General features: G+C 52.0%; 205 protein-coding genes, 2 tRNA genes, 5 pseudogenes and 3 riboswitches (1 of these 215 cut by a window edge). Of the genes and pseudogenes, 79 read left to right on the forward strand and 133 right to left on the reverse strand.

The genetic code is table 11. The features are described from left to right. From CpATCC19410_RS08735 to CpATCC19410_RS08755, 5 genes and pseudogenes are all read right to left on the reverse strand, one after another. A protein-coding gene (locus CpATCC19410_RS08735; RefSeq protein ID WP_014401136.1) for a GmrSD restriction endonuclease domain-containing protein crosses the window boundary here: on the reverse strand, window positions 1-1,211 show its 5' portion. It extends 604 nt beyond the left edge of the window; only the first 1,211 of its 1,815 coding nucleotides appear in the window; its start codon is at window positions 1,209-1,211; the stop codon falls past the left edge of the window. Between the two features lie 122 nt (window positions 1,212-1,333). After that, window positions 1,334-2,299 (reverse strand): cation diffusion facilitator family transporter, encoded by a 966-nt coding sequence (locus CpATCC19410_RS08740; protein WP_014300634.1) that lies wholly within the window; start codon window positions 2,297-2,299, stop codon window positions 1,334-1,336. A gap of 180 nt (window positions 2,300-2,479) precedes the next feature. Beyond that, window positions 2,480-3,493 carry a ketol-acid reductoisomerase gene (ilvC, locus tag CpATCC19410_RS08745; protein WP_013241750.1) on the reverse strand — a complete coding sequence of 338 codons (1,014 nt, stop codon included), beginning with the start codon at window positions 3,491-3,493 and terminating at the stop codon, window positions 2,480-2,482. A gap of 140 nt (window positions 3,494-3,633) precedes the next feature. Beyond that, window positions 3,634-4,152 (reverse strand): acetolactate synthase small subunit, encoded by a 519-nt coding sequence (ilvN, locus tag CpATCC19410_RS08750; protein ID WP_013241749.1) that lies wholly within the window; start codon window positions 4,150-4,152, stop codon window positions 3,634-3,636. A gap of 9 nt (window positions 4,153-4,161) precedes the next feature. Beyond that, a pseudogene (locus tag CpATCC19410_RS08755) lies at window positions 4,162-6,028 on the reverse strand (acetolactate synthase large subunit). A 491-nt stretch (window positions 6,029-6,519) separates the two neighbouring features. On the opposite strand from CpATCC19410_RS08755, the gene CpATCC19410_RS08760 reads away from it, so the two are divergent. From CpATCC19410_RS08760 to ilvD, 3 genes are all read left to right on the forward strand, one after another. Continuing rightward, window positions 6,520-8,214 carry a mechanosensitive ion channel family protein gene (locus CpATCC19410_RS08760; protein WP_014401135.1) on the forward strand — a complete coding sequence of 565 codons (1,695 nt, stop codon included), beginning with the start codon at window positions 6,520-6,522 and terminating at the stop codon, window positions 8,212-8,214. Window positions 8,215-8,262: 48 nt separating this feature from the next. Further along, a complete protein-coding gene (locus CpATCC19410_RS08765; protein ID WP_013241744.1) occupies window positions 8,263-8,802 on the forward strand; it encodes a PH domain-containing protein in 540 nt (179 codons plus the stop codon). Window positions 8,803-9,022: 220 nt separating this feature from the next. Then, window positions 9,023-10,864, forward strand: coding sequence for a dihydroxy-acid dehydratase (gene ilvD, locus CpATCC19410_RS08770; protein ID WP_014401133.1), 1,842 nt, complete (start codon window positions 9,023-9,025; stop codon window positions 10,862-10,864). Window positions 10,865-10,925: 61 nt separating this feature from the next. Here the strand turns inward: ilvD and CpATCC19410_RS08775 are convergent, their stop codons facing one another. The 3 genes from CpATCC19410_RS08775 to CpATCC19410_RS08785 form a co-directional block, all read right to left on the reverse strand. Further along, entirely contained in the window at window positions 10,926-12,350 is a 1,425-nt protein-coding gene (locus CpATCC19410_RS08775) for a DoxX family membrane protein (protein ID WP_014401132.1), read from the reverse strand. A gap of 99 nt (window positions 12,351-12,449) precedes the next feature. Continuing rightward, complete coding sequence (locus CpATCC19410_RS08780; RefSeq protein WP_013241740.1) at window positions 12,450-13,271, reverse strand: HNH endonuclease family protein; 822 nt, start codon at window positions 13,269-13,271, stop codon at window positions 12,450-12,452. A 430-nt stretch (window positions 13,272-13,701) separates the two neighbouring features. Beyond that, entirely contained in the window at window positions 13,702-14,592 is an 891-nt protein-coding gene (locus CpATCC19410_RS08785; RefSeq protein WP_013241739.1) for a LysR family transcriptional regulator ArgP, read from the reverse strand. A gap of 70 nt (window positions 14,593-14,662) precedes the next feature. On the opposite strand from CpATCC19410_RS08785, the gene CpATCC19410_RS08790 reads away from it, so the two are divergent. Next, window positions 14,663-15,394 (forward strand): LysE/ArgO family amino acid transporter, encoded by a 732-nt coding sequence (locus CpATCC19410_RS08790; RefSeq protein WP_013241738.1) that lies wholly within the window; start codon window positions 14,663-14,665, stop codon window positions 15,392-15,394. Window positions 15,395-15,444: 50 nt separating this feature from the next. Here the strand turns inward: CpATCC19410_RS08790 and CpATCC19410_RS08795 are convergent, their stop codons facing one another. The 6 genes from CpATCC19410_RS08795 to CpATCC19410_RS08820 all read right to left on the reverse strand — a co-directional run bounded on the left by CpATCC19410_RS08795 (window position 15,445) and on the right by CpATCC19410_RS08820 (window position 22,621). Continuing rightward, entirely contained in the window at window positions 15,445-16,557 is a 1,113-nt protein-coding gene (locus CpATCC19410_RS08795; RefSeq protein ID WP_014401131.1) for an aldo/keto reductase, read from the reverse strand. A gap of 177 nt (window positions 16,558-16,734) precedes the next feature. Then, the gene (gene gatB, locus CpATCC19410_RS08800; protein ID WP_013241736.1) at window positions 16,735-18,240 is read right to left on the reverse strand and encodes an Asp-tRNA(Asn)/Glu-tRNA(Gln) amidotransferase subunit GatB; all 1,506 of its coding nucleotides are present in this window, start codon (window positions 18,238-18,240) and stop codon (window positions 16,735-16,737) included. A 170-nt stretch (window positions 18,241-18,410) separates the two neighbouring features. After that, window positions 18,411-19,439, reverse strand: coding sequence for an ATP-dependent 6-phosphofructokinase (locus CpATCC19410_RS08805; protein WP_014401130.1), 1,029 nt, complete (start codon window positions 19,437-19,439; stop codon window positions 18,411-18,413). 284 nt (window positions 19,440-19,723) lie between these two features. Beyond that, window positions 19,724-20,791, reverse strand: a complete 1,068-nt coding sequence (locus CpATCC19410_RS08810) for an ABC transporter substrate-binding protein (protein ID WP_013241734.1) — start codon at window positions 20,789-20,791, stop codon at window positions 19,724-19,726. A gap of 26 nt (window positions 20,792-20,817) precedes the next feature. Then, complete coding sequence (locus tag CpATCC19410_RS08815) at window positions 20,818-21,585, reverse strand: ABC transporter ATP-binding protein (RefSeq protein ID WP_013241733.1); 768 nt, start codon at window positions 21,583-21,585, stop codon at window positions 20,818-20,820. Between the two features lies 1 nt (window position 21,586). Next, window positions 21,587-22,621 (reverse strand): FecCD family ABC transporter permease, encoded by a 1,035-nt coding sequence (locus tag CpATCC19410_RS08820; protein WP_013241732.1) that lies wholly within the window; start codon window positions 22,619-22,621, stop codon window positions 21,587-21,589. Window positions 22,622-22,669: 48 nt separating this feature from the next. Then, a riboswitch (cobalamin riboswitch) is annotated at window positions 22,670-22,864 on the reverse strand. Between the two features lie 104 nt (window positions 22,865-22,968). Between CpATCC19410_RS08820 and CpATCC19410_RS08825 the strand changes: the two genes are divergently transcribed. Further along, the gene (locus CpATCC19410_RS08825; RefSeq protein ID WP_013241731.1) at window positions 22,969-23,331 is read left to right on the forward strand and encodes a hypothetical protein; all 363 of its coding nucleotides are present in this window, start codon (window positions 22,969-22,971) and stop codon (window positions 23,329-23,331) included. Between the two features lie 12 nt (window positions 23,332-23,343). Here CpATCC19410_RS08825 and CpATCC19410_RS08830 read toward each other — a convergent pair whose 3' ends face one another. Continuing rightward, window positions 23,344-24,792, reverse strand: coding sequence for a DHA2 family efflux MFS transporter permease subunit (locus CpATCC19410_RS08830; RefSeq protein ID WP_013241730.1), 1,449 nt, complete (start codon window positions 24,790-24,792; stop codon window positions 23,344-23,346). Between the two features lie 232 nt (window positions 24,793-25,024). On the opposite strand from CpATCC19410_RS08830, the gene CpATCC19410_RS08835 reads away from it, so the two are divergent. After that, window positions 25,025-25,519: a GNAT family N-acetyltransferase gene (locus CpATCC19410_RS08835; protein ID WP_013241729.1), complete on the forward strand. Its 495-nt coding sequence runs from the start codon at window positions 25,025-25,027 to the stop codon at window positions 25,517-25,519. Window positions 25,520-25,630: 111 nt separating this feature from the next. Here the strand turns inward: CpATCC19410_RS08835 and gatA are convergent, their stop codons facing one another. Next, window positions 25,631-27,115 carry an Asp-tRNA(Asn)/Glu-tRNA(Gln) amidotransferase subunit GatA gene (gene gatA, locus CpATCC19410_RS08840; RefSeq protein WP_013241728.1) on the reverse strand — a complete coding sequence of 495 codons (1,485 nt, stop codon included), beginning with the start codon at window positions 27,113-27,115 and terminating at the stop codon, window positions 25,631-25,633. A 5-nt stretch (window positions 27,116-27,120) separates the two neighbouring features. Continuing rightward, a complete protein-coding gene (gatC, locus tag CpATCC19410_RS08845) occupies window positions 27,121-27,414 on the reverse strand; it encodes an Asp-tRNA(Asn)/Glu-tRNA(Gln) amidotransferase subunit GatC (RefSeq protein ID WP_013241727.1) in 294 nt (97 codons plus the stop codon). Between the two features lie 396 nt (window positions 27,415-27,810). On the opposite strand from gatC, the gene CpATCC19410_RS08850 reads away from it, so the two are divergent. Beyond that, complete coding sequence (locus CpATCC19410_RS08850; RefSeq protein ID WP_013241726.1) at window positions 27,811-28,473, forward strand: ACT domain-containing protein; 663 nt, start codon at window positions 27,811-27,813, stop codon at window positions 28,471-28,473. A gap of 39 nt (window positions 28,474-28,512) precedes the next feature. Here the strand turns inward: CpATCC19410_RS08850 and ligA are convergent, their stop codons facing one another. Next, entirely contained in the window at window positions 28,513-30,597 is a 2,085-nt protein-coding gene (gene ligA / locus CpATCC19410_RS08855) for an NAD-dependent DNA ligase LigA (protein ID WP_013241725.1), read from the reverse strand. Between the two features lie 71 nt (window positions 30,598-30,668). On the opposite strand from ligA, the gene CpATCC19410_RS08860 reads away from it, so the two are divergent. Then, window positions 30,669-31,367, forward strand: a complete 699-nt coding sequence (locus CpATCC19410_RS08860) for a 3'-5' exonuclease (RefSeq protein ID WP_013241724.1) — start codon at window positions 30,669-30,671, stop codon at window positions 31,365-31,367. Window positions 31,368-31,386: 19 nt separating this feature from the next. Here the strand turns inward: CpATCC19410_RS08860 and CpATCC19410_RS08865 are convergent, their stop codons facing one another. Beyond that, a complete protein-coding gene (locus tag CpATCC19410_RS08865) occupies window positions 31,387-32,358 on the reverse strand; it encodes a uroporphyrinogen decarboxylase/cobalamine-independent methonine synthase family protein (protein ID WP_013241723.1) in 972 nt (323 codons plus the stop codon). Window positions 32,359-32,380: 22 nt separating this feature from the next. Beyond that, window positions 32,381-33,499, reverse strand: coding sequence for a tRNA 2-thiouridine(34) synthase MnmA (mnmA, locus tag CpATCC19410_RS08870; RefSeq protein ID WP_013241722.1), 1,119 nt, complete (start codon window positions 33,497-33,499; stop codon window positions 32,381-32,383). A 118-nt stretch (window positions 33,500-33,617) separates the two neighbouring features. Here mnmA and CpATCC19410_RS08875 point away from each other — a divergent pair, with 118 nt between their 5' ends. Then, on the forward strand, window positions 33,618-34,487 hold the full coding sequence (locus tag CpATCC19410_RS08875) for a spermidine synthase (RefSeq protein ID WP_014300628.1): 870 nt from the start codon (window positions 33,618-33,620) through the stop codon (window positions 34,485-34,487). Here the strand turns inward: CpATCC19410_RS08875 and CpATCC19410_RS08880 are convergent. The 6 genes and pseudogenes from CpATCC19410_RS08880 to CpATCC19410_RS08905 form a co-directional block, all read right to left on the reverse strand. Then, window positions 34,484-35,611, reverse strand: a complete 1,128-nt coding sequence (locus CpATCC19410_RS08880) for a cysteine desulfurase family protein (RefSeq protein ID WP_013241720.1) — start codon at window positions 35,609-35,611, stop codon at window positions 34,484-34,486. The two genes, CpATCC19410_RS08875 and CpATCC19410_RS08880, sit on opposite strands and share 4 nt — an antisense overlap. A gap of 118 nt (window positions 35,612-35,729) precedes the next feature. After that, window positions 35,730-36,686: an electron transfer flavoprotein subunit alpha/FixB family protein gene (locus CpATCC19410_RS08885; protein ID WP_013241719.1), complete on the reverse strand. Its 957-nt coding sequence runs from the start codon at window positions 36,684-36,686 to the stop codon at window positions 35,730-35,732. A gap of 19 nt (window positions 36,687-36,705) precedes the next feature. After that, window positions 36,706-37,500: an electron transfer flavoprotein subunit beta/FixA family protein gene (locus tag CpATCC19410_RS08890; protein ID WP_013241718.1), complete on the reverse strand. Its 795-nt coding sequence runs from the start codon at window positions 37,498-37,500 to the stop codon at window positions 36,706-36,708. 116 nt (window positions 37,501-37,616) lie between these two features. Further along, window positions 37,617-38,827, reverse strand: a pseudogene (locus CpATCC19410_RS08895) (THUMP-like domain-containing protein). A 17-nt stretch (window positions 38,828-38,844) separates the two neighbouring features. Then, window positions 38,845-39,651 (reverse strand): NUDIX hydrolase, encoded by an 807-nt coding sequence (locus tag CpATCC19410_RS08900; protein ID WP_013241716.1) that lies wholly within the window; start codon window positions 39,649-39,651, stop codon window positions 38,845-38,847. Window positions 39,652-39,752: 101 nt separating this feature from the next. Continuing rightward, window positions 39,753-40,601: an ABC transporter ATP-binding protein gene (locus CpATCC19410_RS08905; protein WP_014522391.1), complete on the reverse strand. Its 849-nt coding sequence runs from the start codon at window positions 40,599-40,601 to the stop codon at window positions 39,753-39,755. Window positions 40,602-40,693: 92 nt separating this feature from the next. Here CpATCC19410_RS08905 and CpATCC19410_RS08910 point away from each other — a divergent pair, with 92 nt between their 5' ends. Both CpATCC19410_RS08910 and glgB read left to right on the forward strand, forming a co-directional pair. Further along, window positions 40,694-42,709, forward strand: a complete 2,016-nt coding sequence (locus CpATCC19410_RS08910) for an alpha-1,4-glucan--maltose-1-phosphate maltosyltransferase (protein ID WP_013241714.1) — start codon at window positions 40,694-40,696, stop codon at window positions 42,707-42,709. 30 nt (window positions 42,710-42,739) lie between these two features. Then, window positions 42,740-44,938: a 1,4-alpha-glucan branching protein GlgB gene (gene glgB / locus CpATCC19410_RS08915; protein ID WP_013241713.1), complete on the forward strand. Its 2,199-nt coding sequence runs from the start codon at window positions 42,740-42,742 to the stop codon at window positions 44,936-44,938. An 83-nt stretch (window positions 44,939-45,021) separates the two neighbouring features. Here the strand turns inward: glgB and CpATCC19410_RS08920 are convergent, their stop codons facing one another. After that, the gene (locus tag CpATCC19410_RS08920; RefSeq protein WP_013241712.1) at window positions 45,022-45,915 is read right to left on the reverse strand and encodes a tetratricopeptide repeat protein; all 894 of its coding nucleotides are present in this window, start codon (window positions 45,913-45,915) and stop codon (window positions 45,022-45,024) included. Window positions 45,916-46,016: 101 nt separating this feature from the next. Continuing rightward, window positions 46,017-46,334, reverse strand: a complete 318-nt coding sequence (locus CpATCC19410_RS08925) for a thiamine-binding protein (protein ID WP_032802305.1) — start codon at window positions 46,332-46,334, stop codon at window positions 46,017-46,019. A gap of 178 nt (window positions 46,335-46,512) precedes the next feature. Here CpATCC19410_RS08925 and mce point away from each other — a divergent pair, with 178 nt between their 5' ends. Continuing rightward, a complete protein-coding gene (mce, locus tag CpATCC19410_RS08930) occupies window positions 46,513-46,971 on the forward strand; it encodes a methylmalonyl-CoA epimerase (RefSeq protein WP_013241710.1) in 459 nt (152 codons plus the stop codon). A gap of 54 nt (window positions 46,972-47,025) precedes the next feature. Here mce and CpATCC19410_RS08935 read toward each other — a convergent pair whose 3' ends face one another. From CpATCC19410_RS08935 to rho, 17 genes are all read right to left on the reverse strand, one after another. Beyond that, complete coding sequence (locus tag CpATCC19410_RS08935) at window positions 47,026-47,310, reverse strand: Rv1322 family protein (protein ID WP_013241709.1); 285 nt, start codon at window positions 47,308-47,310, stop codon at window positions 47,026-47,028. Further along, a complete protein-coding gene (nucS, locus tag CpATCC19410_RS08940) occupies window positions 47,310-47,993 on the reverse strand; it encodes an endonuclease NucS (protein ID WP_013241708.1) in 684 nt (227 codons plus the stop codon). The genes CpATCC19410_RS08935 and nucS overlap by 1 nt, the downstream gene beginning before the upstream one ends. An 18-nt stretch (window positions 47,994-48,011) precedes the next feature. Further along, on the reverse strand, window positions 48,012-48,506 hold the full coding sequence (locus CpATCC19410_RS08945; RefSeq protein WP_014401121.1) for a DUF2550 domain-containing protein: 495 nt from the start codon (window positions 48,504-48,506) through the stop codon (window positions 48,012-48,014). 200 nt (window positions 48,507-48,706) lie between these two features. Beyond that, window positions 48,707-49,078 (reverse strand): F0F1 ATP synthase subunit epsilon, encoded by a 372-nt coding sequence (locus tag CpATCC19410_RS08950; protein WP_013241706.1) that lies wholly within the window; start codon window positions 49,076-49,078, stop codon window positions 48,707-48,709. Between the two features lie 13 nt (window positions 49,079-49,091). Further along, entirely contained in the window at window positions 49,092-50,537 is a 1,446-nt protein-coding gene (gene atpD, locus CpATCC19410_RS08955; RefSeq protein WP_014300624.1) for a F0F1 ATP synthase subunit beta, read from the reverse strand. A 3-nt stretch (window positions 50,538-50,540) separates the two neighbouring features. After that, on the reverse strand, window positions 50,541-51,521 hold the full coding sequence (locus tag CpATCC19410_RS08960) for a F0F1 ATP synthase subunit gamma (RefSeq protein ID WP_013241704.1): 981 nt from the start codon (window positions 51,519-51,521) through the stop codon (window positions 50,541-50,543). Between the two features lie 55 nt (window positions 51,522-51,576). Continuing rightward, complete coding sequence (atpA, locus tag CpATCC19410_RS08965; protein WP_013241703.1) at window positions 51,577-53,205, reverse strand: F0F1 ATP synthase subunit alpha; 1,629 nt, start codon at window positions 53,203-53,205, stop codon at window positions 51,577-51,579. Between the two features lie 61 nt (window positions 53,206-53,266). Further along, window positions 53,267-54,088, reverse strand: a complete 822-nt coding sequence (locus CpATCC19410_RS08970; protein WP_013241702.1) for a F0F1 ATP synthase subunit delta — start codon at window positions 54,086-54,088, stop codon at window positions 53,267-53,269. A gap of 5 nt (window positions 54,089-54,093) precedes the next feature. Then, a complete protein-coding gene (locus CpATCC19410_RS08975; RefSeq protein ID WP_013241701.1) occupies window positions 54,094-54,660 on the reverse strand; it encodes a F0F1 ATP synthase subunit B in 567 nt (188 codons plus the stop codon). Window positions 54,661-54,693: 33 nt separating this feature from the next. Beyond that, the gene (locus CpATCC19410_RS08980) at window positions 54,694-54,933 is read right to left on the reverse strand and encodes an ATP synthase F0 subunit C (RefSeq protein WP_013241700.1); all 240 of its coding nucleotides are present in this window, start codon (window positions 54,931-54,933) and stop codon (window positions 54,694-54,696) included. 89 nt (window positions 54,934-55,022) lie between these two features. Continuing rightward, window positions 55,023-55,808, reverse strand: a complete 786-nt coding sequence (gene atpB, locus CpATCC19410_RS08985; RefSeq protein ID WP_013241699.1) for a F0F1 ATP synthase subunit A — start codon at window positions 55,806-55,808, stop codon at window positions 55,023-55,025. Window positions 55,809-56,432: 624 nt separating this feature from the next. Beyond that, entirely contained in the window at window positions 56,433-56,867 is a 435-nt protein-coding gene (locus CpATCC19410_RS08990) for a Cg1360 family ATP-synthase-associated protein (protein WP_013241698.1), read from the reverse strand. A 133-nt stretch (window positions 56,868-57,000) separates the two neighbouring features. Then, the gene (locus CpATCC19410_RS08995; RefSeq protein ID WP_013241697.1) at window positions 57,001-58,155 is read right to left on the reverse strand and encodes an MraY family glycosyltransferase; all 1,155 of its coding nucleotides are present in this window, start codon (window positions 58,153-58,155) and stop codon (window positions 57,001-57,003) included. Continuing rightward, window positions 58,156-58,806, reverse strand: a complete 651-nt coding sequence (locus tag CpATCC19410_RS09000) for an L-threonylcarbamoyladenylate synthase (RefSeq protein ID WP_013241696.1) — start codon at window positions 58,804-58,806, stop codon at window positions 58,156-58,158. 73 nt (window positions 58,807-58,879) lie between these two features. Further along, window positions 58,880-59,698, reverse strand: coding sequence for a peptide chain release factor N(5)-glutamine methyltransferase (gene prmC, locus CpATCC19410_RS09005; protein ID WP_013241695.1), 819 nt, complete (start codon window positions 59,696-59,698; stop codon window positions 58,880-58,882). A gap of 9 nt (window positions 59,699-59,707) precedes the next feature. Next, complete coding sequence (gene prfA, locus CpATCC19410_RS09010) at window positions 59,708-60,778, reverse strand: peptide chain release factor 1 (protein ID WP_013241694.1); 1,071 nt, start codon at window positions 60,776-60,778, stop codon at window positions 59,708-59,710. After that, window positions 60,778-62,922: a transcription termination factor Rho gene (gene rho, locus CpATCC19410_RS09015; protein ID WP_013241693.1), complete on the reverse strand. Its 2,145-nt coding sequence runs from the start codon at window positions 62,920-62,922 to the stop codon at window positions 60,778-60,780. The genes prfA and rho overlap by 1 nt, the downstream gene beginning before the upstream one ends. A gap of 366 nt (window positions 62,923-63,288) precedes the next feature. Here rho and CpATCC19410_RS09020 point away from each other — a divergent pair, with 366 nt between their 5' ends. Beyond that, window positions 63,289-65,022 carry a long-chain fatty-acid--CoA ligase gene (locus CpATCC19410_RS09020; protein WP_013241692.1) on the forward strand — a complete coding sequence of 578 codons (1,734 nt, stop codon included), beginning with the start codon at window positions 63,289-63,291 and terminating at the stop codon, window positions 65,020-65,022. A 165-nt stretch (window positions 65,023-65,187) separates the two neighbouring features. Then, window positions 65,188-65,853 carry a helix-turn-helix domain-containing protein gene (locus CpATCC19410_RS09025; RefSeq protein ID WP_013241691.1) on the forward strand — a complete coding sequence of 222 codons (666 nt, stop codon included), beginning with the start codon at window positions 65,188-65,190 and terminating at the stop codon, window positions 65,851-65,853. Here CpATCC19410_RS09025 and thrB read toward each other — a convergent pair. The 5 genes from thrB to CpATCC19410_RS09050 all read right to left on the reverse strand — a co-directional run bounded on the left by thrB (window position 65,850) and on the right by CpATCC19410_RS09050 (window position 73,015). Further along, window positions 65,850-66,773, reverse strand: coding sequence for a homoserine kinase (gene thrB / locus CpATCC19410_RS09030; protein ID WP_013241690.1), 924 nt, complete (start codon window positions 66,771-66,773; stop codon window positions 65,850-65,852). The genes CpATCC19410_RS09025 and thrB overlap by 4 nt on opposite strands. Window positions 66,774-66,782: 9 nt before the next feature. Beyond that, window positions 66,783-68,132 (reverse strand): homoserine dehydrogenase, encoded by a 1,350-nt coding sequence (locus CpATCC19410_RS09035; RefSeq protein WP_013241689.1) that lies wholly within the window; start codon window positions 68,130-68,132, stop codon window positions 66,783-66,785. A gap of 232 nt (window positions 68,133-68,364) precedes the next feature. After that, the gene (lysA, locus tag CpATCC19410_RS09040; protein ID WP_014522388.1) at window positions 68,365-69,696 is read right to left on the reverse strand and encodes a diaminopimelate decarboxylase; all 1,332 of its coding nucleotides are present in this window, start codon (window positions 69,694-69,696) and stop codon (window positions 68,365-68,367) included. A gap of 2 nt (window positions 69,697-69,698) precedes the next feature. Then, on the reverse strand, window positions 69,699-71,351 hold the full coding sequence (argS, locus tag CpATCC19410_RS09045; protein WP_013241687.1) for an arginine--tRNA ligase: 1,653 nt from the start codon (window positions 71,349-71,351) through the stop codon (window positions 69,699-69,701). Between the two features lie 11 nt (window positions 71,352-71,362). Beyond that, window positions 71,363-73,015 (reverse strand): L-lactate permease, encoded by a 1,653-nt coding sequence (locus CpATCC19410_RS09050; protein WP_014522704.1) that lies wholly within the window; start codon window positions 73,013-73,015, stop codon window positions 71,363-71,365. Between the two features lie 410 nt (window positions 73,016-73,425). Between CpATCC19410_RS09050 and CpATCC19410_RS09055 the strand changes: the two genes are divergently transcribed. The 5 genes from CpATCC19410_RS09055 to CpATCC19410_RS09075 all read left to right on the forward strand — a co-directional run bounded on the left by CpATCC19410_RS09055 (window position 73,426) and on the right by CpATCC19410_RS09075 (window position 77,078). Further along, window positions 73,426-74,211 (forward strand): (Fe-S)-binding protein, encoded by a 786-nt coding sequence (locus tag CpATCC19410_RS09055; protein WP_013241685.1) that lies wholly within the window; start codon window positions 73,426-73,428, stop codon window positions 74,209-74,211. Then, window positions 74,208-75,752 (forward strand): LutB/LldF family L-lactate oxidation iron-sulfur protein, encoded by a 1,545-nt coding sequence (locus tag CpATCC19410_RS09060; RefSeq protein WP_013241684.1) that lies wholly within the window; start codon window positions 74,208-74,210, stop codon window positions 75,750-75,752. Before CpATCC19410_RS09055 ends, CpATCC19410_RS09060 begins: the two co-directional genes overlap by 4 nt. 2 nt (window positions 75,753-75,754) lie before the next feature. Continuing rightward, on the forward strand, window positions 75,755-76,384 hold the full coding sequence (locus tag CpATCC19410_RS09065; RefSeq protein WP_013241683.1) for a LutC/YkgG family protein: 630 nt from the start codon (window positions 75,755-75,757) through the stop codon (window positions 76,382-76,384). A 102-nt stretch (window positions 76,385-76,486) separates the two neighbouring features. After that, window positions 76,487-76,559: transfer RNA gene (locus CpATCC19410_RS09070), tRNA-Arg, on the forward strand. A gap of 174 nt (window positions 76,560-76,733) precedes the next feature. Further along, entirely contained in the window at window positions 76,734-77,078 is a 345-nt protein-coding gene (locus tag CpATCC19410_RS09075) for a hypothetical protein (protein ID WP_013241682.1), read from the forward strand. Between the two features lie 11 nt (window positions 77,079-77,089). Here the strand turns inward: CpATCC19410_RS09075 and CpATCC19410_RS11060 are convergent, their stop codons facing one another. Next, window positions 77,090-77,533 carry a DeoR/GlpR family DNA-binding transcription regulator gene (locus CpATCC19410_RS11060; RefSeq protein WP_227000465.1) on the reverse strand — a complete coding sequence of 148 codons (444 nt, stop codon included), beginning with the start codon at window positions 77,531-77,533 and terminating at the stop codon, window positions 77,090-77,092. 84 nt (window positions 77,534-77,617) lie between these two features. After that, window positions 77,618-77,860: a DeoR family transcriptional regulator gene (locus CpATCC19410_RS11065; RefSeq protein ID WP_228026790.1), complete on the reverse strand. Its 243-nt coding sequence runs from the start codon at window positions 77,858-77,860 to the stop codon at window positions 77,618-77,620. Between the two features lie 127 nt (window positions 77,861-77,987). On the opposite strand from CpATCC19410_RS11065, the gene CpATCC19410_RS09085 reads away from it, so the two are divergent. Continuing rightward, complete coding sequence (locus CpATCC19410_RS09085) at window positions 77,988-78,347, forward strand: hypothetical protein (RefSeq protein WP_013241680.1); 360 nt, start codon at window positions 77,988-77,990, stop codon at window positions 78,345-78,347. A 52-nt stretch (window positions 78,348-78,399) separates the two neighbouring features. Here the strand turns inward: CpATCC19410_RS09085 and CpATCC19410_RS09090 are convergent, their stop codons facing one another. Together CpATCC19410_RS09090 and CpATCC19410_RS09095 are read right to left on the reverse strand one after the other, a co-directional pair. Continuing rightward, window positions 78,400-78,597 (reverse strand): PspC domain-containing protein, encoded by a 198-nt coding sequence (locus tag CpATCC19410_RS09090; RefSeq protein WP_014366860.1) that lies wholly within the window; start codon window positions 78,595-78,597, stop codon window positions 78,400-78,402. A gap of 105 nt (window positions 78,598-78,702) precedes the next feature. Next, on the reverse strand, window positions 78,703-79,179 hold the full coding sequence (locus CpATCC19410_RS09095; protein WP_013241678.1) for a MarR family winged helix-turn-helix transcriptional regulator: 477 nt from the start codon (window positions 79,177-79,179) through the stop codon (window positions 78,703-78,705). Between the two features lie 188 nt (window positions 79,180-79,367). Here CpATCC19410_RS09095 and CpATCC19410_RS09100 point away from each other — a divergent pair, with 188 nt between their 5' ends. Continuing rightward, window positions 79,368-79,895, forward strand: coding sequence for a YceI family protein (locus CpATCC19410_RS09100; protein WP_013241677.1), 528 nt, complete (start codon window positions 79,368-79,370; stop codon window positions 79,893-79,895). A 53-nt stretch (window positions 79,896-79,948) separates the two neighbouring features. Here CpATCC19410_RS09100 and CpATCC19410_RS09105 read toward each other — a convergent pair whose 3' ends face one another. The 4 genes from CpATCC19410_RS09105 to CpATCC19410_RS09120 are packed head-to-tail and all read right to left on the reverse strand — an operon-like array spanning window position 79,949 to window position 87,577. Beyond that, complete coding sequence (locus CpATCC19410_RS09105) at window positions 79,949-82,522, reverse strand: AAA family ATPase (RefSeq protein WP_013241676.1); 2,574 nt, start codon at window positions 82,520-82,522, stop codon at window positions 79,949-79,951. A gap of 6 nt (window positions 82,523-82,528) precedes the next feature. Further along, window positions 82,529-83,647 carry a metallophosphoesterase family protein gene (locus CpATCC19410_RS09110; protein WP_014401115.1) on the reverse strand — a complete coding sequence of 373 codons (1,119 nt, stop codon included), beginning with the start codon at window positions 83,645-83,647 and terminating at the stop codon, window positions 82,529-82,531. A gap of 48 nt (window positions 83,648-83,695) precedes the next feature. After that, a complete protein-coding gene (locus CpATCC19410_RS09115; RefSeq protein WP_013241674.1) occupies window positions 83,696-84,481 on the reverse strand; it encodes a hypothetical protein in 786 nt (261 codons plus the stop codon). Then, entirely contained in the window at window positions 84,482-87,577 is a 3,096-nt protein-coding gene (locus CpATCC19410_RS09120; protein WP_013241673.1) for a DEAD/DEAH box helicase, read from the reverse strand. Window positions 87,578-87,655: 78 nt separating this feature from the next. On the opposite strand from CpATCC19410_RS09120, the pseudogene putP reads away from it, so the two are divergent. The 3 genes and pseudogenes from putP to CpATCC19410_RS09135 all read left to right on the forward strand — a co-directional run bounded on the left by putP (window position 87,656) and on the right by CpATCC19410_RS09135 (window position 90,348). Beyond that, window positions 87,656-89,214, forward strand: a pseudogene (gene putP, locus CpATCC19410_RS09125) (sodium/proline symporter PutP). Window positions 89,215-89,254: 40 nt separating this feature from the next. Next, window positions 89,255-89,839 (forward strand): HNH endonuclease family protein, encoded by a 585-nt coding sequence (locus CpATCC19410_RS09130; protein ID WP_013241671.1) that lies wholly within the window; start codon window positions 89,255-89,257, stop codon window positions 89,837-89,839. A gap of 38 nt (window positions 89,840-89,877) precedes the next feature. Next, window positions 89,878-90,348 carry a hypothetical protein gene (locus CpATCC19410_RS09135; protein ID WP_014300616.1) on the forward strand — a complete coding sequence of 157 codons (471 nt, stop codon included), beginning with the start codon at window positions 89,878-89,880 and terminating at the stop codon, window positions 90,346-90,348. Window positions 90,349-90,406: 58 nt separating this feature from the next. Here the strand turns inward: CpATCC19410_RS09135 and CpATCC19410_RS09140 are convergent, their stop codons facing one another. The 8 genes from CpATCC19410_RS09140 to CpATCC19410_RS09175 form a co-directional block, all read right to left on the reverse strand. Continuing rightward, window positions 90,407-90,853, reverse strand: a complete 447-nt coding sequence (locus CpATCC19410_RS09140) for a VOC family protein (protein ID WP_014401112.1) — start codon at window positions 90,851-90,853, stop codon at window positions 90,407-90,409. 14 nt (window positions 90,854-90,867) lie between these two features. Then, window positions 90,868-91,287, reverse strand: a complete 420-nt coding sequence (locus CpATCC19410_RS09145; RefSeq protein ID WP_014522387.1) for a hypothetical protein — start codon at window positions 91,285-91,287, stop codon at window positions 90,868-90,870. Between the two features lie 87 nt (window positions 91,288-91,374). After that, window positions 91,375-93,357: a DEAD/DEAH box helicase gene (locus CpATCC19410_RS09150; RefSeq protein WP_013241667.1), complete on the reverse strand. Its 1,983-nt coding sequence runs from the start codon at window positions 93,355-93,357 to the stop codon at window positions 91,375-91,377. A gap of 200 nt (window positions 93,358-93,557) precedes the next feature. Next, the gene (gene galK / locus CpATCC19410_RS09155; protein ID WP_013241666.1) at window positions 93,558-94,781 is read right to left on the reverse strand and encodes a galactokinase; all 1,224 of its coding nucleotides are present in this window, start codon (window positions 94,779-94,781) and stop codon (window positions 93,558-93,560) included. Next, window positions 94,782-95,897, reverse strand: coding sequence for a galactose-1-phosphate uridylyltransferase (gene galT, locus CpATCC19410_RS09160; RefSeq protein ID WP_013241665.1), 1,116 nt, complete (start codon window positions 95,895-95,897; stop codon window positions 94,782-94,784). It abuts the gene before it with no gap. After that, window positions 95,897-96,205 (reverse strand): LPXTG cell wall anchor domain-containing protein, encoded by a 309-nt coding sequence (locus CpATCC19410_RS09165; protein WP_013241664.1) that lies wholly within the window; start codon window positions 96,203-96,205, stop codon window positions 95,897-95,899. The genes galT and CpATCC19410_RS09165 overlap by 1 nt, the downstream gene beginning before the upstream one ends. Window positions 96,206-96,237: 32 nt before the next feature. Further along, window positions 96,238-97,896, reverse strand: coding sequence for a sodium:solute symporter family protein (locus CpATCC19410_RS09170; RefSeq protein ID WP_014522384.1), 1,659 nt, complete (start codon window positions 97,894-97,896; stop codon window positions 96,238-96,240). A 39-nt stretch (window positions 97,897-97,935) separates the two neighbouring features. After that, window positions 97,936-98,823, reverse strand: coding sequence for an aldose 1-epimerase family protein (locus CpATCC19410_RS09175; RefSeq protein ID WP_013241662.1), 888 nt, complete (start codon window positions 98,821-98,823; stop codon window positions 97,936-97,938). A gap of 288 nt (window positions 98,824-99,111) precedes the next feature. Here CpATCC19410_RS09175 and CpATCC19410_RS09180 point away from each other — a divergent pair, with 288 nt between their 5' ends. Next, window positions 99,112-99,645 carry a hypothetical protein gene (locus CpATCC19410_RS09180; RefSeq protein WP_014522383.1) on the forward strand — a complete coding sequence of 178 codons (534 nt, stop codon included), beginning with the start codon at window positions 99,112-99,114 and terminating at the stop codon, window positions 99,643-99,645. Between the two features lie 50 nt (window positions 99,646-99,695). Here CpATCC19410_RS09180 and CpATCC19410_RS09185 read toward each other — a convergent pair whose 3' ends face one another. Genes CpATCC19410_RS09185 through CpATCC19410_RS09195 form a run of 3 tightly spaced genes read right to left on the reverse strand, consistent with a single transcriptional unit; the run spans window position 99,696 to window position 102,928 of the window. Beyond that, a complete protein-coding gene (locus tag CpATCC19410_RS09185) occupies window positions 99,696-100,484 on the reverse strand; it encodes a hypothetical protein (RefSeq protein WP_013241660.1) in 789 nt (262 codons plus the stop codon). 33 nt (window positions 100,485-100,517) lie between these two features. Beyond that, window positions 100,518-101,309 carry a (2Fe-2S)-binding protein gene (locus CpATCC19410_RS09190; protein WP_014522382.1) on the reverse strand — a complete coding sequence of 264 codons (792 nt, stop codon included), beginning with the start codon at window positions 101,307-101,309 and terminating at the stop codon, window positions 100,518-100,520. Beyond that, window positions 101,309-102,928, reverse strand: a complete 1,620-nt coding sequence (locus tag CpATCC19410_RS09195; protein WP_013241658.1) for a carboxylesterase/lipase family protein — start codon at window positions 102,926-102,928, stop codon at window positions 101,309-101,311. The genes CpATCC19410_RS09190 and CpATCC19410_RS09195 overlap by 1 nt, the downstream gene beginning before the upstream one ends. Here CpATCC19410_RS09195 and CpATCC19410_RS09200 point away from each other — a divergent pair. The 4 genes from CpATCC19410_RS09200 (at window position 102,927) to CpATCC19410_RS09215 (ending at window position 112,314) form a co-directional block, all read left to right on the forward strand. Next, entirely contained in the window at window positions 102,927-103,742 is an 816-nt protein-coding gene (locus CpATCC19410_RS09200) for a shikimate 5-dehydrogenase (protein WP_013241657.1), read from the forward strand. The genes CpATCC19410_RS09195 and CpATCC19410_RS09200 overlap by 2 nt on opposite strands. 179 nt (window positions 103,743-103,921) lie before the next feature. Further along, the gene (locus tag CpATCC19410_RS09205; RefSeq protein WP_013241656.1) at window positions 103,922-104,749 is read left to right on the forward strand and encodes a hypothetical protein; all 828 of its coding nucleotides are present in this window, start codon (window positions 103,922-103,924) and stop codon (window positions 104,747-104,749) included. 21 nt (window positions 104,750-104,770) lie between these two features. Then, complete coding sequence (locus CpATCC19410_RS09210) at window positions 104,771-108,466, forward strand: ABC transporter ATP-binding protein (RefSeq protein ID WP_013241655.1); 3,696 nt, start codon at window positions 104,771-104,773, stop codon at window positions 108,464-108,466. A 161-nt stretch (window positions 108,467-108,627) separates the two neighbouring features. Continuing rightward, window positions 108,628-112,314 (forward strand): multifunctional oxoglutarate decarboxylase/oxoglutarate dehydrogenase thiamine pyrophosphate-binding subunit/dihydrolipoyllysine-residue succinyltransferase subunit, encoded by a 3,687-nt coding sequence (locus CpATCC19410_RS09215; protein WP_014522381.1) that lies wholly within the window; start codon window positions 108,628-108,630, stop codon window positions 112,312-112,314. Window positions 112,315-112,382: 68 nt separating this feature from the next. Here the strand turns inward: CpATCC19410_RS09215 and CpATCC19410_RS09220 are convergent, their stop codons facing one another. Next, window positions 112,383-113,045, reverse strand: a complete 663-nt coding sequence (locus CpATCC19410_RS09220) for a hypothetical protein (RefSeq protein WP_013241653.1) — start codon at window positions 113,043-113,045, stop codon at window positions 112,383-112,385. Between the two features lie 163 nt (window positions 113,046-113,208). Between CpATCC19410_RS09220 and CpATCC19410_RS09225 the strand changes: the two genes are divergently transcribed. From CpATCC19410_RS09225 to CpATCC19410_RS09235, 3 genes are read left to right on the forward strand one after another with little or no spacing between them, the layout of a single operon-like run. Next, the gene (locus tag CpATCC19410_RS09225; RefSeq protein WP_013241652.1) at window positions 113,209-114,501 is read left to right on the forward strand and encodes a magnesium transporter MgtE N-terminal domain-containing protein; all 1,293 of its coding nucleotides are present in this window, start codon (window positions 113,209-113,211) and stop codon (window positions 114,499-114,501) included. A 3-nt stretch (window positions 114,502-114,504) separates the two neighbouring features. Beyond that, the gene (locus CpATCC19410_RS09230) at window positions 114,505-115,104 is read left to right on the forward strand and encodes a DUF1003 domain-containing protein (protein WP_013241651.1); all 600 of its coding nucleotides are present in this window, start codon (window positions 114,505-114,507) and stop codon (window positions 115,102-115,104) included. 5 nt (window positions 115,105-115,109) lie between these two features. Next, complete coding sequence (locus tag CpATCC19410_RS09235; protein ID WP_014522380.1) at window positions 115,110-116,252, forward strand: Mrp/NBP35 family ATP-binding protein; 1,143 nt, start codon at window positions 115,110-115,112, stop codon at window positions 116,250-116,252. On the opposite strand, the gene tatB is transcribed toward CpATCC19410_RS09235, so the two are convergent. The 3 genes from tatB to sigE are packed head-to-tail and all read right to left on the reverse strand — an operon-like array spanning window position 116,249 to window position 117,810. Then, the gene (tatB, locus tag CpATCC19410_RS09240; RefSeq protein ID WP_013241649.1) at window positions 116,249-116,692 is read right to left on the reverse strand and encodes a Sec-independent protein translocase subunit TatB; all 444 of its coding nucleotides are present in this window, start codon (window positions 116,690-116,692) and stop codon (window positions 116,249-116,251) included. The genes CpATCC19410_RS09235 and tatB overlap by 4 nt on opposite strands. 9 nt (window positions 116,693-116,701) lie before the next feature. Continuing rightward, the gene (locus CpATCC19410_RS09245) at window positions 116,702-117,133 is read right to left on the reverse strand and encodes an anti-sigma factor family protein (protein ID WP_013241648.1); all 432 of its coding nucleotides are present in this window, start codon (window positions 117,131-117,133) and stop codon (window positions 116,702-116,704) included. Window positions 117,134-117,168: 35 nt separating this feature from the next. Then, on the reverse strand, window positions 117,169-117,810 hold the full coding sequence (sigE, locus tag CpATCC19410_RS09250) for an RNA polymerase sigma factor SigE (RefSeq protein WP_013241647.1): 642 nt from the start codon (window positions 117,808-117,810) through the stop codon (window positions 117,169-117,171). Window positions 117,811-117,995: 185 nt separating this feature from the next. On the opposite strand from sigE, the gene CpATCC19410_RS09255 reads away from it, so the two are divergent. Then, entirely contained in the window at window positions 117,996-118,628 is a 633-nt protein-coding gene (locus tag CpATCC19410_RS09255; protein WP_013241646.1) for an O-methyltransferase, read from the forward strand. 49 nt (window positions 118,629-118,677) lie between these two features. Here the strand turns inward: CpATCC19410_RS09255 and glgC are convergent, their stop codons facing one another. Further along, the gene (gene glgC / locus CpATCC19410_RS09260; protein ID WP_014522519.1) at window positions 118,678-119,895 is read right to left on the reverse strand and encodes a glucose-1-phosphate adenylyltransferase; all 1,218 of its coding nucleotides are present in this window, start codon (window positions 119,893-119,895) and stop codon (window positions 118,678-118,680) included. Between the two features lie 102 nt (window positions 119,896-119,997). Here glgC and glgA point away from each other — a divergent pair, with 102 nt between their 5' ends. Genes glgA through CpATCC19410_RS09275 form a run of 3 tightly spaced genes read left to right on the forward strand, consistent with a single transcriptional unit; the run spans window position 119,998 to window position 123,422 of the window. Continuing rightward, entirely contained in the window at window positions 119,998-121,170 is a 1,173-nt protein-coding gene (glgA, locus tag CpATCC19410_RS09265) for a glycogen synthase (RefSeq protein WP_014401102.1), read from the forward strand. A 48-nt stretch (window positions 121,171-121,218) separates the two neighbouring features. Then, on the forward strand, window positions 121,219-121,959 hold the full coding sequence (gene budA / locus CpATCC19410_RS09270; RefSeq protein WP_013241643.1) for an acetolactate decarboxylase: 741 nt from the start codon (window positions 121,219-121,221) through the stop codon (window positions 121,957-121,959). A gap of 11 nt (window positions 121,960-121,970) precedes the next feature. Next, complete coding sequence (locus CpATCC19410_RS09275; RefSeq protein WP_086591960.1) at window positions 121,971-123,422, forward strand: glycoside hydrolase family 32 protein; 1,452 nt, start codon at window positions 121,971-121,973, stop codon at window positions 123,420-123,422. Window positions 123,423-123,497: 75 nt separating this feature from the next. Here the strand turns inward: CpATCC19410_RS09275 and CpATCC19410_RS09280 are convergent, their stop codons facing one another. The 7 genes from CpATCC19410_RS09280 to dapE all read right to left on the reverse strand — a co-directional run bounded on the left by CpATCC19410_RS09280 (window position 123,498) and on the right by dapE (window position 128,410). Beyond that, window positions 123,498-124,364, reverse strand: a complete 867-nt coding sequence (locus tag CpATCC19410_RS09280; RefSeq protein WP_013241641.1) for a methyltransferase domain-containing protein — start codon at window positions 124,362-124,364, stop codon at window positions 123,498-123,500. 29 nt (window positions 124,365-124,393) lie between these two features. Further along, entirely contained in the window at window positions 124,394-124,561 is a 168-nt protein-coding gene (locus CpATCC19410_RS09285; protein WP_013241640.1) for a DUF3117 domain-containing protein, read from the reverse strand. Between the two features lie 78 nt (window positions 124,562-124,639). After that, window positions 124,640-124,927: a DivIVA domain-containing protein gene (locus CpATCC19410_RS09290; RefSeq protein ID WP_013241639.1), complete on the reverse strand. Its 288-nt coding sequence runs from the start codon at window positions 124,925-124,927 to the stop codon at window positions 124,640-124,642. Window positions 124,928-124,955: 28 nt separating this feature from the next. After that, window positions 124,956-125,690 carry a glucosyl-3-phosphoglycerate synthase gene (locus tag CpATCC19410_RS09295; RefSeq protein ID WP_013241638.1) on the reverse strand — a complete coding sequence of 245 codons (735 nt, stop codon included), beginning with the start codon at window positions 125,688-125,690 and terminating at the stop codon, window positions 124,956-124,958. Then, window positions 125,687-126,544 carry a dihydropteroate synthase gene (gene folP, locus CpATCC19410_RS09300; protein ID WP_013241637.1) on the reverse strand — a complete coding sequence of 286 codons (858 nt, stop codon included), beginning with the start codon at window positions 126,542-126,544 and terminating at the stop codon, window positions 125,687-125,689. Before folP ends, CpATCC19410_RS09295 begins: the two co-directional genes overlap by 4 nt. Continuing rightward, window positions 126,537-127,328 (reverse strand): LOG family protein, encoded by a 792-nt coding sequence (locus CpATCC19410_RS09305; RefSeq protein WP_014401100.1) that lies wholly within the window; start codon window positions 127,326-127,328, stop codon window positions 126,537-126,539. The genes folP and CpATCC19410_RS09305 overlap by 8 nt, the downstream gene beginning before the upstream one ends. A gap of 8 nt (window positions 127,329-127,336) precedes the next feature. After that, complete coding sequence (dapE, locus tag CpATCC19410_RS09310; RefSeq protein ID WP_013241635.1) at window positions 127,337-128,410, reverse strand: succinyl-diaminopimelate desuccinylase; 1,074 nt, start codon at window positions 128,408-128,410, stop codon at window positions 127,337-127,339. An 82-nt stretch (window positions 128,411-128,492) separates the two neighbouring features. On the opposite strand from dapE, the gene CpATCC19410_RS09315 reads away from it, so the two are divergent. The 5 genes from CpATCC19410_RS09315 to CpATCC19410_RS09335 all read left to right on the forward strand — a co-directional run bounded on the left by CpATCC19410_RS09315 (window position 128,493) and on the right by CpATCC19410_RS09335 (window position 134,592). After that, window positions 128,493-129,407 (forward strand): DapH/DapD/GlmU-related protein, encoded by a 915-nt coding sequence (locus CpATCC19410_RS09315; RefSeq protein ID WP_013241634.1) that lies wholly within the window; start codon window positions 128,493-128,495, stop codon window positions 129,405-129,407. An 84-nt stretch (window positions 129,408-129,491) separates the two neighbouring features. Beyond that, window positions 129,492-130,856: an amino acid permease gene (locus tag CpATCC19410_RS09320; RefSeq protein WP_014401097.1), complete on the forward strand. Its 1,365-nt coding sequence runs from the start codon at window positions 129,492-129,494 to the stop codon at window positions 130,854-130,856. A 10-nt stretch (window positions 130,857-130,866) separates the two neighbouring features. Next, on the forward strand, window positions 130,867-131,841 hold the full coding sequence (gene dapD, locus CpATCC19410_RS09325) for a 2,3,4,5-tetrahydropyridine-2,6-dicarboxylate N-succinyltransferase (RefSeq protein WP_013241632.1): 975 nt from the start codon (window positions 130,867-130,869) through the stop codon (window positions 131,839-131,841). Between the two features lie 91 nt (window positions 131,842-131,932). Next, window positions 131,933-133,342 carry an amino acid permease gene (locus CpATCC19410_RS09330; RefSeq protein WP_013241631.1) on the forward strand — a complete coding sequence of 470 codons (1,410 nt, stop codon included), beginning with the start codon at window positions 131,933-131,935 and terminating at the stop codon, window positions 133,340-133,342. 77 nt (window positions 133,343-133,419) lie between these two features. Then, window positions 133,420-134,592: an HNH endonuclease signature motif containing protein gene (locus CpATCC19410_RS09335; protein ID WP_013241630.1), complete on the forward strand. Its 1,173-nt coding sequence runs from the start codon at window positions 133,420-133,422 to the stop codon at window positions 134,590-134,592. Between the two features lie 2 nt (window positions 134,593-134,594). On the opposite strand, the gene CpATCC19410_RS09340 is transcribed toward CpATCC19410_RS09335, so the two are convergent. From CpATCC19410_RS09340 to typA, 7 genes are all read right to left on the reverse strand, one after another. Then, window positions 134,595-135,152 carry a GtrA family protein gene (locus tag CpATCC19410_RS09340; RefSeq protein ID WP_013241629.1) on the reverse strand — a complete coding sequence of 186 codons (558 nt, stop codon included), beginning with the start codon at window positions 135,150-135,152 and terminating at the stop codon, window positions 134,595-134,597. A 178-nt stretch (window positions 135,153-135,330) separates the two neighbouring features. Beyond that, window positions 135,331-136,425, reverse strand: a complete 1,095-nt coding sequence (dapC, locus tag CpATCC19410_RS09345) for a succinyldiaminopimelate transaminase (protein WP_014401095.1) — start codon at window positions 136,423-136,425, stop codon at window positions 135,331-135,333. 20 nt (window positions 136,426-136,445) lie between these two features. Further along, window positions 136,446-136,763 (reverse strand): ferredoxin, encoded by a 318-nt coding sequence (fdxA, locus tag CpATCC19410_RS09350; protein WP_013241627.1) that lies wholly within the window; start codon window positions 136,761-136,763, stop codon window positions 136,446-136,448. A 48-nt stretch (window positions 136,764-136,811) separates the two neighbouring features. Next, the gene (locus tag CpATCC19410_RS09355) at window positions 136,812-137,213 is read right to left on the reverse strand and encodes a hypothetical protein (protein WP_013241626.1); all 402 of its coding nucleotides are present in this window, start codon (window positions 137,211-137,213) and stop codon (window positions 136,812-136,814) included. A 5-nt stretch (window positions 137,214-137,218) separates the two neighbouring features. Continuing rightward, complete coding sequence (gene mshB, locus CpATCC19410_RS09360) at window positions 137,219-138,103, reverse strand: N-acetyl-1-D-myo-inositol-2-amino-2-deoxy-alpha-D-glucopyranoside deacetylase (RefSeq protein ID WP_013241625.1); 885 nt, start codon at window positions 138,101-138,103, stop codon at window positions 137,219-137,221. Beyond that, on the reverse strand, window positions 138,103-139,659 hold the full coding sequence (locus CpATCC19410_RS09365) for an ABC transporter family substrate-binding protein (protein WP_014300605.1): 1,557 nt from the start codon (window positions 139,657-139,659) through the stop codon (window positions 138,103-138,105). Before CpATCC19410_RS09365 ends, mshB begins: the two co-directional genes overlap by 1 nt. 10 nt (window positions 139,660-139,669) lie before the next feature. Continuing rightward, on the reverse strand, window positions 139,670-141,580 hold the full coding sequence (gene typA, locus CpATCC19410_RS09370; RefSeq protein WP_013241623.1) for a translational GTPase TypA: 1,911 nt from the start codon (window positions 141,578-141,580) through the stop codon (window positions 139,670-139,672). 373 nt (window positions 141,581-141,953) lie between these two features. Here typA and CpATCC19410_RS09375 point away from each other — a divergent pair, with 373 nt between their 5' ends. The 4 genes from CpATCC19410_RS09375 to CpATCC19410_RS09390 are packed head-to-tail and all read left to right on the forward strand — an operon-like array spanning window position 141,954 to window position 144,279. Further along, a complete protein-coding gene (locus CpATCC19410_RS09375) occupies window positions 141,954-142,664 on the forward strand; it encodes an Rv1157c family protein (protein ID WP_014401094.1) in 711 nt (236 codons plus the stop codon). Next, window positions 142,664-143,197, forward strand: a complete 534-nt coding sequence (locus CpATCC19410_RS09380; RefSeq protein WP_013241621.1) for a ribonuclease FAU-1 family protein — start codon at window positions 142,664-142,666, stop codon at window positions 143,195-143,197. The genes CpATCC19410_RS09375 and CpATCC19410_RS09380 overlap by 1 nt, the downstream gene beginning before the upstream one ends. Continuing rightward, on the forward strand, window positions 143,194-143,538 hold the full coding sequence (arsC, locus tag CpATCC19410_RS09385; RefSeq protein ID WP_014300604.1) for an arsenate reductase (glutaredoxin): 345 nt from the start codon (window positions 143,194-143,196) through the stop codon (window positions 143,536-143,538). Before CpATCC19410_RS09380 ends, arsC begins: the two co-directional genes overlap by 4 nt. Next, window positions 143,539-144,279, forward strand: a complete 741-nt coding sequence (locus tag CpATCC19410_RS09390; protein ID WP_013241619.1) for a S1 family peptidase — start codon at window positions 143,539-143,541, stop codon at window positions 144,277-144,279. It abuts the gene before it with no gap. A 103-nt stretch (window positions 144,280-144,382) separates the two neighbouring features. Here the strand turns inward: CpATCC19410_RS09390 and CpATCC19410_RS09395 are convergent, their stop codons facing one another. From CpATCC19410_RS09395 to CpATCC19410_RS09440, 10 genes are all read right to left on the reverse strand, one after another. Further along, on the reverse strand, window positions 144,383-146,059 hold the full coding sequence (locus tag CpATCC19410_RS09395; protein WP_013241618.1) for a dipeptide ABC transporter ATP-binding protein: 1,677 nt from the start codon (window positions 146,057-146,059) through the stop codon (window positions 144,383-144,385). 5 nt (window positions 146,060-146,064) lie between these two features. Next, window positions 146,065-147,024, reverse strand: coding sequence for an ABC transporter permease (locus CpATCC19410_RS09400; protein ID WP_013241617.1), 960 nt, complete (start codon window positions 147,022-147,024; stop codon window positions 146,065-146,067). Next, window positions 147,017-147,943, reverse strand: a complete 927-nt coding sequence (locus CpATCC19410_RS09405; RefSeq protein WP_013241616.1) for an ABC transporter permease — start codon at window positions 147,941-147,943, stop codon at window positions 147,017-147,019. Before CpATCC19410_RS09405 ends, CpATCC19410_RS09400 begins: the two co-directional genes overlap by 8 nt. 91 nt (window positions 147,944-148,034) lie before the next feature. Then, complete coding sequence (locus CpATCC19410_RS09410) at window positions 148,035-149,615, reverse strand: peptide ABC transporter substrate-binding protein (protein WP_014401093.1); 1,581 nt, start codon at window positions 149,613-149,615, stop codon at window positions 148,035-148,037. A gap of 252 nt (window positions 149,616-149,867) precedes the next feature. Then, window positions 149,868-150,254 carry an NUDIX hydrolase gene (locus tag CpATCC19410_RS09415; protein ID WP_013241614.1) on the reverse strand — a complete coding sequence of 129 codons (387 nt, stop codon included), beginning with the start codon at window positions 150,252-150,254 and terminating at the stop codon, window positions 149,868-149,870. Further along, window positions 150,251-150,718 carry a nucleoside/nucleotide kinase family protein gene (locus CpATCC19410_RS09420; RefSeq protein ID WP_013241613.1) on the reverse strand — a complete coding sequence of 156 codons (468 nt, stop codon included), beginning with the start codon at window positions 150,716-150,718 and terminating at the stop codon, window positions 150,251-150,253. Before CpATCC19410_RS09420 ends, CpATCC19410_RS09415 begins: the two co-directional genes overlap by 4 nt. Further along, the gene (locus tag CpATCC19410_RS09425) at window positions 150,715-151,470 is read right to left on the reverse strand and encodes an energy-coupling factor transporter transmembrane component T family protein (protein ID WP_013241612.1); all 756 of its coding nucleotides are present in this window, start codon (window positions 151,468-151,470) and stop codon (window positions 150,715-150,717) included. The genes CpATCC19410_RS09420 and CpATCC19410_RS09425 overlap by 4 nt, the downstream gene beginning before the upstream one ends. Beyond that, window positions 151,467-152,867, reverse strand: coding sequence for an ABC transporter ATP-binding protein (locus CpATCC19410_RS09430; RefSeq protein WP_013241611.1), 1,401 nt, complete (start codon window positions 152,865-152,867; stop codon window positions 151,467-151,469). Before CpATCC19410_RS09430 ends, CpATCC19410_RS09425 begins: the two co-directional genes overlap by 4 nt. 241 nt (window positions 152,868-153,108) lie before the next feature. Continuing rightward, window positions 153,109-153,723, reverse strand: a complete 615-nt coding sequence (locus CpATCC19410_RS09435) for an ECF transporter S component (RefSeq protein WP_013241610.1) — start codon at window positions 153,721-153,723, stop codon at window positions 153,109-153,111. Further along, window positions 153,712-153,848, reverse strand: a riboswitch (TPP riboswitch). (Overlaps the previous gene by 12 nt.) A gap of 27 nt (window positions 153,849-153,875) precedes the next feature. Further along, window positions 153,876-154,760, reverse strand: a complete 885-nt coding sequence (locus CpATCC19410_RS09440; RefSeq protein ID WP_014401092.1) for a 2-dehydropantoate 2-reductase — start codon at window positions 154,758-154,760, stop codon at window positions 153,876-153,878. Window positions 154,761-154,889: 129 nt separating this feature from the next. On the opposite strand from CpATCC19410_RS09440, the gene CpATCC19410_RS09445 reads away from it, so the two are divergent. From CpATCC19410_RS09445 to CpATCC19410_RS09460, 4 genes and pseudogenes are all read left to right on the forward strand, one after another. Next, window positions 154,890-155,816 carry a DUF808 domain-containing protein gene (locus CpATCC19410_RS09445; protein WP_013241608.1) on the forward strand — a complete coding sequence of 309 codons (927 nt, stop codon included), beginning with the start codon at window positions 154,890-154,892 and terminating at the stop codon, window positions 155,814-155,816. A 187-nt stretch (window positions 155,817-156,003) separates the two neighbouring features. Then, window positions 156,004-158,330 (forward strand): annotated as a pseudogene (locus tag CpATCC19410_RS09450) (ATP-binding cassette domain-containing protein). A gap of 75 nt (window positions 158,331-158,405) precedes the next feature. Next, window positions 158,406-160,082 (forward strand): ABC transporter ATP-binding protein/permease, encoded by a 1,677-nt coding sequence (locus CpATCC19410_RS09455; protein WP_014401091.1) that lies wholly within the window; start codon window positions 158,406-158,408, stop codon window positions 160,080-160,082. After that, window positions 160,079-161,719, forward strand: a complete 1,641-nt coding sequence (locus CpATCC19410_RS09460; RefSeq protein WP_013241604.1) for an amino acid ABC transporter ATP-binding/permease protein — start codon at window positions 160,079-160,081, stop codon at window positions 161,717-161,719. The genes CpATCC19410_RS09455 and CpATCC19410_RS09460 overlap by 4 nt, the downstream gene beginning before the upstream one ends. Window positions 161,720-161,784: 65 nt before the next feature. On the opposite strand, the gene CpATCC19410_RS09465 is transcribed toward CpATCC19410_RS09460, so the two are convergent. Further along, entirely contained in the window at window positions 161,785-162,171 is a 387-nt protein-coding gene (locus tag CpATCC19410_RS09465; RefSeq protein ID WP_014401090.1) for a zinc ribbon domain-containing protein YjdM, read from the reverse strand. A gap of 176 nt (window positions 162,172-162,347) precedes the next feature. Between CpATCC19410_RS09465 and CpATCC19410_RS09470 the strand changes: the two genes are divergently transcribed. Both CpATCC19410_RS09470 and merB read left to right on the forward strand, forming a co-directional pair. Continuing rightward, on the forward strand, window positions 162,348-162,887 hold the full coding sequence (locus tag CpATCC19410_RS09470; protein WP_013241602.1) for a DUF488 domain-containing protein: 540 nt from the start codon (window positions 162,348-162,350) through the stop codon (window positions 162,885-162,887). Between the two features lie 31 nt (window positions 162,888-162,918). Further along, window positions 162,919-163,443 carry an organomercurial lyase gene (gene merB / locus CpATCC19410_RS09475; protein WP_014300599.1) on the forward strand — a complete coding sequence of 175 codons (525 nt, stop codon included), beginning with the start codon at window positions 162,919-162,921 and terminating at the stop codon, window positions 163,441-163,443. A gap of 104 nt (window positions 163,444-163,547) precedes the next feature. Here the strand turns inward: merB and ychF are convergent, their stop codons facing one another. Then, window positions 163,548-164,633 carry a redox-regulated ATPase YchF gene (gene ychF, locus CpATCC19410_RS09480; protein ID WP_013241601.1) on the reverse strand — a complete coding sequence of 362 codons (1,086 nt, stop codon included), beginning with the start codon at window positions 164,631-164,633 and terminating at the stop codon, window positions 163,548-163,550. Window positions 164,634-164,766: 133 nt separating this feature from the next. Here ychF and CpATCC19410_RS09485 point away from each other — a divergent pair, with 133 nt between their 5' ends. Both CpATCC19410_RS09485 and CpATCC19410_RS09490 read left to right on the forward strand, forming a co-directional pair. Next, window positions 164,767-166,341, forward strand: coding sequence for an AI-2E family transporter (locus CpATCC19410_RS09485; protein ID WP_013241600.1), 1,575 nt, complete (start codon window positions 164,767-164,769; stop codon window positions 166,339-166,341). A gap of 75 nt (window positions 166,342-166,416) precedes the next feature. Next, the gene (locus tag CpATCC19410_RS09490; protein WP_014300597.1) at window positions 166,417-167,304 is read left to right on the forward strand and encodes a DUF6542 domain-containing protein; all 888 of its coding nucleotides are present in this window, start codon (window positions 166,417-166,419) and stop codon (window positions 167,302-167,304) included. Between the two features lie 64 nt (window positions 167,305-167,368). Here the strand turns inward: CpATCC19410_RS09490 and CpATCC19410_RS09495 are convergent, their stop codons facing one another. Next, complete coding sequence (locus CpATCC19410_RS09495; RefSeq protein WP_013241598.1) at window positions 167,369-168,394, reverse strand: 4-hydroxy-3-methylbut-2-enyl diphosphate reductase; 1,026 nt, start codon at window positions 168,392-168,394, stop codon at window positions 167,369-167,371. Between the two features lie 99 nt (window positions 168,395-168,493). On the opposite strand from CpATCC19410_RS09495, the gene xseA reads away from it, so the two are divergent. After that, window positions 168,494-169,735, forward strand: a complete 1,242-nt coding sequence (gene xseA, locus CpATCC19410_RS09500; protein WP_013241597.1) for an exodeoxyribonuclease VII large subunit — start codon at window positions 168,494-168,496, stop codon at window positions 169,733-169,735. Window positions 169,736-169,786: 51 nt separating this feature from the next. Further along, entirely contained in the window at window positions 169,787-170,083 is a 297-nt protein-coding gene (locus tag CpATCC19410_RS09505; RefSeq protein WP_013241596.1) for an exodeoxyribonuclease VII small subunit, read from the forward strand. A gap of 52 nt (window positions 170,084-170,135) precedes the next feature. Here CpATCC19410_RS09505 and CpATCC19410_RS09510 read toward each other — a convergent pair whose 3' ends face one another. Continuing rightward, the gene (locus CpATCC19410_RS09510; RefSeq protein ID WP_013241595.1) at window positions 170,136-170,705 is read right to left on the reverse strand and encodes a DUF4245 domain-containing protein; all 570 of its coding nucleotides are present in this window, start codon (window positions 170,703-170,705) and stop codon (window positions 170,136-170,138) included. A 297-nt stretch (window positions 170,706-171,002) separates the two neighbouring features. Here CpATCC19410_RS09510 and glpX point away from each other — a divergent pair, with 297 nt between their 5' ends. The 4 genes from glpX to CpATCC19410_RS09530 all read left to right on the forward strand — a co-directional run bounded on the left by glpX (window position 171,003) and on the right by CpATCC19410_RS09530 (window position 176,033). Further along, window positions 171,003-172,013 carry a class II fructose-bisphosphatase gene (glpX, locus tag CpATCC19410_RS09515; protein WP_013241594.1) on the forward strand — a complete coding sequence of 337 codons (1,011 nt, stop codon included), beginning with the start codon at window positions 171,003-171,005 and terminating at the stop codon, window positions 172,011-172,013. A 263-nt stretch (window positions 172,014-172,276) separates the two neighbouring features. Beyond that, the gene (locus CpATCC19410_RS09520; protein ID WP_013241593.1) at window positions 172,277-173,680 is read left to right on the forward strand and encodes a class II fumarate hydratase; all 1,404 of its coding nucleotides are present in this window, start codon (window positions 172,277-172,279) and stop codon (window positions 173,678-173,680) included. A 131-nt stretch (window positions 173,681-173,811) separates the two neighbouring features. Next, on the forward strand, window positions 173,812-174,462 hold the full coding sequence (locus CpATCC19410_RS09525) for a TetR/AcrR family transcriptional regulator (protein WP_013241592.1): 651 nt from the start codon (window positions 173,812-173,814) through the stop codon (window positions 174,460-174,462). Then, on the forward strand, window positions 174,459-176,033 hold the full coding sequence (locus tag CpATCC19410_RS09530; protein WP_013241591.1) for an MDR family MFS transporter: 1,575 nt from the start codon (window positions 174,459-174,461) through the stop codon (window positions 176,031-176,033). The genes CpATCC19410_RS09525 and CpATCC19410_RS09530 overlap by 4 nt, the downstream gene beginning before the upstream one ends. 67 nt (window positions 176,034-176,100) lie before the next feature. Here CpATCC19410_RS09530 and CpATCC19410_RS09535 read toward each other — a convergent pair whose 3' ends face one another. The 3 genes from CpATCC19410_RS09535 to CpATCC19410_RS09545 form a co-directional block, all read right to left on the reverse strand. After that, a complete protein-coding gene (locus CpATCC19410_RS09535; RefSeq protein WP_013241590.1) occupies window positions 176,101-176,661 on the reverse strand; it encodes a GNAT family N-acetyltransferase in 561 nt (186 codons plus the stop codon). A 77-nt stretch (window positions 176,662-176,738) separates the two neighbouring features. Next, window positions 176,739-177,380 (reverse strand): LGFP repeat-containing protein, encoded by a 642-nt coding sequence (locus tag CpATCC19410_RS09540; protein WP_013241589.1) that lies wholly within the window; start codon window positions 177,378-177,380, stop codon window positions 176,739-176,741. 136 nt (window positions 177,381-177,516) lie between these two features. Then, the gene (locus CpATCC19410_RS09545; protein WP_014300595.1) at window positions 177,517-178,212 is read right to left on the reverse strand and encodes a LysR family transcriptional regulator substrate-binding protein; all 696 of its coding nucleotides are present in this window, start codon (window positions 178,210-178,212) and stop codon (window positions 177,517-177,519) included. Between CpATCC19410_RS09545 and CpATCC19410_RS09550 the strand changes: the two genes are divergently transcribed. The 3 genes from CpATCC19410_RS09550 (at window position 178,211) to CpATCC19410_RS09560 (ending at window position 181,249) form a co-directional block, all read left to right on the forward strand. After that, a complete protein-coding gene (locus CpATCC19410_RS09550; RefSeq protein ID WP_014300594.1) occupies window positions 178,211-178,612 on the forward strand; it encodes a DUF5997 family protein in 402 nt (133 codons plus the stop codon). The two genes, CpATCC19410_RS09545 and CpATCC19410_RS09550, sit on opposite strands and share 2 nt — an antisense overlap. A 238-nt stretch (window positions 178,613-178,850) precedes the next feature. Further along, window positions 178,851-179,480: a TetR family transcriptional regulator gene (locus CpATCC19410_RS09555; protein WP_013241586.1), complete on the forward strand. Its 630-nt coding sequence runs from the start codon at window positions 178,851-178,853 to the stop codon at window positions 179,478-179,480. Window positions 179,481-179,548: 68 nt separating this feature from the next. After that, the gene (locus CpATCC19410_RS09560; protein ID WP_014401087.1) at window positions 179,549-181,249 is read left to right on the forward strand and encodes an MDR family MFS transporter; all 1,701 of its coding nucleotides are present in this window, start codon (window positions 179,549-179,551) and stop codon (window positions 181,247-181,249) included. A 79-nt stretch (window positions 181,250-181,328) separates the two neighbouring features. On the opposite strand, the gene glyA is transcribed toward CpATCC19410_RS09560, so the two are convergent. After that, window positions 181,329-182,618, reverse strand: a complete 1,290-nt coding sequence (glyA, locus tag CpATCC19410_RS09565; RefSeq protein WP_013241584.1) for a serine hydroxymethyltransferase — start codon at window positions 182,616-182,618, stop codon at window positions 181,329-181,331. Window positions 182,619-182,866: 248 nt separating this feature from the next. Between glyA and coaA the strand changes: the two genes are divergently transcribed. After that, window positions 182,867-183,793: a type I pantothenate kinase gene (gene coaA / locus CpATCC19410_RS09570; RefSeq protein ID WP_014401086.1), complete on the forward strand. Its 927-nt coding sequence runs from the start codon at window positions 182,867-182,869 to the stop codon at window positions 183,791-183,793. Here coaA and CpATCC19410_RS09575 read toward each other — a convergent pair. The 4 genes from CpATCC19410_RS09575 to mca all read right to left on the reverse strand — a co-directional run bounded on the left by CpATCC19410_RS09575 (window position 183,790) and on the right by mca (window position 186,650). Then, window positions 183,790-184,290, reverse strand: a complete 501-nt coding sequence (locus CpATCC19410_RS09575; RefSeq protein ID WP_013241582.1) for a flavodoxin domain-containing protein — start codon at window positions 184,288-184,290, stop codon at window positions 183,790-183,792. The two genes, coaA and CpATCC19410_RS09575, sit on opposite strands and share 4 nt — an antisense overlap. Continuing rightward, window positions 184,287-185,084, reverse strand: a complete 798-nt coding sequence (locus tag CpATCC19410_RS09580; RefSeq protein ID WP_013241581.1) for an isoprenyl transferase — start codon at window positions 185,082-185,084, stop codon at window positions 184,287-184,289. The genes CpATCC19410_RS09575 and CpATCC19410_RS09580 overlap by 4 nt, the downstream gene beginning before the upstream one ends. A 69-nt stretch (window positions 185,085-185,153) precedes the next feature. Continuing rightward, a complete protein-coding gene (locus CpATCC19410_RS09585; RefSeq protein WP_013241580.1) occupies window positions 185,154-185,441 on the reverse strand; it encodes a hypothetical protein in 288 nt (95 codons plus the stop codon). A gap of 318 nt (window positions 185,442-185,759) precedes the next feature. Continuing rightward, window positions 185,760-186,650 (reverse strand): mycothiol conjugate amidase Mca, encoded by an 891-nt coding sequence (gene mca, locus CpATCC19410_RS09590; protein WP_013241579.1) that lies wholly within the window; start codon window positions 186,648-186,650, stop codon window positions 185,760-185,762. Between the two features lie 207 nt (window positions 186,651-186,857). Between mca and CpATCC19410_RS09595 the strand changes: the two genes are divergently transcribed. From CpATCC19410_RS09595 to CpATCC19410_RS09605, 3 genes are all read left to right on the forward strand, one after another. Then, the gene (locus CpATCC19410_RS09595; RefSeq protein ID WP_013241578.1) at window positions 186,858-187,310 is read left to right on the forward strand and encodes a DUF4307 domain-containing protein; all 453 of its coding nucleotides are present in this window, start codon (window positions 186,858-186,860) and stop codon (window positions 187,308-187,310) included. A 265-nt stretch (window positions 187,311-187,575) separates the two neighbouring features. Further along, complete coding sequence (gene greA, locus CpATCC19410_RS09600; RefSeq protein ID WP_013241577.1) at window positions 187,576-188,097, forward strand: transcription elongation factor GreA; 522 nt, start codon at window positions 187,576-187,578, stop codon at window positions 188,095-188,097. Beyond that, window positions 188,097-188,621, forward strand: a complete 525-nt coding sequence (locus tag CpATCC19410_RS09605; protein WP_014300590.1) for a hypothetical protein — start codon at window positions 188,097-188,099, stop codon at window positions 188,619-188,621. Before greA ends, CpATCC19410_RS09605 begins: the two co-directional genes overlap by 1 nt. A gap of 57 nt (window positions 188,622-188,678) precedes the next feature. On the opposite strand, the gene CpATCC19410_RS09610 is transcribed toward CpATCC19410_RS09605, so the two are convergent. The 9 genes from CpATCC19410_RS09610 to CpATCC19410_RS09655 form a co-directional block, all read right to left on the reverse strand. Further along, entirely contained in the window at window positions 188,679-189,500 is an 822-nt protein-coding gene (locus CpATCC19410_RS09610) for a Bax inhibitor-1/YccA family protein (RefSeq protein ID WP_013241575.1), read from the reverse strand. A 135-nt stretch (window positions 189,501-189,635) separates the two neighbouring features. Beyond that, the gene (locus tag CpATCC19410_RS09615) at window positions 189,636-190,664 is read right to left on the reverse strand and encodes an AraC family transcriptional regulator (RefSeq protein WP_014523182.1); all 1,029 of its coding nucleotides are present in this window, start codon (window positions 190,662-190,664) and stop codon (window positions 189,636-189,638) included. 716 nt (window positions 190,665-191,380) lie between these two features. Further along, window positions 191,381-191,454 (reverse strand) — tRNA-Leu (locus CpATCC19410_RS09625). A 53-nt stretch (window positions 191,455-191,507) separates the two neighbouring features. After that, entirely contained in the window at window positions 191,508-192,479 is a 972-nt protein-coding gene (locus CpATCC19410_RS09630) for a Ppx/GppA phosphatase family protein (RefSeq protein WP_013241573.1), read from the reverse strand. Then, entirely contained in the window at window positions 192,476-193,042 is a 567-nt protein-coding gene (locus CpATCC19410_RS09635; RefSeq protein ID WP_013241572.1) for a DUF501 domain-containing protein, read from the reverse strand. The genes CpATCC19410_RS09630 and CpATCC19410_RS09635 overlap by 4 nt, the downstream gene beginning before the upstream one ends. A 63-nt stretch (window positions 193,043-193,105) precedes the next feature. After that, complete coding sequence (locus tag CpATCC19410_RS09640; RefSeq protein WP_013241571.1) at window positions 193,106-193,648, reverse strand: septum formation initiator family protein; 543 nt, start codon at window positions 193,646-193,648, stop codon at window positions 193,106-193,108. A 197-nt stretch (window positions 193,649-193,845) separates the two neighbouring features. Continuing rightward, window positions 193,846-195,123, reverse strand: coding sequence for a phosphopyruvate hydratase (gene eno / locus CpATCC19410_RS09645; protein ID WP_013241570.1), 1,278 nt, complete (start codon window positions 195,121-195,123; stop codon window positions 193,846-193,848). A gap of 200 nt (window positions 195,124-195,323) precedes the next feature. Continuing rightward, complete coding sequence (locus tag CpATCC19410_RS09650; RefSeq protein WP_014401085.1) at window positions 195,324-196,109, reverse strand: lytic transglycosylase domain-containing protein; 786 nt, start codon at window positions 196,107-196,109, stop codon at window positions 195,324-195,326. A 102-nt stretch (window positions 196,110-196,211) separates the two neighbouring features. Continuing rightward, a complete protein-coding gene (locus tag CpATCC19410_RS09655; protein WP_013241568.1) occupies window positions 196,212-196,829 on the reverse strand; it encodes a MazG nucleotide pyrophosphohydrolase domain-containing protein in 618 nt (205 codons plus the stop codon). Between the two features lie 253 nt (window positions 196,830-197,082). Between CpATCC19410_RS09655 and CpATCC19410_RS09660 the strand changes: the two genes are divergently transcribed. Continuing rightward, window positions 197,083-198,573 carry an amino acid permease gene (locus tag CpATCC19410_RS09660; RefSeq protein ID WP_013241567.1) on the forward strand — a complete coding sequence of 497 codons (1,491 nt, stop codon included), beginning with the start codon at window positions 197,083-197,085 and terminating at the stop codon, window positions 198,571-198,573. 174 nt (window positions 198,574-198,747) lie between these two features. On the opposite strand, the gene mfd is transcribed toward CpATCC19410_RS09660, so the two are convergent. From mfd to CpATCC19410_RS09685, 4 genes are all read right to left on the reverse strand, one after another. Beyond that, window positions 198,748-202,500: a transcription-repair coupling factor gene (mfd, locus tag CpATCC19410_RS09665; protein ID WP_171010423.1), complete on the reverse strand. Its 3,753-nt coding sequence runs from the start codon at window positions 202,498-202,500 to the stop codon at window positions 198,748-198,750. 125 nt (window positions 202,501-202,625) lie between these two features. Continuing rightward, window positions 202,626-203,273: a TetR/AcrR family transcriptional regulator gene (locus tag CpATCC19410_RS09670; RefSeq protein ID WP_014300585.1), complete on the reverse strand. Its 648-nt coding sequence runs from the start codon at window positions 203,271-203,273 to the stop codon at window positions 202,626-202,628. A gap of 329 nt (window positions 203,274-203,602) precedes the next feature. Further along, window positions 203,603-204,742, reverse strand: coding sequence for a TDT family transporter (locus CpATCC19410_RS09680; RefSeq protein WP_014401082.1), 1,140 nt, complete (start codon window positions 204,740-204,742; stop codon window positions 203,603-203,605). 92 nt (window positions 204,743-204,834) lie between these two features. Further along, window positions 204,835-206,406, reverse strand: coding sequence for a multicopper oxidase family protein (locus CpATCC19410_RS09685; RefSeq protein ID WP_014522807.1), 1,572 nt, complete (start codon window positions 206,404-206,406; stop codon window positions 204,835-204,837). Window positions 206,407-206,686: 280 nt separating this feature from the next. Between CpATCC19410_RS09685 and glmU the strand changes: the two genes are divergently transcribed. From glmU to pth (CpATCC19410_RS09710), 5 genes are all read left to right on the forward strand, one after another. Beyond that, a complete protein-coding gene (glmU, locus tag CpATCC19410_RS09690) occupies window positions 206,687-208,150 on the forward strand; it encodes a bifunctional UDP-N-acetylglucosamine diphosphorylase/glucosamine-1-phosphate N-acetyltransferase GlmU (RefSeq protein ID WP_013241561.1) in 1,464 nt (487 codons plus the stop codon). Between the two features lie 11 nt (window positions 208,151-208,161). Continuing rightward, window positions 208,162-209,142 (forward strand): ribose-phosphate diphosphokinase, encoded by a 981-nt coding sequence (locus tag CpATCC19410_RS09695; protein ID WP_013241560.1) that lies wholly within the window; start codon window positions 208,162-208,164, stop codon window positions 209,140-209,142. Between the two features lie 95 nt (window positions 209,143-209,237). Continuing rightward, window positions 209,238-211,112 carry a type I pullulanase gene (gene pulA, locus CpATCC19410_RS09700; RefSeq protein ID WP_014522164.1) on the forward strand — a complete coding sequence of 625 codons (1,875 nt, stop codon included), beginning with the start codon at window positions 209,238-209,240 and terminating at the stop codon, window positions 211,110-211,112. Between the two features lie 264 nt (window positions 211,113-211,376). Further along, on the forward strand, window positions 211,377-211,994 hold the full coding sequence (locus CpATCC19410_RS09705) for a 50S ribosomal protein L25/general stress protein Ctc (protein ID WP_013241558.1): 618 nt from the start codon (window positions 211,377-211,379) through the stop codon (window positions 211,992-211,994). A gap of 72 nt (window positions 211,995-212,066) precedes the next feature. Then, a complete protein-coding gene (pth, locus tag CpATCC19410_RS09710; protein WP_013241557.1) occupies window positions 212,067-212,627 on the forward strand; it encodes an aminoacyl-tRNA hydrolase in 561 nt (186 codons plus the stop codon). On the opposite strand, the gene CpATCC19410_RS11095 is transcribed toward pth (CpATCC19410_RS09710), so the two are convergent. After that, window positions 212,605-212,784 (reverse strand): hypothetical protein, encoded by a 180-nt coding sequence (locus CpATCC19410_RS11095; protein WP_013911127.1) that lies wholly within the window; start codon window positions 212,782-212,784, stop codon window positions 212,605-212,607. The two genes, pth (CpATCC19410_RS09710) and CpATCC19410_RS11095, sit on opposite strands and share 23 nt — an antisense overlap. A 31-nt stretch (window positions 212,785-212,815) precedes the next feature. Next, window positions 212,816-213,865: a nitronate monooxygenase gene (locus CpATCC19410_RS09720; RefSeq protein ID WP_014300581.1), complete on the reverse strand. Its 1,050-nt coding sequence runs from the start codon at window positions 213,863-213,865 to the stop codon at window positions 212,816-212,818. Between the two features lie 29 nt (window positions 213,866-213,894). On the opposite strand from CpATCC19410_RS09720, the gene pth (CpATCC19410_RS09725) reads away from it, so the two are divergent. The 3 genes from pth (CpATCC19410_RS09725) to CpATCC19410_RS09735 all read left to right on the forward strand — a co-directional run bounded on the left by pth (CpATCC19410_RS09725) (window position 213,895) and on the right by CpATCC19410_RS09735 (window position 217,166). Beyond that, the gene (pth, locus tag CpATCC19410_RS09725) at window positions 213,895-214,548 is read left to right on the forward strand and encodes an aminoacyl-tRNA hydrolase (RefSeq protein WP_013241554.1); all 654 of its coding nucleotides are present in this window, start codon (window positions 213,895-213,897) and stop codon (window positions 214,546-214,548) included. A gap of 13 nt (window positions 214,549-214,561) precedes the next feature. Continuing rightward, complete coding sequence (locus CpATCC19410_RS09730; RefSeq protein WP_013241553.1) at window positions 214,562-215,416, forward strand: SDR family NAD(P)-dependent oxidoreductase; 855 nt, start codon at window positions 214,562-214,564, stop codon at window positions 215,414-215,416. Between the two features lie 115 nt (window positions 215,417-215,531). Beyond that, window positions 215,532-217,166: a peptide chain release factor 3 gene (locus tag CpATCC19410_RS09735; RefSeq protein WP_014300580.1), complete on the forward strand. Its 1,635-nt coding sequence runs from the start codon at window positions 215,532-215,534 to the stop codon at window positions 217,164-217,166. 65 nt (window positions 217,167-217,231) lie between these two features. On the opposite strand, the gene pip is transcribed toward CpATCC19410_RS09735, so the two are convergent. After that, on the reverse strand, window positions 217,232-218,251 hold the full coding sequence (gene pip / locus CpATCC19410_RS09740; protein WP_013241551.1) for a prolyl aminopeptidase: 1,020 nt from the start codon (window positions 218,249-218,251) through the stop codon (window positions 217,232-217,234). Between the two features lie 79 nt (window positions 218,252-218,330). Continuing rightward, window positions 218,331-218,984: a hypothetical protein gene (locus tag CpATCC19410_RS09745; protein WP_013241550.1), complete on the reverse strand. Its 654-nt coding sequence runs from the start codon at window positions 218,982-218,984 to the stop codon at window positions 218,331-218,333. Window positions 218,985-219,377: 393 nt separating this feature from the next. On the opposite strand from CpATCC19410_RS09745, the gene CpATCC19410_RS09750 reads away from it, so the two are divergent. After that, window positions 219,378-220,808 (forward strand): glyceraldehyde-3-phosphate dehydrogenase, encoded by a 1,431-nt coding sequence (locus CpATCC19410_RS09750; RefSeq protein ID WP_013241549.1) that lies wholly within the window; start codon window positions 219,378-219,380, stop codon window positions 220,806-220,808. A gap of 550 nt (window positions 220,809-221,358) precedes the next feature. After that, a riboswitch (cobalamin riboswitch) is annotated at window positions 221,359-221,542 on the reverse strand. A 338-nt stretch (window positions 221,543-221,880) separates the two neighbouring features. Beyond that, window positions 221,881-223,131: a DUF6882 domain-containing protein gene (locus CpATCC19410_RS09760; RefSeq protein WP_014401079.1), complete on the forward strand. Its 1,251-nt coding sequence runs from the start codon at window positions 221,881-221,883 to the stop codon at window positions 223,129-223,131. Here the strand turns inward: CpATCC19410_RS09760 and CpATCC19410_RS09765 are convergent, their stop codons facing one another. Further along, window positions 223,132-224,199 (reverse strand): enoyl-CoA hydratase/isomerase family protein, encoded by a 1,068-nt coding sequence (locus CpATCC19410_RS09765; RefSeq protein ID WP_014522162.1) that lies wholly within the window; start codon window positions 224,197-224,199, stop codon window positions 223,132-223,134. 145 nt (window positions 224,200-224,344) lie between these two features. Here CpATCC19410_RS09765 and CpATCC19410_RS09770 point away from each other — a divergent pair. Together CpATCC19410_RS09770 and CpATCC19410_RS09775 are read left to right on the forward strand one after the other, a co-directional pair. Then, window positions 224,345-225,162 (forward strand): annotated as a pseudogene (locus CpATCC19410_RS09770) (HAD family hydrolase). Window positions 225,163-225,190: 28 nt separating this feature from the next. Continuing rightward, complete coding sequence (locus tag CpATCC19410_RS09775; protein ID WP_013241542.1) at window positions 225,191-225,901, forward strand: nicotinamide mononucleotide transporter family protein; 711 nt, start codon at window positions 225,191-225,193, stop codon at window positions 225,899-225,901. A gap of 74 nt (window positions 225,902-225,975) precedes the next feature. Here CpATCC19410_RS09775 and ppk2 read toward each other — a convergent pair whose 3' ends face one another. The 5 genes from ppk2 to CpATCC19410_RS09800 form a co-directional block, all read right to left on the reverse strand. Then, the gene (gene ppk2 / locus CpATCC19410_RS09780) at window positions 225,976-226,839 is read right to left on the reverse strand and encodes a polyphosphate kinase 2 (protein WP_013241541.1); all 864 of its coding nucleotides are present in this window, start codon (window positions 226,837-226,839) and stop codon (window positions 225,976-225,978) included. Between the two features lie 257 nt (window positions 226,840-227,096). Further along, the gene (locus CpATCC19410_RS09785; protein WP_013241540.1) at window positions 227,097-227,375 is read right to left on the reverse strand and encodes a hypothetical protein; all 279 of its coding nucleotides are present in this window, start codon (window positions 227,373-227,375) and stop codon (window positions 227,097-227,099) included. Window positions 227,376-227,522: 147 nt separating this feature from the next. Further along, a complete protein-coding gene (locus CpATCC19410_RS09790) occupies window positions 227,523-227,846 on the reverse strand; it encodes a putative quinol monooxygenase (protein WP_013241539.1) in 324 nt (107 codons plus the stop codon). A 48-nt stretch (window positions 227,847-227,894) separates the two neighbouring features. Then, window positions 227,895-229,709, reverse strand: coding sequence for an ABC-F family ATP-binding cassette domain-containing protein (locus CpATCC19410_RS09795; protein ID WP_013241538.1), 1,815 nt, complete (start codon window positions 229,707-229,709; stop codon window positions 227,895-227,897). Between the two features lie 13 nt (window positions 229,710-229,722). Beyond that, on the reverse strand, window positions 229,723-230,682 hold the full coding sequence (locus tag CpATCC19410_RS09800; RefSeq protein ID WP_013241537.1) for a 4-(cytidine 5'-diphospho)-2-C-methyl-D-erythritol kinase: 960 nt from the start codon (window positions 230,680-230,682) through the stop codon (window positions 229,723-229,725). Between the last annotated feature and the right edge of the window lie 4 nt (window positions 230,683-230,686).

A 230,686-nucleotide genomic window follows, 5' to 3' on the forward strand; every position in this document is an offset into this window, starting at 1 on the left:
ACATCCGTTCCCATACGAACAGTAAGTGCTGGAGAACCGTAGAGTTCTCCAAAAACTCCACACCAGAACCATCGGTTTAAACGATTCCATGCTTCTTGCTTGGAGAGTAGTCCAGGTTCCTCCGCAAGCAGGGCGATAATCACAGCAAGAGGAATCAACTGCGGAGTGTATGGCACCTGCGAGGTGGACAAAATGCACCGCTCACTCATGTAATGAGCTGATTCATGGAACGCCGCGCGCAACCGCTTAGCCGCCAGTGCATAATCCGTCACGCTCAACTTCAAGATCGACTCCCTATGACCACTCGCCCTGCCTTTTCGAGCAGTGACATAGAGTGCCACAGCAATGAGAAACTCTGTTTTCCCTATGCCATCTAAAGCCGGATATTTCCTGAGCACTTTGTCGGTCTTTTCCCAGTCACCCAAGAGGTCAAAATCTGGATCCTGCGCAGCAAACAATGAGGTAAGAAGCTCAAAAACGTCCATCTGCATACCAGAGGAATTCGCCTGAGCAAAGATAGAGCCAATTCCCCCCTGAGCCGTTGCGCGGTCAAGGCGAACCATTGGGATTGCGTAGCCGGCGAGTGGTTTTACCACCTTATTATTAAAACGCCGGATATTATCACGCGCTCGATCATCTGCATCAGCAGCCATGTCAAAGAGCATGTCCGTAGCTTCATCCGACAACAAAGCTGACACTGGAATACAACCGTTGGCCAACGCAGCCTCACGCGAAATGATGCCGCCTTCTGGAATTTCTGCGAAATGCGAGCGAACCACACCCGATTCATCCACGGAAATTACAGCCTCATCTGGCATAACTTCTGAGGAAACAGCTTTTTCTACATCCACATAAAAGCGACGATGAACATTCTTATTACGGAAATCAACTGATTCCACTAGCCCCTCGCCGCGCAAGCATTGATACAGGGAGGTGAGGCGCTGTTGCCCGTCGAGAAGCAAAAGTCCCGGTGATACGTGGTGTTCCGGTGCTCCTTGAAGCGGTCGGGGTTTAAAGCGCATCGGTTCATTTCGCGTATCTAACGCCATCAGCGCCCCCACCGGGTAACCCCGCAACACGGTGACTAGTAATGAACGAATCCGATCCACATCCCAGCAGTAAGAACGTTGAAAATCCGGTAGTTGCAGGTCACCGCGATCAATGCGATTAAACAAGTCGGCGAGATCATAGCTTGGCGTAGAAAAACCCATGGGGGCGATTCTAGCCATCACAACCCCCGGGTGCAGACTCCAAAACATATGATGCTTAACGCTTCCTTCACATCGTCACTTTAAGCTCCATTCACGTCTTCCCGATGCGTTGCCTACGTTAATTAGAAACAACGGCAATAATCCTCGTGTGCATCATGCCCTCGTTCTTCAATCTGAATCGTGGCATGAACAATTCCAATGCCTTTAAGATAATCCTGCGCTGCATCAAGAGGCCCACAGCCCGCACCCACCTGATCGTCCACAACAAGGTGGCATGTGACCATTGCTTCATGTCCGTCTATCGTCCAAAGGTGGAGGTCGTGCACTTGAATAACCCCGCGGATACATAACAACCCTGCTGTAATGGAATCGAGATCATATCCGACAGGAGCTCGTTCCAAAAGCACCCCAAGAGCATTCCATGCCAATGTCAGAGATCGGGGCAAGATTAGTGCCGCTATAGCAAGTGAAGCCACAGTATCTACCCATAGCCACGAGGTGAGATAAATAATAACTGCCGATACAATCACGGCAATAGACCCCACCATGTCCAGCACAATGTGTAGGTACGCCCCCTTGACATTGATGTTTTCATCCTTATGTCCATGCAAAAGGACCGTCCCCACGATATTGGCTAGCAAGCCCACCAACCCAATCGACAGAGTTAGGGGCGCGTCGATCTCACTTTTCTGCCCCAGTCGCTGAATAGCCTCCACCACGATCCACACGGAGATTATAGAAATTGCTAAAGCATTAAAAAATGCTGATACGACTTCAATCCTTTTATTCCCAAAGGTCGCTTTCATGGAAGCAGGACGACGAGCCACGAGCATAGCAGCGAGAGCCAAGAGCACGCCTGTGAAGTCAGAGAGCATATGCATTGCATCAGAAAGTAAGGCTAAAGATCCAGACCATAGACCCCCTATCAGCTCGACCAGGAAGAACACACTAGTGACGGCAACAACACCTAGAAGCGCCCTCATACTAGAAGGACCGTGCTCATGAGAGTGCCCTGGCCCGTGATTATGCAACTGCTGTGCTTTACTTTGCGTTCCAACCGTGCGTGCCAAACTCTGTTCCATCTCCATGCACGTGACACTACACCCAATTTCCATTAAATGAAATTGTTGAAAATGAAGAGTGGGGCATTTTACAGACACAGCTTTTAAAAAATTCTGTGTTTTCCGTGGAGAACGCAGAGACCACAAATAAAGGAAGTGCCGTGTTCATCACGTTGCATGGGAACACGGCACGTCTCTGGGACGACGTTACGCAGTCGCGTTGAGCGGGTTTTTCACCCAGCTCATGAGATCGCGTAGTTTAGCGCCAGTTTCCTCGATCGGGTGCGCTGCGGCTTCCTCGCGGTATGCCTTCAGCTTTGGCTGACCAGCTTCTACGTCTGCGACCATGTCGCGAACGAACTTCCCAGATTGGATATCTGCGAGAACCGCCTTCATATTCTCCTTGACCTCGGACGTAATAATCCGTGGACCGGCCATGTATCCACCCAGCTCTGCGGTCTCTGAGACAGAATAATTCATGTTCTCAATACCACCTTCCCAGATGAGGTCAACAATCAGCTTCATCTCATGCAGCACCTCAAAATAGGCCATCTCTGGAGCATATCCGGCCTCAGTAAGAACCTCGAAGCCCTTCATCATGAGGTGTTCGAGTCCACCGCACAAAACAGCTTGCTCACCAAACAAGTCGGTTTCGGTTTCTTCGCGGAAAGTAGTCTCAATAACTCCAGCACGTGCCCCACCGATGGCCGCCGCATACGATAGCGTAAGCTCGCGGCCTTCTCCGTGTGGATCTTGAGCCACGGCGATCAAACACGGAACACCTTTGCCGTCGACAAACTGACGACGAACCAAATGTCCTGGCCCTTTCGGAGCAATCATACCCACTGTGATATCACTACTTGGCTCAATCAGATTGAAGTGAATGTTCAAACCATGCCCAAAGAACAACGCATTACCTGGTTGAAGATTAGGCTCAATATCGGCTTTAAAAATTTCCGCTTGAGACGTGTCCGGGGCCAGAATCATGATTACGTCTGCCCATTGCGCAGCATCAGCATTGGTCTTTACCTCAAAGCCAGCTTCCTCCGCTTTTTCCGCAGATTTAGAGCCCTCACGTAAGCCGATAACGACCTCAACGCCAGAATCACGTAGACATTGCGCATGAGCGTGTCCTTGCGATCCATAGCCAATAACGGCTACTTTACGCCCCTGGATCAAAGAAAGATCTGCGTCTGCATCGTAAAGAAGTTCAATTGCCATGATGATGTATACCTTTCCGTTACAACCATGCTACCAATCCGCATAGCACATATTATGATGCGGAAATGAGGAAATATTTTGTCGATGTGAGGGGAGTTTGAAAGAACGTACGTTCCCTCAAACTCCCCTAGTTCCAAGGGCTATCGGTTGCTCAAGGACATTGTCTTAGGCCCACGGTGCAGGGCAATCTGCCCAGAGGAAATTAATTCCAGCACCCCAAAAGGCTCAAGTACGTCTAAAAAGGCGTTAAGCTTTCCTTTATCACCTGTCGCCTCGATAACCACCGAATCAGGTGCAACATCCACAATCCGAGCACGGAAGATATTTGCCGCCTCAACTACTTGCGGACGGTTCGATGCATCTGCGGACACCTTGACCAACATCAAAGCACGAGCAATAGTGGTTTCTTTTTCCAGTCGAACCACTTTAAGCACCGGAATTAACTTATTGAGCTGTTTCGTGATCTGCTCAATATCAACCTCATCTGCGTCTAAGACAATGGTAAAGCGGTTAACACCCGGTTCTTCGGTCTTTCCCGATACGAATGACACAATACTGAAGCTCCGCCGAGTAAACATCCCCACAACGCGAGACGTAATACCGTCAATATCTTGCACCAAAACGCTCAAGATATGACGAGAAATATTCTTATTAGCCATCACCATCTCCTAGATATGTTCCCGCGGAGCAAGATTTCTCTTCGCCTGTTTCTCCAGCGACAATAAAGTTGCCTCTTCGCCTAAATCATCCTCATCAAGAACGGCCTCAGCAGATTCTTCCTCGTCGAAAAGGGGCCGAAGTCCATTAACGTACTGAATCTCCGAATTTGAGTGACCAGCAGTAACCATGGGCCACACTTGCGCGTCTTCTCCCACGATAAAATCAATCACTACCGGACGATCATTAATTTCCCGTGCCTTGCGGATCGTCGGCACGATCTCCTCCACGCGAGTAACCCGGAAAGCCGCGCAGCCAAGGGCCTCTGAAAGCCCAACAAATCAGGCACATAGTCGTCTTTTTCGCGCAGCTTACTGCTGGAGTAATTGCTATCATAAAACAGCCTCTGCCACTGGCGTGCCATCCCTAAGTTCCCGTTATTAATCAAAGCTACTTTGATCGGCATGCCTTCCATAGCAGCCGTAGTGAGCTCTTGATTAGTCATTTGGAAGCAACCGTCACCGTCGATAGCCCATACCTCAGTATCAGGCGCCCCCGCTTTAGCACCCAGCGCAGCGGGTATGGCATAACCCATCGTTCCCAGTCCACCGGAGTTAAGCCAGGTGCGGGGTTTTTCAAAGTCCAGGAACTGGGCAGACCACATTTGATGCTGGCCTACACCCGCCACATATATAGCATCTGTTCCGGCTTCCTTAGACAGCTCCCTGATCACTCGCTGCGGCTCGATCAAATCGTTCTCAAGCTTATCCCAGCGACGAGGGAAATGTTCCTTCAAGGCTGTTAGATATTTCAGCCAGCGAGCGGTGTGAGGCAGATCAGCACTAGAGGCTTTATAAACGTTAAGGAGAGATTCCAGGACTTCTCTAGCGTCCCCGACTATCGGGACATCAACAGGTCGAATCTTTCCTATTTCAGCAGGATCGATGTCTGCATGAATTACCTGCGCCTCAGGCGCAAAAGAGCTCAGAACTCCAGTAACGCGATCATCAAACCTCGCGCCAATAGTGATCAAAAGGTCACTCTTCTGCATTGCCGCCACTGCCGGCACCGTACCGTGCATTCCTGGCATGCCCATGCAGAGATCGTGCGCGCTTGGGAAGGATCCAAGTGCCATCAAAGTGGTGACTACTGGAATCTGCGTGTATTCGGCGAAGGCACGCAAAGCATCTGCCGCGTTAGCTTTAATAACTCCGCCACCAATGTAGAGGACGGGTCGTCGCGCAGAAGAAATAAGCTTTACGGCTTGTTCAATCGGCCTATTATTTGGCGCCGTAACGGGTTTATACCCTGGAAGATCGATTTTGGGAGGCCAGATAAAGTCTACTTCCGCTTGCTGGAGGTCCTTAGGGATATCAACGAGCACCGGTCCCGGACGTCCTGTTTGCGCAAGATAGAAGGCCTCCGCCAATGCCTGCGGGATCTTATCCGCATCCGTAATCATCACATTATGTTTGGTCACCGGCATGGTGATGCCACGAACATCCGCTTCTTGGAAGGCATCAGTACCAAGAAGTGCTCGCCCAACTTGTCCAGTAATAGCTACTAGCGGTACCGAATCCAAGTGGGCATCAGTAATTGGAGTGACCAGATTGGTCGCCCCTGGACCAGAAGTAGCGATGCAAACCCCTACTCTGCCCGTTGCCTGAGCATATCCTGTTGCAGCATGCCCAGCACCCTGCTCATGTCGAACTAGAACATGTCTTAGCTTCCGAGCGGAATACAACGCATCATAAAGAGGAAGAACCGCTCCACCTGGTAAACCAAAACAATATCTGTACCTAACGCTTCAAGCGACCGCACGATCGCTTCTGCGCCTGTCATTCGCTCTGGCCCCTGTGCCTCGGATCGCTTAGCCATCGCAGACGGAGAAGGCAGCGCAGAAGATGCGAGGTTTGTGATCTTTGTGGAAGCTACCACGACTTCTATCTCCTTGATTGTTCGCGGATATTTTTCCTGAACCTAGCCAAAGGCTTGGTTACCTGGCCTAGATCGAATACCAATAAACAGTGCCGCTAAAACCACTAGGTTTTGGGTTTGAGACGATCTGTCTGTTCAATAGTCGAACATTGAGCAGATAATGGTGGTCTGCTACGAAAAAAGCCCCCGATCAGCACTTATGATGCTGGCGAGGGCGCTTACGTTACGACTTGATGGCCGCTACGGCAGGCGCCGCTCGGGTAGCACTACAAGTCGAATAATGTTCACAAAATGGCATCGTACACGCACGCGACGGAATGCGTCCCCTGTTCATTAATCCCTCCCCCCCATATGGTGTGGGTCACTTCCCTTTCAGCACACAGGAACAAGCACACCCACCTCTCCACTTAACACCGCTATCCTCGGTAACCATGCGGACTCATTTCCTCTTGCACCAAACATGGGACTGGTTCATTAACACAGGTCTTGATCTCTTAATCTTGGCCCTCCTTGCGTTCCTTGTGCCTCGCCTTGGGCGTCTAGCCATGCGAATCGTGGAAAAGAAGGTCATAGACGAGCACGAGGACGAGTCAAAGGCGCACCTCGCTTTCGCCGGTGTGATGATCTACATCGCACAAATGATCGCCTACTTTGTAATCTTTGTCTTTGTTCTACAACAAATCGGCTTCACGCTCGCCGGCGCAGCAATCCCCGCCACTGCAGCCTCTGCAGCTATCGGTTTAGGCGCACAGTCGATCATCGCTGATTTTCTCGCGGGTTTCTTCATCTTGAGCGAGAAGCACTACGGCGTGGGTGACTGGGTTCGTTTTGAAGGCGGAGCCACCAAAATCGAGGGCACGGTAATCCAAATTACAATGCGAGCGACAAGAATCAGGACGCTTGCAGAGGAAACTGTCATCATCCCCAACTCCAAAGCCGGAGTCTCCATCAATAACTCAAATTATTGGTCGAGCGCAGTAGTTACTATGCCCATTCCATTACTCGGATCGGCTTCTATTGAAGAAGCCATAGAGCGTTCAACACAGGCCACCCAGCGTGCGTTGCACCGTAGTGATATTGCCCCTGAAATCCTCGGCGAGCTCAGCGTGCATCCTTCGGTCGCTGTACATCAACCCAGCACAGTAGGCCAGCCTTGGACAGTGGATATGCGATTCGTATGCCAAGTCAATCCCGGTTCCCAATGGCTTGTCGAACGCGCAATCCGCACCTCTATCATTGATGAATTTTGGCAAGAATACGGTACCGCCCCCACCCTCATCGGTTCCCGAGCAGACACGCTTGAGACATCATCACCTTCAGCCATTGCGGATTCACTCTTCCGACCGGCAATCATCACTCGTCCAGATGACTCGCAACCGGTTGCATCGAATGAGACCACAGCTACTTTTCCGCATTCCACGCATAACAGAGAAAACGTCGAAGCTACTCAGGCTTTTCCAGCAGCTTTTCCTATCAGATCTCCAGAGGAAGCCCCCACCACAGAGCTTCCCGACGCCCAATCTCCCGACCGCGGCAATCATGCAAAAGAAGATCCTGCAATTGTGGAGACTGGACTCATGGACTCCGCCATTTCCAATAATGAAAACCAAGAGCCAACCAATCAAGCCTCTCAGAGTAGAGATACGCAGTCGCCCAGCCCCTCATCCGGTTCTGCTAAAACAACATGGCGTCGAATCCTTACAGTTGGAGGACGCACCCGAGTTTCCACAACCATGCTTGTTGTAGGTTTTGTACTCATAGTTTTATTCAAGGGCTTCACGCTAGAGCCTGACGACGCCTATCAAAATTCCCGGAGCGTAGCCCCACCTTCCCCTCAGCCCACCGCCCCCGTTGCACCACCAGCGCCCTCTGTTGTTCCTACGCCAAAGACCACGAAACCCTCGATCCCCCAGACCACAAAACAAGAGCCATCTTCAGAAACTCCGACACCGGCTCAACAAGATAACGCAACTCCCAGTGAGAACGCTTCAGAAGAACCAGCAAGTCCAACGAGCCCACAGACTCTGCCAACAGGTACAATCGACCCCACGCCTACAGCAATCCCTCGGACAGACGGCGGCGCAAACGACGCGAATGCAAATAATTCGCATGTAGTAACGCCTTAAGAGCTGCAATACCCATCCGCCATCCCTTTTCCACTAGGATGTCTTCCCATGAGCGAAAAACCTTCAGCCGGCTCTTCCGTAAATCCCCCCACGTCTCCTAGTGTGCGCAAAGTCGTTTTTTCCCAAGAACGCACGCATATCTTGGCCGCTGGAATTATGGCTGCAATCCTTCTCCTCATCATTGGCGCAGCACCGCTCTATTTGTTCTGGCTATTAGTTTTCCCCCTACTCTTTATTATCTGGGCGCTCAAAACTAAGACCATCGTTGATGATTTAGGGATTACGGCTAAGTATTTTCTCCAAGCTCCCGCACATGCAGCCTGGGAAGATATTCAGGGGATTGAGTTCAAAGGATCCCGAACCATGCTTAGGACTACGCATAAGTCCTTTCCCTTACCTGCGGTTACGTTCAATTCACTCCCCCGGCTAGAGGAAGCATCTGCAGGACGAATTCCCGATGTCTTATCCCAAGGCAAGAAGGCCGCAGACGATAAGGTTGTCATAGTGCATCGTGATGGCTACCAAGAAATGCTCACAAGAGAAGAATTTGAGCGGCGCGAAGCCGCAAAAAAGCGCAATGAGCCCTAATTACAGATTTTTATGAGATGAGCTATCCTACGTTGTAGGAATATTTTGTTGCTGCCTCACCCACCCATAATGAGCGCACACAAGTCGCCTATTTCCCTGGGCTCCCCTCCTAAAAAACAAGAGAACAGTAATCGAAACAAGTACTTGCTGTTCTACGCTGCCGCGATCGCACCTGACGCAGCACTGAATCTATACAATCAGCCCACACGTTAGGAACACCATGTTTCCACTTCGCTCACGCGTCACTACCGTTGGTCGAAACGCCTCAGGTGCTCGTGCCCTTTGGCGAGCTACTGGAACTAAAGAGCACGAGTTTGGAAAGCCTATTGTAGCGATTGTTAATTCTTATACGCAGTTTGTTCCTGGCCACGTACATCTTAAAAATGTTGGCGATATTGTTGCCGACGCGGTTCGAGCTGCAGGTGGGGTTCCTAAGGAATTTAATACCATTGCGGTAGATGATGGTATAGCCATGGGCCACGGAGGCATGCTCTATTCACTTCCCAGCAGGGAAATCATTGCCGATTCAGTGGAATACATGGTCAATGCACATACCGCCGATGCCATGGTCTGCATTTCCAACTGCGATAAAATCACTCCCGGAATGCTCAATGCCGCAATGCGGTTAAACATCCCTGCCATTTTTGTTTCTGGCGGACCTATGGAAGCCGGCAAAGCTGTAGTTGTTGATGGAATAGCGCATGCCCCAACCGACTTAGTTACTGCAATCACGGCTTCAGCAAATGAAACCGTAAACGACGATTCTTTACAAACAATCGAAGAATCTGCTTGTCCTACGTGTGGTTCCTGTTCCGGAATGTTTACCGCTAACTCAATGAACTGTTTAACGGAAGCACTCGGGCTTTCTCTGCCAGGTAACGGCACTACGCTGGCTACGCACACGGCGCGTAAAAGACTATTTGAACAAGCAGGCACCATGATCGTAGACATGTGCCAGCGATACTACGGCCAAGAAGACGAGTCCGTACTCCCCCGTAGCGTGGCCACGAAAGAAGCTTTTCTCAATGCCATGGCCCTTGATATGGCAATGGGTGGGTCAACTAATACGGTTTTACACACGCTGGCCGCGGCGCAAGAAGGCGAAGTCGATTTCTCTCTCTCCGATATTGATGAGCTCTCACACAGGATTCCTTGTTTGTCTAAAGTAGCCCCGAATGGCAATTATCATATCGAGGATGTTCACAGAGCCGGCGGAATCCCTGCAATTCTTGGCGAGCTCCACAGAAACGGCCTATTAGAAAAGACTGTTCATTCTGTTCTCTATTCATCATTAGATGAGTGGCTTAACGACTGGGATATTCGTGGTATCAATCCGCTTCAAGAAGCCATCGAACTATTCCATGCAGCCCCTGGAGGTGTGCGGACCACCAAGGCATTCTCCCAGTCAAACCGCTGGGATTCGCTTGACCTAGACACCACCAATGGATGTATCCATGATGTTCCGCATGCATATTCCGCTGACGGAGGACTGGCGATTTTACGTGGCAACCTTGCCCCCGACGGGGCGGTAGTAAAATCCGCTGGAGTCGACAAATCCGTATGGTCTTTCTCAGGACCTGCCCGTGTGGTTGAAAGCCAAGAAGAGGCCGTATCGATCATCCTAAATAAAGAGGTTCAACCTGGCGACGTGGTGGTCATCCGCTATGAAGGCCCTTCCGGAGGACCCGGCATGCAAGAGATGCTTCATCCAACTTCTTTCCTTAAAGGCGCAGGTTTGGGTAAAGCATGTGCGCTCATTACCGATGGTCGCTTCTCAGGAGGCACGTCAGGGCTATCAATCGGTCATATTTCTCCTGAAGCTGCTCATGGCGGACTCATCGGACTGATCGAAGATGGAGATCAAATTACGATTGATATTCACAAGCGATTGTTACGCTTAGATGTCGCAGAGAATGTCATCGAGCGGCGTCGTAAAGCTATGAACTCACGAGAAAAGCCGTGGGAGCCTCGGAATCGTCAACGCTCCGTTTCCAAGGCCTTGCGCGCGTACGCAGAAATGGCGACGTCCGCAGACAAGGGCGCTGTGCGCCATATAGATTAACGATCACATAGATAACGGCCCTGACTTCAGAAAACTGAGGTCAGGGCCTTATTTTATTGGCTTAGACCAATGGGTTTACAGCGGCTCCGAACCACCACAACGCCACTGCTCCAGCAATTCCTAGCACGACAAAGACCCACGAGCTTGCAAGTGGCCGCTTAGCCCAGCTCCGGCTTACGTCAAAGGAGATAAGCCCAGGGCCGGTAAACTGCAGCACCAGCGAGATCGTGGTGAGGAAAAATGCAAACCATATGGAGTCATTGAGATCAGTTAAATTCAACGCATCGGCGCTCGCGATATGGTGCAGGGTAAGGAAGGACGTGACAACTGTAGCTACAGCAGCAGCAACTGGAGTGAGCAAACCAAAAACGAGGAAGACACCTGCTGCCAATTCCATAGCCGGTACGGCGACAGCCAAGGTGCTGGCATAGGCGTAGGAAGAGAATTGGTCTTGCAAACCATTTATTCCTCCGGAATTCCCCATTGCAAAGAAAACTTGAACCGCATCCAAAATCAGCCAGGCACCAAAGACTATGCGCAGCACAAACAAACCAAAATCGATTGTTCCCCGTTTAGCGGCAGCGGCAACAGCATGTGCCGATGCGGGATCAGGCTGCGGTGCCACTGGAGAAACAGGAGGAACTTGCTCCAGTTGTGGTTCTGCAAAGGCCGTAGTAGTCGGCGCGGCTACCGGTGTTGGAGGTACCACAGTTGATGAGGCAACAGGCTGCCCGGCGGGGGCGAAATCTTCATCCCTATAGGCCGCGCGGTCACTAGACGCAGGCTCCCGGTACATGGACGTGGGAGCGTCTGAGGCAAGCGGTTGACTATGACGCTGAGCATCCCGCTCCAGAGTTGTGGTCTGTTCTTCTCCCGGAGTTCTAGGAACAGAAGATCCCATAGCAGAGGAATCAGAAGCCACTGGAGCAGCGCTGAACACAGTGGTCTTATCTTCTATAGGAGCAGGTTGCTCCTTCTCATTCTCTGTTTTAAAAGAATCCGTGGGAGGGTGCTGTACCTTTGCCTGAGATATTACCTCTGGCGCTACCACAGTCTTAGCATCTGCAACAGTGGTTTCTTCCGAGGTTAAAGGCTCCTGCGCAACTGTAGCGGATCCATCATCTGCTGCTTTTTCCGCAGCATGAGGAGCATCCACACGAGGAGAAGCTGAAACCGAGTCCGGCTTAGATTCCTTGTGAGAGGACGAATCGATATGCTCTTGTTTTTCACCGGGGTTCTCTACGTGAGACGGTTGCACGCTGGCAGAGACCGGGGCTGTATTGCTTCGTTCTGAGGGCTGAATCGACTGGGGTGCTGCACGCCCTGCACGTTCATAAAGGCTCTTGGCCGGATCTACAGGTTTCTTTGAGGGGTCCTGAAGAGTTTTTGAAGGCGTTTCACCTTGCGACGACGTAGAGGGGGCTTGATATGTTGGGATCTCGTCATCAAGATCGCTGGCTCGATCGGGCTTGGCGTTGTCGTTCATGCGCCCCAGGATATGCGAAAATGTTGAAGAAGAGGGGAAGTTACCGGCGCGCCCGGACGCTAAATTTTAGAAGCATCCAGGCGCGTAACTGTGGGTAGTCTAGGAACAGGATTTCAATGCTCCCGCTAGAGCATCCTTTTCTCGGGTTGTTACGGTAAGAGAATATAGGGACTTTACTCGGATCTGGCGTTGAGCGTATTCACATGTGAATGCTTCATTTGAAAGCATCCATTGGTCTGCAGTTTTTGCTTTCTTCATGCGGTTTGCCTCTAGCGATGTGGCTATCAAGTTGATCGGATCATTGGCAAAGTTGCGTCGCTTTTGTGCATCCCATGTATATGCCCCGGCATACCAAGCGTTGGCCAGCGGAACGATATGATCGATGTCTACGCCGTTTGCTTTCTTCCCGCCGCGGACAAAGTCAACGGTATTTCCGGTGTATGGATCTACGAGCTTTCCTTTTTCAATGATGCAGTCTTTGGTTTTATTTCGAACAACTATGTCGGTGAGGTCTCGGCGCAGGATGTCATTCCGAGTGTCACATCCGTTGTGTCCGCCCTCTACTTCCACGTCATCGCTCCATGCTTGACCAAATTGGTCCCGGCTGTACATTGGCTTGCCACCGAGAGCATCGTCGATCTGGAGAGAATCCAGCGTAGCTGCATCATCGCCTGTGGCAACAGAGTCAGGGAGAACACCTTCTTGAGGAGTTTCTTGAGCCGGAAGCGGTTCCGCATCGATAAGCGGGAAGGGGACGTCCTGCGAGTCTGTGGCTTCAGCATGGGATACCCACTGATTGAAGGCACCCGTTAGATTTCCGGAGAAAAGCCCCAGGCTGGTTACGATCGCGAGGGAGAGGATTGTTGCACGAATAAACGCTCGTTTTATCGAACTAGCTAGGTTATTGGATTTCATATTCATAATGTTTTAAACGTAACAGCCTATGCCAACGATTGCATGTAAAGAATCTCACACCTTTAGGTAAAGCTAATCAAAAATTTAACATTACCGAATTTATGCCCAATTGCACCTCAATAGCATTTTTATAAGCCTATTTCCGATATAAACAACCTAAAGAATGTCTTATATACAAAATAAGGGCTTTGAGAATTATAAACCAATACAATCAAAAGCAACCATAAGGAATCCCAATCTGACGATCCCTGACAGTCAGTCTATCGACGACCACTTTACCCCTTAACAACTCCCCACATGACGTCACGTTACGCTTGCGAATACGCAAAATCTTTGGATTCACGTGGCGTAAGATAGGTGTTTTGTGCGCAAAGTCAAGAAAAATACGCCATCGCGACAATAAAATTGGAAACAACTTGGGCACGGGCACGGATTACTACGCTGTACCACTCACGGGGCGCAACACTTTCGAGGCTGCCACAATGACCGACTCCGTAAGTCGGTCAAGGGAAGGCGACTCTAGCCGCCATCTCTGCCAGTAAAGAGGCACCTCGAAAACTGTGGAATCCAGCATGACCACTTCACCACTTTCCAATAAAGGCGCAGCTTGTGATTCCGGCAGCAACGCCCACCCCAGCCCTACCCTAGCGGCTTCAAAGAAAGCTTCCGCTGAAGGTATTTCAGAAACCCGACGGCGGCGCGGAACCTGACCGAGCCTGCGCTCAAGATCCTTGTCCTGCAACGCATCACGTGGGCCAAAACGCAACACCGGCATAGTGCTCCAATCCACAGTTCCATCCCGGCTTGTGTAACGATCCAAAAGCCAAGGGTTTGCCACGGATACATAATGAAATGCCCCCAGTGCAATAGATTCACAGCCTGACGCAGCCTTGGCTTCACCAGTGACCGCGCCGAGCACGTCTCCGCGCTTGAGAAGGGCGAGCGAATAAGCCTCATCCTCCACACGGACGTGCAAGGTAGCCGAGTCCCAACGTGCGACGTCGGCAAGCACCGGCTTAAACCACTCAGAGAGCGAATCTGCATTGATTGCCACAGTCAGAGGGACGCGATCAATACGCTCGTGTAGTTGCGCATTTGCCTCCGCCTGCAGCAGTTCCATCCTTCGTGCCGTCTGAAGCAGAATCTCGCCAGCATCGGTGGGAGTAGGAGGCGATGTCCTACGGACGACTACCCTGCCGATCTCCTTTTCTAAAGCTTTAATTCTCTGACTCACCGCGGACGGCGATACCCCCAAGATAGAGGCTGCGTCTTCAAAACTTTCCTCATCTATAATCGCGGATAATGTTTGCAGGTGAAGTGGGTTCATGAAGCTATTCTAAACCAAGTGTAAAAACATTTATTTTACTTAATATCGCTGCAAGGTGCATTCTTGAGTCATGAGTATTGCAATCGCTGGATTCCTGATGGGCTTGTCCCTTATTGTTGCCATCGGCCCGCAAAATGCTCTCATTATTAGACAGGGCGTCAAACGTGAGGGCGTCCTAGCCGTGCTCCTGGTCTGCATCATTTCCGACATCATCTTGATCTTTGGCGGAACAGCAGGAGTTGGTGCATTAGTGGAACGTGCTCCTATCGCACTTGTAGTGATGAAATGGCTCGGCGCTGCTTATCTCCTATACTTCGGTATTAGCTGTTGGCGCGACGCCCTTAAACGCCGTGGCGACGCGCTCACTGTAGAAGAAACAGAGCCAGAGTACGCCGAAAGCATCGAAATACGTTCCCAACAGCACAGCAACTCTAGCCTGATCACTGCTCCCAAAACACGCCTAGGAAAGCCTTCACAGCGTTCCTCTGTTGAAAAAAACTCATGCCCCCACCGCCCATGGGTTAAACCTGTCTTGGCTGCGCTTGCCTTTACCTGGCTTAACCCCGCCGCATACATCGACGTCTTAGTGATGCTTGGCGGCATTGCCAACCAGCATGGAGAGACTGGACGCTGGGTCTTTGCTTCCGGTGCTCTCGCAGCAAGCTTTGTGTGGTTCCCATTCATTGGCTTCACATCACTCCGCTTTGCTCATGTGCTTGCGCGGCCAACAGTTTGGCGTTATATCAACATCGCCATTGGTGTCATTATGTTCATCATGTGCGCCCGTTTGCTGATGCATTAACTATAAGGGGAGAAAAACTCAACTTCTCCCCTTTAGTTTTCTCCTATCTACTAGGCCTCAGCTCCCGTCCCATGAGTCTTCGATTTTGTTGCTCCAGCCCAGATATTGATTCCCCCGTCATTAGCAATCGTGTCAATCTCATTGAGTTCTTCAGTGGTAAAGCTCAGGTTATTGAGCGCATCGATGTTCTGGTCTAGCTGTTCAACGGAAGAGGCCCCAATCAGCGCGCTCGTAACGGTCTCTACCCCATAGTCTCCTTGCTCTCTTAAGACCCATGCGATCGCCATCTGTGCAAGAGTCTGGCCGCGCCTCTTTGCTACCTCGTTGAGTTTGGAAACCATCTCTAGATTGCTAGCGGAAAGCATGTCCGTCCCCAAGGACTTTCCAGCAGCAGCACGTGAGTTTTCCGGAATTCCATCCAGGTAACGGTCAGTAAGTAATCCTTGGGCTAGCGGAGAAAAAGCGATAACTCCAAGGCCAGAGTCAGCAGCCGATTCCAACAAAGAGTCGCCATCTTCACCAGGTTCCTCCACCCAGCGATTCATGATGGAATAGCTCGGCTGATGGATGAGCAACGGGCAGCCTTCTTCCGACATCATCGCCGCTGCCTCGTTTGTTAGTCCTGCGCTATAAGAAGAAATCCCCACGTATCGAGCCTTGCCGGAAGCCACGATATCGCGCAATGCATATACGGTTTCTTCCAGCGGAGTATCTGGATCCGGGCGGTGGTGATAGAAAATATCCACATGCTCTAGGCCTAGCCTAGATAAAGAAGCATCCAAGGAATCCATCAGATATTTTCGGGAACCCCCAAAGCTATAAGGGCCTGCGCCCATGTTCCAACCGGCTTTGCTTGAAATCACTATCTCATCGCGGTGCGCCTTGAGATCCTCCGAAAAAATCCGACCAAAATTTTTCTCCGCAGATCCTGCAGGAGGCCCATAATTGTTGGCCAAATCAAAATGCGTAATTCCTCGATCAAACGCACGGTGGATAATTTCGCGCTGTGTTGCCAGAGGTTTATCGTCTCCAAAATTATGCCAAAAACCTAGGCTGATAGCAGGAAGCCTAAGACCTGATTGCCCAACAATGCGGTATTCCATATCTTCATACCGGTCTGCGGCAGGAACATATACAGGTTCTGTTTCTCTTGAATATGTCATGCCTACCAGTGTGCGCTCACGTACCACTAATTGTCGAGAAAAAAGCCACTGCTCTGAAAATTAAGCACATGACCAAGCATAACGAGGCGTGTCACGATAAGTTAGCAATATGCGTTAACTACATCGTGACACGCCTCAAAACACACTGGCAGCAGAATCGCTACACTTTTAGATTACTTATGCGAGCTTCTCTGCTATGAGCTTGTTCACTTGAGCCGGGTCGGCCTTACCCCGGGTGGCCTTCATAACGGCTCCGACAATTGCACCTGTGACCTTAGTGTTTCCTGCTCGATATTTTTCTACGATATCGGGGTTAGCGGCCAGTGCCTCTTCCACGGCCTTTTCAATCGCACCATCATCACGTACAACTTCCAGGCCCCGGGAGGCGACTACCTCATCAACGTCGCCTTCGCCAGCGAGAACGCCGTCGACAGTCTGACGCGCCAATTTATTGGTTAGCTTCCCTTCTTTAACCAAAGCGGCTACGCGAGCAACTTGAGCAGCGCTGATCAGCAAAGCATCAAGGTCTACCCCCTGCTCATTTGCTTTTTGCGACAAATAAGCAACCCACCAGGAACGCGCTTCTGATGGAGTGGCACCTGCTTCTACAGTCTCTACGATCAGATCCAACGCACCTGCGTTTACAAGGTCGCGCATTTCCTCATCTTTAAGGTTCCACTCCTGTTGAATGCGCGCACGACGCACCCAGGGGAGCTCAGGCAGCGTCGAACGGATTTCTTCTACCCATTCGCGCGGCGCAATAACCGGCGGGAGGTCTGGATCGTTGAAGTAGCGATAATCTTCAGCAGTTTCTTTAGGACGTCCCTTGGAAGTTGTTCCATCGGTTTCTTGGTAGTGACGAGTCTCCTGATCAATCGTCCCGCCGTCTTCTAATACCTGAGCTTGGCGCTGCATCTCAAAACGCACTGCCTGCTCTACAGACTTCAAGGAATTAATGTTCTTGGTCTCAGTGCGCGTACCAAATTCAACGGTCCCAACGGGGCGCAGCGACACGTTAGCATCGCATCGCATCGACCCCTGATCCATACGGGCATCAGAAACGCCCAAAGCTTTAACCAGATCCCGAAGCGCCCCCACATAAGCACGCGCCACCTCTGGAGCTCGTTCCCCTGCGCCTTCGATAGGCTTGGTAACGATCTCGATGAGCGGGATACCTGCACGGTTACAGTCGACGAGCGAAGCCGTGGCTCCGTGAATACGCCCATCGGCTCCACCCAGGTGGGTAAGCTTTCCCGTGTCTTCTTCCATGTGCGCACGTTCAATCTCCACACGCCACGGAGTTCCATCGTCCAGAACAACATCCAGGTAGCCGTCATAAGCAATGGGCTCATCGTATTGCGAAATCTGGTAGTTCTTTGGCTGATCTGGATAGAAGTAGTTCTTACGAGCAAATCGTGAAGACTCTGCAATTTGGCAGTTCAGCGCAAGACCGATCTTGATAGCCCATTCGACGCCCTTAGCATTAACCACAGGCAGCGCCCCTGGTAGCCCCAAAGAAACCGGGTCAACGTTCACGTTAGGCTCGGCACCAAAATGCGCCGATGGAGCGGAAAACATTTTAGTCTCGGTGGCCAACTCCACGTGAACTTCAAGGCCCATGACAGGGTCGAATTTCTCCAGGACCTCATCAAAGTCCATCAGGTCATACATTGCAGCGGTCATGATTCGAAATTCTAGTTCATCGTCTCCATTAATGGTTCATTGAGGATGCTAGAACCGTGCTCTCCAAGCTTATGCTCGCCATCTGTATGACACTCACTGCCCCACGGCAACAAGAATAATGGCCTTCCTACTCCTAAAAGCAGAAAGGCCATTACGATTCTTTATAGGTTTTATCCAAAGAGAGCTCTGGCTGTCCGATATCTAGCCGCAGGAACTACCTTCAAAGTTCCTACTGCTTCTTCCAAAGGAATTAGGTCAATATGCTCACCATGAAGTGCCACCATCTTGCCAAAGTCTTGTGTATGGCAAGCACGGGCAGCGTGAACACCATACCGGGTTGCCAAAACACGATCATAAGCAGTCGGAGTACCGCCGCGTTGGATGTGTCCGAGCACAGTAGTACGTACGTCGTGACCTAGGCGCCTCTTTATTTCTTCGCCGATCACTTGGCCGATGCCGTTAAAGGTTTGATGCCCAAATTGGTCTACGCACCCCTGGGCAAAACTCATCGTTCCTTCCTTAGGCAAAGCCCCCTCAGCAACGACGATAATTCCGTACTTCTCCCCCATTTGGAAACGGCGTTCCATCGCTTTGCAGATCTCATTGATATCAAAAGGATGCTCTGGAATCACAGTGTAGTGTGCTCCGCCTGCCATCCCCGCATGCAATGCGATCCACCCGACATGACGCCCCATCACTTCCACGATCATCACGCGATTGTGGGATTCTGCGGTGGTATGTAAACGATCAATTGCGTCAGTTGCTACCGACACCGCGGTGTCAAAGCCAAAGGTGTAATCGGTACCGTTGACATCATTATCGATAGTTTTGGGCACGCCCACCACAGGGATCCCATTATCAGAAAGCCATTGGGCTCCCTTTAGCGTGCCCTCGCCACCAATCGGAATCAAAGCATCAATTTCGGCGTCTGCTAAATTCTCTTTGATTTGCTCAAGTCCTGCCTTGAACTTATCGGGGTGAAGGCGGCCAGTTCCCAAGATCGTTCCGCCGCGCAAAAGAATACGATCAATATTTTCATCATCGTAAAGTTGAATGCGCTTGTCTTCCATAAGACCAACCCAACCGTCCTCATATCCCACAACGGTAGAACCGTATTCGGAACAGGTGCGGACGATACCGCGGATGACAGCGTTGAGTCCGGGGCAATCGCCGCCAGAGGTTAAAGTCGCAATTCGCATAGCTCTTAGTTTAGTCCTTCTGGCCGCTTTTGTGTTTGTTTATGCCCGCACGGAAATTCTTAGCTCCCCTTTTGTTGCGCATATCCTTTAACTTGTGGGATTTATCACGGGTCAAGCTGGACAGCATCGCCAGGATAAAACTTGCTGCAGCGTTGAAGTCTTGTGCTGAGGAAAGGAAAAGGCGCTCAGAGTAGACGTGCTATGAAATTCCTCTGAAAGATTATTCTCCCTAATGGAAGATCTATATGGATTCCATTAGGGAAAGTAACCAGGTGAAAGTACTTCTAGGAGAAAAATTCCTGGCCAGCTACGGAGTTAGGAAGAGTCAACTTTGGAGATATCTCAGATTGTGGAGCAAGGTTGAATTTTTCTAGCCCCTTACGCACATGTTCTGCGGCATCGATGTTGAGAGAACCCGAAGTCCACATTGTGTACGGCAAGTTGATAAACCGATTTTCTTTCACCGCTGGAAGATTCCTGGTTGCAGGGTTTGCTCGGAGTTCTTCTACTTTCTCGTTGAACTCTTGCCCCGGATAGTCCACAAAGACAAAAGCGTCCGGGGTAGCAGATGCAATCTTTTCCCAGCCCACGCTGGTCCAGGTGTCTTCAATATCACCTGCTGCATTCTGAGCTCCTGCGGCTTCAAGGATTGCTTGCGGAGCACCAAATTTTCCAGAAGTGTAAACAGCGTCTCCTTTTCCGGAGTCAAAAACAAAAACGTTGGGTTTTTTATCCGCGGCCTTGAGCTTCTTCAAAGACTCAAGTCGATCATCGAGATCTTTCACTGCAGATTCCGCTGAGTCCTTATTGTTGGTAATCGCACCGATATTGGAGAGGTCCATCTTCACGGCTTCCCATGGATCATAGACTCCGCGCTTATTCGACCCGCCTTGCTTACATGATTCGCTCAAAATGTAGGAAGAGATTCCCTGTGCTTTCAGTGTTTCAGGGGTGAGGTTCTTTTCCTCAGAAAAACCATAATTCCAGCCTGCGATAAAGACGTCCGGATGTTTTGCCACCACGGTCTCAAGCGACGGATAATCCTTGGACGTGTCATTGAGCGAATCAACTTGATCGCCAAATTTTGCTCGCAGAATTTCTTTGTCCCGCTGCAACGAGCTGACATATTTGATCTTGTCACCTGCCCCTGCAGCAAGCGCAATGGAGATGATGTTTCCATCATTGACAAATAGCTCGTTAGCTTTGTCAAAGGTCACCTCTTCACCGCAGTTGGTAACGCTCACACCGCCAGTTTTTGCAGCAGTTGCCCCTTGAGAGGAATCAGAGGTAGCGCCCCCGCATGCGCTAAGCACAAGGGACATCCCAAGAATCGGGATAATAATCTTCTTCATAATCATGCTCCTTAAAAATAGAATTTTTAAAGTGAATCAATAATGACGTGAGAGCGGATGGCATCAGGATGCCTTGTTATAAACGCTTCCACTTCAAACACTGTGCGTAGAGTCTCCGGGATCAGCACGCTTTCTGGAGGCCCTGAAGCAACAACGCCTCCGCGATCAAGAACCACCACCTGATCAAAATGACTCATCGCAAGATCGAGATCGTGAACTGTTGCAATGATCGTGCGCCCAGAGTCTCTTAGCACTTTGAGCAAATGCAGCTGGTGATGTACGTCTAGATGGTTGGTCGGCTCATCAAGAAAAATGAGATCTGTACCTTGAGCAAATCCGCGGGCAAAAAGCACTCGACGCCGCTGTCCACCAGAGAGGGACGCACATTCCATCGCTGCACGATCCTGCAAACCAACAAGGTTTAAGGCATCGTTGATCAAACGCGTCTCTTTCTTAGAATCGAACTGCCATACTTTAGTGTGCGGGAGTCTCCCCAAACTGACGGCTTCTTTCACAGTCAAGTCTCCAGGGGGCGTTTCCTCCTGGCCTACAAAAGTAAGCGTTTTTGCCCGTTGCTTTGACCGCATTGAATGCACATCAACATCGTCGATGAAAACCTTGCCGGCGTGGGGTTTACGGATTCCGGCTAGGACCCGCAAAAGAGTTGACTTTCCTACTCCATTGACTCCGACTATCGCCGTCATGGTTCCGTGTTCCGCTACAAAATTAACATCTCGAAGTAATGTTGTCCGGTCATATCCACATGCAATACCTGAGGCTTGAAAAAGTGCCATCTTAGTCTTGTCCCCCGAAGTGATAGTTCTTTCGCCCCATAAGAATCAGGAAGAGCGGTGCTCCGATAACCCCCGTTACCACGCCTAGCGGAATCTCTTGAGGAGGAGCTGCAATTCGGGCAAGCACGTCCACCCAGACCATAAAAAGCGCACCAAACACTGCAGCAATGGGCAAAAGACGACGGTGAAGCGACCCTACGAGTATCCGCGCGAGGTGTGGGATTACTAGGCCTACAAAACCAATGCCTCCCGCCACCGCAACCATGGCTCCGACGAGGAGGGCTTGAACAAAAAACAGGCTTTGCCGTAGCAGTCCTACCCGAACGCCCAGAGCCGCGGCTGTATCTGGCCCTGCCGCAAGCGCGTCCATCTGACGGCTACTCAACATGAGAATAATAAAAGCCACGAACACCACAATTGCGGGTATCAGGAGCTTATTCCATTGCGCACCGGCAACTGATCCCAGCATCCAAAACATCACGCCTTGTGCAGCGCGAGCATCAGGCCCCTTGAACACTAAAAAACTAGCAAGCGCGGAGAAAGCAGAAGAAAGAACCACGCCTGAGAGGATCAGACGCAACGGCGTTAACCCTCCTTGAGCGATAGTCACCGCATACACAGTGAGCGTAGCTACAAGCGCACCTATCAGAGCTCCAACTGATAACGAATAGAGGCCAAAACCACTCAATACGCCAAACACAAGCACCGCTGTTGCGCCCACGCTAGCGCCCGAGGAAATACCCAATAGGTACGGGTCCGCCAATGGGTTTCGGACAAGCGTTTGCATGGTTACGCCAGCGAGAGCCAAACCTGCTCCTACGATAAGCGCGAGCAAGCCACGAGGCGCGCGTAGCTCCCAGACCACAGCGTCTACAGATTGATCAAAGTAGGTTCCACCTGAAAGATGCTGGCGGACCACTTCCCAGACTTCCGAACGAGAATAATCAACCGAGCCAAATGACAAAGACACCACAAAACTCAGTGCGGCTAATCCTGTAATAATCAGGAAAAACGCGGGAGTGGCAATTTTACGCACTAAAAACCCACTTGAATCAGTCTGCATGCCTAAATCGCGAGGCTGCAGAACGAGTCTGCTGACTAAGCCGGTCTTCGGACTCGGATACTCAAGCCCATCAATTACCGCCCTTCCCAGGAATCTAAGCCCAGTGGTATTTCAAGGTAATTGTAGTTGTATCCTCACCGCTGCGCGCCAGTTCTGGTTTTCCACCAGATTCCCGATGTGACAGTATTGTCACTCACTCAGTCACTGATAATCGCCTTCAGTATAGATAGCAAACAACTAAGAAACCGAATCTCTCTCGCAGAGAGCACACCAAACCAGGGGCTTATCGACGTTTCCCTCCCCATCAAGTACTCACGCACATGAATATTTCAGCCTGTAGCATGAGCACCATGACACAATTTATGGGTTTTGATATTAAGCCTCCTACGGAGGTCAGTACGTCCGCAGTAGTTGCCAGTGGCCTAATAGGAGGTTGGCTTACTGCACGTGAAACCGGCATACGGCCGCTGGGTGGAGCAATCCTTGCAGCTGCAGGTGTGTGGGCTGGACGCTCTTGGTGGGCAAAAGGCGGGGTTCCGCTCACGTCTGCGCTCGCGGCAACCTACATAGGGGCATTCGGCCTCAGCCATCCTCTTGCTAAGAAGATCGGCGCATGGCCTGCCGTTCTTACGGTCACCGCTGCGACTGCAACTGCAGCCTACGCGTTATCGGATACCCGCTAAACAAATAGCTATTTAGTCGCTTTCTTTAGCTAACAGGGCAGACGTAATACCGATGATAAGGAATCCTGCCCCTAACAAAACCGCTTCGCCATAAGCCACGCTTGGGCTTGTAACCATGACTCGCCACTGTAATACTGCCCCGATAGCTGCTGATCCCATGACCGATCCGATCTGGCGTGTTGTGTTGTATACGCCAGACCCGACTCCCATATGGCTCAATGGAAGGTCTCGCATCGTCGAAGTAGAGTTGGGTGCCCACACGAATGCATTACCCAATCCGTAAATAACAAAGGCGAGAAGAACCCAATAAACAGAAATCTCCAGAATCATCACGAGTGCGATGCCCCCAAGACCAGCAGCCATCGTCGCAAAGCCAAAAGCTGCGATTTGATGAGGCGAACGTTTATCTGAAAGCTTTCCGATGAACGGGGAAAATATCGCAGAAATGAGCGCCTGAGGGACTAAAAATAAGCCTGCTTGAAAGGCCGATAACTCGTGCACCTGTTGCAAGAACAACATGATGGGCAAGGGAGTGCCCGCGATAGCAAAGCCCATAGCTACGATGCTTATGTTTCCTAGGGAAAAATTGCGGATCGAGAAGAGTGACAAAGGCATCAGAGCATCTTTGCCTGCCTTTTCTGCACGTTCTTGCTGATAAACAAACAGTACGGAAACCACGAGTCCTACTACGATAAGAACCCAAATCCACCAGCTCCAACCAGCGTTTTCCCCCTCTTGGAGAGCAAACACAAGAGAAAAAACGGCGATAACAGAAAGCACCTTGCTCATGCCATCGATACTGCGATTGGTCCGGCGCACCCGAGGCACTAGGCGTAGAACAGACCATACTGACACGATCCCGAGTGGAATATTAATAAAAAAGATCCATTGCCAGCCAAAAGAGGCCGTAATAAATCCGCCTAGGATAGGGCCGGTAAGCGTAGCTAACCCGGCAACGCTCCCCCATGCGCCTAATGCTGCACCGCGCCTTTCACGAGCAAACATCCGGTTAATAAGGCTCATGGTTTGTGGGGTAAGGAGAGAAGCCCCAAAACCTTGTACTGCGCGAGCAATGATTAATGTGATCATATTGGGAGCAAAACCACACGCCAGAGAGCTCAGCGTAAACACGGTCATGCCAACGACATATACGTTTCGAGGACCGAAGCGGTCCCCAAGACGTCCCGTAATAAGAAGTGGGACAGCGAAGGTGAGAAGATACGCCGAAGTGACCCAAATGACCTCTTTATAGGAAGCCCCCAACTCCTTTTGCAGCACGGGAGTGGCCACCGCCACGATGGTTTGATCAAGCAGAATCATAAAAAAGCCAACGCATAATGCAATCAGCGCCGGCCATGCTTCTTTTTCTGGAAGCGGCATAGCTGGGTATTGACCCGATCCTTGTGAGCTGCACGTCCTCACACCAGGATCAACGTTTTTGCCACGGGACTCAATGTTCATAGGACATTCCCTCTTTCTATGAACCTGGGGGATTCTTCTAATTCCGGATTGAGCATCCGGTGATAATAGAAGAAGGCCCCACTGTGCTCCGTTAGCCGCCTTTCGTTCGCCGTCTTTCTCCTACGAACGCAGCTTTTATAACAGATTTTGAAGGCTCTTTGAGCGTCTTCTATGTTGATGCTCATTGCTCACCCCACAATACACTGCACCACTACATATAGACTGTGCTGTCATGGCCAACCAAAATATTATCCTCGTCCCTACCCAAGAAGTTGATCGCACTTATATTGCCCGACTTAACTTTCTCACCGACGTTTACGGCAACGAAGACTCCGAGCTAAGCCACAACTTTATTAACGACACACATTTTTATGTCGATCAGTGGGTTTCCAAAGACGGCGGTTTTATTGCCTGGGACACCAACAAGATTCCTGCCGGAGGCGCTTGGTTGCTGTGGGGTACCTCGGTTAATCACGGCTACGGTTACGTTAACGAGGAAATCCCTGAAGTTGCTATTGCCGTAGAAGCAAGATTCCGCGGCACGGGTGTAGCTTCTCTCCTGCTTAAGGCCGCTATTGCATTAGCACAAAGCCTAGGAGCACCGGGGATTTCGCTCTCCGTGGATAAGGCAAACACCAAAGCTCAACAGGTTTATTCTCATCTCGGGTTTTCCAAGGTTTCCTTTGATGAGGCATCAGGTTTTTATATTATGCAGATTTTATTTTAAAGCTCTCTAAAACCCATAACATGCCCACACGCATTGATGGCAAAACCCCTTTTTCTTCGCTTTTCCGCCTTAGCAAGGAACAAAGAAAAAGGGGGTTTAATGTCAGCTCAGTTACTGACGTCCTGCTTCAAATGCGGCTCCCACCTTATACAGGCGGTCATCACAAAACGCTGGTGCCATGATTTGCAAGCCCACAGGCAACCCCGTGTCTTTTGCCAATCCTGCAGGCACAGACATTCCGCACAGACCGGCAAGATTCAACGGCAGAGTACACAAATCAAAGTTGTACATGGCTAGAGGGTCAGATGTTTTCTCACCAAGCTTAAAAGCAGTGGTCGGCGTGGTTGGGGAAACCAAAACATCGCACTTTTCATAAGCCGCAGCAAAATCTTGAGCGATAAGAGTACGTACGCGCTGCGCTTGCAGATAATACGCATCGTAGTACCCCACAGAAAGCGCATAGGTTCCCAGAATAATGCGGCGCTTTACTTCGGGACCAAATCCCGCGGCGCGAGACAGCGACATAACTTCATCTGCCGAATGGGAGCCGTCGTCTCCTTCGCGCAAGCCATAACGCATGCCGTCGAAACGCGCCAGATTAGAAGAAACCTCGCACGGAAGGATCAAGTAATACGCGGCTAAAGCATCATCAAAGTGCGGGCAATCGACTTCCACGATCTCCGCTCCCTGAGAAGTGAGTTGTTCCACGGATACATGGAATTGCTCCAAAACTCCTGGTTGATAACCATCGCGATCAAACTGTTTGACCACGCCAATTTTAACGCCGCTAAGATCTCCGTTTGCGCCTTCCCGAGCAGCTTCCACTACCGGCGCAACTGGACGGTCTACGCTGGTAGCGTCGTATTTATCATGCCCAGCAATGACTTCATGGAGCAGCGCTGTATCCAAAACGGTCCTTGCCGTTGGGCCGCCTTGGTCTAGAGAGGACGCACAAGCCACCAAACCGTACCGAGAGACCGTGCCATAGGTTGGTTTCACTCCTACGGTATTGGTCAAAGCCGCCGGCTGACGGATTGATCCACCGGTGTCGGTACCTATGCCGAGCGGCGCTTCGCCTGATGCAAGTGCTGCGGATGTACCACCACCGGAGCCACCTGGTGTGCGGTCGATATCCCATGGGTTGCGAGTCGGGCCATATGCAGAGTTTTCAGTGGAAGACCCCATCGCAAACTCATCCATATTAGTCTTGCCCAAAATCGGGATGCCTGCGGCACGGAGCTTCTTGGTAACTGTTGCGTCATAAGGCGCAACGTATCCCTCCAGCATCTTTGAAGCACACGTGGTAGGCGCATCCGTGGTAACAAAGACGTCTTTGAGGGCAATGGGCACGCCTGCGAGTGCAGATGCCGGTGCCTCGCCGCGATCCAAGGCGGCATCTACCTCGTCGGCGGCAGCAAGGGCTTCTTCTACACCCACATGCAAGAATGCGTTAAGTGTGGGGTCAACCTCAGCGATACGGTCAAGGTGTGCTTGCGTCACCTCACGTGAGGTGAGTTCACGTGAATGGATTTTCTGAGCGAGCTCGGCAGCAGAGAGCGATGTAAGTCCGGACTCAGGCACTAAATAATTGGTCATTCGGACTACTCCCCTAAAATCTGTGGAACGACAAAACGCTGCTGGTCAACAGCAGGAGCCTGATCAAGAGCCTGTTCTGGAGTCATAATTTGTTCAATTATGTCCTCACGCATGGTGGTCTTAATCGAGTGTGGATGGCTCATCGGCTCTACCCCCTCTGCAGCAACTTTTTGAACAGCACTCACGTTACCGATGATGCCGTCAATTTGCGCTGCAAAGCAGTCGAGTTCTTCGTCAGTCAACGCCAAGCGCGACAACTTGGCCAGGTGTGCGACTTCATCGCGCGAAATCTCAGGCACTTTTCGTCGATCCTTCTCACATTGGGTTCTAATTAAAATGTGTAACCTGCATACCATGCTCTGCTAGCACGAGATCATTGTCATTCTTGAACATACTACTGCACAGCCTCTCCACTTCAGCATCTGCACCACGCTAGCCCCTAAGAACTCGCCTGTACTTCCCCGAGATACCTGCAGTGTTTCATTCATGGGTTTTTCTGAGCTCATGTTTAACGAGCTTTTCCCTAATAGAATCGATAAACATTGTGGATAATGTCCCCTGCAATGCCACCACATAACATAGACAACGTATTATTATCGACGCCTAGTATTTGATAGGTATTTTTCGAATCCCTGTCCGATGTCTCGGACTTCCCTTGTTAACGGAGCTGCGCCCTAGAAAGGCGATGATTGTTCATGTCCTACCTTATTCGTGTTCATATTCCCGATGCACCAGGTAGCCTCGGACGTTTAGCAGAGGCCATTGGACTTGTCGACGGCAATATTTCCTCCGTAGATGTCGTCGAATCTTTTCCCGACGGCACTGTCATGGATGACATGGTGGTTAAGCTTCCTGCAGGTACGATGGCGGATGCCTTGATCACTGCCGCGCATGAAGTAGAGGGCGTAGAAGTGGATTCTATTCGTCCTTTTTCCGGCCGCGTTGATCGTCGTGGGCAAATCGCGATGTTGGCATCCGTTGCAGGAGCTAATACGCATTCTGATTCCCTGGCAAATCTCGTGAACAGCATGCCGCAAGCGCTTACTTCAACATGGGCGGTGCTTCTCGACGTCCACGGCGGAGTCACGCGCGTCACTGCTTCCATTGCTGCCCCCGAAGACGATGGCTCCAGCCCTGACATCGTCCCCATCGAACACGCGCGCACGCTCTTACCTGAATCCGAACCATGGATTCCGCAATCATGGGGACTATTGGATTCATCACTTGCAGCAGCCCCACTGATCGGAACGAACCTTGTACTTGTTATCGGGCGTGTAGGCGGTCCTGATTACCTCAGCAGCGAGGTTGAACACCTGGGGAACTTGGGAACAATCCTCGGCAGAATCTTAAATAAATAAAGCGGGTGTAGAGAGCCCTTTGCTCTCTACACCCAGCGCTTATACCGATCCGTTTTCTAGTAGTCGGATAAAACCGGACTCGTCAAGAATGGTGAGTCCTAGTTCTCTTGCTTTAGTTTCCTTAGAACCGGCGTTTTCTCCAACCACAACATAATCGGTTTTTTTAGACACCGATGTTGAGGCTTTACCGCCACGGCTGATGATGGCTTCCTTAGCAGAATCGCGACTAAAGCCTTCCAAAGAACCAGTGACCACAACAGTCATACCCGCCAGTGTTTGCTCCGGCAATTGGGAGGTCTCTTCGGCCATCGTCACACCAGCACGTGCCCACTGCTCTACGATGTGGGCGTGCCAATCAACTTCAAACCAATCTTTAAAACTTTGTGCGATGATCGCTCCAACGCCTTCAGTATCCGCAATCTCTTCCGCGCTGGCTTCTCGCAATGCGTCCATAGAGTGATAACGGGACGCTAATGCCCGGGCGGCGGTGGGACCAACGTGTCTAATAGATAGCGCGACAAGCACCCGCCAAAGATCAGCTTTTTTCGATTGCTCCAAGTTGGCTAACAACTTGGAGCCAGTCGCATTCAGCGTCTTCTTCTTTGTTGTGTACACGCGAGTCTTTAGTAGGTCTTCTTCTGTAAGCTCAAACAACCCGGCTTCGTCGATAAGCACCCCTGTACGGATGAGATCCTCCGCTGCTTTTTCTCCTAAAGCTTCAATATCAAAAGCGCCGCGTCCTGCTAGATAGGTTAAACGCGTGCTCAACTGCGCCGGGCACGATTGAGAATTAGGGCAACGCCAATCCGCATCGTCCTCTTTTTGCGGCGCAAGCCGGGTACCACAGCTAGGACACAAAGTAGGGAAAATAAACTCGCGCTCAGTCCCGTCTCGTTTTTCCACTACCGGCCCAAGAACTTCTGGGATCACCTCACCTGCTTTGCGGATCACCACGGTGTCCCCGATGAGCACTCCTTTACGTTTTACTTCCGTTTGGTTGTGCAGCGTAGCCATAGACACAGTAGATCCGGCGACAAAGACTGGACGCATAACGGCAAAGGGAGTAACACGCCCGGTCCTGCCCACTCCTACCTGAATGTCTAAGAGTTCCGTTGTAACTTCTTCTGGCGGGTATTTGTAGGCGATAGCCCAGCGCGGAGCTCTGGCTGTAGCCCCCAACGCTCGCTGCTCTGAGATGCTGTCTACCTTAACTACAACTCCATCCATCTCATGCGCTGCGTCGTGGCGATGCTCGGCCCAATATAGAACCTTTTCCTGCACTTCTGCGGCTGACTGGACAAGCTCGGTATAAGGAGAAACAGGCAGGCCCCAAGCTGCCAATGCCTCATACGCATGGTACTGCGACGCGGGAGTAAAACCCTGAGTAGCACCAAGTCCATGACAGATCATCCGAAGCCTGCGTTTTTTAACAGCTTCAACGTCTTTTTGTCTTAATGAGCCGGCAGCCGCATTGCGCGGATTAGCAAAGGGTTTTCCTCCCTCCAATTGGCGTTGTTCATTAACCGCAGCAAAGTCTTCTACAGCGATAAAAACTTCACCTCGAACCTCCAGCAGTTCAGGGATAGGAAACTCTGCGTTTTCCTTAAGTCGATGCGGCACATCAGCAATCACTTTTGCGTTTTCGGTGACGTCTTCACCGATCCTGCCATCGCCCCTAGTAGCCGCACGCCATAATTTTCCATCGCGGTAAATAAGGTCTAGTGAAAGTCCATCGATCTTCAACTCGGTTAGATAAGCCTGCGCCGGTGTTCTTTGCAACCACTCAGAAAGCTCTGCGGCGTCAAACACATTATCTAAGCTCATGAGGCGTTCCAGGTGCTCTACATTATTAAAACTAGAGCTCAAAGCCACAGGGGCTCCGACTTCTAGCGTGGGGCTGTCTGGAACTGCGAGTTCGGGGTGTTCCTCTTCAAGCTTTTGGAGCGTCCGGAACAACGCATCAAAATCTTGGTCACTGATCTCAGGTGTGTCGTTATAATACGCATCACGATGATATCGCACTTGTTCAGCGAGTTCGTCCCATTGTCTGCGGAGTTCGATATTGGAATCAGTCACGATATCTAGTTTATCGTTGGTATTTAACTTCAGCGGAAGTTGCACCATACGCCGGGCTTAGGCACTGATTAGCCACCGGGTTGCATAGCGTGTTGAGGGGATTGTCTAGGGTGTGAGTCATGAACTCTCTCGACCCCAATGTGGCTGTCTTTGATCCGCTGAAAGTCTTGAGCTTTGATCTTGAGACCACCTCCGCCAACCCTCATGAGGCTCGCATTGTATCCTCTGCGCTCGTCAGGATCGATAGCAATGGCGCTCACCCACGAGAGCTTCTGGCAGATCCCGGAATAGAAATTCCCGAAGAAGCTGCAAAAGTGCATGGTATAACCACAGAATATGCACGTGAACATGGGCGCCCACATGAAGAAGTGCTAAAGGAAACCATAGCGGCCATCCAACAAGCGTGGGCTGATGGGTTTACGCTCATCGTTTATAACGCCGCTTATGATCTCACAGTATTGAGAAAACTCACCGGGGATTTTGTTGTTACCGGTCCCGTGTTTGACCCTTACGTTATTGATAAGGCCCTCGACAAATTTCGGCGAGGCAAGCGTACACTCACAGACCTTTGCCAGCACTACAACGTTCGTTTAGATAATGCACACGAGGCCACCTCGGATGCACTCGCGGCAGCACGTATAGCGTGGATGCAAGCAAAGCGAAATTTTAAAGAGGAGCTTTCCCAAAAATCCCTCAATGAGCTAATGCAATTCCAAGCCGTCGAATACTACGAATTTCAGACGAAGCTAAAGAACTACTTTGAGGGCAAGGGTAAGGACGCCTCATCTGTCAATACTTCCTGGCCAATGCAAGGCTGAGTGGTGCTCCCCCTCCCGACTAAAGATCTCCCGCATCACGATGCAGAATTTCCTCAACCTCCCGTAATGTGGCCAGTTCATGGGCCACATCTACAAGAGTTGTATCAATCCTGGGAGAAGATTGGGTTATATCAGCATCCGACAAGATAGCTCGTTCTATGCCTAGCTCGTCATAGAATTTGGCGGCGGTGATAGCAAGGTGACGAGCATCAGTGCCATGGAGGCCCAAACCAGCGCGCATCCCCGATGCGAGAGCCTCCCCGAAGGCGTCGAGAAGCCTTGTTCCTTTAATCTCAGTAGGAGAAACAAAGATTTGATCTACTGCGGCAAAAATAGCTATGTCCATATTGGGTTCTCTGCCGACCTCATTAAGCGACACCAACTCTAGTTTTTCTCCGCGTATCGCTTCTACAACACCAGCTAATCGCTCTCCTAGGACTTTGGGATGGATAGCCGGGACCGTATCAAAATCGCTCGTGCCTTGGACCGCTCCGCGACGTAACGCAGAAAGCGCTGGCTCATCAATTTGTATCCGAACGAGAGCACCGAAACGCCTATGTAAGTCGGATACGTGTTCCCCAATCCCATGTATCAAGGCTTCCGTGATGTCTCTCATCGCCCCGAAATCAGTAACGGCTCGATGGCCATTAGGCAGTTCCATATGAGTCGCCAAACTCCAAGGGCCTAATACCTGTGCTTTGAGCACGGGAACACATCCCCACTGGTCTTGTAAGTGATCCAGGTCTTCTTCCATGCGATCCCAAATCCGGTGAGTAAGTATTTGCGGCCGCGCAGTCAGACGCCAGGCTCTTGGCCCCTTTTCCACTGGAAGATCAGGCATCAACGTACATGTCCTGCCCACTGCATCAGACCCCAACCCGCGAGTGGGAAGCTGCGGAAGAGCTCTCATGTCCCCCGTTTCACCTGCAATAACATCTGCTGCATCGATAATGCTCGTACCAGGCATAGGGCCTAAAGCGAATGTTGCCATAAAAATCTCTCCGCAGCTAAGCCTAATTTAGGCACTCACTAGGTGACTTTTGCGTACTGTAAATTGTCCCAGATCCAAGCACAATATCTCCGCCTGCATCTGGCAAATAGATCACCGCAGCCTGTCCACGGGCTACGCCAGATAGCGGCTTATGCAGAGTGATCGTCATTGTATCGTTGTGGGAATCAACGCTCACATGACAGGGCACCACGGACCCATGAGCGCGAACTTGTACTTCTGCAGAAAAATCTCCACTGAGAGCCGGATGCAGGTATTTTAAACGATCAGCATAAATCTGGCTCACAGAAAGATCATCGCGCGATCCCACTGTGACCGTCCCCGTGGCAGCATCAATATCAGTGACATAACGGGGTTTTCCGTCTGCCGCAGGTTGCTTAATATCAAGGCCTTTGCGTTGACCAATGGTGTAGTTCCAGGCACCATCGTGTTCCTTTAGGGCTCGTCCCTCCGTATCCACGATCATTCCTGGTCTTAGACCAATATGGCGCCCCAAAAACGCCTGGGTATTGCCATCGGGGATAAAACAAATATCATAAGAATCCGGTTTTTTTGCCACAGAAAATCCCTGAGCTGCGGCCTCTTCCCGGATCTTAGGTTTAACGGTATCCCCCACGGGGAACATGCAATGCGCGATTTCTTTTTCGCTTAATACACCAAGCACATAGGATTGATCTTTTTCTGGGTCAATAGCACGGCGCAGATAGCCGTCACCGCCGTCTTCAGGCTGGGTAAGTTGGGCATAGTGGCCAGTTACTACGGCGTCGAATCCCAGAGCGATTCCGCGCTCAAGTAACGCGGCAAACTTGATTTTTTCGTTGCATCTAAGACATGGGTTTGGGGTTTCCCCCGCTTCATAGGAGGAAATGAAATCATCAATCACGTCTTCTTTAAAGCGATCCGAAAAATCCCACACGTAAAAAGGGATCCCAAGCTTGTCGCATACCCTGCGGGCATCCGCGGAATCCTCTAATGAGCAACAACCGCGAGAAGATTCCCGTACCGTTTGCGGATCCTGCGAGAGCGCAAGATGTACGCCTACTACCTCGTGCCCAGCTGCGACAGCTCGCGCTGCTGCCACCGCCGAATCTACTCCGCCGCTCATCGCTGCAAGAACTCGCATGTGACTCCCTGTACTCCTTATGTTGTCATCAGCGCCGAACATACCCGCTACTTGTTCAACGGAGCTATCTTAGTCTTATTCCCAGACACCTAGCATAGGCACTGTAACCTTATCGGTCATGGGTAGGAAAAAAGGAGGTCGGGTCTCCCCGAATCTCAGTGCTAATAATGGGCCTGTAGCGGGGATTTACACCACGTCTACTGGAACTGTGGAACTTCGACCGGACTCTTTTATGCCTCATGCGTGGGAGGTATATGTCAATGGGGTCCCATCTAGTCACATCTGTGAAGATCCAAGCAGACTTGAGTATGAGTACATGCGATGGATTGCTGCAGCCGTAGAGTGGTTTGTGACTACCCATGCGTCACCGACAGCGCTAAGAGTTACACATTTAGGCGGCGGAGCCTGCACTATGGCTCGATATGTAGCTCATCTTTATCCTAAATCGCGAAACACCGTGGTTGAATTGGACGGGGAACTAGCCCGACTGGCTCGCGTGTGGTTTGACCTGCCCCGCGCCCCACTACTAAAGATCCGAGTAGGTGAGGCTAGAGAGGTGTCCAATTCTTTTACTGACGCAAGCCGCGATGTGATTATCAGAGATGTTTTCGCTGGTGATTCCACTCCTATTCCGCTAACCACCGTCGAGTTTTTCCGTCAGTGCCACCGTAGCCTGGCGCCGGGAGGACTTTATGTAGCTAATTGTGGCGACCACTCCGATCTCCGCGGCGCCCGAGCTGAACTCAAAGGCATGGCGGAAGTCTTTACGCATGTGGCTTGCATTTCAGATCCCGCCATGCTCAAAGGTCGCAGGTACGGCAACCTCATACTCATAGGCACGGATTCTCCACTCCCAGACCTTATGGCAACGCAAAAGATAACGCGCTCTTTATTAGGAGGTGGAGTTCCCGCCCAGTACAAGGATGACGCCTGGACTCGGAGCTTCATGGCCTCAGGAATACCTCGCTTTGACCCTCCAATTGCCTAGGCCATACCTGCTAAACGTGCGCGCCTAACCACCTCAGGAAGGTGTTTCACAAGCTTCTCGACGTCCGCCTCTCCCGTTGTGCGTCCAAGAGTAAAGCGAATAGTGCTACGTGCAATTTTTTCTTCCACCCCTGCTGCCAGAAGAACATGGCTGGCTCTATTCACGCCATTTGAACAAGCTGATCCGGTTGAGGCTTCCAATCCAAACGAATCAAGGAGCATAATCAGGCTATCGCCTTCTGCACCGGGGAAAGACAAGTGAAGATGACCAGGTAATGCATCATGCGGGGTGTGCACTACAACATTATCGATTGCCTCCACAATGCGATTGTGAAGTTGATTGCGTAGTGCCGCTATCCTGAGGCGTTCTTGTTGCATCTCGGCTATGGCTTCAGACAAAGCCGCAGCCGTGGCAGCAGCCCCCGCCACGTCTACAGTCCCAGATCTAATGCCGCGCTCTTGCCCGCCACCATGAAAAATAGGACGAGGAGCAGGCGAACGACGCGCCAACAACAAACCAACACCCCGAGGCCCACCAAATTTATGAGCACTCGCAGCGAGCGTAGTCGCCCCAAGATCATGAAAATTCACAGGAAGATGCCCTACGACCTGTACGGCATCAACATGAAGAGGAGTACCAGCAGCGGCAGCACAAGAAGCTATTTTTTGAATCGGCTGTATCGCCCCAGTCTCGTTATTCGCCCACATCACCGCAGCCACAGCAGCAGGTTTATTCAATGCTGAGAGATCCGAAATAATCCCATCTTTTGCAATAGGAAGTCTTTCTACTTCAGCCCCGCACGTTTCAAGGTATTTCAACGTTTCAAGAACCGCCGGGTGCTCGATTCCAGTACTGACAATCCGGTGCAAGGGACTGGCCTGCCAGAGGCCTGCGACACCGATATTGTCCGATTCCGTGCCTGATCCAGTGAACAAGACCTCGATGGGCTCACATCCGAGCAACTCAGCGATTTCCTCACGCGCGGTATCAAGAACACTACGTGCTGCACGCCCTGAGCCGTATTGGCTTGCTGGATTAACCAAATGCGCATTTTCCAGCCAAGCTTCTCGCGCAACCTGTCGGATCGGTGTGGTTGCGGCATGATCAAAATAACTCGACTGCATGGGGGCCGATTCTACTCGGCGCTCCCCTTTGAACAGAAAGCCGGTTCCTTTTAGTCAAAATATGCCGAGCTCTCGTCACAAAAAGCTCGGCATATCTTAGGGGCAAAACCCTGTGTTCTTAGGCTTTTCGCTGAGCAATCTCCTGAATAAGCAGCGGGGTGATCTCATGGATATCTCCCACCACACCAAGGTCTGCGATAGAGAAAAATGGAGCGTCCTCATCATTATTGATGACGATAATCTTCTTTGAAGTCTGCATTCCAGACGTGTGCTGAATAGCACCAGAGATACCAAGTCCCACATAAACATCGGGAGAAACGGTAACTCCGGTTTGCCCAATCTGGTACTGCGCCGAATAGTACCCTAGGTCTACGGCGTCGCGGGTAGCACCCACTGCCCCGCCGAGGGCGTCGGCAAGCGGCTCGACGATAGAACCAAAGTTCTCCGCAGATTCCACGCCTCTGCCTCCTGCTACCACGACCTTTGCACTAGTAAGATCCGGACGGTCGCCTTTAACAGCTGGAGTAAAGGAGGTTACTTTCACGTCTTTCGCAGCTGCTGTAGGTATCTCCATGACGGATACGGTTCCCGCTGCAGGAGACGGCACGGCCTCCACGCTTCCGGGACGCAACGTATAAATAGGGCTGGCTCCCCCCACTGCGGCAGAAACATCAAAAGTATCGCCGAACACAGAAAGATGCGCCGTCCTATCGGGGTTAATTCCCACCACATCGCACAACACGCCAGAAGCAAGGCGCGCGGCAAGCCGTCCCGCGATTTCATTGCCATGTACCCCTGCGTCCAGAAGGATAGGGCCAGGCGTGGCTGCAGCCAGCATAGATAGGGCGTCTGCCTGCGGGATTGCAATACGCGAATCCACATCGGCTGCCTGCGCCGCGATGATTGAGGCGGCCCCCAGCTCAGCCAGTTTAGGTACAAGCGGCTCGTGAACTCCCGGGGTGCCAACCACCACGGCTGTGACGTCGCCAAGCACCCGCGCAGCGGTCACCAGCTCTCCTGTTGCGGGAAGAACCTGTCCATCGGCATGTTCGACAAGTACATAAACAGTTGACATGTCTGTTCTTCTCCTTTACTTAGATGAGCTTCTCAGCAGCCAGGAAATCTGCAATAGCAGCGGCCGCTGTACGAGGGTCGGTATTGATCACTTTGCCGCCTTGACGAGCTGAGCGCTCCGTGGCTGCTGTAACCGCAGTGGCTGCGTGAGCAAGTCCCACATGCTCCGGAGCCACTCCTATGGATGCCAGGCTAAACTGCTGAATTTCTGCCTTTTTAGCAGCCATGATGCCTTTAAAATTAGGGAATCTAGGTTTGTCCGCTTTTTCTGTTACAGACACAATCGCAGGGAGCGATGATTCCAGAGCGCTATCACCGTCATGGGTTTCTCGAATACCGCTAATGGTATTCCCCGACAAAGTAACCTCACGCATACTGGTGAGAGCGGGCTGCTGACGATATTCGCTTAGTATTCCGGGAATCGCACCCATGGCGCCATCAGAGGAAGCGGAACCCGCAACGATAAGCGCAACATCCGGGATTTGATTAATTGCGTTATTCAGCGCCCATGCCGTTCCCAAAACATCAGAGCCAGCGAGTGCTTCATCCGAAAGCAAAATCGCTTGATCTGCACCCATGGCGAGTGCTTTACGCAAGGCCTCCTCGGAGCCTGCCGGGCCAGCTGAAAGGGCAACTACCGTGTATCCAGCGTCTGGATTAGATTCTTTAAGCCGCAGTGCCTGTTCCACCGCGTACTCATTAATCTCATCGATCACAGAATCAACGTTGACGCGATCAAGGGTGAAATCACTCTCAAGCTTCTTTGTTGACCACGTATCGGGAACATTTTTGACCAGAGCCACGATTGCAGGCATCGGTTTCATCCCTTCTTTTCTTATCTCAGGGCAGGGATCTCAAGCGACCCCTACCTAAAAATCGAAATAGCCTTTTATTTTATCTTGCGTCTTGATAACGCACACGTTGGGCAAGTCTAGTGCACAAAAGTACGGGGTAGCTCATCCGCATACTCACGGGCCTCGCAGATAAGAGCAACGCCTTGAGAACCGATGCGGGTACAAAACACTGCCATGGGCCGCTTACCTTTAAGTCCGAGTTTCTTCCGTAACACATCCGGGTCTATGTCTACCCCGCGTACAAGAATCTCCAGGCTCCCACAGTCGTGTTTTTTTAACACACTTTTGAGCTTTTTTAGCGGTGCAAGCTCAACAAATTTAAAGCCGCTACGCCCTGCTGGAATCGCATCACCCGTAAGGTATGCGATCCGCTCATCCAGCATCCACAGCCCCTCGCGCCGGGCATAATGGCGTACTAATCCTGACCGTATAATTGCACCGTCTGGGTCGATGAGGTATTTTCCTGGGCTATCCGCACCAACGTCGGAAGGCATAAGGTCAGTAATCCGATCTACACGATGATTGTCGGATGTGCATTCTGTTGTAGAAGCCGTTATAAGAAGCGCTTCACGGGTTTCACCGTTGCTAAGCCCAGCAGTATACAAGCAGGCCTCTTTTACTCCTCCATTTACGCTTGCCACGCTTACCAGGCCTTCCCACTCCGAGAAATCGAGGCCCGGCGCGCATTTGATGGCTAGTTCATGTCCTCGCCAGGTTTCTACAAGGCTAGGAAGCGGCGGAATCAATTGCAACGGAGAAGTAATTCTTCGCCCGCCGTCCCGACGCGCAGGATCCGCCACGATAATGCTTTCATTTTTCGACGCAGGAATGAGGGCATCAGCTCGCGAATAGAGCCCGCGTGGCTCGTTGTAGCGAGCCATCAACAAACGAGCTTGATCCACGTCGCTACCGTGGTAGCTCATCCTTGCGCGGGTAATCGCAGCCCCCTCAGTACCGATCGAACATGTGACATCGTGAACTAGTCCCTGAGGAAAATGTGCGGCAAGTCTTTCGGCTCTTCGCTGGGCTACTACGAGCGGAGTTGCTTGTTGTGCCGATTCATGGCACATGAGCCACTGGCTAGGAAGTTTCCCTTTAGTAGCAGACCGGGAGCTGACAAGTTCCATCACTGCGCGTCCGTAATCTCCAAATTCTGAGCGGAAGAAAGCGCTGTCTTTAATCGCGCTTGCTTTGGTCAGAGGATGATCTGCGATCAAACGGCTCTCTGCATCGGAGATTTTTCCTTGTTAGCTGCAAGGAAACGCACCTCATCGGGATGAAAACTCACTTGTGCGACTATCTTTCTTAAAAACGTCTAGGAGGAACATGCGTGAAAAACTCTTCGTAGAGAGGATCGTATTCAGGAATCCCTTTATACGGCTTCATGTCTGCTTTTCTTAAATGGGCAAGTAGGTCAGTCACGCAATCAAATTGGTTGAGGGTCCACAGCTGCGCCCAGGTAGGAAAAACCAGGCGTAACAATCCGACTCTCCAGCCTTCCAAAATAAGCTCCGGGGAAAACCATCCAGTTGATGCCGCCTCACTGGTATTTCCATCAGGTTCTTGTCCGGGCGGTTGCACTGCAACGAATGAAAACATATCAAAGCGACGCTCGTCCTCATCAGGGCTCACCCATCGGGTCGAGGGACGCAACAATTCCGACCGCAACACCAACCCGTTGCGCTCCAGCACCTGGGAGAGCGAAAGCCGGTGGCTCTCTAAGGCCAGGCGCTGCGAGTGATAGGGCGTAGCATCCAAAATGGGACGGCCATCTGCATGAGAAGCAAGAAGAGTACCAGTCTCCTCAAAAAGTTCACGCACGGCAGCGAACAATAATGCTCTAGCTCTATTGCGGTTAGTTCCTAACGCACGAGCCCAATGCATTAGGCTTGGGCCTCCAAAAGTGTCGTAGGTGGCACCTTCATGGCTCAGCTCAAAATCGCGAATATCAACTCCGCCTCCGGGAAAGACGGTGGTGTTAGGGAACGTAGGCATCGAAGATACCCGCTCTTGTACATAAACTTCCATCCCTGACGGCGAATCGCGAACCATCAATACGGTGACAGCGAGCTTGGCGCCGCCGAGACCCAATATCTCCTCAGGCTCGTACATGATTACCCCCAGGATGCGCTTTGTGCTCGTTCCCGTAGCCCGTGAACAAACAACGCATTACTGCTGCTTACTGTCAATTATCGATTGGTCTGGCAACAAGTCTACTTGCGATGCTTCGTCGCACGTCTTTGCCGCCTGGCGAAATACCTACCGTCTATTTTATCCACAGCGATTGGTTGGTGGAACGCCGCCGTCAAGTTCTCACTGGTAATCACGTCATCTATGAGACCTTGCGCCACCACTGAGCCTTCGTCGAGAAGCAAAGCATGAGTAAAACCAGGGGGGACTTCTTCCACATGATGAGTGATCATGACAATCGCCGGTGCATCGGCATCCATGGCAAGCTCGCCAAGATAAGCTACCAGGTCTTCCCTGCCGCCAAGATCCATGCCTGCTGTTGGCTCGTCGAGAAGCAAAAGCTCTGGGTTAGTCATCAGTGCTCGAGCCACGAGAACGCGTTTACGTTCGCCCTCGCTCAGCGTTCCCCATGTTTGATCGGCAAGATGATAGGCACCAACTCGTTCTAAAATTTCCGTGGCTCGGTCCAAATCCCACTCTTCATATTCTTCCCGCCAGCGTCCCAAGACCGCATAACCCGCAGAAATAACAAGGTCTGATACTTTCTCATCTGCAGGAATCCGGTTGCCCAAAGCGGACGAGGAAACGCCGATCATTGCGCGCAGATCACGCATATCAGTCCGACCAAGTTGTTCTCCCATGATCCAAAGTTTTCCTTTGGAGGGGAATTCTTCTGCGGCTGCCATCCGAATCAACGTAGTCTTTCCAGCTCCATTGGGCCCCAGGATCACCCATCGCTCATCGAGCTCAACCTGCCAATCAACAGGACCAACCAATGTTTTACCGCCGTGTTTAAATTCCACCTCGAAAAAGTCAAGAAGTAGATCAGGGTTACGGGGCTCGATCTCAGCGTTTGTCATGTCTTCCATCATGACGGATTTCTCACTGTCGATGTGGAAGTGACACAGGTGAACTACGCTTTAAAGATAGTAACCACCGACATGAGGAAGCGAGCACTGCTGAAGTGACCGGAAGACTTGCTATCGAAGATGTACGCCCACGCATAGCGGGAGGCTCTCAGCCTTCCAAAGCAGTAATCGGAGAGATGATCCCCGTGAGCGCCCTAGTATGGCGCGAAGGCCACGACGCGGTGTCTGCAACGCTTAACGTTATCTCTCCTACCGGCGAGGTAACTCGCACGACCATGGAACCCGCCCCCTTTGATCAAGACAAGATGTTTTCCAGTTTTGTCCCAGATGCTCTTGGCACGTGGAAGTTCCGGGTCGATGCGTGGTCCGATCCCATGAGCACCTGGCGCCATGCTGTAATAGCAAAAATTGAAGTAGGGCAAGATGAAGACGATCTTTTTAATGACTTAGAGCATGGGGCTCAGCTCTTTGAAAAAGCCGCCGAAAATGCTTCAAAACCTACCGCCCAAAAGCTCTTTGCAGTAGCAGATTCCTTGCGCTCCAACCAGCCGCTGCGAGCGCGCGTGGCACCAGCCCTGAGCAAAGAGATTCATGAGATTCTCCATGAGCACCCAGTGCGTGAGCTACTGACGCGCGGACAAAACCACACGGTACTGGTAGAACGCAAAAAGGCCCAGTTCAGCTCGTGGTATGAGCTCTTCCCTCGCTCTACCGGGGGTTGGGATACCGATGGTAACCCCGTACACGGCACGTTTTCCACTACAGCTAAGGCACTCAAACGAGTAGCGGCTATGGGGTTTGACACTGTTTATTTCCCGCCTATCCATCCTATTGGAGAGATCCACAGGAAGGGAAAAAACAATAGTTTGATCGCCGAGGCTAATGATGTGGGGTCTCCATGGGCAATCGGTTCCGCTGCCGGTGGACATGACGCAGTACACCCACAGTTGGGAACGCTCAAGGATTTTCAGGCGCTGGTGTCCACTGCCGAGGAACTTGGACTTAGCGTTGCGCTTGACCTCGCTCTGCAAGCAGCCCCAGATCATCCTTGGGCTCGTACCCACCAGGACTTTTTTACGGTGCTTGCCGACGGCACAATCGCATACGCAGAAAATCCCCCCAAAAAATATCAAGACATCTACCCACTGAATTTTGATAACAATAAATCGGCTATTTACGCTGAGCTCAAGCGCATCGTTCTATTTTGGATTGCGCAAGGCGTAACAGTATTCCGCGTGGATAATCCGCATACAAAACCTGCAAATTTCTGGGAATGGCTCATCAGTACCATCCATGAAACGCATCCTGAGGTAATTTTCTTAGCAGAGGCTTTTACTCGCCCGGCGCGACTTTACGGACTGGGCAAGGTCGGATTCAGCCAGTCTTATACCTATTTCACTTGGCGCACAACCAAGTCTGAGCTGGAAGAATTTGGCACCGAGATCGCTGCAATGGCGGATGTTTCCCGCCCTAATCTCTTTGTTAATACTCCAGACATATTGCATGAGAGCCTGCAGCATGGCGGACGCGCTATGTTTGCAATCCGAGCAGCTCTTGCTGCCACTTTGTCTCCGTTATGGGGGGTCTACTCCGGATTTGAACTCTATGAAAATGAAGCGGTTAGCGCTAATAGCGAGGAGTACTTGGACTCTGAGAAATATGAGCTACGTCCGCGCGACTTCACTGCAGCTCTCGAACAAGGAGATTCTCTAGAGCCGTATCTAGGCACACTCAACGCGATTCGACGCGCACACCCTGCCTTGCAACAGCTTCGGGTTATTGATTTTCACAGCACTGATAATGAAAACATCATCGCTTATAGCAAAGTCGATCCAGTATCCGGCGATGCCATCCTCGTGGTGATCAATCTGGATCCCACGCATGCGCATTCGGCTACTGTAGACCTCACCATGAACGCTATCGGCTGCGAGGATGTTGACCATTTCACCGTCACTGATTTAGTTACGGGTGCGCAATTCCCTTGGAACAAGCGCACATATGTCCGCCTAGATCCCTGTGCAGATGTCGCCCATATCCTGGAGCTTCCCGTTGTCGAGGAAAGCAAACGTAAAGCTCTCTCCTGGCGTACTCCTACCGACTATTCCAATTAATTCTCATCGTTGAAAGGATCCCCCATCCCTATGTTTTCTGCTTCTGATCCCATCCGCATCGACGATGATGTTCTTGGCCGGCTGAGATACTGTCAATTCCATGACCCCCACGGGGTCTATGGTTGCCACCGTATCGATGACTCCCGTGCTGTCATCCGTACTCGCCAACTTGGCGCGGAAGCTGTCACAGTCACGCTCACAGATGGAACAACATATGCGCTTTCCCCCATCGGGGATGATATATTCGCAGCCACCGTAGACGCGTCTCTGGCCAGCGACTATAGGCTCAACGTCTCGTGGCCCGGAGACACAATGGTGACCACTGCTGATCCTTATCATTTCCTTCCTACGCTGGGAGAACTAGATATTCATCTCATCCGAGAGGGAAGGCATGAACGCCTCTGGGAGGTTCTAGGGGCACATGTTCGCACTTTTACCACGGATCTAGGTGAGGTAACAGGCACATCCTTTGCCGTATGGGCGCCCAATGCCACAGGAGTTGCTGTTGTTGGCGATTTTTGTGGATGGAACCCCAACCAATACCCCATGCGCTCGCTAGGAGACTCAGGTGTCTGGGAACTTTTTATTCCGGGTATTCGAGCTGGAGACGTGTACAAATATGCAATTCATACCCGCGAGGGGCATCGGATAGACAAAGCCGACCCGCTAGCGCGCCATGCAGAAGTAGCGCCTGCTACGGGGTCCATCGTCGCAGATTCCAGTTATGAATGGAATGACGCGGACTGGATGGCTCAACGCGCAACTCGCGACCATGCAACGCAACCGATGAGCATCTACGAGTGCCATTTGGGCTCCTGGAGAGAAAACCGGACGTATAAAGACCTCGCCTCAGAACTGGTCGACTACGTTTCTGCTCTCGGATACACCCACGTAGAGTTCCTTCCCGTGGCAGAGCACCCCTTTGGTGGATCTTGGGGGTACCAGGTCTCTGGCTACTACGCCCCCACATCGCGCTGGGGAACCCCAGATGAACTCCGCATGCTTATCGACGCTTTCCACCGCGCTGGCATCGGAGTCATTATGGACTGGGTACCCGCGCATTTCCCCAAAGATTCTTTTGCTCTGGGACGCTTCGACGGTGAGGCGCTCTACGAACACCCTGACTGGCGTCGAGGAGAGCAAAAAGATTGGGGCACCTATGTCTTTAATTTCGGGCGCAATGAAGTCCGCAATTTCCTGGTAGCTAACGCACTTTATTGGATAGATGAATTCCATGTCGATGGTCTACGTGTGGACGCCGTTGCATCAATGCTCTATCTCGACTACTCCCGAGAGGCCGGCGAATGGCTACCAAATGTCTATGGAGGCCGTGAAAATCTCGAGGCAGTCCAATTCCTGCAGGAGATGAACGCCACTGTGCATAAGACCTTCCCTGGTGTTCTTACCATCGCGGAAGAATCGACTTCTTGGCCTGGAGTTACCACTCCTACTGACCACGATGGCCTTGGATTTAGCATGAAGTGGAACATGGGCTGGATGAATGACACCCTTGAGTATTTCTCTTTGGATCCCATTCATCGCGCTTATCACCACAATGAGATTACGTTCTCTATGGTCTATGCCTATTCAGAACGTTTTGTTCTTCCGTTTAGTCATGACGAAGTAGTCCACGGCAAGGGATCGCTATGGACTCGGATGCCTGGTGACGCATGGAACAAAGCCAGCGGATTACGCGCCCTCTACGCCTATATGTACGCTCACCCAGGCAAAAAGCTGTTGTTCCAAGGACAAGAGTTTGGTCAGGTCATGGAATGGTCTGAGGGGCGCTCTCTTGATTGGGATAACCTTGTAGGGTGGGAAGGCGAGTATCACGAGGGGCTGATAAAGCTCATCCGCGATCTCAACTTTGTGTACCAAGACAACCCTGCGCTCTATACCCAGGATAATGGCCCTGAAGGCTTTAGCTGGGCTAAGTCCAATGATGCAGGCAACAATATCTTATCTTTCATCCGCTATGGTTCTGCCGGAGAAAAAATTCTTGCAGTATTTAACTTCAGCGGGAGCTCTCAGCCACATTACAAGCTGGGAGTACCGGAAGGCGGACGTTGGGAATGCATACTCAACACCGATGCGGGCGTATATGAAGGCGCTAATAACCTTCTGGAACAGACTGTTACCGCCTGGGACACCGAGTGGGACGGGTACGAGCATTCCCTCACAGTTCATATTCCTGCGATGAGTGGTCAATTTTATCGCTGGATAGACTAACTATCGCGAAGTCGCCGCATGTGCTTTTATTCCTAGAGCATATGCGGCGACTCAGCGGGTCTCTGGCGCCCCAAATTTAGGATTTAGAATAACGCGCTGGCCATCTTCCCACGCGCCGCGATCACTCGCGCATCTGTGGGGTCAAAAAGTGCGAACAGCTCCAACAATCGAGTGCGGACTTCATCATTTTCTTTGACTATAGCGATGAGACGGGCAAACGCAGCCTCAGGAGTACCCGCAGCAATTTCTGCATCCGCGGCAGCAAAAGCTAACTCAACGTCGTGTGGAGCCGCATCTGCAGCCGCAACCGGATCTACATCGCTACGGGCTGTTTGCAGCCGTGCAAGCAATCGTGCGTTATCACGAGCCTGCAAAGCCATCTGATTCTTGGGTTCTTGAGCAAGAATCGACTCATACACGGCAATCGCGGATTCAAAGTCGCCGCTGTTTAATGCATCAGTGGCCGCATCAAACCTAGGGTCGGGAGCAGCTTCCTCAGACTCTTGAGTCAGTCCCCCTAGCTGTCCTGCTACGGCTTTAACCACAGCATCAGTCCACTGCTTGAGGGCGTCGAGAGGTTGTCCTCCTTCGAAATTAGCTAGTGGACGGCCAGCGGCAAGCGCAACGACCGTCGGTAAGCCTTGAATACCAAACATCTGCGCAATTTCCGGAGTCGAATCGGCGTCAACGTAAGCAAAGATGAAACTCTTATGTGATGCTTCTGCAAGTTGCGAGAAATCGTTTTTAAGCTGTTCAGATTCCGGGCTGCGCGCGGTTCCTAGGAGAACAATAACGGGTACTTGCTGGGAACGTAGCAGTACTTCTGCTTCAACGTTATCCCGAGTAACTACCACTACAGGAGAAATTCCGCCCGGCGACTGAGCTGCTTGTTGCCGTGCTTCTGCACGCGACTTCACCTCACCCAAATCTATTGCACCAGCCACAAAACGATGCGGTGTGGAGTTCGGATTAGCCACTTAAATATCCTCCTGTAGTTTTCTTTCTGAGCAACTTTTCTAGAATGCCACGAAGCCGACTGCGATGCATGCGGTTGCCCCAGTGCTATCGCTTCAGCTTTTTAGGTGTTTTCTAGGCCTTCTGCAAGATGCTGCTCTACAGATTCCACCTTGGAACGAATTTGCTCGGTGTATCCAGGCCTGATATCGGCTTTAATTACCAAACCAACCCGAGGAGAGACCTCCAAGACCGCATCCGTAGCCTTTTTCACCACCGCCATGACTTCATCCCACTCCCCCTCGATCAGAGTAAACATAGCGTTTGTTTCATTCGGAAGGCCGGAATCACGGACTACTTTAACGGCGCGAGAAACCGCAAGAGACATCTCAGCTTCAGAATTAGGTACTTCGGTCGGTGCAACGGAAAACGCAAGAATCATGATTTTAAGACTACTAGGATCGCTGCTCCATGCGACTAAAACTTTAAACATAGGGTTTTCTTTACATCTTGAGCGTCTTTATCGTCCTCATCTCCTGCTGATATCCCCAAAGGTCCATGGAGGAAGTCACATTTTAAACCTAAACATGGCAGCACTCACGTCACTATGATGGGAAAGTATGAGTACTGATATCAACTCCATCGACATTCCTCATGAGCTCGTTATATGCCTCGACCACGTCGGAATCGCGGTCCCGGACCTAGATATTGCCGTAGAGTTTTACCGCTCTGCATTCGGTTGGGTAAACCATCACCAGGAAACCAATGAAGAGCAAGGCGTTGTTGAAGCCATGGTGGGGCCTAAGGACCTCAAAGAAACCGATGGCATGATTCAGCTGCTGGCTCCTTTGAATGAGGACTCCACCATCGCTAAGTTCATCGACAAAAAGGGCCCTGGCCTCCAGCAAATGTGTCTGCGCACGAGCGATATTGATGCACTGTGCTCGCATCTTCATGAGCAAGGCGTACGGCTCCTCTACCCTGAGCCAAAGACTGGCACAGCCGGCGCACGCATCAACTTTGTTCACCCCAAAGATGCCGGTGGCGTTCTCCTTGAGCTGACTCAACCACAGAAGTAAACACAAACATCTTCACATACTTTAAGAGCTAGGCTGCTGCCTAGCTCTTTTTGCTTATCGACGTTCCCAGCACGATCTATGCCAATGACGCCGATCATCGGCACCACGCCCGGTGTCTTTGGGCCACGCGACAATGTGAGCTATTCCCGGAGGGATGTTCTGGTTACAACCCGGACAAATATAAAATTTGGTGGCTGCATGCGAACCCATATGCCGCATCATATAAATCTCACCGTGCGTCCACGATGGGCCTTCAACCGCCTGGGTTCCATAGAAACTAGCGCCGTCTCTGGGTAACGCGCGAACCTCGGAAATAGCACGCCGATTCCGCCTGCCCATCAGAACAGCCTGAGTTCTGGAGATTCAATCCCACGCAAATTGTCATAGTCCAGGACAACGCAGCGGATTCCACGGTCTTCTGCCAATGTACGTGCCTGCGGCTTGATTTGCTGTGCGGCAAAAACTCCTGTGACTGGGGCTAATAATTCATCGCGATTAAGTAGCTCCAAATAGCGTGTAAGCTGCTCTACTCCGTCGATTCCCCCACGACGTTTGATCTCCACAGCAACGTTCAACCCATCAGAGTCTCGGCACAAAATATCCACCGGTCCGATCGGCGTGGGATACTCCCGACGTACAAGAGAATATCCTTCTCCCAAGGTCTCAATGTGCTCTGCTAAAAGTTCTTGTAGATGTGCCTCTACACCATCCTTTTGCAGGCCAGGGTCTTCACCCAGCTCATAATACAAATCCGAGTGAACAGCCTCGACGGTAATGCGAAGCTGCTCCCCCTTCTTGTTTTCTACAATCCACAACGCAACATTTGCGCCATCTTCTTCCACAATTGTTTCCGTTAGCGTACACGGGGGAGTCATCCAATTGAGCGGTTTATATGCCCGATCATCCGCGTGAATAGATACAGACCCATCGGCCTTTACCATTAAAAGACGATCGGCTAGCGGCAAATGTGCTTCTAATCGACCAATATAATCAACCGAACAACGGGCTATGACTAAACGCATGTTCCATAGACTAGCCTGTCACCGATCGCGACGCTTACTCCGGCCGATCTTATTCTGTAAAGTAGTATGATCCATACGCTCTAACCTGCGACTAGGGGCAGACTCTAGCCATGAGACGAGTCCCATAGAATATGCATTATCAAGCGCGATTTCATAACGCACCCCCCGAACCTTCAAAGAGTGTACAGTGGCGCCGTCAGCTAAAAGGCGAATCTCGCTGGGGTCAAGTTCGCGTGCTCCCATGTAATCCACGTCTTGCCGATTAATAATCAGATCCGCTTTAGGAAACAGAGACCGCAACTTAAAATACTCAAGAGTTTCGCCCCTGTAACGCATCGACCCATGCCTCCAGCGGCGTCCTGTGTCAGCTGGAAGTCTTCTAATCACAACCGCCGAGCCTTCACTACGAACAACTAAAAAACGCCATGCGGCAAGCAGCATGACGAGAACGATGACCACCAAGATAATCCATAGGACGATCGACATCATACGCTCCACATCTGCCACTACCACACAGCGCTACGTCTGAGTTTTGTTTAACATCCTACAACGGTTCACACCCTGTACAAACTGAATATCTTGTTAAAGCAAAAAACTCCAACCTAATACCAGCTCAAGAGATTTATCAAAAAGTTGCCATACAAAGCATTATGGCCTCCCCGGCAAGCGGAGAGGCCATAAAACTTTAAGTGAGGAGGGCTACTGCCCTAATCCTAGGACTGTTCCTTACGACGAAGCGCCTTCAGCTCGGCCTGAGCACGAGCTTTTTCGATAGCGTCGTCATCCTGCAGATGGGACTCAGACTCGGAGGCGTTAACCTCATCAGCCCATACTGCATATTCCGCGAGGATGGTGACCTTTTCCTTAGAAATGGAGAGGAAACCACCCTGCACGGCTGCAACGAGCTTGTCGCCGCTTACAGGACGAATGGTCACAACGCCGTTGTCGACCAGCTGGCCGAGCATGGGCTCATGACCTGGCAGCACGCCGATCTCACCCTCAGTGGTCTGCGCGGTGACGATGCTGGCCTGACCAGACCACAACATGCGCTCCACGGAAACCAATTCCACGGTGATGTCAGCCATGTGCTTGCCTCCCCTACTTCTCGGTCATCTTCTTGTAAGCAGCCTCGACGTCATCCAAGCCACCCAGACCGTTGAAGGCCTGCTCTGGGTAGTGGTCAAAGTCGCCGTTGCAGATACGCTCGAATGCCTCGATGGTGTGAGCCAGAGGAACATAAGAACCTGGGATACCAGTGAACTTCTCTGCCACGAAGAAGTTCTGACCCAAGAAACGCTCAAGACGACGCGCACGCTGGACAGTAATCTTGTCCTCTTCAGACAGCTCGTCCATACCAAGGATGGCAATGATGTCCTGGAGTTCCTTGTTCTTCTGCAGGATGTGGATAACGCGCTGAGCTACCTCATAGTGGCGCTCACCGACAACACCCGGCTCGAGGATACGAGACGTAGATGTCAGCGGGTTCACTGCGGGGTAGATGCCCTTAGAAGCAATAGCGCGGTCGAGCTCCGTCGTCGCATCGAGGTGAGCGAAGGTGGTAGCCGGAGCAGGATCGGTGTAGTCGTCGGCAGGCACGTAAACAGCCTGAAGAGACGTGATCGACTTACCCTTAGTAGAGGTAATGCGCTCCTGCAGAACACCCATCTCGTCTGCCAACGTTGGCTGATAACCCACGGCAGAAGGCATACGGCCTAGGAGGGTAGAAACCTCAGAACCTGCCTGGGTAAAGCGGAAGATGTTGTCAATAAACAGAAGCACGTCCTGGTGCTGTACATCGCGGAAGTACTCCGCCATGGTCAGACCGGACAGAGCCACGCGCATACGGACTCCTGGGGGCTCATCCATCTGGCCGAACACAAGGGCGGTGTCCTGTAGAACACCCATCTCTTCCATTTCTAGGAAGAGGTCGGTGCCCTCACGAGTACGCTCGCCCACGCCTGCGAACACCGAGGTACCAGAGAACTCGCGAGCAATACGGGTGATCATCTCCTGGATAAGAACGGTCTTACCCACACCTGCGCCACCGAATAGACCAATCTTGCCACCCTTAACGTACGGGGTTAGCAGGTCAATGACCTTAATACCGGTCTCCAGAATCTCGGTCTTGCCCTCAAGCTGGTCAAAAGGTGGTGGGTCGCGGTGGATACCCCACTGCTCACCATCACGGCCAAGACCTGGCTCATCAAGGCAATCACCCAGAGCATTGAAGACGTGTCCCTTGACTACGTCACCAACGGGAACTGAGATCGGCTTACCGCTATCAGTAACTACAGCACCACGAACGAGACCATCGGTCGGGGCCATGGAAACGGCACGTACCAAGTTATCGCCGAGGTGCTGAGCAACCTCAAGGGTAATGGTTTTAGCGACTGCTTCGAGGGTGACCTCGACAGTCAGCGCGTTAAACAGTGCCGGCAACTCGCCACGCGGGAATTCCACGTCGACGACCGGACCGATGACGCGCACGACGCGGCCGGCGATAGCCGCCTGCTGCGTGTTCTGCTCTTCAAGAGCTGTGGTCATAATCTAGTCACTTTCTCCGCTATCGCCGAGCGCGCTAGCGCCGCCGACGATCTCTGTGATTTCCTGGGTGATTTGTGCCTGACGCGCCTGGTTAGCAACACGCGATAGATCCTTTACAAGGGCCGTTGCGTTGTCTGTCGCAGACTTCATTGCGTTACGACGTGACGCCGACTCAGCAGCTGCCGCTTCGAGGAACATAGCAAACAAGCTACGAGAAACGTACTGCGGAAGCATCGCCTCAAGCAGAGTATCTGCGTCTGGCTCAAACTCAACGTCTGGAGTAGGTTCTCCTGCATTCTGCAAAATGCCTTCATCGCTGATCTTAATTTCCTCGGTCTCAATGACCGGTTCAATCGGAAGCAGCTGCTGAACACGCGCGGTCTGAACCAGCATGGATTCAAACTCGGTATACACAACGTGAACTTGGTCGAAACCTTGGATGGGGTCGCCCTCACCTGTGTTTAGACCCTCGCGGTATTTTGCAGTACCTTTCGATCCGGCGATAAAACCATCGATGAGATGACGACGCACACTATGGGTCTCTTCCCAAGATGGATCCTGAGAGAAACCGGTCCATGCGCCTGCGACGTCCTCGCCACGGAACTTATAGTAGCCGACAGCTTTGTTACCAGTAACGTAGCGAACTACCTCGTAGCCGTTGTCTTCAAGCAGCTTAATAAGCTCAGCTGCCTTCTTGAACACGTTGTAGTTATAGCCACCAGCCATGCCACGATCACTCGAGATCACGAGCACGGCGGCGCGCTTGCCGTCTTCACGCTCGTGCAGCATCGGGTGATCCAAAGAGCTAGCTGCGGCCAGACGTTCCATCACCTTATGGATCTCGGTGGCGTAAGGCTGTGAAGCCTCGACCCGTGCTTGAGCTTTAGTGATACGCGAAGTCGCAATCAGCTCCTGGGCCTTGGTGATCTTCTTAGTAGAGTTGACGGACCGGATTCGGTCGCGTAGCTCACGAAGATTAGCCATGGGTCTTTCGCCTCCCTTCTTTTCCTTGTGTGGTCATGGTTCAGGCTTTTACGCCTTACTTCTTGACCGACAGCGTGTTCTTCTTAACCTGGTCTGCAGGCAAAGCCTCGACCTCAGGTTCGTTGATCACGACTGTGCCGGCGGTGGTCTGGAACGTACGCTTGAACGTCTCTGTTGCGGAAACCAAGGTTGTCTGAGACTCCTCAGATAGCTGAGTTCCGCCCGCAATCTGTTCAAAGACCTGTGGAGCGGTGCTGTGGAGGTACTCAATCAACTCGGACTCGAAGCGACGGACATCCTCGACGGGAACGTTATCAAAGTGTCCATTGCCTGCAAGCCAGATAGAGACGATCTGGTGTTCAACCGGCTGCGGAGCGTTCTCGGCCTGCTTAAGCAGTTCAACGAGACGTGCACCGCGATCCAGTTGGGCCTTAGAGGCAGCATCAAGATCAGATGCGAAGGTAGCAAACGCCTCGAGGTCGCGGTATGCGGCGAGGTCGAGACGAAGAGAGCCAGAAACCTTTTTCATACCCTTGGTCTGAGCCGCGCCACCGACACGAGAGACGGAAACGCCGACGTTAATAGCGGGGCGAACACCCTGGTTAAACAGGTCGGACTCAAGGAATACCTGACCATCGGTAATCGAAATCACGTTGGTAGGAATAAAGGCGGAGACGTCGTTAGCCTTGGTTTCAATGATCGGAAGTGCCGTCATCGAGCCTGCGCCCATCTCGTCGGAAAGCTTTGCAGCACGCTCCAAGAGACGAGAGTGGAGGTAGAAGACGTCGCCTGGGTAAGCTTCGCGTCCCGGCGGGCGGCGAAGCAGCAACGAAATTGCGCGGTATGCCTCAGCCTGCTTGGTCAAATCATCATAGATCACCAAGACGTGGTTGCCCTGGTACATCCAGTGCTGGCCTAGAGCTGCACCTGCGAATGGGGCGAGCCATTTGAAGCCCGCAGAATCAGAAGCTGGAGCAGCCACAATAGTGGTGTATTCCAGAGCGCCCTGCTCTTCAAGAGTCTTACGGACGGCTGCAATGGTGGAGCCTTTCTGACCAATAGCAACGTAAATACAACGAACCTGCTTGGTCTTGTCGCCGGACTCCCAGTTTGCCTTCTGGTTCAGGATTGTATCGATGCATACGGCAGTCTTGCCGGTTTTACGGTCGCCAATAACTAGCTGACGCTGGCCACGACCGATCGGAGTCATTGCATCAATAGCCTTGATACCAGTCTGCATCGGCTCCTCAACTGGCTGACGCTGCAGCACAGAGGGGGCCTGAAGCTCAAGAACGCGCTGTTCTTCTGCTTCGATGGCGCCGAGTCCATCAATCGGCTGGCCAAGGGGGTTGATAACGCGACCAAGGAAGTTGTCGCCGACAGGGATCGAGAGAACCTCGCCCGTCCGCTTTACTTCGTCGCCTTCTTTAAGAGATTCATAGTTACCCAAAACCACAACACCGATGTGATCAGTATCAAGGTTCTGTGCGACGCCGATGACGCCGCCGGGGAACTCAAGGAGCTCATTTGCCATGACTGAAGGCAGACCAGATACCTGGGCAATACCATCAGCTGCGGAAATGACCACGCCGACCTCCTCACGGGAGGCCTCCGCGGAGTAGCTCGAGGTGTAGTTCGCAATCGCGCTACGGATCTCATCGGAGGAGATCGTAAGCTCCGCCATGTTCTTCCTGCTCTCGGTTGTTTCTTCCAGCATTATTAATTAATTGTTTCGTCGTGTCTGGCTATACGAGGCTCGCACGGAGACGCTCGAGCTTGCCCGAGGTAGATCCATCGATGACTTCGTTGCCGACTCGGATGATCAGTCCACCGAGGAGGCTGGGATCAACCTCAGAGTGGATGCTCATCGCACGACCATAAATGCGCTCTAGTTTCTGTACCAGTGCCTGGTTTTGCTCATCGTTCAACGGACCAGCAGAGACAACATGCGCAACGGAACGGCCTTGTAATGCAGCCGCTTCCTTGGACAAAGCGTTGATGTCATCGATGGCGTTGGATTCACGGCGACCAATAACCTGAAGTGCAAGGGCCTCAGTCACAGCCGTGACCTTGCCATATAGCACCTTCGCCAGCAGTTCACGCTTCCTCGTACGGTCCGCGCTGCGGTCATCAAGAAGCAGCGTCAACTCGGATTCCTTTTCCAGGATCCGAGACAAGCGGAAGAGCTCGTCTTCAACCTGTTTTAGCTGTCCTTGTCCTTCAGCTGACCTCAGGAGTGCCCGGCGACCCAAGGTAATCAAGCCTGCGCGGAATTCGCGAGGATTAGACCACAACTCGCGTGCTGCAGAAATCAGCACTTCGAGGGTAGCAGGCGAAACCTTTCCGGCGAACACAGCAGAAACCAAACCGATACGCTGGTCGGCCGTCGTGGATGCATCTGCGACGGCGATGCGCAATCCACGCTCGCTGTCCAAAGCATCTACGACGTCGAAAAGCTCAGCGCCCGTCTGCGCTGCAGTAGCGATTGCGTTTTCTTTGGCCTCCCACAAAGCTACATCTAGGTGAGAGATCACGCGTGCTAGTGCGTCGCGGCTCGCTGCGTGCATAGTGCTCACTTCCCTGCCGGAGACACGGTGTCGAGTTCAGCCAAGAACTTGTCGATCGTGCCAGAACGCTTCACGTCATCGGAGAGCTGGTCTCCTAGAAGGCGCTCGGCAAGGCTAATCGAGTTCTGGCCCATCTCGCGGCGAAGCTCTTCGACGACCTGCTCACGCTGAGCGGCCAACTGCTTCTCACCGGACTCGATGATACGGTTGCTCTCTTCGGTGGCTTTTGCCTTCATATCAGCTTCGATCTGCTTGCCCTTTGCGCGGGCATCCTCACGGATCTCTGCTGCTTCGGCTCGTGCCTCTGCGAGCTGAGCATTGTACTTTTCAAGAGCTGCCTTAGCTTCAGCCTGTGCAGCCTCTGCACGCTGAATGCCCCCCTTGATCCGGTCCTCACGCTCAGTCAGGACTTCTCGATATTTAGGAAGAACGAACTTCTTAAATAGGATCGAGACGATTACGAGCACGACGAGCGACCAGACGATGTCGTAGCTGGCAGGCAAAAGAACGCTGGGGGATTCCTCCAGCGGCAATTCTTGAGCCTCAGCGAGGTAATTAATGACGTCCGTCATAATCTCGGCTTTCGTTTCGGGTGGTTGGAGGAATTAAAGGATGAAGCCTGCAACCAGACCGATGAGGGCAAGAGCCTCGACGAAAGCGATACCGAGGAACATGGTGGTACGGAGCTGGCCGGCCATCTCAGGCTGGCGAGCCATGCCCTCGAGTGCCTTACCAACGAGGATACCGATGCCGAGGCCCGGGCCGATGGTAGCAAGGCCGTAACCAACGGTTGCGATGGAGCCGGAAACTGCGGTGTCAGATGCAGCGAGGATGGCTTCGTTCATGAGAGGTTCGTTCCCTTTCTAAGTGCCCCATGTAAATCACGGGGCTGAGTGTCAATATTTCGAGAATTATGATCCGCGGTTCTGCGGGGTCAGTGTTCGTCGGCGTGCAGCGACAGTTCAAGATATACGGCGGACAACAGGGCAAAAATATAAGCCTGAAGGAAAATCACCAAAAGCTCGAACAGCGTGAACGCAATCCCCGCGACGAGTGTCACGGCAGACAGCGCGGTCCAACCATTCAGCTGCCAGAAGAAGAAGTTCGTAGCAGAGAACAACAGAACCAAAATGATGTGTCCTGCGAGCATGTTGGCCATAAGACGCAGGGTCAGCGTGGCCGGACGCAGAACGAAGGTCGAGAAAAACTCGAGGGGCACGACAAGTAGATGCAAGATCGGAGGAAGGTTAGGGATGACCACCGATGACTTGATGTACTTGAAGAAGCCGTAGCGCTTCGCACCTGCATAAATAAACGCAATGTAACCAAACAGTGCCAGAACGAGCGGCATACCAATGCGCGCGTTAGGCGAAATGTTTAGGAACGGGATGACCGAAGGAAGGTTGCAGAACAAGACGATGAAGAAGATGGTGGCGATAACCGGCAGGAACCGGTTGCCTTCCTTCTTCCCCAAAATATCTTCTGCAATGTGGATTCGGACAAAGTCCAAAAGATACTCAGCGCAGTTCTGGAGACCCGAAGGAACCAGCTTCGGGTTACGCATAGCGACTACAAAGAATATTACGAGGACAAGCGCCATAAGCAGGCGGACGAACATCAGACGGTCGATTGTGAACCAGCCGTTCGCAACGTCGGCGAACCAGATGGGATCCGGGAAAAATTCGTGATCCAAGGAGGGCGCGTGAAATTCGCCCTTCATGGCCAATGTTGTAACGCTCAGCGTTCTCTCCCGCGTTCGGGCCGCATATTACCCGCTCAAGCGAGTGTGCGGTGCGATGGACGTCTGAAAACTCTCTGCGACCACCACGGACTCCGTCGCACATCAGCATGGCGATCGCAGGGGATCTCGCTTAAAAGCTTACAACCGCAAACTTAAGCAACCCGCGGATTACCCTATCAGGCAGTTCATTGATTTTCCCATATAGCCCAGTCCTATAAACACCCCCTTGATGTCAGAAACTTTAATTAAGGCAATAAGCGGGGAAAATGCAGAATTGTGACGTCAATCACTGTATGTTCTTAGGGGTACTACCCCTGCCCCCCCTACCCACACATGCGCATGCCATTCCACCCCACCAGATTCAGGGAAAGAGGATAACTTTATAGTCGCTTCCTTGCCTTTTATCTCCCCCACCAAACCCGCCGAAAAAAGCTGCGCCAGAGCCTCCCGCCTAGGCAAGCTGACAAAAGTCTGCGCGCAAAACAAAATACTGTTTGATTACAGTACAAAACGGGGCTATTCCACGATAGAAATTTTCTAGCGCGAAATAGCCCCAACAAACAACCACACAAGATTCTTTGGCTACCCAAAGGGCTACAGCCCTTAGCTCACATAAGTCACCTTTGAAGTAATCACACCCCAGACTTCACACGCAAGCACCACAACCAATGCAAGAACGAGTGTGACAAGAAATGCGTATTTATCATAAAAATCCACACCTCGGATGCTCACCAGAACAATAATAAGAACAACGATCTTCAGTAGCCATCCCCCCAGCACTATGGCTCCGGTAGTCGCAGCTGAGGTATTTGACGTTACCAACACGCTCAGGGCGGTAAGTAATACAAAGCCACCGCCAATAGCCGCACCGAGCAGGACTCCCCATATACCAGGAAGATCCCGGGCCCAGCCCCAGGCCACTAATGAGACCAAAGTTATTAGCGTTAACGCACCGCAACCATATTTCAGAGCCCTTAGCAATGGACGCCGATGATCGTCATAAGGTGAAGCGCTTTGGCCGGGATTCAAATTAGTCACGAGTTGAGATCCTATCTAGATCACTAGTTATTTAGGAAAACTACGGCTGATCATGGGGCTACCTTGCCAATGCAAAATCCGTTTGCCTCAGCCGAAGCCATATAACAAAACCTAGCTTCCTAGCCATGAGGCATCATTTCCGCACAGCTTTTCCCAGTTCGTTAGCACGTCGCACTGGGCCACGCGTGGCCAGGAAAGCTATAAACATAGCGATCACAATTCCGATGACCGCGACAACAGGCGGCACAATCGAAAATGAAACCGCTCCAAAGGCTACAACGGAAACCCATAAGTAGAGAACCAGCACTACACGGCGATGAGTATGCCCAAGAGATAACAGTCTATGATGCAGATGCATCTTATCTGCGGAAAAAGGAGATTGCCCTTTACGTACTCGCCGGACAACGGCCATAACCAGATCTAACATAGGAACAAAAACAGCGGCAATCACTACAATGATCGGAGACATAAGAGCGATAACATCCACGGTTCCATAGAGACTCATATCGATTTTTCCGCTCGCTGAGGTGGATGCCGCCGCAAGCAAAAGTCCAATCAGCATAGAACCCGAATCCCCCATAAAAATTCTTGCCGGCTCAAAGTTATGAGGAAGGAAGCCTGCACACATTCCCACAAGAGCTGCCGCGATAATTGCCGGAGGATAGGCCGATACCATGCCCCCTTGGTCATGGAGCACCGTCATGGAGAAAACCAGGATCGAAAGCCCTGCTATCATGCCGAGCCCTGCAGCCAGACCGTCGAGTCCATCTACAAAGTTTATGGCGTTAATCAGCGTCACCGTAAACAAGACCGTCACTATGGTTGACGCAACTTGATCAAGAATAACGGTGGTGCCACCACCAAAAGGGACATAAAGCAATGACCAGGTCAGACCAAGAATACTCATCACAACTGATCCAAGGATCTGCCCAAATAATTTGGTTATGGCATCGAGCTCGTAAAGATCATCAATAATCCCCACGGTAACAATGACTACCCCAGCCCAAATCACGGCACTCATCTCTGGCGTAATCGGCTGAAACCCTCTGGTCAAGGCTGGAAGCTGGTCCGCAAGGAATACTGCGCCAAGAAACCCCGTAAACATTGCCACGCCACCCAGCCGAGGCTTCGGTTGAGTGTGGACGTCACGCTCACGAATTTCTCCCATGCGGCCCGATCGGACCATGGAATAACGAACAATGCCCGTAGTGAGGTACGTCAGCGCAGCAGCCACCAAAATGACAAGCGCCAACTCCCTCATTGGCACACCAGCAACTCCAGCGCCCATTTAGCGTAATATCTCCACATCAAGATCCAGCACCTCTGCAATGCGTTCAGCGCTAATTGCGCCCTCTCGCAAAATTCGAGGCGAAGGTCCAGAAAGATCAATAATCGTTGAGGCCGTGCCCACTGGCGTTGCGCCTCCATCAAGGTACGCACTCACGGCATCTCCCAGCTGTTCTTGGGCGGCTAATGCCGTAGTGGCAGGCTTTTGCCCAGAAACATTAGCCGAAGATACCGCCATCGGACCGGTTTCCCGCAGGAGCTCAATTGCAACAGGATGCAACGGCATACGCAGCATGACTGTGCCACGAGTGTCGCCTAAGTTCCACTGCAAACTCGGCGCTTGAGCAACTACGATACTCAAGGCACCTGGCCAGAATGCCTCTATAAGCGTTCTCATCTGTTCTGAGTAGGAATGAACAAGCCCGCGGGCTGTATCCCAGCTTCCTACTAGCACGGGCACAGGCATATCAGGACCGCGCTGCTTGGTGGTCAGAAGTTTTGCCACCGCATTGTTATCAAACGCATCGCAGCCGATGCCGTAGAGAGTATCCGTAGGCATCACCACAAGGCGACCATCTTTGACCGCGTCACTTGCTACCTTGAGCGCAGCGTTACGAATACTTGCATCACTGCAGTCATAAATTCTGCTCACGATATATTTTCTTTCGTCTTATGGTGTAGAGATGGATAATCTCTCCCGATGTCCGGGCACAACTACGTTCTTTTTAAGGAAGCTTACTCGCCGTAACAAATCGATTTCGACCCGTAAGATCCTTCACAACGGTAATCTCTTCAAATCCGCCATGAGCGCGAAATTCTTGGAGTACGGCTAGGGACGTTGCATCATCATGTTCTATCCCTACTCTCCCATGGGGCGCCAAAAGTTCATGGATCACAGGAATCAAAAGTTTGATCATGTCCATCCCGTCTTTACCCGAGAACACGGCCATTGCCGGATCGTAATAAACCTCAGGAGTAAGATCAGGCGTTTCTGGCACATACGGAGGATTGCTTACAAGCACGTCTACAGTTCCCATCAATGGCCTCAGCACATTCGGATCTGTTGCATCTCCAATGATTAGGTTCACGCTAGGAGGAAGATTTTCCTGGGCATAGTGGGCAGCAGAAGGAGAAAGCTCCACTGCAGTAACCTTTGTCGTAGGGACGAGCGTTGCGACGTAAGCCGCTAAAGCCCCCGACCCGGTACACAGGTCCACGACTGTTTCTCCGCCACTAAGCTGTTGTACAGCCCAATCAGCAAGCACTTCTGTTTCTGGACGCGGGATAAAAACTCCAGGGCCGACTTTCAGTATAAGTGGACCGAACCACGCTTTTCCTATGATGTGCTGTAACGGTTCACGTTGCGCGCGACGTGCAACAAGCGCCTCAAACTGATCCGGGGTAGGTTCGCGCATACGCAACCCAAGCTCCATGAGCGTACACCCCAGAAGATGCGCAGCTATGATCTGAGCATCGTTACGCGGGGAGGCCACCCCAGCTGCTTCCAGGGTGGCCTCGGCGTCTCTCAGAGAAGTAATTAACACGAAACTACTTTACTCAGCTTCCAGACGTTCCGCGCGTTCTGCGGCCCGTAGTGCAGTGAACAGGTCATCCAGTTCACCGTTGAGCACTGAGTCAAGGTTATTCGCCTTAAAACCGATACGGTGATCGGAGATCCGGTTCTCTGGCCAGTTATATGTACGGATGCGCTCGGAACGATCCATTGTGCGAATCTGCGCAGCACGCCCTTCGGCGGCTTCCGCCTCAGCTTGTTCTTCAGCCATAGATTGCAGACGCGCGGCGAGAACCTGCATGGCTCGAGCTTTGTTCTGAATCTGTGACCGTTCCTTCTGACAGGTAACAACCAAACCAGTAGGAAGGTGCGTAATACGCACAGCAGAGTCAGTCGTGTTCACACCCTGACCTCCCTTACCGGAGGAACGGTAGACGTCGATACGCAAATCTTTGTCGTCGATCTCAATCTCCGCTACCTCGTCAGGCTCTGGATACACCAGCACACCTGCGGCAGAGGTTTGGATGCGGCCTTGAGACTCTGTAACCGGAACACGTTGCACACGATGGACTCCGCCCTCAAATTTGAACACGCTCCAGGCTCCATCACGAGAAGGCGTCTTTGATCGGATAGACAGAGTCATATCCTTGACACCTCCCAAATCAGACTCGGAGGAGTCCAAAACCTCGATAGCAAAGCCGTGCTTATCCGCATAGCGCTGATACATGCGCACCAGCTCGCCGGCGAACAAAGCAGCTTCCTCGCCACCTGCGCCTGCTTTCACCTCCATGACGATGTCATCGCCATCATGTGGGTCACGAGGCGCGAGAAGATCCGCAAGTTGTTCTTCAAGAACCACAACTTCAGTTTCCAAGCGAGCTGCCTCTTCTTGGAATTCATGGTCCTCGTGTGCCATCTCTTTAGCTACTTCATAATCATCTCTGGCCTGCACCAACTTGTTATTCACATTGATGATCGGCTGTAGCTCGGAGTAACGCTTAGACAATTTCCGAAACAACATCTGGTCGCCCATGGTTTCCGGGTCGGCCATCTGAGCTTCAATACCCTGGTACTCCGAGACGATGTCATCGACTGCTGATACCTGGGCCATTACTCCTCCTCGGCGTCTGCAGCCATCGGCGCACTTGAAGCGATCTGCATCAAGAACTCACCATTAGATTTGGTCTTCTTAAGCTGCTTAATAAGTAAGTCGATGGCCTGTTGGTTGTCCAAGGCTGCGAGAATCCTGCGCAACTTATGCATGATGCGAGCTTCTTCAGGAACCAAAAGCAGCTCGTCCTTACGAGTTCCTGACGGGTTAACGTCTACTGCGGGGAATACTCGACGCTCGGAGATCTTACGGTCCAGTTTGAGCTCTGCGTTGCCGGTGCCCTTAAACTCCTCAAAGATCACGGTGTCGCCTGCAGAACCAGTTTCTACCATTGCAGTAGCAATGATGGTCAGCGAACCACCATTTTCGATGTTACGAGCCGCACCCAGGAAGCGCTTTGGAGGATAGAGGGCGTTCGAATCCACGCCACCGGACAGGATACGACCTGAAGCAGGCGAAGAGTTGTTATAAGCGCGGCCAAGGCGAGTGATGGAATCTAGAAGCACCACAACGTCTTGTCCTTGTTCTACGAGTCGTTTAGCACGCTCGATTGCCAACTCGGCTACAGCAGTGTGCTCGCTTGGCGGACGGTCGAAGGTAGAGGCAATAACCTCACCCTTGACGGAGCGCTGCATGTCGGTGACTTCTTCAGGGCGCTCGTCGACAAGCACCACCATCAAATAGCACTCGGGATTATTCGTGGCGATGGCATTAGCGATGTTTTGCAAAATCGTAGTCTTACCAGCTTTTGGCGGAGACACGATAAGCGCACGCTGGCCTTTGCCGATAGGCATAATCAAGTCGATCACACGAGTGGTAAGGATCTTCGGCTCTGTTTCCAAACGCAGTCGCTGGTTCGGGTACAGCGGAGTGAGCTTAGAAAAGTCCGGACGAGCCTTAGCTTCTTCTACGGACATGCCGTTGACAGATTCAACGCGAACCAACGGATTGTACTTTTGGCGGTTGCGTCCACGATTATGCCCATGATGCCCGCCATGGTTGTTATCGCCGTTCATCCGAACCTGTCCGGTGATGGCATCGCCAGCACGTAAACCCAAACGACGAATCATCTGGTTGTTAACGTAGACATCTGCAGAGCCTGCATGATAGCCCGAGGTCCGCACGAAAGCGACATTGCTATCCACAATGTCGAGGATGCCGGCGATGTTCTGCAAAACCTCGTCTTCACGGGGCTCAATGTTGGAGTTATCCCGATGATCGTCGCGGTCACGACCCCGACGATTACGGCGGTTACGACGGTTACGATCCCCACGCTCGCCACGCTCATGGTGACGGCCATTGCGCTGACGAGGATGCTCATTTTCAGAGCCCTCACGAGTTTCCCGAGTTTGCGGCTGATCTGCAGCCTGCTGTTCAGAGGCTTCTCGACGCCCCGTTGCCTTCACGTTATCAACGGATGCTTCTTTGCGCTGTTCCTCATCGTTAGAAGATCGATCGCCCTCAGCGTGATTGTCCTCGCGCTGAGACGTCTGACGGTCTTCACGGTGTTCCCGACGAGCACGATTACGCCGAGCACGTCGAGCAGCCGAACGCGACTCATAGCGATTTTCATCCTCTGCATCGCCATTCTCGGAAACTCGTGCTACACCATCATTCGATTCGCTGGGCGTATCCGTTTTATCCTGCGGAGAATTCTCTGCAGGGTCGCGCTTCTCCGAAGAAACTTCTACGCGACGAGTCACACGGCGTCGCCGTGGCTTTTCTTCCTCTGCTGGCGAGGATTCCTGTGAAATAGGCTCACTGGAAGCTGTTTCATGAGTTGAATCCATGGTTCCTGTGGTCTTCAGAACGCGACGGCGACGCGACTTGGACTCCTTAGCTGGAACCTGGTCAGCTTTTTCTTGTTGTTCCTTAGATACTTCTGGAACCGAGTTTTCTACAGGTGCAGAGTCTTTCTCTGCTTTGGGGGCAGCCTGTGCTCGAGCATTACGCTTTGCTGCAGGCGCGGCACTATGCCCGCTCTGTGCAGCTTTTCCCCCCTGCGCGCCGCTAATCGCGGCGATAAGATCACCTTTGCGCAATGCAGAGGTGCCTTTTAGACCCATTTCAGCGGCGATCTTACGCAGCTCGGGCAGACGCAATGCAGCAAGATTACGCTGTGCGCCGTTATCTGTTGTTGTCACAGATGTCCTTTCATCGCCTTTACCAGAGGTAAAAGATGTCACCGGGAAAAGTATTCAACCAAGTGACCACCACTGGAAAGCATGCTGTGGAATTAACTGGATTCAGGTACTGATGGCGTAGGTGCCCGAGAATCCCTACCAAATGCATTAAGAACGCACACATGCGAGGGTGCATTATTTCGCCGGCGCGACCTTGACAGCAATTCGGTGGTGAACTTCTAAAGCGGGAACTGAACACTGCGTCTCGGGGCTATTATTCAGCGAAACGCGGTCAGTACAAAAATTATGTGAAGCTCGTAACGCAGTCTAACGCATAAATGCGTGTGAGGTGAACTCGAGGCAATTTTCGCAACTATGGTGTAAGTCATGCTCAGTACGATGCAGCCTATTCCGCTCAATCTTGCACAGATCCTCACCTATGGATCGCAGATCCATGCCGAGACCAAAGTGTCTACGTTTGAGGGCGACTCTATGCAAGAAACCACCTTTGCAGAGATCGCGGCACGCGCCGCAGCTCTGGCACATGCTCTCCGCGATGAGCTAGGCATCACCGCAGATCAACGCGTTGCTTCCATGATGTATAACTGCTCGGAGCACTTAGAAACGCTCTTCGCTGTGGGCTGCATGGGGGCTGTGTTTAATCCACTCAATAAGCAATTGATGAACGACCAGATCCGACACATTATCAATCACGCGGAAGATCAAGTAATCGTTGCCGATCAGCGGTTAGCCAAGCAACTAGGCACCATTTTAAATGAAGGCTGCCCGTCGGTCCGTTCCGTAATTTTTATCGGTCGCGATGATATTGCCGCTGCAGCGCGTTTTGTTCCGAGTAATATCACCTGCTATTCCTACGAGGCCCTCTTAGACAGCAGAAGCACAATCTATGACTGGCCTGTCATTGAAGAAAATAATGCAGTTGCCATCTGCTATTCCACTGGCACTACTGGAGCCCCCAAAGGAGTTGTTTACTCTCACCGCGCTCTCTACCTGCAGTGTATGAATTTGCGAACTACAGATTCTTTAGCCGTTACGCACGGTCAATCGTTCCTCTGCTGCGTTCCCCTCTATCACATTTTAAGCTGGTGCGTCCCCGTCGCAGCCTTCATGTCAGGAACACCACTAGTCTTCCCCGGCGCGGATGTATCTGGGCCTTCCCTGGCAAAGATTATTGCCACAGCGCTTCCTAGGGTCGCGCACGGGGTACCAACCCTATGGATTCAGCTCATGGTGCACTACATGCGCCACTCCCCAGAGCGCATGAGTTTGCAAGAGATCTATGTTGGAGGTTCCGCAGTCCCTCCTATCCTGATCAAATTGTGGGAAGAGCGTTATGGCGTTGACGTAGTACATGTCTGGGGCATGACAGAAACTCTCGCTATAGGAACAGTCGCTCGCCCTCCCTCAGGAGTATCTGGCGAAACCCGGAGAAGCTACCGAATCAGCCAGGGGCGTTTCCCTGTCTCCTTGGAGTATCGCGTTGTTAACGATGGCGAGGTTATGAGCGCTACCGACCGCAATCAGGGAGAGATCCAGGTACGCGGAAACTGGGTAACAACCCGCTACTATCACTCACACTCGGAAGAAGGTACGGGACCTGCTTCAACTTTCCGAGAACGCCATGTTGAAGATGCTCCCGAACAATTTACTTCCGATGGTTGGTTGCGTACCGGCGACGTTGGCTCTGTAACCCGAGACGGATTTCTCACCATCCACGACAGGGCTAGGGATGTCATACGATCAGGCGGCGAGTGGATCTATTCCGCGATGCTTGAAAATGAGATCATGGCGGCCACAGAAGTTGTCGAGGCCGCAGTAATCGGATATCCAGACCCCAAATGGGGCGAACGCCCCCTCGCTGTTACCGTGGTCTCTCCAGACATACCGTGTAATCACACCACAGCAGAACAGCTCCGCTCACGGCTTCGCGATACCTTCCCCAACTGGATGATCCCGGAATACTGGGCTTTTGTTGATTCCATCGATAAGACTTCCGTGGGTAAGTTTGACAAAATCGACCTGAGAAAACATGTTGCCGATGGCGACTATGAAATCATCTCTCTACCCGGTCCCGGACATTCTGGCGAGATTTCCTCATAATAGCCCACACCATACCTAAAGTGACATAAATCATAGACCAGTATGGAAGTGATACAACATGTCTTTTATGCTAGAAATAGACGTTACAAACCAGGCATCAACGGCATCCGCAATCAGGATGCACTATCTGCATTTGCGCCAAGGTTTGTTAGATGAGGACAATCCATGAACCAGCGAGCGCCCCGCCCTACCACCGACCTCTTCCCGGAGGCCCTAAGCCTGAGCCAAAAACAGCGCGAAGTGTTAGACACCGTCGCAAGCTTTGAAGATGGTGCCAAGATTCAAGAGCTTGCCGCAACCCTTGGTATGCACATCAATACTGCCCGTGGCCACTTAGATGAGCTTCTAGAACGCAAGGCGATACAAACTGTCACTGCTCCTAGTAAGGGTAGAGGGCGCCCCTCGCTGGTATATCGGTCCAGAATTCCAGACAACAGAGCCGTAGCCTCGGAATACGTAACGCTCATTAGAATTCTCGTGCAGCGTCTCGCAGCGGACAACACACCTTTGGAGTTAGCACGAGAAATAGGTCTTGAATGGGGTCAGGTCATGCACAAAACCTGTACCCCCAGAAAAACCCCTGCTATCTTGGCTCGGCGTCTCCGTCTCATGGGTTTTGATCCCATCGAGCATGAAGATGAACTACGTCTTTACTCATGCCCTTTTATCACTGGCGATGAAAGGCCCAGCAGATTTCTCTGCGCTATTCATGCTGGAATGCTCCAGGCATTAGTCCTCAATACAGATCTCGATGTAAGCCTCAAACCAGACGAAGGTCCTACATACTGCGCCATAAAGATCAATAGCAACACCGAGCGCCACGAGCACTAGGAAACGGTGACAGAAACCGGCTGAGCGACCTTCAGCGAAAGGACTCTTAAGCCGGCTTCGCGGGCGTCGTTAAGCACAGACTCATCGACCGGTTTTGTGGAGAGCACCATCACAGTGGGCCCAGCCCCTGAAAGATAAGCAGCGTAGCCTCTATTGCGCAACCGATTAACCCACTCCGCAGTCACAGGCAGCACGTCAGCGCGATACGGCTGATGCAACCGATCGCGCGTCCCCTCCCACAGGAGTTCCGGATGATGCTGCAAAGCAACAGTCATCACCGCACACCTGGACACGTTGAATCGCGCATCCACATGAGTCACGTCCGTAGGAAGGACCCTGCGGACGGCTTCTGTCGACGCATGGAAGTTTGGCACCAGTGCAGTAGCCATAATCGACTCAGCAACCGGGATGGTAACCGCTCTGTATTGCGGCTCCGTCCGGCCGTCTACTGGTATTTCCGTCCAAGAGACCACAGCCTGCCCCAGCACAGATGCCGCTGCATTATCCGGATGCCCTTCAAAAGCAGAAGATAGCTGCACTAATTGCTCATTGCTCAAAGGAAAACCCGCTAAACCATTGGCTGCGCATACCCCTGCTACGGCAGCCGCCGCGGAAGAGCCCAACCCACGAGACTGCGGGATAGAATTGTGACACACCACTTTCAGCCCAGGAGCTTGCACGTCCGCTGCTTTAAGTCCAGCGCGCAGTGCTTTCACAACAAGATGAGAGCCATCTAATGGCAGATTCCCCTGGCCTTCTCCGAAAACCTCTACACTAAGGCCCGCAGCAACTACTTCTACCTCAACGGTGTCATACAACGACACAGCAAGCCCTAATGTGTCAAAGCCAGGCCCTAAGTTAGCGGAGGAAGCCGGGACGGTAACTGAAACCTTTTTGCCTACTTCGAGCTCAATACTCATGAGTTACGACTACTCTCCTACCAAACGAATCACGCTGCTGATCTGCTTAACTGCATCGGAATCCTTGATATTTTCAACGGTTTTTTCCAAGTCCGCCTCAAGAGCTGTATGCGTGACAACGATAAGACGTGCGTGTCCGTCTTTTTCTTCCTGACGGATCGTACTGAGGGAGATACCGTTCTTAGCAAAAATCTGTGCAAGATCAGCAAGAACACCAACGCGGTCTTCTACCTCCATATCGATATGGAAGCGGGTAAGGACCTCCCCAAAGCTTGCGATCGGTAGGTTCGCATACGTTGACTCGCCTGGAGCGCGTCCTCCGAATACTTTGTTGCGCGCAGCCCCTACAATATCGCCGAGTACTGCCGACGCAGTGGGGTTTCCTCCTGCACCATTTCCGTAGAGCATCAGGCGTCCTGCAGCCTCCGCTTCAACGAATACTGCATTGAAGGACTTGCTCACACTTGCCAACGGGTGGCTTCGGGGAACCAGGGTCGGGTGAACACGTGCAGAGACTTTTTCTTCGCCGTTTTCTCTTTGTAACCGCTCACAGATGGCCAAAAGCTTGATGGTGTAACCGGCCTGTTTTGCTGCTTCTATGTCTTTTGCCGTGATCTTAGAAATACCCTCGCAATGTACATCATCCGAAGTAACCCGGGTATGGAAGGCCAGAGAAGCTAGAATGGCCGCTTTACTTGCTGCATCGTGGCCTTCAACATCAGCGGTTGGGTCAGCTTCCGCATAGCCCAACCGCGTGGCTTCAGCGAGCATATCGTCATAGGAGGCTCCGGTGGAATCCATCGCATCCAGGATAAAGTTAGTGGTACCGTTGACGATCCCCGCTACGGATTGCACTTGGTCTCCCGCTAAGGAACGTCGCAAGGGTCCTACTACCGGAATAGCCGCGGCTACGGCAGCTTCAAAATATAAATCTACGCCTGCTTCATCTGCGGCTTGTGCAAGCTCAGCAGAATGTGCGGCTACCAAAGCTTTGTTAGCAGTAACTACTGATTTCCCCGAACGCAGCGCTTTGAGGATTAGCTCACGCGGATAATCAATTCCGCCGATGACTTCTACGACAATATCGACGTCTTCTCGTTCAATAAGGGAGCGAGCGTCATCCGTAAGAACTCCCAGCGTATCTGCCAGGGAACCTTTGTGTTTTTCTTTGCTTGACGCAGCTACTCCCTTGATCTCAAGCGGCCCGCCAGAACGGCTCTTGAAATCGCTAGCGTTCTCAGTAAGAAGGCGCAGCACTTGGCTGCCGACTGTTCCATAGCCCAAAATCGCAATGCCTACCGGGGCTCCCTCCCCTTTTCCGGGATTGAACGTGGCGCTGATGTGCTGTTCAGTCGACATAAGACTCCTTCAGAGCAAAAGTAGAACACTGGTTTTCGAAGCATTGTAGCAGCGTCTTTACCTGTGGGTTCCCGTTCAGGGGACCCACACTACTTTTCATCCCTACATTAAGATCTCACGATTAGGGAGCAGCCAGTATCAATACTTTATAAGGAGGAAACGGCTCAAGGAGGTAAACAACCGGAAAGTGCTTGTGCATGCCCCCCTGCACGTATGCATTACTCCAGCGGTTTTAGCCTTCGTCCAAAGCAAGTAGGTCCTCGATAGTCTCCCGCCGAACCATTACACGAGACTGCCCTGCCTTAACACTTACTACTGCCGGTCGCCCCATCATGTTGTATCTGCTGCTCATTGCAAAACAATAAGCTCCAGTAGCCGCCAAAGCTATGAGGTCTCCCTCGATAATTCCGCTTGGAAGTTCCCGATCATGAATCAGAATATCGCCAGCTTCACAATGTGACCCTACGATCCGACTAGGCACGAGATCTCCTGCAACGTTACGGTTGATCACCCGCACGTCATACTCTGCTTCATACAGCGCAGGACGAATATTATCGCTCATGCCACCGTCCACAGCGATATATCTCCGTAGCTGTTTATCGGTTACATGTACGTCTTTTACAGTCCCTACGGAATACACTGTCACAGTAGATGGCCCCGCGATGGCACGCCCGGGTTCAACCAGCACTTCGGGAGCATCAATATCCAAGGTACGAGCTACGTCATCCACCGCAGCCAATAAATCTTGGGCCACTGAAGTTACGTCAAGGGGGGTCTCATCTTCAGTGTAGGCAATACCGTAGCCACCACCTAGATCTAGCTGTTCCAAGTCTATGCCCAGCTCTGAATGAATCTTCGAATACAACGTCAGTACTCGTTGGGCCGCCAAACTGAAACCTTGGGCGTCAAAAACTTGCGATCCCACATGGCAATGCAAACCAATCAGATATAGAGACGCAGATTCAATAACACGTTTTGCTGCCGCATATGCCGAGCCAGAGGCCAGAGAGAATCCGAACTTCTGGTCCTCATGACTCGTAGCAATAAACTCATGCGTATGCGCCTCGATGCCAGGTTTTACACGAACCATGACAGGCTGGGTAACCCCTGCCTCAGCCGCGATCTTTTCTAAACGCTCTAGCTCTGTCATGGAATCGATCACAATGTGTCCGACTCGATGTGACACCAGAACCCGAAGAAATTCCTCACTCTTATTGTTGCCATGAGCTGTTATACGTCCAGGAGGAAAATTAGCGCTTAGCGCAACTTGAAACTCTCCTAGAGAAGCAATGTCGAGGTTAAGTCCCTCTTCCTCCACCCACCGGGCAATTCGGCGAGTCAAAAATGCTTTTGACGCATAGTGAACTTTTTCGGCTCCACCAAAAGCAGCAGCCATGTCTTTACAACGATCACGGAAGTCGTCCTCATCCACCACAAAAACCGGAGTTCCGTATCGCTCAGCCATTTCGGATAGGGAAACTCCCGCAACCGTGACTTCTCCGTTAGCTTCTCGACGAGCACCTCTAGGCCATACATGTGGTGGAAGTGCGTTAAAGCTCTCCACAGTTACATGCGCTCCGGTGCTGTAACACCAACCAGGCCCAAGGCATTAGCAAGAACCTGACGGGTGGCATTAGCCAGGGCAAGACGCGCGGTGTGAACAGACTGCGGACTTTCACCTGCTTTAGGCAGGATTTGGCACGAATCATAAAAACGATGGAATGTTCCAGCCAATTCTTCCGCATAACGTGCGACACGATGTGGCTCGCGCAGCTCAGCGGCAGCCTTTACTACTGCAGGGAACTCTCCCAGCGTACGTATCAGATCACCTTCACGGTCATGGGTCAACAAAGCAAAATTGGGGTCAATAGCGGTTATCCCCAAATCACCAGCTTTCCTCGCGATCGAGCACAGACGTGCATGACCATACTGGACGTAATAAACAGGGTTATCGCTGCTTTGCGATTGCCACAATGCCAGATCAATATCAAGGCTAGAGTCCACCGATGATCGGATCATGGAATACCGAGCACCATCAATGCCAATGGCCTCAACTAAATCATCCAAAGTGATCACGGTGCCCGCGCGTTTGGACATGCGAACTGCTTGCCCATCGCGGACCAGATTCACCATCTGTCCGATGAGAACCTCCACGCTGTTGGGCTCATACCCCAGTGCTGCAGCAGCAGCACGCAAACGAGAGATATATCCGTGATGATCTGCACCAAGCATGTAGATACACAGGTTGTGTCCACGCTCGAATTTGTCAGCTACGTATGCAATGTCACCGGCAATATAGGCTGCATCGCCATCTGACTTAATTACAACGCGGTCTTTGTCATCACCATAATCAGAAGACTTGAGCCACCAAGCTCCGTCTTGGAAATATAGATTTCCATTTTCTTTCAGGCGTTCAATCGCCTTATCAACAGCGCCTGATTCAAACAATGAGTTTTCATGGAAAAAGACGTCAAAGTCAGTACCAAATTCATGGAGCGACTCTTTGATGTGACTAAACATCATCTCTACGCCAACAGAACGGAACGTCTCCAACATCTCCGTAGGCTCCTGAGTAAGAACATCAGGATGCGATGCAACCACAGCTTCTGCTATGTCGTTGATGTAGTCTCCGCCATAACCATCTTCTGGCGTGGGGTCACCCTTTGCCGCAGCAACGAGCGAATTGGTGAATCTGTCGATCTGGCGTCCGTGATCATTGAAGTAATACTCTCTTGTGACTTCAGCGCCTGAAGCCTCCAAGACGCGGCCTAAAGAGTCTCCTACAGCTGCCCACCGGGTGCCACCTAGATGAATCGGCCCTGTTGGGTTTGCAGAAACAAACTCTAGATTCACACGGCTACCTGCATAGAGGTCTGAATGACCAAATGCCTCACCTGCAGCGAGAATCTTAGCAACGATCTCCCCCTGGGCCGCAGCAGCAAGGCGAATATTGATAAAGCCCGGGCCGGCGATACCGGCCTCCGCGACGGCTTCATCAAGAGCTAAGGCGTCGACAAGCAACTGCCCAAGCTCACGCGGATTCATTCCCACCTTTTTAGCCACTTGAAGGGCAACGTTTGTCGCATAATCCCCATGTTCGGGGTTACGCGGGCGCTCCACGACTACTGTCTCAGGCAAAACCGAGGCATCGAGACCACGTGACTCAAGGATAGTAGTAGCAGTGCGCTTAATCAGGTGTGAAAGATCCGCTGGTGTCATGGGTTAGCAGTTTAGCCCACAACCATCCATCCGAGAACTGGGGTTGACTGTAAGTAAATGATGATGCACAAGTAAACCAGCAATCCAAGGGAGTACTTCCACGCCTGACCCATAATTGTGCGCTCGCCATTTTCCATTTGGACAGCGCCAGCGGCGATAGTCAGAGTCTGTGGGCTCATCATCTTGCCCAAGGTCGCACCAGCAGTATTGGCACCCACCAAGAGCGTTGGACTTACACCCACCTGAGAGGCTGTAGTGGCCTGCATCTGAGCGAACAGGGCATTTGCGGAAGTCGCAGAGCCAGTAACCCACGTTCCAACCCAACCCAGCAGCGGAGAAAGAAGTGGGAATACCGATCCAGTTGCAGCCAAGAAAGCACCAATAGAGGCAGTCTGGCTGGACATATTCATGGTGTATGCCAGACCCATTACCGCCGCGATAGTGAGGGCAGAGTACCGCATCTTATACGCCCCCTTGCCCAACTGAGCTAGGCCTGTGCCAAAGTTCATTGGGTACTTTCCGCCACGAGAGAACGCGGTGTACACCGCAACTGTGATCAGACCGCAGAAGAACATGATCGTGCCAGGGGTAGACAACCAGTTGAAGTTAAAGATGGTGTTATTAACCGGCTCACCGGCCGCATTAACAATATGTCCGTGCAAACCTGGCCACTGAATCTTCATATCGGTGGACCGCAAAGCTGCAGGAACGTTAACGCCGATCTTCCAAAGGCTGGTGAAAGAGAAGACAAAGACGATGAGAAGATACGGTAACAAAGCCAAGATGGTTCGTTCCGGGGTCAGATGTAGCTCATCAGCATTGATAGAGGATGCCTGATCTTCGGGGGTAGTTGGCTTCCACACCCGGAGGAACAGCACACCGCATGTAAGAGAAAGGAGGCAAGCAACAACGTCAGTAAGCACATAGGAGAAGTAATTGGATCCGAGGAACTGTCCACCGCCAAAAGCCACGCCCAGCAAAAGTGCCATTGGCCACGTCTGACGCACACCTCGTGTGCCATCCATAATCAACGCCAGAATAAACGGCACGACTAGTGCGATCAAAGAAACCTGGCGACCAGCCATCGCGGCTACTTGCTCACCTGGGATCTGAGTAAGCAGACCACCTGTGGTTACCGGAATAGCCATAGCGCCGAAAGCGACAGGGGCGCAGTTTGCCACAAAGGTAACCAAAACAGCCTTGATCGGCTTAAGGCCGATGGCCAGAAGCATTGCGGCAACGATAGCAATCGGAGCGCCAAAGCCAGCGAGAGCCTCTAGGAGGCCACCAAAGGCAAAGCCGATTAACATTGCCTGGACGCGCATGTCCCCTCGACCGACCTTGGCAAAGATCGTACGAAGATCATCGAAACGCCCTGAGATAACCGTGAGGTCATAGACCCATACGGCCATCCAAATGATGTATACGATCGGAAAAATACCAAATGCTACGCCTTGAGAAAAAGCGAGCACCGCAAGGTTGGCTGGCATATGAAAAAAGATGATGCCGACTAGAAGAGCTACCACCACGCTCGCGAGCGCGGACCAGTGAGCCTTCCATTTGAGCACCATCAGGAACACAAAGAAGCCAATGAGCGGCAATATGGCGCACAGCGCCGAGAGGCCAAGGCTTCCGCCTACAGCATCCGTTACAGGTGAAAACACTAGTTGCTTCTCCCATCTCGAGGGACTTGGGTCACTACTATTTTGCGACGAAATAGCTACCAACTCATAATTTTAGTTCTTTTTGCAGTAGGTCACACCTTTGGTTGATTTTCAACCACTGCTTCTATGTATTTATCGCCACACTTTTCTTGCTGTATTTTTCGCCACATTTTGTAGCAAAACGCCCCTCAGTGCACATACGCACACCACACCCCAGCACCACCTGCCACCTTCCACATTTTAATAACACTAACGTTTCGTTAATAAGCGCAGGTAACCGGGGGTTGTCAGATGTTATTTCATCGGCACACCCGCTAGTATTTGTTATGTCCAGTGGCGCGTAACGCTTCCAACTATTTGGAACGCCACAACAAACTGCCACGTTTCCCTCGAAGCAAGGAGCAATTACCGTGAGAGTAGCGCTCTTTTCCACTTGTATCGGCGACGCCATGTTCCCCGATGCGTCAAAAGCAACTGCACTCGTATTGTCCCGACTTGGCTATGAGGTCGTCTTTCCTAAGGACCAGACCTGCTGCGGCCAGATGCATGTCAACACCGGCTACCAAAAGGAAGCTATCCCGCTAATTCGTAATTATGTGGATGCATTCACCGATCCTTCCATCGATTACGTTGTTGCACCTTCGGGATCTTGCATCGGGGCGGTCCGTGAGCAGCACGAGCACATCGCAGATAGGTATGGCGATAAAACTTTGGCAGCTGGCGCACATGAAGCCGCTAAAAAATCTCTCGATCTTCCCGAGTTCCTTATCGACGTTGCCGGGGTGGAAGATGTTGGAGCATTCTTCCCCCACAAGGTCACTTACCACCCCTCCTGCCACGGTCTGCGCTTTATCAAACTAGGCGATCGCCCTTACCGCCTACTCTCCAAGGTTGCGGGCATGGAACTCGTAGAGCTTCCCAACAAAGAAGAATGCTGCGGTTTCGGCGGCACCTTCTCCCTGAAGAATGCCGAAACCTCCGCCGCGATGGTCTCTGATAAGACTCGTAATATCGAGCTCACCGGCGCCGAGTACGTCACTGGTGGAGATTCTTCTTGCTTGATGAACATCGCCGGAAATCTATCTCGTAAACACGTGGGTATTCGTGCCATTCACATCGCCGAGATCCTAGCTTCTACCAAGGAACATCCTTGGACCCCCGATTCCGCCGCCTACTCCCGAGAGGTAATACTGTGAGCGTCTCACTTGGAACCCCCACGATGCCACCTCGCGCATCGGAAATCAGCCAGCTTCGTGGCGACGAGAACTTTGTTCATGCCGCGCACCATGAGCTTTATAACGCAACCCAGCGTCGCAATTTAACTAAGGCAACCACCACGATTCGTGGTAAGCGTCTCAACGTCACCGAGGAGATGCCCGATTGGGAGGCTGTTCGCGAAGCCGGTTCTGGAATCAAACGTGACGTGGGACAGCGTCTCGACGAGCTTCTTGTCCAGTTTGAAGAGGCCGTCACAGCACGCGGTGGACACGTTCACTGGGCTCGCGACGCTGAAGAAGCCGGAAACATTGTAACCAAGCTCGTCCAGGAAACCGGCGAGAAGAACGTGGTCAAGATCAAGTCCATGGCAACCATGGAAATTGGCCTCAACTCTCGTCTCCGTGAAGCCGGAATCTCCGCACGTGAGACTGACCTTGCAGAGCTCATCGTTCAGCTCGGCAAAGACAAGCCGTCTCACATCTTGGTTCCAGCCATCCACCGCAACCGTGCTGAGATCCGAGATATCTTCATCCGCGAGATGCCCAACACTGACGACTCCCTTTCCTCTGAGCCCGCTGAGCTTGCAGAGGCGTCGCGCTCCTTCCTACGTGAGCAATTCATGAAGGCAAAGGTTGCCATTTCTGGAGCTAACTTCGGCATCGCAGAGACCGGAACCGTCACCATCATGGAGTCCGAAGGCAACGGCCGCATGTGCCTGACCCTTCCAGAGACCTTGATCTCAGTTATGGGCATCGAGAAGATCCTTCCCACCTTCCAGGATCTTGAAGTCTTCTTGCAGCTTCTCCCCCGTTCCTCTACGGGCGAGCGCCAAGCGCCTTATGTTTCCACATGGTCTGGCGTAACCGAAGGCGATGGCCCGAAGAACTTCCACATTGTTCTTGTCGATAACGGACGAACTGCAGTTCTCGCTGACGAACTCGGCCGCGAAGCCCTCAAGTGCATTCGCTGTTCCGCATGCCTCAACGTTTGCCCCGTCTACGAGCGTGCCGGCGGCCATGCTTATGGATCCACTTATCCTGGTCCCATTGGAGCAATCCTTTCGCCTCAGATGACTGGCATAAAAGATAAGCACGACCCCAACGCTTATCTTCCCTACGCGTCCTCCCTATGCGGTCGATGCAACGAGGTCTGCCCCGTCAAGATTCCTTTCACCGATATCCTTCTGGAACTTCGCCACAAGAAGATCGAGACGGATGCTCCAAAGATCGAGAAAGCTCTTATGGGCAGCATGCAGCTCGCATGGGGACATGCAAAGCTTTGGAACATGATCACCCACCTGGTCTTTATGGGCCGCATCCTTGGTGGTTCCAAAGGAAAAATCACCCATCTGCCAAGTTTCTTGGCCGGCTGGACCGATGTACGCGACACCGCTGTTCCTCCAAAGAAGTCCTTCCGTCAGTGGTTTGATTCCGAGGAAGCACAGCAGCTGCTTGCCGACGCCCGCACCGAAGGCATCCACCCCAACGATCCTGCGGCTAACCAGAAGAAGGAGAACTAATAATGGATGCCAAAACTGAGATCCTCGAGCGCATCCGTAACGCCAACAAGCTTGCTGGCGTTCCTGAGGGCGCCTATCCAGTAGTTCGTGAGTACATCACCAAGACCGATCTCCCCCGGGAAGAGCTCAAAGAGCTGCTTATTGACCGTCTCCTGGATTACAAAGCACAGGTCGTTCAGACCACCGATGCCGAGCTAGCCAATAGCATCGCAGAGGTTCTGAATTCCCGTGGGGCAAAAGAGATCCGTTACGCTGAAGGACTGGATACCGCACTATTCGCAGGTTTCCAAGGCAAGGCGGTAGCCGACTCCCACGCGAGTGACCCCCGACTACTCAACGATGTGGACGCCGTGGTCACCGATTCGCACGTGACCTCCGCCCAAACCGGCACTATTTGCCTGGTTTCCAACGAGGTTTGCGGTCGCCGCGCTCTCACTCTCGTGCCCGACTGCCACGTCTGTATCGTCCGCATGGACAACGTAGTCTATGGAGTTCCAGAGATGGTTGCGCAGCTTGATCACACGCGACCCAACACGATGATCTCTGGTCCTTCCGCTACCTCAGACATCGAGTTGAACCGTGTTGAAGGCGTGCATGGCCCTCGTACTCTCATTTGTATGGTTGTGGATTAATCCCCATCCCTGCACGTCACGCCCCCTTTGACTCTACGCATAAGGGGCGTCTTCGTATTTTTAAGCGTTATGGGTTAAAATTACATCCGTTGTATTCAGCGCGTCTCCGTAGCTCAGTGGATAGAGCATTGGTTTCCGGTACCAAAGGTCGCAGGTTCGAATCCTGTCGGGGACACTCTAAACCCCCTTCTATCAGAATTTCTGTTAGAAGGGGGTTTGCGTTTTATCTTTTGCCGTAGGCGACACCCTCACCTGCCTCTCCGCACATACCCATCAAAAGCAAAAAATTATAAGTGTGATTTTAAACAATTTTAGTTAAGGAAAGGCTTACTTTAAATTACTTTTGTAAATGAAACAACTATTCCCCTATCGAAAGGACACCTCCTTGAAAATCCATAAACTAGCCACCACCATGGCAGCAGTGGCAGCTACAGCAGCGAGCCTCATAACAGGGGCTGGCATAGCCAGCGCCATCTCCTACGAACAACCCAATGTCGAGTCATGCAAGCACAAATTCCCCAACGCGACCAGCCTCTGCGAGTACATAGATGGCATCCGCGCCCAGGCCGAAGAAGCACTACGCCAAGGAAACCACGAAGTCGCTGAAGCGCTGCAGGCGGAGATCAAGAATGCCCTTCTGCTCCTACACAACGATGGCAAAACGCCAATCCCCACACCGCACCAGGCAGTGTAATTCCCCGAAAATCACTCATCGCACACGGGAACCATAACCACGTTTGTTCCCAAGTTGGTGAGACGCTCAACAATTTCCATATCAATATCGTTTGTCGTAATCACCGTATCCACTTGATCAAAAGTGGCAACCCGATGCGACGAGACTCGGGAAAACTTTTCCGGGGTAGCAAGGACGATAACGCGTCGCGACGCTTGAAAGACCGCACGTTTAAGCGTCGCCTCGTTAAGATTTGGAGACATAACCCCTACCGAGGGGTCACAAGCACACACACCTATAAAAGCAAGATCGAAACGCATGGAAAGCACCGTTTCTACGGCTGCCGCACCCCAGATTGCCAGATCTTCATTATTCACATCGCCGCCGGGTATCAAAACAGAGGTTTCTGCGCCACGCGCTAGCGCAGCCCCGGCATAAAGGGACAATGCTAACGCGTGAATATCTTTCCCGGCCAAAAGCTTTGCAGCCTCCAGGGGGGGTAGTTCCAGAATCCACGAGCACGCTAAACCCTGAATCCACCATCCCTGCCGCTTCCTTTGCTATCGCCCTTTTTGCAGTTGGTTGTTCATGTTTACGCACTTCCAACGGATAGCGGGCACCCCGTCGACGCACGGTCCGCGCCCCGCCACGAACCCTATCCACCGCCCCAAAGCATCCAACTCAGACAAATCACGCCTGATAGTCACAGCGGAAGCCCCCGTGATCTCATACAATTGCGCGATCGTTTTACTGCCCGAATCCACCGCGCGAATAATGACCCTATGACGTTCGTGCTGCTCCATGCGCCTACCCTACCCCTCAGCTTCGATCATAAACAATCATCGACAGTGATCGTTATGATTTCTATCCTTTTACATAAGAACAACATAGAGCACATAACAGAGATTCCCCTCAAGGAGACGAGTCACAATGATCAGCACCACAGGAATTTATGCCAGCACAGAGCTTACCCAGGAGATTCTTCGCAATCTACCGCCAAAATTAGCCGCGGTAACGGTGCCTTGGGAGTCAAATCCCACGGCACAAGCCGCAAAGCTAGAACCTGTCGACTGCGCGATTATTGACGTTAGCAAGGGGGTTGATCGCGAAGCCATTGCAGCATTACAAACAAAACCAGTCCTTATCCTCGGCGACACCGACAGCTTTCACGCTGATAATTTGCGAGGCCACGGAGTTAAAGTCATGGAGTCCTCACCCCTTGCGCTTGACGACGTCCTAGCTCAATTTTCCGCTCATGTTGATATAGAACTAGGGCAACTAGCCGCTTAACACCCAAAACGGTCGTGATCATATTGATCACGACCGTTTTGATGACAAAACCTTAGTACTTGGGCATGATAAACCAGGCAATAATATAAAGAAGTACCTGAGGCCCCGGCAGGAGAATACTGGCCACAAAGAGAATTCGAAGAAGAGTGATGTTAATCCCGTAAGTTTCCCCAATACCGCTAAGGACCCCACCCACCCATTTCTGGGTGTTGCTCCGAGAGAGACGCCGTCCATAAAAATGCGTATCCATATTTTTAAAGTCCTTTTCTATCACTTATCCGGTTACCCCTACCCCTTCATAATGCGGCAAACACCGGGCCCTTAGCATCAGGGATGCCCCTGAAAAATCCCGGATTTATCCACCCACATATTTATCCGGGTCAAAATCGACAGCCACGACCTTTTCAAGGTAATCACGTAGGGTTGCCACATGTCCTGGTCCCATAGGATCAAAAACCAATTTCCTAACCACCTCCACATGACCAGGCGCAGCAGATCGTAAGCGTTCTTCACCCTCTCGAGTCAGCTGAACATAAACGCCCCGACCATCGTCCGGGCATCGCTTCTTAACCACTAGACCACGTTTTTCCATTCTTATGATCTGATGAGACGTACGACTCCGATCCCAGTTAAGAGAGACGCAGAGATCACGAAGCCGAATAATATGATCAGGACTTTCGGATAAATTCACCAAAACTGCGAACTCCGAAGAGGTGAGCCCCGACCCTAGTTGTAGTGTCTCATCAATCCCTCTGCTCACTTTCCGATTCACGGCAAGCATCAGACGCCATAGGGACTGTTCTTCATCATTGAGCCATCTCGGGTTTGTCATGAATGTAAAGACTAGCCCTATTTTTAACCAAATAAAAATAGAAAAAGTGCGAACAGCACTAGCATTTAATACGAACTACCTGCAATAATAAAATAAAAAATTTCTTTAGACCTTTAGTTGATATGTCACCAAAAAGGTGTATTGTTGACACGACAACAAAATAAAATCTTTTTAGATAGGAGAGCTCGATGAGCAACTTTGATGGAACTTATGTACTAGACCCCGCACACACAACTATCGGTTTTGTTGCGCGTCATGCCATGGTCACAAAAGTCCGTGGCCACTTTACTGAGTTCAGCTCTTCAGTCACCGTTGAGGGATCAACGGCTACTGTTAATGCGACTATTCAGACCGAGTCGATTACCACAGGCAATAACGACCACGATGATCATGTAAAGGGCACCGATTTCTTTAACACTGTAGAGTTTCCCGAGATGACCTTCACTTCTACCAGTGTTTCCATATCTGGAGACAAAGCCACGGTCACAGGCGACCTAACCATTAAAGGCGTAACAAAACAAGTAGATCTCGATGTATCGATCGATGGAATTGCAGAAGATCCTTTTGGTAACACACGGTTAGGCTTTGAGGCTCGCACCAAGATCAACCGAACTGATTTCGGTATAGACTTTAACGCTCCTCTTAAAACCGGTGGCGTTTTACTCTCTGAAGAAATAAAGATCGAGATCGAAGGTTCTGCGATCAAGCAAGCATAGACTTATATAAGGTAAGGCGGCAGCTGTACATACAGCTGCCGCCTTTTGTTTTTCTATCCCAACAGTTCCGCCATTTCATACTGGTGCTTACCTACAACATACGAGTACCGATCCGGCACGCATGTTAAAACGAAGACCTGCATTCTTTTCCCTAGTTCGCTAAATAGCATGGCCATAAGCTGTTGTCGTGTTGTATCAGTGGAGCCCAAAGCATCATCGACAAATACTGGTACTGACTCGTCGCTTACCAAGCCAGCTACGGCAAATCGAGTGAGAATTGCCAATTGTTCTTGTGCTCCCCCTGAGAGATCTTTGACAGCAACAGTCTTATTGCCAGATGTACGAGCGACCACCGATAAGTTCTCATCGAGGCTAAAGCTCACTTCGGTGCCAAATACTGGCGCGGCTAGTCTCACCAGCTGTTCGACAAAAGGTTGCGCATACTGCCGCCGCGCTTCATCTCGGTTACGAACCAACGTTTCAAACAGTAATTTTGATGCTTCGGCTCGGCGCTTCACCGAATTTAACCGACGCTCAGCCACTTCAACAGCAGCGGTAGCCACATCTACTTTTTCCGATACTCCTGTAGATAAAGAAATCATCTCTTCTAAAGCTCTAAGATCAGCATCACTGATAAGGATAGTTCTCTCTAAGTCAGCCACTTTCGCTTGTGCTCCCTCAAAGAGACCTTTGATCAAGGACGAGTCCGCATCTGCAGATAGTGTTTCAAGTTTTATAACAGCATCGTCATAGTTCTTTCGTACGCCAACAAGGTCCTTTTCAAGCTCCTCGAATGGGACCTGCTTTTCTTCCTTTTGCAGCTCTTCTCGATTCGCAGAAACTCTTTTCTCGGCCTCTTCTACGAGAGCACGTTTAACTGCTGCGTTTTTCCGTGCATTGCCTTCGAGCCACGGCGTTAACAAAATTTCTATGTGCGCGATATTTTGCCCAAGTTCTTCAATTCGGGTTTGAGTTGATTCAATAAGCTCTTCAAACTGCTCTACCGTCTTATCAGGCTTGTTCGATTCTTCTAGGACATCCTCAAACTTGTTGGCATCTCTCTTAAGGGCTTCTGTCTCCGCTATTTTTCGTTGCTTCTCTTGCAAAAGCTGTTCGGTTTTACTTTCTTCAATCCTGCCTTGTCTGTGCCAATTTCGGAGCTCTTCCAGATCTGTTGCACCACCAAGCATCACTTTTAAGGCGGCTTCTGACTCCTCAACTGCGGCATTTCCCATGCGCACTGTGGATCCTGGAGAAAAAGTTGCTTCTACGGAGCCAACTTTGAGCACAGTTTCTGCGGCAATAGCAAAGCTTTGAGGCGCATCATCGGTATCAATCGCTATACCATCCAGAGTTACAGAGGCAGGTTCATCGGACCGAATAGCAACAGACGCAGCACTTGCCTCCCGCAGTTCCCTGGCTACTCGATATTCAGCATAAGCACGTTCGGCATCCTCTAATTGGGCATCTGTTACGCGAGGAAAGTTTGTAATTGCGTCGAGTTCTTTATCCAATTCTGCTAATTCTGCAGTAATTTCATTCAGCTCTTCTTGACACTGAAAAGCTTTTGCTAAAGCACTCCCCTTTCTAAGAGAAGACAATAATTCCCTTGCCTCTTTAAGCTGCTGCTGTACATCTTGTTTTTCTTTATTCAGTTCAGAGATATGCTCTTCTTCTGATGCAGACCTTGTTTCTTCCTCTGCTAAGGCTTGCTTCAAAGCGTCCAACTCAGCTTCTTCAGATATCTGACGCTCTGTTTTTTCTTTGCGTTGAATACACAAACGCTCAATATTTTCGACTTGTTCGTGCAAACGGTCAGCCTCTGATTGCGCTAGCGCAATCTGTTGTATGTGTTCCTGAGCCGCTTTCCATTTTTCTTGCGCTTTTACGCACTCTGCTTTGGCATGGGGAAGCTCTTCCTCTGCTGCAGCTTTCCGCTGAGTGACAGCACTAATACGGCTAACCTTGCCTTCAAGCTCAATGCTTCTGTTGGTCACCTCATCGAGGTCACCTTGAGCTTTCTCCAGATCATTGAGAGCTCTATCTAACTCACCATTTTTCTTTATCTTCTGCCCTGAATAATAACGTTTATATTCCTTCTCAACGGCGGAAATTAGCTCGTTATCTTCAGCTTTATTGATTGATTCTCCGCTTCCTAGCGCAGCACTTAGTGAGGGAATTCCGGCGGCGGCAAAAGTAACGTCGTACCTTCCCTGCTCCATAAACAAAGCATCCCGCAGATGCACATCTAAGTGTTCATCAAGAATCGCAGAAAGTTTATTCTCCGCTTCTCTACCTGAATAATTCCCAGGATTTGGAGAATGAATTACAAGCTCGGCAGCCCGAGAATTATTCCATGTCTTAGAGATTGTAAAAGTGTACGGACCGATAGTTGCAGTCAAAGAGGTTTTAGTAGGAACATCTTTATCCACGGGTTTAATATCCCTGATGTTCTTTTTACCCGTAGAGTGCTGTTCTCCCAGAGTTATCGCGATCGCTTCCATAATGGTGGACTTACCCAGCTCATTATCACCTGAGATAACAATAACGCCTTTTTCCGGGAGATCCTGTAATTCCAGATGACCAATGGAACGCATGTCCTGGATTTCTATGGCATGAATACGCATAATAAGTTACTGCTCCTTGCTCAGCCGGAATAGGAGATTGACAGCATCGCGAGCAACCTGGCTATCCGTTGCTGCAAGTTCTTCTAAGGTAGCTTTAGCAAAGCCGTGAAGCCCCAAATCTGAGAGTTCTTCCGCGGACGGATCAACATGAAAATCCATGAGCCTACGACGCTCGTATAACGCCGCAAAAATGGGTTGTAGTCGTGCTACCTCTTGCTCTACGTACTTCATTGTGCTCAAAGAAACGGTTCCCTGCAGCGCATACTTGATCACAGTCGTGGACTTATCTGGGTATGCCTCAAGCATTGAGATGAAAGCTTCTGCTTCTTCTTGAGAATTTATAGGCATAGTGAGCGCCTCAAAAACCCACGATCCGCAGGGGATTGTTTGTACCTCCGCTGTCCCTTTCCCCACCGTCACCACTAACACATTTCCTGAGTCAGCTTCACCACCGTTAGTTGCTACCTCATAAAAATCGGTAGTCTCTGGCGCCCCCGAGTACCATATTCGGCCAGTGCCGCCTACGGCTTGGGTTGAGTGAGTATCTCCCAGTGCAATGTAGTCTACGGATGCATCTGCAAGCTTGCTTTCCGCCAGCTCTACGCTTATTAGATCTGGAATAATCTCGTTCGTCCTAGCTTCAGTTTGTCCGTGTCCCACGGCAATTCGCACAGACTCGCTAGGCTCAAGTGCCTCTAAAGCAGCTCCCAAGACATCATGTGTAGCGTGCCTCGTCTTCAGCGGTGCACCCACAATTTCAATGCCTTTGCGCACCTCAAAAGGTGTTGATTCTGTTAAAACATGGACGTTTTCCATATTTTCTGTTTGATAAAACAAGGAATCTGCAACAAGCGGATCATGATTCCCTGATAAAAGATATACAGGCACCGGCAACTTCTTTAAAGCTTCCAAGGCTCTGCCTGATGTTTTTTTCTCTAGAGAATTGTGTTCAAAGACGTCACCCGCCATCACGATGAATTCACACTTAGTATTTTCCGCAATTGTGCCTAGACGCGTGATCGCGTTGATGCGGGCGTCGTCGAAACGCGCCTGAGCATCAGAATCGAGAAACCACCTGATCATTCCGATCTGAAGGTCCGATGTATGTAAGAAGGTGACGGTCATGATTTTTATTTACCATGAGCAGTCAACGCGTAAAGCACCGAAGTACCCCTACTCGCGGGTGAGATAATAGTACAGATCTTCGATATCCGCGACAGCTTTTAGCTCATCGATAGAGGTCAAAGATACTAGCCGCATGGCTTTACGTAACAGGGATTCATCGGAATCTTCTAAAGCTGGTGCTTTCTTAGGAGAAGGAAGATCCGGCAATGCCTTTCCATCCCAAAAATGAGTTTTAACATCGCGTTCGCTTATAGAACGCGCCTGCATCGTGAGCGACTGCTCCAATTTGAGCAAATCCAGACCACGTAATTCAAAAGCTAAAAGTGGTTCTGCTTCAAGCCGATCCGCCACGACATAGGCAACTGCTACAGCATGCTTGCAGCACACCACATGATCGGGACAATCACACCAGAATTGTGCGCTCGATCCTATCAAGATCTCGGATATATCTTCGCTGAGTTTCCCTTCTTTTGCCCGTTTAATTCCATTAGGCAATTCGGCTAACTCGGCAGTAACCGCAGCTAAGTCATCAGTATCGCGATATGGCAAGGAGATTGTCACATGAAACGGTTCATTCTGGGACCCTGCAACATCGGCAGAAACAGTCGATTTATCAAGCTTCACGTTAAGAACATTGCTGTTTCTGGCGTAATCACGGCCTCTTTTCAGACGTCCCTGGTCTGCATATTGATGTACAAGATCACGCATCTTACGTGCCACAGCATTAAATTGGATGGTTTCCCGGGAAGCCGGTAATTCTTCGGGAGAAGATACGCGCTTCTTTGCCCCAAAATTTGCATAGATAACATTATCTTTGGAAGGACGCTGCGGCATTTAGGTATCCCTTCCCCGGTAACTCATGAGCATAGCGAGTTCTTCAGGAGAGAGTTCTGTAAGCCACCCTTCTCCCTCTCCTACAACAGCAGAGGCCAACTGAGTTTTACCGTCGAGAATATCCTGAATCGATTCTTCCAACGTACCCGCGGTAATCATTTTATATACGGTGACGTCTTTGCGTTGCCCAATCCTGAAAGCACGATCGGTTGCCTGATTTTCTACTGCAGGATTCCACCAACGATCCATATGAACAACGATAGACGCAGCCGTGAGATTTAATCCCGTCCCTCCCGCTTTAAGGGACAGGATCATTGCCGGCGGCCCTTGCGGACTCTGGAAGTTCTCCACCATGCGATCACGTCCGACCTTGCTTACGCCACCGTGTAGGAAAGGAATTTGAGCGCCAAAGTAGTCCGAAAGATAAGGAGCGAGGATCTCCCCAAAAGCCCGATACTGAGTAAAAATAAGAAGTCTTTGCTCTGATTCTACGGCATCTGAAACCAGACGCATCAGTTCCTCTACTTTTCCTGAACGATGCTTACCTTTTACGGTCACATCGGAATCATCACTTAAAAAGTGTGCCGGATGATTACAGATCTGCTTAATCTTGGTTAAAGCAGAGAGCACAAGGCCGCGCTTAGAAATTCCTTCTGCCTGGTCGATCTGTTTCTGTATGTCTTCCACATAAGCTCGGTACAAAGCTGCTTGCTCCGGCTTCATGTCCACGGTCAGAATAATTTCGGTCTTCTCTGGGAGATCATCAACGATACTCGGGTCTGTTTTCAACCGCCTCAGAACAAAGGGAGCTGTCAAGGAGCGGAGCCTTTCCGTCATTGTCTCATCCTGCTCACGCTCAATCGCCCTGGCAAAGTGGTTCCGAAAGAAAGACGCAGAACCTAAAACACCTGGATTACAAAAATCAAGAATTGATCGCATTTCAGAAAGACGATTTTCTACAGGAGTTCCGGTCAACGCAATTCTGTGCTTTGACGGCATCGCCCGTACGGCTTTGGAAACTTTAGTCGCCGAATTTTTAATCTGCTGAGCCTCGTCTAAGACCACCCTCTCCCACTGAACTTGGGAAAGCAGCTGATGGTCCCGTGCGATTGTTCCGTAACTAGTCACCACAATGTCGCTTTCCTGGACTTTTTCTAGGAAAGCAGCATCCCTTAAGCGGGAGGAACCATGATGGACAAGGATGCGCAGGCTAGGAACAAACTTGTGCGCCTCCCGAGCCCAGTTTCCTACTACTGATGTGGGGGCCACAACCAGTGTAGGCCCATTGGGCTCTTCTGATTGATTTGCTCGTTCCGCTGCTTCCAAGGACAGCAACTGTAGTGTTTTGCCCAACCCCATGTCGTCGGCAAGCACAGCTCCAAGGCCGTTTTTAGACATCCACGCTAGCCAATCGACGCCCCTGCGTTGGTATTCACGCAAGGATGCATGAACAGTGTCTGGTAATTCAATACGCTGCGGTGCCGGAATATCCTGAGAAACAAGTCCACCGACTAGACTTGTGTGCCACGTTGACCCCTGAAATTCCACCGGTTCTTTTTCCGCAGCTTTTATCGCGATTTCACGTAATTCAGCTAGGGTCACCTGTCCAAAATCGGCGAATTCATTATTAAAGCGCTCAGCCAAGGTTTCAGCATGGGCCTCTAGCTGCTGCCATCCAGGTTGATCGTTCGCTTTGGCCAGCTGCGCTGCCATCATTGCGCGATCTAATTCTGCGCGCTTGCGTTTGCGAGATTGTGCAGCCAACTCCGACATGTACTCGCTGATTCTTTTCACTGCCGCGGTGTCTGCCATAACCCATTCGCCTCGCAAACGGATCAGACCAGATTTAGAACGCACCAGCTCATTCATTTCCTCATCGCTGAGCTCAACGCTTCCAACAGAAATCCGCCAGTTATAGTCAACGATTTTATCTAAGCCGATCTTAGCTTGCGTCGATGACTCTGCGGGGTCGCCAATAGTGATATGAGCTTTTGTTTCCTGCTGGCTCCACGCCCTGGGCAACATAACAGCAAAGCCCCGAGCCCTCAACGTAGTAACAGCAGATCCGATAAACTCTACTAACTCGTCCGTAGAGAGGTAGCAATCCCAGTCACCTGCATTTTCCGCCCGCTGCAGCACATACTGTTGAAAAGAGTTTGTGTGTTCTCTGGCCGGATCTACAAGAGGCGTCACCACAATTGCTTCGCGCAAAAGCGCCTGTAGTCTTTCCACCGTAACTCGATCAAACTTACTGACCACGATGGGTTGCGGAGAATCCACACCAGATCTCACCTGAACACGTACTGGCCAGAGAATCTCCAGGGGATCCATGGCAGAATCGTCTTCTTTAGGGGGTTCTTCCACAAGAAAAACGATCTGTAGGTTTACTGAGGCAATAGAGTCTTTCCAGGAATTAAGCGCAGAAACTAACTGAGCGGTTCCCTTACGCAACGCTTTACTGTGAAGCAGGGCGCTGGAGAAGGAATGCCATTCTGTAGGTCGCGGCTCGGCGGCTAATTCTTGTAACAACGAGTGCGCAATCCAATGAGGGAGCTCGTCCGCAATGTCCTCAGCAACGGCACTACCTCCGTTAGCCACCAATACACCGGGCGCCGCCGCCGTCATTTGCGCTATCCATCCGCGTTCCGAAAGACCAGAAGAAAGCTGCCACATGGGCCACCATTGATGGTCAGCAAAGTTCATCTTGATAGTGACGCGTCCAGCTCTTACAAATTGCGCCAGCCCTTCATACATACGTACTAACCACAGAAGATCGGGAGCTATGCTTGAGCGTTGATCGAGAGTAGCTGTCATGGGGGTAACCGTGGCGATGGTGGCTAAAGTGCTCACCGCTTGTTCTGGAGTAAAGGCAACGGTAGGAAGCGGAAGAGTAACCTCCCGTCCTTTTGGGGTAAGCAAGGTAGTACGCACCCTATGGTTAAAGCGTTTTCCTGCAAGAATCCCCATAACCTGCGGGGGAAAAGTCCCCTCCGGAACAGAATCAGCCGTCACGATTTTGTGGCCTTCCACCTGCTCTATCCACAAATGTAGTCCAGAAGCCTTGAGCCAAAGTCCATGGAGCAGGTGGGTAGTCATCTACTTAGTCTTACCAGCTTATGAAGATATTCCGTAATGGTCAGGTAGTGTTTGAGAGAATAATTTTTGGAGGTTGTGGTGTCTGAACATACGTGGTTCATCGTTGCCATCATGATATATATGGGCGCGATGCTCGCGATTGGCTATTGGAGTTATAAAAAGACCGATCAATACGACGACTTTGTGTTAGCCGGACGCGATCTAAATCCCTTTGTAGCGGCATTATCAGCCGGCGCTTCAGATATGTCTGGTTGGCTGCTCATGGGTTTGCCAGGAGCTTTGTTTGTTACAGGTATGTCTGAGCTGTGGATTGCAGTAGGGCTGCTCATCGGTTCTTGGGCTAACTGGAAATGGGTTGCGCCGCGGTTACGTGCATATTCAGAGGTGGCTAATAATTCCATCACTTTGCCTTCGTTTTTTGAGAACCGGCTGATGGATCAATCCCGTGTCCTACGCATTGTCAGTTCCATCGTGATCATCGTATTCTTCACCTTCTATGTATCCTCTGGGATGGTCTCGGGTGGACGTTACTTCGAATCAACTTTTGGAAGCGCCTATATCGACGGCATGATGATCGTCGCTTGCATCACGGTTGCTTATACTTTTATCGGTGGCTTCCTTGCGGTTTCCTATACAGACGCAGTTCAAGGCACCATCATGTTTGTTTCGCTAGTCATAGTCCCGGCTATGGCCCTACTCTATCTAGACGACCCCTCCTCAATTTGGTCATGGGCGTCCCATAATGACTACGGTCCTTACACCGATGGCACCGGCAATCCTTCCTATTTTTCTATGATCTCTGGTGTCTCAGCAGCAGCCGTAATTGGTAACTTAGCCTGGGGCTTGGGATACTTCGGTCAACCCCACATCATCGTCCGCTTTATGGCGCTACGAGCGCCCTCCGATGCACGACGCGCCCGCTGGATCGGCGTGGGATGGATGGTCCTCTCCATCGCTAGAGCCACGTTCACTGCGATAATCGGCACAGCATTCTTTGGTCAAAACAAAAACTTCTCCATCGTGGACCAAAAGTCCTATGAGACAATTTTTCTAGACATGGGGCGAGTCCTCTTCCATCCGCTCATCGGTGGTCTTATTCTCACAGCCGTACTCGCAGCGATCATGTCTACCATTGCTTCCCAGCTTTTGGTCACTTCCACATCTTTGATCGAGGACCTCTTCAAGGCTTTCAAAAAGAACCTTCCTAGTGAGCCCGTGATGATCAATCTATCCCGCACTGCGGTGGTTGCTGTTGCTATTGTCGCTGGAATTCTCGCTATTAATCCCTCTGACTCTATTCTCGGCCTCGTAGGCTTTGCCTGGGCAGGATTTGGCTCCGCCTTTGGCCCTCTGGTTTTGTGCATGCTTTATTGGCGGCGACTCAACGTTCCAGGTGCAATAGCCGGTATAGTAACCGGTTCTATCGTGTGCTTTGCCTGGGGGATGTCCCCCTTAGCGATACCCTCTACGAAATCATCCCTGGTTTCTTTAGCGGAGGAATCATCATGATTCTAGTCTCTCTTGCAACATCCCCGCCCCAGGAGAAAGTGCTGTCCATGTTTGATAAAGCCAGGTGCCACACAACTCAAACCGAAGAAAAGTCCATCCAGGCTCCTTCTCACACGGCATCCGTATAAAAGTAGGAACCAAACCAGCGTCGCCTTCCGTCTAAAAGGAATGCGGCGCATTCTTTCTCTCCTAGTAACAGCCACATTATTGTTGATCTTCTTCACAGTTCCCTTGTCACGGGAATTTGCAGATCTTCCCACTGTTAAACAAAGAACAACGGTCCTCGGCTATAAACGAGAGTATTTTGGAGCCACATGGGGAATCGCTCCCCATTCAAAATGTTCTACGAGAGTCGCAGTTTTGGCTGCCACGCTTAACGACGTCCACCTCACCGCTTCTTGCTCGTTAAGCTCGGGATGGACTCTCGATCCTTATTCTGGAAGAAAAATCTCTGTCGACGGCACCGCTGCCCCCATTGAACTCGATCATGTTTTCCCACTAGCTGCGGCATGGGACATGGGAGCCCATGCATGGAGCGCAGAGCAGCGTCTTGCCTTTGCAAACGATCCGTTAAATCTTGTCGTTGCTTCCCAAGAACAGAATCAGCAGAAATCGGACAAGCTCCCATCGGAGTGGCTTCCTGTTCAACGTTCTCATCGATGTTGGTACGTGCGTCGACTAGCGGAAGTCGCAAGGAAATACCAGTTACCACTTAGCAAGCCGGATGTCTCGGTCATGCACAGACAATGTTAATGTGGTATTTCTCACCCAATTTTTGCGAAAGGCTTTCTGTGGGAACTCTGCTTATTATCCTCCACGTACTCACGGCCGTGCTCTTCCTCGGCCCCGTTACTGTCGCGGTTTCTTCTTTCCAGTCTCGCGCTATAGAAGCTCACAATGGAAACGCTACTGCTAAAGGTTCCGCGTTGACGCTCTACAAAATCACCCAGACTTACGGCATGCTGTCACTGTTGGTTCCGTTGATTGGTTTCGCGGTGATGTTTACTAATGATAGTTACTGGTCAGATGGACGCTACCACGCATCGATTGCACTGGCAGTAGTTGCATGGGCCATTTTGATTTTCCTTATCATGCCCCGTCAAAAGAAACTTGCTGGCGCTCTTGGGCTGCTTGAAGCCGACGAGCTTGAGACCGGAAATTTTGAGATCGCAGATTGGAATAAGGCGAAAAGCCTTCTCTCCATGTTTGGCGGAATCTTCTCTCTTCTCTGGGTTATTATCGCCGTCTTGATGGTTCTTTAAGCACCAAACAAGAAGGCGGGTCCCACATCAGCTCATGTGGGACCCGCCTTTTTGTTTTTTATCCTTCGATGTTAAACATCCACAATGTGCCAAAGCGATCGCGTAGTTGACCAAAGGAGGCTCCCCACGGGGCGGTTTCTAGAGGCATATGAACCTCTGCACCCTGTGAGAGGGCTTCCCACTGGTTCTCGATCTCAGCGCGAGCATCAGCGTTCCCAGTAATAGCGATAGCAGTGTCGTCGCCTGCGGCGAGCTCACGTTCTGGGGGTACATCCGCGCCGAAGAGCACTTTCCTTCCCGCGTCGTAAAGCTCACCGTGCATGATCCATTCGTTGGACCAATGGTTACCTCCTGCTTGATCCGCAAAACCGGATTCTCCGTAAGTAATCAGTTTCAGATCAAGGCCAAAAACGTCTCGATAAAATTCGAGTGCCTCTCTCGCTTGTCCGCGGAAGTGTCGGTATGGTGTCACATCAGCAATCATGGGAACCACCATACGCGTCATGCTGATGAGGAGAGTTAGTGAGCAGCCGACAGCTCCCAGCCACTCCCCTTCCTAGCAAAGGTCACTTGAGCAGAAGGGGCGATTTTTCCGTTACACAAGTCTATAGCGTCACGGTGATATTTTTTGGACTCGTATTCGCCTTTGCCGTCGAGCAATACAAGGTAATTATCCCCAGGTTCCGGGCCATCTTTCGGGGTATCCAGAGAAGAAAGCTCTAATCGGTTCTCCGCAGATTCCCGCGTATCACCAGGACAGACAGCAGCAATATACTGCCATTCATGACCAAAAGTGTCATGTACATGGATAGTGACAGGTGATTCTTGGTTCTTCAAAGCCTGCTCCAACAAATCATTTTTCACAAGCCACACCATAAAAACGCCGAGTATAACCAAAGAAGCCACGACAAAAAGCACGGCTAGGAAGTTTCTGTTCATAGAGAAAGCTCCGACTTGTAAGACAATAGGAGGGTGCGGAATCAAATTCCGCACCCTCCTATTTGTACTAGACCTTAGTTGTCTATCCTAGCCACGATAGCGATCACGGCGGTCGCCGCGGTCTCGGCGGTCGCCACGACGATCATCACGACGATCGCGACGGTATCCACCACGACGGTCATCACCGCGGTAATCATCACGACGCCCCGGACGACCATTGTCCTTCTCAATGTTAATCAGCTGACCCGAGATACGAGTGTCGCGTAGATTATCAAAGACAGATTGTGGGAGTCCCTTAGGAAGCTCCACCAACGTGTGGTCCACAGCAATTGTGATACGACCAAAGTCCTTATTGCTCAATCCGCCTTCGTTTGCCAGTGCGCCAACAATAGCGCCCGGACGAACATGCTGACGCTTACCCACGGCAAGGCGATACACTGCCATATCGCCAGAGCGCTCAAAACGAGAACCGCGGTCACCACGATCACGGCGGTCGCCGCGGTCCCGGCGATCGCCACGACGATCGTCCCGGTCAAAGCGATCGCGACGCTCACGACGCTTCTCTGGTGGTGGCTCCTTCATCAAAAACTCACTACCAGCACGAGCCTGGGTAGCCAAGGCAGCAGCAATGTCCTCAAGTGGGGTGTCATGCTCTTCTGCGTAGGCCTTGATCAAGTTCCGGAAAATCGCAACCTGGGAGTCTTCTAGCGATTCTGTGATGGAATCTGCAAACTTTTCCTTACGGGACTCGTTAACCTCGTCGACCGTAGGAAGGTCCATTTCAATAAGCTCTGCATTGGTAGCACGCTCAATGGAGCGCAGCATACGACGTTCACGTGGGGTAACAAAAAGAATTGCCTCACCGCTACGTCCAGCGCGGCCGGTACGACCAATGCGGTGAACATAAGATTCGGTGTCATTAGGAATGTCGTAGTTGAACACGTGAGTAATGCGCTCGACATCCAGACCACGCGCTGCCACGTCTGTGGCCACAAGAATGTCTAGACGACCATCTTTGAGTTGGTCCACGGTGCGCTCACGCTGTGCCTGTGCGATATCGCCATTGATGGCGGCGGCAGAAAAACCACGAGCACGCAACTTCTCTGCGACCTCTTCAGTTTCATGCTTTGTGCGCACGAACATAATCATCGCTTCAAACTCGGTGACCTCAAGGATTCGAGTCAAGGCATCAAGCTTGTTACGGTGAGCAACATTAAGGAACCGCTGCGTGATATTGGTGTTGGTCCGAGTCTCGGATTTCACCTGAATCTCACGAGGATCCTTCATGTACTGCTTGCTCAGACGGCGAATGCCGTTGGGCATCGTCGCAGAAAATAAAGCAACCTGCTTGTCCGCGGGAGTATCCTCAAGAATACGCTCGATATCTTCCTGGAAGCCCATGCTGAGCATCTCATCTGCCTCGTCAAGAACGAGATAGTTCAGGTTAGAGATATCGAGTGAGCCCTTTTCCAGGTGGTCAATAACACGACCTGGGGTACCCACGATGATCTGCGCGCCACGGCGAAGACCCGACAATTGGATACCATATGCCTGCCCACCATAGATCGGCAGAACATGAATGTCTCCGAGGTGGTCTGCAAAAGACTGGAAAGAGTCCGCAACCTGAAGAGCAAGCTCGCGAGTAGGAGCAAGGATCAGCGCCTGTGGGTGGCGCTTCTTCACATTGATACGGGAAAGAATCGGGAGGGCAAACGCAGCGGTCTTACCCGTACCGGTCTGAGCCAGACCCATCACATCATGCCCCTCCATGAGGACTGGGATGGTCTGTGCCTGAATAGGAGACGGCGTTTCAAAGCCAACCTTGGCGACTGCCTTAAGGATTGCGTCTGGGAGGCCCAAAGCCTCAAAGCCATCATTACTGTCACTGTCCGCTTCTTGCGCGGAGCCGGTGTCCTCAGAAGTGTTCGCAACCCTGGAGTCGTCTACATCAGCAATAACATCATCAAGTGTGATGCTGCCTTCGTCTACCTGCGAATTGTCCTGAGATTCCGACAAAATCTTCTCATCCGGCTCGTTAGCGCCGCCGGTGGCGTCATCGGTAATGCTCATTGCCCAGTTAAACTTACGCTACACGGCACGATTTTCCTAGTCATACACTCAAAGGTGATAACTATAGCCGATTCCGCCAAATGCGACCACCATCACTTAAGTTTGCAATTAGATAAATACCTCCCAGAATCTTCGTATTTTTAAAATTTTTCCTAACTTAAGGGCGCTCCAGTAAACCTCAAAGAAGCTTTTTCCTTAACTCATAGAAGCCTTCGAGCGCCTTCTCCTGGCCGCGCAATAAGGAAAGTTGGGGATGGAAAACCGTGGTCGCAAGCAGCTTTTGCTATTTTTTCGGCGGTCTCAGTAATAGCAGTCGCGTCCACAAGGCTGATGACGCTACCGCCAAATCCCCCACCAGTCATACGTGATCCGTAACACCCTGCAGCCTGAAAAGCAGATTCTAACTCCGGTGTGACTACCTCATATTGATCGCGAAGAGATTCATGTGACTCTTGCATTAAGCGGCGAAACGTATCTATATCATCCTTTTCAAGAGCAACGGCAGCCTGTTGCGCACGCAGAGTTTCTTCCACAACATGATTTACACGCCGATACACCTCCTCGGCATTTAAGTTGTTGTTTTCCGCCCATTGACGTGCCCGAGCAGGAGCATCATTAATGTCTCTTAGCGTCTTGGCATCATCCCCCAACACAGCTGTCACATCGTCGACTAGACCGCGTCTCGACGCATACTGCCCATCGCTCAGTGTGTGCGGCGCATTTGTATTTGCGATCAAAAGAGCCAACCCTTTGGACGTCAAATCAAAAGGTACGGGAGTGGTTTTCCCTGAGCTAAAATCAATAACGAGTGCCTTACCTTGTTCGCCAAACAAACTAGAACGTTGATCTAACCCACCGGTGGATGCCCCAACAACGTCGTTCTCCGCCCGCACGCAGGCGTCGACAAGCTGTGGCAACTTCTCACGACTAGGAGGCTGACCATTGGCGAGTTCGAACGCGCCTACTGCTGAGGAGCATTCCAAAGCCGCGGAAGAAGATAGCCCAGATCCCAGGGGGACATCGGAAACAATGGCGATATCATATCCCTGAGTTTTTTCAATAACACCCGACTCAGTTCCAGCCCATATAGCTCCAACTACGTAACCGGACCAGTCGCTAGGACTGAGTGGCCCTACTAGATCAACATTGACAGTTTTGGTTAATGTTTCTCCTTCTGGAGTTTGCGATACCAAGTTGAACATTCCCGAGTTATTCGGAGACATTGCAACAGCGGTAAGCTGCTCCAGGGCAAAGGGAATGGAAATCCCTCCTGCATAATCAACATGGTCACCAATCACGTTGACGCGTCCTGGAGCTCCCCACACACCAGCAGGATCGTAATGATAATGAGCGCGAAACAGTTGTGCTGCATCCTGAGCAATATGTTCCGGACTCCGAGTGTGGACCCAACGCAGCTCTAACATTTAATCCCAGACCTCTCTGAATCTTTGGGCGATCCGTTCTGGTGTGGTGTCATTAATCCAGACTCCTTGGCTTGACTCACTACCAGCTAAAAATTTCATACGATGTGAAGAGCGCATCAAAGAAAATATTTGTAGATGCATGCGGACAAGGTTGCGTTGTGCAGGATCTACCGGTGCCTGATTCCAACCAGCGATATACGGAGTTTTTTCTACGCCGTCGAAAAACCTGTCTATGGACGTATACAACCGTTTAAGCAACGCAGCTAGATCGTCGCGTTCCGCATGCGTCAACTCAGTAAAATCAGCTATGTGCCGGTTGGGCCACACCATCGCTTCCACAGGCCATTTAGCTGCTGCAGGAACAAAAATAGTAAAATATTCTGTTTCCTCAATGATGCGAGTCCCGACGTTTCTTTCCGCACGAAGAATTTCTGTAAAAAGTTCCTTGCCGGGATTCTTCCCAGCAAAATCACGTGCTTGTTCTGCTATCGACGCAATGCGCGGACTCAAAAATGGATAAGAGTAAATCTGCCCATGGGGATGTTGCAGCGTCACGCCTATCTCTTCTCCCCTATTTTCAAAGGGAAAAACCTGTTTGACAGTAGGCAACGCAGATAAAGCAGCTGTGCGATGTGCCCATACATCTATAACCGTCCGAATTCTCTTGACTGATAAATCTTTGAACGATGTGTCAGCGTTCTCGGTAAAACACACGACCTCACAACGCGCAAGTGCAGGTTTCCGTGGGAAAAGATCTACCCCGTCAACAAAATATTCCCAGTCTTCCCCCACCTCGATATTCATTGCGAAGGAAGGAAACCTATTCTCAAAAACAACAACATCATAGGTAGGCGAAGGAATTTCTGTGGGGTTTTCTCCGGGCAGCGAAGGCGCCAGCGGATTCTCATTCGCCGGCGGCATGAAGGTACGGTTCATTCGATGAGCAGCATATGCAACCCATTTTCCAGTTAACGGATCCCGACGTATCTCAGATAGAGGCTGTGATGCGGGCAGGTCACGAGGATCGTGAAGAATTCTCTCGCCGACGCGTACCGCGTGATCATCGTAATAAAAGATGTCGCGGCCGTCGGCAAGCTTGGACTCAATGATATTCATTAATGGCCACCAGGAAGAACCGACTCATCTATTTTTGTTTTATCAATAACAATCGGACGCAGCCTCGTCCATAGGAAGAAGATAACGCCCACGAGAAGCATGGCAAGCCCTGACCATAAATTGTCTTGAGAGCTCTTTGCTACACCGGTATCCGGGTTAACACCAGGATCGAGAGTAAAGCTACAAATGACGAGGACAAGCCCATAAAGGCCGATGAGGGCACCGATAACATTACGAATATCAAAGGCGCCGGCAAGATGCTGACTTGTTGCCTTCGGCGTATGCGAAGTCGAAGCATTCTGTGACATTGAATTCTCCTTAAGCTATTTTGTTCGCAGAATTACGCGAAAACGACGTTGAGAAGGACAACAAGGACTAAACACAGCGTGCCTAAAGGAATGGTACGGCGATACCAGGGTTGTTTTTCTTCTGAATCATCTTGGAAGTGATCCTTTGGAGTCACCGACCTTACAAATCCCACAAGTTCAGCATCTGTTTTAGGTCGAGTAAAGGATGTGACGATAACGGATACGAGTATGTCCATAACAAAGGCAATGCCTGCTGCAACAAAGGCTGTTCCTTGCCCCGGAAGGTTGAAAAGCGTAGCGGTGGAATCAGTAAACGTAGCCAAATACCAATAAACAATCGCAGATGCTGTTCCCGCTACCAAGCCCGACCAACCAGCGTGAGGAGTCATGCGTTTCCAGAACATTCCCAAGATAAAGGTGGCAAACAAAGGCGCATTAAAGAAACCGAAGAGTGTTTGTAGGTAGTCCATAATGTTGCCAAAGTTCTGTGCGAGCAACGCAGTAAATACCGCAATCAAGGTTGCTGCTACCGTGGCAAGTCGCCCAAATTTGAGGTAATAACCGTCCTCTTTATCTTTAATTACATAGGTCTGCCAGATGTCATATGAGATAACAGTATTAAACGCCGAAATATTTGCTGCCATACCTGCCATAAACGAGGCCAACAGACCTGCGATTGCAACGCCTAGGAGACCGTTGGGCAAAAGATCGCGCATCAGGTACAAAATGGCATCATTGGGCTTACCTACGGGAGTATCTCCCATTAGTTCTGCGACGGTCACAGAAGCAACCATTCCAGGTAAGACCACGAGGAATGGGATGAACATCTTGGGAAAGGCGCCAATGATCGGAGTCTTGCGAGACGCAGAAAGAGATTCCGATGCCATAGCGCGTTGCACTTCTACGAAATTGGTTGTCCAATAGCCAAAGGAAAGAACAAAGCCAAGGCCAAAGGTGATGCCTAAAACTGAAATAATTGGATTTTGAAATCCTGAGATTTCCACGCCGGGCCAGGTATGAAAATGCGTTTCTGCAGTAATCAGCCCTTTAAGCCCTTGCCAACCACCAACGCGATTCATTCCGATAATCGTGATAGGCAAAAGCATAGCCAAGATAACAAAGAACTGAAGAACCTCGTTATAAATTGCCGCAGATAGCCCTCCCAAAGTGATGTAAGACAGCACAATCACAGCCGTAAGCACAAGGGCTACCCATAGTGGCCAACCGAGTAATGCATTCACCACTTTTGCTAGTAGGAAGAGATTTACGCCAGCGATCAGCAACTGAGCAAGCGCAAACGATAACGCATTAACAAGATGAGCAGCATCGCCAAAACGACGCCGCATAAACTCAGGTACAGAACGAACTTTTGAACCATAGTAGAACGGCATCATCACAATGCCCAGGAAAACCATCGCAGGAACTGCGCCAATCCAGAAGTAATGCATGGTCTGAAAGCCGTATTGGACGCCGTTGGCAGACATACCAATAATCTCAACCGCTCCTAGATTGGCGGATACAAAGGCAAGTCCTGTTACCCATGCGGGTAATCCCCGACCAGAAAGGAAAAAATCAATAGAAGAGGAAACTCGAGCTTTTGCAGCCCAGCCAATGCCTAGGACAAAGACAAAGTACATCGCTACGAGGGCGTAGTCGACCCAGCTTGCGTCCAGTCTTAATGCGGATTCCATAATGGGCATCCTTTGTTCGTAGTAAATGAGGGAAGAATCTTATAAAGCTGATATTCGTACCGAGCATTCAAAAGGCTCATGTGCGTCTAAGGAGTCAATACCCGTATTTAGGGCATTTGGCGGAACTGTCATTGGCTCAATGGCTATTGCTCGATCACGTCCGGGATATGGCATTCCCCAAACAGAATCGGGAGTAAACACTTGAAACCAGCGCACGTTATCGCTGCATTCCATGGCTACGCCACGCCCATTAACTGCAACAGTGGCTCGCACAGGCCCCTTGGACGCGTAATAGCAGTTATCTAGAAGTTGGCCTGCAATGGGCACTCCAGTACTTAATGGAAGCGATAATTCCTTAAGCTCCCCGGCAGGAAGATTGCGCTCTCCAAGTGGAAGTTCTTGATCTACGTTGAGGGTAAGTACTGCACGATCTACTTCTTCTCCTAACGGAGAAAGATACGTATGCCATCCCCACCCAAAGGGACCAGTTCCAAACGCTCTAAAATGAGCATGTAACCCATCGTCTTTTAGCACATATTGCGCTTCTAACTCCACCGGCCAAGGCCAGCCCTGGACGGTTCCAAGCGAAATTTTTAGCGTCACAGCGTTCCGCGAATGCTTCTTTACATTCCATAATCGATTATGAACAAGTCCATGTATAGCGTTGTTGCGAGCTGGTTCTGTGAGCTCTAATTGATGTTTTTGGCCCGAATAAATAAAGGTCCCGTCGGCCGTTCGGTTAGGCCACGGCGCCAAGATAACTCCAGAGGATAGTGGAGGATCATCGCTGTCAGAATAGGTCTCAGTAAGCGGCTTATTATCAAAAGATAAAGATTTAATTCCGCCACCAAAGGTAGTGATCTCCGCTGTATAGCGATCATGCGAAATAACAAGGATCTCACAGCACCTAGAATTGTCTCTCAGCACGAGAGCCCCCTTCCGCTAAGCAACTGTTCTACCTTCAGAGTTACCGCGGGGGCAATCACCCGTCAATCACTTTTTTAGTTTTTCCCCCGAATAGGTTTTCCCAGCATATCCCCTGTTTGGGGTAGCTCTTTTAATTTTAGGACTCACCAAACTTCCCCTTAAACCTCCCTTTCGGTTATCGCGATTCCCAGTATGCAAAGAACCACAAAGACGCTGCCCCTTCCTGCAAGGAAAATAGAAGCGAATACCCCTATCCGAGATTAGAACAGGTGTGCTATTTTATGGGTTATGATGTTCCCACAGTTTAATAATGTTGCCTATATGAAGCTCCCCCTCTTTCACATGATTCCAGCTGCCCACCATTCCGCCGAGCAGCGAGCAGCCTATATAAGACGTGCCCACCCCGAGTCCTTAGCCGCTTTCCACAGTACCGTGAGTCACCCACGGTCTTTAGCGCGATCGCTACCTACCTGGAGACCGCCTTCCATCAAGGTAGTCAGCACATTAGGATCAGGTGAACTTAACTTAACAATCACACGGCACCGTGTCGGACCACGAGCCCGTTCCCTGCTGCAAGCCTACGGTATATCAAGGTCCCCGGCGTACCTAGTTCAAGTACGCATCACTAATCCTCAAGGCCTCAGCATCCCACCGGAGGTTGCCGAAGGATGGATTCGAGCCATTATCCCACCCGACCGCATCGCTTGCGTTCATGAACTCATAGAAAAGACAGCTCCGACCTTCTTATGGATCGTCGATAGCGATTTTCAACCGCTGCCATCCCCGGCTTCCATATTCCAAGGCGCGTCAAAAGCAGCATAAATAATAATTTATACACCGCTATTTACTCAGATAAAACGCACCTCTCCTAATTACTCTTCGTCGAGTTCGCCGGGGTCGTCGAGATCAAATTCTTCGTCGTCTTCCGTAAAAATGTCGTACACGTCCACTCTGTCTGTGTCTTCATCGTCGAGCGGTACCAGCTGTTCTTCCCAATCATCAGCCTGGTCAGCCGCAAGACTAAGAACGTCGAAAAGCTTGTCAAAATCAGTGAAGGTGCCCAACTCCAGTATTTCGCTGGCCTCTTCAGTCAACTCAGCAGCAACATCAAAAAAGAGACGCTCGTGGTCTTCTTCAGACAAAGTGTCTTCACCATTCGGGCTCCATAGTTCTTCAATGGCCTGGTCTACGAGCTCATCAAAGCTTTCCCCGAAAGCAACAAATGTCACCATGGCTGTTGGTTCCCCATCAACCACTTCAACTACCACCTGAAGCTCAGAATTTGCAGCAACCTCAGCATGCACCATATGAGGGTTTTGAGGATTTTGGAAGAAGTCAAGATCCTCAATGCGCTCATCTGTCGCATCGAGCAAATCCCGCAAAACAGTGACAATTTGGTCAGTTGCAACATGCTCAGCCACAGTTTTTACGGCATCTTTTACCGAAAAGACAACGGAGACAAGAGCTGCCTCAAAGTTCTCATCATCCTCATCAACATCCGCTGCAGCAATGTATACATTTGCTGCTGGCATCAGCGGATCAATTTCAACGAACTGAATCTCCAGATCGGAGGTAATCGGTACAAACATGACGTCGTCATGCACTCGAGACTCCAGACCCTCTTTATCTAGGGCCGCAGCAATATCCTCGAAAAAGCTCATTTATTGGTCCACCTTTCTGAACTTGTTCCAAGCCTAGCTAAAGAATTCGGATGCAGCGACCAGAGCAGCCTCTCGCTCATTTTTCCTTTGATGCGGACACGAGGTGCACATGTCCGCGATTGGGGAATGAAAGATCATGCAACAAGAGTTTCTATGGGCTACAAGATAATCTGGCTCTTCCTCTCCTAGGGGACAGAACTGACCATTCACAATTTGTTCTATTCGTACCGCGGGGACAGCAGCATCTGCGCCTTCATTGAGTCCCGCGATTAATTCTATCGCTATGTTTAGCGCGCGATGTGTTTCCAGTTCATCATTTCCCGCAGACATGGCCGGCTGCACTAAACCATCAGCAATCACTGCCCACAAAGGTGCTGGGCGCAAATCGGCTTCCTGACATAGCGTATCCACGAGCGGGCCTAATGCTTTTCCTAGCGACGCACTCGCAGAACGGTAACTCTCCGCAACTGCCAGAGGGCGCCATCCGTACCAATATCCCGATGCAAGTTCCGTGTCATCACGTCGAAAAAGGACACCACTATCCGGTTCCAGGTTCACAGCTATGTCTTCGGTCACCATCGTCATCACTGAAGGCGAAACTATGTCCCCCATCAACGTATACAGCCATAGCTGTCCACAATGTTTAGGCGCTGTGAGCTTAAAAATATCTTTAGCTGCCGTGAGAGCGTCACGTACAGCAGGTGGTGAACATAGCTCAGAAAACCTGATCCGTTGGTGGGTTGGAGTCACTGAGGGAAGGAGCCTGGGGTGTTCAGCGCAGACTCGATCCAGCGCCTTCTCCACCTTCCTACTCGCTGACGGCATCACAACGTTCCTCTTTCTAGTTCCAATGGCCCCAAACGCGCAGGTCCGGTATCTAAGCCCAGCATTTGCAGCAGATCAGGGCGACCAGTTCCCCACTCCGTCATATCGTATCCCGACCACGCTTGCCTATAACGCTGTTCAGGGTCATAGATCAGCCTATTTTCTCGATCAAAAACCATCGTTGCGCGCCCCGGTAAATAATCTCCGGCAAGACGATATTGCGGCCAGGTGGCCCCAGGGTCGCCCTCATGCATGAAGTTTCCCCACATCGTTTGCATATGTTCCCGCATCGCTTCCATCTCTGCTCGCGGAGTAAACATGGTAAGCCCTGACATTCTTGAAGCACTGGTGTCCCCAAAAATAGAGGCGAGCTCGCTCGAGTGCATGGCCCCCAATCCAAGCCAGCGCAAAAGAGCCGGAGCAAAATCAAAACGATACATCCATGTAGGAGCGACTTTTTGATGTGTTTCTGCTACACGTAGGCTAGGCGCCCAGAAGACGCCGTCGGCAAGCAAACGGGCAAAATCGCTTCGACGTGCCCCGTGATCGTATGCGGTAAGCACTGCATCGGCGCCTTGGGGATCAAAGACGCGTAGGAAGCGATCAGCCGCCCGAGCGCGTGCCGTAGAACGGAGATAAAAGCCTTTAGCAAAAGAAGTTTCGTCCACATTCGTACCAATGATCAGAGGCACTTTATGCTGACTCCCAGAGGCAAAAACATCCAAAGGATGAGCGAACAACGTGGTTCCGTCGACCGTAGGCGCATAGCAGGAGTTGAGATAAAAAAGCTCCCGTGTGCGCCACATCATAGATTGTCCGGCCCGCACAATGTCTGCGACTGGACGTTGTCGCAGACTGTCGAGTGTTTTTTCCCCTCCTAGCCGCGAAGCAAGTTCGTTTGCCCACAGGACGGACTGCGCTCGCGAATGTATGGCTGCGATAGGAGGAGATTGCGCAATGACTCGGTGAAAGAGCCCTGCTGCCGACGGCACACACATGAGGGTGAGTGCCGCTGCCCCGCCTGCTGATTCTCCCATCAAGGTGATGTTGTTGGGGTCTCCGCCAAAACGTTCAATGTTATGGCGAACCCATTTCAAGGCAAGGAGTTGATCCAGCACCGCGGGGTTGGCAACGCAATCATCTCCTAGCGACCGCATATCAAGGTATCCCAGCGCCCCTAAACGGAAGTTGATGGATACATAGACAACGTTCATGGATTGAACGAGAACATGCCCTCTTAAAAGTTGTTCATGTGAAGAGCCTACGATGAACGACCCGCCGTGCAGGTAAACAACTACGGGAAGCACCTGCGGAGAATCGGGACGAACTATATCAAGGTTCAGGCAGTCCTCATCGCCCCGGATTTTATCCGAAGGACCATACGTTGGTTGCGGAGCTACGTTGCCATAAGACACGCATTCTCGCTCCCCCACCCATGGATCCATTGGGCGAGGTGCACGGAACCTTTCGGCCTTCCCATAGGGCACGCCGCGCCACGTTAACACGTCCGTTCCTTCTTCTACACCGATGGTTGTTGTTCCCATAATCGTTCCGGAGGAAACATCGACTCGGAGACGCTGGGCGCTGGCTGCACTCATGTGTTCTACAGTAGGGGACATGGCTAATCACGTCGACCGCGATACAAAACTGTGTATTTCCCTCGCTGCGCGCCCGTCTCATCACGGCGTACGATTCCACAACTGGCTCTACGAGCGGTTGGGGTTGAACTTTGTGTATAAAGCGATAGCACCTTTAGATATCACCGCTGCTGTGGCCGGCATCCGAGGTCTTGATATTCGTGGGGCCGGTGTTTCTATGCCGTATAAACAAGACGTCATTCCGCTTATTGACTCGCTCCATCCCTCCGCCGAGCGCATCAACGCGGTTAATACCATCGTCAATAACGACGGCGTTCTTACCGGCTATAACACCGACTATGTGGCGGTCGCGTCTTTGCTCCGTTCGCATGAAGTTTCTCCCACTTTATCCGTGGCTGTCCGGGGCTCTGGCGGTATGGCTAACGCTGTTGTCGCCGCTCTTGCCGATCACGGCCTAGTGGGCACTGTGGTCGCGCGTAATGCGGTCACAGGTGAGGCTCTCGCACAGCAATATGGATGGAGCTATGCAGAAAGTGTTCCGCACAATAGCGAGATGTTGGTTAATGTGACCCCCTTGGGAATGACGGGCAGTGATCAAGATGCCCAAGCTTTTACTGATGAAGAGATTAACGCTGCCTCTCTCATCTTTGATGTTGTCGCTTACCCTATTGAGACGCCTCTTGTGCTTGCTGCCCAGCGACTAGGAAAGCGAGTAATCAACGGCGGCGAAGTCGTTGCGCTTCAGGCTGCCGAGCAGTTCGCTCTGTATACAGGAATCCAGCCAAGCTCGGCGGATGTTGCAGAAGCCGAACGGTACGCGCAGTCTCCTGCCTGATGTCTTTTTAAGCACGTCGTGTCCTTTGGCTCGCTGCTTCAGCCGCGACCAGATAACAGTTTCTGTTCCAATTGTGGCTATATCGTGACCTAGTTTTTGGAACATCTTGCTGCGCTGGTCGTTAAAAACAATGAATACTGATACGTATTTCACCCATGATATCGTAAGGATTGGAATCAATGGGAATTGTGAACAAAGCCATTACTTCTGTAACCGATAAGATGCTGTTCAGGGGTAAAGATAACGACCAGCCGATCACTGATACGTATGGCTCCGATCCCCAAGCCTTGGCCAGCGAGGCGGGTCCGGCAGGACGCATCCTTATCAAGACCCTCGATAAAGCTGTTCATTTACAATCCTCAGCTATTACGGGCTATGTGGATTGGCTGCGTTCCCGCAACCCTGAGGCGAGTCCCCAAGAAATTCAGCGCCTCATGGACAAGCACTTTATGAGACTTGCTACTGGAACAGGTGCCGGAGCAGGCACTGCATCTGCTATTCCGGGTATCGGCTTTATTACTGGAGCGGTAGCCGTCAGCGCCGAATCGCTCGTCTTCCTAGACGCAGCCGCTTTCTACACTGTTGCATCTGCTTACTTGCGCGGCGGCGAGATCCGCGATCCTGAACGTCGCAAAGCTCTTATCCTTGTAGCAATACTGGGTTCTGCTGGTTCTGCGCTTGCCGACGCCTCCATCAACGCTAATAATTCCGTCGCCGCAATCTCTCGGCTATCCGTGCGCAACCTAGGAGAAGTTAATAACCAGTTACTGCGATTGGCTCTTAAACAGGTATCCAAACGCATCAAGACAGCATGGATCGGAAAGATCATGCCTATGGGCGTGGGGGCAGTCATAGGCACCGTGGCCAATCGCAAACTTGCGTCCAAAGTGGTAAAAAACACCAATGAGTCACTGGGGCCGCTCCCCACGGCTTTTAGTTCCCCTGCTCCAAGCAAAGATTCAGTTCCAGAACCCACAGAGATTGCAGCTGCGGCGTTGAAGGACTAACGCACAAAGGACCCCGCTACGATGACGCCCAACGTTGGCCGCACTCTCCTAGCCACGTTGTGGCGTCAACCTGTTGTTGTCATTGCGGCGATCCTTTCGACTGCGTTGACTACACTTTTTGACGCCACCATCCCCCTCCTAGCCGGCTCCGCCGTCGATGCGGCTACAGGCTCCTCACGGCATTCAGTGACTGTGGTCGTATGGGCATTGGTCATCGTGGCGATAGCTCGTTATGCGTTTCAATTTGGCCGCCGTTATCTCGCAGGAGTTCTGTCCAACACTTTCCAACACGATCTCCGCATCGATGTTCTGCGATCATTGCAGCTTCTCGACGGCCCCCGGCAAGACCAACTCATCACAGGACAGATAGTTTCTCGATCCATCTCGGATCTCAACCTCGTGCAAGCCATGGTGGCCATGTTCCCTATCCTTCTTGGCCACTTTCTTAAAATAGCCATTACATTAATCATCCTGGCATGGATTAACCCGTGGTTGATGCTTATCGCTATCATCTCCATCCCGCCACTGGTTTGGTTGTCTCTCCGATCTCGCTCCACGCTTTTTGCTGCTACCTGGTCAGCGCAACAGGCTGTAGCTAACTTAGCCACTCACATAGAAGAAACAATCACGGGTATCCGCGTAGTCAAAGCCTTTGTGCAAGAAGGCCGAGAACTCACCACTCTAGATTCACTGAGTAGGAGGGTGTATGCCGAGCAAATGCGCTCCGCCCGCTTAACTGCTCGCTTTAAACCACTCGTTCAGCAACTTCCCAACATTGCATTAGTAGTGGGCATTGGTCTCGGTGGTTTCCTAGCATTACGCGGACACATCACTATCGGGTCTTTCCTTGCGTTTAGCGCTTATTTAACTTCTCTCACCGCAGTTGTGTCCATGCTTGCCGGGATAGTGATTCAAGTTCAGCTTGGGCTTAGCTCTTTTGGTCGAGTAATGGACGTTATCAACCTAAAGCCCGCGTACCCAGACCCGGACCATCCTAGCGATATCCCTGAAGGCCCCTTGGAGATAGAGTGTGATTCCGTTAGCTTCGACGGAGTACTGAAAGATTTTTCTTTATCTGTATCCCCTGGAGAGACAATATCTTTAGTCGGTCCTCCGGGATCCGGCAAGACGATGCTTGTCCAACTCCTCACAGGTTTTTATAGACCAAACTCCGGGGCTCTGCGAGTAGGAGGCGTAGATTATGCCACTATCTCTCGTTCAGACCTCCGCGCCGCCATAGGCTGTGTCTTTGATGATCCTTTCTTATATTCTGCGAGCATACGTGACAACATCGACATGGGTCGTGGATTAAGCGACGCAGACATTTTTCAAGCGATTCAGTGGGCTCAAGCGAAAGATTTTATTTCCGCGCTGCCTCAAGGTATTGATCAGGTTGTCGGCGAACGTGGTCTGACGTTATCGGGCGGACAACGGCAACGCATCGCGATAGCACGAGCTTTGGCTACCCGTCCACGCATACTCATTTTCGACGATGCCACGTCAGCCGTCGATGCGTCTACAGAACGTGCGATCTTTCGTGCCATCCATTCTGAGCTACCAGACACCACTATTCTCACAGTGGCTCATCGACATTCCACTCTGACCTTTTCTGACCGCATTGCGCTCGTGGAGGATGGACGAGTTACGCGAGTAGGAGATGGGGAGGAAATGCGTGAGGATCCGCAGTTTGCTCATTTGATGGACCTCTCCTCTCCTACGGACAAAAGCGACGGAGACGGCGGCAGTGTTCCTTTTGATTCCGGGGTTGAGCCTCCCTGGGATAGATTGTGGCCAGCTTCTACGACAGAGACGGACGCTCGTTTAACAATGAGCTCCTCGACCATTCGCGCCGCCGCTTCTTCGGCCGGAGCTAAAACAGGAGGTAGAGGGGGAAGGTCTGCTGCAGCGTCTATGCCGGCTACCCCAGAGCTGCTTGCGCGAGTTGATGCGTTACCTCGGGCGTCGGAAAGCCCCGGCCCACCTCCTACGGGAGAACTGCGACGTGTGTCCGCGCATCAGCTTTTCGGATCGGTGCGGTTGCTTATTCTTCTTGTCATCGGTCTTTATGTTGTTGGGGTTGCTGCGGGTCTTGCTATTCCAACATTGGTGCGTCGAGCCATCGACGACGGCGTAACCAAGAGCAACGCAGGCGTACTCTGGGAGATCATCGCCATCGGTCTCACGGTTGTAGTTATTGCGTGGTTAGCCGACATAGCCACCACGGTCCTTACTGCGCGCACGGGTGAACGTCTTCTGTATCACCTCAGGGTTCGTTCCTACTCCCACTTACAAAAACTGGGGATGGATTATTACGAAACCACTATGTCGGGGACCATCATGACGAGAATGACCACCGACATCGACGCGCTCAACACCTTTCTGCAGAATAGTTTGGCCCAAACTGTCGTTTCAGTAACCACACTGGTAGGAATCCTCGTGTTATTGGGGTTTACCAGCGTCCCACTCTTCCTCATCGCGTTAGTAGGAGTGCCGGTGGTCGCCGTCGCCACGTTTTTCTTTCGACGTCTTTCATCGCGGCTATACAGCACAGCCCGCGAGGAAATCAGCAGTGTTAACGCCCTGTTTCAGGAATCCATGAATGGCCTCAAGACCGCTCAAATGACGGGCATGCAGGAGTACACCATCCGGCGCTTCACTCGCCGCGCAGCAGCCTATCGACGCACCCGTATCCAGGCGCAAACGGCCGTTGCCGTATATTTCCCTGGGATCAATGCGATCAGCGAACTCTTACAAGCGACGGTTCTTGCAGTAGGCACACAGCTTGTTATTAGTGGACAGATCAAGGCCGGAGTACTTGTTGCCTTCCTGCTCTACTTGGATAGGCTTTACACGCCCATCCAGCATTTGTCTCAGGTCTTTGATTCCTATCAGCAAGCCCAAGTTGGCCTTCGCCGTATCTCCAGTCTTCTTTCTACAAAGCCAACCGTATCAGTAGGAGGAAACCAAAAGGTTGAGGCGGCCGGGCCAATCGAATTCTCTGGCGTCTCTTTCTCCTACTCACCAAATACTGAAGCCCTAAATAATTTCAGTGCTCGATTTGAGCCCGGAAGCACAGTGGCTGTGGTAGGTCCAACCGGAGCTGGGAAATCCACAGCCATCAAATTGGTGGAGCGATTTTATGATCCCACTCGAGGATCCATATCTTCCTCGGGAACTGATCTGCGGGAACTTCCCATCAACCAATGGCGGCAACACGTGGGATTTGTTCCACAAGAAGCACATCTCTTTGCCGGAACAGTTGCCGATAACATTGCATATGGGTGTCCCGAGGCTTCCAGAGAAGAGATCACCGACGCAGCACGGCGTGTTGGGGCGCTCACTGCAATTGCTGCCATCACAGGAGGTTTCAACGCCCGCGTAGGAGAACGAGGACGTGGGTTATCGTCTGGACAGCGTCAGCTCATTGCACTTGCTCGCGCAGAGATGATCACGCCTGATGTTTTGCTTCTCGACGAAGCAACCGCAACGTTAGATCCAGCGACGGAGGCGACGATCCTGAAAGCGTCGGAACGCCTTACCCGTAATCGAACTTCCGTTATCATCGCGCATCGCCTTGCTACAGCAGCGAAGGCCGACCGAATACTAGTCGTTGACAAGGGCACAATTGTGGAGGAAGGGACCCACGATCAACTCCGCACTTTTGGGGGTATTTACTCTAGAATGTGGGCGCATGGAGAAGGAGGATTGCGCAGTTAGACGCCTTTATGCGGTGAAGTTTCTAGCTGTTTCCTCCCAATAACGAAAAACTTTCCTGTGGATTTCGTCGTTGAGAGGAGAAACCGGTTAGCCTATATAAAAGCTATTACAGTGTGAATAGACGTAAGTAATCTCACAAAGAAATGAGGCGAGCACCTGCAGTGAGCAGCGCTAGTACTTTCGGCCAGAATGATTGGCTGGTAGACGAGATGTTCCAGCAGTTCCAGAAGGATCCGCAATCCGTAGATAAGGAATGGCGCGAACTTTCTGAAGAGCAGGGTGCACCCAAGAAATCGGGCACTCCCATAGAGAACACGTCCACTCAGCCCACAGCTTCGGCATACAAACCCACCGAAGTAGCAGCTAAGAGCGAAAATAAACCCGCCCAGTCGGCTGCTAAAACTCCTAAGCCCGAGAAAAAAGTGAAGAAAACTCAACCTTCCCCCCTGGAACGCGCAGGTGAGATGCCCCAAGCCGGAGAACAAACGCTCAAGGGCATTTACAAGGCCATTGCCAAGAATATGGATGAATCGCTCGCGGTTCCCACGGCAACCTCGGTTCGCGATATGCCGGTCAAGCTCATGTTTGAAAACCGAGCAATCATTAATGAGCACTTAAAGCGCACCAAGGGCGGAAAAGTCTCGTTCACACACATCATCGGTTATGCAGTGGTCAAGGCGACCATGGCTCACCCCGATATGAACAACTATTACTCAGTTGTTGATGGCAAGCCCACGATCCATACACCTGAGCACATCAACATGGGTCTAGCCATCGATGTGCAGCAGAAAAACGGCACTCGTGCGCTCGTCGTAGCGGCTATCAAGGAAGCAGAAAAACTCTCCTTCTCTGAGTTTGTAGCCAAATATGAGGACATCGTCGCACGCTCTCGCGTGGGCAAACTCACCATGGATGATTACTCCGGTGTGACAATCTCGCTGACTAACCCCGGTGGAATCGGTACCCGCCATTCTGTGCCTCGACTTACTCAAGGACAAGGCGCGATCATTGGCGTTGGGTCAATGGACTATCCAGCCGAATTCGCAGGAGCTTCCCAAGATCGACTCGCTGATCTTGGCGTGGGCAAGCTGGTGACTATTACGTCCACATACGATCACCGCATCATCCAGGGCGCTGAGTCCGGAGAATTCCTCCGCACCTTGAGTCAGCTATTCATCGACGATGCATTCTGGGACAGCATCTTTAAGTCCGTAGGAATCCCGTACTCCCCTATGCGCTGGGCGCAGGATCTTCCTAACACAGGCATAGACAAGAACACTCGCGTCATGCAGCTCATTGAGGCATATCGTTCCCGCGGTCACCTCATCGCAGACACCAACCCATTGCGTTGGCAGCAGCCGGGTATGCCGATACCAGATCACCGTGACCTAGATATCGCTACTCACGGACTCACGTTGTGGGATCTTGACCGAACCTTCAACGTTGGCGGCTTCGACGGCAAGGAATGCATGACCCTGCGTGAGGTGCTCGGTAAGCTACGCACCGCATACACGCTCAAAGTTGGTTCCGAATACACGCATATCCTCGATCGCGACGAACGGCTTTGGCTTCAAGATCGCATTGAGACCGGCATGCCTAAATTCACGCAGCCAGAGCAGAAATACATCCTGCAGCAGCTTAATGCGGCACAAGCCTTTGAGGACTTCCTACAAACCAAGTACGTCGGGCAAAAACGCTTCTCTCTTGAAGGCGCAGAAGCCCTCATCCCGCTCATGGATTCCGCCATCGACACAGCTGCCGGACAGGGCCTGGATGAAGTCGTTATCGGTATGCCACACCGCGGACGGCTCAACGTCCTAGTCAACGTAGTTGGAAAACCACTCGCGACTGTCTTTACCGAATTTGAAGGCCACATCGAGCCTAAGTCTGCCGGTGGCTCAGGTGACGTCAAATATCACCTCGGCGCAGAGGGCAATCATATTCAGATGTTCGGCGACAACGAGATCAAGGTCTCACTTGCTGCTAACCCCTCGCATCTCGAGGCCGTCGATCCAGTTCTGGAGGGAATCGCCCGCGCTAAGCAGGACATCCTAGACAAAGGCAAGGACGGGTACACCGTCATGCCAATAATGCTCCACGGTGATGCAGCTTTTGCTGGACTTGGCATTGTTCAAGAAACCCTGAACCTTGCCCAGCTGCGTGGTTACACAGTCGGCGGCACTGTTCACATCGTTGTGAACAACCAAATCGGTTTTACAACCACACCGGATTCTGCGCGTTCCAGTCACTATGCCACTGACTTGGCCAAGGCTTATGGCTGCCCGGTCTTCCACGTTAATGGCGACGACCCCGAGGCAGTCGTATGGGTAGGCAAGCTAGCCACCGAGTACCGTCGCGAATTTGGAAAAGACGTCTTCATCGATATGATCTCCTATCGTCGACGCGGGCACAATGAAGCCGACGATCCCTCGATGACGCAACCTGAGATGTACAAGCTTATCGGCGCTCGTAAGACCGTCCGTGAACAGTACAAGGAGAACCTTCTCGGCCGAGGTGAGCTCACGGCTGAAGACGCAGAAAAAGTTCAGCGTGACTTCCATGACCAGATGGAATCCATCTTCAACGACGTCAAAGAATCCGAGAAGAAGCCCTTCAAAACGCAATCAGGGATTACCTCTTCTCAGCAAGTCCCTCATGGTCTGGAAACCAACATCTCGCGTGAAGACCTTATGGAGATTGCACAGGCCTATGCCACCGCACCAGAAGGCTTTGAATTCCACCCACGCGTGGCACCAGTGGCCCAAAAGCGTCTTTCCTCGGCACAAAACGGCGGAATCGACTGGGGTTGGGCCGAGCTCATCGCTCTCGGTTCTCTCGCTGCAGCCGGAAAGTTCGTGCGGTTGACGGGTGAAGACTCTCGACGCGGAACCTTCACTCAGCGCCACGCGGTCGTCTCCGATCCGCGCAATGGCACAGAGTTCAACGGGCTGAATGAGCTCGCCGAGCGCAAGGGCAACGGCGGCAAGTTCCTCGTCTATAACTCCGCCCTTACCGAATATGCAGGTATGGGTTTTGAATATGGTTACTCCGTAGGAAACGGGGAAGCCATAGTCGCATGGGAAGCCCAATTCGGCGATTTTGCTAACGGCGCACAAACCATCATCGATGAGTACGTTTCTTCAGGTGAAGCAAAGTGGGGTCAAAAATCCTCATTGATCCTCCTACTCCCGCACGGTTACGAGGGCCAGGGGCCGGATCACTCTTCTGCTCGCATCGAGCGCTACCTACAGCTCAGCGCTGAAGGAACTATGACGGTAGCTCAGCCGACCACCCCGGCTAATTACTTCCACCTCTTGCGTCGCCACGCACTGGGCGGGCTGAAACGTCCATTGATCGTGTTTAGCCCCAAGTCCATGCTGCGTATGAAGACTGCCACCTCTGATGTTTCCGACTTCACCGAGGTAAAGAAGTTCCAGTCGGTCATCAATGACCCGCGTTTTGCTGAGGGCAATCTTGATCCTTCCAAGGTCAAGAAGATCATGTTGGTCTCGGGCAAACTCTACTATGATCTGGCCAAGCGTGCGGAAAAGGACAAGCGCGAAGACGTGGCAATCGTCCGCATCGAAATGCTGCATCCAATACCGTTCAATCGTCTCCGCGACGCATTCAACTACTATCCGAATGCCAACGAGATTCGTTTCTGCCAGGATGAACCTGCCAACCAGGGACCGTGGCCTTTCCTTCACGAACACCTGCCAGAGCTCATTCCTGATATGCCGCCGATGAAGCGCGTCTCTCGTCGTGCCCAGGCATCAACGGCAACGGGGCTGAACAAAGTCCATGCAGTGGAACAAAGCCAACTTCTCGACGAAGCATTCGCCGACTAGCCGCAAAGCATAAATAAAGGTGTGAAGTACACATTCGTACTTCACACCTTTATTTATATGATCTTGACTTAAAGCTTGGAGTCTTTGAGGAATTTTTCCACCGGCGCTGAGGCACTCATGCCTTGCTCCGCTTCCTCTACAAGCTTTTGTAGTTTCTTCGTGGATAGTGAACCCGAAACTAAATTCAGAATATTGCGGTTATCCCTTGTAAAAACTGGTTCGCGATACACCGGAACAAGATTCTGAGGTAGTTCCGGGGTTTCGTTCTCACAACCAATCGTATTGCTAGGATCGGTAGCATTCACGTTGTTTCCTAGCGACGCCATCATTTCCGAGTACACGCTCTCCCGCCACTGATCCGTGGTGGAAGCAGCTTTGTTTTTCGCGTAGTCGTCGGAAAGCTCCCGTGCCCGATGCGGATTAGCCAGGGTAAGGATCTTCCCTGTACAGCTAATATACAAATCAGCTTCCCCTTGAGAGATCAACCGCAGAGGATCCGTCTGCGAAGTAGTCGCTGATACTCTAATCACGGCTTCTCGCCCCGCATGTTGAAGTGCCTGGCTGTAGGCCTCTCCTAAAACTACTTGTTCCCAAGAACCTGGATCGACTGCAATCACTATCACTTTGTTCTGGTCCAGTATGGGATCTGCTTTTGGTTCAAAGCGAGCGCATCCGCTCAAGGCGATAACGCCCACAAGTAGCGATCCAATTACTGCTGCGCGACGACTCATATCTGTTCAGGGGGCCTTTCATCCACGTTACTAGGAAAGGGGGCTGTGGGAGAGTTTAGCTTGCTTAAGCCAATATCCCCGTTCCCGCCCCTCTCCTAGCCGCAAGAAGCATAGAGCACCCTGGAAGTTGTCGACTTCGTTTAAGCACGTAGACTGGTAAACTATGAGTCAAGTGACACGAGTGTACGCCGGACGTCTCGCCGGAATGGTAGTGCGTGGACCAGACACAGATGTTATCGGTCGAGTCCGTGACGTGGTTGTTAATGTTCGTCCTAGCGGCCAGATGTCACGGGTCCTGGGTCTTGTGGTGGAAATGATGAATAATCGAAGAATTTTTCTGCCCATGTTGCGCGTCGCCGCTATCGAGCCACAGGAGATCAACCTCGTTTCTGGTTCGGTTTCACTGCGCGGTTATAAACCTCGGCATGGTGAAGTCGCAGTGGTTGGTGACATCATCGGTTCCAAAGTCCATGTTGATGACCCCGAGCTTGATCAATTGCATGGCCGTCCGGTTGAAGTTGCCGACGTAGAGCTAGAACGAACCCGAACTCGTGACTGGGCCATTTCTCGTGTCGCGGTGATCGGGGAACGTCCCAAGTTTGGACGCCGCCCTGATCTTTTTACCGTCCCATGGTCGCACGTGCATGGTATTTCCGCAGCCGGCGTTGGCCTTTCCGACGCTGCAGCAGAACTCATCGCGGGCTTTGAAGATATGCGCCCCGCAGACGTTGCCACGGTACTTTATAAGCTTCCAGAGCGCCAGCGTGTCACCGTCGCCAGTGAGCTTGACGACGACCGCCTCGCCGACGTCCTCCAGGAAATGACGGAAGACCGACAAGCCGAACTACTTGAGACCCTAGATATCGAGCGTGCGGCAGATGTTCTTGAGGAGATGGACCCTGACGACGCCGCCGACCTCCTAGGCGAGCTTCCCGACGACAAGGCCGACGTCCTTCTCGAGCTCATGGATCCAGAAGAATCCGCTCCAGTTCGTCGACTCATGAGCTTTAGCCCAGACACGGTGGGCGCGCTCATGACCCCGGAGCCGCTCATTCTTGCTCCCCAAACTACGGTTGCCGAAGCTCTCGCTCTGGCGAGGAACCCAGATCTTCCAACGTCCTTGGCATCCCTGGTGTTCGTCGTACGCCCTCCTACTGCCACACCCACTGGCAAGTACCTCGGATGCGTTCACTTGCAAAAACTTTTACGAGAACCCCCCAGCGCCCTGATCTCCGGAATCTTGGACCCAGATCTCCCGCCGCTGTACGCCAGCGATTCTCAAGAAACCGCCGCACGATACTTCGCCACGTACAACTTGGTGTGTGGTCCGGTGGTTGATGATGAAAACCACCTCCTAGGCGCTGTAGCAGTTGATGACCTTCTAGACCACCTCTTACCCGACGATTGGCGAGAAACCGGTATTCGTCCCGTGACATCTACTCCTAAGGAGGGCTAACCCATGGCAGAATACAACCGCTCTGACCTTGACACGCCCTTTTTAAAGAAGCGCCGCAGATTCCTTAAGCTTGACGACGACACCGTCGGCGCCTACGCCGAAAAGGTGGCACGATTCTTTGGAACTGGCACCTACCTGATGTGGCAAACCATCTTTGTTGCCCTCTGGGTGGTTCTCAACTGCGGAGTTTTTGTCTGGCAATGGGACCCCTATCCCTTCATTCTGCTCAACCTCGCGTTTTCTACGCAGGCTGCATACGCGGCCCCGCTCATCCTCCTAGCGCAGAACCGACAAGAAGACCGGGACCGCGTGTCGCTGAACGAAGATCGCCGGAGAGCTTTTGAGACAAAGGCTGACACCGAGTTCATCACACGAGAACTTGCCGGTTTGCGTCTAGCGGTTGGCGACATGGTCTCTCGCGACTATTTAAGGCACGAGCTTGAAGATCTTCAAAACATGCTCGAACGCCTTGAAGCAAAACTTGACGACGAAGCAGCATCTAGAATCGCCCTCATTCACGAGCTCAATGACACTGGCCACGAGGAAATATCCGATCCTACTCAAGGCGATCTCTACGACGACGAGAAGAACGACTACAAATAACAACAATGACTACTCAAGATAATCTTTCTGAATCAGCCGTACGCGCAGCACTCGCGCGCGTCGAAGATCCTGAGATCGGCCGTCCTATCACTGAGATCGGAATGGTGAAGTCCATTGCGATCAACGAAAATGATGTACATGTCGAGATTTACCTGACCATCGCAGCTTGTCCGATGAAAAACACACTCACAGACAACACCCGTGCAGTTCTTGAGGAACTTCCGGGCGTAGGAGAAGTGAGTGTGAGCACCGACGTTATGTCCGATGACCAACGTCGTGAACTTCGCCAAACACTTCGCGGTAGCACCGAAGAACCAGTCATCCCCTTCGCACAACCAGACTCAACTACCAGAGTCTTCGCAGTAGCTTCAGGTAAAGGCGGCGTAGGAAAGTCGTCTATGACGGTGAACCTTGCCACAGCCTTAGCATCAAAAGGTTTAAAAGTAGGTGTCCTCGACGCAGACATCTACGGACATTCTGTCCCCGGAATGTTGGGTTCCGAGGAACGACCGCATGCAGTGGATGACATGATCATGCCGCCACAGGCACACGGAGTGAAGTTGATCTCAATTGCGCATTTCGTAGAAGGCAATGCTCCTGTGGTGTGGCGTGGACCGATGCTGCATCGTGCTATACAACAGTTCCTAGCGGATGTTTTCTGGGGCGACCTTGACATCCTCCTACTCGATCTCCCTCCAGGAACAGGCGACATCGCCATTTCTGTGGCACAACTCGTTCCTAATGCCGAGCTTCTTGTCGTCACTACGCCACAGGCAGCCGCAGCAGAGGTTGCCGAACGTGCAGGATCGATAAGCATTCAAACACATCAGCGCATTGCCGGAGTGATCGAGAACATGTCCGCCATGGTGCTTCCCGACGGTACCGTCATGGACGTGTTCGGTAGCGGCGGCGGCGAAGCGATGGCTGAGCGGTTGCAGACGCTCACTGGTACAACCGTCCCTCTCCTAGGCAGTGTGCCTCTCGACCCACGTCTACGCGAAGGCGGCGATGCCGGGGTGCCTCTTGCTCTAGGGGCCCCAGACTCCCCTGCCGGGCAAGCGATTCATGCTATTGCGGACAAGCTCGTGGTACGGAGGGAATCCCTCGCAGGAAAAACTCTTGGATTGGGAGTCACTAGGAAGGGTTAAGTAATGTCATCCCAGCTAAAGCCTTGCTTAGGCTGGGATTTTTGTATTTCTGGAGTCTGCGGGGCTTGAGGCGTTTGAGGCTTTACATCGCTAGCTTGTTGCTCACGGTATGCCTGTCCCGCAGTGCCATCTTCCATGATTTTTTTCGGGTCAAAGGTGTCCATAAATTCCTGGTCGCCGTCAAAAAGCGCTTTTGTCAACGCTGCTTTGGGGCCCATGCGCTGGATAGAAGCCAATTTATTAATCGGTTCCCGGAGCTCCTCAAAGTCAGCGCCAAAATCTCCGTTAAGTTCGGCTTTGGCATTGTGGATCGCCTTCTTTGCCGCATAAGCGGCGGCGCGAACGTCTTCGATGACTTTGGGAAGACGCTCGGGCCCAATGATGATAAGGCCCAGCACTAGGAGAGTGATGATCTCGGGCCAACCGATGGAAGAAAACACACTTATACCTTAGCTGGAGTTTGGCTTATCAAGATGTTTAAGCGCCGCTATTCGAGCATTACGCAGATTTTGACTTGTCTTCCTAATGCTTCGGGCCATGCCGTCGATCTTGTCTAGGAAGGTTTGTGGGGCCACAACCATATCCTCTGCGTTAGGACCTTCTGGGCACGAATGAGCTATGCCATTCAATTTGTCTAGGAGATCGGAGGAAGCCCGCATCTCTGAACAACTAGAACCACGGAGTCGATCAGCCGCACGACGCTGCCGATCAACCTCATCTCGGCATTCTTTGCAATGTACAAGGTGTATTTTCGCGCGATGGGCTGCGACACTGCTGAGTTCATCGTCGACAAGCGCAGCTACAGCTTCCGGGTTAAGATGCTCAACCGAGGCAAAGTGCCGATTTTTTTCGACTTTACTGTTGCGGTGTTGATGGGTCACTCTTTCCACCTCCGCCTCGTACTCTACCGTTGTTTTTAGTGGGACATCGGTAGGAGGAGTTGGGCGTCTTCATTAGTCGCCGCCGCTGCCTCTAAACTCGCACGCAATTGGGAGCGTCCACGATGAATCCGTGAACGGACGGTGCCCATTTTCACGCCCAATGTATCTGCTATCTCGTCGTAGCTCATCCCCACAACGTCACACAAGACCACCGCGACTCGGAAGTCCGGCCCAAGATCATCAAGAGCTTTTTGCAACGCTGGATCCAAGTTGGCGATGTTATAGGCCTGCTCCGGAGTCATGGTTGTGCCCGGCACCCGGTCGCAGTCCTCAGGCAATGCCTCCATCCGAATCTTAGAGCGATGCCGCACCATATCTAGGAATAAGTTGGTGGTGATCCGGTGCAGCCATCCCTCAAAAGTGCCTGGTTGGTAATTCTTCAGAGAGCGGAAGACGCGCATAAAGGTTTCTTGTGTCAGATCCTCTGCATCATGTTGGTTACCGGAAAGCCGAAACGCCAGGCGATAAACGCTATCTGCGTGCTCCGCGACGAGCTCTCCCCACGTAGGCATCGATCCGATACCAGCGTCGAATGCAGCAGTTCCGTTCAGCTCAGCCGCTTCATGTGTCTGATCTAGGCTTGAGCTGGGTGAAAGGGAACCACTGTTCGATGTCATGAAAGGTATTTTGCCCGACTCTTCTGGGGAAAACCAGCTAGAAGTCTGGAAAAACGCTGTCAAAACTCAATCTTTCTCAAATCGTGATCAAATACAGTTTCTGATAACAATTCCCATGCGCCACAGATGTCACAACCTGCGCGTTATGCGCTATTTCTCTGACGTTTTACCTAAACTTAGCCACTGTGAATGCTTCTAACGATTATCTCCGCGATTACATTGAGTCGACCGCCATCGTAGGCGATGTCCTCGCTGCCGCTTGCGAAGATGCACAAGAGTTTGGCCTTGCGCTCCCCGATACGGTGACGGGCACCCTCCTAACCACGCTAGCGGCCACCGCACGTGCGCAGGGGGCTATCGCAGTTACCCCTGCCGCCGGCGTCGTTGGGCTTCATCTTCTTGCCGGTTTGAGTGACTCTGGGATCTTAACGTGTATTGATCCTGAACCGGAGCATCAAAAACGAGCGAAACACACGTTCCGCGAAGCAGGTTACTCCCCATCGCGTATTCGATTCCTGCCCTCTCGTCCGCTCGATGTTATGGGACGGCTGGCCACTGATTCTTATCAAATCGTTTACGGGGAAGTCTCGCCTGTAGACCTTAAAGCCTTCACTGACGCGGCTCTCCCCCTCCTATCCACCGGCGGAGTATTGGTCCTCGCGGATTCATTGCTCGACGGCACGCTTGCCGACGCCACTAGGAAGGATCGAGACACCGTCGCAGCGAGGGAAGCAGACGAGTACATTTCTTCCCTTGATAACGTGATCGTCGCGCGTCTCCCATTAGGCGCTGGCATCACGTTGGTGACCAAAAAGTAAAACTGGGTGCGTGGCCTTGTAGAGCCGCACACCCAGTCGTGTGGTCTTTTTAGACCACTTGGTTTTTGCCTACGACAACCACGCCACCGGGACTAATTTGGAAGCGTTGCGAGTCTCGGTCGCGATCCACCCCAATAAGTGTCCCATCGCAGACAACAACGTTCTTGTCTAGGATGCAGTGGCGCACTACCGCGCCTTTCCCAATTCTTACGCCCGGCATGAGGACTGAGCCCTCAACCGTGGCGCCTTCCTCGACAACAACGTCTGTGGACAGCACTGAATTTCTCACTGTTGCGGCAGAAATAATCGAGCCTTGCGCCACCATCGACGACTGTGCAATTCCTCCCTGAACAAACTTTGCCGGCGGAAGATCGCTAAGGTCAGTGGAACGAATAGGCCACTGCTGGTTATAGAGATTAAAAATAGGATGGACGGAAATAAGGTCCATGTGGGCCTCATAAAAAGCATCGATAGTACCCACGTCGCGCCAATAGCCGCGATCTCGTCCCGTTGATCCTGGGACTACGTTTTTATTGAAGTCATACACGTTGGCTTCACCCAAAGAGACAAAGTACGGGATTATGTCCCCGCCCATGTCATGATCTGAATCGGCGTTGGACTCGTCTACTTTGAGAGCGTCGATAAGCGCTTTGGTGCTAAAGACATAGTTGCCCATAGAGGCATACGTCATCTCTGGGTCATCGGGAGTCCCCGGTGGGTCCTGAGGCTTTTCCAAGAACTCAGTGATGTTGTTGTTCTCGTCTGCCTGTATGCAACCAAAAGCACTCGCCTCGCTGCGTGGGATTCTGATGCCAGCCACCGTCACAGACTTACCTGACGCAATGTGATCGGACACCATCTGTTCAGGGTCCATCCGGTAGACGTGATCCGCTCCGAACACAATCACGTAGTCAGGCATCTCGTCATATACCAGGTTCAAAGACTGCAAAATAGCATCCGCAGATCCCTGGTACCAGCGCTTTCCTAGGCGCTGTTGCGCGGGAACGGACGCAATATACTGGCTGGCTGGACCACTAAACTGCCATGATTGCGAGATGTGGCGGTCAAGCGAATGCGATTTGTATTGCGTGAGCACACAAATCTTCAAATACCCCGCATTAACCAAATTGGACAGGACAAAGTCGATCAGTCGGTAGGTGCCGCCGAAGGGGACTGCAGGCTTTGCCCGGTCCTCAGTAAGAGGATAAAGGCGCTTGCCTTCTCCCCCAGCGAGCACGATTGCTAAGACGTTTTGTTGGCTCCTCACATTGCCTAATGTAATGGGAAATGATGAGTTCCGCAGGAAATCTTCAGCACTGGGATACACAACACTCAACAAAAAGTCGGCGACATAGTTAATCTCAACAGTATGAGAGTTGCGATGTTGTCTAAGGAATACCCACCAGAGATCTACGGCGGCGCCGGCGTTCACGTCGCTGAGCTGACCCGCTTTATGCGGCAAATCGTTCCCGTCCAGGTGCATTGCATGGGGGCACCCCGAACAGAACACGATGTATACGTCCATGGCGTCGACGAGGCCTTAGCTGATTCCAACCCGGCTATTGCTACACTCTCCACGGGACTTCGTATGGCCAATGCGATACGCGACGTGGACGTTGTTCACTCACACACATGGTACTCGGGACTAGGAGGGCATCTCGCTGGTCTACTGAACGGTATCCCCCATGTAGTTACCGCACACTCCCTCGAGCCAGACCGCCCATGGAAACGCGAACAGCTAGGAGGAGGCTATGACATTTCCTCTTGGTCAGAGCGCAACGCTATGGAAAATGCTGATGCGGTCATCGCTGTTTCCGCGAAAATGAAAGAAGCTGTACTCACCGCCTACCCGCGTATCGACGCAGACAAGGTCAAAGTTGTGCTTAACGGCATAGACACCGATCTGTGGCGACCCCGCCCCACATTCGGTCAGGCAGAAAACTCTGTTCTCATGGACCTTGGAGTAGACCCGCAGCGCCCGATCGTGGCTTTTGTAGGAAGGATCACACGGCAGAAAGGTGTCGAACATCTCATAAAAGCCGCGCGTCATTTTTCTCCAGAGATTCAACTAGTTCTCTGCGCGGGCGCTCCCGATACACCAGAAATTGCAGCAAGAATCCGTGGGCTCGTAGAGAAGCTACAAAGCGAACGCGACGGCGTCATATGGGTTCAAGACATGCTGCCAAAAGAAAAAATCCAAGAAATTCTTAGCGCCGCAGATGCCTTCGTGTGTCCTTCCATTTATGAGCCGCTGGGGATCGTCAATCTAGAAGCAATGGCCTGCGGCACAGCCGTTATTGCTTCAGATGTTGGAGGAATCCCTGAGGTTGTTGTAGACGGACGCACCGGAAATCTAGTTCACTATGATGAGGCTGATCCGGAGGGCTTCGAGCACGATTTAGCGCACGCAGTTAACGCCCTCATCGATCACCCCAGCCGGGTCAAAGAATTTGGCAACGCAGGGCGAGATCGTGCGGTCAATGATTTCTCATGGGCATCGATTGCGCAACAGACAATTGATGTTTATCGCTCCCTCTCCTAGTCGCAGCACTGCTGCAAGATCTAGAAAGCACGACTATTCTAGGCGAGCATGAGTGACCATAAAGCTCTGTTAACTGAGCGCCATACTATTTTTCAAAGTTCGCTAATGACCGCCCTTCTCGATGGCATCTACGACGGAGAAATCTCCATCAGTGAGCTCCTCGGCCATGGAAACTTTGGCATCGGCACCTTCGACGCTCTCGACGGGGAAATGGTCATTCTAGATGGGGTCTGCTATCAGCTACGCGGAGATGGCTCAGCGCGCGTAGCTGACTTGTACCAACGCAGTCCTTTCGCCATAGCAACCAACTTTGTACCGCGGATCAGTGCGGAAGCGCCACACGGGATGAGGAGGGAAGAGCTCAGTCGGTTTATCTCTTCCCTCCTTCCTAGTGAGAACTACATGTACGCTGTTCGAATCACGGGAACTTTCAGCCATGTATCAGTAAGAACCGTCACCAAACAGGAACGGCCTTATCGTCCTATGACAGAAGCAACCGGCGATGACTCCGAGCTCGTCTTCCACGACACAACCGGAACTATCGCTGGTTTTAGGACTCCTGTTTATGAAAAAGGCATCGGCGTCCCCGGGTGCCATGTCCATTATGTAGATGACGCCCGCACTGCTGGCGGACACGTCCTAGATTTCACTATGACCCACGGAACCGTAGAGGTATGCCCCGGCACTGATCTACAGCTCAGGCTTCCTCTCACTCAAGACTTCAGCACGGCCTCCCTGTCACCAGATGACCTAGACCAACAGATTCACGCCACGGAAGTAAAGAGCTAGGAGAATAATTCATGGCACATCGCCCCGAACTACACGTCACTCCGGAAACCGGCGTCCTCGATGCCCCAGCAGGGGCGCTTTTCGACGGACAAACGTGGCATGTCTTCCACCAGTTCCGCCCCAAATTAGAGTCCGGTGCTCGTTGGGCCCACACTGTTGCAGACGAAACTCCTTTTGACTGGGATATTTGCGACGACGTCCTAGCTCCCGATAATGATGAAGTCCGAGTGCGAGCCGGATCGGTGACGTCTACGGATAACACTGCCCGTCTCTATTTCACATCCGTCTCTCCTAGCGGCGACGCCATCCACTTGGCCGAGATCGCTGAAATCGATAGCACAGTCGCTGACATTAGCGATGATCCTTCTATGATCGATCCTCATGTGCGCCGCGTAGGAGGGGTAGTAAATAACCAAGAGGGACTCAGCAATTTCCGCTCCCCATGCGTAGTTCCTAACTGGGCCACCGAGGATGATCGCGAGGAGGGGCATAAAGGTTGGATTATGCTTGCTGTGACAGGCAACGTAGAGTCCCCGACTCTTGCCATTCTTGATTCTCGCGACGGAGTCGACTGGTCCTTGCGAGGACCACTAAAAATCGTCGGAGACTCTGGTGTTGAGGGAGAAAGACTTGTAGCACCACGTATTATCCGGCTTCGCGACGAAATCGATAACAACATTTACGACGTTCTCATCGTTACCGTAGAAACCGGCGGCATCGACCGCTCAGGGTATCTCGTCGGAACGCTCAGCGGTCGTATATTCACCGTGGATTCCCCCTTTGAACGCCTCGACTACGGACACGACTTCACCCGTCCGCGCAACACCAACTACACCGCCGAGGCGCTCAGTGACCTTGATGAGCACCGCTACGACACTGCCTATTTATTTGGATTGATGAATGGAATTGGGCGTCTCGACGACCCCAGTAAGCATTTAAGTTTCATCGAAGAGAAATGGGCTAACTGTTTGTCTTTTCCTAGGAAGATGACGCTGCAAGGCGGAAAAATCTATCACACACCGGTAACCGGCCTTCCTAGCGCCGTGAAAAGCTCCGATTACGCCTCTATGTGGACTTCCATCATGGATGTGCCTGAAGGTGAAGAAATTACCATCACCTTGCACGATTCAACGGGACAAGTGGCAGCCTCAATCACTCACCGTGGCGATTTACTTGAATTAGATAGATCTATGAACCCCCAACATCTCGGCGACGATATCGCTATTGCCCCGCTGACTGAGGGGGACACAGACTCCATGACAATCATCGTGGATGGATCTACCGTAGAAGTATTTGCGGATGGCGGGCAGGTGGCAATGGCCAGTCGCGTGTACTTCAACGGCCATTGCGAGGAGTTTGCGGTTGTTGCTAGCAAAGGATCAAGCATCTCTCACACCGATGAAATCCGTCCGATGAAGAGCGTCCTTTTTACAGATGAAGACGAGAAAGGCCCTGTGCGCTAGCCTCAGCGAAAACAAAAGCCGGCTCTGGAAAATGTGAATCCTTGAGGCCGGCTTTTTCGTCCGTAGGAGAAGGAGTTAGACCTTTCTAAAACGAGTAATCATAGCTCGCGCAGTTACTTCCATCACTGGCGGTAGCGTTGCGATTCTCTCAGCTAAAACATCTGGATGGATGTGACGAGCCGAAGGACTCATCCCGATCTGGGTAGCAATGGAGTCTTGGTCTAAGCGCATAGTAAATTGAACTGGCTCTGGCTCTCCTACCGGTGTAAGGTGCCCGGCCGCCTGATCGATCATTCTTTGCACTTTTCCTTGTTCCACATCGATAATGCCGAGTGGCTCGCGCAGCTCGCCCAGGTGTCCGGTATCGGCGGTGAGCACGATAACTTGGCCACCAGGCTTGAGCACACGAGCAAACTCGGAGGCGTTTCTTGGCGCAAAGACTACGGTAATAGCGTCGATGGAGGCGTCTTGAATAGGAAGACGGGACCAGGCGTCGGCGACTACGGCGCCTACGCGTGGATGACATTTTGCCAGAAGTTTCGCGGCAGGAACGGATACATCGATGCCGAGCCCGACGGAATTATCAACGTCGTCAAGCGTGTGCGCTAGATAGTAGCCCGTTCCGGCCCCAATCTCGCAGATAGTAGGGTGGGCGTCGTCTGCAACACCGGCCTCGTCGAGGACAGTATGCACCGCAGAGCTTACGGCTTCTACGAATGGTGCAAAGTGACCGCTGGATAGGAAGGTTTCACGGGCGCGGATCATCGACGTATCGTCGCCAGAATAGCGCAGACCGGCGCCTCCAGCGAGAGTCACATAGCCCTGACGTGCAACATCAAAGCTGTGCCCAGATTCGGACACTAGCCGCGTGGACTCGTCGACCAAGCTCAGTGGTGTTCCATCAGTAGGATCGGCAAGAACATCAATGACATGTGAAAGCACGCTACATGGGCTCCTTGATCAAATAAGTTTTATTGGGATACTGCAGTCAGCAAAGCACCAAGCTCGGCGGCTTCTTCCTTGTTAAGCTCGATGACCAAACGGCCACCCCCATCAGTAGGAATCCGCATTACAATCTTGCGGCTCTCGAAAACAGCTTCCATCGGCCCATTACCTGTACGAGGTTTCATGGCTGCCATGCAATCACCGATTCCTTAAACTCTATTGCATTGAAAAACTTTGTCGATAAAAACTACCGACCATCACGCTTAACCAGTCTACTCGTTTCCTTTGTGAAGCGTTTGACACCGTAGCTCCCTCACCTGCTGCTCAAGCTCTTCAATCACCGCATCCACCTGGTCCTGACGATATCCTCGCAGCACTGTTTCAAATCGCACTGATTCCAGATCTCCCCGGCGAACAGCCTCTACGTTCTGCATCGTCAAGTCCGACGACGTACACAGCGGCTCCGAGGCTTCCCCGCGTCCGAACAACGCCCCTAGAAGCCACGAGAGCACAGCGACGAAGATCACTAATAAAACGATGAGCACAATCCACGACACCATAGCTACACCAGTCCTTTCTACTTGCTCCCTAGGATAGGGACTTTAGCGTAGGCCTCTCTCCTACTCGCTGATTCAGCACACCGGCACGACTCAAGATAGTCCTTGTCACGATGTCGGCCATCGGGGCAAGCTCTTCCAGAGGTCGATTACGATGGGCTCGCCTGCCGACGTTCACCTCTGTTATCGCCGCCGGACCCTGGAGACGGGCGACGTCGATAAGCAACCCGACTTCCACCCCGTAGCCATCAACAAAGGGCAGGCTACGAGCTGTGTCGGAGCGAATCGCGTATTCCCCTCCTAGCGGCTGAGTAACCTTTGCCAGCTCCGGAAACAATGTGCGGAGCAGCGGCTTTGCCGCCAGTTCAGTAACGCGCCCGCCACCGCTAGGAGAGGAAGCAAAAGCCCGCTGGTAGGAGGCTTTGACCAAGTGGATATTCGGGTCATATAAAGGCGTCGCTAGGTCGGTCACAATCGTCGGAGCGATCTCTATCAAATCGGCGTCTAGGAATACAATGACGTCACCGGTAGCCGCGGCTGTTCCTCGCCAGAGTGCTTCCCCTTTTCCTAGTCGCGGTGGCAGCGCCACAGGTTCTTTCCAGTTAATGACGCGAGCACCCGCCCGGCGCGCCTCAGCCGCGGTCGCATCTGTGGAATCGGAATCAATGACGAGGATCTCCCAGGGGTCTGCGTTCGCTGCTACGCGCACAACTTCTCCTACCGTCGCTTCCTCGTTGAGCGCGGGGATCACCACCGAGATTTTCACGCCAAACCTCTAGTTGTTTTCAGCGGAGAAACCGTTCCTTGAATCGCCGCAGTCATCCGAATCACGTCAATTGTTTCTTCCACTTGATGCGAACGAAACGCCGCCACGCCTCGCTCCGCAGACCATGCTGTTGCCGCCAAAGTGCCAGGCACTCGCTTATCGACGTTCCGAGCAAGCGTTTCTCCAATAAAATCCTTATTGGACAGAGCCATGAGAACAGGCCATCCGGTGGCCACGATTTCGTCGATTCGTCGTAGAAGCTCAAGCCCGTGGAAGGTGTTTTTGCCAAAGTCATGAGTGGGGTCGATGAATATCTTGTCTTCTGGTACTCCTAGGGACACTGCGTGCTCCGCTTGCCGCGTGGTTTCATCGATAACCGCATGCACCACGTCGTCGTAATGCACGCGATACGGCCTTGTCCTAGGGACCACGCCGCCGGTGTGTGAGCAGATATATCCAACTCGACGATCTCCAGCGACTTCTACGAGTTCTGGATCGTAACCGGCCCAGGTGTCGTTGATGAGCGCGGCGCCTGCGTCGACGGCTAACTCGGCGACTTTTGCGCGCCAGGTATCCACCGAAATGATTGTCTCGGGGAAAGCCTCGTGCACCGCAGCGATCACCGGCACCACACGGTCTATTTCTTCAGAAATGGAAACAAACTCACCTGGCCCGGCTTTGACCCCACCGATATCCACGATCCCGGCACCGGCTGCAATCACTGCTCCTGCACGCTTGATTGCGGCATCAAAAGCATGAGTTGCACCATGATCGTAAAAGGAATCGGGCGTCCTATTTACGATCGCCATCACCGTAGCTAAGCCTTCAGTGCCTAGGAAGGCGCTCCTAGGCATCGGGAGTTTTGCCCTTTGTAGGCTCAAATAGCGTTGTATGCGTATCAACGATGTGAGCGACGGCTTCTTCCACCGAGTCCGTGACTAGGAAGAGGTCTAAGTCTGTCTCTGCGATCATGCCTTCTGTCACGAGGCGTTCTTTTAGCCACTCCACCATGCCTCCCCAGAACTTCTCTCCTAGTAACACGATGGGAAAATTAGTCACTTTTCCGGTTTGGACCATGCATAGAACCTCAAACAGCTCGTCGAGTGTCCCTAGGCCACCGGGAAGACAGACAAAAGCTTGCGAGTATTTAAGGAACATCGTTTTGCGTGCGAAGAAGTACCTAAAGTGAAGACCCAAGTCGACGTATTTGTTAATTCCTTGCTCATGCGGAAGTTCAATGCCCAGCCCCACAGAGAGACCCGCCGATTCACATGCTCCTTTATTCGCGGCTTCCATAAGGCCGGGGCCACCGCCGGTGATTACGGCGTAATTCGCGTCGACAAGTTCTTTTCCTAAGCGCACGCCCATTTCGTAGTAGGGATGATCGGTGCCGATTCGAGCAGAGCCGAACACCGTCACGGCAGGAGGCAATTGGGAAAGCGCATCAAATCCAGTAACAAACTCACTTTGGATGCGTAGGACGCGCCAGGGGTCGTCATGAAGCCAACCGTTATCAGCAGGAAACTCCAAAAGCCGTTGATCGTAGGTCCCGGGTTGCGCATCTTTGGATTCACGGATCAAAACCGGGCCGCGCAATAAGCGTCTTTTTTCTGCCGAGGGTAGTTTTTCTGCGCTCATTCTCTCTCCTAGGTACGAAGGTAGTCCAACAAAGTGTTGGAGACGTCTGTGATCATGTGAACCGGGCACTGCTCGTCTTTCTTATGGCAGTACGAGGGGTCACCCGGGCCAAAATTCACTGCAGGAATTCCCATTTCAGAAAAACGAGACACATCAGTCCAACCATATTTAGCACGAAATTTTCCGCCCGTTGCGCGTAGGAGAGAGACAGCAGCCGGACGGTCCAGTCCCGACCGCGCTCCCGGCACCGCGTCATCCACCTCATAGCTCACCCCGCTAGGAAGGGAGAGGGTCTCCAGCAAATGCGCCATCGCATCGTCCAGGCTGCGGTCCGGGGCAAAACGGAAGTTTACAAACATCCAGGCTTCATCGGGAATCGTGTTAGTGGCTACACCAGATTCACAGTGCACGATATTGAGTCCCTCGTGGTAGAGGCAGGCGTCGACAAGTTTTTCCTGAGCCTCATAATTCGCGATACGGGAGATAACAGGCGCTAGGAGATGCATGGCGTTCGTTCCTAGCCACGAACGCGCAGAATGCGCTCGCACACCGTGCGCCGTGATCCGGAGACGAATAGATCCTTGGCATCCTGCTTCGATGACTGCTCCTGATGGCTCTCCTAGTAAGGCGATATCACCTTGAAGCCATTCAGGGTGTGCTTGTTGCAGATGACCTAATCCGTTGTATTCGCTGGAGACTTCCTCGCCTTCATAGCAAACGATCGTAAGGTCTTGTGCTAATTCTTGGGAATTAGCAAGGGTGGCAAAAGCATGCAGATATACAGCCATGCCGGATTTCATGTCGACGGTTCCACAGCCAAAAAGTACGTCATCGATGAGAGTGGAAGGAACATTATCTGCTGTGGGTACGGTGTCGATGTGTCCGGCTAGGATAACTCTGCTTCCTAGTCCCCGATGGGTGCGCGCAACCACGGTATTCCCATGACGCAGTACTTCTACGTTAGGAATGGACTTCAAGGCCTGTTCGATCAGATCCGCAATATGCTCCTCGTGGTGAGAGGGGCTTTCAATGTCCACCAGTACACGGGTTAATTCAATAGGGTCAGCAGTCAAGTCCAACATGACTACACAGAATACAGCCCACTGTAGGGTACTGGTTCAATGAAGTTAGTGAAACGCTGACACCGCTACTAATCTCTTCACCATGATTCACCACGGCGCCGATGCCACGGGGATAGCAAATATCGCGATGGATGGAACAGTCCTCGACACTTGGTACCCCGCCCCCAGACTCACCAGCTCCCCCATGCACCCCACAGGCACTACCCGCCTAGGAGCACACCATATATCACCGAAACTCCTCAACCTCGTGCGTATCGACGAAGACCGTCGCGTCGAGCAAATTGCCGTACACACCACCATCGCGGATCTCTCTTCCCCTCCTATCGATGCTCACGACGTCTACCTCCGGCTGCATCTGCTCTCCCACCGCATTGTTCGGCCGCATGACATCAACATGGACAACGCCACCGATCTCCTAGCAATCGTCGCATGGACAAATAAAGGACCATGCTTACCCGATGACTTTGAGAATGTCCGCACCTCCCTGCGTTCTCGCGGGCTCATCCATGTCTATGGGATAGATAAGCTTCCTCGTATGGTGGACTACGTTGTTCCTAGCGGCGTAGAAATTACCGAAGCCGAGCGCGTGCGACTAGGAGCGCATCTTGCACCGGGGACTAAAGTCTTACGCGAAGGCTACGTTTCTTATAACGCCGGAACCCTTGGGCCAGGACGCGTCGAAGGCCGTCTCTATGCTGGGACCGTCGTAGGCGACGAACTCGATCTAGGAATCTCTGGTTCCCTGGTTCCAGACAAAAACACCAAACGCCTCCGGGTAGGAAATAACTGCAGGCTCGGGCTTGGCGCCGCGGTTATTGGAATCGATCTCGGAGACAACATAACTGTCTGCAACAACATCGTGCTCGACCCCGCGACGCAGATCTACGACGCTTCATCAGAACAGCGCTGCACAGCCGAATCATTACGCGGAAAATCTAATTTTTGCGTCCAAATGGAGTTCGGGCATCCGGAGCCTGTAGTTCACTTCCTCTCCTAGTCATCGCACCTGCACGAGGGTGCAGACATAAAATTAGCTAGCCGTTGATTATATTCCGAGCGCGTGTCGGGTTAAAGTCTTCTCATGACTGAAGCAACCTCCGAGACCGGGCTCGGAAGCGGACTTAAGACCCGGCATCTCACGATGATGGGGCTAGGATCGGCAATCGGCGCCGGCCTCTTCCTAGGGACGGGCGTAGGAATCGCTGCTGCCGGCCCCGCCGTTCTCATCGCCTATATCATCTCCGGTATCTTCGTCGTTTTTGTGATGCAGATGCTAGGAGAGCTTGCGGCAGCACGTCCTGCCTCTGGCTCATTCTCCATCTATGCAGAACAGGCATTCGGCCGTTGGGCAGGGTTCAGCCTGGGCTGGCTTTATTGGTTCATGCTCACCATGGTTCTCGGCGCTGAAATGACAGGAGCGGCGGCGATTATGGGGCAATGGTTTGGCATCGACCCATGGATTCCCGCATTAGTGTGTGTTGTATTTTTCGCAGTAATTAACTTTGCCCAAGTCGGTGGTTTTGGCGAGTTCGAATTTTGGTTCGCGTTTATCAAAGTCGCGGTTATCATTGTCTTCCTTATCATTGGCGTCCTACTCATCTTCGGCCTCCTACCGGGACACGATTACGTAGGAACACGACACTTCCTCGGCGACGGATTCATGCCCAACGGAATCACAGGAGTAGCAACTGGCCTCCTAGCCGTAGCCTTCGCATTCGGCGGCACTGAAATCGTCACGATCGCCGCAGCGGAATCAGAGGACCCCAAGACCGCTATCGCCACAGCAGTGCGCTCGGTAATTTGGCGAATTTCAACGTTCTATCTGGGCTCGGTGCTCGTCATCAGCTTCCTACTCCCCTACAGCCAAATCGGCGGCGCAAAAACTGCTGCGCAGTCTCCTTTCACCATCATCCTAGGAATGGCCAACATTCCAGGCGTAGTTGGCTTCATGGAAGCCATCATTGTTGTTGCTCTGCTCTCTGCCTTCAACGCGCAGATTTACGCTACTTCTCGTTTTGTGCATTCCATGGCGCAACGAGGAAATGCCCCTAGGATGTTTGCATCGACAAATCGTGGGGGTGTCCCCATCGCAGCGGTGATCCTGAGTATGGTTTTTGCGTTCGCTTCCGTTGGACTCCAGTATTGGAATCCTGCGGGACTCCTCAGCTTCCTACTCAACGCAGTAGGAGGATGCCTTATTGTCATCTGGAGCATGATTTCCCTGTCCTATATCAAGCTGCACCCTGAGCTCGTGAAAAACGGAGAGATCACCACAGTCCGCATGTGGTGCTATCCATGGCTCGCCTGGTTTACCGTTGCCGGTTTTGTGGGACTCACCCTCCTCATGCTTTCCGACGACTCCTCCCGCAGCCAAATCACCTCTGTAACCGTTGTCTTTACGGTTTTGATTATCTTGTCATTCCTCACTAGGAAAAAGAGTAAGTAGACTCCCACACATGACTTCTGCACTAGCCATTGGACTTGCAACAATCACCGACGATGGAACCGTCCTAGACGCATGGTTCCCGAGCCCACGCCTCGACGCCTCCACAGATACCGAAACCATCACTCTCCACGGCGACGACATACCCGTCGAGCTCCGCAGCCTCGTTGGTGAAGACGCGGACCGAGGTGTGCGTCGTGAAGCAATTCGCACCGGAATTTCAGATCTCGCTGCCCCTCCTACCGACGCCTACGACGCGTACCTGCGCCTGCATTTACTTTCGCACAGATTAGTCAAGCCACATGGTCAGAATCTGGATGGAATTTTCGGCCTCCTCACCAATGTCGTGTGGACCAACTACGGACCCTGTCAGATCAATGACTTTGAAATGACCCGTGCGAAGCTCCAGGCACGCGGTCCGGTTACTGTTCACCTCGTGGATAAGTTCCCACGGATGGTCGACTACGTCCTTCCTAGCGGCGTTCGCATCGGTGATGCCGACCGAGTCCGACTCGGCGCGCACCTTGCCGAAGGAACCACAGTCATGCATGAGGGATTTGTTAACTTCAACGCAGGAACCCTCGGAGCATCCATGGTGGAAGGCCGAATCTCTGCCGGCGTAGTAGTAGGAGACGGCTCAGATGTAGGCGGCGGCGCATCCATAATGGGCACGCTCTCGGGTGGAGGAAAGCACGTTATTTCAATCGGCGAACGCTGCCTCCTAGGCGCGAACTCTGGATGCGGTATTCCGCTCGGCGACGACTGCGTCATCGAGGCGGGCCTTTACGTCACTGCAGGCTCCAAAGTCATCGTCCGTGGTGCCGTCGCTGAGGCGCTGCAGCTCGAGGACGGCGACAGCACCAAGGCTCTCCTACTCGCAGGAGCTAACAACGTTTTGTTCCGCCGTAATTCCATCAGCGGTGCTATCGAAGCCACTGCGTGGAAAACTAAAGCGGTTGAGCTCAACATCGATTTGCACTCCAACTAGCGCTCACCCATACATCTAACGAATATCCAGCAGGGGAAAAGAATAGCGTGATCGCTGTTCTTCTCCCCTCTTGCCGCGGAAAGACCCCGTCATGACAAGTGAAAACACCACGCGACTAGGAAGTGGACTGAAAGTCCGACATCTCACGATGATGGGACTGGGATCAACAATCGGCGCCGGCCTCTTCCTAGGCACGGGCGTCGGAATTAAAGCCGCGGGCCCCTCTGTGATTGTTGCTTATATCATCGCAGGATTCATCGCAGTCATGATTATGCGCATGCTTGGTGAAATGGGATCCGTAGTACCGGCTTCCGGTTCTTTTTCTGAATATGCAGATGCTGGAATTGGGCACTGGGCAGGTTTTATCCAAGGGTGGGTTTATTGGCTCGCTACCGTCGCTGTCCTAGGCGCTGAGATAACCGGCGCTGCGGGTTTTGTTGCATCATGGCTAGGAATCTCACCGTGGATCCCGGCGCTTTTCTTTGTGGTGATATTTGGTACCGTCAACCTCCTACGCGTGCGAGCATTCGGGGAATTCGAGTTCTGGTTTGCTTTCATCAAAGTCGCAGTCTTGATCCTTTTCTTGTTCGTCGGATTCCTACTCGTGACGGGACTGCTGCCCGGACATAGTTTCGTGGGACTCAAGCAAATCGAGAGCGAAGGGTTTATGCCAAACGGCCTCAGCGGTATCGCTGCGGCTCTCCTAGCCGTTGCCTTCGGTTTTGGCGGTATTGAAGTCGTGGCCATTGCGTCTGCCGAGTCTGAGGATCCACAACGGTCTTTAGTCAATGCCGTGCGAACCACGATTACTCGCATCAGCATTTTTTATCTTGGTTCCGTAGCTGTGATCGTCCTCCTTCTTCCTTATTCCTCGCTAGGAAAGGCACATAGTGCCGCCGAGAGCCCATTCTCTCAGGTTTTAGCGATCGCCGGTATCCCAGGTGTCGTAGGAACGATGGAAGTCGTCATTGTTTTGGCTTTACTATCAGCGTTCAACGCCCAGATTTATGCGAGCTCTAGGATGATGATGTCGTTGGCGGAGCGTCGACAAGCTCCTCGAGCTTTCGCTCGAGTTAACAAACAAGGCGTTCCTACAACAGCGATCCTTTTATCGGTGGTTCTCAGTATCGTCATGGTATTGCTCAACTACCTCGATACCGGCTGGTTGCTCTCTTTCCTACTCAATGCTGCGGGCGCATCATTGCTCACGGTTTGGACTTTCGTTGCTGTTTCCCAACTTAAGTTGCGCCGCCGGCTTGAGGCTTTGTCTCCGTCCCTAGGAGTGAGAATGTGGGCCTATCCCTGGCTGACCAGTTTCACTTTGGTTGTCCTCGCCGGTCTAGCAGCTCTTATGCTCAGTGATGCACATGCGCGGGTTGAGCTGTTGTCTGCGTTAACGATGGTCGCAATCCTTTTCCTAGCGAGTTTGGTTGCGGTTAGACGACCTTTTGAAAAAGCGCAACTGCCTGGAGAGAATTCCACAGCTATCGGGTCAGATTAATCCTTCTTTCACAGGCTTGTGGCGTTTAGTCCCTAGGAGAAAGAGGAAAGTCCCTTCCGTGTTTTAGCCTCATCGCTATGAACATCGAAGGGGCTTTTTCAGTTTATTCCACCAGTGGCATCCAGATCGCTAGGTTTCTATTTGAGCTGAACCAGACAACGTCCCGAGAGGATATTGCTGCCCGATTTGGTTTCCATCCTCAGTGGCTAGGCTCGATATTGAAATTGGGGCGTGATTTATTTGGTGAGAAGAGAGCATCAAAACAGCGGCAGGAAGCTATCGCTGTAGCAGAAGAAAACTGTTTGGGCATAGAGATCCTGCGAGTTACCAATGCTGCGTTGAGCAAGCTGTCTAAGGAGGCGTCGATAAGCAGGGAGGCTCTCCGGAAACGGTTATATCAGTGGGCGCAAGGCAAAACCGTACTCGAAGCAAAAGCTGAGGCAGCGGCACAAGTAGTCGCGCTCAATAACGAATGTGGGAAGCCACCCCAGGTGCCAGCTGCTCGCATATCGCGCAACACCGACGCAGATGGGATGCGTCATTTGCACGCTTCGCTTCACGACGACGACGCCAGCGCCATCAGCGAAAAGCTAAACTCACTGGCCCGGCATTTACGACGTCGCAACCCCGACCTCACGTACTCACACGCCTTGGCCCTGGCGCTTAAACAGAGCATATTGCGTCATGATGCTGCTGAGATTCCGCGTCGTGAAGGCCTCATCCTCCTACCCGCTGACGGGCTCACGCATATTGGCGACGGCATGCTAGCAACCACTGATGGCGCGCTTATTCCTGCTAAAGATCTTGCAGAACATCTCCTTGCAGATCTTGGTTATGCGGTTGTCTACGCGCTTAATAAAGAAGGAATCCCTGAACCTGTCGATCTTTTCCGCACCAAACGCTACGCCAACGCAAAGCAGCGCATCATCCTCACCGCAGATCAACTCACTTGCGCTGACCCAAACTGCCATAGACTCGCCAACAACTGCGAAATACACCACCTCCAGGCGTGGCAATTCGGCGGCGAAACAAACCTCAAGAACCTCGTTGCATGCTGTTCAACTCACAACAAGCTTAACGACGACAACCCCCTTCGCCCCAACAACGGACACTACATACGCATGCCACGCACCGGCCGCGCCGGTCTACAGCCCCCATCCGACGACGCGCAGCCACGCGCCAGCATCCTCCCCTTAGCCAGAAAATCTGGTCGATACTGGGCCTGCCAGCATTTCGGGATAGCCTCCTAGGCTTATACCGGCTCCGCTACCTGAACAACAACCGTCTTTGGTTTTCTAAACGTCCACATCTTATTGATAATAAAGTTCACCGGCATGGCCACCACAATCGAGATGGCACTTGCCCAATAGAACTTTGTGCGTAGTCCTGAAGAATCGTCAAAAATCACAGACGACAACGCGATCGGTGAAGTTGGGTTCATCAACAATGTAGCCACCACCTGGCTCACAAAAAACGCTCCTACTCCCGTGAGTAGGAAGGGAAAGAAGCCTCGCCACCACGAAGTCATATGGGCAGCTTTAAACGTCCACATCCTGTTCAGCTGATAATTCCACGTATTAGCGGTGACAAACGCAATTGTCATAAAAACGTGGTACCAACGAATATGGAAGGAGGATCCCAGGAGATTATAAAAAGCGTCATGCTCAGACACTCCTCCTACCCACCAAGCAATTTTCTTGGCTAGGACTGTAACCGCCAGGTTCACTACGGTGCCGGATCCACCAACGATTCCGAATTGGATGAACTGCCGCAGGCTCCTAGTCATCCGTATTTTAGAATTTTCGGACACCGAGTCTCTCCTCCTAGTGAGCAATTAACCTTGTTGATTGTAGCGGTAATCGAAAATTCTTAAAACTCCCGACACGGGATTCATAAATCTTAATTGTGTCATGTAGCGCCTTAGCAGCTACAAAGAATGATAAGTCCCACTCTCCTAGCGACTTTGCGGAGCTTTTATCCATTGATTTTTAGTGTTGTAAACGAGTAGCAAAAGCCGCCACCCGTTCATCAGCGGCAGTAAGCGCAATACGCACATATTTTTCTGCACTAGGACCATAAAAATCACCTGGAGCAACGAGTATTCCCCGTTCAGCAAACCATTCCACTGTAGAACGACAATTTTCTCCTCGCGTTGCCCACAAATAAAGCCCCGCTTCTGAATTTTCGACGGTAAAGCCGGCGTCGACAAGCGCGCGTAGGAGGATTGCTCGGCGGCGTGCGTAACGTAATTTCTGGAGTGTTTCTTGGTCGTCATCGTTAAGCGCAGCGGTCATCGCGGCTTGAATTGGGCCAGGAATCATAAGACCTGCGTGTTTGCGCACTTCGGTGAGTTCAGAGATGAGGTCTGCGTCACCGGCTAAGAAACCTGCTCGGTAGGAGGCGAGGTTGGAAGTTTTTGAAAGCGAATGAATCGCCAGAAGGCCCGTTTGGTCTCCATCGTTGACCCGCGGATCTAGGATAGACGCAGCTTCACTTTCCCAGGTCAGCCCTAAATAGCATTCATCCGAAGCAACGATGACATTGTTTTCTCGTGCCCATGCCACGATCGTGCGCAGCGTCTCGATATCAAGAACTTTGCCAGTAGGGTTCGAAGGAGAGTTGAGATAGACAAGATCGATGTCTTCAGCGCTGGGAAGAGTATGGGGAGTATCGCTGCGCTGGGGGGTAGCTCCTGCGATAAGAGCGGAAACCTCATAAGTGGGGTATGCCACTTCTGGGATTATGACAGTGGAGTTGATCCCTAGGAGAGAGGGTAAGAGCGCAATAGCTTCTTTTGTTCCAACAACCGGCAGAACCCCTCCTACTCGCGGGATGTTGTAGCGCCTGGCGAGAGATGCGATTATGGCGTCGCGAAGTTCGGGCGTTCCGATGGTTTGGGGATAGCCAGGAGCTGCAGCGGCCTCTGCTAATGCGAGGCAAATGCCTGGGGAGACTTCGTCGATAGGCGACCCCACAGATAGGTTGACTATTCCGTCTGGGTGCGATTGCGCCTTGATTTTTGCTTCCGAGAGGGAGTCCCAGGGGAAATCAGGGAGCTTTGTTCCTAGCGGGCTGCGGCTCATGGTCCGTCCTTTGAAGAGTTTTACGCCTGTGGAGGGAGGTCGGCTACTAACTTGGCATCGAAGTCTTGTGGGCCAAGTTTGGCTGCGCCACCTGGTGAGCCTAGGTCGTCGAAAAACGCGGCGTTAGCGTCGTTATAGTCCAACCATTCGTCTGGGACGTCGTCCTCATAAAAAATTGCTTCTACCGGGCACGCAGGTTCACAGGCTCCACAATCGACGCACTCATCGGGGTGGATGTATAGGGAACGCTTTCCCTCATAGATGCAATCGACTGGGCATTCCTCAACGCATGCTCGATCCATGACATCAACGCAGGGCTGTGCGATTGTGTACGTCATTGCTTACAGATCTCCACTTCACGTATTCGGATGATTCGATTCATTATGTCACTTTCCGCGCAGTAGAGGCCAACCGCCTCCTACAAAACCTGCGATCATGAGTAGGAGGGGGCGAAAGCTGGCTCCAAACAACTGATCGCCCGTCATCCCTCCTGCCACCATAAGACCAAAAAATCCTAGCGCCCACGCATACATTGGTATCAATGCAATGGCTGATTTTTTGGTCCACAACAGCGCCGTTTTTGTAAGGACCATATTAAATAAGAATGCGATTGCGACGGTATAAGGCGCAGGTACAGGTCCAACCCAGGTGTTGAGGTAGACGATCTCTAGTAGGACAGAGATAACCCCTCCTAGCGAAAGCCAGAAAAGTCCCCATGCGGCTTCTCCCCTACTAAATTCTTGGTATACGTAGGAGCGATTATCATAATTTGTTGTTTGCTCAGCCACTCTTTTTATCTCACTAATTCTGCGACGATATCGATGCCGCTAGGAAGGGAGCCGTGCCCCATCTGGTAGCACTCCGTGCCTAGGAGGGGTTGGGCGATCAAGTTACTCAGCGCAAAAACAGCCGGCGCCGCCTTCGGATCACTCACGCCCGCGATGGCTGCTTGAGGATTTGTAACAGATGTGGAACCGTCTGCAATCCAGAGTTGAGTTGCGTGAGCCTTCATAGCTTCTTTTTTTCGCGCGAAGGCTTCGTCACTCAACGAGAGTCGGACGTCAACGCTCTCGACGCACGCTACTTCCCCTTGACGTGGGCGTCGCCAAGCTTTGGGGACGGCGCTGATGGCATCAAGCCCTGCGTCAAGATCTGTTTTATTTGTCACCGCCCAGAGGACGCGGGCGACGGGAACTCGCCGAATAGCTGCATGAGTAATCATGTGTGCTTGAATATGGTCTGGGTGCCCGTACCCACCATCGGGGCCATAGGTGATCACGAGATCGGGTTCAATTCGCGCCAGGATCTCGGTAAGTTGTTCCACCGCCTCCTCACCGGATGAGATGAATGCGCGGGGATGCTGGTTAGCTTTATCGCCTATCATTCCCGAGTCGCGCCAATACCCGGCCCCACCGAGGTATTCTCCTCGCGCGCCTAGGAGAGAGAGGGAGCGGGACAACTCCCCAATCCGGAATCCCCCCAGCTGATCGGCCGCATCTGCGACGAGCCCTTGGTAGGGCTCACCGATGACTTCCCCTTGCTCTCCTAGCGTGCAAGTAATAACGGTGACGTCAGCACCACGAAGGGAAAGCTCCGCGATGAGGCCTCCAGTCCAGATGGCTTCATCGTCAGGGTGAGCGTGGACGGCTATTATTTTTTTGCCAATAAGGTCGCGCATTAATCCTCTTTGGGGGTCCAGGTGGCCAGGGCTGCAAGTTCTTCTGGCCACTGATCTGACTGCGGGTTCGGTCCTACGATGCGGCTGTCGCGAACTTGTAGTCGCAGGTCTTTGGTGATGTCCGTAGTAAAGTGTTGGCTCGCTTCAATATTGTCGGCAATAAGGTTAAAGTCCTCTGGATGACGAGCTCCAGCGAGCACATCGCGGATTTCCGCGTCTGTCTGTTTGTTGCACCAATTGGTGAAGTTCGTAGCTGGTTTAGGACGTGAGCACTGATAGCGATCAAGATTGTTCGCAGAACTCCACGTCATGATGGCGTCCACGCCGCCGTCGATAAGCTTCGTGCCTAGGAGGGAAGTGATGTCCGCAGTCACGAGCTTCGCCCCTACCCCATGGCGCGCAAGGAGGTCCACGAGTGCGCGGGCAGCATTTTCTGCATGTGGGTCTGCCGGATCAACGCCGATCCTCACATCTCTTCCTAGCGCCGTAAGCAGGTCCGCATGGGGGTCGTAGTTTTCGGGCCCCACTACCAAATCGCTAGAACGCCCCATAGCCAGCCTGGCGATCAACCGGCGGTCCACTAGCGACTGCAACTCCGCCCGCTGGGCTTCGCTCAGATTAAGGTTGGCAATCAGCTGAAGCTTCAGAGGACTTTCCTGCGTGCGCACCTGGGTGTTCGGCATGAGCTCAAAAGTCTCGCGAGCAACCTCCGTAGGAGTGATGTCAAGGTAATGGATCTGCCCTGCCCTCAGCATCTCTGCCCCCTGGGCTACGTCGCGTACTTCAGAAAATGTAATCGTCTCATTCTTTGCAGGGTTTTTGCCCCAGAATCGATCATTGCGGTTAAGCGTAAGGATCCCTCGTTGCTTATCGACGTTCGCCAGCGAATACTTCCAACCCGAAGCCGGAATGTTGTGGGCCATTACTGAAGCAAAGCTGGCGTCACTATCCCGTAGGAGATGGCTGGGTAGGAGGGAGGAAAATAAAGTTTTCCAGTTCGCAATTTTCGTAGCAAAATCCACTTCTACCGTGCGTCCGCCATTAGATGAGCGAATACCTGTTATTGCTCGATACTTTGACGCATCTAGCACGCCCGGATTTGTAGACTTCGCCTCCCATAAATATTGGAAATCAGACACCGTGATCGGGGTTCCATCGCTCCACTGCGCCTCCGAACGAATGGAATAGCGCACCGTTTGAGCAACACCTGCGCCGGCAGCTGGTTCTATCTCCTGTGCGGAAGTAAGAAGATCAGCATTAATCTCCCCTCCTACAAAGGCGCTAGGAAGGACGAGGGAGGCAAGCGCACGAACAAAAACCGAATCATCCGATAACACGTGTGGGTTCAGTCCCCCAGTAATCGGATCTATGCCTATCGACAGCGTCTTCTTGGTCTTTTTCTCCGGTTTCGGCGTCGCTGAAGTGCTGCTAGCCGCGCTAGTAGCAGGTGTAGCTTCCGGCTCTTTTTCCACCGGGGCGGGACCCGGGTTTGCCGAACACGACACAAGCACCGCGGTCGAGACTGTTGCTAGGAAAACGCGGTGCTTGTTCATCATGCAAGCTATCTTACTTGTTGCGTGCCTTCTCACGTGCACGGGCACGTCCACGCTCGGTGGCGTTGAGAATCACCTTGCGTACGCGCAGTGCATTGGGCGTGACTTCCACGCACTCGTCTTGGCCACAGAACTCCATGGCTTCATCCAAGGAGAGCACGTGTGCTTTGGCCAGGGTGACCGTTGCGTCGGCAGTAGCTGAGCGCATGTTGGTCAGCTTCTTTTCCTTAGTGATGTTCACGTCCATGTCTTCATCACGGTTGTTTGCGCCGACAACCATGCCTTCATAGGCCTCCATGCCTGGCTCGACAAAGAAGTTGCCGCGGTCGGAAAGCTGGGTGAGAGCGTAAGCGGTGATCTGTCCGGAACGATCAGCCACGAGGGATCCGGATGCGCGTCCTTTGATTTCGCCTGCCCACTCATCGATGCCCTCTGAGTAGGAATTGGCGATACCAGTGCCCCTGGTCTCAGTGAGGAAGATCGTACGGAAACTGATTAGACCGCGCGCTGGGACCTTGTATTCCATGCGCACCCAATCATCAGAGATGTTGTCCATGGACAACATCTGTCCTTTACGAGCAGCCATGAGCTGGGTGACGTTACCTTGATACTCCGACGGAATATCAATAACCATGTGCTCATAAGGCTCATAGAGCTTGCCGTCGATGGTCTGAGTGACTACCTGAGGCTTGCCGACGGTCAGCTCAAAGCCTTCACGACGCATCGTTTCCACGAGAACCGACAGCGACATTTCACCACGACCCTGAACTTCCCACGCGTCTGGGCGCTCAGTAGGAAGGACGCGGATGGATACGTTACCAATCAATTCCTGGTCCAAGCGTGCCTTAACCACACGCGCAGTCAGCTTGTCTCCGCCGCCACGGCCAGCCAAAGGAGAGGTATTCACACCGATGGTCATGGAGATCGCAGGCTCGTCCACTGTGATGCGAGGAAGAGCAACAGGATTTTCCGGATCCGCGAGAGTGTCACCGATCATCACGGAATCGATACCGGAGATAGCAGCAATGTCACCCGCTACGACCTCATCTGCGGGCACACGAGTCACGCCAACGGTACGCAACAGCTCAGCGATTTTAGCGCTCTTAATGTGCTGGTTGCCGTCTTCGTCGTAGTGAATCCAAGCAACTTGCTGCCCCTTCTTCAATGTTCCCGAGTGCACGCGGATCAAACCAATGCGGCCTAGGAAGGAGGAAGAGTCCAAGTTGGTCACGTGTGCCTGCAAGGCCCCCTCAGAGTTAACGGTGGGCTCTGGCATGACGTCGTAGATGACGTCGAAAAGCGCCTGCAGGTCTTCAGCATCGGGGATGTTGCCGTTGCCGGGGTTTTCCACGGATGCTTTACCCTCACGGCCAGAAGCATAGAGAACCGGTAAATCGAGTAGTTGCTCAGCTGCTTCTGCGGCCTCCGGATCATCCAAAGCCGAAGCCAGTTCTAGGAGGAGGTCCTGAGATTCCTCGACAACCTCGTCGATACGCGCATCAGGACGGTCCGTCTTGTTTACCAAAATGATCACTGGCATTTTGGCTGCTAGCGCCTTGCCCAGAACGAATCGGGTTTGCGGAAGCGGGCCTTCGGAAGCGTCGACAAGCAAAACAACGCCATCCACCATGCTCAAGGCACGCTCAACCTCGCCACCGAAGTCAGCGTGACCTGGCGTATCGATCACGTTAATAACGAGATCGTTGCCGTCTTTGCCGGCACCTTTACGCCGAATGGCCGTGTTTTTGGCCAGGATAGTGATGCCCTTTTCCTTTTCTAGGTCTCCAGAGTCCATCACGCGATCGACGAGCTCTGCATGTTCATCAAAGGCGCCTGACTGACGCAACATGGCGTCTACAAGGGTGGTCTTTCCGTGGTCAACGTGCGCAACGATGGCTACATTGCGAAACTCTGGACGGGTCAAAAGTGTCTCCTGAAAAATTGGATGCGCCGGATAAATATCGTGCCGCAAAATTGTGCGGAGAGTTCGGACGCATAGTACAGCGCTGTTACATTACTCCACTTACCCACTCCTACGCATGTTAGAAACCTGAATACATCAACATGTAACAAAAAGATCACGATGAACGACGTGTACCAAGAGGGGAATTTGTTAATTCCTTCGCAGTGAGAATATTAATTAGTAACCCTTGACACCGTTAAAGCAGTGACTACTGTTATTCTGGTAAACTCTTGTGATTATTGTGACTTGTTTATTGTGCTTATCGACGCCCCTCGCCCGATAAAACGCATCTTCACAGAAGCGATAGCAAGTCCAATACCTAGGAAGGCTGTACGTGCGTCGAATTACATGCGCCATCACCGCAACGCTTTTCGCGGCTGCGTGCACCATCGCCTCTGGCGGTAGTGCCAATGCTATGCCTGCACAACCGCTGCCGGTAGCACCGCTCTTGTCGTCTTCGTCTACAATCAACCTTTCCTCCTGGCTCCCCTTGGACCAGCTCGGCCGCCCTAACGCCGAGGTCCTGAGCAAAGCGAAAGACTTTGCAGACACTCTGCCTGAACCACTCCGTAACCAGCTACTCGCAGCCGTGGCCTTCATTGAGGGAACAGGGCAGAGCGAAATCAAAGTCCCCGACAACGGCCCTCAGTTCAGCCAATTCCTCTGGCCCAGCATCGCAGGAGAATGCATCAACGGCCATCTCACCGCCACAGGGTCTGCAATCGCGGTTCCCGGCCCCGCAGAAATTCCCGCACCGGGGGCAAAAGAAGGCGAAACCGCCTTTGTTTTCACTGCACTAGGAACGGGGAAACTAGGCCCCAACGAACATCAAGCAATGAATGTCCACTGGTTTAACCTCTCCACGCTGCAGGGCGGAAGCACCCGCCTTGCCGGCCACGGGATCAACCCAGAGGGACCGAGCACCGTATCTGGGACTGCCGACGCGGGAAAGGGGCGCGTTATTGCGCTCATTGAGGGCACTATTGCCACTGAAGCAAGCCCCTGCACCTTCCTACCCACGGCTGCACTCTTCGAGGTGAAATAATGGTTGACCTGCATCCAGTAAAAAAGGAAACCTTCGACCCATCATCGATGACCAACATCGACCCCAAAGGTTTCCAGCGGCGCGTCGATGACTTTCACTCCACCGACTTTGGGCTATACATGGCCCGCGGCGCCGACCACCCCAAATTCGGATACCTAGAGTCCTGGCTCCTTCCCAGCCTGGGCCTAAGAGCCAATATTTTCCACTTCCGTGAAGGCGTCGACGAGCATCAGGATTTCTACTTTGATATCGCCGATATTTCCCTCGAAAACAATATGTGGGTCACACGCGATCTGTATGTTGACCTCATCTCAGTAACAGGCGAACCCGTCAAAGTGGTGGACATCGATGAGCTTGCCGCAGCGACCTCTGCCGGAATCATCACCGCCGAAGAAGCTGAGCGTGCCATTGATGCAACTCTCCTCGCAGTCGAAGGCATAACTCGCTACAATGATGATCCCATGAGCTGGCTCGCATCTCTGGGTTACAACCTAGAATGGGCCGACACCGTCGAACTGGAACCTGCCCCATGATCACCATTTATCACAATTCACACTGCTCCAAGTCACGCGCCGCACTCGAGTTCTTACAGGATCGAGGGGGCGAGGATGTACAGATCATTAATTATCTCTCCTCCCCTCCTAGCGAGGATGCCCTCCGTGAACTCCTCCGCAAAGCAGGACTGACTCCTCACCAGGCAATACGGACAAACGAGCAGCTCTACCAAGAGCTTGGCCTCTCGCCCGAAACTTCCGACGACGAGCTCATTGCCACGATGGTAAAACACCCGCAGCTTATTCAACGGCCGTTCGTCTCCACAGATAAAGGCGTACGCCTTGCACGCCCTATGGAAGTAATAGAGGAGATTCTCTAGATGCGGATTTTTCGCCGGGTCTCCGCTGTCGCTACCGCTGTTGCTCTCTCGCTAGGAATAGTCACTCCTAGCCACGCAGTCGTCGGCGGCACCGCAACTAATCAGCCAAGTCTCGCTTACGTGGGACTAGGAGAGCAGCAATGCACAGGCGTTTTGGTCTCTCCCGAGTGGGTATTGAGCGCTCGCCATTGCCTTGGCGCCGGACCATCAACTATCGGTGTTGGCGGGCAGGTCTTTCGTGCTGTTGAGCAAATCCCCCACCCCACGGCAGACATCGCGTTGATAAAACTCGATCGGCCATCTGACACAGCGCCTATGACTCTTTCTAACAACAACCTATCTTTTGGCGAGAAAACCATCGCTGCAGGTTGGGGTGGGATTGCTCATGGACATGCGCAGTGGGCAGAAGCCACAACGCAGCGTCGTGTTACCAATGTTCCTGGTCCCGACCGCCACGCAGTCTTGATTGAACAATGGATCAGCCAAGGAATCCTCCGCCAAGGAGATTCCGGCGGCCCATTAATGGAAGGCAACGCTGTTGTCGGCGTTCTCAGCATGACCAGCCACACAGGAACCGTCGGCTGGTACACACCTGTTGCGGAACACACCGATTGGATTTCATCCGTAAGCGGAGCACCAAAGCCTCCTTCCGCGGACGCACCTAGCCCGCTTATCGACGCCACCGCTTTCCCCACTGTCATTCCGCTGCCGAGCTTCCCGCTCCCCTTCCGCAGCCACTAAACAACCTCCTAGGGATTGTTAGACGCTTTCATAAAAAGAAGGAGAGGAGATTCCGTAAAGAATCCCCTCTCCTAGTGTCGTACAGAACCAAGTCCGTCGACGACTACATTCCGGTACCGAGTTCTACTCCCAGACCTGGAACAGAATCAATGAGGTTACGCGTGTATTCTTCCTTAGCCGCTAGGAAGAGGGCGTCAGTAGTTCCTTGTTCCACAACACGTCCCTTCTGCATAACTACAACTTCATCCGCTGTTTGGCGCACCACCGCTAAGTCATGAGTAATAAACAGATAACTCAGATTGAGCTCGGACTGAAGATTAGCCAAAAGCTGCAAAATCTGGTTCTGAACCAGAACATCTAAGGCGGAGACGGCCTCGTCCAGAACAATAATCTCGGGGTTTAGCGCTAACGCACGAGCTACAGCGATACGTTGGCGCTGCCCTCCGGAGAGTTCGTTCGGATAACGACGCATGGCCGAACGCGGCATGGCCACCATATCTAGGAGTTCGGCCACACGCTTCTCGCGTTCTTTGCGGTTTCCCACTTGATGCACAACAAGTGGCTCTTCGATGCATCGGAAAATTGAATATGTTGGGTCTAAAGAACCATAAGGGTTTTGGAACACCACTTGCAGCTTGCGCCGCATCGCAAAGAGTTCTTTCTTTCCTAGCGTGGATAGGTCCGTGCCCTTGTAGTAGACCTTGCCTGAAGTTGGGTCGATAAGGTTGAGGACCATATTGGCCACAGTTGACTTACCGGACCCCGACTCTCCTACTAACGCGAGAGTCGTTCCCTGTTTGAGCGAGAAGCTGACGTCGTCGACCGCACGTAGCTCAGCCTTTTTCCCGCGCTGACCACGAACGTCGAAAATCTTGGTGAGATTTTCTACCCTGATGATCTCCTGGCTATCCGTCTTTTCAGAAGCCAATAGCTCGGAGCTTTCCACTCCGTGCTCCTGAGCTGATTGAATCCGAGCAGAAGCCAGAGAGGGGGCAGCGTGAACCAACCGTTTGGTGTACGGATGCTGAGGGTCGCGGAGAATCTGAAGGCTAGGGCCGGATTCGACAACGCGACCACGATGCATGACCACAAGGTGCTCAGCACGCTCAGCTGCCAGGCCAAGATCATGCGTGATAAAGAGAACTGCAGTTCCCAAATCCTGTGTGAGCCCACCCAAATGATCCAAGATGCGTTTTTGTACAGTCACGTCCAGGGCGGAGGTGGGTTCGTCGGCGATGAGCAGCTTCGGACGTGCAGCCAAACCAATGCCGATAAGGGCTCGCTGACGCATGCCTCCGGAAAATTCGTGCGGATACTGCTTCGCGCGGCGGTGGGCGTCGGGAAGCCCTGCTTCCTCCAATAGCTCTGCGACGCGAGCATCCATTTCAGACCCCGGGACCACATTATTTGCTTTGAGCGATTCCTTTACCTGTGTGCCAATGCGCCACACAGGATTGAGATTGCTCATGGGATCTTGAGGCACAAGTCCGATCTGCGAGCCTCGGTAGGATTGCATCTGTTTATCAGAAAGCTTTGTGATGTCTTTTCCGTCAAACAAGATCTGACCACCCGTCACCTTTCCGGTTCCGGGTAGTAGTCCGATGATCGCCATTGCAGTGGTGGACTTGCCTGAGCCAGATTCCCCCACAATGGCCACCGACTGGCCTGGGTAAATGGTCAAGTTAACACCACGGACGGCATCGACGGTGCCAGTTGATGAGGTAAAGGAAATTTGTAAGTCTTTTACCTCTAGAAGCGGCGCATTATTATTTTCACTCATGGCTGTTATCGCTTCCTAGACTTCGGATCAAGGGCATCACGGACTACGTCGCCCATCATGATAAAACTCAAAACTGTCGCTCCAAGCGCTACAGCTGGATAGAACAGCACCATGGGCTGAGTTCGCAACGACACCTGGGCCTTAGCAATATCTCCACCCCAAGAAACAATATGCGGAGGTAGCCCAATCCCTAGGAAGGAGAGGGTGGCCTCAGCCACAATAAACGTTCCTAGCGCCACTGTCGCATACACGATAATCGGGGCCGCAGCATTAGGCAGGATATGACCGCTGAGGATCTTCCACTTTGAGGCTCCTACTGCTCGTGCAGCCGTAACAAATTCCTCGTTCTTTACGGACAATACGGCACCTCGAGTAATGCGAGCGATGTTGGTCCAACCAAACATAGCGAGCACCACGACAACCGTTATAACTGTGCGTTCCTGCTTAAACATCTGCATAACAACGATCGCCGCTAAAACTAGAGGAACTGCAAAGAAAATATCGGTGAGCCGGGAGAGCAGTGTGTCTAAGATACCGCCGAAGAAACCAGCCGCGGCTCCAATAATGGTTCCTATGATCACCACCGCGACAGTGGTAAACACTCCTACCGCCACAGATGCCCGCGCGCCATAAATCATGCGTGCATAAATGTCGCAACCTTGACGATCAAAGCCAAAAGGATGTCCGTCTTCTGGGTTTGCCAAGGATTTGGATAACTCGCAAAAACCTGGATCTGTGGACGTAAACATCTGCGGGATTACGGCAAGAAGCACCGCAGTAAGGATCAACGCCGAAGAAACCCAGAATAATGGACGGCGCCGCAGGTATTTCCATGCCTCGCCCCATGTAGAAGTAGGGGCAGACTCGTCGGCAACCGCGTCGACAGCGCCCAAGCCCGTCTCATCTGTATCTGCTATAAAGTGTTCCTGCCCTGGACGCGGCTGAAAAATATTGTGATTATGCATATCGGATCCTCGGGTCAAGCAATGCGTAGATCAAGTCCACGACGAGGTTAGCGATGATATAGACGATTACAAGGACCGTGGTAAAAGACACGACTGTCGTGGGCTCACCTTTAAGGATTGCCTGGTACATCGTGCCGCCTACGCCATTAATGCCAAAGATTCCCTCAGTCACAATAGCCCCACCCATAAGTGCGCCAAGGTCAGCGCCTAGGAAGGTGGCTACGGGAATCAACGAGTTACGCAAGACGTGCCTCATAGTCACGTTTCTGCCATTTAATCCCTTTGCACGCGCAGTGCGTACGTAATCTGCCCGAAGGTTTTCTGAGACTGACTGCCGGGTAAGTCGAACAACATAGGCAAAAGACAACGCCCCTAGGACGATGGCTGGCATGAGTAATGATTTGACCGAGGTATTTGATCCAACCGTTACTGGCAAGATTCCCCATTTAACGCCAACAAAAAACTGGAAAACAAAACCAATCACAAACGATGGAACGGCGATGACAATGAGCGACATAACGAGCACGGTGGAATCAAAAATTCCGCCGCGACGCATTCCAGCAATCACACCAAAGCAAATGCCAAAAACAGCTTCAAAGATGAGCGCCATGACGGCAAGTTTTATGGTTACTGGGAAGGCCTGCGCCATGGCTTCTGCGACAGGACGTCCGGAGAAAGTAGTGCCAAAATCCAGTGAGAAAATTCCCTTGATATACAGCAAATACTGGATGATAAATGGCTTATCTAAATTGTAATCAGCCTCGATTCGGGCCCGTGCGGCTTCAGTCAAGCCACGGTCGCCGCCGAGAGCCGCAACAGGATCACCCGGCATGAGGAATACGAGTGCGTAGAGCAGGAGTGTTGCTCCGAAGAAGACTGGAATCATCTGGAGCAAGCGGCGCCCAATATAGCGCAACATATGCATTTTCCTTAAAGCTTATTAACGATGGCTGAGCCCCGCGCAGATTACACGCGGGGCCAAGCAACAAACGTCTATACGACGGTAAAAATTAGCCCTTGGTGATTTGTGAGTAAGCGGGAACAGACTTCCAACTGAAAACCACGTTATTTACGTTTTGGGAGTAACCACCAGTCACATTCGAGTACCACAGAGGAATGGCAGGAAGATCTTTGTAGAGGATCTCTTCAGCCTCTTGATAGAGCTTGATGCCCTCTTGTACTGAGGAAGCTGAGGCAGCGGCATTGAGCTTCTTATCAAATTCCTGGTTGGAGTAGTCACCGTCGTTAGAGCTAGCGTTGGTGGCATAAAGTGGGCTGAGGAAGTTACCAAGAAGTGGGTAATCGCCTTGCCAACCGGTGCGGTATGCGCCCTTGATAGTGCGGTGGGTGACCTCATCGCGCAAAGACTTGAAGTCCGGATATGGTTTACCCGACGCAGAGATTTCCAAGTTGTTCTTAATCTGGTTAGCTACTGCGTCTACCCAAGACTGGTGCCCGCCGTCAGAGTTGTAGGCGATGGTGAATTCACCGGTAAACGGCGAGATGGCGTCAGCTTTTGCCCACAGTTCCTTAGCCTTAGCAGGATCAAACTTGGTTACTTCGCTTCCCGGAAGCCCTTCCTTATATCCATCGACTACCGGGGAGGAAAAGTCCTTAGCCGGTGTACGAGTTTCCTGGAAGATAGCCTTAGTCACTTCTTCACGGTTGATTGCCAAGGATATAGCTTGACGACGCAGCGCACCTTCTTCACCCGAGAAGTGCTCAAGCTTCTGCGGAATAGTAAAGGACTGGAAGACCGCAGCCGGCTGGTTCACAGCTCGCTCGCCCAGTTCATTCTTAAAGGTGCCGAATGCGGAATCCGGGATAGCATCGAGAACATCGAGGTTACCGGCCAGAAGGTCGGAATAGGCGGCATCCTGAGAAGAATAGAATGTGAACTTCACACCGTCATTCTTCGCTTTCATCTCCCCGGTGTACTCCTCATTGGGCACAAGGGTGATGGACTCGTTGTGGTTCCACTCTTCAACCTTATAGGGGCCAGAGCTGATGGGTTTCTCACCAAAAGCCGCGATATCATCAAACGCAACATCCGGTAGCGCAAAATACGCGCTATATCCTAGGCGAGCCGGAAAATCCGACGCCGGCTGGGAAAGCTCAATGCTAAAGGTCTTATCATCAATGACCTTCAACCCCTCAAGCTCCTTCACCCCGGAGCCAAAGCCTTTGATCATCTCAAAGAAGGACGCATTGCGCTGATCATTAGCCACAGCATAATTCCACGTCTTTACGTAATTCTCCGCTTTGATGGGCGTTCCGTCCGAGAACTTCAGTCCGTCTTTCAATGTGACCTTGTATGTTCGATCGCCCTCAAGGCTAATAGACTCGGCCTGCTCATTATGAGACTTGCCGTCCGTGTCATAGCGAACTAGCCCCGAGTAAATAACATCCACAATGCGTCCACCGCCGGTCTCATTGGTGTTGGCGGGAATCAATGGGTTCTGCGGCTCAGAGCCATTAGCCAGAACATAGTTTTTACCGGACTTGCTACCAGAGGAGTCCGAGGAGCAAGCAGCGAGGCTCACAGCAAGAGCCGCGGACATACCAACGGCGAGAGTCTTCTTAAGCGTCATTTACGACCTCCCAGGGAATGACAGACATCTTTCGCAATAGTCTCCAAACGGAAACGTGGATATTGCTTGCACGAAATCCTATCCCGTGACGCACATCATTCATAAGGGGTGCGAACGCTCCTAGGTCACTAAAACTGTCCAGTTATAGTTTCTATAAAAATTTCCCGCCCCTTACCTGCATGTCAGACGAATGGTGAATTTTCCCATATGATTTTAAAGTTATTATCTCGTTATCCAATGGGGGTGGGACTTTTACCCCCTTAAGGCGGGGAAAACCACATCTCGAGACAACGGGGCTAACCTCTCAGAATCACTATCAAGCCCGAACCACGCGATTTCCTCGATTTCTTCATACACGGTGTTCGGTTTTTCATCCCCTCGATAGAGAAACACATCACAGTCAACGATCGCCCCCGGCTCGTTGGCAGCTGGTGCCTGATAACGCCCGATTGCTTCTAGTTCCTCAACGCGCATACGGATCTGCAGTTCTTCAGCAATCTCCCGAATCGCCGCGGAGATGGGAGCCTCCCCCTCCTCTAGCTTTCCTCCAGGAAGCATAAAAGAATCGGTGCCACGCTTGCGCACACTCGCGATTTTTCCGTCTTTAAAAAACACAACTGCTGCGATTCTGATAATCATTTCTCTCCTAGCCATAACCGCACATCCACATCCGGGATCTTCTGAAAATGAGCCTTCTCCTGCTCAGCCCATACGTTCCACCACGGCGCATCATCAGGGTCGCGCGCCAAAGCCCGTTCCTTCCGCCAGGCTTCCGGGCCGTCAAGAACAACGCTAAAAACATAGCCCTTGCTTTTCGACGCCGCCACCGTCTCCCGTGTAATCGACCCCACCCCCTCAATCACTATGTTTTCACCCCGCACAGGCACCCACTGCCCCCGTTTGTAGTGCTGCCAGTCCCACTGCCAATACCCTGACTTCTCTCCTAATACATCCTCGGCCACCATCCGAGATCCTTCGGCGAGGCCATGCCACCCTGGGTAAAGATCATCAAGATGCACCAGTTCAAATCCCAAAATCCCGGCCAGCTTCCTCGCAAGTGTGGTTTTCCCGGAACCGGAGGGGCCATCGATAAGCACAATCATGCGCCCAGGAACCTAAAACTCCCCGTATACACAGAGACCATGATCGCTACAGTCGACATCGCGCAGCATGCCGTGAGTAGGAGGGCGTCACGACGCCCAAAGGTTGAAGTTCTCGCCCACGTCCTATCCGGATACTTACCAAAACCCCGGGCTTCCATTGCCGTAGCTAGCTTCGCGCCGCGTCGCAACGCTAAAACAAGCAGACCAAACGTCACAGAAAAAGCTGTCTTAATGCGGCCTTTGTCATCGAGCCCCCTAGCCCGGCGCGCCCTCCGCAACGACTGCCAATCCCGACGAAACAACGAAATAAGTCTGGTACTGGCCACTGCTCCGATCACAAACCGAGACGGTAACTTCAATACCTGAGCAAGCCCATCCCCTAGTTCAGTGGGATCGATTGCTCTCAGCAACACGATGACGGGTAGCCCTACAGCTAATACGCGTACCATAATCGCCGCCGCAAGGCTCAAAGAATTATCCGTAACATGTGCAAAAAGAAAAGACGCATATTCGTGGCCTTCTGGCCGACCATACAAGGCCATAGAGAGTCCGGCTATGGGCGTAGCAATGAAAATGGGAAGGCCTCGTCGCGCCAAGACCCGCCAGCTCACGCCAACGCAGGGCGCGCAGGCTACCGTAAAAATCACCGCGATAGCTGCTGATACGATATCAACGCTGATTAAGAGAGGCGTGGTAAACAATGCAAGACCTAGTACTCGGGAGACCGGGTTTACTTCTTTGATGAGGTTCATAGCTGAATCTCCTTGTCTCCTAGCGCCGCGCGATACAACGGATCGTGGGTAATGGAAACCACTGTGGTCCCAGCGTCCGTGAGCTGACGCAATAGCAGCACAAGCTCGGTAAAAGTGCGACGATCTTGACCAAAAGTCGGCTCATCCAAAAACACCACGCTAGGTGTATTCACCAAAATAGTGGCCACAGAAAGCCGGCGTTTTTGTCCTCCTGACAGCGTAAAAGGATTTGCTTCTGCCAAGTGATCCAGGCGAAGCTTCGCTAGGAGAGCGTCTGCGCGGCGATGTGCTTCGGGCTTAGGCGTTTGTCCACTTCCTGCGCCAACAAGAAGTTCCTCCCTCACCGTTTTAGCCACAAACTGGTGCTCGGGATCTTGAAAAACATATCCCATGCGTGCAGCAAGCGACGTCGAGGACCATTTATAGGGGTGAGGGCTGAGTTTTCCGGCGATCTCACGATTCACCCGGACTTCCCCTCCTAGGGGCGGAAGTAACCCAGCAAGCGTGAGTAAAGTTGTTGTTTTTCCAGCTCCGTTAACTCCGGTTAATACAGTCGAAAAGCCCCTAGGGAGGGCAAGATCCAACGAGCTTTGTACAGGAGAATCCCATCCCGTGGCTAAAGAATGAGTTGTCAGTGCATTCTCCGCAGATGAGCTTACTGGTTGTGCCAAGGGCAGGAGAGGATCGTGACCAGGCACCCATACGCCCCCTCGCGCCAGTTCCTCCCCGTACTGAGAAATCACTGTATCAGCTGGGGCATCAGCGATAATGCTTCCTTCATCGCCCAGCACGATGATACGGTCAACAAATTCAAGCCAGGTATCCACGCGGTGCTCAATAATTATTACTGTGGCATTGGTGGCATCTGCAGCAGTTTCCACCGCTGCCACTACGTCGCGGACTCCCTGAGGGTCGAGGTTGGCGGTGGGCTCGTCGAGAAGCAGCAAATCAGCGCCCATAGCAAGTACTCCTGCCAGCGCGAGCCGCTGTTTTTGTCCCCCCGACAGCAATGCAGTGGGATGGTCTAAAGGCAGCCGCAAACCAACGTGGTCCAATGCTATAGGCACACGACGCCATATTTCGTCCTTAGGAAGGCGGAGGTTTTCGCAGCCAAATGCCACGTCGTCCCCCACCCGCGAGGAAATGACCTGGGAATCCGGGTCCTGCAACACCATCCCAGGTGTCGCATGAACCTTAAGAGTTCCTTCCCCCTCCCCTTCATCAGCGCCTAACACACCTGCCAGAGCTGAAAGTAGCGTAGATTTTCCTGCACCCGATGCTCCGAGTAAGAGGATGCGTTCCCCCCGCTCTACCTCAAAGTTAAGACCTTGCAAAGCATGCTTGAGGCGGCTGGAGTGACGATACCCAAAATCTCGTGCATAAATTTGAGGGGCCATTACAATCTTCCTATTCAACAAGCCAATCCTGGGATCTTAGTCCAGCCGCAACAGGCCATGAGCACATGACTAATCCAACATGTCATGGCTTTAGACATCGCCAGATATCGCCAAGTTCCTGGGGCACGCCGGTGCCAGATATACGTTGAGAAAACGACAACGCTCTTTCTCACTCTTCCTAGGCACCCTTATCACGTAGATGCCATGCGCATACCACCAATGAGACGAACAGAATTGTGCTTTAAACTCTCGCGCGAGCTTCCCGCCCCGCCGCGAAGCGGTCCAAAGCCCCTGTTGACGCGAGGGCTTTAACCAAAAGGTAACTCACAAGTCCCGCCAAGATCGCACCGGAGACTGCCATTGCACCTAAATAAGTCAGATTAAATGCAAGTGTCTTAGCGTAATTTGCGCTCAGGAATAGTTCTAGAATGAATGCCCCAATTCCAGCGCCCACGCCGGCAAGCATCGCAACGACTACGCCAAAGCGCTTATACAAAAAGACAGCAAAAATTAGTTCTGCGCCCAATCCCTGTGCGAGTCCCGAATAGAGGGTCTCTATCCCCCACTGGTTCCCAATACCTGCAGATACTGCAGCCGCCAGGACTTCAACAAACACCGCGGCACCAGGCTTGCGAATAACAAGACCACCGATCACGCCGCCCATCAACCAAATTCCGGTAGCAATACCACCAAGACCGGGAGTAAGAGCGTTGGCCGCCTGGTACCAGGCATATCCGACAGAGTTCCATGCCCAAAAGATCAATCCGCAGGCAATACCTAGGACTGAAGCAATAACAATATCCACAACGCGCCACGACGCGCGTGCAGAAGCGGATGAAGATACAGATGTATTCATGTTTTCTCCCTATCGCCGGCATTATCCGGATCAGGTTCCTACGGTTTGGGCCTTACGATGCAAAACTGATAGTGACCCATCTCAGCTCAAGGCGTAACGTCCCTTAAGCACCCGTTTTCCTTTTGCAATTATGTGCGCGGAACAGTTTACCTCTATCGGTGTAAAAGAACATCAAGAATAAGGCGATGCATCCGCGCTTCCCTACCCCCGAGCTCTGCCATCCGCACCACGCCTCCCACCTGAGCATCCAACTCACTAGGAAGATCATCAAGAAGGTCTCTTTGCATAGAGCTGGTAGCTTGAGCGGACTGACGATCCAAGGATGCAAGGGTGGTTTCTACGATGTCTGAGGGAAGATCAATACCTAATGCGCGCCCGGCTTCTTCCACCTCCTGCATCAGGTTTCTTAAATCGGCACGGTATAGAGTTCGGATTTCTCCCAAAGGTTTATCCACGAGTGCACCTAAAGCGCCAAAACAGGTGACAAACATAGCTTTTGCCCAGATATCTTCCATTACCGCAGGATGAACAATCGGCTCGATACCGGCTTTTGCTAATGCTTTTTGTAATTCGTTGACGGTTTCCTGCGTTGCGGGATCTACTGAGCCAAAGGTGAAGCTCCGGATGCCTCCTGCGAATTCAACTTCCGCAGGTCCTCTCTTAATAAGGAAGCTTCGCACCACACCCGGGATCACTGCGGCTGGACCAAAGGTATCAATAGCTATTTGGGGCATTTCCACAGAATTTTGTGTAGTCACCAGCACTGCACCTCGCGGCAGCGATTCTGGCAATTCGGGAGCCGAAAGCGTCTTAGTGGCTAGGAGAACGATGTCTGCTGACTCTATCTCCGAAAGAGAAGATACCGACTGCACGGGGACGTCGCGAAGCCCCTCGGGCGTATGAATGCGCAGCCCACGGTTCCTTAATGCATGTAAACTCTCGTTTCGAGCCACAAAGGTGACGTCTGTCCCAGTCTCATGAAGCAAAGCGCCGAAGTATCCCCCAACCGCCCCTGCGCCGATAATAACGATGTGCATAATCTAGACTTTATGTCACTTCTCAACGTCACAAGACGGTTATGCCGCATTGTTTTCTTGTTAGGTGGACAACTAAGTCTCCGCTACTATAAAGCTCCTATATTTCCCTCTCCCCGTTAGGATTTTCTCATGGCTGGTGGCCTCGCTGCCCTTCTCGACGACGTAGCCCTTATCGCCCGAGCAGCTGCCGCCAGCGTTGATGATGTTGCAGCAGCAGCCGCAAAAACGAGTGCCAAGGCCGCAGGGGTGGTGGTCGATGACACCGCAGTGACTCCTCAATATGTCAAAGGAGTGGCGCCAGCAAGGGAGCTACCTATAATTTGGCGTATTGCAAAAGGCTCCATCGTTAACAAGCTGCTCATCATCTTGCCAATAGCGCTGCTGCTCAATGCCCTAGCACCGGGGCTACTCACCCCCATCCTCATGCTCGGTGGCGCCTACCTATGTTTTGAGGGGGCAGAAAAAGTCTGGGAGATGCTCTCCGGAAAACAGCATGCAAGCGAAGAAGAAGCCGGCCATAAAGACGAGAATGCCCTCGTTCGGGGCGCGATTACCACCGATCTCATCCTTTCTGCAGAGATCATGGTTATCTCGTTGAATGAGGTAGCCGATAAAAGCATCTGGATGGAAGTCGCAGTACTTATTACTGTCGGAATCTTTATCACCGCAATCGTTTACGGTTCGGTCGCTCTCCTAGTCAAGATGGATGATCTCGGACTAAAGCTTGGCACGCGTGACTCGGCTGGCGCCCAGAGACTTGGCAAAGGACTCGTCGCGGCGATGCCCAGGGTGCTCAATGCTATTTCTATTATCGGAATGCTGGCCATGTTGTGGGTGGGCGGGCATATCGTGGTCGCCGGCCTCGCGGAGCTTGGGTGGTGGCATCTTCCGCATGATCTCATCCATGATGTTGTTCACCATGTAGAGCACTGGGGTGCGTTTGTGCGGTGGGTTACGGAAACAACATGCTCGTTGATCTTTGGCCTTCTCCTAGGCGGCATCATCGTAGCCATAGTCGAACCAATCCATCGTGGATTGCATAAGAAAAAGCATTAAGCGTTTCTAGATCCACGCTCCAATCGCACTCCACCCCGATGAGTATTCTTATCGGGGTCAATTTTCGTGATGCATCAACATAATCCGCTGCGTATGCTGATTCTTCGTATTTTCACCCCAGATTCATTAACCCTCTTGCCGATACACCTCTCCCCCTCAGTGCCTTAACTCTAGGAGCGACTTCCTCATGTCCCAAGAATTCATCCGAGTCATCGGCGCACATGAAAATAACCTTCGCGGCGTTACCGTAGAAATCCCCAAGCGCAAGCTCACTGTTTTTACAGGTGTCTCGGGATCTGGAAAGTCGTCGTTAGTGTTTGGCACGGTCGCCGCGGAGTCGCAACGACTCATTAATGAGACCTACTCCGCCTTCGTCCAAGGTTTTATGCCCACCTTGGCACGGCCAGACGTAGACAGCCTAGAAGGCATCACCACAGCCATCGTGGTGGATCAAGAACCCATGGGCACCAACTCACGCTCCACGGTAGGAACGGCAACAGATGCCACCGCGATGCTTCGCATTCTGTTTTCCCGAATCGCACAGCCGTCCGTAGGAGGGCCTGGGGCGTACTCGTTCAACGTTCCTAGCGTCCAGGCCTCCGGCGCGATCTCCGTAGGAGGGGGAAAGAAAGAGCACATCAGCTTTAAGCGCACCAGCGGACAATGCCCCACGTGCGAGGGCATGGGCCGGGTGAGCGACATTGATATGTCTGAGTTGGTGGATACGTCGTTATCACTTAACGACGGCGCCCTCCTAGTCCCGGGGTACAAGGTCGGGTCCTGGGTATGGAAAACTTTCGCGGAGACGGGACTATATCCGGCAGATAAGCCCATCAATAAATTCACCGAAAAACAAAAACACTCATTGCTGTATCAAGAGGCCACAAAGGTCAAGTTCAACGGTTTCAATTACACCTATGAGGGCCTCATACCTAGGGTGAAAAAGTCTATTTTGAGCAAAGATCGCGAGTCGATGCAAAAGGCTATAGGCGAGTTTGTCGACCGCGCCATCACATTCATCGCATGCCCAGAGTGCGGGGGCACGCGGTTGGCCCGACATGCTCTGGAGTCCAAGATCAATGGAAAAAACATTGCTGAGCTGTGCCAGATGGAGATCCAAGATCTTGCGAAGTGGATGCAAGGCATCGCTGATAAATCCGTTGCACCATTGTTGGAAGCCATCCAGCACAACTTGGAGAGTCTCGTCGAGATCGGACTGGGCTATCTCACCTTGGATCGTCCCGCAAACACCCTTTCTGGCGGTGAGGCACAACGGACAAAGATGGTGCGCCATTTAGGGTCTGCACTCACCGATGTCACGTATATCTTTGATGAGCCCACCGCCGGGCTGCACCCGCACGACATCGAGCGGATGAATCGCTTGCTCCTGGAGCTCCGCGACAAAGGCAACACCGTACTTATTGTGGAACATAAGCCTGAAACCATCGCGATCGCCGACCACATTATTGACCTAGGACCGGGCGCAGGTAGCGAGGGCGGCATACTGCAATATTCGGGGTCCCTGGCAGGGCTTAAAACATCGGGAACGATCACTGGCAAGCATCTCGACGACCGCACCACCACCAAAGATCGCGTCCGCATTTCTCGCGGAGTCATCGAGGTCCGCGATTCCACACTCAACAACCTTGATCATGTTGATGCAGATATTCCGTTGGGAGTGCTCACCGTGGTTACTGGTGTGTCGGGCTCGGGAAAGTCTTCCTTGATCGCATCGCTGCCCAAAAACGATGACATCATCATGGTCGATCAGTCTCCGATCCGCGGTTCTCGCCGGTCAAACCCCGCCACGTACACGGGCACTTTGGAACCTATTAGGAAGGCTTTTGCAAAAGCCAACGGTGTAAAACCTGCGCTGTTCTCCCCTAATTCTGAGGGCGCGTGCGCCAATTGTAAGGGTGCGGGCGTTGTGTACCTCGACCTGGGTATTATGTCTGGCGTTGACCTTCCTTGTGAGGTCTGCGAGGGGCGGCGTTTCGACGACTCCGTCCTCGATTACCACTTTGGTGGCAAAGATATCGCCACTGTTTTGACCATGCCCGCCAAGGAGGCATGGGAGTTCTTTTCCTCTGAGGAAGCCAAAGTCCCGGCCGCGGCAAAGATTCTCAAGCGGATTGTTGACGTCGGACTTGGCTACATCACTCTTGGCCAGCCGCTGACAACTTTGTCAGGCGGCGAGCGCCAACGCCTCAAGCTCGCGTCGCATTTGGCTGAAAAAGCCACCACTTTCATCTTGGACGAGCCGACCACGGGATTGCATCTGGCGGACGTCGATAAGCTCCTTGATCTATTGGATAGCCTCGTCGACGCGAACAAAACCGTGATCTGTGTGGAGCATCATCTCGGAGTAATCGCCCACGCGCCGACCATGTGATAGACATGGGCCCCGGGGCAGGTTCTGCTGGCGGTCGCGTTGCTTTTTCTGGGACGCCACAGGAGATGATCGACGAGGCCGATACTGTGACTGCGCAGTATTTGAAGTCTTATGTGAGCTAACCTCTCCTACTCGCATAGTTAGTAGGAGAGGCAAGGGACAGACACCAACATTAGGTAATGCTAACATCACTAATTATGTCCTCTGTCCCCCATATCGACTCACCCTCCACCAGCCAACACAGGATGAGTCCACTTTCCTCGTGGCTTGTACCGCTGTATGCGGTGATGAGCTACTTTGCTGCAGGCATCGCCCTTGTGCTTATGGCTTCTGCTCTTGCCCGGTATATCCACGAAGATGAGGCTTATCCCCTCTTCTATGCGATAACTGGCATAGCCATCCTAGCTGCGGGTGGGTTCACTGCCCTGGATATTCGCACCGGTGCTCGTAAAGCACGAGAACAGGAACGCTATACGCGTCATCGTCTTTTAGCAGCACTTTACTCTGCGCCGACTATGTCCAATCGGGATCGAAAAGAATTTCACCCCGGAAAACTCGTCGCACTCTTGACTGACAACGTTGAACGGGCTGCGGAATTTCGCCATGCATATCTGGGGTCGGCGCTGGCAGCCATGGTGTTTCCCATCGCTGTCGTCATCTACATTGCTGTTGCTTACGACTGGCTCTTGGGGCTTAGTATGCTCGGTCAATTCATTTTTGTTCCCATACTCCTACGCGGTTTCATGCGATTATTCCGGGGCCGTTCTGCAGATTCGCGACGCAAGCGAGCAGGACTTTCAGAAAAATATCTCGATGCCATCAGAAACCTCACCACCGTCAGCCTTATCAATGCAGGTAGCCGAGTGGAACAACAACTACGCGCAGAAGGCGAACGCAACCGTGGCGCCACCATGAAATTACTAGCAGGCAATCAGGTAGTAATCATCGTCATGGACCTTGCGGTCTCACTTGTTCTTATCTGCACCACCGTTGCCGTTATTGCTACGAGAATTGATAGCAAAGCCCTCTCTCCTAGTCACGGCTTAGCATCCATTTTCCTACTAGTCCTCCTACTCGCTCCATTATCCCAGGTTGCTGGCTTTTTCTATGTTGGCATGGGAGGTATTGCCGCGCAACGAGCCATAAAAAAATACCTTCGTATGCATGAACACACCAGGAAGGTAGACAACGGTTATACAGATTCCATGGAACGTGGTTCAGCTCCCAACGCTGTTGTCGTCGATTCTCTTAGCTTTTCCTACGGGGAAACCCCCGTGCTCAACAACATCAATCTCACGGTTCCAAGTGGTGCAAAGATAGCTATCGTCGGACGCTCCGGATCCGGCAAATCCACACTGCTCCATATCCTTCGAGGCCTCCTCCCCACAAGTCCCAACATGATTTTTATCCGAGGCCTAGACGCAGCAACAACCCCTCTCGAGAAAATTCGTACTGCCACAGCAACCGTAGCGCAACACACATGGCTCTTCAGCGGATCGATCGCCGACAATTTGCGCATCGCGCGTTTGGACGCCACCGAAGCCGATATGTGGGACGCACTTTCACGCGCCAACTTAGCCGATGAGGTACAAAACATGCCCAACGGATTAAACACCGACGTCGGCGAGCGCGGGGCTTTTCTCTCTGGAGGCCAAGCACAACGACTATCCCTTGCCCGCGCCTTATTATCCGGTCGCGATATTGTGCTTTTCGACGAACCCACCAGCCACATCGATCTTGCATCCGAAGCACTCATTGTCTCTGCGATCCAACAACTCCCCGATAACATCACAGCCATCATGGTTACTCACCGCCCCGCTCTCCTAGCCGCAGCAGATACCGTCTACACAATGAAAGCGGGTGAGCTTCGATGACACCGTCACTAGGAAGCGTTGTGCGTTGGGTGCTTTCGATCACCCGGCCCGTTCACGCTCCGCTATATTTTTCCGTGGTCATGCGGATTATCCAGCTCAGCTTGGGAATCCTGATCTTTGGACTGGCTGTGCAAGGCGTAGTAGGAATCATTCTGGGCGTTAACCAGATAGTTCCTATCCTTATCACTTTGGCGATCATGGCCTGCATCAAAGCGCTCGTTCATTATTTAGAACAGTTTTCGGGGCATTATGTCGCCTTTAAGGCCCTAGAGTTGCTTCGCGGTGCAGCTTTCTCCCAACTTTGGCCCAAGGCCCCGGGAGTGTTGCGTTCCACTAAATCCGGAGACCTTGTAACCTCGCTTACCCGCGATATCGATCGGATCGAGGTTCTCTATGCTCACACCATTGCCCCCGTGATTGCAGGTGTCACCGTTCCTCTAGGATTCGGTGTTGCGTGGGGGGTGATTTACGGCTGGCAGCTTTCCGCCATCCCGCTTGTGTTGGGACTATTTTCTGCGCTTGTGGTTCCGCTAATTGGTGCGAAGCAATCATTCGATTCAACACAAAAAGTTTTGAGCGAACGCCGCAAATTATCACAGCATGTCACGGATTCTGTGTTTGGCGCCGAGGAAATTGTCTCCTACGGACGACAGCAAGAACGAGTGGAGCAGAGTTGGGGCATTGCGGGGGGCGTCGCAAAGCTGGCTATGCCCGCTGCAAACTATCGTGCGCTACGGCGCGGACTGAACTTAGGGCTCACATACGCATGTGTGCTCGGAGTTCTTGTCGTTGGAATCGCAAACAAAGCGAACCCGACAGAAATAGCTTTTATTATGGGCGGTTGTCTCTTGCTTTTCGACGCCCCGCGCGGGCTAGAAGACGCAGCCGGCGCGCTCGATCATTCGCTTGCTGCCGCACGTAGACTCCACCATATCTGCCATATCCCCGCTACCGTCACCGATGGCACTCTTAACGTCGATCGTTCACAACCCATCACTATTACCTGGGAGAATGTCAGCTACGCGTATCCTGATTCCCTAGGAAAGTCAGTGCTGCAGGGGTTCACTCACACCATAACGAGTGGCGAACACGCGATATTTGTTGCGCCATCAGGAAGCGGAAAATCCACCGCAGTCCACCTCCTACTCAGATTTGACGATCCCAGCAGCGGTGACATCCTCCTTAATGGAATTTCCGTATCCAAGTACCAGCTGAGTGCGCTGCGCGAAGCCATTGCACTTGTGCCGCAACGCAGTGAGCTGTTGACCGCGAGTATCAGATCCAATCTCCTACTCGCGCGCCCCGATGCCGCAGAAGAAGCCATGTGGCATGTGCTCAGTGCGGTGCATCTAGACCAGGAGGTTCGTCGTCTGCCACAAGGGTTGGATTCGCTCACTGGCACTGAAGTTTCGGGACTATCCGGCGGCCAAATGCAGCGACTGTGTTTAGCCCGGGCGCTACTTACTCAGCCATCTGTGCTGGTTCTCGACGAATTCACCGCCAATGTTAACGCCGAGCTGGACCAGGCAATCAGGCGTTCGCTTAAAGAGCATTATCCCAATCTCACGATCATCGAAATCTCTCATCGTCTGCACGAGCATAGCGATGATCAAAGGATTATTTCTTTATCCTCATAGAAAGAAAGACGTAGAGCGTTGGTAGGAGGGAGCAGATTGTTCTGTTCCCTCCGCAGCACCTCGGCTTAAGCCTTTTTAACTACCGAGGATTTCAGATAGATCCGCCCAAGGGTGGGCACAGACGCGTCGATATCATGACCGTTCACAGGCGGATCGAGTAGGCGGATGTTCTTAGCCTTAGTCCCGACCTTGATAGCGCCACCCCCGCCGCCAGAGATTTTCAGGCCTTTGACCACCGTCACTGCGTCGCCGTCGACAAGCAGATTACCAACGGCATCGCGAATCCCCTCGCTCTCTGCCGACAACGATTTGTCATCATTATCCGAGGCGAGAGTCCATTCATAAGCACACATCGGACACACGAGAAGCGCACCCTGTTCATAGGTATATGACTCCGAACATTCCGGGCACGGAGGAAGTTGATCAAACATTAAATTTAAATTACACGACATCCCTCCAAGTTTTAACTTCTCATAGGATTAGCTATAGCAACGCCTTATAATCTATGGACCAGAACCCCTGCGCCGAGATTCTGCAGAGCCCCAGTCGAACACAAGCTTTATCTTGTGTAACTAGGTTCCGTCCTCTTCGCCCGAGTATCGCGAACAAAAGCGCGTAGCCTGGTCTGATGGATATCTTCACTGTCGGACATTCAAATCTCGACTTCCGGGACTTCGTCACAATCCTGCAAGGAGCGGGTATCCTAACCCTCATCGACGTCCGAAAATTGCCCGGTTCGCGCAAGTATCCGTGGTTCAATGATGAGCACCTAGGCAAAGCCCTCCCGGACCACGGTATCGCTTATCGACGACTCGAGGGCTTGGCAGGCCGGCGAAACGTCTCCACAACCATCCCCTTCGAGGTCAACGGCAACTGGCGCAACCGAAGCTTTCACAATTACGCTGACCATGCGCTCGGCACAGAGTTCAACGAAGCTTTGGAGGAGCTCCGCACATTCGCTGCCGACGCTCCCACAGCAATAATGTGTTCCGAGGCCGTGTGGTGGCGCTGCCACCGACGAATTATCGCCGACCATCTCTTGGCACGCGGCGACCGGGTGCACCACATCATGGGGCAGACCAAAAACGGAACCACGCTTATCGACGCCGTCTTTAACCAAGGCGCAGTAGTCGGCGATGACGGATTAGTGCGCTATCCACATCACTGACAATCATTATCAATAGTGATAGCCTCGGTGAATGCACTCAGTAAAATCGCTCTCACCCTCCGCACGCGACCTACATATTCTGCTCAAAGGCCACACAGACGGCGGTGTTCAACAGCTCGCCGACCGCCTCATCTCGCCGAATCCCACACCCCACCTGGCACACCTATCCACTGGGGCCAGCGTGTACACCTGGTGCGTACTCGACACTTTCATCTTGGCTGGGCTCTTCGCCTGCGACGTTCAAGTCGAAAGCCGACCCCCTTTGGCAGCAGCCCCTCTGAATGTCTCGCTTATCAGCAACACACTCACCGCTAGCCCAGAATTCGTCGTTTCGTTCCCGCTTGCCTGCGACGAGAACGGCGTCCATTTCACAGAGGCGTTCTGCCCCTTTGCAAATCTTTTCCCGACGATAGAGCACTATCGCCATTGGGCCCCTCTCCAACCCCGTCCCACCGTCGCCATCAGCGTCGATCGCGCAAACTCCATTGCCGCCGATTTCGCCTTAGATATACGCACAAACACAATAAAGAGCAGCGATCTCAGTCTTTCCCTTTGAGGCTACTAACGCCTCCCCCCCTGCTAATCGTCCCGCACTAGTTTAGGTGCACAAATAGCGCGAGACGATCATCCAAAGCCGTTTTAACGCCGGCCAGACCGGGCCTAAACGTTGAACTTAAACTCCACCACGTCGCCGTCGACCATCACGTAGTCTTTGCCTTCTTGACGGACTTTACCCTGAGCCTTGGCCTCAGCCATGGAACCAGCGGCATCGAGGTCTGCGAAAGAGACGATCTCGGCTTTAATAAAGCCACGTTCAAAGTCAGTGTGGATCACGCCGGCCGCCTGAGGAGCTGTGTCGCCCTGGTGAATAGTCCAGGCGCGGGATTCCTTGGGGCCCGCGGTGAGGTAGGTTTGCAAGCCGAGGGTGGCAAACCCGGCTTTAGCCAAGGAATGCAGTCCGGGCTCGGTCTGTCCTACGGATTCAAGCAGCTCCATGGCCTCGTCTTCTTCGAGCTCGAGCAACTCTGTTTCAGTCTTTGCGTCTAGGAAGACGCAGTCAGCTGGAGCCACGAGGGCGGCGAGTTCTTGTTTACGTGCGTCGTCGGTAAGCACTGCTTCGTCGGAGTTGAAGACGTAGAGGAAGGGCTTTGCCGTCATCAGATGGAGCTCGCGCACCTTGCTCAGATCCAATTCACCGTTCTTTGCGGCGCTGAACAGCGTGCGATCATCTTCCAACACGGCTTGTGCCTTCTTGGTCTCTTCGACGACCTCGGCCAAGTCTTTGTTCTTGCGAGCATCCTTTTCCAGACGAGGCAGAGCCTTTTCGATGGTCTGCAGGTCTGCAAGGATCAGCTCGGTGTTGATCACAGCGATATCTGCCATGGGATCAACCTTGCCGTCAACGTGGATCACGTTGTCATCGGCAAATGCTCGCACCACCTGGCAGATCGCGTCGGCTTCGCGGATATTGGCTAGGAAGGCGTTGCCCATTCCCTCACCCTCAGATGCGCCTTTCACAATGCCGGCAATGTCCACAAAAGAGACAGTCGCGGGCAGGATGCGCTCGGAGCCGAAAATCTCGGCTAACCGGGTCAGGCGGACGTCGGGAAGCTCGACGAGGCCGACGTTCGGCTCGATGGTGGCAAACGGGTAGTTTGCAGCGAGGACGTCGTTACGGGTCAGGGCGTTAAAAAGGGTGGACTTGCCAACGTTAGGCAGGCCGACGATTCCAAGTGTTAGGCTCACAGGCTCACATCCTAGCAACCCGGTTCCTAAGCCCAAACGTGCGCGCCCGGAAACCCCTCTGCTTTTATTCTTTTATTTGTGAAAGTCGAATCTATATAGGCGGAAAAGAGGGTAGCTACGGCGGTCCGCACTGATGCAAACCTTGCATATAAGGCACAATGTTGTTGTGACTTCGAATACTTCGCCCCAGGACCCCTCGAACACAAACCCTCTGCCAGAAGAGCTTGAGGCATTATTCGATCCGGAAGATGCCGGAAGGAGCCAAAGTTCCTTACGTTCGCCTTCCTCGCAACCCGCACCTCCACCAGAAAACGCCGATTCTCCAGTGCCCCACGAGGAATCGTCGGCAAGCTTTGTTCCGGACGCGGAGGCAACAGCCATTTTTGAGGAGCTCGAGCCGGGTTCCGAACGCACCCATATTGACCGCTCTGAAATTATCGCCGACGGGGTCAAAGTCTTAGCCCAATGGTGCATTCGCATTCTCATCATTGCGGCGACAGGCTTTGCCGGTTGGTACCTCATCAAACAATTTTGGCGAGGTCTTCTCCCTGTTGTTTTGGCACTGATTGTCTGCACAGTGTTGTGGGCCCCCACGGCTTGGATGCGCAAAAGAGGAGTTCCCAGTGGTCTTGCCGCGCTAGTGAGTATTCTTGCCAGCTTTGGTTTTTTCGGCGGACTCATCTGGGTTATCTCCCCTGATATAGCCCGTCAATCACAAACTTTGTACTTCCAGGCATTTGAAGGAGTCCAAAAAGTACAGCTCTGGCTTCAGGGGCCACCCTTCAATCTTGATTCAGATGAACTCGGCAATCGCGTTAATACTGCGGTGCAATGGTTCCAACGGCAAAGCGGGACCATCGCGGGCGAGATTTTTTCCGGCATCGGTATAGCTACCTCCGTCTTAGTAACTATCGGTGTGGTCCTAGTCCTTACATTCTTTTTTCTCAAAGACGGAGAAGGATTCTTACCTTGGTTACGCAGCATCGTGGGCAAACGCGCGGGTTGGCACCTTACTGAGCTTCTCACCCGCTCCTGGATCACACTCGGGGGCTTTGTCCGCGCGCAGGCCCTGGTTTCGCTTGTCGACGCCATCTTCATCGGAGCCGGCCTTATCCTACTCGGCGTTCCCATGGCCTTAGCCCTTGCAGTGCTTACTTTTATTGCCGGCTTTATCCCCATCATCGGAGCGTTTGTTGCTGGTGCCCTCGCCGTTTTAGTGGCGCTTGTATCCTTGGGGCTTACCAAGGCCATCATCACGCTGGGTATCGTTATTGCGGTTCAACAGTTAGAGGGCAATGTCCTTTCTCCCTTGCTTCAATCGCGAGCAATGAATCTGCACCCAGTGATCGTTTTGGTCTCCGTGACTGTGGGTGGCGGGATTTTTGGAATCATGGGGGCTTTCCTGGCCGTTCCTGCAGCCGCAATGATCGCTGTACTCTTCCGATATCTCCAAGATATGACGGCATTGCGAGCCGGCGAGAAATCAGCCGATGAGATCACCTTTGTTACTACGGCCGGCTCCATCACCGGAAAGTTTGGCGAGCGTCGCGGGAAAGAGCTACTAGAAAAACGCCGCCGCGAACAACAAAACCACAAGGCTGAAGATTCTCACGCTGAGCTCCCCGATGAAGGCATCACCAGGGCAGGGGCTATTTCTGCGCTAGATAAGCTAAACGACCTTATTCATTTCTTTGGCAAACATAAATAAAGATATCTTTCATCATTCCCACGACACAACCTTATTAAATTCCTAAGATCGCACTCGTTGCGTAAGATAACAAACGTGTCACAAACGTCCGAAACTCGCCATCAAGCCCCAACGCAACAAGCATCGGGGCAGTTTTTCGGCATCTCTGTGTGGTCATCGATGTCGATCCTCGCGGCCGCGTTGATCACTGGACTACTGATCACGCTCTCTACGGGTGTCATTGGATGGCCTTTCCTAGCGCTCTTTGCCATCTTTGCTATCGTTTTTACGCTTCTCACTGAACCTCGAGGGCTCTTCCTCATGGTCGCAAGTATTCCGTTGCTCTATGCCATCGCGGTTCTTGCTACCGGCTGGTTTCTAGTGCAAGCCAATACAGCAGATGGCGCTCCAATCCGCAGATCTCAGGTCATCACAGCTGCATATCCATTGACGCAGCATTTTCCGCTGCTTATCGCTGTCACTCTAGGGGCGGCACTCATCGCTGTTGCACGCGTTATGCTCTTGCGTCGTGGGGAAAAACGCATCACCAACGTCAATGCGAGTAACAGGATGCGTCAAACCGAAGCCAACAACCGCAGCCGCAGTGCGGCGAGAAAAGCTCGTGCTCAGGCCCAACGCAATCGCGGTGAGGCCACAGGCTCAAAAGTCACTGTCGACGAGCTCATGCGTCGTAATCGCGAACAACCCCACAGGCCAAGAACCCCGCGTCCATCGCTGCACGATCCGGAACAACGCGTGCCCCGCACCTATGCACCGCGTCCCCGTTCAACGACTGCTCAAGACGCTGTCCCCCACACAGAGCAACGTCGTCCAAGCGCTGAACGCATACCGCAAAGAAACCAGACGCCGCAGCCTCAACCCCGGCGAATACCTCCCGAGCGTCCTATGCCGGAGCGTAAGCTCATAGATCCTGAGTTATCACGCCGCAAGACCCGGCGTTTTGATGACGATCTTTATAGCTAACAAACACCCCCCTCCTAGTCGCAGGAAGACAAACCCGCGACTAGGAGGGGGGTAATTTTATGTTTTAGTCTTTGACCCGGGGCGGACGCAGCTCGCGAGGCAAAGCGAAAGTGATCTTTTCTGCGGCGGTAGTAATTTCGCTGACGTTAGTAAAACCGAATGGCTCTAGATATTCCAAGACTCCTTGGACCAAGATCTCCGGAACTGATGCCCCAGAGGTCAATCCCACTGTGGTCACCCCGTTAAGCCACTCAGGATCAATCTGGTGGGCGTAATCCACCAAGTACGATGCCTTGGCACCTGCTTGCAACGCGACCTCGACTAATCGCTTTGAGTTGGACGAGTTCTGCGAGCCAACCACGATCACCAGATCGGATTCCTCGGCGATAGCTTTTACCGCTACCTGGCGGTTTTGGGTGGCATAACAGATGTCGTCGCTAGGAGGGTTTTGGAGGTGGCTAAACCTCTCATGCAGCTTATTCACAATCGTCATGGTCTCATCAACAGACAACGTGGTTTGCGATAACCAGATCAGTTTTTCATTGTCCAAAAAATCTGGGAGGGCAGCCACACCCTCAACCCCGTCGACTAGGTGGGTGACGTCGGGAGCCTCGCCTGCAGTGCCCTCTACCTCCTCGTGGCCCTCATGCCCCACAAGAAGGATGTGGTAGCCGTCGCGAGCAAAGCGCTTGACTTCATTGTGGACTTTTGTCACAAGGGGGCATGTGGCGTCAAGAGTTTTCAGGCTGAGCTGGCGCGCTTCCTCGTGTACAGCCGGGCTGACACCATGAGCTGAGAAGACTAGGTTAGCCCCCTCGGGAGTTTCGTCTGTCTCATCAACAAAGATGGCGCCTTTATCAGCAAGCATGTCAACCACGTAACGGTTGTGGACGATCTCTTTACGTACATACACGGGCGCGCCATATTTTTCTAAAGCACGTTCCACGGTCTCTACAGCTCGGTCTACTCCGGCACAATAGCCGCGAGGAGCCGCTACTAGGACACGTTTACCTTCGGTGTTGCCATCTCCGTGGCTATGGCTCGCGCTAGAAGCAGTGGCATCATGTGGGCGTTGGTCGGGTGATGTCATGACGACTAGCTTAAACCACTGCGCAATTTACCAAGGCACTGTGCCGTATGCTTTTACAAGAACATATCTTTTACAGCGAAATGAAGATGGAGGCCATACGTGGCTAGTTCGCCGAGTGCTCCGGAGCACGCATGGCCGGTTCGCGAGCTCAACGCCAAGGTAAAAGGCTGGATTGAAAAGCTCGGACATCTGTGGGTCGAGGGACAAATCACACAGCTCAATGTGAAACCGAGCTGGAAATTTTCCTATATCACCCTTCGCGATCCTGAGGCCGAGGCCAGCGTCCAGCTCACCTGCCCAACTCAACTTATCCGTTCGCTTACTACCCCTCTGGCCGATGGCGACAGAGTTGTGGTCTATGGAAAACCCGCGTTTTATACGGGTCGCGGCTCTTTTTCACTGTGGGTTACAGACATTCGCCCCGTAGGTATAGGAGAGCTTCTCGCCCGCATCGAGCGATTACGGCAGCAACTCGCACAGGAGGGGCTTTTCGACGCCCACCTCAAACGACCTCTCCCCTTCTTACCCAGAAACATCGGTTTGATCACTGGTCGAGGCTCAGCAGCTGAACGAGATGTTCTTGCTGTTGCTCAATCTCGTTGGCCGGAAGTCACCTTCACGGTTAGGAACACCGCGGTCCAAGGAGCCAGAGCAGTAACCGAGATTATTTCAGCGCTAGAGCAGCTCGATGCCGACCCCACTGTCGACGTCATCATCATTGCCCGCGGCGGCGGCTCAGTGGAAGACCTTCTTCCCTTTTCCGAGGAGTCCCTTCAGCGCGCGGTTGCTGCAGCTACTACCCCGGTAGTCTCTGCGATCGGCCATGAGCCCGATAATCCAGTTCTAGATAACGTTGCAGATCTTCGGGCGGCAACGCCTACCGACGCCGCCAAGCGAGTAGTTCCCGATGTGATCGCAGAACGCGAGTTGATAGCGGAACTGCGCTCCCGTAGTGCCGCAGCACTGCGCAGCTGGGTTCAGCGCGAGCACCATATGATCCAAGCCCTGCGTTCCCGCCCGGTTCTCGCAGATCCGTTGTCTATGGTTCAATCTCACACCGAAGACCTCAACAGAATGCTCGCCTCTATTCGCAAGGAAATCACTTACCAGCTCAATAATGAGCGATCTGTGATCGGCGCGCTGCGTGGCCAGGTCTCTGCGCTTGGTCCCGCAGCCACGCTCGCTCGTGGTTACGCAGTGGTTCAGGTCCTTCCACGAGATGGCACGCCACCTGAGGTGGTAACAACGATCGATCAGTCTCCTCCCGGCAGCCAGCTGCGCATTAGGGTTTCGGACGGCTCGATCACTGCCGCAAGCATGCAGACTTCACCTGCTGATTAGTTTTATGCACAACGCTCTTATCCAGATGAATAACAAATGAGGACAACTTTGATGAATAGCGACGTGATTGGGCACGGAACCGGCGAAGCCGCCTTCACTGCCATTGAACAGCTCAGCTATGAGCAAGCCCGCAACGAGCTAGCGGAGATTGTTCGTATCCTGGAACTCGGCCAAATGAGCCTAGACGAGTCCCTCAAGTATTGGGAACGCGGCGAAGCCCTTGCCAAACGCTGCGAGGAGCATTTGGCTGGAGCAGCGCACCGCGTGGAACAAGCATTAGAGATGGAAACAGAAAAAACTGTTGCAGCACAGGACGCCGCTGCAGAACAGGAGGATACCGCCCAATAGCCTCTCCATCAGGGAAAAAGACTTCTGGGGGCGTCGTAAAGCTTCTTCAATCCTATTGCGTAGAAATCGGCTCTGCTTTTATAACCCGAGAAATTAACTCATCAAATTGTTCCTTGGGTGCAGCGCCGCTGACTAGGATGCGGGAATCGCCTAGGTCGGCGACCCAAAGCATGCGCACGCCCTCCTCTTCGGAGGTATATTCCGCAACGTTAATCCCTTCTACAACGTGAGAGCCAGTTTTCTCCCGAACGTTCGAATCAAATGCGGCAACGGCGTCTTTCTCGCTCAGGCCAGTCTGCTCCAATTGGATAAAAGACGCGCCATTTATCACCCAGCCGACGACCGGCGCGGGGGTTCCCCCTAGGTCATCCCGGCGCGCTGAATTAGCCACCCACCCGGGGATCTCACCTGGGTAACGCACTGGAAAGCCCATACTGCGAGCTTCAAGATGCAGATACGTTTGTGCATCAACGGCATGGACAGGGCCATTTTCCGGCGTTCCTTTATTAAAGCTGCACATTCCGGTAAAACCAATGCTGAGAGCAGCAACAAGAAGGATCACGCCAAGAGACAAAACAATATCTCTGCCGTTCTGATAGATACGAGGTTTCTCCACAGCCACGCACAACAGTATGGCATGACTAAGCCACGATCGTATGAAGAAGTCCTTTCCTGGTCGCTTCTTTCCCTACCTATTTTCTTGAATAGCTCCCCCTACATCCGTAGTGCAATGCCCGCCTCACTGGTTTAATTTTGCATAAGGGATCACATTTCCATACTTTCGGGTGTGCTGGTCAACCACCTCAAGGCAAGAGGGTGCAAGAATGTATGGGTATCAAGAATCCCCCGTTAGGAACATCCCAGCGGAAGGGCTCGTTAAATTTCTGCAGAATATACAGGCGCCACAGGAGGCTCCCCCATGACCAACCTTCATCCAGAAATTCCAGACCGTAACCTAGCTCTTGAACTCGTGCGTGTCACCGAGGCCGCCGCTTTAGCTTCAGGGCGATGGGTCGGTCGTGGAATGAAGAACGAAGGTGACGGCGCGGCCGTCGATGCAATGCGCAAACTCATTAATTCGGTCCAGATGCGCGGCGTTGTTGTTATCGGAGAGGGGGAAAAGGACGAAGCTCCGATGCTGTTCAACGGTGAAAACGTGGGAACCGGCGAGGGCGCTGAGGTGGATATCGCCGTAGATCCTATCGACGGCACAACGCTTATGGCGGAGGGCCGCCCCAATGCGATCTCCGTGCTCGCTGCCGCAGAACGTGGTTCCATGTACGACCCGTCTGCAGTCTTCTACATGAAGAAAATCGCCGTAGGCCCCGAAGCCGCTGGCTCTATCGACATCGAGGCACCAGTTGCTCACAACATCAACGCCGTAGCAAAAGCAAAGAATATCGCACCCGACCAGGTTACTGTCGTGGTTCTTGACCGTCCTCGCCACTCGGACCTTATTAAGGACATCCGCGAGGCAGGCGCAAAGGTTCGGCTCATTCGTGATGGCGACGTTGCCGGCGCTGTAGCAGCAGCTCAAGAGACCAACTCCGTGGACATCATGATGGGTACAGGCGGCACCCCTGAAGGCATTATTACTGCATGTGCAATGAAGTGTATGGGCGGAGAGATTCAAGGCGTGCTCGCTCCTCGTGACGATGCAGAGGCTGACCGAGCACGTAGTGCGGGCCACGACCTCAATCAGGTCCTACTCACCAATGACTTAGTCAGCTCCGATAACTGTTTCTTTGTGGCAACCGGTGTGACCAATGGAGATATGCTCCGCGGCGTAAGCTACCGAGCAAATGGTGCTACCACACGTTCCCTTGTGATGCGCTCTAAGTCTGGAACAATCCGCTACATCGAGTCTTCTCATAAACTGCAAAAATTACAGGAATACTCGATCGTCGATTATTCCAAGGTGACTAAGTAAGTCTCCCTGCTCTTACGGTGGTCTAGCCAACAGCACGGCTAGGCCACCGTGGCTTTTACCCCCACGCTGCGGTATTCCAACGTTGAAGTGCGTCACATTACCCGCGAGCATCATATCCTAGCCACATACAGCAGATTTTTTCGGCATACTTGTACTCGTGTGAGTACATCGTCCTCCCGTTTTCTGTTCCGCATATCGGGTCTCTACGCCAGGACGGTGTCCACGACCAAGAGAAAATTCGTATCTACAAAGGTGGATCATTCATGACTGAGCAGCAGTACCGCATTGAGCACGACACCATGGGTGAAGTAAAGGTTCCGATTGATGCCCTATGGCGAGCACAGACTCAGCGCGCTGTGGAGAACTTCCCTATCTCAGGTCGTGGACTGGAATCTGCACAGATCCGCGCAATGGGGTTGCTCAAAGCAGCTTGTGCACAGGTAAACAAGGATCGTGGCCTACTCGATACGGCACAGGCAGACGCTATTATCGCCGCAGCTAAAGAGGTTGCAGAGGGCAAACACGACGCACAGTTCCCCCTTGACGTGTTCCAAACGGGTTCCGGCACTTCTTCCAATATGAACGCCAACGAGGTCATCGCCTCCATTGCGCATGCAGCTGGCGTTGAGGTACACCCCAATGACCATGTCAACATGGGCCAGTCTTCCAACGACACCTTCCCCACTGCTACCCACGTTGCAGCAACCGAGGCCGCAGTTACAGACTTAATCCCCGGCCTAAAAGTTCTTCAGGAGTCTTTGGAGAAAAAAGCCAAGGAATGGGAAAACGTTGTTAAGTCCGGTCGTACCCACCTTATGGATGCCGTCCCCGTAACTTTGGGGCAGGAGTTTGCCGGCTATGCGCGCCAGATCGAGGCTGGAATCGAGCGAGTCGAGGCTACGCTTCCCCGACTAGGAGAGCTACCTATCGGAGGAACTGCCGTTGGCACAGGCCTTAATACCCCCGCCGACTTCGGCGAGAAGGTTACTGCCGAGCTAGTCAGCCTAACCGGCGTTAATGAGCTACGTCCTTGCGTAAATCATTTTGAGGCTCAGGCGGCTCGAGATGGGCTGGTGGAGTTTTCCGGCGCAATGCGCACTATCGCGGTATCTCTAACCAAGATTGCCAACGACATTCGCTGGATGGGCTCCGGCCCCCTCACAGGCCTCGGCGAGATCCACTTGCCTGATCTGCAACCCGGGTCTTCCATCATGCCAGGCAAGGTCAACCCAGTTCTGTGTGAAACCGCCACTCAGGTGGCCGCTCAGGTTATAGGCAACGACGCCGCTGTTGCATTTGGCGGCGCCCAGGGAGCATTCGAACTCAACGTTTTCATCCCTATGATGGCACGCAACGTACTTGAGTCTTCTCGCCTTCTAGCTAACACGGCACGCATCTTTGCCACCCGCCTAGTGGATGGCATTCAGCCAAATGAAGAACGCATGAAGACTCTTGCAGAGTCCTCACCTTCGATCGTGACCCCACTCAACTCTGCCATCGGCTATGAGAATGCAGCCAAGGTAGCCAAGACAGCCCTCAAGGAGGGCAAGACCATCCGCCAGACAGTCATTGATCTTGGATTTGTGGATGGTGAAAACCTCACGGAAGAAGAGATGGACAAGCGTCTCGACGTCCTAGCGATGTGCAACACGGATCGCGATAAGTAAAACGCAGACCCACTTCAAAGCCAGGAAAGTACTCACCGTACTTTCCTGGCTTTTGTCTTTCCAATGCTGTTTACGCCTTACCTACCACCACAATTTTACACAGAGTAAATTATTGCACTAAGTTTACTTTTATGGTGAATTTCTCCGATCTACCGCTGCGCGAACGGAAACGACGGCAAACATATGCGTCAATCGAGGATCACGCCACCCAGCTCGTCCTTGACCGAGGGCTAGACATCGTCACGGTAGAGGACATCTGCACCGCAGTTGGCATCTCTAGACGCACTTTCTTCAACTATGTTGACTCAAAAGACATCGCAGTATTTGGCAATACTCCACGGTCTCCTCAACCAGAAGAAATCTCTGAGTTCCTAGGTAAAAGGCATGACAACCCAACCTATGCATTAATGTCGCTAGCCCTTAATAATGCGTTTTCCGGAGAAAACACAGACGCAGTACTTCGAGCTGAACTCCTTCGCCGTAGAAAAATAATCAGCCAAAAGAATCCAGAGCATGTCAACTGGTCAAAGCAAAAAATCACCAATTTTCAAAGAGCGCTCTCTGCAATCGTCGTAGAGTATTTCACCTGTTATCCCGACCTGCGTGTTCTAGACATGCCGGCACATATTGAGGCAGAGGCCATGGTCCGGATAGTTATCTCCGCCATTCTTATGGGATATCGCCAATGGGCCTCCGATAACGCTGGAAGCTACGACGACCTAGTCCATGCTTGTTTTAATGCCCTGGATATTCTTGTCACTTTTGCAAAGAAAAGCTCATGACTCTTTCCACTAAAAACCGCGAACGCAAGCCACAGCACGATCGCCCCATCGGGTGGATCATTGGGGCACTCATGTTAAGCATGCTCATGAGTTCGCTTGGCCAAATGATTTTTTCCACCGCCCTACCAACAATCGTTGGCAGCCTTGGTGGAGTAAACCATATGTCTTGGGTAATTACAGCCTTTCTCCTTGGGCAGACTATTGCCATGCCGCTTTTTGGGAAAATGGGCGACCTTATTAATAAAAAATCGCTCTTCCTCTTTGCTAACGCACTCTTCATGGCAGGTTCTCTCCTAGGCGGATTAGCTAATTCCATGTCTGTCCTCATCACAGCTCGGGCAATTCAGGGTGTAGCTGGAGGTGCGTCAATGGTGCTATCTCAAGCAATTACTGCAGAAGTTACTTCCGCGCGAGAACGCGGAAAATACATGGGTCTCATGGGGATGGTCTTTGGAGTTTCCTCCGTCTTAGGCCCAGTTATCGGAGGTTGGATTACAGACGGCCCCGGTTGGCGCTGGGGCTTATGGTTTAACCTCCCTATCGGAGCAGTATCCATTGTGGCGATTGCTTTATTACTCAGGCTTCCCAGCGCAAAAAGGGATTTCCGTCTTGATTGGTGGGGAGCTCTCGCCATGGCGTTAGCCACTACGTCATTGGTTCTTTCTGTCACATGGGGAGGGCACGACTATGCGTGGAGCGATCCAGTGATCATTGGCTTACTCCTATGCACGCTGGTATTCACCGTGCTTTTTGTTTTCATAGAACTACGCGTTCCAGATCCGATTATCCCTCTTACGCTTTTTAAAAATCGGAACTTTGTCCTCACCACGGGGGCTGGTTTATCTGTTGGAATTATCATGTTTGGTTCTATGGCGTATTTGCCCACATATCTTCAGATGGTTCACCACATGACGCCGACAAAAGCCGGGCTCATCATGATTTCTATGATGGGCGGCCTTATTGCAGCATCAATCGCTGTGGGAAATCTAGTGGCAAAGACTGGGCGGTATAAGATTTTCCCTCTCATCGGGCAGGTCATTACTTCTATAGCGCTTGTTCTTTTATGCTCTCTGTCCTTCGACGATTCCCTAGTGCGAGTGTGCTGCTATCTTTTTGCATTTGGTGTTGGGATAGGAAGCACCGTACAGATTTTGGTACTTATCGTGCAGAACTCTTTCCCGCTATCCTCAGTAGGAACGGCCACCGGCACCAACAACTTTTTCCGACAAGTAGGAGGAGCGGTAGGCGCAGCGTTCATTGGATCTATATTCCTAAGCAATCTCAGTCACCAGATGTCAACATATCTTCCTCCCAGCATCGAACAAGCGATGCGACTAGGAGAGGATCCTGCCCAATTCCACATTTTAGAAAGCAGCGGCAGACTCACCCCGGCAGTAGTTGCTTCTCTACCCGACCTTATTAAAAATGCTATCGCCGTATCCTACAACGATGCCTTAACCCCCGTCTTTTTACTCATTGCACCGATCTCGCTGGTAGCGGTGGTACTTCTTTCCTTGATCAAGGAACAGAAGCTAGCCGAGACAATCGAAACAATAAAGCCTAAAACCTAACCGCTTTTGGATTCATACCCCATAGAAAAAGACTGCATCTTGTTGTAGATGCAGTCTTTTTAAACTCTCAATTGAGGTCTAGTGCAGCGGCAGTGTGATCGTCTATTTCCGGCTTAGGAAGGAGCTTTTCCCAAATATCAGTGTCGCGCCATTGCCCTGCCATTTCGCCATACGTCATCTTTGCCAGGTGCCCTAAGGTTCCTACCTTTTCAAATCCTCGGGATTCATGTAACCGAGCGGAACCCTCATTTTCTGGGAAAATCCACGAGTGGATGGACCACATTCCCAGGCCTTGGCACACGTCGATAAGCTTATCCAGGAGGGCTCCGGCAACCCCTCGTCCCCGAGCATCAGGGTGAATGTAGATCGAATCTTCCACGACTCCTCGGAATACTGAGCGTGAAGAGATAGGAGCTGCGGATACCCAACCTAGGATTTTCGAGTCGTTTTCCGTATCTACGGCAACAAAAAGCGTCTCGGGGATCTTAGTCCCCGAAAACTTTTCCCAACTGGGTGCCTCAATTTCATAGGAGGCATGTCCAGTGTTCAACCCGAGAAGATAGATTTGTTGAACCTGCCCAAAGTCCGTCCGACGCAATGGCCGGATATAGAAATCCTTTGTGTGCATGTATTCAATTCTGTCTAATCGGGGCCAGGTTAGCCACTCGGGATATAAATTCCCCTAAAACCCTCAGCTTGAACGCTTTATTTCTTCCGTATTTCTGCTGAGTATTCCCCATTCCCATCTCTGGTCCATAAAATCGTGCCTTTTTCAAAAGTTTGAGTCCAGCCCCGGGAGATGGCTTCTTCGTCGTCAAGCGGTGCCCCGAGATCGGAATCTACGCCACCCTGTGCAATCCATGTTTCTGCGATTTTTCCTACCACAGGTTCTACATCCCCGTTTTTGTACACAAGGTATTGTCCGCCCTCGAATGAGGCCATATATGTGCCCCCGCCAACATGTTCGACGTCCTTGAGAGCCCCAAAGTTCCGGGCTTTACCTATTTCTTCTGCCAACTCTGAGGGAATCTGTATAGCTGTTCCGTTAGGCAGGAAGAACTGGGTCAACGCACTATCATCGTCATCGTCACCGCGGGGAAGATCTGAACGCGCGGGTGATGCGGAGGCACCGGCTGTGCTTTCTACAGAGTTCCCCGATTCTGAGGGCGCATCAGCTGAAACGGTACCGTGCGGTTGCGCGTTAACTGGCAGCGGAGAACTTGAAGCTGGTCCCGCATTATCAGCCTTCTCCGTTACGGATGAACATGCAGATAGTCCTGTTGCAAGGACCAGGCCAGCTGCTAAGACATGCGTCCCTTTCCCTGCTAGAAGACCGTCTTTAAACATAAAATCACCCTCTGTGTGTTAGGCCGTAATACATATATGTCGCGTCGCCGATTGTGGATGCGAATTAACCTTTTTAGCAACCAACCCCATCAATCGTTAACAGATCGAGACCCAACGGTTACATGTTTGTGGTGCCTTATCGACGCCCACGTGGCTTCGTTTTCCTCCCCACTCTCGGTCGCTGTACCTTTGCTTTTTTATCCGCTTCTCTGCGCTGCTGCTTGGCCAGGCTCTTCTCTCGAGCACTGAGCTTCTTTTCGCCTGATTGGCGGGAGGAATTGAGCTTTCGGCCTTTAGCAATCCCCACAAAATCTTGAATGTCTTCTGCATCGCGGTCCTTTTTCCATGCTAAGGCTATGGAAGTCTGACCCACATGAGTAGGAGGGATGAAGTCGCGATGCTCTATGAGCTTCCCGCTCATTGCCTTAATAAGCGGACGGGGTGCGATTGCGTAGCCCACGTTCGCAGCCACAATCTGCAAAGCAGGCCGCAGCTCATCAATGTCTATTTCCAAAGCATCACTGATGCGATAATTACAAACCTCACCTTCCAGATCGGCGTCGGAAAGCTCATCCAGGAGTGTCAAGGTATGTTCCTTGGGCAGGGCTATCCCCATGCTTTCTTGATATAACCGCACCACGTGCAGATCTGCATTGCCGTCAATGCGGGAATCCGGCAGCCTTATTAAGGCTACATCCACGGTATCTTCGAGCAGCTGTGTCACAGGATCAGACGAGGCTGCGCTATGAATTCCACCGTGTTGGGTGCGATCGTCAAATCGGCGCAGCCACTTGTCCGGCTCGGTACCAATGACAAAACTTAAGCTGATCATGGAAAACAATGCTACCGTTGAACACGTGAATGAAGAATCTGTACGCAAGCCGTCTGGCACAGCCATGAAGCCTCAGACCGCAGCGAAGAAGCTGGGCATCTATTTGCCCGCCACTCCAGAGGAGTTCCAAGCTAACGCTCTCACCCATGAAGAGTTTGTAGCGCTGCAGAATAATCCTCCTGAGTGGCTACAAGAATTACGCCGCACGGGACCGCATCCGCGCCCAGTTGTCGCGCAAAAACTCGGCGTCACCATCACTGCGCTTAAACGCAACGACATGGATAAGGCTTTGACCACCGCCGATATCAAGGAACTATTAGCAAACCAGCCCGATTGGTTACGTACCGCACGCACCACCCTGGCCAACTCACGCAACGAGTCCAACGATAACCAGGACTAGTTCCAGCACCCTACTGCCGGCTGAAAAGGTAAAGTTATCTCCTTTTCAGCCGTTTTATTTTTCCAAATTCAGCCAGCTGACCTACGCCAAACAGCAATAAAAGTGTGATATGTCACCAAAATATCTTTCTTCCGACAAATTCACTTGATGAATTTTTGCACTCTATGCAGTTTCGGGCGTATTCTCACATTCCGTGGCAAAAATTAATAGGAATGCCTGCGGGAACCGCGCCGTACCAATGGAATCCCACAGAAAAGTAAAAAAGATACGCACCCATCAAGCTATCGAGGATAGTGCAACGCGTCTTGTACTAGAACGTGGATTTTCCAATGTCACGGTTGAGGAAATATGCGAACCCGTCGGGGTGTCCAAACGAACGTTTTTTAACTACTTCGCAACAAAAGACGATGCTGTCCTAGGAGCTGGTCCGCGAAAACCTACAGCACAAGAAAAAGCGTCTTTCCTCTCCACAGCGCCTGAGGATCTTCCCACTGCAGTCCTTGATTTGCTGGTCAAACTCATCTTTGATCCCACTCGCGATGAATATTTTTCTGCTTCTATACAAAAACGTCGCAAAGAGATCTGGGAGAAAGATCCCGTGCTCATGCAACAGCACTTTGCTCGGTTTCATCAGATAAATTCTGAGTTGGAAAAACTTATTACCAAGTATCTTCGAGCCCACCCGGCTGCCAGAAAAACAAAGCTCGAAGAAAAACGAGAAGCCGCAGTGCTTTGCGGTATCGCATTCATCACTATCAAGCTTGGTTTTCAGTCTTTTAATAACGACTACCCCTCGCCTCAGCAGCTTCGCGAGTCCAGTAAAGAAATGTTCTCCGCATTCCAGGACATTTTCCGAACCACCTCTTAATCCCCCTCGTTTTGCGTCTTACCAGCCCCGTATCAAGACGCCTTTCTAACCCCCTCTAGGACTTTCCCATGAACACCATTGACGCCGATTCGGCAGACATCAGCAATCAGAAAAACCAAAAACCTTCGCTACGACGCCCCAAAGCAAAGCGGGAATCAAGCATGACTCCCGAGGAACAAAAACGCGCTTGGTGGGTGCTTTCTGCGCTCATGGTATCCATGCTGCTTTCCAGCCTGGATCAAATGATCTTCTCCACGGCCCTCCCTACCATCGTCGGTGAGCTTGGCGGCGTAGACCACATGATGTGGGTTATCACCGCATACATGGTCGGAGAAACAGTCATGCTGCCAATCTATGGCAAACTTGGCGACCTCATCGGACGTAAGGGGCTCTTCATCGGAGCACTCATCGTCTTCCTCATCGGGTCCGTCTTTGGCGGCATGGCCCACACTATGACCATGCTCATTGCCGGACGCGCAATCCAGGGGATCGGCGCCGGTGGACTCATGATCCTCTCCCAAGCGATCATCGCCGACATTATTCCCGCCCGCGAACGCGGACGCTATATGGGATGGATGGGAGGAATCTTTGGGCTATCCGCTGTCCTCGGCCCCCTCCTAGGCGGCTGGTTTACGGAAGGCATCGGCTGGCGGTGGGCTTTTTGGATGAATCTCCCCCTTGGAGCAATCGCAGTTGCCATTGCGATCTATTTCCTCCGCATCCCTACCCTTGAAAAGAAGCCTTTTACATGGGATTATCTTGGAACCGTCTTTATGATCATCGCCACGGTTTCTCTAATACTTGTGACTACCTGGGGTGGCTCTCAATATGAGTGGTCCGATCCGCTAATCATCGGACTCATTATCACCACGATATTTTCTGCAGGATTACTAGTTTTAGTTGAGCTCAAGGCCACTGATCCTCTTATTCCGCTCTCTTTCTTTACCAATCGTAACTTTGCGCTCACCACGGCCGCTGGATTGGTCTTGGGAATCACCATGTTTGGTGTCCTAGGTTATTTACCTACGTATATGCAGATGGTATCGGGCATATCTGCCACCGAAGCCGGCTACATGATGATCCCCATGATGGTCGGCATGATGGGACTTTCTATTTGGTCGGGCACACGCATCGCAAAAACTGGTAAGTACCGTCACTTCCCCATCATCGGGATGCTAGTTACCCTCGGTGCACTCGCGTTATTCCACACGCTCCACACCAGCATCCCCCTCTGGCAGATCGGACTTTACCTCTTTACTCTCGGGGTTGGCTTGGGATTGTCCATGCAAGTCCTGGTGCTCATCGTGCAAAACACACTCCCAATGGAAGTTGTTGGCTCCGCAACCGCCGTGAACAATTTCTTCCGTCAAATCGGAGCGTCTTTGGGTGCCGCCCTTGTCGGTGGGATTTTTGTAGGAAACCTTTCCTCGCTCATGGCTGAACGACTCCCGGGTGCTATCCAGCAGCTGCCACCTGAGCAACAGCAAGCTCTAGCGGGACAAGGCGGGCTTGATTCTAATGAAATCACTCCTGCGCTTGTACACCAGCTACCTGGGCCCGTGCACGATGCTTTTGTCTCTTCCTACAACGATGCTCTTACTCCAGTATTTGTGATTCTCATGCCGCTTGTAGCCTTGGCACTCGTCCTGGTATCGCTAATCAAACATGAGAAGCTTCGCGACGCCACCATCTCGCAGCAGCCTTCCACGACAGAGTTCGGAAGCGAACTGAAAGAATCTACGACGGCTACGTCAGAGAGCAAAGGTTAAAACCTCAATGCTCAAACCCCCGACACCAGCGCCAAAAATCGTGCGGTGTCGGGGGCTTCTTTAGCTCACTTTGTGCAGATTAGAGGAGCTTCCAGTCCTCTAGTCCCTCATAAAGTGGGTACTGCTCAGCTAGTTTGGTCACTCGTGCCCATAGCTCAGGGACATTGGCGTTTGTGCCTTGAGCGAGCGCCGTACCAATGATATCCGCGACTTCACTAAAGCCGGCGGTGTCAAAGCCACGAGTTGCCAGCGCAGGAGTTCCGATACGCAAACCAGAGGTAACCATCGGCGGACGAGGATCAAAAGGAACGGCATTGCGGTTCACCGTAATGCCTACCTCGTGTAGAAGATCCTCTGCTTGCTGTCCATCCATCTGGGAGTTACGCAGGTCCACCAAAACCAAGTGAACGTCAGTACCACCGGTAAGAACGTCCACGCCGGCGGCTTTGCAATCGGCAGAAACTAGGCGCTCAGCGATGAGTTTTGCGCCCTCAAGGGTGCGCTCTTGACGGTTCTTAAATTCCTCAGTAGCAGCGATCTTCATGGCCACAGCCTTGGCCGCAATAGCATGCATGAGAGGGCCACCCTGCTGGCCTGGGAAAACCGCAGAGTTGAGCTTCTTCGCATACTCCTGCTTAGCCAGGATCATGCCCGAGCGCGGACCACCTAGAGTCTTATGCACTGTCGTAGAAACAACATCTGCATGGGGAACCGGACTTGGGTGCAGCCCAGCAGCAACAAGACCAGCAAAGTGAGCCATATCTACCCACAGCTTGGCACCGACCTCATCTGCGATCGAACGGAATGCCTCAAAGTCCTGCTGACGTGGATATGCGGACCAACCAGCGATCAATACCTGTGGTTTCTCTGCCAGCGCTTGCTCCCGCACCTTATCCATATCAACACGGAATGTCTCTGGATCGACCTCATATGCGGCGACCTGGTAGAGCTTGCCGGAGAAGTTAAGGTGCATGCCGTGGGTCAGGTGCCCACCATGTGCCAGCGACAGCCCCATAATTTTGTCGCCTGGGTTAGCCAACGCCATAAGCACAGCAGCATTTGCTTGTGCCCCTGCGTGTGGCTGGACATTTGCAAATTCCGCACCAAAGACCTCTTTTGCACGGTTACGTGCCAGATCTTCTACGATATCCGCGTTTTCACAACCGCCGTAATAGCGGCGGCCTGGGTAGCCTTCTGCGTATTTGTTAGTAAATACGGAGCCTTGTGCCTGCAAAACCGCACGCGGCACAAAATTCTCAGAAGCGATCATCTCAAGGGTGGATCGCTGGCGATCGAGCTCGCCTGCAATAGCACCTGCAACTTCGGGATCCAATTCGCTCAGCGACTGGTTGCGGATGTCGTCTGTCATTGCTGGACCACTTCACCTTTCTCATTATGTAGCCGACCAACAGCTCATAGTGTGGTCGGTAGGGGCACTACGCGAGTAATTCTAACTAATCACTAGGCTCACAACAGATTTTGGCTGGAAAAGCAGCCGCAGCCTTGGCTTTACTTCTCTTTCACAGTCATGGATTACGTTATGTGCAACTGAACACACTTTGAAATTCCGCCCCACCAATTTCGGGGAGGCGAGCACTGCCATGCACAATAGACGTCATGGCTCGCCCGAAAGATTCCAGCCCATACCTTGACTTCGACCGCGACTCTTGGCGGCATCTCCGTATGTCTATGCCCCAGGTTCTCACCGAGGAAGAGGTTATCGAGCTACGAGGAATCGGTGAAAACATTGATCTGGAAGAAGTAGCGGAAGTTTATCTGCCTCTGAGTCGCCTCATCCATCTGCAGGTTCAAGCGCGCCAAGAGTTAACTGCTGCAACTGAGATCTTCCTAGGAGAAGAGGCCGCCCACGTTCCATTCATTATCGGAGTCGCAGGTTCTGTTGCTGTGGGAAAATCCACCACTGCGCGTCTGCTCCAAGTACTCCTGCAGCGGTGGGAAGAGCATCCGAGGGTCGATCTGGTCACCACAGATGGTTTTCTTTATCCCACAGATGAACTGAAAAAACGTGGGATTTTGGGTAGGAAAGGTTACCCGGAAAGTTACGATCAACGTGCACTACTGCGCTTTGTCACCGACGTAAAATCCGGAAAACACCACGTCACAGCACCTTTATATTCCCATACGCTGTACAATAGAGTGGAAAATCAGGTAGCCACAATCTGCCAGCCAGATATTTTAATTTTGGAGGGACTCAACGTACTCCAAACTGGCCCAACACTATCGGTCAGCGATTTTTTCGACTTTAGCGTGTACGTAGATGCCGCTATCGAAGACATCGAAAGATGGTACATCGACCGTTTCCTTCACCTGCGGCAGTCAGCATTTCGTGCCCCAAATGCACATTTCTCTCATTACGCAGACATGTCCGACACCGCAGCGGTTAATGAGGCCCGTATGATCTGGCAGACCATCAATCTTCCTAATCTGGTTGAGCACATTCTTCCTACGCGAGTGCGGGCTTCCCTAGTGCTTGGAAAAGACTCCAACCATAAAGTGCGTCGCGTAAGGATGCGTAAAATTTAGGAAGCCGCGCTATGCGCCCACTGTATGACAGGTTTTAGCTTATCGACGTCCACATGATCCACGGTTTTGTTATACCCGACGATAATGCTCTTATCGTTGGCATTCTTCAGCGGCTTAGCCTTCAGAAACGCTACGAGTGACGTCATTGCCGCCCTGTGCGCAGGGTTTAGCTGCGAATAATCCAGCCTCCCCGGAAGATAAAAACGCGCGCAGTCTTCAGGGGCAGAACTCCGCATTTGATCGCGTTTCTGGGCGACGTCGAGAAGCGTCATTCCTACGGCTACAAGCGCGATCGGGTGAGTTTCATGGTATCGCTGCGCGACTTTAATACCGGCGATACTCGGGCCATGGACTGGGCTGAGGATTACCACGGGGAGTCCGTCGCTAGGAATGGGGACGTCAAGCGCCTCGATGCTGAGGGCTCCTACTGCTTGAGCTAATGCCTCAGCATAGTATTTGGTTGAGCCATACACGGAGTGGAACCTGATATGGATCATTTGCCAAACCTGCGACTACGCTTGGAGTATTCCCTAAGCGCGCGAAGAAAATCAACGCGCCGGAAGGCCGGCCAGTATGTGTCTGTAAACCAAATCTCCGAATAGGCTGCTTGCCACAGGAGGAAACCAGACAGCCGCTGTTCTCCGGAGGTACGAATGACCAGATCCGGATCGGGCTGCCCCGAGGTGTATAGATGCTTAGAAATAGACTCCACGGTGACTTTATCTGCTATTTTTTCCGGCTCTGTACCAGACTCGACTTCGCCCGAAATAAGCTCGCGCACCGCGTCTACGATTTCCTGGCGTCCGCCATAGCCCACCGCAACGTTCACTGCCACACCAGTATTATGAGCAGTCTTCTCCTGCGCATAGTTCATGCGCTCGGCAACCTCCGGCGGAAGTAAATCTAAATGCCCTACTAGGCGTAGCCTACAGTTAGTTTCTGGAGCTGCAAGCTCATCCACCACGTCGCCGATGATGTCAAAGAGCATATCGAGCTCATCGCTTGCCCTGCCCAAATTCTCTGTGGAAAGCAGATAGACCGTCACCAGTTCCACGTCGGTGTCCTTACACCACCGGACCATTTCTCCAACTTTTTTAGCACCTACGCGGTGTCCATGAGTAACGTCGGCAAAACCGGCCTCGCGCGCCCACCTACGGTTACCGTCACACATGATGGCAACATGTGAAGGCTGCTTAGCACCTGCGATCTCTCTTAGTAAGCGCTTCTCATAAAATGGGTAGAGCACCACCTGTAGCGCCGCCTTGAGTGGCGATGTAAGGATCTCTTTCATGTTGTTGCTCCGCCTTCTTAAGCAAGGGCGCCATCTAACGCAGTAGCGCACCGCCGACAGTGTGCCAGCTTAGAACCAGTACTTCTTCCCACGGTCAAGAACTCCAGCATCAGCCATAGCTTTATCCAGCGCATCGGCATCAAAAAGATCGATCCCGTGCGCTTCTGCAAATAATCTGCGCCGATGAAGACGCGTATATCGACGCCGAAACGCCCAGCCGATGTAAAGCACAGCAATGAGCAATGCAATCAAAACAAACCATCCAATTGGAGAGGCTTTTCCAAATTCAGAACCCACCGGACCAGTGATGGTTTGAGCGAGGTAGGTGATCGCACCGGATGGATCAACCGTATTCATCTAAGAGGTCTCCTCATAGTCACTGTCACATCACCCCACCAATTGCATCCGATGAGGATCTCCTGCATTACTTCAACATACGCGTTCCCACACTCCTGCAATGCTGCGTTACAGGGGAACTGATAAATTCTAGCGCGGACTCACTTCCATAGAAAACGCACTTTTATTGGACAAGATCCTGTGAGCCCACGACTATCCAAGACGTTTCTGCATGTCCTACTCACATCGTCTAAAAGCACAGGCCACATCTAAAGCTTAAGCTAATAGCCTCACCTAACCGTACCGCTTTGCTTGACTGTGAGTTAACCCATAATCCGTTTAAACACGCTCAATCTTTTTATATGACGCGTCGATTCCAGCGAAAAGATCATCCTCTGGGATAGCAGTGGTCACTCGTGTCCTTGCCAACTCAAATTCCTCCGTAGGCCATAAACGCCGCTGATCTGCCACCGGAGTGCCAAAGAAAGCCCCTGCGGGGTCGATCTGCGTAGCATGCGCGCGCAGGGCCGCATCGCGATGCTCAAAATAATCGTCGCATCGAATTTGAGTGGTTACTCGCGCCATAATGTCCGCCCGATGAACCTGCCATCGCTCGAGCATATCCACATACGGACTTTCTTTCCCCTCCTGAATCAGCAAATTGTGAAACATCTGCATGCGTTGACGGATAAAGCCGTGCGTGTAATACAGCTTGAGCGGATTCCACGCCGCCCCAAGCTCCGGCTTATAGGAAGCTTGCCCTGAAAGATCCCATGCACGCATAGATACTTCATGGACTTTGAGATGATCTGGATGAGGATAACCGCCATTTTCATCATAAGTAATGATCACGTGCGGCTGGAATTCTCGAATCACCGCAACAACCTTATCTGTTGCTTCCTCGGTATCAGCAAGAGCAAAGCAGCCTGGCGGCAGTGCAGGCAGTGGGTCTCCCTCCGGCAAACCTGAGTCCACATAGCCCAACCAACGGTGTTGAGCGCCTAAGGCGCGAATCGACTCAGCCATCTCCTGTCTGCGCACCTGCGCCATATTTTCTAAGATTCCTGGCTTGTCCATAGCTGGATTGAGGATGTCTCCCCTCTCACCACCAGTGCAGGTTAAAACGAGTACGTCGCACCCCTCAGCGGCGTACTTTGCCATTGTCGCAGCACCTTTGCTGGCCTCATCATCAGGATGAGCATGTATGGCAAGGAGTCTTAGCCTACGCATCGGAGTGATCCTTTCCTAGCTAGTCTTTTAGCCTTCAATTATAAAGCTGCAGTTTAGTCGGAGTTGTAGGTACAAAAGAGGATTCATCGGATACTATGATCTGTGCACAGGAGGTGCTGAAAGAGCGCCACCCCTTCACTTCGCCCCTAGGAGTTCAAGACAAGAAGCGAGATGACGGGGACATGATCTCATCGAGGAGCATAAGAGATGAAACCGCACGAGTGGGCGTCGTCAAGCAGCAGCAATATCTCACGCACGCGTTACTCGGCCCCACAAAAAACATCTAACTTAAGTGGGAAGCTCCTCGCAGTTCTGATCCTTGTTATTGTCGCTGCAATCGCCGTGGCGCTGATTAAGTTTGTGCAGAAAGATCGCCAGACAAAGATTTCTGGGCAGATCGCCAATGTTATGCAGGTTGATGACAACAATTTTAAGCTCACTGTCGACGTCACTAGGGACAATACGTCTGTTGATCACTATTGCATTGTCACCGCTTTGGACTACGAGATGGCTGAGGTTGGGCGTCGCGAGTTCTTCTTGCCCAGCGGAGGCGATAAAACCCAGCGCATCGAAGTTCCCATCAAGACTTCCAAGGGCGCCGTATCCGGCAACCTCTATGGCTGTAGCGGCTCTATCCCTTTCTACCTGCACCGTAGCTAATCGCACCAAAGCCTATACATCGCTTCTTAATGCGCTCTCCTCGTCACAGCATCTGTGGTAGAATCCCTGCAAAAGCACGCTATCCGCGTGATTAGGCCCCGAAACGTAAGTGTTGCCGTGCCAAGCGCACGTAGATTCTTTTATTCGGGGCCATCATCATGGCAGCAGAAAATATCTCGATGCGCCTTGTGCCTCTTGAGTTTGTGCTGTCATTGATTTGCACTGCGGATTGCCTCGATTATCAACGCGTAGAGGGATACGGATTATGGCCGAAAACCAAAAGCAGTACATCACCCCGGAAACCAAGGCTAAGCTCGAAGAAGAGCTCAATGCACTTATTGCACACCGCCCCGAGGTCGCAGCTGAGATCAACGAGCGTCGCGAGGAAGGCGACCTGAAAGAAAACGCTGGCTACGACGCTGCGCGCGAAATGCAGGATCAAGAAGAAGCCCGCATCAAGCAGATCTCCGAGATCCTCGCCAACTCCACCACGGAGCGCGTAGGAATCGTGGAAGGTGTTGCTCATATTGGTTCCGTTGTTCACGTCTACTACAACGGCGATAAGAACGATAAGGAGACCTTCCTCATCGGTACTCGTGCGGCAGCCTCCGATAATAAGGATCTCGAGACCTTCTCCGAGCAGTCCCCCCTCGGAGCTGCGGTTATCGGCGCTAAGGAAGGCGAGACGCGCGAATATACTGCACCTAATGGCAAAACCATCACGGTGACCGTGGTTACTGCAGAGCCTTATGACTCCACCAAGGCCGCTACAATGCGCAAAAACTAATGCGCTGTATCGCCCGCTGCTTCTCTTCTCTCATTGCAGCGGGCTTTTGCCTTTCCGCATTAGCCTGCGCACCTGCGGGCCACATGGATTCGACGAAAAAAGTTGCTACTGCCACAAGTGCACGCGGCTTAGGACCAAGCGCAACCAGGTCCCCGCAAGTTCAGTCTTCCCATGCTCCCGCTAACTCGAGTTCTCGCGCGGCAGTGACCAGTGAGCCCTTCCTCTCCCCGGCTCCTCCTTTCCTAGCGCCTGGCAAGGTCCCCGCCTTCATCGACTGTGCCGGTTCTCCGCAAACTAAGCCCCGTGAAATTTCCTTATCGTGTACCGACAAAAACGATCGCGTCGTTGACATTAACTGGTCTTCTTGGACTGCTTCCGAGGCTATTGGCACTGGCATTAGGGAAAAGAAAACTGAACAAACTGCCCGCACACCGGTAACAGTGGTTCTCCGCAAACCGTTACAAAGCGGCGAAGCTATCGTCTTCGCCGATGTTTATATCGACGGCAAGATGATTCTGCTATAACGCACAAAGGTGGTTGCTTCCCTTAGGAAGCAACCACCTTCGGCTTTGTATCTCTTACTACCTCTGGTTGAAGTAGCTCAGGAGGCGAAGAATCTCCGTGTACAGCCAGACAAGCGTTACGGCCAAACCAAGTGCTACACCCCACGCGTTCTTAGAGGGAGCACCTTGGTGGATGAGACGATCAGCAATATCAAAATCCTGCAAAAAGCTCATTGCTGCTAAACCGATGCATACAAGCGAGAAGATAATGGCTATAGGACCGCCATTATAAAGTCCCAGGTTCACTCCAAAGAAGCCCAGCACCAAATTGCCTACTACAAGGACAAGAACACCGATAATGCAGGAGGTCAGAATCCGGTTGAACTTAGGAGTAACCTTCACTGCGCCTGTCTTGTATACGTAAAGCATTCCTAGAAAAACACCAACAGTGCCCAGAATTGCCTGACCAATCAAGGTTCCAGCGTTCTGCCCGCCGACAAGCCAACCAGACAAAACAAGTGAAATGCCGCCTACGAACAGCCCCTCGAATGCTGCATAAGCCAAGGTAATGGGAGCAGAACCAAACTTACGGCCGAAGGAAGAGATCAGGACAGTAATCAACCCACCAATAGCGCCAAGTCCCGTCAACATCAACGTGATTCCTGGGTTTACCTGTGCGATTCCAAAGTTAATGATCGCAAAGGCGATGATCACTCCGAGAGTGATTCCAGTCTTGGAAACCACATCGTCTACCGTCATAGGACGGTCGCTGACCTGTGCCTCGAGTTGGTTGTAACCATATCCCCCGTAGGGATTATCAATCTGCTGCTGGTAGCCCGCCTGGGTCTGTCGTTGGCGGGAACCCGTCAGAGAATTTAAGACCGGATTGCTACTGCGCATGGGGCGACACTATTCCTTTCGCACCGATTCATTTTCTGTGTACTACCTAGAAACGATACAGGTAACACTTTTGTTCCCGTAATCAAAAAAATGCCTTCCCTATATCTTTTCTAGGTATTTCCATACAGAAAACGATTAGGAGCTAGGGATTAAAAGTTTTTCTGCAGCGACCCTCTCACTTGCAGCAAGTGGACGCAATTCCGCCGCAGTTGCTGGATTTGAGCAATGCTTTAGCGCATCCATAAGGGTGAGTCCGTCATTTGCATGCGCCAACGGGATCGGAAGAGCTATAGAGCCTGCCGCGACATCAACTCGGGTATGCGTGCCGGAGGGAATAGTCACGGTTTCCCCCATGCCCACAAAACGACAATATCCAGGAGTAGTCACAGTGGCGGTTCCTTTATAGATCCACAATGCTAGGTCCTGCTCAGCTCGGGCAAAGGTTGTTGTCGCAGGAATATGTGGCGGCTCCCCTACGCTTCCCATCCCCGTTGCGCTACCGGTAAAAGCAGACGGGGTCAGCCCAGTATGTCTTCTAAACGCCCGCGTTAACGACGAGGTAGCGCTAAACCCAACCAGATTTGCTACCACTGAGATCGTAAAATCATGAGGGAGAAGAGTAGCTGCAACAGACACTCGATGAGCCGCGCGCCATTCACTAAAAGTAAAGCCAGTTCCTTGCAAGAATTGACGCTGCAGTGTCCGCGAGCTCACGTGGAAACGCTTAGCAAATGAAACAAGTGATGTTTGATCCGCAGGGTTAGCCACTAGCAATTGAGCAACCATTTTTGCAGCGCCAGTCTGCGGCGCCGGTGGTGGGCATGCACGTTCACTAAAAAGGCTTGCTATTTCTGGAGATAGGTTCTCCTCCCCCATTAAGCTTCGCGCAAATTCATAAACCATGCGATGGGACCAACGGGAACCTAGATGCAAACGCCTCGTGTTTCCCTGAAAATGAAAACCTGGAAAAGTGATCGGCAGTACTACTCCATGCCCAGAGACAAAAGCTCCTACCGGAGCCACCACTATATCCCCTGCCATCACTGCAACCACTCGATCCGGTGCGTTGACAGTCGCAGTGCCCTGATCGCACCAAAGTAATACCGTGCTACCGAACTTAGAAGTATGGGAAGTCACGCCAACCCTTTCTGCTGCATGTGACATAAATTGCAATGCTTTCTGCACGCCATCAACCACCGAGAAAGTAACACCGAACGCCATGCACAATGAGCCACTTCGCACGATGCGATACTTCCTCGCTATTTTCAATTTTTATATGTCCCCATAAAGAGGGCCTTATGCCACATAATACAACATAGGTTTCCCTAAGCATACTTCTATGGGTTGATAGAGAAATGTATTTCACACAAAAGTAAAACCACCGGATGCATCACAAAACCGGTGGCTAAAGTAAAAATAACTGTCTGTTCCCCTAGGCAATAAGTCGAGATCTCCTAGAGGGATTTTTATACGAAAGAGGCTTTAGGGAGGTAACGCCGCTATGTCGCTCACCACGATTTTCTAGGATGTACGTCCATGAGGAATCCGCATAAGGGTCGATCGCTCCCAGATGATATACAGCGCTATCAAAAGACTCTTTTTTCACCGTAACTGAAGATGAAAATCGCACGTTATCGTAAGTCATAGCTCTGCCTTTCAAGGATGTTAAGTACCGATACTTTTATGTAGAACCAAAGTTGATGGCTCTACTCCCTTTCAACGACTTCATGCTAGGACCGATCCCTTGCAAACCCCTCGGCCACAGCTGCCAATCCGCTGTGTATTTCCTTCCAATGAATTCCCCGCCGCTTGCGCGTTGTACCCCACCCATAAAAAAGAGCATCCCAGCAAATTAGGTCGCGGCTGGGATGCTCCTGCTGTGCCCCCACTGGGACTCGAACCCAGACTGTGTCGATTTTAAGTCGACTGCCTCTGCCAATTGGGCTATGGGGGCAACGCGCTTGCTTAGTTTAGACCGAAGGTGGCACGTACTCAAAACTTACCCCCTCACACCGGGGGCGCCTGCTCATATGACTCCGCCAATCCAGCGATAATGCCATCCAGAATATCTTTTTCAGAAATAACAATTCGATCCGCGTTTGTCTTGCGGCGAATCATATCTACGATGCCTTCCACCACTACAGCGCCGCCTGCGATCACATCCGCACGTCCAGGATGCATCACGGGGTGCGCTGCTCGTTGCGCAGACGTCTCAGCAATCAACTGAGCCGTTATCACCTGGAGTGCGTCCAAACGCAGGCGAGAGTCATGGATAGCCGCGGGATCATAATTCTCTAGCCCCAACGCCATTGCAGCAAGTGTGGTGAATGTTCCCGCACAGCATACAACCGTAGAAGTTCTTTCTATAGGGACGATTTTCTCTACCTGTGCGATACGTTCAGCCACATAATCGCGAGCTATTTCTATCTCCGTGGCCGTAGGAGGATCCGTCCGCATAATGCGCTCCGTAAGCCGCACACAACCCATGTGAGCAGAATGAGAGCCATAAACCTCGCCACTCAACTCTCCTACGATAAATTCGGTAGAGCCTCCCCCTAGATCAATCACACACAATGGCCCTGGCTCACCGCCTAGATCCGCGACTGCCCCGCGGAAAGACAAGGAGGCTTCTTCCTCCCCACTAATTACTTCAGCCTTCACCCCAGGAGCGATACGCCCCAGAAGACTTCCAGTCATAGCAAAGAATTCATCTTTATTTCGGGCATCACGAGTGGCAGAGGTAGCTACCATGCGCACGGCTTGTACACCATGTTCTTGCATGAGCTCTACGTATCGTTTAAGCGCCAACCGGGCGCGTTCTATTGAATCCGGAGCTAATTCGCCAGTGGCATCGACGCCTTGTCCTAGGCGCACGATTTCCATCAATCGACAGACCTCGGTGGTAACACCGTCATGCACCTCGCTGATCAACAGCCTGATTGAGTTTGTACCGCAATCAACGGCAGCAAACCTGGTCACTGAGCCCCTCCAGGAACATCTGCATGGCTGAAGTCAAAGTCCGAAAGGTCGATCCCCAATTCGGAACAGGTAGGCCATTCCTCTGGAATGGCGCTTCCGCGTAAGCCAGCATGCTCAGCGGCCATAGCTACAGCCTCAGTGCCTAGCCTAAAATGTTCTGGCCCCTCCGCCAATGCATAAGCAATAAGAACGTGCAGGCATTTCACCCGATCAGGCATGCCCCCACCGGAGAATTCTGTACCCAAATCTTCAATCGCATTTCTTTTAGCCAAGAAATGCTCATGCGCCTTGAGGTAATCAGCACGTAATTCCTCATCGTTTTCCAGGCGATCAGTCATCCACTTCATTACATGAGCAACCTCTAGACGGGAGGCTTCTGCGGTAAGGCGCGGCTCTGTCAAGTAGTAGAGAGTAGGAAACGGGGTACCGTCGTCAAGCTTAGGTGTAGTCATTACTACCCCAGGAACCCCATCGGGCGTGTGATAAGAAATCTCTATCACCCCACGCGGCATACGGCCCAATTGCTCGGCCACTACGGAAAGATCGGCTTGGGAAACACTCATAAAGTGTATTGTCTCACGCCAAACTTGAAACTCCGATTTTGGATCGCCTAAAGGCCATAAGGATTAGGGTGCAACGGGTGGTGGCGGAGCCTCCGTAGGAATGATCGGAAGATGCATTTTTGGCCCTTCTGATCCCCCGTTCTCTTCAGCGGAAGGCTCCGGGATGCTCACAGAGTCCCAGAGTTTTTCAAACCACGGACGGGAATCATCATGACGCGTGTTTTCCCCACCGCCTATGGGGTCCTTAGCTTCCAATTCCGGAGTCAAAACTCGATATGCGCGTTCCCCGCGAGCAATCACTCCAAGTCGTGTACGCGCTTGTTCCCTTATGTAAGCATCAGACTTGTATTTGTCTAGCTCTGAGAGCAGATCGTCTTTCTTCTGCTGTTTCTGCTCAATGGAAGATGTAAGGCGCGCAATGTCTGCCCTTTGCACCATGTAGGTGTGAAGAGGTCTAAAAATCATTACGACGAGGATCACTACCACTATCCCCACAATGACCAACCCCCTGGCGTGCAGACGAATACGCTTGCGTGGCAGCTTAAAACCGCGTGTTCGCTCAGGACGATTCACTACAGGAACCGCACGCTTTTTCTTGATCATCATAGGAGCAACAGTCTAGCGCTTCCTCAGTCTCTGTTGCTTATCGCCACACAAAAAACATCTTTAACAATAGAAGTCAACAAAAATAGAATAAGCGCCGCAGGTCTCCTATCCCTAGAAAACCTCACGGCGCTTATCCTAGGTATCAAATAATTTTAATACCGCGAACTAAGCCTAACCTAGAATTTACTAACCTATGTTTAATTCCGGAAACGCGGGAATGCAGAGCGACCCGCATATACAGCAGCGTCTCCTAGCTCCTGCTCAATTCGCAGCAGCTGATTATATTTTGCCACACGTTCGGAGCGAGCGGGTGCTCCGGTCTTAATTTGACCACATCCGAGGGCAACCGAAAGATCGGCAATCGTAGTATCTTCGGTTTCACCGGAGCGGTGAGACATCATTGTGCGGTAGCCATTGCGGTGAGCAAGATCGACGGCGTCGAAGGTCTCCGTCAAGGTGCCGATCTGGTTGACCTTTACCAAAAGCGCATTGGCAGCCTTCTTATCGATGCCTTCCTGCAGACGGACAGGGTTGGTTACAAAGAAATCATCGCCGACGATTTGGACCTTGTCTCCAATAGCTGCCGTGAGATTGGTGTACCCCTCCCAATCGTCCTCTTGCAGCGGATCCTCGATGGACACAATCGGATACTGCTCGATGAGGTCAGCGTAAACCTTTGCCATCTCTTCAGCGGTGTGCTCGCCACCCTCAAAGTGGTACTTGCCATCTTTGAAGAACTCAGAGGAAGCCACGTCCAATGCCAGGGCAATATCCGTACCTGGTTTCATGCCGGCTTTTTCGATTGCCTCAACGATAAGATCCAGAGCAGCCTTGGTGGACTCTACGGAAGGCGCGAAACCGCCTTCATCACCAAGTCCGGTAGATAGCCCCTTAGACTTGATCACAGATTTAAGCGAGTGATAAACCTCAGCACCCATGCGCAGCGCCTCGGAGAAGCTCTCCGCACCGATGGGAGCGATCATAAACTCCTGAACATCGACACCTGAGTCAGCATGCGCGCCACCGTTGACAATGTTCATCATCGGAACAGGAAGAAGGTGCGCATTTGGGCCACCGATATAGCGATAAAGCGGAAGGCCTGCAGACTCAGCAGCAGCTTTAGCCACTGCCATGGACACACCCAAGATGGCATTAGCGCCAAGACGCGACTTGTTCTCAGTTCCATCCAGGGCGATCATGGCTTGATCGATAAGGCGCTGATCGTCAGCCTCTGCGCCGGCAACAGCGTCAGCGATTTCCTCGTTGATATTGTTTACGGCATTGAGAACGCCTTTGCCTAAGTAACGGTCGCCGCCATCACGAAGCTCGTGCGCCTCATGGATTCCCGTGGAGGCACCCGAGGGGACACCAGCGATGCCATGAGCACCGTCATCAAGGAAAACCTCTGCCTCGACGGTGGGATTACCACGAGAATCGAGAATCTCACGTGCGAAAACGTGCATAATGTCAGCCACTGTTTAGCTCCTAATGCGTTGTGGATGCAAGGTGTTCTTGCTTTGCAAGTTAATCACGCGTTTTCAGCCCAGCACATCATAAGAATGATCCCTTTTTCTTAAAAAATGTTGACCAATCAAACATTCACTGTCCGAATCACGCGTCCATATCCAATTATGCCAACAATTCGGAAATTTTGGCGGGTACTACACGTGAGTTATTACACAGCTGGCTGACGCAGCGCATAGGAAGCAGCAGCATTCCGCACTTTAACTAAGTAGTCATTAGACATATTGTATGCATGTAGCGCCGAGGTCCACCCTTCTTTAGTGGCCAAATCGCGACCATCACATAGCATATTCGCAGCAGTTAACGCCGCGTCATCGATTTGATTGGGGTCTGCTATCCCATCGCCATTGGCATCACGCCCATACTTCTTCCATGTTTCAGGAATGAACTGCATTGGACCAACAGCCCGATCGTATACGGTGTCCCCATCAAGAACCCCGTTATCCGTGTCCAGAACCTTAGCAAGCCCAGATGAGCCATCAAGCGGAACCCCGATAATCGGAGGCAAAACAAAACCGTTGGAATCTATTTCACGGCTTTCAAACAAGTGACCAGAATATGTTCCGTGCCGGGTTTCCACATACCCCAACCCAGCAAGCGTCCCCCAACTCAAATGACAGCTCGGCCAAGATTCTGCAGCAATGAGTTCCGCATTGCCGTAGGCACGTATTGCAGCAGAGCTTATAGACGTATCTGCTGCAATAGGGTCTGCCCAAAACGCAAGTTTGTCAGATGTTCTCCCCGGAGCATGAATATCTATCCGAGGCACTTCCGCAGCCCTAGCTGGAGGCACTGAAGTTGGAACCTCCTGCAATTGACGCACGGGGGATTCACCATCAAGGAAAGAAATTGCCCACCCCACGAGAGAAATGACAAGAATCACCGACAACACAATCCCCATTCCACATCCTGCTGCGCGGCGAACTCCTGAACTCATGGCGCACTAGTGTACAGAAAAAAGATAAATGAAGTCTGGCTATAAAATAAGAAAGACTTATAGCTCATTTTGACCCCCTCTTATATACAAAACCGCAACAAACTAATCTCCCCCTCCCTCTTCCATCTTCCCCACAACCCACAATCGTTCTTGCTCAGCCACAGGCACCACCCCCACGGAGCCATCAAAAAGGTAAGGTTGGCGTTTTTTCATCTTTTTAACAAAGCTGGCCGCAACGTCGTCAAAGCTAAAGGAACCTCGCCTAGCCGCTATCTCAGCATGGAACAACACCTGCAGCAGTACGTCACCAAGCTCCCCTATCAGCTCCTCATCCGAAGCACCCTCGCGAATAGCCTGGATCACCTCAGCACATTCCTCCTCAAGATAAGGAATAAGGGAAGAATGACTCTGTGCCTGCTCCCAGGCTCCACGACATAGCGCCCGAGACATCACAGCCCTTGCTTGTCCCACAGGATCCCGTCTCGAGTCAACCTCAAACACATGCGCACCACGCTCGATTGCCTTAACAACAATAGAATCCAGTTCATTAGTGCTCACAATAATTTTTTCGGACTCTACCTGGATAAATCCAGAAAGAATATCCCGTACCGGTCCCGGAACCTCACCTGTGAATATGATTTTTCCTGAGACTTTATTTAGTATTTCTACAGGAACCATTGTGGGCCAGCGCGGGTCTAGGAGAAGAACCTTCATCTTCATAATTCTAACCGCCCTATCTTGCCCACAACTCGTTGACGGTTGAGGACCGGCAATCGATGGCAACCGAGATCCAACTCAGTTGCTCCAGTATTAGCTAGTGCACCCAGAGTGTAAGATTCGTAAGGCTGAAAAGCCTTACTTTTCTACTGCGTGAATACATGTGTTTTGCTTTCAGCCTTGGCCTTCCAGTTGGTTTAGTGCAGTGTGTTCCCCAAGTCCCTAGTTATTTTGTTTCATATGTAATGAGGTATCCATGACCCTTGCAGCCTCCAGCGCTGACAAGAAATCACAGCACACGGTTCGCATCTGGACACTCATCGGCCTGATCATCGGGTCAACTGTCGGCTCAGGGATTTTTTCCTTGCCGCAAAATATTGCATCAGTAGCCGCGCCGGGAGCGATGTTTATCGGATGGGTCATTGCGGGTGTAGGCATGCTGTCAGTGGCCTTTGTTTTCCAGATACTTGCGCATCGTAAACCGCATCTTGACTCCGGCGTTTATTCCTATGTACGCGCAGGATTAGGCGATTTCATCGGCTTCACTTCAGGATGGGGTTATTGGCTGGGCAGCGTGATTGCACAGGTTGGTTACGCCACTTTGTTCTTTTCCACATTAGGGCACTACATCCCGCTTTTTAACACCGAGCATCGCCTGGCGTCCGCCATTGCTGTGTCTTTGATGACGTGGCTCATTTTTGCCGTTTTGTCTCTAGGAATTAAGCAAGCTGCCTTTATGAATGCGGTCACTACGGTAGCCAAGTTGCTCCCGATCTTAGCCTTCATAGTATTGGTATTATTCCTAGGCTTCAGCTGGGATAAATTCACCTTTGATTTCTGGGGTGGCTCCACCGGTTCCTCTGTTTTTGAGCAGGTCCAAGGCATCATGCTTTTCACCGTATGGGTATTCATCGGTGTAGAAGGAGCATCTGTGTATTCCAAGCAAGCCCGTACGCGTGCCGACGTCGGACGCGCCACCGTATTCGGCTTCTTTACAGTGCTGCTTTTGCTTGTCACCGTCGCGACCTTGTCTTATGGAGTCTTAACGCGTGAGGAACTCGCAGCTCTTCCTAATAACTCGATGGCTTATGTGTTGGAAGCCGTCGTCGGACCATGGGGAGCAGGGCTTGTCTCTATTGGTTTGTGTCTTAGCGTTCTCGGTGCGTATGTCTCATGGCAAATGCTCTGTGCAGAGCCGGTAGCCATGATGGCCTTCGACGGTCTGCTCCCCCGACAGCTAGGAAAAATTAACACTTCCGGTGCCCCCTGGGTCGCCCAGCTTATTTCTACAATAGTGATCCAAATATGGGTGATTGTCTTCTTTATCAACCAGACCACCTATGTTTCCATGGTTCAGCTAGCCACTGTGTTGTACCTTGTGCCTTATGTTTTCTCCGCGTTCTATCTCATTTTGCTAGCCACCCGCGGCAAAGGGATCTCGCATCCTGCTGCTGGCGCTCGTTTCGATGATTCCGGACCAGAGGTCAGCGGTAAAGAAAATCGCCGCCATCTCGCGGTGGCTCTCCTTGCCTTTGTGTACTCACTGTGGCTGTTCTACGCGGCAGATCTTAAATATGTGCTCTTCGGAGCTTTGGCGGTTCTTCCCGGCCTTATCCCCTATGTAGGAACCCGACTCTACAAAAAAGAACAGGTTTTCAATGCCTTCGAATGGATAGTGGTAGCGCTCATCGCATGCGCAGGATGTTACGGAATCTACGGCATTAGTACCGGGACTATGTCGTTATAAGATCCTAAAGCGAGAGGCCACACTGTTTTAAAGAAAACAGCGTGGCCTCATTTTTCAGTCTGTTGGTCTAAGCGTCGACTTTTACGGGTGCAGGGACAGCTGGTTCGAGTGCTAAAGCAGCATCGCTGACTTTGCCGACTACCGCTGCTACGCATTCACGAATGTGTTCACTGCTCAACGCATCCGGAATTTCCTCCTACGCGCTTCGCGCTTATCCTCATAGTCCTCATCATCGTTGCGCTCGACCCGCTTTGTAACGTCACGCTGAGTAGCACGAGTCCGCCCGTGAAAAACTTGGGGTTCCCCCACGGAGATGATTTTCTCGGATACTGCCTCCCCTGTAACTGATATGCGCGGCAATTCAAACATTTCCGACAGAAAATCTGCTACCCATTGGAGTAGGGCGACGTCGCGAAGCGGCTTATCAGTAACGTTGCGCCCCTCTTTAGGAAAAGACAACTGGATAGCTTTAGCCGCAGCACGATATGTCGCAGAAGGCAACAGCCGCTTCAACCGAACTTGCTTAGAGTCAGGAAGCTCCACCGGATGAATCTTGATCCGTGTTCCTTGCACTCCAATATCACTGATACCCGCTGACTTGGCCAGGTGCCGTAGCCTAGCTACCGCCAGCAGACGTTTGACTTCTTCAGGCAGCGGACCATACCGATCCTCCATCTCCTCCACTGCGAGTATCAGATCGGCATTGCTTTGCGACGCCGCCAGCTTCCGATATACCTCAAGTCGAAGCCTTTCAGCGTTGATGTATGACTCTGGGATATGCGCGTCCACAGGCAAGTCGATGCGGATTTCTTTTAGTCCGTCATCGGTGGCATCGACGATCTTTCCGTCTGCGAGAGCCCGGTAGGCTTCCACGGCTTCGCCGACAAGTCTCACATAAAGGTCAAACCCTACTCCTGCGATATGGCCCGATTGCTGTGCGCCGAGCACGTTACCGGCGCCACGCATTTCCAGGTCTTTCATAGCCACTGCCATACCAGCGCCTAAATCGTTGTTCTGGGCAATAGTGGCCAGGCGGTCATAAGAATTTTCCGTCAGCGTTTGCCCCTTGGGATACAGGAAATAGGCATAGCCGCGTTCCCGCGAGCGTCCTACGCGCCCCCTCAGCTGATGCAGTTGAGAAAGACCCATATGATGCGCATTTTCCACGATGAGGGTGTTGGCATTCGCAATGTCCAAACCGGTTTCCACGATGGTGGTACATACCAGCACATCAAATTCGCGATCCCAGAAGCCCTGAACAGTTTGTTCCAAAAGCTCCTCGCTCATCTGTCCATGCGCAACCACGATACGAGCTTCCGGTACCAGTTCCCGTAGGTCCCTAGCCTTCTTTTCAATATCGGAGACTTTGTTATGTACAAAAAAGACTTGGCCGTCTCGCAACAGCTCGCGCCGAATAGCTGCGGCGATTTGTTTATCTTCTTGTGCTCCAACATAAGTCAGGATGGGATGACGATCCTCCGGAGGCGTCAAAATAGTAGACATCTCCCGGATCCCAGCCATTGACATTTCCAAGGTTCTAGGGATCGGTGTAGCCGACATCGTCAACACGTCAACATGTGTTCTCAACGCTTTGATGTGTTCTTTGTGCTCAACACCAAAACGTTGCTCCTCATCGACGATGACCAACCCAAGATTCTTCCACTGAATTCCTGTCTGAAGCAGGCGGTGTGTACCGATTACAATGTCTACGGTGCCGTCGGCAAGCCCTTTTATCGTTTCCTTTGCCTCAACCGTGGAGGTAAAACGGCTTAAGCCTCGCAGATTCACGGGGAAACCAGCCATGCGTTCATCGAATGTGGACAAATGCTGCTGCGCTAATAACGTAGTGGGCACCAAGACCACCACTTGTTTTCCATCCTGAACAGCCTTAAATGCAGCTCGTACAGCGACTTCTGTCTTACCGTATCCCACGTCGCCTACAATCACGCGATCCATAGGAACAGGCTTTTCCATATCTGCTTTGACAGCCTCAATAGCCATCATCTGATCTTCGGTCTCAACGTATGGGAAGTTATCTTCCATCTCATACTGCCAGGGAGAATCAGGCGCAAAAGGATGTCCCGGCGCGGATTGCCGCTTGGCATAAAGCTCGACGAGCTCACCGGCAATTTCCCGAACCGCAGCACGAGCTTTTTTCTTAGTATTCTTCCAATCGGAGCCGCCCATCTTGGACAGCGCGGGCTTTTCACCTCCCACATACTTACTCAGTAGATCAAGGGAGTCCATGGGAACAAAGAGTTGGTCCGCGGGTTGTCCCCGTTTAGCCGGTGCATATTCCAAGACGATGTATTCTCGCCGCGAGGTTTCATCCCCGGATGTGATCGTTCGCTCGGTCATCTTAAGGAATCGTCCAATGCCATGGGTCTCGTGGACCACAAAATCACCGGTTTTTAGCGCAAGTGGGTCTACACGGTTGCGTCGTTTAGCTGGACGACGTTTTGCCCCTGCGATGTCCCCTACTCGATTACCCGTGAGATCGGTCTCCGTGACCACGACAAGGGGCAATGCCTCACTTCCTGCTTTTTTACGGACTTTAGGAAATACAAGGCCTGCGTGGCTGAGTGCTTGATACAGAGTCACTTCGCCCGGAGTAGGCTCCCAACCGGGTGTGGCTACTTTTGTGGGTATTCCTTTTTCTTTGAATCTGTCCACCATGCGCTTGATTGCACCCTTGGCGGGAGCGATAAAGGCCGCTCTGCCACCTGCAGAGGTATGCGCTAGGAGCAGGGACATCATCTCTTCAATCTGGGAGAGATCACCACGCGGGGTGGGTCCTGCTTCAAAGTCGAGGGGAAGGGTATCTGCCTCGTCTGCTTCAAACATGCCAGTAGGAGCAAACGTCCACCATGAGCAACCCGCCTGGCGCGCAGATATTTCTAAGGACTCATAAGAACGATAAGAACTAGCCTCTAGATCTAATCCTTGAGCCGCAATCGGCCCCGAGGCCCCCATAGCCGCAGCCTCCCATCCCGCCGCAAGGAACTCTGCATCGGTAGCTTGTAAATCCGCGACTCTAGTGCGAATCTTCTCCGGTCCGACTGCTATCACATGCGTCCCCTGGGGCATAAGCTCAGGCAGAGTGACTAACGGGGTATCCACGAGCGCTGGGATGAGCGCTTCCATGCCATCGGCGGGGGCGCCATCTGCCAATTTAGATAAGAGTTCTTGCAGCGTGGGGTTTCCCTGATATTTCAGAGCTAAATCACCGGCGCGTTCCGCTACGCCGGGTATGACAAGGAGTTCACGAGCCGGAAATATTTCTACAGACGCGTGGGAAGAATCCGGGATTGCTCGCTGGTCAGCTACGGAGAACTCTCGGATCTCTGTGATCTCGTCTCCCCAGAATTCTAAGCGCACGGGTCGATCCATAGTCGTGGGAAATATGTCGAGGATTCCGCCTCTAGTAGCAAATTCTCCGCGCTTAGCCACGAGGTCAACGTGCTGATAAGCCCGGAATACAAGTTGCCGGGTCAGATCTTCTAAATCATAATCTTTTTCAGTCTCTAGGAGGAGCGCATTGCGCCCCTCTGCTTCCTGAAGAATCGGCTGGCTGACACCGCGTGCAGCAGTTACCACCACGCGTAGTTCATTCAGATGCGACAAAATCTTAGCTCGTTGCCCCGCAACATCCGCGGCTGGGCTAAGCCTCTCGTGGGGAAGTGTCTCCCATGCCGGAAACCAGGCTACGGAGTCGCCGAGCATTGCCCGAAGTTCTGCAGTGAGGTCCTCTGCTTCACGCCCCGTAGCCGTGATCACCAGCACTGGAGCCCGGTGCGATAATGCCCCGATAGCCCATGGGCGAGATTGATCAATCCCCGTAATGTGTAGGGCTGAATCACCAACGTGTTCCAGTAGGCCTTTGATCTTGGGGTCGGTCGCCGCGACTTTGAGTAGCCCCGCAAGCATGGCGGGATGATGGCGGTTAGTGACTGCGCTATCAGTTGACAACAAGGAACTCCTCAAAGAACTAGGACAAAGATTCGGGTGGCGTATTCCCAATGGGCTACAAGAGAGCCTACGGAAACAAGGATTTAATGGGAGCCTAAAGTTTCCGGCTTGTTTCCGATTTCAGACAGAGACGGCTCGGATTCCATACCGGCCAAGCCATTCCAGCAAAGGTTCACTATATGAGCAGCGACTTCTTCCTTTGTGGGACCGCCGAGCTCTTCTTTTTGGTCCAACCACCATTGAGCGGTCATAGAAACCATTCCCACCAACGCCTGGGCATAGAGAACGGCATTATTGGGATCTAGTTTTGACCGCTCAAAAGCTTGTTCCAGGATGTATGAGACCTGCACAACGGCGTCGTTAAGCAATGTGGAATAACTACGAGCTTGGCCGGCTTTCATGTCCCGCACCAAAATCTGGAAGCCATCAGTGTCTTCTTCCACATACGTGAGTAGTCCTAATACGGCTTGTTCGATGCGTGCCCGTGAACGGCCAGTCTGCATGGAATCAGTAATCGCCTTTTCCAGCCGGAGCATCTCACGGTCAACTACTACGGCGTAGAGTCCCTCTTTACCTCCAAAGTGTTCATACACCACCGGCTTGGACACACCCGCACGAGCAGCGATTTCTTCTACACTCGTGCCCTCGAACCCCCGCTCGGAAAACACGCTGCGACCGACCTCAATGAGTTGTTCTCGACGTTCTTTCCCAGTCATTCGCTTTCGGACCATATTCACTACCTTATCGTGCCCTACATAAACGCTGTTTATGCTGTCTGAAACCGAAAACCACCACCATGGCCTTCTATACGCAAAACCCCGACTCCACTATGAGTGAAGACGGGGTAAATATTGCTTCCCCACCAGGACTCGAACCTAGAATGACGGTACCAAAAACCGTAGTGTTGCCGATTACACCATGGGGAAAGATGAGGCCACTAAAATACCTAAAGCACTAAGTGGAACCACCGAAGGAGATCATACAATATTTTCGCTCTATTGGAAATTTAGGTTTACACCCTCAGGTTTTCTAGCAAAGTCCCCTCATAATCTTTTGCCTACTAGCGCTCAACGATACCCCGCATCTGCATAATCACCGCGCGTGTCGACGCTACCAGGCACAGCGTCACCGTCCCCACCAAACATACGGTGCCAAAAGCTCCCAACCATGTAAAAAAGCTCAGCTCGGTACCACGAGCAAACAATGTGGCCCCCAGTGCCAAAGTTCCCAAGGGGAAGGTCATCGCCCACCATCCCAAAGTAAAAGGCATTTTCAAATAGAACCCTCGTATGGTCATCCCCACAGCGAATGCCACCAGAGGAATCCCCATAACCAGCATGAACCAACCGTAGAGGTTTGCCAGGTTATGCATAGCCGCGTGTGTTCCAGGAAGAACAAGATGCTCTGTTTGAGTTGCCATCGCCTGAGCCGCCGCCGTTGACTGTCCCACAACGCCTAGGGGGATCCATGCAGATATAGATGCAACAACAGGAATAGGCTCTACCCGCCATTGATGGTTATATGAGCACGCAAAAATGATAAGACCAACAAAAAGCGATAGAAAAAAGCATGCGATGGAAACGACCTGAACGTAGGGGTCAAAGATTTCCGATACATGTGGCACCAGGTTCGCCCCCGTGGTGGAAGAAACCATGGGGGCTACTACGGCCAAACCCCAAATAGTTGTAGGCGAGCCACGATCTACGCCAATTAGGCGTACCGCGAAACCAAACGTAGAGCCCACACCCACGGCAGTACCAAACAACCACATTCCGGTGTTAAGGGTCCACACAAGCCCCGATAGCTCTGGCAAAAAAGAAGGAATGACTACGGTACTTGCAGAGCCCACAGAGAGATACCCCATGGAAACTGTCGCCCAAAACGGCATGGAGGAAAAATCTTTTACTGAATGCCCCATCGCACCGGGTTTCCGTACAACACGAAAAATAAAACCACAGGTCAGACCAATCAACAACAGCCATGCCATTCCTAACACGATGGCAGAAAGAACATGCGCTCCAGGCAGATGAGAGGCATGCATATAGAGCAAATTTGATAAAAGCCCAGTCCCCATCACGGAGGGAAACCAAGCAGGGCCTGCCGGTGGAAGAGGTATCCTCGAACCATTTCTCGGATGGGTACCTTGCCTAGGAGAAGACGAAGCATCGGCAGAAACAAAATAGCGAAATTTCAAAGACATTGCAGCTGTCCTTAGTGCTGATAAAACGTACTACTGTTTATAGCTTTCACTACTTACCTGTCTTTTGGTTAACCAGATTCTTGCCACATTGCTTATGAATGACCATGCTGATGCCCGCCTGCCGGATGCGTCAGCGTGTAATCCGTACGCAGATCAGGCACTTCCCCTTTATTAAGCATCATGTACTGCCCCATCATTCCCTGATCCTCATGAAACAACATATGACAGTGATACATATATGGGTAGTGATTGTCTCTGTACTGTCCAAAAACCACAGCAAGGGTCGCAGTGGCCCCCGGAGGCAATGTAATAGTGTCCTTCCACCCTTGCGTTGCCACGCCAGCATCTGTGCCGCTTAGGTCGAGCACCTTGAACGCACAGTTATGAATATGAAAGTTATGTATCCAATCAGAATTTGTATTAGTCACAACCCATTTTTCCGGGTCAGAGTGCGCAATCGCGATGTCTACTCGCTGCATATCCATCGATTGATCGTTTATCTGGAAAGTATTTAAAGCAAATTTACGTTCAATCGAGTGCTTTGTATCCGGCAGCTCACTAGCAGAGGTATCCAGTACCTGGGGCAATGCTTTTGGTTCAGGAGCGCTGTTTTCAGGCCCTTTGATCAACAAGACTTCGTGTGCGTCTTGAAGCCGAAATTTAGCCGTATACTCGTCCTGCGGCACCCCGAGATTGTCTTTAAATCCGATGGATTGTAACGATACTTCTTCCCCAGGTTCAATATCTACGACTATTTCTGTTCTTTCGCCCGGTCCTAACATAACGCTAGTCACTTCTTGAGGAGCGTCTAAAAGCCCCGAATCCGAGGCAATAAGATGGAACGGGCGCGAATCAGAAAGCGCAAGATTATGAAATCTCATTGTCGAGCCACACAAAATTCGGAAGCGCACCCGGCGCGTTGTCGCCTGAAAGTGCGGATTAGTCACGCCATTAACGTGGGGAACTTCACCTAAAAGCCCCACTGTTTCATCCATCGTCTCATCAAGGACACCGGCTTCCGTGAAATTCGCATCCATGAGGATCAAAGGCACATCGTCCACACCATATTCCTGGGGAATATCAAGAGATTTTGAAACTTCATCCTCAAGAAGAATCATTCCGGCTAGGCCGCGATACGCTTGTAGTCCAGTTTCCCCATGCGGATGCGGGTGGTACCACAGAGTGGCGGCAGGCTGTTCTACGGTGTAGTTAGCGGTCCACTTCTTTCCTGGTGCGATAGGAGAATGCGGACCACCGTCTGCGCGAGCTGGCACAAGCATGCCGTGCCAATGCACAGCGGTCTCTTCGGTGAGCTCATTGAGCACCGTAATAGATACGGCATCGCCTCGTGATACCCGGATTGTGGGACCAAGATGCGCCCCATTAAACCCCCACGTAGGAGTCTTAATTCCCGGAAGAATTTCTGATTCTCCCCGTTGAGTGATCAAAGTAAAAGATCGTTGTGCGTCTACTTCTTGGGACTGCGCTAACGGCGGAATGGGCAATGCACGAGTTTCCCCGTCCCAGCCTCGCGGTCTAGGTAGCTTCTTCGCTTCCTTTTCCGCTCTTAGCCCTTCTTTTCCACACCCGGAAAGGCTGATTCCCGCAACTGTTGCGCCCGCTAGGCTGCCGAGGGCTAGGAAGGACCTTCGATTCAGTTGCATAAGAGCCTTTCTTCCAGGGAACTCAATAACTTTTAGGAATCTCAACCTTTTCATCGTAGCTGTTTGCGCCATCACATCGCCGAGCAGTTACGCACCATCGCACAGAAACACTAGCTGGCCTTCCACGTAGGCTTCGAGGCGGTTTCTTACTCTTTTCCTGCTAGAAACCACTTCTTTGTTGCGTATCCGCTAGTAGTGAAAACGTTGTGCGGAAGAGCTAAGCAAGTAGACTCTTTACACGTAAATACTCAATGCGATCGATCAAGGAGAGCGTGCACCTGTGAGCACACCTACACCTACCGAGGCGGTAGCGGTAGTCGTCTTAGCGGCTGGGGCCGGCACCCGAATGAAATCTGAGCTGCAGAAAACTCTGCATTCGATCGGCGGACGATCATTGCTTTCCCACTCCTTGCATGCAGCGGCGGGGGTTTCCCCTGAACGCATAGTCGCCGTAGTTGGTCACGGAAGGGACCAAGTTGCTCCTGCGGTAGAAAATGTTGCATCGGAACTAGACCGAGAGATCTGCATCGCGGTCCAGGAAGAGCAAAAGGGTACTGGGCATGCTGTACAGTGCGCCTTGGACCAGCTCAAAGATTTTTCGGGCACCATTTTGGTTACCAATGCTGATGTCCCCCTGCTGCGCCCAGAGACTCTTTCTGAACTAGCAGAATTCCACCGTGAAGCACCTACCGCGGTTACCGTTCTCACGATGCGATTGAATGACCCCACTGGCTATGGACGCATTGTTCGCGATGAATCGCATTCTGTCGCAGCCATAGTCGAACAAAAAGATGCTGATAGTAAGACGCTTGCTATTCAGGAGGTCAACTCAGGCGTTTTTGCATTCGACGCACGTATCCTCGCGCATAGCTTGACGCAGCTGGACACAGATAACGCACAAGGCGAACTATATTTGACCGATGTTCTCGCCATCGCAAGAAGCGAAGGACACACGGTTCGGGCTTACCCAGTTGCAGATCCTCATGAGCTTGGCGGAGTTAATGACCGAGTGCAGTTGGCAGAGGCCGCTAAGAAGCTCAACGTCCGTACTGTAGAAGCAGCAATGCGTGGCGGAGCTACCGTTATTGATCCTGCCACCACCTGGATCGATGTCGACGTTACCGTGGGCAAAGACGTCACTATCTACCCGGGTACCCAGCTGCGTGGTGCCACAACAATCGCTGATAATGCGGAAGTAGGGCCGGATAGCACTCTTATCAACATGACGGTAGGAGAAGGCGCCCGCGTTATACGAACTCACGCTATGGATTCAGAGATTAAAGCGCGCGCTTCTGTTGGCCCATTCACCTATATCAGACCAGGGACTATCGTTGGCGAAGAAGGCAAATTAGGCGGATTTGTGGAGGCCAAGAACGCCCAGATTGGCCGTGGATCTAAGGTGCCTCATTTGTCCTATATCGGTGACGCCACAGTAGGCGAATATTCCAACATTGGAGCATCAAGCGTATTTGTAAACTATGACGGAGTAGAAAAACATCACACAACCATAGGTTCCCACGTCAGAACGGGTTCCGACACTATGTTTATCGCTCCAGTGACGGTCGGTGATGGCGCGTACTCTGGAGCAGGTACAGTAATCAGGGAAGACGTTCCTCCGGGAGCTCTTGCTGTCTCCGGAGGCAAGCAGCGCAACATTGAGGGATGGGTGGAGAAGAGGCGCCCAGGAACTCCCGCAGCTGAAGCCGCCCGTAAGGCATCTGATCACCAATCCAAGGAAGGTTAAGCGAAAACCCCATGACTTCGCACAACTGGACCGCGAACCAGAAGAATTTGATGCTATTCACTGGTCGCGCCCACCCGGCTCTTGCCGACGCCGTTGCTAATGAACTAGGTATCAGCACAACCCCAACAACAGCCCGCGACTTTGCTAATGGCGAGATCTTCGTCCGCTTTGAAGAGTCCGTCCGCGGATGCGATGCCTTTGTCTTGCAGTCTCATGCACAGCCGCTCAACAAGTGGCTCATGGAACAGCTCATTATGATTGATGCACTCAAGCGTGGCTCTGCAAAACGTATCACCGCGATTCTCCCCTTCTATCCTTATGCTCGTCAGGATAAAAAGCATCGCGGCCGTGAGCCGATTTCCGCCCGTCTAGTAGCAGATCTATTACACACGGCTGGCGCTGACCGCATTGTTTCAGTTGATCTCCACACTGATCAGATCCAAGGCTTCTTTGACGGTCCTGTCGACCACATGCACGCCATGCCTATTCTGACCGACTACATCAAGGGCAAGTACAACCTAGAAAATGTCGTGGTTGTTTCCCCTGATGCAGGCCGCGTGAAAGTCGCAGAAAAATGGGCTAATACGCTTGGCGACGCTCCCCTAGCCTTTGTTCACAAAACCCGTTCCGTAGATGTGGCCAACCAAGTCGTGGCTAATCGCGTGGTTGGCGATGTCAAAGGTAAGACCGCGATCTTGCTCGATGACATGATCGATACCGGCGGAACCATTGCCGGTGCGGTTGGGGTCCTCCGTGACGCCGGCGCTGAAGACGTGATCATTGCTTGTACCCACGGTGTCTTCTCTGGGCCCGCTCGCGAGCGCCTCTCCCAGTGCGGAGCAAAAGAAGTGATCACCACCGACACGCTTCCTCAGTCCGATGAGGGCTGGGATAACCTCACGGTCTTGTCCATTGCCCCATTATTAGCAAAGACAATCCATGAGATCTTTGAAAACGGCTCTGTAACCACCCTCTTTGAGGGCGAAGCCTAGAATTCAGTCAAGGCCCGGTACTCGGCCTCGTGTACCGGGCCTTAGCCATGCCCTCCCCGTCCACTTTCTCTCCTGATTTTTCGTTGGATTCCCTCATGCACGATTCCCCCTCCTCCCCAGCCTCTGATACATACGAGGGACAACTTGGCGCCCTCTATACCTCACATGCCACAACCTTCCGAGTCTGGGCTCCCTCAGCTCACAAGGTAGATCTGATTCTTAATCAAGAATCATCTAGTCAGCGCATAAGGATGGCGTCGATAGGCAAAGGAGCATGGGAGACTACCGTCCCGGAAGACTGCGAGAACGCGGTCTACATGTATCGCCTCGAGTTCGATCAGGGTAAGGTCGTCGAATCTGTTGATCCCTATGCACGGGCCGTCACAGCAAACGGCACTCAAAGTGTTGTGGTTGCCCCGGGAACTCCTCTACAACGGATGCCGGCTTTTAGCTCCCCGTTGGATGCAGTCATCTATGAGGCGCATATCCGCGATCTCACTATCAGTCCTAATAACGGAATTACGCACAAAGGAAAATTTTTAGGACTCGCAGAACCGGGCACGCGCACTGCGTTGGGTAACCGTAGTGGCCTTGATTATCTCCGTTCCCTTGGAGTAACTCACGTGCAGCTGCTGCCAATTTTTGACTTCGAATCGATCGATGAAACTGGCAATCTTAGTTTTGATGCTCAGTACAACTGGGGCTACGATCCACTAAATTACAATGTTCCAGAAGGATCGTACTCCACCGACCCTACAGCCCCTACCTGCAGAATTACTGAGCTAAAACGCACTATCGACGCTCTTCACACGGCTGGACTACGCGTGATTATGGACGTTGTATACAACCACGTCTATTCTACGACGTCTTCACCTCTGGAGCGCACGGCGCCCGGTCGATATTTTCGGATGACTCCGGAGGGGACCTTCTACGACGGCACGTTCTGCGGTAACGAGACCGCATCCGAAGAGCCGATGATGCAGAAGTTTCTCCTTGATTCTGTGGAATATTGGGCCAAGGAATTCGCCCTCGATGGTTTCCGCTTTGACCTTATGGGAATTCACGATGTAGAAACCATGAATCTGGTACGCGAGCGCCTAGATAGCATTGATCCTTCTATCCTTATTCTGGGAGAAGGCTGGCCCATGGGGAATCATCCCGATGAGATTCTTCCGGCGCACCAGGGTAACGCAAAGCTTATGCCGAGAATTGCGCATTTTAATGAGTCTCTCCGCGATACCCTCAAAGGCAGTACTTTTGGAGAAGAACGCCCCGGTCTTCTGAGCGGATCCCATGATCCGCAACTCATGTGGACGCTCTTTAATAACATCAAAGGTGGCCAGCACTTACCCGGAATCTCTTTTACCGCACCAGAGCAATCTGTTGTGTACGTTGAGGCCCACGATAATCACACGCTCTTTGACCGCCTCGGCATCGCTTTACCTGAGGCAGAAGAAACCGAATTGATCCAACGGTGCCAATTAGCCATGGAAGTGCAGTTTCTTTCTGCGGGCATCGTGTTTATCCACGCAGGACAGGAGTTTGCCCGTACCAAGTGCGGCGACGAAAACTCCTATGCGTCCCCGGACCACATCAACCAGTTTGATTATGACCGCGCGGGGCGTCTGCACGATTCCGTCGATCTTTTCCGTGATCTCATAGCTATGCGTAATGACCACGGGTTTATGCGGCGCAACTCTTTCGAAGAGATCCAGCACACTACCGTGGCTACGGTTATTACACCTCGTCAGCTGGTGTACACAGTGGAATCATCCAATCCCACCGAAAACTCTTTCCTAGTTGCCATCAACTTTGCGACCACAGAATTCCATGCCCCCGTGGATCCTGGTAGCTACGAAGAAATTTTTGCTCAGCATCATTATGTCCGAGAAAACCCTCCTACTGTGATAAGCGAGGGCAAACTCAGCGTTGCTCCTTTGAGCGTGAGCATCTGGCGAATCATGAACTAGGCAGTGTTTAGCTTCTACCTCATCTCCTAGGCGTCGCTCTAGCCGTGCTAATCACGTGTTTTTTCAGCTTGATTCCACGGCATCCTAGGTGGTACCGTAGCTAAGTCTCGGCGAGGGCTCCTTTGGGAGCCGTTATCGACGCGATTGTTTTTAAAGCTTATTTAAGCCTGCGAAGACTCGACCAAGACATTCGAGTCGGCCGCAGGCCATTTTCTTTTGGTGCGGCCGAAGTTTTCACCTTAGTAAACATTCAAGGAGAATTTCATGGCTACCTACCCAACCATCTCAGCTCAGCCGCGCACCGAGTTTGGCAAGGGCTTTGCTCGCCGTCTACGCGCTGCTGGTCAGGTTCCTGGCGTTATCTACGGCGCTGACATTGAATCCCCAATCCACTTCTCCGTGGACATCCTCGAGCTGCACGCGCTTCTCCGCGCACACGGCTCCAACGCTGTTCTCGACCTTGACATCGAGGGCGAGAAGCACCTCACCATGGTCAAGCACGTTGATCAGAACGTTCTGACTCTGAACGCCGATCACGTCGACCTCCTAGCCATCAAGCGTGGCGAGAAGGTTGAGGTTGAGGTTCCTGTTGCACTCCAGGGCGAGACCGCACCAGGCACCACCCTGATCCAGGATGCTGACACCGTTCTCGTTGAGGCAGACGTTCTCTCCATCCCTGAAGAGATCGCATTCTCCGTTGAGGGCCTCGAGGTTGACGCAAAGGTCCTCGCTGGCGATCTTTCCCTCCCAGCAAACACCACTTTGGTTGCTGACCCTGAGTTCGTCATTGCTACCGTTTCCTTCGAAGAGGTTGCAGAAGAGCCTGAGGAGTCCGCTGAGGGCGAGGCTGCTGAGTCTGCAGAAGCTGAGGGCGAAGAGTAAAACTTTTTACTTGCGCACAAAGCCAGCTCATATTTTTGTGGGCTGGTTTTTTTGCTGCCACAATAGGAAGCTGTGACTTCGCCTTTTCTCATCGTCGGCCTCGGAAACCCCGGCCCACAGTACGCAACAACCCGCCACAACGTGGGTTATATGGCAATCGACGAGCTACTCACCCGCGCCTCTCCCATGCCCGCAAGGCTCAGCGCGCATAAAAAAACCAACATGATGGCGGCAGAAACCAGGATCGGTAACACAAAAGTTATCCTTGCTACTCCACGCTGCTTTATGAATCTCTCCGGCGGTCCGGTGCGTTCAATCGCAAATTTTTTCAACATTCCCCCATCCCGAGTGATCGTGCTTTTCGACGACCTCGAGCTCAACTTCAGCGAGGTTAAAGCAAAAATTGGGGGCGGCGACCATGGACATAATGGTTTGCGATCAGTTACCCAGTCGCTGGGAACAAAGGATTACTTCCGAGTAGGAATAGGCATCGGCCGTCCGCCTGGACGCATGGAACCCAAAACTTTTGTTCTCAAGCCTTTTAGCAAGAAAGAACTGTTAGAAATTCCTATTGCCTGTGCCGACGCAGCGGACGAGGTCGAGCGGATTATCACCAGCGGCGGGCTTTTTTAAGCGCTTTAGCCAGGGCGGCGTCGTCTAGCTCAAAGGCACCCTGCTTATCTAGTCTTTTGAGCACCACGGCGCAGGTTTTACAGCGCGGGTTGTCCCGACAACACTTTTTCTTGTGCTTGCCTTTACGCGCGGCTTTTCTAATTTTGTCCATGCCCATAATCGACCACTATATAAGAGCTAACCCTTTCCTAAACACACGGCGCGGTAGGAAAAACATGCTTGCCTTCTAGATAATCCAGTATTTCTCGGGCTGATCCCGGACGGATAAGCTCGATGCGCTCGCCTACAAGGCAATACTCATACCCCCTTATCTTCCGTAGCGGAGACACCATCGCGCTGAACTCTGGATAGGAACAAGGCAAGTCAGGGTGGGAAAGAGAAAACGTCGTTGCTATCCCGCGCGCTATCCGTCCAGAGAAAGCTCTACTGCTCAGTGTTTTCCCGCCTGCAGCAATCATCGCTCTATTTGCTTCGCTGGTCCCTGCTTCATGGGAAAGAAGAAAGGCAGAACCACAGCTCACTGCGCACGCTCCCACGGACAAAGCGACTTTCACATCCCTGGCGGTTCTGATCCCACCGGCTGCGATAAGTACGGCGTCTGGGTGACGTGCATGGATCATAGAACATAATTCTGCAGTGGAGAAGGGAGTCGGGGTTTCACAAACATCCCACGTGAGCCTATGGCCTCCTGCCTCATGTCCTTGCGCAATAAGAGCATCCACACCACGAGACAATGCGACTTCGGTTTCTTCCAGGCTAGTTACCGATGCCCATGCCTCCGCCCCTACGCTATGAATTTTTCGTATTTCTTCCGCAGTAAAACACCCAAAGGAGCTGGATACCACTTTAGGCCCGTAGCCTTCTTTACATGCGGCGAAAACTACGTCTTGTTTTGCAAGAAAATCATTCGAGTAATCAACCACAGGTATAGCTGGTTGAGGTACTCCGGCTTTAGCATATTCTTTTGCCAAGAGTCGGTGGAGAAGTTTCACCGCATCAGGATCGGTGCGATGTAACTGCGGATAGAAAAAATTAACTCCATAGGGTTCTCCCCGTAATAATTGAGCGCACTCTCGTATGTCTTGCTCAAGTAGTGCGACGTCTTTGTTTCCTGAAGCCAAAAACCCCAATCCCCCGCTCTTGGAAATAGCTGCAGCGAGCGCCGGCGTCGACGGACCTCCGGCCATTGGAGCACCGACGATAGGGCGACTAAGCTTTTCCAGAATCCGCGACGTCATAGTCGCATGCTAGTGGAAAGACAAAAAGCATGACGTTTAGAGAATTTTTTCAGCGCATCTTCGCACCCAAGAGATCAACCGTTCAGCCGCATGCGGACATAAACGCAGCTACTGATCGCCCGACCCCTGAATGGATCGTGATCGGACTTGGCAACCCGGACAACAAATATGCCAGAAATCGACACAACGTGGGATACATGGCTGTGGATGCGTTATTAGGCGATGTTCCGCTCATCCAGCGGCGAGGCCTGCCTGTTAGAGAGGCACGTCTTAGGATTAACCAACACGAGGTAGCAGTACTGCGCTCCACGACCTACATGAACAACTCAGGAGAAGCCATCGCTCCCATCGCAGAAGAATATGGCATTGCAGCCGATCACATCATTATCCTGCACGATGAACTAGACCTTCCCCACGGCACTGTTCGCATTAAAAAAGGAGGAAATGAAAACGGGCACAATGGATTGAAATCCAGCAGTGCCTTGCTCAATACCCGCGATTACCTGCGGATACGCATGGGTATTTCTCGGCCTCCGCAAGGGATGTCTGTGCCAGATTATGTGCTCGGCGATATTGAGCACGATGAAGCGCTTGACAGCATGATCTCGAGATCTACGGAAGCGGTCCGCCTGATTGTTACTGAAGGAATCGCAAGAGCACAAAACACAATTCATTCCGCATAGCTAAGCTAGGACCATGCGAACAATCGTAATTACCGGTGCAAGTGATGGAATCGGTGCCGCCGCTGCGAGGCTATTAGCTGCACAACACCCAGAAGATAGATTGGTGTTAGTAGGAAGGAATCCGCAGAAAACAGCAGCTATAGCGGAATCAGTCGGAGCTGATTTTTTCTGTGCAGATTATTCTTCGCTTGCCGATGTGCGTCGACTAGCTCATGAGCTCTTAGCCGCCTGCGATCGCATCGATGTGCTTGCCAATAATGCCGGCGGTATCTTTGATGGTCCCATCGTTACTGAAGACGGTTTTGAGCAAACATTCCAGATCAACTATCTCGCGCCTTTTCTGCTCACGCACGAGCTGTTCCCTCTCCTTGAGAAGTCGAAGGCGCGCGTTGTTATGACCTCTAGTCTGGCCAATGTGCTCTTTGGTCGCCTGGATTTTGATGACCTCATGGGGCTCAAAGACTACAAAACAAATCGTGCCTACGGAACCAGCAAGCTTGCAGACCTGCTCTTCGCGCGGTCGTTGCATCATAAATTCCACCACCGCGGAATCAGCACAGTTGCCTTCCACCCAGGCGTAGTATTGACCAACTTTGCGCAAGATTCACATGGCTTTCTCAGTCGCTTCTACAAGAATCCCTTGGCCAGCAAATTGAGCATTTCCGCAGAACAGGGCGGGAAAAATCTGGCCTACTTTATCGACGGCACTCCCACCATCACGTGGCAATCGGGTGTCTACTACAGCGATAAGCTTCGTCCTGGCTTAGTCAACCCATTAGCGCGTTCTCAAAGAGCAGCGGATACCCTTTTCACGCGTACGGAATCCATGCTTGGCATACACTTTGGCCAGCCCATAGCCAATAGTTGATGCCCTAATCGAACCCGCCCCCTCAGCTCTGGTTTCCATGAGTAGCTTGCCTTCCGTGAGTAGGAGGGGTCGGCAAATTCGGGACATTGAGTCAAGACGATTATCCTTATCAATCATGAGTACTCTTTCCAGCGAAGCATCACGTCGCCGAACTTTTGCAGTCATCGCCCACCCAGACGCAGGTAAGTCCACGCTGACGGAGGCCCTCGCACTGCATGCGCACGTCATTGCAGAGGCTGGCGCGGTACATGGCAAAGCCGGTAGGAAAGCGACTGTCTCCGACTGGATGGACATGGAAAAAGACCGCGGTATCTCTATTGCTTCCTCGGCGTTACAGTTTGAGTACGCTCCCGAGGGGCACACAGGCGAGCCATTTGTGATCAATCTGGTGGATACTCCCGGTCACGCAGACTTTTCCGAGGATACATATCGAGTTCTCACCGCCGTCGATGCCGCAGTAATGCTTATCGACGCCGCCAAAGGTCTTGAACCTCAAACCCTCAAGCTCTTCCGAGTGTGTAAAGCCCGCGGCCTCCCCATTGTTACTGTGGTTAACAAGTGGGACCGCCCAGGCCGTACGCCACTAGAGCTTGTCGACGAGATAGTCAACGAAATCGGTCTCCAGCCCACTCCGCTCTTCTGGCCAGTAGGAGACGCCGGGGACTTCCGTGGGCTTGCGCGTATCAACGCAGACGGCGAAGCCACAGAATATATCCACTTCCTACGCACTGCCGGCGGCTCTACCATTGCTCCCGAAGAACATTATTCTCCAGAAGAGGCGGAGCAACGCGAAGAGACCACATGGGAAACTGCGGTGGAAGAAGCTGAGCTCCTTGCCGCAGACGGGGCCATACATGACCAAGATCTCTTCCTTGATTGCACTACATCACCACTGATTTTTGCTTCTGCAATGCTGAACTTTGGTGTCCATCAAATTTTAGATACCCTGTGCAGCCTCGCTCCCTCTCCTAGCGGCCGAGCATCCGATACTAAAGCCGTATCCGAGGCCACGACGGCGATCGATGAGTCACGGGACGTTACTGATGACTTCTCCGGCGTAGTTTTCAAGGTCCAGGCTGGCATGGATAAAAACCACCGCGATTCCCTAGCTTTTATGCGCATCGTATCCGGTGAGTTTGATCGCGGTATGCAGGTAACCCATGCACAATCGGGACGTAGTTTTTCCACAAAATACGCGCTAACAGTTTTCGGCCGAACCCGGTCCACAGTGGAAACCGCCTATCCAGGCGACATCGTTGGTTTAGTAAATGCTGGCGCTTTGGCTCCCGGCGACACCATCTTTGAGGGAAGAAAAGTCCAATACCCACCGATGCCGCAATTCGCTCCAGAGCATTTCCGCATCCTCAGGGCCAAGTCTCTAGGAAAATACAAGCAGTTCCGCAAAGGGTTGGATCAGCTTGCCGCTGAAGGCGTTGTCCAAATTCTTAAGAATGATGCCCGTGGTGATGCAGCCCCTGTCATGGCTGCAGTTGGCCCTATGCAGTTTGAAGTCATGATGGCCCGCATGGAAAACGAGTACAACGTGGAGACCGTCTCAGATCCGATCCCTTATTCTGTGGCTCGTCGTACCACGCCAGAAACCGCAACGGAGCTGTCCAAACAGCGCGGTGTGGAGGTGTTCCAACGTACCGACGGCGAGCTTGTGGCCCTCTTTGGAGATAAATGGAAGCTTGCTTTCATAGAAAAGGAGCATCCCGAGTTCGAACTACTCCCCATGGTTGCAGACTAAGGTACGCTCACGATAAATAGAGAAAGCCGCAGTTTTCACAGTAACTGCGGCTTTCTTTATTCGTTTTATTTGGATAGTTCTTCTGCAAAACGATCCGTTGCGGCGACAAGTGCCGCAACATTTTCTTTTTCACTAGCAGCATGGCCAGAAGTCGGTGAGAAATGGAATTCAGCCTCCGGCCACGCCCGGTGGAGATTCCACGCGGTAACGGGTGGGCAGACGACGTCGTAACGCCCCTGAACAATCACCGCAGGGATGTTCCGGATACGTTCGATATTGGCAGGTTCTAACAACTCTCCGTCGCGCATAAAGCCCTGATGCATAAAGTAATGGTTCTCAATGCGTGCAAAGGCCAAAGCAAAACGCTCATCCTCATGGTCGTGGGTATCTCGAATCTCTAGGAAAGATGTCGAGCCCTCCCAGACACTCCATGCGCGAGCGGCTTCGAGCGCTACAGCACGGTCCTGCGAATGGAGAAGCTTGTGATACTCAGCGATAAGGTCCACGCCGTCAAGATGAGTCGCCCCAGATAGGTCGCCTGCGGCAGGTTTTTTGTCCTCTGGGATTACGGAGAGATACCGTTCCCACTTGTCCGGGAAGAGATGAGCAGCACCGCCATTGTAAAACCAGTCCAACTCAGTCTTCCGCAGCATAAAAATTCCCCGTAGCACCACGGCAAGCACACGGTCTGGATGTGTTTGGGTGTACTTGAGCGATAAGGTAGATCCCCACGAACCACCGAAAACCAGCCATTTATCTATTCCGAGCTGTTGGCGTATCGCCTCTATGTCTTCAACTAGTTTGGGCGTGGTGTTCGCTGCCAAAGCAGATTCTAGATCAGTGTCCGGATCTGCAATATGCGGGGTAGATTTTCCGCAACCACGCTGGTCAATCAAGATGACTCGGTATTTATCCTGGTCAAAAAATCCTGCGTTCTCTTTTGTTGTTCCACCGCCAGGCCCACCATGGATAAAAACTGCTGGGATACCTTGCGGATTTCCATATTCTGTATAAGCAATACGCTGCCCTTCGCGTTCAATATACGATTGAGCGATCGGGTCGGCGACCGGATAAAGAGTTTTCATCCTTCACAGCCTAGCCGTGAAACCACGCTGAAGAGACGAATGTGAGGTTTCTGTTCGACCGCAGAGGCGAAACCGCCTGCTATAGATGTGTAATCCCCATGAATATCAAAGCTATAGCTACAAAATAACCGGACCACAGAGCTACGCGGTTGCTATTACAGCGGGCCCATTCGAATGCCCTACCCAAAGGGCTTTCTGGAAAGGCACGCACAAACCCCACGCCTACTGCGCAGAAAAACGGAAGGCTCAGAGCAAGGGAAGCATAAAGGAACAATGCAATGTAACTGAACATTCTGCTGTACTCGCCGGTGGCAAGATAGGCCAAGCCTGTAAAAAAAGGAATCGAGGTGATTGATTGCGTCACTCCCAAGGTAAAACCTACAGTCACCGTCTTAATACTTGGTGTACGCAGCGCCTCAAATAGACGCTGCACTAATCCCGCTGAGTCTCCACCACGCCATGTAAGAATGATTACGGCTATTCCCGTCACTATTAAGATCATGCCGAAAACGGGTGAGTCTATAAAGGCCCGGACTTTGTCTTCTATCGAGTGGAATAGCGCCAAGGTAGGGATTGAAAGCAGAAAAACGCCTAGCCAGTCTCCTAGGATTAATAACGATACTATTTTTCCGTAGGGCCCCCCGCGAGGCACCAGCAGAGCCACCGCGACAATGACCCCGATAAGTAAAACATTAATGGAGTCCATGAGAGCATAGCTCACAGCGTACAACACGATGAAGACTCCCTCGCCTTAAAAAACACTGACAGCAGGATCATTGATCACAGCCTTAACGAGTGTACGGATTCCCTCTAAACTTGCGCAACGCGTCCTCACAAAACTGTGGCGCGATTGCGAGCGTGAAAAGATTATGTTTTACGGGGGCCGGCTAAGCAGCGTGCGTCACGCACTATCCCAATTCATCCCTTAAATAGCATTAATTTTCCAATCATGTTCTTCCAAAACAAGAGACCATCTTCCCCCATTAAGGTGTGCCAAGAGCAGGAAAGTTCACAATAAATATCCGCCCCACCCGCTTCTTTCACTAACATTGCGGGGGTGCGCGACTGATTTCAATGTCGCCGCTCGATTTCATACTTCGACACTATTTAAGGACCTCTACCTCCCATGGCACAGGACTGGAACGATAAGCTGGAATCCGCACAAAAGATGCTCCCCTTGATTGGGCAGCTACACCGCAACAGCAACGTAGTTGTCTCCGTCTTTGGCCGGTTGCTTATCGACGTCACCGACATCGACATCATCAAGGCGCACCGCTACTCCCGGCTAGCTACAGAAACAGAGCTTTCTCCCGCGGACACTCTCCCGATCCTGGAAGCAGTGGCGCGGCTGAACCTGGGAACTGCCTCAATCGATCTAGGACGCCTCGCAGTCCTTTATCGCGAGCAGGGCGGCGATCTGGAGCAATTCCTTTCTTCCGAGCTCGCTTCAGTCATCGGAACCGAGTCCGAACAGGAGCCTACGGACGTAGTCCTCTACGGCTTTGGCAGAATTGGCCGCCTCCTAGCCAGGATCCTTATTGCGCGTGAAGCTGCTCATGGAGGGGTCCGACTCCGCGCTATTGTGGTTCGAAAAAAGGGCGAAGGGGACATCATTAAGCGAGCCTCACTCCTACGGCGCGACTCCGTCCACGGGGCATTCAATGGAACCATCACTGTTGATGAGGAAAATGAAGTCATCTGGGCTAACGGCACCGCAATCAAGATGATTTACGCGAATGATCCCATTGCCATCGACTACACCTCTTATGGCATCAACAACGCTATCGTGGTGGATAACACTGGAGTCTGGCGTGATCGTGCAGGATTGAGCCAACACCTTAGCGCAAAAGGCGTAAAGCGAGTTATTCTCACGGCTCCAGGTAAAGGCGACCTCAAGAACGTTGTTTATGGCATCAATCACGATGATATTTCTGATTCCGATCAGATTGTCACCGCTGCTTCCTGCACCACCAATGGCATCACCCCTACACTCAAGGTGATCAACGATCACTATGGCATCGAAAACGGCCACGTAGAAACCGTGCATTCCTTTACTAACGATCAAAATCTGATCGATAACTTCCATAAAGGAGCTCGCCGCGGACGCGCTGCAGGTCTCAACATGGTGTTAACAGAAACAGGGGCTGCAAAGGCAGTATCAAAAGCCCTCCCAGAGCTCGAGGGCAAGCTCACCGGAAATTCCATCCGAGTCCCCACTCCCGATGTATCCATGGCAGTGCTCAACCTCACCTTAGAGAGGGAAGTCTCGCGCGAAGAGGTCAACGAGCTCATGGACAAAGTCGCACTGCATTCGGATCTGCGTCAGCAAATTTCCTATATCAATTCCCCTGAAGTCGTATCCTCAGACTTTGTGGGTAGCACCCATGCGGGTATCGTCGACGGTCTTGCCACTATTGCTAATGGGAAGCATCTTGTGCTCTATGTCTGGTACGACAATGAGTTCGGATATTCAAACCAAGTCATCCGCATTGTTGAGCACGTGGCGGGTGCACGGCCCAAGGTTCTCCCAGAACGGATTCCTTCACATCAAATCTAAGTCTTCAAAAAGCGCTAAAGGTGCGGCTTCCTCACTCGGAGCCGCACCTTTAGCTTTTTAATTATGTGGTGCGCCACCCGCCCCTCTTTTAGGCAAAGCTTGCGCAGACTGCCACGGCTGCGCAAGAACTGAGAGCTGCTGCGAGACATGAACACATACCCTCAGTGGTTTTGCCTTATAAAGAGCATTATTTCCGTAGATATCGTTGAAGACCGGTGCCCAAGATTCCCTTAGCCAAGATCGTGCCACATGTGAAAAGCTGACATCTTTTCACACCTCAGCAGAGGGAAGGCCTTCGCCTTTATCAAAAAATAAAACTACAGCGACGTAGAAGCGAGTGAACGCCGTCTTTATATTCCCGATACCGGGACTAGCTTAAAAACCAACTACTCGTTACGGCAGGAAGCTCTATGGAGAAGTCGGCGAATTTTTGCATCGCCGTGGAGAGCTATATTCACGGAAGAACCGCATTCGGCTCGACCTTTCAAACGCTATGCTAAAACGCGTCATTGCATACTGCTTTCTCTCTGGGCTCGAATCCCCGCAAGCCTGATCTACGTGTGCTGAAGCCGGTCTCCTGGCTACTGCTGCCGTTGTTTCTGTTCCCTTCCCGCTTAGTGCAGTGAGAACACGAGGCTTTCTTGTGCAGTTACAGTGGCGGGGTCCGCTGCCGGATTTTCACCGGCATTCCCGATCACTTCAGCTATGTTCTCACCTTAGCAAGGCTTGGAACAAAGGGCACCCATTGTGGAAAAATCTTAGAAAACTACACCTAAAAGTACCTAGCAACACTCATAGGACTTTTGTTCACGCTTCTAGCCTTTTATTTCCGATGCTCTATGCACCTGTGTTGTCGCTGGGCAATATTACGCACGGCACAGTAGTTGCAATACCTGATCGGACCAATTTTTCTTAGGTTCGCTAGGATAAGCTAAGATCATTCACCTTTCTCGGAGAATTGAATCACTGTAGTTCCCTCGTGCGCCCCATGAAATATCCCTCTAAACAAGGGGAACCATTTCACCTTGGCTCATCCGTCAGAATGTCTCCCTATCTTGAAAGGTTGTTGCGAATGTTTTTACCCGCCCCCACAAATTTCAACGATGTGATTGTCGACGGAGTTATTTCTCAAGCTGAAATTTCTGAGGCTTTTACTCAACTGCTCGGATACGTACACGAATATGAGTTCAATGCCACGCCCACTGGTTATCAAATTCAATTTCACACCCGGCGCGGCCTGCATACTTATGAGGGCGTTCTAGCCGCCCACATCGATCCGGAACGCATGTGGAAATGGGCTCAGGAATACACTTTTGACATTCCTGAGCTTTCCTTGGAGCAACCCGCAAGCGATGAACTTATTGCAGCGGCACGAACCCTCAATGGAAATGGGCCCGCATATTTAGTGCCGCTCGCTGACGGTGCGTTAGACGTAGTCATCCTGAGCGATGTACTTCCTCACTTATCCTTGCCTGCAGCATTAACCGTAGGACTTGGCAATCTGCGTACAGCTGACCCCGATGACCTCAAGAGAGCCGTCCTGGCATACGCAGCCCAACGAGGACTCAGTTTCCAAGAAGACTCTGACCGGCTTGAGGTGTCTTCTTCTGATGGAAACACTGCGTCCATAGACATCATCCGAGGCACAGTGGATTGTCCCGAATGGGATGGAAAAAATCTTTCGCTCTCCAACGTTCAATCAGACGCTGCCCTGGTCTCCGCAGAACATCAGCTTTTATTTGAGGGAACCTATCCCGATGCGCATGTCACTGTAGACCCACATACGGCTACTGCAACTATCAAATCTGCTTATGGAGAATCCGCAACCGCAGAGGCCACAATTCTGGCGGTAGTCGATCATAATTGGACATGGGCGTGGAACGATGAAAAGCTCATGCACTCTCCTGGCGTAACAAGGGCTCTCGGGCTCAAAGCTTTTGCTATGGACAATGGCATACCTGAGCTATTAGGACAGGCCATCCCTTTGCACCGCGCCCAGGAGCTCGCACTTGAGTCCGTGGCAAAACCCATACTCCGAGAATGGGTCCACGTAGTAGCTTCCCTACCAGATGGCCGCCGCGCCATGCTTTTATTACGGTCATCCCAACTCCAGTTACCGGCAGCAACAAAAGCTTCTATTGCCGCTACCCTCAGTTGTCCGCTACCTCCCATGGTGGACACACAAAGGGCTATTTCAACCTATTCGCATTTCCGCGGCATTGCCTCATCGGCATTTGATAGTTATACGATTCGGCTCAGCTGTTCGGATGGAAGCGTACTTATCTCTTTTAACGCCGATGGAGCTATCGTCGGGGTGAACTAATCAAGAAGCCCCAAGATTTTTTTCAAAAGGTGCCGGGTTAACAGTCTCTGTGTCTTTGGGATCAAAATGAGGTTCTCTGTCCTTATCCACCAATACGGCACGAACGCCTTCTGCAAAATTGGGGTTTGCACGCATATGTTCTCCCAAAGCAACCTCGTGATCAAGTTCTTCACATAATGTTGTGCAAAGCGCTGACGCTCGCATTAAAAGAGTGGATGCTACAAGCGACTCCGGGTTTGCGCCCTTGAGTAATTCAGTAACTTGAGCGGCAAACACCCGGTCAGGATGCGCGCCTAACGCATGTTCGATGTCTGGCCAGGTATCAAAGCCAAAGGTTTTCTCAATACTAGGATAAATTTTTTCTAGTTCTGATTCTCCCGGCGCGTCTGTGGAAAAAGCCTCCAGGGCTTCGTCCAAAGATTCAGCGATTATCATTTCACGGAACTCAGCAAACGCGCTACTAGGCACAAAGTCGGTTGCCACCCCCGCCCACATCATATCTGCGGGGCTCATACGCCAGCCGGTTAAGACTAGGAACTTGGCCAAGGGTAGCGACGCAAAGCCCTTGAGTCCGGTCATTCGCTGAAGCATAAAGGGCACCCCCACGTCAGGGTTGAAGCCGATAGCCATCTCCGGCATCGCGGCAAAAGCTTTCTCACTAATAATGCGATGGGAGCCATGCACGGATACTCCGAGACCTCCGCCCATAGCTACGCCGTCGATAAGCGAAATATAGGGCTTGGGAAACAACGCAATGTTGTTATTCATCTCGTACTCGTCAGCAAAGAATTGATCGCTCGCACAGCTTTTCCCAGCTAGGATCTGTTCCCGGCTGGTTCGGACATCACCACCAGCACAGAAGGCTTTTTCTGAAGTAGAACACACGATAACCCTGTGAACTGCATCATCGTCCCACCATGCGTCTAAAGCCTGGTCAATCCGGTCAATCATTTCCTGGTTCAAAGAGTTCAAGGCTTTAGGCCTGTTCAACTCGATAATCCCAGTGGTGTTTTCCACGTAGATGTTGACTACTTCCTGATCGCGCCATGTGGTGTCTACTGCATTCATAATCACCAGTGTTGCACATCACTCGAATAATTGCAGTAGCTTTCCTCATTCTTCAGCACAGTCCGACGGCGGAAATGTGCACGGAGCCAGTCGACGGTAGGCTAATAACGCACATTATGCGGTTCAACAACGCTAGAAGGAACAGATGACCCCTCGCATTATCGCCACAGACATGGACGGAACTCTGCTCAATCACAAGCATGAAATCCCCGAGTCTTTTTGGCCGCTCCTCAACCGGATGCATAAGCAAGAGATCATTTTCGCTCCTGCGAGCGGAAGACAACTATATACGCTTCTTAATCAATTTGAGCGCAGCACCAAGCAGCTGTCCGTGATCGCTGAAAACGGAACCGTTGTCTATCACGAGGGATCCATCGTTTCTACAACCACTATCGATCAGGAACTAGCGCATGCCGTTATCGCGCTAATGGATACCACGGACCTCCCCTGGGGACTTATCCTCTGCCGCGTCGACGGCGCTTTCATGCACAAAAAACACAAACGGTTTTTGTCCGAGAGTATCCGCTACTACGCGCGGCTAGAGCAGGTCGACGATCTACATTCCTATGTCGACGATACTGTGGTAAAGCTGGCTGTTTTACCGAGGCTGATGCCGAATCTATAGCAGCACCGCTTATACGTTCAGCGGCTAAAGAACTTAACGTGGTGGTTTCTGGGCATCATTGGATTGATGTGATGAACCCCGCGGCTAACAAGGGAATTGCTTTGCAGGCTCTCGCGGACGCTACTGGTACCCATATAAGCGATACGCTCGTGTTTGGCGACTTCCTCAACGACCTCGAGTTACTTGAAACAGCTGGCACCTCCTATGCCATGGATAACGCACACCCAAGGATTAAAGACATCGCCGATGCGGTAGCCCCCTCTAACGCAGATGAAGGCGTGATACACGTCATATCGAGCATTCTCGACACTATAGAAGCCCGTACATCCAGTTCTTAGACGAGACCAAGGAACGTTCCCTTTTACTATGAATCCTTTAACACAGCTTCTCGACGCCACCCTCATTATTGGAGGGGTCCCTATTCTCTGGCGCGAGATCATCGGCAACCTCTTTGGCTTGGCTTCCGCCTATGGAGGAATGAAACGCGTGGTCTGGGCATGGCCCATTGGGATAGTGGGCAATCTGTTATTGTTCACTGTCTTCCTAGGCGGAGTTTTTAATACTCCACAAAACCTAGACCTATACGGGCAAGCAGGCCGTCAAGTCATGTTCCTCATAGTCAGTGCCTACGGATGGTGGCAATGGTCCCGTGCAAAGAAACGCGGCATGCGTGAATCCACTCACACGGACCCTTCGCGTTCCATCGTGAGTGAACCCGCCGAAGAGTCTTCTGCGGTTCAGCCGCGCTGGGCAAGCGTCAAGGAACGGTGGATGATGGTGGGCGTGGCCATCGCCGGCACCGTTTTCTTTGCTTGGGTCTTTACATCTCTTGGTTCCTGGGGCCCGTGGGCAGACGCATGGATCTTTACCGGCTCAATGCTAGCCACGTATGGGATGGCCCGGGGCTGGACAGAGTTCTGGCTTATCTGGATTGGAGTCGATATAGTCGGCGTCCCTCTCCTACTCGCTGCAGGCTACTATCCATCAGCTATTTTGTATCTGATTTATGGGGCCTTTGTACTGTGGGGATTCTTTGTATGGCTGAAGGTTCAGTCTCGTCCGGTTTCAGCTAGTTAACCCTCCCATAAAAAGGCACCGACGGCCCGTCCGCCGTCGGTGCAGTATAAACACGAGCGACTTAGTAAAGCAGGTTATTTCCCTTTTTTACGTTTTGCCTTCTTCTCTTCCAGCTTCGCTGCTACATCCGGAACATAACGGAAGTCAGATCGTGGTGGCCGTACATAATCCTTTTTCAGTGGCGGACGCTGCGGAATTTCTGGCAGCGGTCGATCAATCTTCTCATAAGGAATGGTGGAAAGAAGATGACTGATCACGTTGATGCGAGAACGCTTTTTATCTTCTGATTCAACGGTGTACCACGGTGCTGAGGGAATATCTGTATGAATAAACATCTCATCCTTGGCCCGTGAGTAATCTTCCCACTTCATAATGGACTGCAAGTCCATCGGCGAGAGTTTCCAACGCCGTAGAGGGTCACTACGACGCGACTCAAACCTCTTAATCTGCTCCTCATCAGACACTGAGAACCAATATTTCCGCAGCATAATTCCGTCTTCAACCAAGAGCTGCTCAAAAATGGGAGCCTGGTGCAAAAAGCGACGGTACTCTTGAGAATCGCAAAAACCCATCACACGCTCTACTCCAGCACGGTTGTACCAAGAGCGATCAAAAATAACTATTTCTCCAGCCGTGGGAAGTTTTTCCACGTATCGCTGGAAATACCATTGGCCCTGTTCTCTTGAGCTAGGCGCGGGGAGAGCCTCTATCCGGCATGTGCGTGGATTCAGATACTGCGTTATCCGCTTAATAGCAGAACCTTTACCCGCGGCATCGCGCCCCTCCATGATCACAACAACGCGAGCGCCTGTCTCCACCACCCACTGCTGCATATCTACAAGTTCAGCCTGCAGCTTTTTGAGTTCTTTCTCATAGGCCTTCTTAGAAAGTTTCCTGGGGGCCTTGGCCTTTTTCTCTTCTATATGTTCTTTTGCCATGTAACCACAATACTGAAGTTTATTTACACCAAGTGCAAAAAGTCAGTTTTTCCTGGTTAGTGCCCCTATGACACATAGCTACAGGGAGAACATGCCACGAGAGCAACTGTACCTAGTGAGATACTGCTTCCGACGTTGGAAAGGTAGCAGTGCTGCTTACACCAGATTCACAAGTCACAGTGACCGTATGCTGCCCTCCTACAGGGCCTGGCCCTAGGACATCAGGCGCCGTAATGCGTCCGATGAGTTGATCCGCATCAGATGCGGGTCCCGAGTTGTGCCTCAGCTCCAAAAGAAGTTTTAGCCATTGCTTTGGCGTCGCCAGGAAGGCAGCGCGCTGCAATCGTAATAGTGCTATTGGGCTTTAATAATCCGTCGATTGTAATGGGAAAGGTTGCAGTCACTGCTGGTGCATCAGTTACATCAGTATGCGCGTCCGCAGTCGAGTTTTGTGTTTTGTAATAGATAAATGCGCCAGCGGATAGTCCCGCTACGGCTACAACACTAATAGCAATACCCAAGAAGGCTTTTGTCATAGTGGAATCTCCATTCGTCGAGTAAATGGAAGCCTTTTCGCATCTACTATAGATTGTGTCTCGAGCCTGCTAGGCATTGCGCAACAACGCCGTTTAAAAAAGCGGTAGCCGCAGCTACCGCTCAACAGAAGGACCTGTCCCCTAGGCTTAATCCACCCGGAACTCCGCCATCTTGTCCCACTCGGTCTTACCATCAATATGAACATTGATAATGTCCGGAGTTTCAATGAGATACTTAGGCATCTCCTCGCAAGCCTTCTTAAAGGCATCCGACTCTACATGGGCAACATCGGAACCGTCCTTGAAGCCTTCTAACAGCAAGAATTCATTTTCTTTCTCTGGGTTTTTAAACCAATCGAAAAAGAGGTTTCCTTCTTCTGCCCGGCAAGCATCGGTATACCACTGCATCTCATCAAGAAAAGTATCCACGTATTCAGGACGTACCTGGAATTTCACGTTAATCAAAATCATGGTGCCCCAGTGTAGTCATCAGGTCCAGCATCTGCAGCGACTACTTCACTATGCTTCCAGTTGTTCGCCAAGCTCCATCCATTCCATTTCAAGTTCTTCGCGCTGCTCATTGAGCGCTCTAAGCTGGGCATCAAGCTCAGTCAACTTGGCAGTATCTACTGCTTCTGCAGCCACTGCCATAGCATTTGTGATCTTTTCAATCTGAGGATCAAGCTTGGCCATCTTCCGCTCCACAGATGCCATTTTCTTGTTGATCTCCCGCTCCTGCTGAGAGGTCAACGTACGCGCGGGAACAGCCTTATTTTCCTGTGAAGCAGCAGATACGCCTCCCAGGTCTACAGCACCACGGGACTCCCGAGCTGCCATAGCCTGACGACGCTCCAAGTACTCCTCGATTCCTCCCGGAAGGTTGGTGAGCTTTCCGTCGCCAAAAAGTGCCCACGTAGAATCCGCAATACGCTCGATAAGGTATCGGTCGTGTGAGATCACCACGAGGGTGCCAGCCCAAGAGTCAAGGAGCGACTCGAGTTCCTGAAGCGTGTCAATATCCAAATCATTGGTGGGCTCGTCGAGAAGCAACAAATTCGGCTCAGACATGAGCACCCGAGTCAACTGCAATCGACGGCGTTCCCCGCCAGAGAGATCACCAACCGGCGTTCTTTGCCGCTTAGCAGAAAAACCAAGGCGTTCAGCCAATTGAGAAGCGGAAAGTTCCTTCTTCCCTAACTGTATATAAGAGGCCACTTCTTCCACCGCATCGAGAAGGCGCAAGGTGGGGTCCAAGTCATCGAGCTCCTGCTTTAGCCAACCAAGCCTCACTGTACGTCCCTCGATGCGCTTGCCCTCGCTGAGCTCATAGGCACCCGCTAGGGCCTTCAGTAACGTAGTTTTCCCCGATCCATTGACGCCCACAAGGCCGATGCGTTCTCCCGGCGCGAGTCGCCATGTGAGATCCTGCACCAGGTTTGTGCCCTCTGGCGTTGCGATCGTGGCGTCTTCCAGCTCCACAACCACTTTTCCTTGGCGCTGCTTAGAAAACGCCATGAGTTCCACCTTGTTGCGCAGCTCAGGAACATTAGCGATCAAGGCTTCTGCAGCTTCAATCCGATATCGCGGTTTTGATGTGCGGGCCGGAGCACCCCGACGTAACCAGGCAAGCTCTTTCCGAGCAAGGTTCTGCCGCCGTTGTTCCATGGCATCGGCTTGACGAGAACGCTCTGCCCGCGCAAAGGTCCAGTCGTTATACCCGCCCTCGTAGGAATCAACAGTTCCGTCGTGTACTTCCCATGTCTGAGTGGCAAGGGTGTCTAGGAACCAACGGTCGTGGGTGACCACAACTATGGCTATCTTTCGCGCAAGAAGGTGTTCCGCTAACCACTGAACCCCTTCAACGTCCAGGTGGTTAGTGGGCTCATCAAGAACCACAAGATCAAGATCGCGCACAAGTGCCGCTGCGAGGTTAACTCGACGACGCTCCCCGCCCGATAGCTGCCCCACCGGGGTATCAAGGCCTAAATCAATAACCCCAATTCCTCCGAGGACTTCACGTACCTGAGCATTCGAGGCCCACTCGAAAGTTTGGAGTCCCAACGGGTTAAGGACCACATCACCTACGGTTTTTTCAGGATCCAATTCTGCCCGCTGCGTCACCACTGCCATTCGCAGGGCAGAATTATGGCTTACGCGTCCGGAATCTGGTGGCTCAATCCCTGTGATTACTTCCAATAGCGTGGTTTTACCGCCGCCGTTAAGCCCCACCACCCCGATGCGATCGCCGGTTTGGATGCCTAGACTCACGTCTTTTAGCAGAGTTGTGAGCCCAAACGATTTAGAGACATTCTCCAGATTTATCAGATTTGCCACTAGTGTTCTTTTCCTATGATCTGGTTGTGGTGGAAATGGTAGCGCCTAGCGCTGGACCTGTTGCGGTTGCAGCTGGTCCTATAAGCCGCAGCTCTGCGGCTACGTCCTCGGCGCTTTCCGCATCCGGGCAAAGAAAAGCGCAGGTGGGGCCAGAGCCAGAAATAATCCCTGCCAGCGCACCTGAGGCCTTACCCACCTCCAGAGTTTTTCTCAAACCTGGCTGAAGGGAAAGAGCTGCAGGTTGCATATCGTTGTGAAGATACTGAGCTACGTGGTACGGGTCTCCGCTAATCAGCGCTGCTGTCAGATCATCTACGGATAAGTGCGGGGTGCGTTGCATCTGATCTAGCTTGGCAAAGACCGCAGGAGTGCTAAGACCTTGTGTAGAAAAAGCTAACGCCCAATGATATTGGCCTCGGGACATAACGTGAACGAGGTTTTCTCCACGCCCGGTTCCCAGCCGCGTGCCGCCTAAAAGCGTGAAAGGAACGTCCGATCCTAAGGCACTGGCCATAGTGAGTAGCTGCTTATCAGTTGGTTTTACTGTGACGTATTCCTGCATAAGCCGAAGCGCCGCAGCAGCGTCTGCTGAGCCTCCTGCCATGCCGCCGGCTGTAGGAATTCCCTTTTTTAAGCAGATCCGTACTTTGTTCAGGGGAGGTCCGCCCCCAGAACGATGAAAAGCATAGACCATATCGGCGGCTTTCCACGCAAGATTGCTGTTATCGGTAGGAACTCCGTCAGCCTCATAGGCGTCAAGCTCAGCTACGATTCCGGATTTTTGATCGGTTGCAGTTCCGCGTAGCTCTACGCATTCCACTTCATCTTTAAGGCTCAAAGATTGAAAAATAGTGACAAGCTCGTGATAGCCGTCGTGGCGCCGCGGGCCCACTCCAAGGTGGAGGTTCACTTTTGAATGCGCGGTTGCTGTGATGCGTTTGCCGTGCTTAAGCTCCGGATTCTCCTCAATCATGAGT

Origin of the sequence: Corynebacterium pseudotuberculosis (assembly GCF_002155265.1) — a bacterium.
In the GTDB taxonomy this organism is placed as follows: Bacteria; Actinomycetota; Actinomycetes; order Mycobacteriales; family Mycobacteriaceae; genus Corynebacterium; species Corynebacterium pseudotuberculosis.

Excerpts from the sequence above, each read along its gene's own strand:
- CpATCC19410_RS08740 (WP_014300634.1), bottom strand. The coding sequence starts at position 2,299 with ATGGAGATGGAACAGAGTTTGGCACGCACGGTTGGAACGCAAAGTAAA.
- ilvC (WP_013241750.1), bottom strand. The coding sequence starts at position 3,493 with ATGGCAATTGAACTTCTTTACGATGCAGACGCAGATCTTTCTTTGATC.
- ilvN (WP_013241749.1), bottom strand. The coding sequence starts at position 4,152 with ATGGCTAATAAGAATATTTCTCGTCATATCTTGAGCGTTTTGGTGCAA.
- CpATCC19410_RS08760 (WP_014401135.1), top strand. The coding sequence starts at position 6,520 with ATGCGGACTCATTTCCTCTTGCACCAAACATGGGACTGGTTCATTAAC.
- CpATCC19410_RS08765 (WP_013241744.1), top strand. The coding sequence starts at position 8,263 with ATGAGCGAAAAACCTTCAGCCGGCTCTTCCGTAAATCCCCCCACGTCT.
- ilvD (WP_014401133.1), top strand. The coding sequence starts at position 9,023 with ATGTTTCCACTTCGCTCACGCGTCACTACCGTTGGTCGAAACGCCTCA.
- CpATCC19410_RS08775 (WP_014401132.1), bottom strand. The coding sequence starts at position 12,350 with ATGAACGACAACGCCAAGCCCGATCGAGCCAGCGATCTTGATGACGAG.
- CpATCC19410_RS08780 (WP_013241740.1), bottom strand. The coding sequence starts at position 13,271 with ATGAATATGAAATCCAATAACCTAGCTAGTTCGATAAAACGAGCGTTT.
- CpATCC19410_RS08785 (WP_013241739.1), bottom strand. The coding sequence starts at position 14,592 with ATGAACCCACTTCACCTGCAAACATTATCCGCGATTATAGATGAGGAA.
- CpATCC19410_RS08790 (WP_013241738.1), top strand. The coding sequence starts at position 14,663 with ATGAGTATTGCAATCGCTGGATTCCTGATGGGCTTGTCCCTTATTGTT.
- CpATCC19410_RS08795 (WP_014401131.1), bottom strand. The coding sequence starts at position 16,557 with ATGACATATTCAAGAGAAACAGAACCTGTATATGTTCCTGCCGCAGAC.
- gatB (WP_013241736.1), bottom strand. The coding sequence starts at position 18,240 with ATGACCGCTGCAATGTATGACCTGATGGACTTTGATGAGGTCCTGGAG.
- CpATCC19410_RS08805 (WP_014401130.1), bottom strand. The coding sequence starts at position 19,439 with ATGCGAATTGCGACTTTAACCTCTGGCGGCGATTGCCCCGGACTCAAC.
- CpATCC19410_RS08810 (WP_013241734.1), bottom strand. The coding sequence starts at position 20,791 with ATGAAGAAGATTATTATCCCGATTCTTGGGATGTCCCTTGTGCTTAGC.
- CpATCC19410_RS08815 (WP_013241733.1), bottom strand. The coding sequence starts at position 21,585 with ATGGCACTTTTTCAAGCCTCAGGTATTGCATGTGGATATGACCGGACA.
- CpATCC19410_RS08825 (WP_013241731.1), top strand. The coding sequence starts at position 22,969 with ATGAATATTTCAGCCTGTAGCATGAGCACCATGACACAATTTATGGGT.
- CpATCC19410_RS08830 (WP_013241730.1), bottom strand. The coding sequence starts at position 24,792 with ATGAACATTGAGTCCCGTGGCAAAAACGTTGATCCTGGTGTGAGGACG.
- CpATCC19410_RS08835 (WP_013241729.1), top strand. The coding sequence starts at position 25,025 with ATGGCCAACCAAAATATTATCCTCGTCCCTACCCAAGAAGTTGATCGC.
- gatA (WP_013241728.1), bottom strand. The coding sequence starts at position 27,115 with ATGACCAATTATTTAGTGCCTGAGTCCGGACTTACATCGCTCTCTGCT.
- CpATCC19410_RS08850 (WP_013241726.1), top strand. The coding sequence starts at position 27,811 with ATGTCCTACCTTATTCGTGTTCATATTCCCGATGCACCAGGTAGCCTC.
- ligA (WP_013241725.1), bottom strand. The coding sequence starts at position 30,597 with ATGGTGCAACTTCCGCTGAAGTTAAATACCAACGATAAACTAGATATC.
- CpATCC19410_RS08860 (WP_013241724.1), top strand. The coding sequence starts at position 30,669 with ATGAACTCTCTCGACCCCAATGTGGCTGTCTTTGATCCGCTGAAAGTC.
- CpATCC19410_RS08865 (WP_013241723.1), bottom strand. The coding sequence starts at position 32,358 with ATGGCAACATTCGCTTTAGGCCCTATGCCTGGTACGAGCATTATCGAT.
- mnmA (WP_013241722.1), bottom strand. The coding sequence starts at position 33,499 with ATGCGAGTTCTTGCAGCGATGAGCGGCGGAGTAGATTCGGCGGTGGCA.
- CpATCC19410_RS08875 (WP_014300628.1), top strand. The coding sequence starts at position 33,618 with ATGGGTAGGAAAAAAGGAGGTCGGGTCTCCCCGAATCTCAGTGCTAAT.
- CpATCC19410_RS08880 (WP_013241720.1), bottom strand. The coding sequence starts at position 35,611 with ATGCAGTCGAGTTATTTTGATCATGCCGCAACCACACCGATCCGACAG.
- CpATCC19410_RS08885 (WP_013241719.1), bottom strand. The coding sequence starts at position 36,686 with ATGTCAACTGTTTATGTACTTGTCGAACATGCCGATGGACAGGTTCTT.
- CpATCC19410_RS08890 (WP_013241718.1), bottom strand. The coding sequence starts at position 37,500 with ATGCCTGCAATCGTGGCTCTGGTCAAAAATGTTCCCGATACGTGGTCA.
- CpATCC19410_RS08900 (WP_013241716.1), bottom strand. The coding sequence starts at position 39,651 with ATGTACGAGCCTGAGGAGATATTGGGTCTCGGCGGCGCCAAGCTCGCT.
- CpATCC19410_RS08905 (WP_014522391.1), bottom strand. The coding sequence starts at position 40,601 with ATGATGGAAGACATGACAAACGCTGAGATCGAGCCCCGTAACCCTGAT.
- glgB (WP_013241713.1), top strand. The coding sequence starts at position 42,740 with ATGTTTTCTGCTTCTGATCCCATCCGCATCGACGATGATGTTCTTGGC.
- CpATCC19410_RS08925 (WP_032802305.1), bottom strand. The coding sequence starts at position 46,334 with ATGATTCTTGCGTTTTCCGTTGCACCGACCGAAGTACCTAATTCTGAA.
- mce (WP_013241710.1), top strand. The coding sequence starts at position 46,513 with ATGAGTACTGATATCAACTCCATCGACATTCCTCATGAGCTCGTTATA.
- CpATCC19410_RS08935 (WP_013241709.1), bottom strand. The coding sequence starts at position 47,310 with ATGGGCAGGCGGAATCGGCGTGCTATTTCCGAGGTTCGCGCGTTACCC.
- nucS (WP_013241708.1), bottom strand. The coding sequence starts at position 47,993 with ATGCGTTTAGTCATAGCCCGTTGTTCGGTTGATTATATTGGTCGATTA.
- CpATCC19410_RS08950 (WP_013241706.1), bottom strand. The coding sequence starts at position 49,078 with ATGGCTGACATCACCGTGGAATTGGTTTCCGTGGAGCGCATGTTGTGG.
- atpD (WP_014300624.1), bottom strand. The coding sequence starts at position 50,537 with ATGACCACAGCTCTTGAAGAGCAGAACACGCAGCAGGCGGCTATCGCC.
- CpATCC19410_RS08960 (WP_013241704.1), bottom strand. The coding sequence starts at position 51,521 with ATGGCTAATCTTCGTGAGCTACGCGACCGAATCCGGTCCGTCAACTCT.
- atpA (WP_013241703.1), bottom strand. The coding sequence starts at position 53,205 with ATGGCGGAGCTTACGATCTCCTCCGATGAGATCCGTAGCGCGATTGCG.
- CpATCC19410_RS08970 (WP_013241702.1), bottom strand. The coding sequence starts at position 54,088 with ATGCACGCAGCGAGCCGCGACGCACTAGCACGCGTGATCTCTCACCTA.
- CpATCC19410_RS08975 (WP_013241701.1), bottom strand. The coding sequence starts at position 54,660 with ATGACGGACGTCATTAATTACCTCGCTGAGGCTCAAGAATTGCCGCTG.
- CpATCC19410_RS08980 (WP_013241700.1), bottom strand. The coding sequence starts at position 54,933 with ATGAACGAAGCCATCCTCGCTGCATCTGACACCGCAGTTTCCGGCTCC.
- atpB (WP_013241699.1), bottom strand. The coding sequence starts at position 55,808 with ATGAAGGGCGAATTTCACGCGCCCTCCTTGGATCACGAATTTTTCCCG.
- CpATCC19410_RS08995 (WP_013241697.1), bottom strand. The coding sequence starts at position 58,155 with ATGGGCGCTGGAGTTGCTGGTGTGCCAATGAGGGAGTTGGCGCTTGTC.
- prfA (WP_013241694.1), bottom strand. The coding sequence starts at position 60,778 with ATGGCCCAGGTATCAGCAGTCGATGACATCGTCTCGGAGTACCAGGGT.
- CpATCC19410_RS09020 (WP_013241692.1), top strand. The coding sequence starts at position 63,289 with ATGCTCAGTACGATGCAGCCTATTCCGCTCAATCTTGCACAGATCCTC.
- CpATCC19410_RS09025 (WP_013241691.1), top strand. The coding sequence starts at position 65,188 with ATGAACCAGCGAGCGCCCCGCCCTACCACCGACCTCTTCCCGGAGGCC.
- thrB (WP_013241690.1), bottom strand. The coding sequence starts at position 66,773 with ATGAGTATTGAGCTCGAAGTAGGCAAAAAGGTTTCAGTTACCGTCCCG.
- CpATCC19410_RS09035 (WP_013241689.1), bottom strand. The coding sequence starts at position 68,132 with ATGTCGACTGAACAGCACATCAGCGCCACGTTCAATCCCGGAAAAGGG.
- argS (WP_013241687.1), bottom strand. The coding sequence starts at position 71,351 with ATGACACCAGCGGATCTTTCACACCTGATTAAGCGCACTGCTACTACT.
- CpATCC19410_RS09065 (WP_013241683.1), top strand. The coding sequence starts at position 75,755 with ATGGATGCCAAAACTGAGATCCTCGAGCGCATCCGTAACGCCAACAAG.
- CpATCC19410_RS09075 (WP_013241682.1), top strand. The coding sequence starts at position 76,734 with ATGAAACAACTATTCCCCTATCGAAAGGACACCTCCTTGAAAATCCAT.
- CpATCC19410_RS11065 (WP_228026790.1), bottom strand. The coding sequence starts at position 77,860 with ATGGAGCAGCACGAACGTCATAGGGTCATTATTCGCGCGGTGGATTCG.
- CpATCC19410_RS09085 (WP_013241680.1), top strand. The coding sequence starts at position 77,988 with ATGATCAGCACCACAGGAATTTATGCCAGCACAGAGCTTACCCAGGAG.
- CpATCC19410_RS09090 (WP_014366860.1), bottom strand. The coding sequence starts at position 78,597 with ATGGATACGCATTTTTATGGACGGCGTCTCTCTCGGAGCAACACCCAG.
- CpATCC19410_RS09095 (WP_013241678.1), bottom strand. The coding sequence starts at position 79,179 with ATGACAAACCCGAGATGGCTCAATGATGAAGAACAGTCCCTATGGCGT.
- CpATCC19410_RS09100 (WP_013241677.1), top strand. The coding sequence starts at position 79,368 with ATGAGCAACTTTGATGGAACTTATGTACTAGACCCCGCACACACAACT.
- CpATCC19410_RS09105 (WP_013241676.1), bottom strand. The coding sequence starts at position 82,522 with ATGCGTATTCATGCCATAGAAATCCAGGACATGCGTTCCATTGGTCAT.
- CpATCC19410_RS09110 (WP_014401115.1), bottom strand. The coding sequence starts at position 83,647 with ATGACCGTCACCTTCTTACATACATCGGACCTTCAGATCGGAATGATC.
- CpATCC19410_RS09115 (WP_013241674.1), bottom strand. The coding sequence starts at position 84,481 with ATGCCGCAGCGTCCTTCCAAAGATAATGTTATCTATGCAAATTTTGGG.
- CpATCC19410_RS09120 (WP_013241673.1), bottom strand. The coding sequence starts at position 87,577 with ATGACTACCCACCTGCTCCATGGACTTTGGCTCAAGGCTTCTGGACTA.
- CpATCC19410_RS09130 (WP_013241671.1), top strand. The coding sequence starts at position 89,255 with ATGCGGCGCATTCTTTCTCTCCTAGTAACAGCCACATTATTGTTGATC.
- CpATCC19410_RS09140 (WP_014401112.1), bottom strand. The coding sequence starts at position 90,853 with ATGACGCGTATGGTGGTTCCCATGATTGCTGATGTGACACCATACCGA.
- CpATCC19410_RS09145 (WP_014522387.1), bottom strand. The coding sequence starts at position 91,287 with ATGAACAGAAACTTCCTAGCCGTGCTTTTTGTCGTGGCTTCTTTGGTT.
- CpATCC19410_RS09150 (WP_013241667.1), bottom strand. The coding sequence starts at position 93,357 with ATGAGCATTACCGATGACGCCACCGGCGGCGCTAACGAGCCGGATGAG.
- galK (WP_013241666.1), bottom strand. The coding sequence starts at position 94,781 with ATGTTAGAGCTGCGTTGGGTCCACACTCGGAGTCCGGAACATATTGCT.
- galT (WP_013241665.1), bottom strand. The coding sequence starts at position 95,897 with ATGAATATCATTGAGTCCAAGCTTGCCGACGGCCGCGACATCTTTTAT.
- CpATCC19410_RS09165 (WP_013241664.1), bottom strand. The coding sequence starts at position 96,205 with ATGTCACAGAATGCTTCGACTTCGCATACGCCGAAGGCAACAAGTCAG.
- CpATCC19410_RS09170 (WP_014522384.1), bottom strand. The coding sequence starts at position 97,896 with ATGGAATCCGCATTAAGACTGGACGCAAGCTGGGTCGACTACGCCCTC.
- CpATCC19410_RS09180 (WP_014522383.1), top strand. The coding sequence starts at position 99,112 with ATGATGTTCCCACAGTTTAATAATGTTGCCTATATGAAGCTCCCCCTC.
- CpATCC19410_RS09185 (WP_013241660.1), bottom strand. The coding sequence starts at position 100,484 with ATGAGCTTTTTCGAGGATATTGCTGCGGCCCTAGATAAAGAGGGTCTG.
- CpATCC19410_RS09190 (WP_014522382.1), bottom strand. The coding sequence starts at position 101,309 with ATGCCGTCAGCGAGTAGGAAGGTGGAGAAGGCGCTGGATCGAGTCTGC.
- CpATCC19410_RS09200 (WP_013241657.1), top strand. The coding sequence starts at position 102,927 with ATGGCTAATCACGTCGACCGCGATACAAAACTGTGTATTTCCCTCGCT.
- CpATCC19410_RS09195 (WP_013241658.1), bottom strand. The coding sequence starts at position 102,928 with ATGTCCCCTACTGTAGAACACATGAGTGCAGCCAGCGCCCAGCGTCTC.
- CpATCC19410_RS09205 (WP_013241656.1), top strand. The coding sequence starts at position 103,922 with ATGGGAATTGTGAACAAAGCCATTACTTCTGTAACCGATAAGATGCTG.
- CpATCC19410_RS09210 (WP_013241655.1), top strand. The coding sequence starts at position 104,771 with ATGACGCCCAACGTTGGCCGCACTCTCCTAGCCACGTTGTGGCGTCAA.
- CpATCC19410_RS09220 (WP_013241653.1), bottom strand. The coding sequence starts at position 113,045 with ATGAGTCGTCGCGCAGCAGTAATTGGATCGCTACTTGTGGGCGTTATC.
- CpATCC19410_RS09225 (WP_013241652.1), top strand. The coding sequence starts at position 113,209 with ATGAGTCAAGTGACACGAGTGTACGCCGGACGTCTCGCCGGAATGGTA.
- CpATCC19410_RS09230 (WP_013241651.1), top strand. The coding sequence starts at position 114,505 with ATGGCAGAATACAACCGCTCTGACCTTGACACGCCCTTTTTAAAGAAG.
- CpATCC19410_RS09235 (WP_014522380.1), top strand. The coding sequence starts at position 115,110 with ATGACTACTCAAGATAATCTTTCTGAATCAGCCGTACGCGCAGCACTC.
- sigE (WP_013241647.1), bottom strand. The coding sequence starts at position 117,810 with ATGACATCGAACAGTGGTTCCCTTTCACCCAGCTCAAGCCTAGATCAG.
- glgA (WP_014401102.1), top strand. The coding sequence starts at position 119,998 with ATGAGAGTTGCGATGTTGTCTAAGGAATACCCACCAGAGATCTACGGC.
- budA (WP_013241643.1), top strand. The coding sequence starts at position 121,219 with ATGAGTGACCATAAAGCTCTGTTAACTGAGCGCCATACTATTTTTCAA.
- CpATCC19410_RS09275 (WP_086591960.1), top strand. The coding sequence starts at position 121,971 with ATGGCACATCGCCCCGAACTACACGTCACTCCGGAAACCGGCGTCCTC.
- CpATCC19410_RS09285 (WP_013241640.1), bottom strand. The coding sequence starts at position 124,561 with ATGGCAGCCATGAAACCTCGTACAGGTAATGGGCCGATGGAAGCTGTT.
- CpATCC19410_RS09290 (WP_013241639.1), bottom strand. The coding sequence starts at position 124,927 with ATGGTGTCGTGGATTGTGCTCATCGTTTTATTAGTGATCTTCGTCGCT.
- folP (WP_013241637.1), bottom strand. The coding sequence starts at position 126,544 with ATGCCTAGGAGCGCCTTCCTAGGCACTGAAGGCTTAGCTACGGTGATG.
- CpATCC19410_RS09305 (WP_014401100.1), bottom strand. The coding sequence starts at position 127,328 with ATGAGCGCAGAAAAACTACCCTCGGCAGAAAAAAGACGCTTATTGCGC.
- dapE (WP_013241635.1), bottom strand. The coding sequence starts at position 128,410 with ATGTTGGACTTGACTGCTGACCCTATTGAATTAACCCGTGTACTGGTG.
- CpATCC19410_RS09315 (WP_013241634.1), top strand. The coding sequence starts at position 128,493 with ATGATTCACCACGGCGCCGATGCCACGGGGATAGCAAATATCGCGATG.
- CpATCC19410_RS09320 (WP_014401097.1), top strand. The coding sequence starts at position 129,492 with ATGACTGAAGCAACCTCCGAGACCGGGCTCGGAAGCGGACTTAAGACC.
- dapD (WP_013241632.1), top strand. The coding sequence starts at position 130,867 with ATGACTTCTGCACTAGCCATTGGACTTGCAACAATCACCGACGATGGA.
- CpATCC19410_RS09330 (WP_013241631.1), top strand. The coding sequence starts at position 131,933 with ATGACAAGTGAAAACACCACGCGACTAGGAAGTGGACTGAAAGTCCGA.
- CpATCC19410_RS09335 (WP_013241630.1), top strand. The coding sequence starts at position 133,420 with ATGAACATCGAAGGGGCTTTTTCAGTTTATTCCACCAGTGGCATCCAG.
- dapC (WP_014401095.1), bottom strand. The coding sequence starts at position 136,425 with ATGAGCCGCAGCCCGCTAGGAACAAAGCTCCCTGATTTCCCCTGGGAC.
- fdxA (WP_013241627.1), bottom strand. The coding sequence starts at position 136,763 with ATGACGTACACAATCGCACAGCCCTGCGTTGATGTCATGGATCGAGCA.
- mshB (WP_013241625.1), bottom strand. The coding sequence starts at position 138,103 with ATGCGCGACCTTATTGGCAAAAAAATAATAGCCGTCCACGCTCACCCT.
- CpATCC19410_RS09365 (WP_014300605.1), bottom strand. The coding sequence starts at position 139,659 with ATGATGAACAAGCACCGCGTTTTCCTAGCAACAGTCTCGACCGCGGTG.
- CpATCC19410_RS09380 (WP_013241621.1), top strand. The coding sequence starts at position 142,664 with ATGGTTGACCTGCATCCAGTAAAAAAGGAAACCTTCGACCCATCATCG.
- arsC (WP_014300604.1), top strand. The coding sequence starts at position 143,194 with ATGATCACCATTTATCACAATTCACACTGCTCCAAGTCACGCGCCGCA.
- CpATCC19410_RS09390 (WP_013241619.1), top strand. The coding sequence starts at position 143,539 with ATGCGGATTTTTCGCCGGGTCTCCGCTGTCGCTACCGCTGTTGCTCTC.
- CpATCC19410_RS09395 (WP_013241618.1), bottom strand. The coding sequence starts at position 146,059 with ATGAGTGAAAATAATAATGCGCCGCTTCTAGAGGTAAAAGACTTACAA.
- CpATCC19410_RS09400 (WP_013241617.1), bottom strand. The coding sequence starts at position 147,024 with ATGCATAATCACAATATTTTTCAGCCGCGTCCAGGGCAGGAACACTTT.
- CpATCC19410_RS09405 (WP_013241616.1), bottom strand. The coding sequence starts at position 147,943 with ATGTTGCGCTATATTGGGCGCCGCTTGCTCCAGATGATTCCAGTCTTC.
- CpATCC19410_RS09410 (WP_014401093.1), bottom strand. The coding sequence starts at position 149,615 with ATGACGCTTAAGAAGACTCTCGCCGTTGGTATGTCCGCGGCTCTTGCT.
- CpATCC19410_RS09415 (WP_013241614.1), bottom strand. The coding sequence starts at position 150,254 with ATGATTATCAGAATCGCAGCAGTTGTGTTTTTTAAAGACGGAAAAATC.
- CpATCC19410_RS09420 (WP_013241613.1), bottom strand. The coding sequence starts at position 150,718 with ATGATTGTGCTTATCGATGGCCCCTCCGGTTCCGGGAAAACCACACTT.
- CpATCC19410_RS09425 (WP_013241612.1), bottom strand. The coding sequence starts at position 151,470 with ATGAACCTCATCAAAGAAGTAAACCCGGTCTCCCGAGTACTAGGTCTT.
- CpATCC19410_RS09430 (WP_013241611.1), bottom strand. The coding sequence starts at position 152,867 with ATGGCCCCTCAAATTTATGCACGAGATTTTGGGTATCGTCACTCCAGC.
- CpATCC19410_RS09435 (WP_013241610.1), bottom strand. The coding sequence starts at position 153,723 with ATGAATACATCTGTATCTTCATCCGCTTCTGCACGCGCGTCGTGGCGC.
- CpATCC19410_RS09440 (WP_014401092.1), bottom strand. The coding sequence starts at position 154,760 with ATGCACATCGTTATTATCGGCGCAGGGGCGGTTGGGGGATACTTCGGC.
- CpATCC19410_RS09445 (WP_013241608.1), top strand. The coding sequence starts at position 154,890 with ATGGCTGGTGGCCTCGCTGCCCTTCTCGACGACGTAGCCCTTATCGCC.
- CpATCC19410_RS09455 (WP_014401091.1), top strand. The coding sequence starts at position 158,406 with ATGTCCTCTGTCCCCCATATCGACTCACCCTCCACCAGCCAACACAGG.
- CpATCC19410_RS09460 (WP_013241604.1), top strand. The coding sequence starts at position 160,079 with ATGACACCGTCACTAGGAAGCGTTGTGCGTTGGGTGCTTTCGATCACC.
- CpATCC19410_RS09465 (WP_014401090.1), bottom strand. The coding sequence starts at position 162,171 with ATGTCGTGTAATTTAAATTTAATGTTTGATCAACTTCCTCCGTGCCCG.
- CpATCC19410_RS09470 (WP_013241602.1), top strand. The coding sequence starts at position 162,348 with ATGGATATCTTCACTGTCGGACATTCAAATCTCGACTTCCGGGACTTC.
- merB (WP_014300599.1), top strand. The coding sequence starts at position 162,919 with ATGCACTCAGTAAAATCGCTCTCACCCTCCGCACGCGACCTACATATT.
- CpATCC19410_RS09485 (WP_013241600.1), top strand. The coding sequence starts at position 164,767 with ATGCAAACCTTGCATATAAGGCACAATGTTGTTGTGACTTCGAATACT.
- CpATCC19410_RS09495 (WP_013241598.1), bottom strand. The coding sequence starts at position 168,394 with ATGACATCACCCGACCAACGCCCACATGATGCCACTGCTTCTAGCGCG.
- CpATCC19410_RS09505 (WP_013241596.1), top strand. The coding sequence starts at position 169,787 with ATGAATAGCGACGTGATTGGGCACGGAACCGGCGAAGCCGCCTTCACT.
- glpX (WP_013241594.1), top strand. The coding sequence starts at position 171,003 with ATGACCAACCTTCATCCAGAAATTCCAGACCGTAACCTAGCTCTTGAA.
- CpATCC19410_RS09520 (WP_013241593.1), top strand. The coding sequence starts at position 172,277 with ATGACTGAGCAGCAGTACCGCATTGAGCACGACACCATGGGTGAAGTA.
- CpATCC19410_RS09525 (WP_013241592.1), top strand. The coding sequence starts at position 173,812 with ATGGTGAATTTCTCCGATCTACCGCTGCGCGAACGGAAACGACGGCAA.
- CpATCC19410_RS09530 (WP_013241591.1), top strand. The coding sequence starts at position 174,459 with ATGACTCTTTCCACTAAAAACCGCGAACGCAAGCCACAGCACGATCGC.
- CpATCC19410_RS09535 (WP_013241590.1), bottom strand. The coding sequence starts at position 176,661 with ATGCACACAAAGGATTTCTATATCCGGCCATTGCGTCGGACGGACTTT.
- CpATCC19410_RS09540 (WP_013241589.1), bottom strand. The coding sequence starts at position 177,380 with ATGTTTAAAGACGGTCTTCTAGCAGGGAAAGGGACGCATGTCTTAGCA.
- CpATCC19410_RS09550 (WP_014300594.1), top strand. The coding sequence starts at position 178,211 with ATGGAAAACAATGCTACCGTTGAACACGTGAATGAAGAATCTGTACGC.
- CpATCC19410_RS09545 (WP_014300595.1), bottom strand. The coding sequence starts at position 178,212 with ATGATCAGCTTAAGTTTTGTCATTGGTACCGAGCCGGACAAGTGGCTG.
- CpATCC19410_RS09555 (WP_013241586.1), top strand. The coding sequence starts at position 178,851 with ATGGAATCCCACAGAAAAGTAAAAAAGATACGCACCCATCAAGCTATC.
- CpATCC19410_RS09560 (WP_014401087.1), top strand. The coding sequence starts at position 179,549 with ATGAACACCATTGACGCCGATTCGGCAGACATCAGCAATCAGAAAAAC.
- glyA (WP_013241584.1), bottom strand. The coding sequence starts at position 182,618 with ATGACAGACGACATCCGCAACCAGTCGCTGAGCGAATTGGATCCCGAA.
- coaA (WP_014401086.1), top strand. The coding sequence starts at position 182,867 with ATGGCTCGCCCGAAAGATTCCAGCCCATACCTTGACTTCGACCGCGAC.
- CpATCC19410_RS09575 (WP_013241582.1), bottom strand. The coding sequence starts at position 184,290 with ATGATCCATATCAGGTTCCACTCCGTGTATGGCTCAACCAAATACTAT.
- CpATCC19410_RS09580 (WP_013241581.1), bottom strand. The coding sequence starts at position 185,084 with ATGAAAGAGATCCTTACATCGCCACTCAAGGCGGCGCTACAGGTGGTG.
- CpATCC19410_RS09585 (WP_013241580.1), bottom strand. The coding sequence starts at position 185,441 with ATGAATACGGTTGATCCATCCGGTGCGATCACCTACCTCGCTCAAACC.
- mca (WP_013241579.1), bottom strand. The coding sequence starts at position 186,650 with ATGCGTAGGCTAAGACTCCTTGCCATACATGCTCATCCTGATGATGAG.
- CpATCC19410_RS09595 (WP_013241578.1), top strand. The coding sequence starts at position 186,858 with ATGAAACCGCACGAGTGGGCGTCGTCAAGCAGCAGCAATATCTCACGC.
- greA (WP_013241577.1), top strand. The coding sequence starts at position 187,576 with ATGGCCGAAAACCAAAAGCAGTACATCACCCCGGAAACCAAGGCTAAG.
- CpATCC19410_RS09605 (WP_014300590.1), top strand. The coding sequence starts at position 188,097 with ATGCGCTGTATCGCCCGCTGCTTCTCTTCTCTCATTGCAGCGGGCTTT.
- CpATCC19410_RS09610 (WP_013241575.1), bottom strand. The coding sequence starts at position 189,500 with ATGCGCAGTAGCAATCCGGTCTTAAATTCTCTGACGGGTTCCCGCCAA.
- CpATCC19410_RS09615 (WP_014523182.1), bottom strand. The coding sequence starts at position 190,664 with ATGTCACATGCAGCAGAAAGGGTTGGCGTGACTTCCCATACTTCTAAG.
- CpATCC19410_RS09635 (WP_013241572.1), bottom strand. The coding sequence starts at position 193,042 with ATGAGTGTTTCCCAAGCCGATCTTTCCGTAGTGGCCGAGCAATTGGGC.
- CpATCC19410_RS09640 (WP_013241571.1), bottom strand. The coding sequence starts at position 193,648 with ATGATGATCAAGAAAAAGCGTGCGGTTCCTGTAGTGAATCGTCCTGAG.
- CpATCC19410_RS09650 (WP_014401085.1), bottom strand. The coding sequence starts at position 196,109 with ATGAGTTCAGGAGTTCGCCGCGCAGCAGGATGTGGAATGGGGATTGTG.
- CpATCC19410_RS09655 (WP_013241568.1), bottom strand. The coding sequence starts at position 196,829 with ATGAAGATGAAGGTTCTTCTCCTAGACCCGCGCTGGCCCACAATGGTT.
- CpATCC19410_RS09660 (WP_013241567.1), top strand. The coding sequence starts at position 197,083 with ATGACCCTTGCAGCCTCCAGCGCTGACAAGAAATCACAGCACACGGTT.
- mfd (WP_171010423.1), bottom strand. The coding sequence starts at position 202,500 with ATGCTTGCGGGGCTACTCAAAGTCGCGGCGACCGACCCCAAGATCAAA.
- CpATCC19410_RS09670 (WP_014300585.1), bottom strand. The coding sequence starts at position 203,273 with ATGGTCCGAAAGCGAATGACTGGGAAAGAACGTCGAGAACAACTCATT.
- CpATCC19410_RS09680 (WP_014401082.1), bottom strand. The coding sequence starts at position 204,742 with ATGTCTTTGAAATTTCGCTATTTTGTTTCTGCCGATGCTTCGTCTTCT.
- CpATCC19410_RS09685 (WP_014522807.1), bottom strand. The coding sequence starts at position 206,406 with ATGCAACTGAATCGAAGGTCCTTCCTAGCCCTCGGCAGCCTAGCGGGC.
- CpATCC19410_RS09695 (WP_013241560.1), top strand. The coding sequence starts at position 208,162 with ATGACTTCGCACAACTGGACCGCGAACCAGAAGAATTTGATGCTATTC.
- pulA (WP_014522164.1), top strand. The coding sequence starts at position 209,238 with ATGCACGATTCCCCCTCCTCCCCAGCCTCTGATACATACGAGGGACAA.
- CpATCC19410_RS09705 (WP_013241558.1), top strand. The coding sequence starts at position 211,377 with ATGGCTACCTACCCAACCATCTCAGCTCAGCCGCGCACCGAGTTTGGC.
- CpATCC19410_RS11095 (WP_013911127.1), bottom strand. The coding sequence starts at position 212,784 with ATGGGCATGGACAAAATTAGAAAAGCCGCGCGTAAAGGCAAGCACAAG.
- CpATCC19410_RS09720 (WP_014300581.1), bottom strand. The coding sequence starts at position 213,865 with ATGACGTCGCGGATTCTGGAAAAGCTTAGTCGCCCTATCGTCGGTGCT.
- pth (WP_013241554.1), top strand. The coding sequence starts at position 213,895 with ATGACGTTTAGAGAATTTTTTCAGCGCATCTTCGCACCCAAGAGATCA.
- CpATCC19410_RS09730 (WP_013241553.1), top strand. The coding sequence starts at position 214,562 with ATGCGAACAATCGTAATTACCGGTGCAAGTGATGGAATCGGTGCCGCC.
- CpATCC19410_RS09735 (WP_014300580.1), top strand. The coding sequence starts at position 215,532 with ATGAGTACTCTTTCCAGCGAAGCATCACGTCGCCGAACTTTTGCAGTC.
- pip (WP_013241551.1), bottom strand. The coding sequence starts at position 218,251 with ATGAAAACTCTTTATCCGGTCGCCGACCCGATCGCTCAATCGTATATT.
- CpATCC19410_RS09750 (WP_013241549.1), top strand. The coding sequence starts at position 219,378 with ATGGCACAGGACTGGAACGATAAGCTGGAATCCGCACAAAAGATGCTC.
- CpATCC19410_RS09760 (WP_014401079.1), top strand. The coding sequence starts at position 221,881 with ATGTTTTTACCCGCCCCCACAAATTTCAACGATGTGATTGTCGACGGA.
- CpATCC19410_RS09765 (WP_014522162.1), bottom strand. The coding sequence starts at position 224,199 with ATGAATGCAGTAGACACCACATGGCGCGATCAGGAAGTAGTCAACATC.
- CpATCC19410_RS09775 (WP_013241542.1), top strand. The coding sequence starts at position 225,191 with ATGAATCCTTTAACACAGCTTCTCGACGCCACCCTCATTATTGGAGGG.
- ppk2 (WP_013241541.1), bottom strand. The coding sequence starts at position 226,839 with ATGGCAAAAGAACATATAGAAGAGAAAAAGGCCAAGGCCCCCAGGAAA.
- CpATCC19410_RS09785 (WP_013241540.1), bottom strand. The coding sequence starts at position 227,375 with ATGACAAAAGCCTTCTTGGGTATTGCTATTAGTGTTGTAGCCGTAGCG.
- CpATCC19410_RS09790 (WP_013241539.1), bottom strand. The coding sequence starts at position 227,846 with ATGATTTTGATTAACGTGAAATTCCAGGTACGTCCTGAATACGTGGAT.
- CpATCC19410_RS09800 (WP_013241537.1), bottom strand. The coding sequence starts at position 230,682 with ATGATTGAGGAGAATCCGGAGCTTAAGCACGGCAAACGCATCACAGCA.